Raw genomic sequence first — 228467 nt, forward strand, 5'->3', positions numbered from 1 at the left:
AGGGCGTCCTGAACACCCTCTGGCTCGGCCGCCTGATGCGCCACCCGGACGGGCTCGCCGCGAACGACGCCTTCCGCGGCGCGGGCGGCGCCCCGGCCGTCGACGTCCGGGCCCGGCTCGGCTACGTCGGCCACAGCCAGGGCGGGATCATGGGCGGCATGTACACCGCGGTGGCGCAGGACAGCACCCGCGCCGTGCTGGGCGTCCCGGCGATGAACTACAGCACGCTGCTCAACCGCAGCGTCGCCTTCGCGCCGTTCCAGCAGATCCTCGACCGGGCCTACCCCGACAAGCTCACGCAGCAACTCGGCTTCGCGCTCATGCAGATGCTCTGGGACCGCGGCGAGGCCAACGGCTACGCCCACCACATGACGTCCGACCCGCTGCCGGGCACACCGCGCCACCGGGTGCTCATGCACGTCGCGTACGGCGACCACCAGGTCTCCCCCACCGCCGCCGAGGTGCAGGCGCGCACGGTCGGCGCCCGGATCCACTCCCCGGCGGTGGCCGACGGCCGCAACCCCGACGTGGCGCCGTACTGGGGGATACCGGAGCTGCGCCACCCCTACGCCGGTTCCGGGATCGTCGTCTGGGACAGCGGCAGCCCGTACCAGCCGCTCTCCAACACCCCGCCCGCCGGGGGCCGCGACCCGCACGGTGACCCGCGCAGCTCTCCGGCCGCGCAGCGGCAGATGGTCGAGTTCCTGGACACCGGCCGGATCGTCGACGTCTGCGGCGGCGCGCCCTGCACGGCCGCGCCCGCGGGGTGAGCCGCGGGCGATGAGCGCCCGCGGCCCCCGTACGATCGGCCCATGACTTCGAGTGCGCAGAACACCCCGCCCGCCCGCAGGGACCCGTGGGAGCTGCCCGACGTCTCCGGCCTCGTCGTCGGCGTGCTCGGCGGCACCGGCGACCAGGGCCGGGGGCTGGCCTGGCGGCTGGCGCGGGCCGGGCAGCGGGTCGTCGTCGGCTCCCGCAAGGCGGAGCGGGCCGAGGCGACGGCGGCCGAGCTGGGGAGCGGCGTCGAGGGCGCCGGCAACGCGGAGTGCGCGCGGCGCAGCGACGTGGTGATCGTCGCGGTGCCGTGGGACGGGCACGAGGCGACGGTGCGCTCGCTGCGCGACGAGCTGGCGGGCAAGCTGGTCGTCGACTGCGTGAACCCGCTGGGCTTCGACAAGAAGGGCGCGTACCCGATCCGCCCCGCCGAGGGCAGCGCGGCCGAGCAGGCGGCGGCGCTGCTGCCCGAGTCGCGGGTCACGGCGGCGTTCCACCACCTGTCGGCGGTGCTGCTGCGGGACCCGGAGGTGGAGCGGATCGAGACGGACGTGATGGTGCTGGGCGAGTCCCGCGAGGACACGGACGTCGTGCAGGCGCTGGCCGGGCTGGTCCCGGGGATGCGCGGCGTGTACGCGGGCCGGCTGCGCAACGCGCACCAGGTGGAGTCGCTGGTGGCGAACCTGATCTCGGTCAACCGGCGCTACCGCGCGCACGCCGGGGTGCGGCTCACGGACGTCTGAGAACGCGCGGGGGCGGTGCGGGGCGGCCCCGGCGTGGAGGCACAATGGATCCGCCCGCCGTACCCCCCGAGGAGCCCGCCCCCATGCCGTCCGAGCCGTCCGCGCCGTCCCCGCGCACGCCCGCCCGCGCCGAGCCGAGCAGGCTCGCCGTCTTCACCGCCGTCGTGTGCGTGCTGTCGGTCGCCGCGGCGGTGGTGTCGTTCGCCCAGGGCTACTGGATCGGGGCGGTCTGGGTGCTGCTGGCCGGGCTCTCGTCGAACATGACCTGGTTCTACGTACGCCGCGCGCGCCTGGCCCGCGCCGCCGGGCAGGGCCCGGCGGAGGGCTAGCCCGCGGCCGGGCCCGGGCCGGGGCCGGGAGCCGGGGGCTCAGGCCGTACGGCGGCGGCCCCAGCCGAAGAAGTACACCGCCGCGCCCAGCGAGACCGCGAAGACGCCGCTCGCGGCGACCGCCGGCCAGGCGTCGTCGCCGCGCACGGCGGGGGATCCCGGGGAGCCCATCGCGGGGGCGCGGCCGGGGTTCTTGCCGTCGCCGGTCGCGTGCGGCGCGTCCTGCTGTACGGGGACGTGGGCGGCGGCCTGCGCCGCGGCGGGCGGCTGGAGCGCCGCGGCGGGGGCGGCGACGGCCGCCCAGAGCAGCGGCGCGGCGAGGCCGGTGAGCAGCAGGCTGCGGCCGGGGTGTGCGGGCTGTCCGGGCTGTCCGGGGGACATGGGCGGGGTTCCTCTCCACGGGGCCGGCGTCTTCCCGTCAGCGTCCGCGCGGCCCCCGCCCGCGCCGCGTCGGCACGACGGCGGGCACCCGCATGCAGTTAATAAGATCACCGCATCGGCGCATCATCCTCGCGCCCGGGGAGCCCGCCGTCCCGCCGCCGCGTCAGTGGAAGGTGTGCTCCTCCGCCGGGAACGCGGCCCCGCCGACGTCCTCCGCGAAGGCCCGGGCGGCGTCGCCGAGGGTCTCCCGCAGCCGCGCGTACTGCTTGACGAAGCGCGGCAGCTTCCCGCCGGTGAGCCCCGCCATGTCGGTCCAGACGAGCACCTGCGCGTCGGTGTCCGGCCCGGCGCCGATGCCGATCGTCGGGATCTGCAACGAGCGGGTCACCTCGGCCGCCAGCTCCGCCGGCACCAGCTCCAGCACCACCGCGAACGCGCCCGCCTCCTGCGCGGCCTTCGCGTCGCGCACCAGCCGGTGGGCGTCCTCGTCGGAGCGGCCCTGGACCCGGTAGCCCATGGCGTTGACGGACTGCGGGGTGAGGCCGAGGTGGGACATCACCGGGATGCCGGACTCCACCAGCAGCTCGGTCTGGGCCAGCGACCGCTCGCCGCCCTCCAGCTTCACCGCGCCCACGCCGGCGTCCTTGACCAGCCGCGTCGCCGAGCGGAGCGCCTGGACCGGGCCCTCCTGGTACGAGCCGAACGGCAGGTCGCCGACGACCAGCGCGCGCCGCGTGCCGCGGACCACGGCGGCGGAGAGCATGGTCATCTCGTCCAGCGTCACCGGCACGGTGGTGTCGTAGCCGAGGTGGACGTTGCCCATGGAGTCGCCGACCAGCAGCACGGGGATCCCGGCCTCGTCGAAGATGCCGGCGGTGGTCGAGTCATACGCGGTCAGCATGGGCCACTTCTCGCCGCGCTCCTTGGCGGCGGCGAGGTCCCGGACCGTCACCCGGCGAACCCGGTTGCTTCCGGCCCCGCCGTCCCCGCCGTACAGCGCGGGGGTGGCGCCGGCGCCGCCGGACGGCTTGCGGGCATGCGAAACGTGCGTCATCGCAAACGCTCCTTCGTCATCTCGAGGCGCCCTGACGGCGTCCCCGGACCACTTCCATGCTGGCACGTCCCCCGGGCGAACGACACCCCCGCCCCGGCACGTGTGCGGAAGGTCGCACGCCCGCCCGCGGCAGGCTCTTGACCTGCTGTTTGCCCCTTGACCGCGGCTTTGCCGGGCCTTGGGGAGACAAAACGGCGGGGTCCCGGAACCGGCGTTAGCGTGGACATCATGGACACCGCGAACCACGTGGCGCCGGCCGTCCACCGCCGTCGCTGGCTCATCCTCGGCGTACTCGTCTTCAGCCTGATCGTCGTCGTCCTCGACAACTCCATCCTCAACGTCGCGATGAAGACCATCGCCACCCCGCCGCCCACCGGGCTGGGCGCCAGCCAGAGCGAGCTGGAGTGGGCCATCGACGCGTACACCCTGGCCTTCGCGGGCCTGCTGTTCACCGCGGGCGTCGTCGGCGACCGGGTGGGGCGCAAGCGGGTGCTGCTGTCCGGCATGGTCGTCTTCGGCGTGGGCTCGGTGCTCGCCGCGTTCTCCGGCAGCCCGGCCGAGCTGATCGCCTTCCGCTCGCTGATGGGCGTGGGCGGCGCGTTCGTCATGCCCGCCACGCTGGCGATCATCGTGAACGTCTTCGAGCGCGACGAGCAGCCGAAGGCCATCGGCATCTGGGCCGGCTCGGTGGGCCTGGCCATCGCCATCGGGCCGATCACCGGCGGGCTGCTGCTGGAGCACTTCTGGTGGGGCTCGGTCTTCCTGGTCAACGTGCCGGTGATCGCCATCGCGCTGGTCGGCATGGTGCTGCTGGTGCCCGACTCCAAGGACCCGGCCCCCGGCCGGGTCGACCCCACCGGCGTGCTGCTGTCCATCGCCGGCCTGGTGCTGATCGTCTACGGCGTGGTCCGCGGCGGCCAGCTCGCCGACTTCACCGCGCCCGGGGTCTGGAGCACGATCCTCGGCGGCGTGGTCGTCCTCGGGCTCTTCGTCGTGTCCGAGGCCCGCAGCCGGCACCCGGCGCTCGACATGCGGTGGTTCCGTAACCCGGCGTTCTCGGCCGCGGTCGCCGTGATCGGGCTGGTGTTCTTCGCGCTCATGGGCGTGACGTTCTTCATGGTCTTCTACATCCAGAGCGTGCGCGGCTTCTCGCCGCTGGAGTCCGGGCTGCTCCTGCTGCCGCTGGCCGTCGCCCAGCTGATCTTCGCGCCGCGGTCCCGGCTGGTCGTCGACCGGTTCGGCGCCCGGGCGGTGTGCACGGTGGCGATGCTGGTCATCGCCGCCTCCTTCACCGGCTTCCTGCTGCTGGACGAGTCGTCGCCGATCTGGGTGCTGGAAGTGCTGTTCTTCCTCATGGGCACGGCCATGGCGCACGTCATGCCGCCCGCCACCGTCTCGATCATGCAGTCGCTGCCGCGCGAGAAGGCCGGGTCCGGCTCCGCGGTCAACAACACCTTCCGGCAGGTCGGCGGCGCGCTCGGGGTCGCCGTGCTCGGCTCGCTGATGTCGTCGGTCTACCGCGGCCGGCTGGAGCTGCCGGCCGGTGCGCCGCACGAGGCGGGCGAGTCGATCGAGGCCACCCGCACCTTCGCGGAGCGCGCCGGGCCCGCCGGGAAGGAGCTGATGACGCACGCGGACGGCGCGTTCGTCACGGCGATGCACGTGACCTCGCTGGCGGCGGCGGGAGCGGCGCTGCTGGGCGCGGCGGTGGCCGCGGCGTTCCTGCCGGCGAAGGACCGGGGCGGGACGGAACCGGCGCGGGGCGGGGAGGACGCGGCGGCGAGGCCGAAACAGGCGGCGGGCCCGCGCCGACGGCGTACGTTCACCTGACCGGGGAAATGTCCCCGTTTCGCTACGGTGACCTTCCGGCCCGGCCCATCCGCAACTCGCGGCACCGTCCCGCTCGTCGGATAAGGGGTGACGGGGGCGGACCGGCAAGGGCAGTGACGTGAGGAACAGCGCATGACGCACGTGGACATGGCGGAGAGCGGCCGGGACACCGCGGCCGCGGACACGGCCGGCCCCGCGGAGTCACGCGCGGTGTACTGGCGCCGCCGCCTCCGCGAGGGCCTGGGCCCGGGCACCTGGCGCCGCGGCCTGGTGATCGCCGTGCTGGCGCTGCTGACCGGCTTCGTGATGCTGGGCCACTCGGCGATCCCCAACCGGGTCGGCAACCTGGGCAGCCTGGTCGAGACGTTCCTGCCGTGGTTCGGGCTGGCCGTCCCGGTGCTGCTGGTGTGCGCGCTGTGGCGGCGGTCGCTGACCGCGATGTGCGCGCTGGTGCTGCCGGCGTTCGTCTGGTTCAACCTCTTCGGCGGGCTGATCACCGACAAGACGTCGGGCGGCGGCGACCTGACCGTCGTCAGCCACAACGTCGCCGAGGAGAACACCGACGCCACCGGCACCGCCCGCAAGCTGGTGGAGTCCGGCGCCGACGTGCTCGCCCTCCAGGAGGTCACCCGGGACAACAGGGCGGCGTACGAGGACGGCCTCGCGGCGGCGTACCCGTATCACGAGGTGGCGGGGACCGTCGGGGTGTGGAGCAAGTACCCGCTGTCCGACACCCGGCCCGTGGACCTCCGCATGGGCTGGACCCGGGCGCTGCGCACCACCGTCACCACCGACCGCGGCCCGCTCGTGCTCTACACCGCCCACCTGCCGTCCGTGCGGGTGAAGGCCGACGCCGGGTTCACCGCCAACCGCCGCGACGCCAGCGCCCACGCCCTCGGCGAGGCCATCAAGGCCGAGCCGGCCGAGCGCGTGCTCCTGCTCGGCGACCTCAACGGCACCATGAACGACCGGGCGCTGGCGAACGTCACCTCGCAGATGCGCTCCGCGCAGGGCGCGGCGGGCAACGGCTTCGGCTTCAGCTGGCCGGCCGGCTTCCCGATGGCGCGGATCGACCAGATCCTGCTGCGCGGCGTGGAGCCGGTCAGCTCCGAGGTGCTGGGCGAGACGGGCAGCGACCACCGCCCGGTACGGGCCTCGGTGGACCTGTGACCGCGCCTCCGGGCGGTCAGTACGGCGTGGCCGCGCGGGCCTCGTCGAGCGCGGCCACCGCGGTGTCGATGTCGGCGGCGCGGGTGCGGTGGCTGGTGACGCACAGCCGGATCGCGGGGCGGCCGTCGAGCCGTACGGTGCTGATCCAGGCCCGCCCGCCGCGTACGACGTGCGCGACGACCGCGGCGTGCCACGCGCCGCTGCGCTCGGCGCCCCGCGCCTCGGCGCCGGGGTCGGCGACGCACACCACCGGCAGCGCGGTGTCGTTGACGCGCCGCCAGCCGCCCGCGGCCAGCCGGCGGGCGAGCAGGCCGCCCAGCTCGGTGTCGCGTTCCAGCTGCCGGGCGAAGCCGTCCCGGCCGGCCGCGGCCAGCGCCAGGAACACCTTCAGCCCGGCGAACCTGCGGGACCACTGCACGCCGCTCCGGTACGGGTCCGGGGCCGCGGCGCTGTCCGGGGGCATGTAGGCGGTGGCCACCCGGAAGCTGTCGGCCAGCGCGGCGGGGTGCGGGGTGAGGAAGACGCCGGCGCCCATGGGGGCGGAGAGCCACTTGTGCGCGTCGACGGTGACGCTGTCGGCCCGTTCCACCCCGGCGAGCAGCGGGCGCAGCCGGTCGGAGAGCGCCAGCGCGCCGGCCCAGGCCGCGTCCACGTGGAAGTGCAGCCCCCACCCGGCGGCGAGCCGCGCCAGCTCCGGCAGCGGGTCCACGGCCCCGCCGCCGGTGGTGCCCGCGGTGCCGACGAGCAGGAACGGCAGCCGCCCGGCGGCGACGTCCGCGTCGTGCAGCGCGCGCAGCCGCGCGACGTCCAGCCGGCCCGCGGCGTCGACCGGCACGAGCCGCACGGCGCGCCGGCCGAGCCCGGTGGTGTGCGCGATCTTCAGCCAGGCGAGGTGGCTCTCGGCCGAGGCGTAGAGGACCGGCTGCCCCGGCAGGGCGGTCAGCCCGTCGTCCGGGTAGCCGGGGAAGCGGCGGGTCAGGGCGACGACGACGGCGGTGAGGTTGGCCTCGGCGCCGCCGGTGGTGAAGCTGCCGTCCGCGTCCGGCGGCAGGCCCAGGCGCGCGGCGAGGAAGCGCAGCACGTGCCGTTCGATCTCGACGGCGGCCGGGGCGTGTCCGTACGCCGCGAGCTGCGGGTTGACCCCGGCGGCGACCAGCTCGCCGGCGACTCCCGACCAGGTGGGCGTGGGCACGAACAGCCCCAGGTAGCGCGGGTGCGTGGCGTGCACCCCCCAGCGCCGCAGCGCGGCGGTCACCTCCGCCAGCAGCTCACCGGCCGGGCGCGGCGCCGCGAAGTCGTGGCCGGCCAGCCACTCCCGGATCCGGTCCGTGCCCGGCTCCGCGGGCGCCACCGGCCCCTCGGCCACCGCCTCCGCGTGCCGTACGACCAGCCCGACGGCCTCGGCGAGCAGCCCCGCCCCCGCCTCGGCGCCCACGTCCAGCGGCCCCGGCCCGTCGAGCCCGCCGAGCGCGTCGGACCCGCCGGGCGCGTCGGACCCGTCGGCCCTCTCCGCAACACCCTCCGCCATGGCACCCACCCTGGGTGCCCCGCCGCCCGCCCGCCAGGGCCAAAGGCGGCGCGGACCACCGGACCAAAGGCGGCGCCGGCCGCTACGCCCGCTCGCGCCAGCGGTTGGTGATCGGCAGCCGGCGGTCCTTGCCGAAGCCCTTCGGGGAGATCTTCGTGCCCGGCGGGTACTGGCGGCGCTTGTACTCCGCCGTGTCGACCATCCGCAGCACCCGCTCCACCAGCTCCGGCTCGTACCCCTGGGCGACGATCTCCGCGCTGCCGCGGTCGCGGTCGACGTACAGCTCCAGGATCGCGTCGAGCACGGCGTAGTCCGGCAGCGAGTCGGTGTCGAGCTGGTCGGGGCGCAGCTCGGCGCTGGGCGGCTTGGTGACGGAGTTCTCCGGGATCGGCGGGATCTCGCCGCGCTCGGCGGCTACCGCGTTGCGCCACTTCGCCAGCCGGAAGACGGCCGACTTGTAGACGTCCTTGATCGGGCCGTACGCGCCGACCGAGTCGCCGTAGAGCGTGGAGTAGCCCACGGCCAGCTCGCTCTTGTTGCCGGGGGCCAGCACGAGCGGGCCGTCCTGGTTGGAGACGGCCATGAGCAGGGTGCCGCGCAGCCGGGACTGGAGGTTCTCCTCGGCCAGGCCGGTCAGCCCCAGGGAGGCCATGTAGGCGTCGAACATCGGGCCGATGGGGACGCTGCGCAGGTGCAGCCCGGTGCGGCGGGCGAGCTCGGCGGCGTCGTCGCGGGAGTGCTGGGAGGAGTAGCGCGAGGGCATGGAGATGCCGTACACGTGCGCCGCGCCGAGCGCGTCGCAGGCGACGGCGGCGACGAGGGAGGAGTCGATGCCGCCGGAGAGGCCGACGAGGACGGAGTCGAAGCCGTTCTTCCCGACGTACGCGCGCAGCCCGGTGACCAGCGCGGTGTACATCTCCTCCTCGTCGCTCAGGCGCTCGGCGACGGTCCCCGCGTACCGCCGCGGGTACGGCGCGACGGGCTCCGCCGACAACGTCACGTGCTCGACGCGCAGACCCTCATCGGCGAGGCCGGCGGTGCCGGACGGCGGCTCGGCGGCCGCGGCGGGCAGGTCGAGGTCGACGAGCAGGCACTCCTCGGTGAACTGCGCGGCGCGGGCGACGACCTCGCCGCGCTCGTCGACGACGATCGAGTCGCCGTCGTAGACCAGCTCGTCCTGGCCGCCGGTCATCGCGACGTACGCCGTCGTGCAGCCGGCCTCCTGGGCGCGCTTGCGGACCAGCTCCAGGCGGGTGTCGTCCTTGTTCAGCTCGTACGGGGAGGCGTTGACGGTGACGAGGAGGCCGGCGCCGGCGCGGCGCGCGGCGGGCACCCGGCCGCCGTCCTGCCACAGGTCCTCGCAGATGGCCAGCGCGATGTCGACGCCGGCGACGCGGACGACGGGCATGGTGTCGCCGGGGACGAAGTAGCGGAACTCGTCGAAGACGCCGTAGTTGGGCAGGTGGTGCTTGGCGAAGGTGAGGACCACCTCGCCGCCGTGCAGCACGGCGGCCGCGTCCTCGGGGGAGCCGGCGGGCAGCCCGTAGCGGTGGCGCTCCTCGCTGCGGTCCAGGTAGCCGACGAGGACGGGGGTGCCGCCCAGGCCCTCGTCGGCCAGCCGCCCGGCGAGCGCGCGCAGCGCGGCGCGGGACGCCTCGACGAAGGACGAGCGCAGGGCGAGGTCCTCGACCGGGTAGCCGGTGAGCACCATCTCGGGGAAGGCCACGAAGTGCGCGCCGCGGTCGGCCGCGTGCCGGGTCCGGCGGACGACGGCATCCGCGTTGCCGGCGAGGTCGCCGACGGTGGCGTCGATCTGGTTCAGCGCGAGACGTAGTTGAGGCACGCGGCCAGTTTATCGTCCGTCTGACGCGATGCCGTGCGGGGGCCGGGCGGGCGGGAACCTGTACGTCGCTGAGGACGGCGGCAGCCATGGCATGGCGCAGCGCATGGAGATCAACATCGTGACTTCCCCCCTCCCCGAAGGGAGGGGCTTCATTCCCTCGCGGGATTGAGGTTCCTGGTTCATCGGGCCGCGCCTCCCCGGAAGGCTCCGAGGCCGGTCTTACCGTCCCTCCGCAGGCGTTTTACAAGTCCGCCAGCCCGACGGCCTTGATGTTCTTCGCCGCGTTCACGTCGCGGTCGTGGACGGTTCCGCAACTCGGGCACGCCCACGACCGCACGTTGAGCGGCAGCTTCTCGTTGACGTGACTGCACCCCTTCGTGGAACACAGCTTCGAACTCGGGTACCAGCGGTCCACGACCAGCAGGCTGCGCCCGTACCAGGCGGTCTTGTACTCCAGCATGCTTCGCAGCTCTCGCCATGCGGCATCGGAGATGGCGCGGGCGAGGCTGTGGTTGTTCATCATGTTGCGCACGGTCAGATCCTCGATCACGAGCGTTTGGTTTTCGCGCACGAGTCGAGTGGTGAGCTTGTGCAGGTGGTCGCGTCGCCGGTCGGCGATCCGCGCATGGACACGGGCCATGGCCGTGCGGGCTTTGGCCCGGTTGTTCGATCCCTTGGCCTTGCGGCCCAGGGCACGCTGGGCCTTGGCCAGCTTCCGCCGGTCAGCTCGTTCGTGACGCGGACTGGCGATCTTCTCCCCGGTGGAGAGCGTGACCAGGTGCGTCAGGCCCGCATCGATACCGACAGCCATGTCCGTCGCCGGGTGGGGTGCGACGGTCTCCTCCACAAGCAGGGAGACGAACCAGCGTCCCGCAGCATCGCAGGAGACCGTGACCGTGGACGGCTCCGTGCCCTCCGGGAGAGGTCGGTGCCACACGATGGCCAGAGGTTCGCTGGTCTTGGCCAACTTGAGTTGGCCGCCCTTGAAGGTGAAAGCGTTGTTCGCGAAGGCTGCCGACTTCCGGGACTTCTTCTTGCTCTTGAAGCGCGGGTACCGGGCCCGCCTGCCGAAGAAGTTGCTGAAGGCAGCCTGCTGAGCGCGTAGTGCCTGCTGGAGCGGGACGTTGGACACCTCGCGAAGAAATGCCGAGCCCTCTTCCTGCTTCCAGGCGGTGAGCCACTTCGCGGTGTCCACGTAGGTGGTGGACTTTCCTTCGTCCTTGTACCGGCGCGACCGCTCGGCCAGAGCCTTGTTCCAGACGTACCGGACACAGCCGAACGTGCGGTGCAACAGCGCCGCCTGCTCGCTGGTCGGGTAGAAGCGGTACTTGTACGCCCGTTTGATCGCCTGAGGCATGGCTGACACGATAGCTCATGATCGTGTCAGAATTCCAAGCACGGGCCGGTACCGGCCTATCCCCGCCCTGAAGGAGGGGGCGTAGCCACGATGTGGTGAGGGCGTCGGGTTTTCCTGCGCGGCGCCCGGGCGTTCGGCAGCATCCCGCCCATGGATGCCGTGCGTGTGGCGCTGCTGCGGGAAGTGCTGGCCGGGACCGAGTGGCCGGGTGCCGCGCGGCGGTTCGCCGGGGCGCTGCGGGGGGCCGTCGAGGCGCAGGGCGGGGGGCTGCTGCTCGTGGGCACCGAGGCGTACGAGCCGTGGCATCTCGCCGCCCACCTCGACGACGAGGCCGCCTGGTCCGGGCTGCGGGCCCTCTCCCCCACCCTCGTACGCCACCGGGTGCCGCCCGCGGGACCCGCCCACCTCGGCGTCGGGCTCGGGCGGCTGGAGGCCGCCGGGCGCGGCGAGACCCTCCTCGTCGTCGCCCCCGGCGACCCCGGCGACGCGCTGCTGGAGCGCGTCGGCGACGCCCGCCGCGCCGGGGCGGCGGTCCTCGCGCTGGACGGCGGCTCCGCCGAGCTGCCGGGGCTGGCCCACGAGCTGCTCACGGTGCCCGGCGGCAGCGACAGCGGCGGCGAGGGCGAGGGCGACGGCATCGACATGGAGACCGTTCAGCACCTGGTCAGCGCCGCCGCCGGCGAGAACGGCGCGCCGGCCCCCACCCCCGCCGCCTCCGCCCGCACCGGCCTCCGGGCCCGCCTCACCCGTCTCGCCGAGGTGCTCTCGTCCCCTCCCCCGGCACGCTGGTAACCCGCCCCGCGCGGCGCCCCGGGCCGTAATTCCGTTGCGGCGCTCCGGCCGCCCGCCGGACCATAGCCGCTCGTGACCGACGACTCCCCGGCCCCCACCCACGCACCCGCGGCGCGCCGCGCCTACCGCGACCTCCTCCCCGACCTCGCCCCCTGGCACGCCTCCCGCGACTTCCGCCTCATGTGGGTCGCCGGCCTCATCACCTCCTTCGGCAGCTTCCTGACCTTCGTCGCCCTGCCCGTCCAGGTGAAGGAGCTGACCGGCTCCGCGTTGGCGGTCGGCGCGATCGGCACGGTGGAGCTGGTCCCGCTCATCGTCTTCGGCCTCTACGGCGGCGCCCTCGCCGACGCCGTGGACAAGCGGAAGCTCATCCTCTACAGCGAGGCGGGCCTCGGCCTCGCCTGCGCCGTGCTGCTGGTCAACAGCCTCCTGCCGGACCCCATGCTCTGGCCGCTGTACGTCGTCGCCGCCCTCACCAGCGCCCTGACCGGCATCCAGCGCCCCGCCCTGGACTCGATCGTCCCGCGCATCGTGCCGCACGAGCACCTGCCCGCCGCCGCCGCGCTCAACGCCCTGCGCTGGCAGATCGGCGGCATCGCCGGCCCCGCGCTCGCCGGGTTCATCGTGGCGTACGCCGGCCTGCCCTGGGCGTACGCGCTGGACGCCGGGACCTTCGCCGTGTCCGTCGGGCTGGCGCTCCTGCTCAGCCCCTCCCCCGCCGCCCACGAGGCGGTCTCGCCCAGCCTGCGCGCCATCGCGGAGGGCGCGCGGTACGCCTGGAGCCGCAAGGAGCTGCTGGGCACGTACGCCATCGACCTGTCGGCGATGTTCTTCGCCTTCCCGCTGGCGCTGTTCCCGTTCCTCGCCGACGACCTGGACGCGCCGTGGGCGCTGGGGCTGATGTACGCGGCGCTGCCCGCCGGTTCGCTGCTGGTGAGCCTGACGAGCGGGTGGACCCGGCGGGTGCACCGGCACGGCCGGGCGGTGATGCTGGCGGCGACCGGGTGGGGGCTGGCGATCGCGGCGGCGGGGGTGATGCCGAGCGCGTGGGCGGTGCTGGCCCTGCTGACGGTGGCGGGCGCGTTCGACATGGTCAGCGGGGTGTTCCGGGCGGCGATGTGGAACCAGACGATCCCCGACGAGCTGCGCGGCCGGCTTGCGGGCATCGAGCTGCTGTCGTACTCGGTCGGCCCGGTGGCCGGCCAGTTCCGCTCCGGCGGGATGGCGGCGCTGACAAGCGTGCGGACGTCGTTCTGGTCGGGCGGGGTGCTGTGCGCGGGGGCGGTGGTGCTGCTGGCGGCGTGCCTGCCGAAGCTGATGACGTACGACGCGCGCACGAACGAGCACGCGATACGGGAACGGGAGCGCCGCGCCGCCGCGGCGGCGGGGAAGGCGGCGGCGCAGGACCCGGCGACCTGACCACCGCCTGACCACCGCCCGGAGCCGCACCCGCGGCCCTCCACCGCCCGGAGGGGCAAGGCACGCCCCGGCGCCCGGGGCCTGCCGCCCCGTACCGCCGCACCGCTTCAGCGGCCCTGCGCGTCCCCGCCCTCCCCGTCCTCGTGCCACCGGGCGTCGTCCTCGTCCCACTCCTCGTTCCGGGCCTGCGCGGTCTCGATCGCCCGCGCCGCCTCCTCCGGCGTCGTGTACGGCCCGAGGCGGTTCGCCGCCCGGCACTGCGGCCCCTCCTCGACCCGCCTGTGCTCCAGGCAGTAGTACCACTCGCCCGGCTTACCCGCCGTCTTCCGCTTGAACAGGGCCATCCCACTCCTCACCCGCGCTGTCCACGCACCTTCTGCCGCCGCCCATCGTGCCTGATCCGCCGTCGTCCGCCGCCGTTAGACTCGGACCATGTCCAGCCAGTCCTCGCTGCTCGCTCCCGGTACCCTCTCCCCGCGCCGCACCGTCCCCGCCGCCATCCCCCGCCCCGAGTACGTCGGGAAGAAGGCGCCCACCCCCTACACCGGTCCCGAAGTGCAGGACGAGGAGACCGTCGAGCGGATGCGCACCGCGGGCCGGATCGCCGCGCGGGCGCTGGCCGCCGCGGCGGAGCGCATCGCGCCCGGGGTGACGACGGACGAGCTGGACCGGGTGGCGCACGAGTACCTGTGCGACCACGGCGCGTACCCCTCGACCCTCGGCTACCGCGGCTTTCCCAAGTCGCTGTGCTCCTCGGTCAACGAGGTGATCTGCCACGGCATCCCGGACTCCACGGTGCTGCGCGACGGCGACATCGTGAACCTGGACGTCACCGCCTTCACCGGCGGCGTGCACGGCGACACCAACGCCACGTACCTCGTCGGCGACGTCGACGACGCCTCCCGGCTGCTGGTCGAGCGCACCCGCGAGGCGCTGGACCGGGCGATCCGGGCGGTCCGGCCGGGCCGGCAGGTCAACGTCATCGGGCGGGTCATCCAGTCGTACGCGAAGCGCTTCGGCTACGGCGTCGTGCGGGACTTCACCGGCCACGGCGTCCACACCGCCTTCCACTCCGGCCTGATCATCCCGCACTTCGACGACCCGCGCGCCACCACGGTGATGCGGACGGGGATGACGTTCACCATCGAGCCGATGCTGACGCTGGGGACGTACGAGTACGACAAGTGGGACGACGGCTGGACGGTGGTCACCAGGGACCGCAGCCGCACGGCGCAGTTCGAGCACACGCTGGTGGTGACGGACTCCGGTGCCGAGGTGCTGACGCTGCCGTAGGCGCACGCGGATGATACCGACGCGGCGTCGGGAACCTATTGACTTAGGTAAGCCTAACCAAAGAGAATCGTCACGCCCACCGCCCCTGCCGTGCCCGGAGGCCAGCCTTGGACGCGACGCCGTTCTCTGCCCAGCTGCGTACCGAATCCCACGACCAGCACACCGAGGCCGAGCAGTCCGCCTTCATGAGCGAGATGCTGGGCGGCACCCTGGGCATCGCGGCCTACCGGCGCTACACCGAACAGCTGTGGTTCGTCTACCGCGCACTGGAGGACGGCTGGGGCGCCCTCGCCGCCGACCCGGTCGCCGGCCCCTTCGTCCAGCCGGAGCTGGCCCGCGTGCCCGAGCTGGAGCGCGACCTCGACTTCCTCCACGGCGGCCCCGGCTGGCGCGCCGCCGCCGCGCCGCTGGCGGCCACGGAGGCGTACGCGGAGCGGATCGCGGACTGCGCCCGCGACTGGCCCGCCGGCTACGTCGCCCACCACTACACCCGCTACCTCGGCGACCTCTCCGGCGGCCAGATCATCCGCGGCACGGCCGAGAAGACCTGGGGCTTCGAGCGCAAGGGCGACGGCGTCCGCTTCTACGTCTTCGAGGGCGTGCCCAACCCGGCCGCGTACAAGCGCGCCTACCGCCGGCTGCTGGACGAACTGCCGGTCGACGACCTGGAGAAGCGGCGCGTGGTCGAGGAGTGCCGGCGGGCGTTCACGCTCAACACCGCGCTGTTCCACGCCCTGGAGACGCCGGACCCGCTGACCGCCTGACCCCTTGCGCTGGAGCCCGCTCCAGGGTGCATGTTGGTGACCATGGACAAGCGGACTCTGGGACGTACGGGCATCGAGGTCAGCGCCCTCGGCTTCGGCTGCTGGGCGATCGGCGGCGAGTGGTGGGACGCCGACGGCAACCCGCTGGGCTGGGGAAAGGTGGACGACGAGGAGTCGGTACGGGCCGTGCGCCGCGCCCTCGACGGCGGCGTCACGTTCTTCGACACCGCCGACGTCTACGGCACCGGCCACAGCGAGACCGTCCTCGGCCGCGCGCTCGCGGGCCGCCGGGACGACGTCGTCATCGCTACCAAGTGGGGCAACACCTTCGACGCCGGCCGCCGGACCCTGCTCCCCCGCGACCTGACCCCCGGCTACGCGCGCCGCGCGCTGACCGCCTCGCTGCGCCGCCTGGACACCGACCGCGTCGACCTCTACCAGCTGCACATCGCCGACGCCGAGCCCGAGGCCGCGGCGGCGCTGCGCGAGACGTGCGAGGACTTCGTGCGCGAGGGCCTGATCCGCGCGTACGCCTGGAGCACCGACGACCCGGAGCGCGCGGCGGTCTTCGCCGAGGGCCCGCACTGCGCGGCGGTGCAGCACCGGCTCAACGTGCTGGAGGACGCCCCGGAGATGCTGGCGCTGTGCGCGCGGTCCGGGCTGGCCAGCGTCAACCGCAGCCCGCTGGCGATGGGGCTGCTCTCCGGCGCGTACGACACGGGCTCGCGCCTCGGCGCGGGCGACATCCGCTCGGCGCCGCCGGCGTGGCTGGCGTACTTCGGCGCGGACGGGCGGGTGGCGCCGGGGTGGCTGCCGCGCATCGAGGCGATCCGCGAGGTCCTCACCTCCGGCGGCCGCACCCTGGCGCAGGGCGCGCTGGCGTGGATCTGGGCCCGCAGCCCGCACACGGTCCCGATCCCGGGCTTCCGCACAGTGGCGCAGGCGGCCCAGAACGCGGGCGCGCTGGAGGCGGGCCCGCTGACGGCCGAGCAGGTGACGGAGATCGAGCGGCTGCTGACGTAGCCCGGCGCGGCGGGCGGGCGATGCGCCGGGGAACGACGGGCCGCCAGTCACGGTGCGCCCCGGCGAGCGGCGCACCCCGACCCGCACGCCCCGGACAACCCGCCAACCTCACCACGACCCGCCCGGCGAACACCGCGCCCCAACCCGCCCCCTCCGAACAGCCCGCCGCCCGCCCAGGCCCGCTCGGCGAGAGCACCGCGCCCCGCTATGGCCCGCTCGGCGAGAGCTCCGTCGACTCGCGCTGCACCAGGTCGTACCCCGCCAGCAGCGTCGTCGGCGGCGCCTCCGCCGGGCCCTCTATCCGCGCCAGCAGCGCCTTCACCGCCAGCCGCGCCAGCTCCGGCTTGTCCGGCGAGACGCTGGTCAGCGACGGCACCATGTACCGCGCCTCCTGGATGTCGTCGAAGCCGACGACCGCCAGGTCCGCCGGGATCGCCAGCCCCTCGTCGTGCGCGACGCGCATCGCGCCCGACGCCAGCATGTCGGTGAAGCAGAACACCGCGTCCGGCGGCTCCGGCAGCGCGCGCAGCTCGCGCATCGCCGCCGCGCCGCCCGCGCGGGTGTACGCGCCCACGGCGGGCGCCAGCGCCGGGTCGTACGCGAGCCCGGCCTCGGCCAGCGCCTCGCGGTGGCCCTGCATGCGCTGCTGGGCGGTGGCGGTGGGGAGTTCGCCGTGCTGCCAGCCGACGACGCCGATGCGGCGGCGGCCGAGGCCGAGGAGGTGCCGGGTGGCGTCGCGGGCGGCGGCGACGTTGTCGATGAGCACGTGGTCGGCGGCGACCTCGTAGTCGCGCTCGCCGAGCAGCACCAGCGGGACGCGGCGTTCGCGGGCGGCCAGCGCCGCCTGGTCCAGGCCGAGGGGGCTGAGGAGCACGCCGTCGATGAGCGGGTCGCTCAGCCCGCAGGCGATGCGCAGCTCCTCGGCCGGGTCGCCGTCGGTGACCTCGACGAGGACGGTCTGCCCGCTCTCCTTGGCGGCGGCGATCACGCAGGTGGCCAGCTCCGCGAAGTAGGGCGCGACGAGTTCGGGGACGGCCAGCGCGATGACGCCGCTGCGGCCGGTGCGCAGGTGGCGGGCGGAGGCGTGGGGGCGGTAGCCGAGCTCGTCGATGGCGGCGAGGACGCGTGCGCGGGTGGGCCCGGCGACGCGCGGGGCGCCGCGGACGACGTTCGAGACGGTCTTGATCGAGACACCGGCGCGTTCTGCGACGTCCTTGAGGCGGGCCCCGGACACGGCTTCCTCCCGATTCCTCCGCGGTTCCGCCGCGGTTCTGGCTGCGGCCACACCTTACGCCTTCCTGCGCAGCCTGTTGACGTGGTGCGCACGGGGATATACAACGTTGCACCAAGAACGGATTACAACGTTGTACAAGTTCGCCGCGGAAAGGGACATCCGCCATGCTCCGACGCCTCACCTCCCCCGATCGGGCCGCGCCCGCCCCCACCCGCCGCGCCCTGCTGCGCGGCACCGCCGGCCTCGCCGCCGGCGCCGCCGCCACCGCGGCGCTCAGCGGCTGCGGCTCGACCATCGCCCAGGGCTTCACCGGCGGCGAACCCCCCGCGGACCGGCTCAACTTCTGGAACCCCTTCACCGGCGGCGACGGCGCCCGCATGGTCGCCATGCAGGAGGAGTACGAGAAGGCGCACCCCGGGAACTCCCTGAAGGCCACCACCTTCGTCTGGGGCAACCCGTACTACACCAAGCTCAGCCTCGCCACCGTCGGCGACCGCCCCCCGCACGTCGCCATCGCGCACCTGTCGAAGCTGCCGGTGCTCGCCCGGGCCGGGCTGCTCACCGAGCTGCCCGCCGCCGCCCTCGGCCGGCAGGGCATGACCCCGGACAAGTTCGACGCCAAGCCGTGGCGCAAGTCCCACGTCGACGACCGGCTCTACGGCGTCCCCCTCGACACCCACCCCTTCGCCCTGTACTTCCGCACCGACATCGCCGAGAAGGCCGGTCTCCTCGACGGCGGCGAACTCGCCGACATCGACGGCGCCGACAAGTTCGCCGACGCGCTGCGCGCCGCGAAGGAGGTCACCGGCGCCTTCGGCGGCTCGGTCGCCTCCATCAAGGACTCGGCCACCCAGTTCCGCCTCTTCCTCTCCTTCTACACCCAGCTCGGCGGCCGCCCGCTGGTCGCCGACGCCGGCGCCACCGTGACCGTCGACCTCGGCGCCGCCGAGGAGGCGCTCGCGTACATCCGGCGCCTCGGCGAGGAGAAGCTCATCCCCACCGGCGTCGACGGGCAGGCCGCCATCACGATGCTCACCACCGGCAAGGCCGGGTTCCTGATGGACGGCGTCTGGCAGATCATCGCCGTGCTGGACTCCGGGGTGAAGTTCGACATGCGGCCGCTGCCGCGGGTCTTCTCCGACGCCCCGTACGCCTGCTTCGCCGACAGCCACGCCCTGGTCGTGCCCCGGCAGCCGCGGCAGGACGACGACCGCCTCGACATGTCGCTGGAGTTCGCCGCCTCGCTGCTGGGCTCCAGCAAGCTGTGGGCCGAGGGCGGCCACATCCCCGCCTGGCTGCCGACCCAGCGCTCGGCCGCGTACCGCGAACTGACACCCCAGTCCCACTACACCGAGGCCGCCGAGGGCGCCGCCTACGACCCCGTCGCCTGGTACGGCGGCGCGGGCAGCAACCTGCAGATCAACGTGGGCGACGCGGTCACCGCCGCGCTCACCGGCCGGCAGCGGCCGCGGGCCGCCGCCGAACGCATCCGCGACGAGCTGCGCACGCTCGCGGACGTCGAGTCCCCGATCTGAGCCCCGCCGCCGACCCGCCCCCGCAACCGAAAGGCATCCCCGTGGCGAGTACAGCCGGTACCGGCGCCCTCACCCCCGACCGCACCCGCGCCGCCGGTACCGTGCGCGGCCGGCTCGCGGGCCCGGCCCTGATCGCGCCGTTCGCGTTCTTCTTCGTCGTCTTCCTGGTCGGCCCGCTGATCTACACCTTCGTGGCGGGCTTCTTCAACGGCAGCCTGCTGCGCGACGGCTTCGGCAGCTGGGTCGGCCTCACCAACTACGCGGACGTGCTGAACGACCCCGAGTTCTGGCGCACGCTGAAGCACACCCTGTGGTTCACCGTGCTCACCACGATCCCGCTGGTGCTGCTGGCGCTGGCCCTCGCGATCCTCGCCGACCGGTTCGTCCGCGGCCGGTGGTTCTTCCGCTTCGCCTTCTTCGCGCCGTACGTGATCCCGTCCGCGTCCGTCTCGCTGATCTTCATGTGGGGCGTGCTCGCCGACCAGACCGGCCTCGCGCAGGACTGGCTGAAGGCCCTCGGCGTCGACGCCCCGCCGTCCTGGCTGGGCGACCCGAGCTGGGCGATGTGGTCGATGGCCGGCGTCACCGTCTGGTGGACCGTCGGCTTCAACTTCGTGCTCTACCTCGCCGGCCTCCAGGAGATCCCCCGCGACGTGCACGAGGCCGCCGCGATCGACGGCGCCGGCCCCTGGCAGCGCATCCGGCACGTCGTCATCCCCATGCTCGGGCGGACCACGACCCTCGTCACCGTGCTCCAGATCGTCGCCTCGCTGAAGGTCTTCGACCAGATCTACATGATGACCGGCGGCGGCCCCGACGGCTCCACCCGGCCGACGCTCCAGTACATCGTCGACACCGGCTTCACCGACGGCCGCACCGGCTACGCCTCGGTCGTCTCCCTCTTCCTCTTCCTCGTCATCCTGCTGATCTCCCTGGTCTGGTTCTTCCTCGTCCGCCGGGCAGAGAAGGAGAGCTGAGCCATGGCCCACACCAAGGAAAGCCCCGCCGCCGCCACCGCCGGCGCGCCCGCCCGCGCGGCCGCCGCCCCCGCGCCCCGGCGCGGCTACGACGCCGAGAAGCTCTTCAACCGCGTCGCGCTCGGCGTCCTGATCGCCTTCGCCCTGCTGTGGCTGGTGCCGCTGCTGTTCGCGACGGCGATATCCCTCCGGCCGGCGGACGAGATAGCCGTCGACCCGACGTCCTGGTTCTCCTCCGACCCGACGTTCGCGGCGTACACGGACCTCTTCGACAAGGGCAAGCTGCCCTACTGGTACGCCAACAGCTTCATCGTCTCCCTGCTGACCACGGTGCTCACCGTCGTCACCGCCTCGCTCGCCGCCTTCGGGCTCTCCCAGGTGCGCTTCCGCTTCCGCCGCGGGGTGTTCCTGCTGCTGCTCGCCGGGATCATGATCCCGATGCAGGTGCTGATGATCCCGCAGTTCCTCGCGCTCCAGGAGGTCGGCCTGCTCAACACGTACTGGGGCGTGGTCCTGCCGCAGGTGCCGAACGTCGTCGCCGTCTTCGTCTTCAAGCAGTTCTTCGACGGCATCCCCAGGGAGCTGATCGAGGCCGCCCGCGCCGACGGAGCCGGCTGGCTGCGCACGTACTGGCAGATCGTGATGCCGGTGTCCCGGCCCGCCGTGTCGGCCGTGACGATCTTCGTCTTCGTGCAGGTGTGGAACAACTTCCTGTGGCCGCTGCTGGTGGTCACCGACCCGGAGATGATGACGCTGCCGGTCGGCCTCAACTCCGTCCAGGACGCCTTCGGCATCCCGTACGCCCAGCTGATGGCCTCCGCCGTGCTGGGCGCCATCCCGCTGCTCGTCGTCTTCGCGCTCTTCCAGCGCCGCATCGTCGAGGGCATCGCCGGTACGGGCCTGAAGTAGCCCCGGCACCGCCCGAGCACCACCGCACACCCCCCGAGAAAGGCACCGCATGCCGCACACCGCCAGGTTCACCGTCGACCCCGAGTTCGTCATCGGCGAGGTGGACCCGCGCCTGTACGGAACGTTCGTCGAGCACATGGGCCGCTGCGTCTACACCGGGATCCACGAGCCCGGCCACCCCACCGCCGACCCCGCCGGCTTCCGCGGCGACGTCGCCGACCTGGTCCGGGAGCTGGGCACCGGCCTGGTCCGCTACCCCGGCGGCAACTTCGTCTCCGGCTACCACTGGGAGGACGGCGTCGGGCCGGCCGCCGACCGGCCGCGCCGCCTCGACCTCGCCTGGCGGTCGGTGGAGACCAACCAGGTGGGCACGAACGAGTTCCTGACCTGGGCCCGCGGGCTGGATCTGGAGCCGATGATGGCCGTCAACCTCGGCACCCGCGGCATCGACGCCGCCCGCGCGCTCGTCGAGTACGTGAACCACCCGGGCGGCACCGCCTGGTCCGACCTGCGGATCAGCCACGGCGTCCGGGAGCCGCACGGCGTGCGGCTGTGGTGCCTGGGCAACGAGATGGACGGCCCCTGGCAGACCGGGCACAAGACGGCCCGTGAGTACGGGCGCCTCGCGGCCGAGGCGGGCAAGGCCATGCACCAGGTCGACCCGTCGATCGAACTCGTCGCCTGCGGCAGCTCCCACGCGCAGATGCCGACCTTCGGCACCTGGGAGCGCGAGGTGCTGGAGGAGACCTACGACGAGGTCGACTACCTGTCGCTGCACGCCTACTACGAGGAACTGGACGGCGACCGGGCGAGCTTCCTCGCCTCCGGCGCGCACATGGACCAGTACATCTCCGACGTGGTGTCCACCGCGGACCACGTACGTGCCGTACGGCGGTCCGGCAAGCGGATCCGGCTCTCCTTCGACGAGTGGAACGTCTGGTACGCCGCCCGCTTCCCCGGCGAGCGGAACCTGGCCACCGCCGAGACGCCGCGGCTGATCGAGGACACGTACTCCGTGACCGACGCCGCCGTCGTCGGCTCCCTGCTCATCACCCTGCTCCGGCACGCCGACCGGGTCGCGGTGGCGTGCCTGGCGCAGCTGGTCAACGTCATCGCCCCGATCCGCAGCGAGCCGGGCGGGCCCGCGTGGCGGCAGACCACCTTCCACCCCTTCGCGCAGGCCGCCCGGTTCGCGCGCGGCACGGTGCTGCGCACCGCGCCGGGCCCCGCGGCGGCGCGCGTCGAGACGCCGCGGCACGGCGACGTCCCGGCGCTCGACCACGTCGTGACGTACGACGAGGAGAGCGGCGACCTCACGATCCTGGCCGTCAACCGGGCCCAGGACGAGCCGCTGCGGCTGTCCGTCGCGCTGCGCGGGGCGGCCGCGGACGGGTACGCGGTCCTCGAACACCTGGTCCTCGCCGACGACGACCCCGACGCGGCCAACACCGAGGCCGACCCGGGGCGGGTGCTGCCGCGGGCCGAGTCGGCCACCCGCATCGGCGCGGACGGGGAGCTGGCGGCCGAACTGCCGCCGGTGTCCTGGAACGTGATCCGGCTACGGAAACGGGGTGCGTGACCACCCGCGGCACACAATCGAAACTGCCGGAAAACTCCGTACATCCCTAGCCCCCTCTCGGGAGTCTCACGTCGTGAGCCACACGGCGCCGACCTGGTGTGAAGCTCGCTACACCTAAGGCCCTTTTTGCACGAACCGTGGTCGTTCTACGCAAATCTGGCCTAAAGTTCCGGGAGCGAAAGGCGCGCGTCGACCAGGGGAGGATCGCGTGCGCCTCATCAGTCGCGATGTGCCAGGGGGGACCATGCGGCGTATCGGAGTTGCCGATACCGGGATCATGACGGCGGAGCCGAGACGCGGGACCCGCGTCCGCTCCGCCGCGGCGAAGCCGGCGTGGTATCTGCCGGCCGCCCTCGTCACCGACGCGGCGGGGATCGCCATCCCCGTCGTGCTCGTCTTCGTCACGACCGGGCAGCCCTACCCGGCGCTGTGCGCCGCGGTGGCCGCCGGCGGCTGGCTCGCCGTACGGGCCGCGCGGCGCCGCTACTCCGCGCGGCAGCTCGGCGAGTCGGGCGCGGTGGTGCCGCAGCTCCAGGACTGGCTGCTGCTCTTCGGCGTGCTCGCCGTCGTCCGCGCGTTCACCGCCGACGGCGCCGCCGAGCCGCAGCCGGCCCTGCTCGCGCTGCTGCCCGCCATGGTGCTGGCGATCGCCACCGCCAAGCTGCTCCACCACCACCTCGTCGCCTCCCGCCGGGAGGGCCGGGCGGTACGGCGCGTGCTGGTGGTCGCCGAGCCGGCGACCGCCGACCAGATCGTCGGCCAGCTCGCCGCGCGCACCGACCACGAGTACGTCGTCGTCGGCGTCGTCGCGGTCGGCGAGGCGCCGCTGTCCTGCGGCGCCCCGGAGGCCGCCCGGCTGGGCCCCGTCCCCGCGGACCGGGCGGGCTGGGAGACCCGGGCGGTACTGGCCGCCGCCGCCGAACACGGCGCCGAACTGGTCCTCGCCGCCCCCGGCCCGCTGCTGCCGGCCGCCCGGCTCCGCCAGCTCGCCTGGGCGCTGCACGACGCGGGGCTGCCGCTGGCGGTGCTGCCGGGCATCGCCGAGGTCGCCGAGCGGCGGCTGCGGCTGTCGGTGGTGGCGGGCCTGACGCTGCTCCACATCGCCCCGCCGCTGCGGCGCGGCGCGCAGTCGGCGCTGAAGGCGGCGAGCGACCGCGTCGCCGCGGGACTCGGCATCGCGCTGCTCGCCCCGGTGTTCGCGCTGATCGCGGCGGCGGTCAAGTTCACGTCTCCGGGACCGGTGTTCCACCGGCAGACCCGCCTCGGGCGCGGCGGCGCGCCGTTCACCATGTGGAAGTTCCGCAGCATGGTGCAGGACGCGGAGCAGCAGAAAGCTTCCCTCGCGGTGGTCAACGAACACGACGGCGGCCCGATCTTCAAGATCCGCCGCGACCCCCGCGTCACCCGCGTCGGCGAGGTGCTGCGCCGCAGCTCGCTCGACGAGCTGCCACAGCTGTTCAACGTGCTGCGCGGCGAGATGTCCCTGGTCGGCCCGCGCCCCCCGCTGCCGGAGGAGGTCGCCCGGTACAGCGACACCGAGCTGCGCCGGCTGGCGGTGAAGCCGGGGATGACGGGTCTGTGGCAGGTCAGCGGCCGCTCGGACCTGACCTGGGACGAGACGATCGCGCTGGACCTGCACTACGTGGAGAACTGGTCCTTCGCTCACGACATGGACGTGATGGCCCGCACCCTGCGCGCGGTCGTCGACGGCCGGGGGGCGTATTGACCCCCGACCCCGCGGAACGCCCGCGGCGCACCCCGGCCGAGGCCGCGAGGCCAACCGCCCCGACGGCGCGGCCGACGGCCAGGACGGAACGTCCACCCGCCCAGCGCGCACAGCCGACCGCCCGGCCGGTGCCGCCGACCACCCCGGCGGCGCAACCACCCGCCCAGCCCGCGCCGTCAGCTACTCCGGCCACACCGCCGACCACCCAGCCCGCGCCATCACCCGCTCCGGCCGCGCCGCCAGCCGCTCAGACCGCGCCGTCACCCGCTCCGGCCGCGCCGCTCACCGTCCAGGCTGCGCAACGCCCCGCTCTGGCGGCACCGCCAGCCACCCACACCCCGCCGTCACCCACTCCGGCGGCACCGCCAGCCGCCCAACCACCCGCCCCGGCGGCACCGTCAGCCGCCCAGCGTGCATGGCCAGCCGTTCACGGCGTGAACCAGGCCCCCAGGGCGGCGGCACGCCGTGGACGCCCGCCGTACGCCGCCTGCGGCGCCCGGCCGCCGCAGGCGGGCGGTCCCGCCCGGCGCCCGCCGCCGCGCGCGGCGAAGCCGCGGCGGCCGGGCGCGGGGTGCCCGAGGGGCGCAGCCCCTCGGGGCACACCCGCGGTGTGGGGCCGTGGGCGTCAGGCGCCCGCCGGCGCCGTACCGCGCCAGTGCTCATACACCGCCGCGATGCCGTCCCGCAGCCCGATCTCCGGCCGCCAGCCCAGCTCCGTGATCCGGGAGACGTCCAGCAGTTTGCGCGGCGTCCCGTCCGGGCGGCTCGTGTCGAAGGCGATACGCCCCGGGTAGCCGACGACGTCCCGTACGGTCTCGGCCAGCTCCCGGATCGACAGGTCCTCGCCGCATCCGACGTTGACCGGCGCGTCGTCGTCGTAGCCGCGCAGCAGCGCGAGGCACGCGCCCGCCAGGTCGTCCACGTGCAGGAACTCCCGCCGCGGCGTCCCCGTGCCCCAGAGCACGACCTCGTCCGCCCCTGTCTGGCGGGCTTCGTGGAAGCGGCGGATCAGCGCCGGCAGCACGTGGCTGGTCTCCAGGTCGAAGTTGTCGTCCGGCCCGTACAGGTTCGTCGGCATCGCCGAGATGTACGCCGCGCCGTACTGCCGCCGGTACGCCTGTACCTGCTCGATGCCGGCGATCTTCGCCAGCGCGTACGCCTGGTTGGTCGGTTCCAGCGGCCCGGTCAGCAGCGAGTCCTCGCGGATGGGCTGTTCGGCCAGCTTGGGGTAGATGCACGACGAGCCGAGGAACAGCAGCCGCCGTACGTCCGCGGCGTGGCTGCCGGCGATGACGCTCAGCTGGATGCGCAGGTTGTCCTCAAGGAACTGCACGGGGTAGCGGCTGTTGGCCATGATGCCGCCGACCTTCGCGGCCGCCAGCACCACCGCGTCGGGCCGTACGGACGCCAGCCAGGCCGCGGTCCGCTCGGCGTCCCGCAGGTCCAGTTCGGCGCGGGTGCGGCTCAGCACCTCGTACCCGTCGGCGGTCAGCCGCCGGGCGACGGCCGAGCCGACGAGTCCGCGGTGGCCCGCGACGAAGACGCGCGCCGGGCGGGAGAAGACCGGCGCCGGCGGGCCGGGACGGTTCGTTCGATGGCGTCATAAGTACGGATTCTGCCATCCGGCGGAATGATCAAGGAGAGGGAACCCATGGGCAAGACGGCCCTCATCACCGGCGTCACCGGCCAGGACGGCTCGTATCTCGCCGAACTGCTGCTCGCCAAGGGCTACACGGTCCACGGCCTCGTACGGCGCTCGTCGTCGTTCAACACCGAGCGCATCGACCACATCTACGAGGAGCCGCAGGATCCCGGCCGCCGCCTGGTGCTGCACCACGCGGACCTCTCCGACGGCGTCGCGCTCGTGAACCTGCTGCGCGACCTGGCGCCCGGCGAGGTCTACAACCTCGGCGCGCAGTCCCACGTCCGGGTCTCCTTCGACGCCCCGCTGTACACCGCGGACGTCACCGGCCTCGGCTCCATGCGGCTGCTGGAGGCCGTCCGGGCCGCCGGGATCGACACCCGGATCTACCAGGCGTCGTCCTCGGAGATGTTCGGCTCCGCCCCGCCGCCGCAGAACGAGCGCACGCCCTTCCACCCGCGCAGCCCGTACGGCTGCGCCAAGGTCTTCGGCTACTGGTCGACGGTCAACTACCGGGAGGCGTACGACCTCTTCGCGGTCAACGGCATCCTCTTCAACCACGAGTCGCCGCGCCGCGGCGAGACCTTCGTCACCCGGAAGATCACCCGCGCCGTCGCGCGGATCAAGGCGGGGCTCCAGGACCGCCTCTACATGGGCAACCTCGACGCGATACGCGACTGGGGCTACGCCCCGGAGTACGTCGAGGCGATGTGGCTGATGCTCCAGCGCGACGTGCCCGACGACTACGTCGTCGCCACCGGGGAGGCGGGCAGCGTCCGCCAGTTCCTCGACGCCGCGTTCACCACCGCCGGGCTCGACTGGACCGACTACGTCCGCTTCGACCCCAAGTACGAGCGGCCCAGCGAGGTCGACGCGCTCATCGGGGACGCCACCAAGGCGGGCGACCTGCTCGGCTGGAAGCCCCAGGTCAAGTGGCCCGAGCTGGCCCGGATCATGGTGGAGGCGGACATCGCGGCGCTCGACGCCGAGCTCGCCGGCACCACCGTCAGGATCGACAGGTAAAAGCGGATATTCTTCTCCTGGACTCGCGACGCGCGGCCGCAGGGGACGACGGCCCAGGGGGCACATGCACAAGCGCAAGCACCGGCAGAAGCACAGAAGGACGCGGCAGTGGGGCGCGCTCGGGGCCGCCGTCGCGGTGGCGACCGGCACGCTGGTGACGGCCGGCGTCACGTACTCCTCGCCGGAGGCCGGGGCGGTCACCCCGCCGGTGGCGATGACCGCCGACGACCTGCCGACCTGGCAGACCAACGGCGTGGTGTGGTCCATGGCCGAGTCCAACGGCGTGGTCTTCGCCGGCGGTACGTTCTCCGCCATCCGCCCGCCCGGCGCGGCGGCCGGCACCGACGAGACGAAGGTGGCGAACTTCGCCGCGTTCGACGCCGCGACGGGTGAGCCGACCGGCTGCGAGCTGGACTTCACGATCGGCTCCGGCACCGCCACCGTGCGCGCCCTGACCGTCTCCCCGACGGCAGGACGCTCTACGCGGGCGGCGAGTTCGCCTCCGTCAACGGCACCTCGCGCAGCCGCGTCGCGGCGATCGACATCGCCTCGTGCAGCGTGAAGACCGGCTTCGACGTCGGCGGCGTCTCCGCGCGCGTCTACGGGCTCGACGCCGCGGCGAGCGGCCGCCTGTACATGGCCGGCGACTTCAAGTCCGTCCGCGGGACCAGCCGGGTGAAGTTCGCCGCGGTGAACGCGAGCACCGGCGCGCTGACCTCCTGGAAGGCCAACGCGGGCCGGACCGGGCCGGCCGGGTCATCGAGGAGACCCCGGACGGGAACAACGTCGTCCTCGGCGGCGACTTCAACGGCCTCAACGGCGACGCCGGCGTGCACGGCCTCGCCGTCGTCCGCGCCGACACGGGAGCGACCGTACGGGCCTACAAGGGCGTCAGCAACAACAAGAACAACCCGTACGAGATGCACTGGAACTCCCTCGTCAAGGGCATCCACATCGACGGGACCGGCATCTACACCGCCCACGAGGGCCACGGCGGCGGCGTCTTCGACGGCCGGCTCGCGATGAACCTGGGCGGGTCCTTCACCGAGCGCTGGCGGGACACCTGCCTGGGCGCCACCCAGGACGTCACCGTCTACCAGGACGTGCTCTACAGCGTCTCGCACGCCCACAACTGCGGCAGCATGGGCCAGTTCCCGGAGCTGAACGAGCGGCAGCACATGCTCGCCGAGTCCGTGGACGACCCCACGCCGCTGCTGTCCTGGTTCCCCGACACCGACGACGGCCCGTCCGGCACCGAGCAGATCGGCCCGCGCGTCATGGCCACGTCGTCCAGCGGCGGCAAGGACTACATGTGGATCGGCGGCGAGTTCACCCGCATCCAGTCCAACGGCAACAAGAAGCAGCAGGGCCTCGTCCGCTTCGCCAACACCCCGGACAGCCGCAAGCCCGTCGCCGGCCCCACCGCCGTGACCGCGGCCAACGTCGACGGCGGCGTCCGGCTGCGCTGGAAGGCCGGCTGGGACCGGGACGACAGCAAGCTGACCTACACCCTCTACCGCAACGGCGAGGCGCTGGCCACCAAGCCGACGCTGGACCAACTTCTGGACCCTGCCGCAGGGCAGCTTCACCGACAGGGACGTCCAGCCCGGCACGACGTACAGCTACCGGATCGCCGCGAGCGACGCCGCCGGCAACACCACCGCCAAGTCCGAGGCCGTGCAGGTGACCACGCCGGGCACGCCGACGGAGACCACGCTGGAGAGCACCGCGACCGCGGACGCGTACGTCAACGGCGCGGCGGTCGACGCCAACTACGGCACGCACAACATCCTGCTCGTCAGGAAGACCTCCCCGTACCTCGGCTACCTGCGGTTCTCGCTGCCCGAGGCGCCCAGCGGAATGACGCTCAAGTCGGCGAAGCTGACGCTGCGCACGACGAACGACGCCAGCGCGGGCACCTCGGACACGATCGGCGTGCGGCCGGTGACCGGCAGCTGGTCGGAGTCGGAGGTGACGTACGCCAACCGGCCGTCGCTGTCGTCGACCGCCCTCGGCGAGTTCACCGGCGCGACGGACCTGGACACCGAGTACACCGCGCCGCTGTCCACCGCCGGCCTCACCGGCTCCCTCGGCGGCACCCTGGACGTGGCGCTGACCAGCGACGGCACCGACGCCTGGTGGGTGCGGGCGCGGGAGACCTCGTACGACCCGAAGCTGACGCTGACGTTCGGAGCGAACTGATGCGCGCCGCCCGTACGACACGCAGAACAGCCGGCACCCTGACGGCTGCGGCCGCCGCCCTGACCCTGGCCCTCGCGGGCTGCGGCGGCGGCGACGACGGCGGGGACGACGACGCGGCGGCCAAGCCGTCGGCGTCCCAGCCGGCGGACGACCGCACCCCGAAGGACCCGGGGCCCGAGTCCGGGAAGTCCGACGACACCGAGAAGGTGCCCGAGGAGGACCTGGAGCGAGCGGAGGGCGAGTTCTCCGAGAAGGAGAAGACGTACCTCAAGGACCGGGTGCCCGAGGGCGTGGACCCGGCGGCGATCCTGGAGGCGGGCGAGGAGGCCTGCGCCAAGATCGAGAGCGCGGCGGCGACGAACGACGAGCTGGCCCGGGAGGCCATCCGCTCCGGTGACATCGCCCACGCCGAGGACGCCGTCCGCACCCTGTGCCCCGAGTACGAAGACCTGCTGTAGGAGCCGAGTTGAAGCCACTGCCCATCGTCGTCGCGATACCGACCAAGAACGAGGCCGAGAACATCGCGACGACGGTGCGGTCCGTCATCGACCACTTCGAGGCCGTGGTGGTGGTCGACTCGGACAGCACGGACGACACCCGCGCCCTGGCGAAGGCCGAGGGCGCCGAGATCGTCCCGTACACCTGGGACGGCAAGTACCCCAAGAAGAAGCAGTGGTGCCTGGACCACGTCCGCCCCGAGCTGGACTGGATGCTCTTCGTCGACGGCGACGAGACCCCCAGCCCGGAGCTGATCGCCGAGCTGCACCGCATCTTCGACCCGACCGCGGACGGCTCCCGCCGGGTCGCCCCGGCGGCGTTCGACATCCCCCTGGGCTACTGGTTCGCGGGCAAGCGCCTGCGCCACGGCTACACCATCGTCAAACGCGCCCTGATGGACCGCACCCGCGTCCGCTTCCCGGAGCTGGGCGACCTCGACGCCCCCGGCATGGGCGAGCAGGAGGGCCACTACCAGCCCCTCGCCGACGGCGAGGTGGTGCGGCTGCGGGCGACGCTGGAGCACGAGGACCTCGACCCCGTACGCACCTGGTTCGACCGGCACAACCGCTACTCCGACTGGGAGGCGTGGCTCGAACACCACCCGGAGGTCCGCGAGGAGATCCGCGTCGCCAAAACCCGCCAGGGCCAGCTCTTCCACCGCGCCCCGCTGAAGCCGCTGGTGTCGTTCGCGTACGCCTACGTGTACAAGCGCGGCTTCCTCGACGGCCGCGCGGGGCTGGACTACGCGCTGGCGATGAGCTTCTACCGCTGGCAGATCGGCCTGAAGACCCGCGAGAAGAACGCGTAGCCCGCGGTTCACCCTCACGGGGGTGTGTCCAGGAGACGGCTGATCTGCGGTTGTGTGGGTGGTCAGCGCCTGGCTGCGGCCGCGTCCTTCGAAAGCGATCTCGAACGCGTTCAGGGGTGCTTTCCAGCGCATCATCCTGCGTCGGCGGCCGGTGCCGGTGGGGTCCAGGCTCATCACCGCGAGGTAGATGCACTTCATCGCGGCGGCCTCGGACGGGAAGTGGCCGCGGGCGCGGACTGCGCGGCGGATGCGGGCGTTGACGCTCTCAATGGCATTCGTCGTGCAGACGATCCGGCGGATCTCGGCGTCGAAGGCCAGGAACGGCACGAACTCTGCCCAGGAGTTCTCCCACAGCCGGATGATCGCCGGGTACTTCTCGCCCCAGGTCTCGGTGAACTCCAGGAACCGGGTGGTGGCCGCGTCCTCAGCAGGCGAAGCTCCGCACCGGCCGCATCCGCCGCAAGAGACAACGCCGCGGCATCCCCCTCAACAAGATCAAGAACATGACGCTCATCCACGAACGGCCCGTCGAGGTCAACGACCGCAGGCAGCCCGGGCATTGGGAAGGCGACCTGATCATCGCTCGCGGGCAGGGTTCCGCCATCGGCACCCTCGTCGAACGCACGACGCGCTACCACCTGATCCACTTGCCGCACGGCTGGAAGGCCCCGCAGGTCCGCAACGCGTTGATCGGCCAGACCGGGCACATCCCGCCTCAGCTGCGACGGACGCTCACCTGGGACCAGGCCCGTGAGCTGACCTTGGATGAGGACAGCGAGGCCCTGACCGGATTCCGGATCTACTTCTGCGATCCGCATTCGCCCTGGCAGCGCGGCACGAACGAGAACACCAATGGGCTGCTGCGGCAGTACTTTCCCAAGAGCACCGACCTGTCTCGCCACTCCGCCCGTGACCTCCGTGAAGTCGCCCGTCAGCTCAACCGCCGACCACGTCGCTTCCTTGGCGACAAGTCCCCGGCCGAGGCCATGAGAAGATGGCTGACAGGCCCATTGACCAGCTGATTCGCCAACCATTGATGGAAACCGCCCCGCATCCAGCGGCCGGTTCTGCCAGTCGGCCATGCCGTCCATCACCGCGTCGGTGATCGTGGAGATGGTGGTCTTGGACACCTCAGCGCCGTACACCTCGGCCAGGTGAGCGGAGATCTCGCCGTGCGTGAGGCCCTTCGCGGACAGCGACAGCACCATCTCATCCACGCCGGTCAGCCTGCGCTGGCGCTTCTTGACGATGGCAGGCTCGAAGGAGCCCTCCCGGTCCCGGGGGACGTCGACCTCGACCGGGCCGACGTCGGTCAGCACGGTCTTGGACCGCTTGCCGTTGCGGGAGTTGCCGCCGTTCTTGCCGGCCACGTCGTGCTTGTCATAGCCGAGGTGATCGGTCATCTCGCCGTCCAGGGCAGATTCCAGCACCCGCTTGGTCAGTTGCTGCAGCAGCCCGCCCTCCCCGGTCAGCTGCAGGCCCCCGGCCTGGGCCCGGTCGACCAGTATCCCGATCAGCTGGTCGTCCACCACCGGCTCCCGGCCAGCAGCCTCCACCTCCGCGGCTGCCTCGTTCTCAACCTCGGGTACAAATTCAGTCATTCGGTGTCACTCCATGATCCAGTTCCACCGTCTGTTGTACACGCCCGCTCCTGGAGCAAGGCGTCGATCTTGTCGTGATCAAGGAGCATTTGGGCCACACCCACATCGGCGTCTATGCCCACGTACGACTCCGACTCCAGCGGGACGCCATCGACGCCTTGGGCCACGCACTCGGCGGTCAGGACGACGACCCTGACGACCCGCCCACTGCGGTCGCCGTCCGCTGACGTTGCCGTCAAACGGCACGGAGCCCTTATCGACATCACTGTCGATGAGGGCTCCGTCGCACTGCTACCAGATTCCGATAACCCCGCCAGGAATCACGGGGAAATTGTCGGAGTATTCCACTCGGCACACTCCGCTACGATTCGCGCAATCTGCCGACGCTTCGGGTAACTGGAGCGAATCTTAGAGAGGCGTTCCGCGTACAGTTCCGCGACATCGACCCCCTCTTCGGACAACAAGCGGAAGTCACCCTCGCGCCATATGTCCTCAACTCCCCGCAGAGTCGTCTTGACTCCCTGAAACTCGGCCCTTGAGTATCCGCCGCCAGCCTGCAACCGATCATCGCAGGAATCCCAAAAGTTCCCTACGCTGGATCTGATCCTCCATTCGCGATCGCCTGAAGGCAGCTCATGCGACGCCACCAGTATCGCTACGCCAGCAGCTGTCGATTGAAAATATGACGGGTCAGACGAGTCCTCCAGGGCGCCGATCTCGCTTCGCCAGCTCCTCAGCGAGGCGATCTTCTCTGCACCTCCAGGAACTGCTGGACCGCTGCACCCAGCGACGATGTCATCGATCTCTGCCAGGTGCGAGGCCCCCGCAACCTCAAGGATGGGTCGCATCCTGGCGAGAGACAGCCCTCCGGTCAGGCTCCACAAGTCCATCAACCGCCACCCCCTAGAACCACTCGCCATGGCGTGTTTCCAGTACTCGACACTCCGGTGCCCTTGCCGATCGGGCTTGGTGTGAGGCCCACGCCTGGACCTGTCGCTTGCGCGAAGCATGCAGGGCACATCCTAGTCGACGAAGCCATTCCTGTGATCTCCCAGTCGCTCCCCAGGCGATTCATGATCGTAGCCTCGGCATGGCCTTGCCCGGGGATGTAGCGCTCGCCGCGCAGCGGCGCATTGCCGCCCCTCCATTCATCGGGCAGACCCGTGCGTTCAGTTGCAACCCACGTTTCAGATCGACCCATATTCACGTGACGAACTCGGGCAACCGCAACTGTCGATGCCTCGTCGGCCCAGGCGCTTCCAGCCCCTCACGGCGGCGGAGGCTCGCCAGTTCCTCGACGCGGGCACGGCCGCCATCCGCCGCACACTTCAGCGCACCAGCACCGGCGGGCTCACCACGCTGCCCACCAAAACGCGCGCCTCCGAGCGCCACATCGCCCTTCCCACCCGTTGCCTCCATTCGCTGAAGCTCCACCACGAACAGCAGAAGCGCGAGCGTGAGGCCGCGGGCGCCATGTGGCAGCGTGACGAGCCCGTGTTCACCACGGTGCAGGGCAGACCAATCGACCGACCAACCTCACCCGCACCTTCAACGCGCTCCTCCACAAGGCCAGCCTCCGCCGCATCCGCTTTCACGACCTCCGCCACTCCACTGCCACCCTACTCTTGGAACAGGGTGTCGAACTCGTCGTGATCAAAGAACTCCTCGGCCATGCCCACATCGGCGTCACCGCCACGGTCTACGCTCACGTCCGACTCCGCCTCCAGCGCGATGCCATCGACCTCCTCGGCCGCGCCCTCGACCACCCCTGAAATACGTATGGCAACGGCGGCGGACACCAGGTGTCCGCCGCCGTTGCCGTCAACTACTGCCGTCAATCTCCCCTGGAGCCCCACGTGCAAGGCCGCAGGTTTGCTGTCACAACCCTACGAAGCCGATGCAGCCTACGCGCGGGAGACCTTACGCCTCATCCGCCTGCTCTTCGGAAATGCGGCGAGCCGCGTCATCCGCAACTTCACTCCACACGATCAACCCCTCGGATTCGAATTCTTCCAGGAGGGCCTGCCGAATTTCGTCCACGGGACGCCCCTTGTGGGTCCCGCGGACCTTCCCAAAGGCGCTTTCAAATTTACGCAAATGCTCTTGAACGCGAGGAATATCCTTGTCGTACTCTGCGGGATCGACCATCCGAACGTCACCACCTATCACTTTCAGAGCCACACGGCCCTCATAGGTTCCTGCGATAGACCTGCTGCAGGTGCGACAGGGCTCCTGGGCCGAAGATGTGCTCGACTCTCCCGCTCACCTCGTCAGTGACCCGTGTAGTTATATGACCTTCTGCCGTCAGTCGATCGTACGTGCACTTACACATACGGAAGATGAGAATGGCTGGACGATCTCCGGTAGCGGTGCGACTCCCACCGAATGTCGCAGCAGCACTGAGGGTGTCCGAATCCCCGGGACTCACCCGATACGTAAACAGGTTCCCTGGCTGCCCAACAGATCCGCGACTCGAATTCGCGCGAGCCGCATCACCACTGAGCCCATTCGCCTCGATGTTGTCGGCATGGGTAGAGCTCGTTCCATGCACGAAGTCCATCGACTCATTGCAATTGTGAACGAGTACCGGCGTGGCTCCCGCCAGCACATAGTACGTGTGGTGGTTGGTGACTGTCAGGTTGTGGACGGTGGTGTGGGTTGTCCAGCGTTTGATGGCGGTGATCTGGATGTGGGTGCCGGCGCTGGTCTGCAGCCACTGGCCGGGCTGGAGGTTGGTGGCGTCGATCCACTCGTCCAGTTCTGGGACCCAGAAGGGGTGGCCGTCGGTGGCCGTCACGGTGGCTTGCTTGTCGCCGCGGTCGCCGTCGATGTCGATGGTGATCTTGACGAGGTTCTTGGAGCCCTTGCCGGTGATGGTGTCGGTGACGGTCTCGACGCTGGTTTCCCCGGTCTCGGGGTCAGTGGCGACGATCTCGTCACCGATCCTGACGTCTTCGATCGGTTTGGTGGTGCCGTCCGCGTACAGCACCTTGGTGTCGGCGGTGAAGCTGTTCCGTCGGCAGGTGGTGGCCGCGTCTCCAGCCGCGTCAGCGGCTCCGGCGGCGCGATTGACACTTCTGACGGCGGATCTGCCTACTCCGCCGATACCACCGACGATGTCGACAAAGAACTGCCCCGCGCTGTAGCGGCGGGAGGTCGAGTCGATGCCTGCCTTGTCCTCGACCCAGCCTTGGAAATCGTCGATCTTCCCAGAAGCCGTTCCGGTGGGGTCGACAATATCCACACCGGCCTTGACAGGTTCAACAAGGGCCGCGTCGACGACGCCGGCGAGGAAATCCCATCCGTCACCGGCAGGCATGGCCCCCTCGGAATTTGCCAGAACCCCTTCCAACTCCTGGGGAGAGTCGAATGCCTCGTACTGCATCCAGGTGTCGCCGTCTGACTGGTAGTCGAGGGAGGAGTAGCGGTGGCCGTCGAGTTCGATGCCTGTGGTGGGGTTGCCGCCGGTGAAGGCGTAGCGGTTGCCGGTGAAGGGGTCGGTGGTCAGGCTCATGTCGGCGAGGGCGCCGTTGTAGGTGTCGCGGGTGAGGAATCGGTTGAGGCCGGGGCTGTAGTTGCGGAAGCCCATGTCGTAGGTTCCCGAGGCCTGGTCCCAGCGTTTGGAGTTGAAGCGGTAGGGGTTGTACGGCTCCTGGTTGGGGGTGGTGGGGTCGGGTTTGTCGACTCCGGTGAATTCGGAGTCGTCGTTGGTGCCGTAGGCGGTGTAGCCGTAGGTGGCTTTGGTGTTGCCGCTGGTGTCGGTGAGGGTTTCGACGTCGGTGTGGCTGTTGTAGCCGTAGACGCCGAGTTCCTCGGTGCCGTCGGTGTTGTGGGTGATCTGGGAGAGGCGGTTGCCCCAGGGGTCGTATTGGTAGGACTTGGTGACCTCGCCGGCTACGCGTTCGTCCAGGACCTGGCCGGACAAGCCGAGGTAGCTGTAGTCCGTGGTCTTGCCACTGGCGGTCTTGGAGGTGGTGCGGTCCATGGGGTCGTAGGTGTAGGTGGTCTTCTTCGTGGTGCCGTCGTCCTGGAGGCGGCTGTGTTCGCTGATGCGGTCGAAGCCGTCGTAGATGGTGCGTTCGATGATCTGGCTGGCGGCGGTGATGGTGTCGAGGCGGCCGTAGGGGTCGTAGTTGTAGGAGGCGGTGTCTGTGGTGCCGTCGGTGGCTGCGGTGACCAGGCGGTTGCGGTTGTAGGTGTAGGTGGTTTCGGTGTTCTTGACCGTCTGGCTGATGACGTTGTCGTTGGCGTCGTGGACGTAGGTCTCGGTGCCCGCCCCGTTGCCGGTCTTGGTGACCTTCGCGATCCGGTCCGCCGGGTCGTAGGTGTAGGCCGTGGTCGATTCGAGGTACGCCGTGTGGTCGTCGGCGTTCATCTTCTTCGTCGCGTCGCGGGATTTGTTGCCGTTGGCGTCCCAGTCGTATGCGTGGGAGGCGACAAGGAGCTGGCTGTTGTACTCCTGGGTCGTCTTCAGTGCGCCGTTGGCGTAGTAGGTGTAGTCGACGAAGTTGCCGTTCGCCTTGTTCTCCCGCAGCTTCTGGCCCCGGGCGGTGTATTCGTAAGAGGTTGTCCGCTTGGTCGGGTCGGTGGCGCTGTCGCCGGCCTCGACGTGGTTGACCATGTTGCGGATGTCGTAGGCGTAGGACTGGAACACGTCCGGGTGGGTGACGGTCTGGAGTTGGCCGTTGGTGTTGTAGGTGAAGGCGGTGACTTTCTTCGGCTCGCCGGCGAGGTTCTCACTGACCTTGGCGACCTGGTTGAGGCCGGTGTAGGCCATCGTGTATGCGTCGATCCGGGCGCCTGAGCTGGTGTCGTCGATGTCGGTGAGGTTGCCGTTGCGGTCGTAGCGGTAGCCGAAGACCTTCTCCTCGGTGTCGGCCGCCGCGTCGTAGGAGCGGACCAGCTTGACGGCGTCCGCGCTGATGGTGCCCTGGTCGCTTCCGGTGACGGTGATCGACTTGATGCCCTGCTTGTAGCGGTACGTGCCGAGCTTCACCCACCGGTTGGGGTTCTTGGCCTGGTTGACCTTGCTGGTCGCCTTGCCGCCGGCGTGGTCGATGCGGTAGGTGGCGGTGCCCGCGTCGGTCTTTTCGGGGTACTTGGCGTAGGCGGTGTACTCGCCGTCGCGGGGGATGATGGTCTGCCAGGTGAACGAGCCCTGGTCTGAGGTTTGGGTGCGGTGGTTGAAGCCGGTGTCTTTCGGTTCGCCGGACAGGGCGATGGACTTCGACTTCTTCCAGCTGCCTGTGGTGGAGGTGTGCTGGGTATCGGAGTTGTCTACCAGGACCACGGCAGAGCCGTCGGGGACGCCGGAGTCCTTCCGGGTTTTCAGGGAGCCGTCGGGGTAGTAGCCCCAGTTCATCGGCCGTTCGGTGGTTTCCTCGCCTGCGGAGATCAGGCGTCGGCTGGTCTGCTGGCCGAGGTCGTTGTAGTCGTAGCGGGTGACGATGTCCCACGGGTCGGTGGCTGTGCGGATCCAGCCGGTGTCGAAGTACTCGTAGGTGGTGTCGTTGCGTACCGTCTGGCCTGCCGAGGGCGGTGCGGAGACCGTGGCGACGCGCCCGAGGGCGTCGTAGCGGGTTTCGGTGTAGATGTCGGGGTCGTTGTAGCGGGCGTCGTTGGGGTCGTAGGGCTGGTATTGGCGTACCGGGCGGTTGAGTTCGTCGTAGGTGGTGCGGAGGGTGAAGTCGTCTGCGGTGGTGGTGGCGGTGCCGCGGGGGGTTTCGACCTTGGTGCGGTTGCCGGCCTGGTCGTAGGTGAACTTCGTGGTGCGCGTGATGGTGTCCGTGTACGGCACGCGTTGTGTCTTGGGCAGGCCGCGTTCGTCGTAGTCGACTTCGGTGGTCTTGCCTGCCTTGTCGGTGGTGGAGATGACCAGGGAGTCCTTGTCGTAGGCGGTGGTGGTGGTTTCGCCTGCGGCGTCGGTGACCGTCTTGGGGCGGTGGTTGAGGTCGTAGGTGGTGTGGGTGGTGAAGTCGGTGGTGTCGGGGGTGGTGTTCTTCTTGGGGTCGATGACGTGGGTGGGGTTTCCGACGTCGTCGTAGCGGTAGGACAGCTTGTCACCGTCGGCGTTGACCACGTCGGTGAGCTGGTAGATCGCGTTGTAGTGGTTCGTGGTGGTGAAGTCGCCGGGTATCTCGGCCGTCGCCACGCCCTTGGGTTCGGTGGTGGTGATCAGGTTGCCGACGCGGTCGTAGGTGTAGCTGGTTTCGCGGCCGGTGGTGTTGTTGTCCGGGGCGGTGGCCGCGGTCATCAGGTCGGCTTGGTCGTAGACCGCGGTGGAGACGGCGCCGTTGGGGGCGGTGGAGGTGGTGACGTTGTCGTTGGCGTCGTAGACCGGGGCGGGGGTGGTGATGTAGCTGCCGGCCGAGTGGTCCTTGGAGACCTTGTTCTCAAGCGGACGGCCGTAGACGTCGTAGTTCTGCTCGGTGGTCCCGCCGAGTGCGTCGGTGACCTTGGTGACCTGGCCTCGTTCGTCGTAGACGAAGTCGGTGCCGTTGGCCTTCGGATCGGTGATCAGCCGCGGGTAGCCGGTGGGGGTGAAGTCGGCGTTGGTGGTGGTGTTGCCGCGCGGGTCGGTCGCTGTTTCCAGCTGGCCGTGGGCGTTGTAGGTGTAGCGGCTGGTGTAGTCGCCCTCGTCCGTGGTGGCGGTGCCCTTGGGGTCGGTGACGGTCTTGAGGTTGCCGTAGGCGTCGTAGGTGAAGGTCCAGGCGCGGCCCTCGGGCGAGGTCTTGCGCCACAGGTCCTTCACATAGCCGTCGGCAGTGCGTTCCGCGTACTGGAAGACCGTCGCGTTGGCGGGGGTGGTGCCGTCGGTGCAGGTGGTGGGGTCGGGGACGCCGCCGGCGGCTGCGTTCTGCTCGGCGTCGCGTTGCCACAGGGGGTAGCCGGTGGCCGGGTCGTAGCAGTAGGCGGTTTCGGCGCCGTTGTGTTCGCGGAGGTAGGTGACGTTGTTGTCGGCGTCCCAGGCCAGGGTGGTGGTTTCGTTCTTGGCGTTGATGGTTGTGACCGGGCGGCCGAAGTCGTCGGTGGTGGTGTCGGTGACGTTGCCCTCGGCGTCGGTCACCCGGGTGTCGGTGAACTCCGGCGTGCCCGCGTTGTCCATGTACACGAAACCGGTGCCGTTACCGCGCCGGTCGGTGATCTGCTTGGTCCACCAGTGATACTCCGGGTCATCCCCTTCACTGGGGGCGTAGTAGTCCAGGTTGGTGGTGTGCTGGCGCGGGTCTTCGACGGCGACGAGTTTGACGTTCTTGTTGCCCTGGGTGGCGTCGTAGGTGAAGTCGAACACCTTCGGCTGTCCACTGCCCGCGCCGTCGGTCATACGCCCCAGCAGGCCCTTGTCGGTGTAGTAGAACGCCAGGGTGCGGCCGGAGATGTCGGTGACCGACTTGACGTGATCGTAGATCTTCGAATTCGTCAGCTTCCCCGAGCCGGCGACCTGCTCACCCGCGTCGTTGATGTACTCATACGACGCGTCGCCCTTCTCGTAGTACTCGACCGTCAGGGACTTCCGGCCGGCCGGGTCGGTGATGTAGTCGAGGAACTTCACCGGCTTGTTGTTCGACTTGCGCTCGGTGTACGTGTACGTCTGCGTGTTGCCGTTCGAGTCGACGACCGAGGTGAGGTAGCCGTCGCAGCCGAACAGGAAGCGGGTGCCGTCCGGGCGCGTCGCCGTCCACGCATCCGGTATCGGGTCCTTCGACGGGGTGCAGTCCAGGCCCTGCTTCGGCGCAAGTTTGTAGTGCACACCGGCCGGGGCCTTGAAGCTGCCATCAGCCTGCTTTTCGAATACATGCGTGGTGCCGTCGCCGTCCGGCCACCGCACCTCCGTCGGATGCGGGTTGGGATGGAAGTCCAGCGGGGCGCCGAGGCGCAGCGGTCCGGCGGCCTGGGCGGAGACGCCGTGGCCGGTGACCGTGTCGCTCGTGTCGAGGGAGTTGTAGGCGATGCGGAAGAAGGTGTTCAGCCCGCGGCCGGGATTGGCGAACGCGTTGTATGACCACACCGCGTTCCCGGCGGCGGCGTTGTTCATCACCGAGGAGCCGGCGCCGGTCGGGGTGCCGGTGTAGGAGTAGAACGTCTCCAGGCCCAGCTCGTCGGAGGTGGGGTCCTCCACGGCCACCCGCTGGGTCAGGGCAGGGATGTGGTGGCGGTCCGACAGCCAGGCGTCCAGGGAGGGTGCGTAGACGTCCCAGGTCAGCTGGTAGTCGGTGCGTTTGTTGCCCGCGTCGGAGTTGATGGGTGTCTTGACCTGCGCGGTGACGGTGACTTCCCCGCCGGGCGGGATGCTTTCCGGCAGGTCGGTGAGCAGCGGCTGGCCCAGGCCGGGCGGGGTGCTGCCGTCGGGCAGGGTCCACCGGTACGACAGCCCCCAGCCGTCGGGGTTGTTGCCGTTCATGGTGAAGTCGGTGGTGTTGGTGAACGTCACCTCGACGTCGTAGGTGGTGTTCGGCGTCATCCGCTGCGGCGTGCCCGGCGCGTAGTACGTCGAGGCGGCGGTGGCGTCGACGTAGATCACCCGCAGCAGCGGGCCGAGCTGCTGGTCCTGGCCCTCGCTGGACAGCCACAGCGACCGCTCCCGCGTCCCGCTGGACGACTCATCCGCCAGCTTGACCATCGCGCCTTTGTTCGACGCAGGCGTGGCGACCCAGTCTTCGACCAGTGAGGTGGCGTCCCACCAGTGCCGGCCGACCTCCCCACTCCACTGCGGCACCGTGTCCGCGACCGTCGCACCAAAGTCGCCGCCCGGGTTTGCCCATGTGCCGGTGGAGGTGTTGTTGTTCCAGGTGGCGGAGCCTTCACCGAAGCCCTTCTCCAACGGCCGCAGCTCATATACCGCGCCCGTCGACCCCTCATCCCGGGTGGTCTGGGTGCCCCACATCTGCAACTGGGCTTCGAGCACCGTCGCTGTTTGCGGGATGGTGGTGGTGTCGAAGTCCAGCAGCGCGCGGGTGGTGCCGTAGGTGCCCGAGTTGTTCCCGACGCTCAGCCAGTTCTGCCCTACCTTCCAGGACTCGATGGTGTCCTGGTTGGTGTTCGGCTGCTGCGAGGACAGCGTGGTGTCCTTCACCGCCCCGCCGGAGGAGCCCTGGATGAGCTTCATCGTCCGCCCGGCTTTGGGGATCCCCACAATCCGCGTCGGCGAGCCGAGCAGGTCACCGTCGGCGGTTTTCACCGCGAGTTGGTAGTAGTACGCCTTCCCGATCTCCTCACTGGAGGACTGCGGCGTCGGCGTCGCCGTGGTGTCGGTGAAGCTGTCCGTCGCACGGTCCCCGATCGGGGCGATCAGCGTCGCCGCCGACGGCGTGAATGCCTGCTGGGTGGAGCGGTGGAGCTGGTACTCGACGAAATCCGCCCCCGCGTCCCCGGTGGTGTTGGTGTAGGGCTTCCAGTGCAGCTCCGGGCCCGTGCCGTGCACCACCGTCGGCGACTGAAGCGCCGTGCCGATACGGCCGTAGGAGACCGTCAGCCGGGGGATCGTCGAGGTCTCCCCGCCGTAGTAGGTGGCGTCGGAGGACTCATACCGGGGCCCGCCGAGCGCGTCCGGTCCGGTGGGGGTCTCATCCGACGCCTTCAGAATGAAACCGTTGTTGGGCAGGGAGCCGTTGACCCACTCCTGCACCGAGTTCTTCACCGGGAAGTTGTGCCACTCGTTGTACTCCCCCGCCTCCTTCCACACCTCCGCCCGGTTGACCAGCCGCACCGCATCCGCGACAGTCTTCGACCCCGCATCCCCCGTGTCGCCCAGCGTGATGCTGCCCGCGGTGCCCTCACCGAACGACATCTGCCCCGAACCCAGGTCCACCCACCTGCCGGACGAACCCCGCTGGTCCACCGTGAACGAACTCGTCCCGCCCCGGTGCGCCACCTCATACGACGCCGCCGGCGCCGCGTCCGAGACCCCGGCAGATGCACATCCGCCAGATACGTGCCGCTGTCGTGAATCCGCGGCCGCCAGGTGTACGACTCACCCGTCGCCGCGTTCTGGTTGTAGCGGTAGTCCGACTCGTAACCCGCACCCGCCACCCGGGTCCAGTCGCCCACCCCGGCCGTCCCGGCACGGCCGTCGTCCAACTGCAGCTTCGTCCCCGACAGATCCCCCACCAGCGACTTGGTGTTCTCCCACGTCGCCGACAACTCATCCCACGCACCCGTGGCCTCATATGCCTGGATCTTCATCTTCTTGCCGCCGGTGGTGTGCGTCTGGTCGTAGTACAGACTCAGCCGCGCCGCATCCACCGACACCCCCGCCGGGATCTCATCCAGCGGGAACTTGACCAGCGACCGCGCCACCCCCGTCTCGCTGGTGCCCACCGACATGTTCCACGCCGGCGCGAAGTTCACCCCCGGCTGATCGGAGAGCACCATCACGTCCTGCGACTCCGACTCCGACGGCGCAATCGTGATCGTCGGATCGATCCGCACCGGATACTCACGCTCGTCCGCAGCCAGCCAGCCCGCGTCCGGCGTGATCGTCAGCTCCCAGCCCTTGCCGTCCCGGGACAGCTCCTGGGTGACCTCCGGACTCCACACCTTGCCGTAGGGGGAGGAAGCGTCCTTGGCCGCATCCGTCATGAACGGCGCCGGGATCACCACCACCGGCGACCGGCGGGTCTCATGGAAGAACGCCACCGACCCGTCCTTACGGCTCTTCGGCGTCAGCCCGTCAGTAACATCCATCGAGAACGTGAACGACACCCGACCCTCCGGGCGCTCGGCCAGGACGATGTCCTCCTTCACCTCCCCCGCACCCACCCGATACGACAGATCCGCCCCGCCCACCGCGTCCGGGTAGGTGACCGCGTTCTTCTCCACCCGCGGCGTAAGCGGCCCGTCCGCGCCCTTCAAGCCGAACGTCACCGACTGGCCCAGCTCCCCCTCCACCTTCAGCAACCGCCCAGGCGTATCGCCGAAGAAACTCCTGGCCAGGTTGCTGGTGTTGGCGTACGCGAAACCCTTCGCGCCGGTCTTCGTCACCGCGGTGTCGATCGGCTTCCACGAACCGCCACGCGTCTCGTACGACGTCGGCGCCGCCGCCAGCTCCGCCTGCACCCCACCGTCCGACATCCGCCAGAACCGCGCCTCCGGCGTCCGCCGCCGGCCAGCTCCCTCACCCGCTCCGGCGCCGGCTCCGCCTTCCCCGCACCCAGCTTCTCCCGGCTCGCCGGCGCCCGGCTGTCGCTCGACGGCGGCCCGTCGCCCTCCCCTCACCGTCATCGGTGAACCAGCCGGTGACCGTATTCACCAACCCGCCCACACCCGGCGTGGAACCCGCCGCAAAAGCCGGCTGCGGCAACAGCACCACCATCAACGCCGCCACCACAACCGACGAAACGAACCGCCCCAGCCGAGCCCTCATCCCGCAACCCCTCCACGCCAATCCCACGCACGCACTCGCACACGGAAAACGGCACGCCGAATAACCGGCCGGGCGAATACCCGGCCAGCACAACGCACGTCTCGCATGGGGGGTGCCGCCGATCCTCAACGGACCACAATGCACCTGTCAACCACACACCGATAAGCAACCAAACTGGGGCACAAGACTCTACATCGACAACATGCCGTGACGGCTCACACACGCACAGATCCATGCAAGCAACCAGGTCAGCCCCACCACACCGACCTCACCAACAGCCACACCCCGCCCCAACCGAGGATTCCCCCACAGGAGGGCGAAAACACGCCAACCACGAGACACACACCCCGCCCAGCCCTCCAGACAAGCCCCGAACCCTCAGCTCACCCGGAATTAGCCGCCCAATTACATTCGGCGCGCACACCCACTACGCTCCACACCCGAATCCACCACTGCCAAAGGACGGGAATCCCACCCATGCACACCGCGACCAACGCGGAAACACAGCCGGAAAACCCACAGCCGCCCCCCGTCCCCCCACGGCACCGCCGCACCCTCACCGCCGCACTCGCGGCCACCGCCGCCGCCGGCCTCCTCGCCTACGGCCTCACCCGCGACGGCGGCGACCCCCCACCCGCCGAACGCCACGTCCCCACCGCCCCCATCACCTACACCGTCGAAGGCAGCGGCACCGCCCACCTCACCTACCTCGGCAGCAGCCCCAAAGGCACCGCCACCGTCCTCCCCGACGCCGAACTGCCCTGGACCACCACCGTCGACGTACCGCTGAAAAAGGACGCCACCCTCACCGTCGTCCTCCCCGCCGACGGCACCCACGCCACCTGCGCCCTCGCCGTCGACGGCCGCCACCGCCAACGCGCCACCGCCACCGGCCCCCACGGCCGCGCCACCTGCACCACCGCACTCGACCGCCCGGCGGAGCCGGGGAGCCAGGGGTGACGTGACCCCGGCGCACGGCACCGGCTTCGGGAACGGACGATCTTCACCGACCGCGCGGAGGACGTCTTCAACAATGCCGAGCGCACACGGTACGGACCATCATCGGCGGGATCATGACGGAAGAGTTCACGACACGGCTCGACGAGGGAATGCTGGCGTACTTCCGGGACATCGCCGACGTCATGGTGGAGCGCTTCGGCGTGTCCCGGGCGGAGGCGGTGGCCCGGATCAACAGGGCGTACGGGCGCTCGGACATCGGCCCGTACCCGGACATCATGTGTCACGAGCTGCCCGAGCACTGGGCCTACGGCCTCTACTACGCCGGGGACGTGCCGTACTGGGAGCCGGACGCGGACCCCTCCGGCTGGGAGATCCGCGCGGCGCCGCCGCGGGGCGGGCCGGAGTGGACGCTGCCGGGGTGAGCGCGGACGCGCCGGCCGGGGGCGCGGCTCAGCGGCGCACCTCGTCGTAGACGCCGAGCAGGGTGTCGACCACGCCGTCGATGGCGAACCGGTCGTTGATCAGCCGCCAGGCGGCCTGCGACGCCTCCTCGTTGGCGGCGGGGTCCAGCAGCTCCAGCACGGCCTGGCCCACCAGCGGGCCGTTGTCCGCGTCGGCGCGGCTGTCGAGGACGCGGCCCGCGCCGGCCTGGGCCACGTCGGGGCCGAGGCCGCAGGTGCGGGTGATCACGACGGGAACGCCGACCGACATGGCCTCCAGTAGGGAGACGGGGAACGGCTCGACGACGGACGGCAGCACGTAGACGTCGGACGCGCGGTGCTGGGCCAGGACCTCGTCGGGGGTGAGGGAGCCGGCGTACGACACCGAGTCGGCCACCCCCAGGTCGGCGGCCAGCCGCATCATCGGCTCGGCCAGCGCGCCGGTGTCCGGCCCGGCGAGCACGAAGCGGGCGTCCGGGTACTTCGCCAGCACCACCGGGATGGCCCGGATGAAGTCCTCCGGCCGCTTGCGCTCCTGCACGCGCGCGACATACGTGACCGTCGGCGGCCCCTCGGTCCGCGCGGGCCTGCGCTCCTGCGGCAGTACGCCGTTGACGAGGCGGCGCGGCCGGGTCAGCGGGGTGTCCGGGACGACGGCCTGGATCTCGCCGTGCTCGAACTCCGTCAGGTACAGCGTCGCGTCGGCTCCGCGCAGCGCGCGGCGCAGCCCCAGCACGTCGACGGCGCGCGCCACCGGCTTCTCGGTGGGGTCGATCATGCCGTGTGTCTGCAGCACCACCGGCACGCCCGCCTGCTGGGCGATGAGCGCGAACGGCAGCGTGATGAGGTCCCGCATGAGGTGGACGTGCACGACGTCCGCGGAGCGGACCAGGCGCCGGGCGCGGGCCAGCAGCGCGGGCGAGGTGATGCCGCTCACCTCGAATCGCGGCAGGACGTGCTTCGCCTGGTACATCCAGGCGGGCACCCCGTCGATGTCGCGGGGCAGCGGGCCGTCGAAGCCGTCGCCGAGGGTGGCGATGCGGGAGTCGACGCCGCGGGCCCGCAGGCCCTTGGAGAGGTTGAGCGCCACGCGCGTGGGGCCGCCGAAGTCGTTCGTGGGCGTGTGCAGCGTGACGACGTGCAGAATCCTCAAGACGGTCCCCTCCCGGCACCCCCCGGCACCGTACGTTTGTTCCCGGAGCCTACCCGGCACACAACCCCGCGCCTATTTAGACTGTCTTCGGTTGCGGGACGGCTATACGGGGCGATACGGGGCGGGGGCAGTTCGGGCGATGGCGGACCAACCGGGCGGGGGGCGCCCCGGCGGGGGCGGCGACGAGGGTGCGGGCGGCGACGCCCGCGCGCCGTTCGACGAGACCGTCCAGATCCGGATGGCGCCGCTGGCCGCGAAGGCCGCGCGCCGTCCCCGTACGCGTGCCGATACGGGGACGGGGACGGCCGCCGCCACCCGGACCCGCCGCCCCTTCACCCCCTTCGCCCCCTTCGTCATTCCGAAGAGCCCCACCCCCCGCGCGGTGCTCTCCCGCGCGTTGTCCGTCCCGCTCGTCGTCGCGCTCGTCCTCGTCCTGCCGCTGGCCGTCGCCGGCCGCTCCCAGCCCGACGTGCGGGACGCGGTCTTCTGGCTCCAGCTGGCCACCACCTGCTACGCGGGCGCCCGGCTGTCCGCGATGGTCCTCACCACCCGCCGCCGCCTCATCCAGGGCACCGTCTGGCTCTTCTGCTACGTCGCCATGGGCGTGGCGCCGCTGGCGCAGATCGTGCTGGAGCAGACGCCGACCCCGACGGTCGGCACCCGGGGCGACTTCACGCAGGCGGTGGCGCTCGTCCTCGTCGGCTTCGTCGCGTTCGACGTCGGCGCGCTGCTCTCCCGGCACGCGTCGGAGGCGCGGCTGAACCGCCGGCCGCGTCCGGTCGCGTCGATCAACAAGCGCCGGCTGTACGTGCTGGTGTTCGTCGCGTACGCGTGCAGCGGGCTGTTCATCGCCTCCCTCGGCGGCCCGGCGCCGTTCTTCGGCAGCCGCGAGGCGATCAGCGACGAGCTCGGCGGCGGGGCGTCCGACTCGCAGGTCGGCTCGGCGTTCGTGCGCGGCTTCGGTACGGTGCCCGCGCTGCTGGCGCTGCTGATGCTCACGCGCTGGATGGTCATGTCCCGGCGGGCCCGGCGGCAGCCGGGCGTGGTGCTGCCGTGGGCGGGGCTCGTCCTGGTCAACGTGATCGTGAACAACCCGATCTCCAACCCGCGCTACTGGTTCCTCACGGTCGCCTTCGCGCTGCTGTTCACCGCGTTCCCGCGCAGCTCCGTGGTGTACCGCTCGGCGCTCGCGGGGGGCGTGGCGCTGGCGGTGCTGCTGTTCCCGTTCGCGGACAAGTTCCGCTACGACGAGTCGGGGCGGAAGGAGACGCGGTCGCAGTCGGTGCTGGATCCGCTGGTGATGAAGGACTACGACCAGACGGTGATGTTCGCGAACACCATCTCGTACGTCGACTCGGGCGTCGGCCACACCTACGGCAAGCAGATGGCGTCCTCGGCGTTCTTCTTCGTGCCCCGCTCGGTGTGGGACGGCAAGCAGCTCGACTCGGGCGTGAAGGTGGGCACGTGGATGGGGATGACGAACGTCAACCTGTCCTCGCCGCTGTGGACGGAGCTGTGGCTGGACTTCGGGCCGCTGGGGGTGGCGGGCGGGCTGCTGCTCGTGGGGTACGCGGCGGCGCGCACGGACCGGAGGTTCGCCGAGTCGGGACACGTGTCGCGGGATCCGGGGAACGTGCTGGCGACGGTGGTGCCGCTGATCGCGGGCTACTCGTTCATCCTGCTGCGGGGGCCGCTGCTCCAGGCGACGGGGCGGATCGGGATCGCGGTGGTGTGTCTGGCGCTGGTGGCGACCTTCCGGCCGGACGAACGCCGCCGCTTGCGCTGAGCGGGCAGGGCGCGCCGGGCGGGGTGCGCCCGCGGGCGGCGGTCCTCGGTCCCGGAAGGGGCCGTAGGCTCGGGGCGTGGATGCCGAGGATGATCTCCGCGCAGCCCTCGGGCGGCTGCTCGACGGGGCGGGCGCGCGGCGCACCGCCGCGGCCGTGGACCGGCTCGTCGCCGGATACCGGGGCGGCGGCCCCGCCCCCGCGCTGCGCGACCGGGAGGACGTGGCGGCGTACGCCGCGTACCGGATGCCCGCCACCTTCCAGGCCGTACGGGCCGCGCTGGGCGCGCTGGCCGACGCCGCGCCCGGGTGGGAGCCGGACAGCCACCTCGACGTGGGCGGCGGCACCGGCGCCGCGGTGTGGGCGGCGGCGGCCGTCTGGCCGGACGAGCCGGATGGGTCTTACGGACCGGATGGATCGGACGGATCTGACGGGCTGGACGAGCCGGACGGGCCCGAGGCGCCGCGGGCGGCGGGGCCGCGGCCGACCGTCGTCCTGGACCACGCCGAACCGGCGCTGGCGCTCGGCCGCGAGCTGGCCGCCGGCGCCGCCGCTCCCGCGGTGCGCGCCGCCGAGTGGCGCCGCCACCCGCTCGGCCCGGCCGCGCCGGGCCCCGCGTGGGCGGCGGCCGGGCTCGTCACCGTCTCGTACGTCCTCGGGGAGCTGCCCGCCGACGTCCGGCGCGCCGTCGTCGCCGCGGCCGCGCGCAGCGCGCGCGGGGCCGTCGTGGTCGTGGAGCCGGGGACCCCCGAGGGGTACCGCCGGGTGCTCGACGCGCGGGAGCAGCTGGTCGGCGACGGGTTCGAGGTGCTGGCGCCGTGCCCGCACAGCGCGGCGTGCCCCATGGCCGGGACCGCCGACTGGTGCCACTTCGCCGCCCGCGTACAACGTTCCGCGCTGCACCGCCGGGTCAAGGGCGGCGAGCTGGGGCACGAGGACGAGAAGTTCGCGTACGTGGCCGCCGCCCGGCCGGTACGGACCGGCGGGGCGCCGGCGGCCGGACGGGTCGTACGGCACCCGCAGCTGCGCAAGGGGCAGGTGCTGCTACAGCTCTGCACGGCCGGCGAGGGGCTGGCCCGTACGGTCGTCTCCAAGCGGCAGGGCCCGCGCTACCGGGCCGCCCGGGACCTGCGCTGGGGCGATGCGTGGCCGCCGCCCGGGGACGGCGGCCACGGCGGGCCGTAGGCGGCCCGCCCACCGGCTCAGGCACCCGGCCGCTCAGGCACCCGGCCGCTCAGGCACTCAGCCGCTCATTCGCGCAGCTCCAGCGTGCAGCACTTCACGCTGCCGCCGCCCTTGAGCAGCTCCGTCAGATCCATCGGGATCGGTTCGAAGCCGCGCGCCCGCAGCGGCGCGGCCAGCCCGGCCGCCGCCTGCGGCAGCAGCACGTGCCGGCCGTCGCTGACGGCGTTGAGGCCGAGCGCCAGCGCGTCCTCCTCCGCGGCCAGGACGGCGTCCGGGAAGAGCCGGGCGAGCACGTCGCGGCTGCCCGGGGAGAAGGCGGCGGGGTAGTACATGACGTCGGTGTCGGTGGTGTCGTCCAGGACGCACAGCGCGGTGTCGAGGTGGTAGAAGCGCGGGTCGACGAGGTCGAGGCCGATGACGGGCCGGCCCAGGTACTCCTGCGCCTCGGCGTGCGACTCGGGGCTGCTGCGGAAGCCGCGCCCGGCGAGGATCCAGGAGCGGGTGACGGCGAAGTCGCCCTCGCCCTCGTTGACGTGTTCGGGCAGGTGGTAGTCGGCGAAGCCGTGGGCGCGGAACCAGCGGCGCTGGGCGGCGGCCTCGCCGCTGCGCTGCGGGTAGGCGAAGCGCGCGCCGAGCACGCGGCCGTCGACGACGAGCGCGCCGTTGGCGGCGAAGACCATGTCGGGCAGGGCGGGGTCGGGCTCTAGCAGCTCGACGGTGTGACCGAGCGAGCGCTGCCGGGCGACGAGGTCCTCCCACTGCGCGAGCGCGAGCTGGAGGTCGACGGGCTTGGCGGGGTCCATCCACGGGTTGATGGAGTACGTGACGGCGAAGTGTGCCGGTGGGCACATCAGGTACCGGCGCGCCGAGGCTGTGCGCAACAACGAGGGCTCCTCACTGCTGACGTCCAAGCGCCGGCCCGCGGATCGCGCGCGCCGACGCACGTAACCGAATGGTGCACGGTGAAGGGCCGCGCGCGCAGCAGTGCGGCACGGGTGGCCGGGTGCGGGTCGCGGGGCGCGGCGGCGCGGGCGGGGCGCCGGAGCCGCCAAAGGCGTATTTGTCGCGATACGCACTGGTGAACGGTGGTCACGTTTTCATCGCGCGCGGCGCCGGGCGCGGGCCGGGCCGTAGCCCCTGATCCCCGGCATCCGCGCAGGTCCGGGCGTACGGGCCGGGCCGCGGCCCGGCGGCCGGGGCCGGTGGCGGCCCCTCGGTACCGGAGGGCGGCCGCCGGAAAGGATGGAATACCGTGGCACAGTATCGGCCTACGGGGCACCCGGTCAGGTGGCAGCATGAGGATCGGGGCCCGTTTCCGGACGACGGGCCGAGGTGAGGGGACGCATGGCACGGGTACGCAGGCTTCCGGACTGGCTTTCCGGCACCCGCCGCGGCCGGACGCGCGGCAGCGCCGCCGCCGCGGAGCGCCTGCAGGCGGCCGCCGCCGAGCGCAGGGAGCTGCTGCTGGCCGCCGCCGACGCCGGGCTGCCGCTGGCGCCCGCCGCGTATCCCGAGGGCTACGGCTGCTCCTGCGACCGCATCGGCTGTCCCTCCCCCGGCCGCCACGCCGTCTCCTTCGCCTGGCAGACGCAGGCCAGCGCCGACGCGCAGCGCGTCGAGCGGTGGCTCGCCGCGCAGCCCGAGGCGAACTTCGTCACCGCCACGGGCCGCAGCCACGACGTGCTCGACGTCCCGCTGGAGGCGGGCACGCGCGCGCTGGCGCGGCTGGAGGCGGAGGGCGTCGCGGCCGGGCCGGTGGCGGTCAGCCCGGAGGCGCCGGGGCCGGGCCGGATGCTGTTCTTCACCTCCACCCGCGGCACGCCCGAGGACGAGGACGAGTGGTGGCCGTGCGAGCTGGACTGCCGCCCCGAGACGACGGACGAGCACCCGGGGCTGCGCTGGCACTGCCGCGGCAGCTACGTGCTGGTGCCGCCGGCGCGGCTGCCGGGGGACGAGGGCGTGACGTGGCTGCGCGGCCCGGAGCACCCGCTGCCCGACCCGCTGACGCTGCTGGAGGCGCTGACCGACGCCTGCGCGGCGTACGCGGGCGCGGAGCGGGAGCACGAGGCGGCCTGGCCGCTGAGCTGAGGCCCCTCTGAGCCGGGGCCCTGAGCTGTGAGGCCCCGAGCGTGAGGCCCCCGCGCGTGAAGCCGCTGCGCTGAAGCCCCCTGAGTCGAGCCCGGCCGCTGCGGGCTCGCACCGGCCCGTACGGGTCCGTACGCGCCCGAAGCGCCGCCGCCTCAGCTGCCCGCGGCGCCCACCAGCCCCTCCAGCCGGTTGTAGAAGACGATCCCCTCGCCCTCGTCGCCGCGCGGCGGCACCACCACCGCCTGCTGCGAGACCCGTTCCAGCGTCAGCGACTTCTCCGGCGCGCCGCCCTCCATCAGGGTGTCCGCCGCCGGCGGCACTTCGACCTCCTGGCCCTCGGCCATCGTCTGCTTCACGAAGTGGCGGCTGCTGAACAGCGCCAGCGCCCCGCCGTCGGCCAGCCGCAGCGCGACCGGCGGGTACTCGGGGGTGGCCTCGTCGACGTACTGCGTGACGTACTCGGGGGTGCGCCGGTACTGGTCGCGGGCGCCGACGCGCTCCGAGGTGTGCTGCCCGGGCGCGAAGTCGTCGCCCTCGCCGTCCTTCAGGTATGTCGCGTACGCCGCGCCCAGCTGCCCGGGCGGGACGGTCAGCCCGGCGGTCTTGCCGAGCGGCACGCGGCGGACGTGGCCGTCGTCGTCCTTGGCGAGCTTGCCGATGGCCGCCACTTCGGAGTCGTCGAGCAGCGACAGGTGGGTGGCGTGCCAGCGGGTCTCCGGGCCCTCTTTGACGAAGACCAGGAACCAGCGCAGCTCGTTGCGGTTGGTCAGGGAGTCGGCGACGAACCACCGGGGCCAGCCGCGCTGCTGCGGGATCAGGTAGCGGGAGTCGCGGAATTCGAGCGGCTCGTAGTCGGGGTTGCCCTCCGGGAAGTCCTTCTTGCGGACCTTCAGGCCCGCCTGGTCGATCTCGCGGAGCCCGCCGGCCTCAATGCGGGAGTTGACGGCGACGTCGTAGTCCTCGTTGGCCTTGTTGTTCATCTCCCCGAACCGGTCGAGGACGCGGGCGGCCTCGTCCTCGGTCACGGCCGGCTGGAGGACCTCCTCGCCGTGCACCGTGACGCACCCGCTGAGCGTCAGCAGCGTCGCCGCCAGCAACGGCACCGCGGCGACGGTCACCCGGAAGCGGCGTATCGGCATGATCTTTTTCTCCGACTCCTGCGCACGGCCTGGGAACGGCGTCACCTTACCCGGGTCGGCGGCCGGCCACCGGCGCGGGACCGGATCCGCCGCCGGACGCGGGGACTTCCGCAGTGATTCGGCTCTCATTCGCGTCCCGGCGGCGAAAACCCTTCCCCGGGGCGGGTACGAGCGATCATCATGCTGCGCATGACATTCGGGGCAGCACTGAGCGAGTTGCGCAAAGCTCAGAAAACGGCTAAGGGCGTCTCGCTCTACTCGCGCTACGTCAACCGGCCGCTGGGACGGGTGTTCGCGGCGGGGGCGTACGTCCTGGGGCTGCGGCCGAACCATGTGACGCTGCTCAGCGCGGCGTTCACCGGCGGCGGGATCGCGGCCATCGCGCTGGTACGCCCCGGGTGGCCGCTGGCCGTCGCGGTGTACGCGCTGCTCGTCACCGGCTTCGCCCTCGACTCGGCGGACGGCCAGCTGGCGCGGCTGCGCCGGGAGTCGAGCGCGGCCGGCGAGTGGCTGGACCACGTCGTCGACTGCGCGAAGGTCACCGCCGTGCACGCGGCCGTGCTCGTCTCGTTCTACCGCTTCTTCGACCTCTCCTCGGACGGCTGGCTGCTGCTGCCGCTGGGCTTCCAGCTGACCGCCGTGCTGATCTTCTGCGGCGGGCTGCTGGCCGACAAGCTCAAGCCGAAGTCCGCGGCGTCCGTACCACCCGCGCCGCCTTCGCCGCTGCGGGCGGTGGCGCTGCTGCCGGTGGACTACGGCGTCTTCTGCGTGGTGTTCCTGCTGCTGGGCAGCGAGAGCGCGTTCCTCGCCGGCTACGCGGCGCTGGCCGCGGCGGCGGCGCTCTTCCTCGTGGCCTTCATGGCGAAATGGTTCCGGGAGCTGTCTGCGGCGAGCTGAGCTGCGCCTCGCCGCGGTCGGCGCGGGGGCCGCGGCCGTCGAGGGCGTCCAGCGCGCGGCGCAGTTGCGTGCTGGACGTGTGCACCGTGTACGGGAAATACACCACTTCCACGCCCACCGACCGGAAGTCGGCCTCCAGCTTGTCCCCCTTGGGCGTGCCCCGCCAGTCGTCGCCCTTGAAGATGACGTCGAAGCGGACCTGCTCCCAGGTCTCCAGCTTGTCGGGCACGGTCTCGACGAACGCGGCGTCCACGTGCCGGATGCTGCGTACGATCTCCAGCCGCTCGACCAGCGGCACGACCGGGGCGCGGCCCTTCGCCAGCCGCGCCATCTCGTCCGAGACCACACCGGCGACGAGATAGTCGCAGCGGCTCCGGGCGTGCCGGAGAATGTTCAGGTGTCCGACGTGAAAGAGGTCGTAGACCCCCGGTGCATAGCCGACCGTGTGCGCCACGGCACCCCCCAAGTATTCCCCCTGATAGTGGCGCAACCCCCGGCGCGCCAGGAGTGTCAACCATAACGGGCAGGTGCGGATAAGGTGCAAGCCGGGCTTCGGGAAGGCAAACGAGGGGTGGAATGGTGACACGGGTGCTGCTGGTTTCGACCAACTATGCGCCGGAACAGGCAGGAATCGGGCCATACGCGACACAGATCGCGGAGCACTGGGTCGAGTCCGGCCGCGCCGAGGTGCATGTGCTGGCCGGAATGCCGCACTACCCGAACTGGCAGGTCGCCGAGGAGTACCGCGGCGTCTGGCGCCGCGAGGAGGACCTGGCCGGTGTCCGCGTCCACCGCCGCCGGCACTCCGTCCCCGCCCGGCAGACGGCCGTACGGCGCGCGCTGTACGAGGCGTCGATCCTCGCCCACGGCGTCGTCGCGCCGCCCCGCATGGACGCGCCGGACGCGGTCGTCGCGCAGTTGCCCAGCCTGGCCGGCGGCGCGCTCGGCGCCCGCCTCGCCCGCCGCCACGGGGTGCCGTACATACCCGTCGTCCAGGACCTGATGGGCGCCGCCGCGGCGCAGAGCGGCATCCGCGGCGGGGGCCGGGCGGCGGCCGCGGCCCGCGCGGTGGAGTCGCGGGTGCTGCGGCGGGCGTCGCTGGTCGGGGTGATCCACGAGACGTTCGTCCCGCGGGTGGCCGCGATGGGCGTCGACGAGAAGCGGATACGCGTCGTCCCCAACTGGTCGCACGTGTCCGGCCCGACCCGGCCGCGCGCGGAGATGCGCGCCCTGCTGGGGTGGCGCGAGGGCCAGACGGTGCTGCTGCACTCCGGCAACATGGGGCTGAAGCAGGGCCTGGAGGTGCTCGTCGAGGCGGCCCGCTCGGACCCGTCGGTGCGGGTGGTGCTGATGGGCGACGGCAACCAGCGCGAGCAGCTCGCCGCCCTGGGCGCGGGGCTGCCGAACCTCGACTTCCTGCGGCCGGCGGAGGCCGCGGAGTTCACCGACGTGCTGGCGGCGGCGGACGTGCTCGCGGTCACCCAGCGGTCGTCGGTGCTGGACATGAGCGTGCCGTCGAAGCTCACCTCGTACTTCGCCGCCGGCCGGCCGGTGGTCGCCTCGGTGGCCGACGGCGGCGGCACGGCGGAGGAGATGCGGCGGGCGGGCGCGGGGCTGGTGGTGCCGCCGGAGGACCCGGAGGCGCTGCTGGCGGCGGTACGCAAGCTGGCCGGGGACTGGGACCTTGGTGTCGCGCTGGGGGCGAAGGGGCCGGTGTACGTCCGGGAGCACCTGAGCAGCGAGGCGGGTCTGGGCCGGATCACCGCGCTGCTGGACGAGGCCCTGGACCGGGACGAGGACGGGGCCGGGGGCTCGGGCGCGGACGCGGACGCGAGTAGGGACGCGGGCGCGGGCAGCGAGTCGGGCGGGGCCGCGGACGGGGACGGGGACTCCCGGGAGCCGGTTGTCCACAACCCGCCGGTTGTCCACAGGCGGAAGGCGGCCGACGCGCCGGCCGGGGAGCCGGTCCCCCATACTGAGCAGACCGGTTGAGGGGGGCCGAGACCATGTCACAGCACGTTGCGGGCGACAGCCGCGTCCTGGAGCCGCAGGACGAACCGGACCTGCTGCGCGACCAGTTCCGGCAGCTCCTGCGCTACCGCGGAATGATCGTCCTGGGCGTGGTCCTCGGGCTGCTCGGCGGCGGGTGGATCGCCCTGGTCTCGGGCGACGAGTACATCGCCTCCAGCGAGGTCACGCTCCGCCAGGTCAGCCTGGACCCCTTCGCCTCCGGCAGCGACGCCACGGCCATCAAGGAGAGCATCGGCACGGAGAGGCAGACCGCCGCGAGCAACGCGGTGGCCAAGATCGCCGCCAAGGAGATCGGCCACCCCGAGGACGGCCGGAAGCTCCAGCACGGCCTCCAGGTCACCAACCCGCCGAACACGCTGGTGCTCCGCTTCGACTACAGCGCCGAGGACCCCGACACCGCCGCCGAGCGCTCCAACGCCTTCGCCGCCGCCTACCTCACGTACCGCGAGGACAAGAGCAAGCGCACCATCGACAACATGGTCGAGGCCTACGACGACCAGGTCAAACCCCTGATCGCGGAGCGGGACGCGCTCGACGACGAGATCGAGGGCCTCGCCGAGGGCCGCGCGCTGGAGTCCGCGCTGTCGGCGCGCTCCTCGCTCAGCCAGAGCATCGGCGAGATCACCGCCGACCGCGCCCGGCTGCAAGCCCTCGACACCACCCCCGGGCACGTCGTGCGGGACGCCACGCCGCCCGCCGAGCCCGCGGGGCCGGGGATCGTCATGCTGCTGGGCCTCGGCGCCGCGTTCGGCGTGGGCCTCGGGCTGCTCGTCGCCTGGGTGCGGCTGGTCTTCGACCCCACGGCGCGCTCGGAGAGCGACGTCGTGCGGGCGCTGCACGCCCCGGTGCTCGGCACGCTGCCGCGCACCCGCGGGCCCGGCGGGCTGCTGGCCACCGGCAGGGTCGCCGAGGAGTACCGCTCGATGGCCTTCCGGCTGGCGTACGACCAGCGCTTCGCCGACCGGCGGCGGCTGCTGGTGGTCGCGCCGCGCGGCAGCATAGACATCCCCGCCGCGGTCTCGGTCAACCTGGCGGCGTCGTTCGTGGAGATGGGGCACGAGGTGCTGCTCGTCGAGGCGGACCTGCGCACGCCGAGCCTGTCGGCGCGGCTCAGCGCCGCCGACGGGGTGCGGCCCGGCTGGGCCCGTACGCCCGCGCGCGGCGACGGCGGCTGGCCCACGGGCCTGCAGATACCGATCGACGCGGGCGAGTCCGGCGCCTTCGACCTCATCCCCGGCACCCGGGTGCGCAACGCCGCGCGGGCGCTGACGTCCGCGCCGGCCACGCAGGTGATCGCGGAGGCGGACGCGCCGGGGTCGGTCGTGGTGGTGCTGGCGCCGGCCGTGCTGTCGTACGCGGACGCGCTGGCGCTCGCCGACCGGGTCGACGGCGTGCTCGTCGTCTGCGACCCGCGGCAGGTGCACCGGGAGGACCTGGCGCGTATCCGCGAGCTGATATCGGGCGCGGGCGGCACGGTGCTCGGCGCCGTGCTCCACTCGCACGGCAGCGGCGAGCCCGACGCGGGCGGGCGCGGCCGGTCCGGCAAGGACGGCGGCAGACGCGGCGGCCGGGGTGACGGGCGCGGCGACGACCGCGGCGTCGAGGCGGGCGTGGCGGCGCCGGCGCCGCCGGCCGAGGCCGCGGGGGCGGACTACCCGGCCGACGGCCGGGCCGTGCGCTCCTCGCGGCGGTAGATGCGCGCCCGCTGGGCGATCGTCTCCTCCGTCGCCGACCAGGGCGTTGCGGCGCTGACGAACATCGCGGTGCTGGTGGTCGCGGCGCGGGAGTCGTCCGCCGAGGGCTTCGCGGTCTTCTCCCTCGTCTACATGACGTTCACCGTCGTGCTGGGCGTGCAGAGCAGCTACGTGGGCCAGGCGCTGGTGCTGGAGCGCGACGGCGCCGGGGGCCGTGCCGGAAAGGGCGGCGGAGCCGGCGCGGGCGTGGGGCCCGAGGGGGCCGACGACACCGCGCCGGAGGGGCCGGTCATCCCCTCCTGGGCGGAGCCCGACCCGGACGCGCCGCCGCCGCCGGCCACCGGCGTCGCCTCCGCCTGCCGGTCGGCGGTGACGTTCTCGGCGCTGGCCGCCACGGCGCTCGGCGGGACGGCGGCGCTGCTGTTCGCGCTCGTGCCCGGCGAGCTGGCGCACGGGCTGGCCATGCTCGGGCTGGTGCTGCCCGTCGTGCTGCTGCACGACGTCCTGCGGTACTGCTTCGCCGCGCTCCGGCTGCCGCACCACGCGCTCCTCGGCGACCTGCTGCGGCTGGCCGTCGCCGTCCCGGCGCTCGTGCTGCAACCGGACGGCTCGTCCCCGGCCCGGCTGATCGCCGTGTGGGGGGCGTCCGCGCTGCCCGCGCTGCTGCTCTGCCTCTCGCTGGCCGCGTACCGGCTCCGCGGGGCCCGCGGCGACTGGCGGCGCTACCTGCGCCGGGGGCACCTCGGCCGGCGCTTCGTGGTGGAGTTCGCCGTGGGCAACGGCGCCACCCAGCTGTCGGTCATCGGCCTCGGGCTCGTCGCGAGCCAGCTCGCGGTCGGCGCGCTGCGCGGCGCCACCACCCTCTACGGGCCGATGAACGTCCTCTACAACTCCGCGACGTCCTTCGGCCCACCGGTCATGCACCGCATCCCGAACCTGCGCAGCAAGCTCCGCTCCGCCGCCGCCCTCGCGCTCCTCCTCGCCGGCACCGCCGCCGCCTGGACGACGGTGCTCGTCGTCCTCCCCGACGCCGCCGGCCGCGAACTCCTCGGCGACACCTGGGCGGCGACGTCCTCGCTGCTGCCCGCCACCGGCAGCCAGTACGCGGGCATAGCGCTGGGCACCAGCGCGCTGCTCACGCTGCGGGTGCTGCGCCCGCAGAGCACGCTGCCGATCCAGGTCGTCTTCTCCCTGCTCTCCGTCGGCTGCATGCTCACCGGCTACGCGGCCGGCGGCGTGCTGGGCGCCGCCTGGGGCCTCGCCGCCGGCTCGGCGCCGCCGGCTCCGGGGGCTCCGGGGGTGCCGCGGGCGGCGTCAGACGCGGTGCAGCCCCGGCCTCCCGGCCTCGGTCGCATAGGAAGCCGCGGTGGTGATCCCGGCGCCCTCCGCGGTGACGTACGGCACGGCGCGGAAGTCCGCGCGGCACTGCTCGCGGGTCAGCTCGACGGTCACGTAGCCGCGGCGGCCGTCGTAGAAGCGCAGGTGCGGGTTGGCCTGCGTGAGCCGGTCGTAGTTCGCGGGCCGCTCGGCGCCGTCGCCGCCGCTGCTGATGGAGGTGGCGACGATCTCGCTGGCGACGGCGGGCGCGTCGGGGTCGGCGTAGTCGCGCTTGACGTCCATCGCGTAGTGCACGTGCACGTCGCCGGTGAGGACGACCAGGTTCTCGACCCCCGCCGCCTCGGCCGCGTCGAGGAAGCGGGTGCGGGCGGCGGTGTAGCCGTCCCAGGCGTCCATGCTGACGTTGTACGCCACGGTCGGCTCGCTGCGCCGCTCCGCCAGCACGACCTGCTGCGGCACGACGTTCCACCGCGCCCGCGACTCCCGCCAGCCGTCCGCGAGCCAGTGCTCCTGCCGCTCGCCGAGCATGGTGCGCCCCGGGTCGTCCGCGTCCGGTCCCGGCGGCGCCCAGACGCCGCCGTACGCCTGGTCGCTGCGGTACTGCCGGCCGTCGAGGACGTCGAACTGCGCCAGCGTCCCGTAGTGCAGCCGCCGGTACAGCCGCAGGTCGGCGCCGCGCGGGCGCTGGGGCCTGCGCAGCGGCTGGTTCTCCCAGTACGCCCGGTAGGCGGCGGCCCGGCGGACGAGGAACTCGTCCGGCGGCAGGTTGTCCTGGGAGATCGCGCCCGCGTAGTTGTTCTCGACCTCGTGGTCGTCCCAGGTGAGGATCCAGGGGTGGGCGGCCTGGGCGGCGCGCAGGTCGGGGTCGCTGCGGTAGAGGGCGTAGCGCAGCCGGTAGTCCGCGAGGGTGACGGTCTCGTGGTTGAACACGTCGGGGAGGGTGCCTTCGGGGTAGCCGCGGCCGCCGCCGGTGGAGGCGACGGCGCCCTCATAGATCCAGTCGCCGAGGTGGAAGACGGCGTCGAGGTCCTCGTTCGCGAGGTGCTGGAACGCGGTGTAGTAGCCGCCCGGGTAGTTCTGGCAGGCGACCGCGCCGAAGCGCAGGGAGGAGTTGCGCTCGCCGTGCCGCGGCGCGGTGCTCGTGCGGCCGACGGGGCTGGTCCAGCGGCCGACGCGGAAGCGGTAGTAGTACGGCCGGCCGGGGGCGAGCCCGTCGACCTCGGCGTGCACGGTGTGGTGGAACTCGGGGTGCGCCAGCTCCCGCCCGCGCCGGGCGATCCGGCGGAAGCCCTCGTCGTGGGCGACCTCCCAGCGGACCGGGAACGGGACCGGCGGCATGCCGCCGTCGGGCTCGAACGGCGCGGGGGCGAGCCGCGTCCAGAGCACCACGCCGTCGGGCGCCGGGTCGCCGGAGGCGACACCGAGGGTGAAGGGCTCCCGGCGGACCCTCCCGGGGTCCGCCGGTTCGTCCGCGTGTGCCTGCGGCAGGCCGACGGAGAAGGCGAGCGCGGCGGCGGCCCCGGTGACGGTGAGGAAGCGGCGGCGGCTCACGTGCGCGGCGGCGGCGCGCAGGGCGTCCTGCGGGTTCGGAGGCGTCATGCGCCGTATTGCAGTTGCTCGGGTCAACTTCTGTCCATACGCTGTGCGTCGGTCAGGTGACGGAGCGTTTACCTCTCGAACGTACACGTGGCGAACTGGCGTTCACCCGGCCGCCCCATAGACTCGCGTCATGGCCGAGGTGATCGCGAAAGACGGCAGCTGGGAGTTCGACGGCGACCTCATCCGGATCGTGCCCGGCCGCGACCGGGGGGTGCACAAGCTGCGGCAACTGCTCGGCGAGGTCGCCGTGCCGCTGCCGGCGGTGGCGGGGATCGCGTACGAGCCGGGGCGCAAGGGCGGGCTGCTGCGGCTGCGGCTGCGCGACGGCGCGTGTCCGCTGCTCCGGGCCGCGGGCGGCCGGCTCCCGGAGGCCGCCAGCCCGTACCTGCTGCGCCCGGAGCGCGACCGCGGCGGGGTCGCGGAGTACTTCGCCGAGGAGGTACGCAGGTCGCTGCTGCTGGACGAGGTGCCGGACGGCCCGGTCGACCGCTATCTGCTGCCGGGCCCCGCGGTGCCGCTGACCGCCGCCGGCCTGGACGGCACCGCGACGTTCGACGGCGAGCAGGTCCGGCTGGAGTGGAACTGGCTGGTCGAGGACGTCAAGAAGCGGGTCGGGAACCGGACGTTCCCGCTCGCCGAGCTGGCGGGCGTGGAGTGGGCGGGCGGCGCGGGCCTGGACTCGGGCGGCCTGCGGTTCCGGCCGCACGGGACGGCGGTGTTCCTCGACCCGGACAAGGACCCGCACACGCTGGCGCTGTGGGGTACGAAGAAGGAGACCGGGGCCGCGGTGCTGCTGGCCGCGGCGGTGACCGTACGGCTGCCGCACCCGAACGCGGCGGCGGCCGGGGGCGGGGATGGGGCCGGGGCGGAGCCCGGGGGCGGGGCGCCGGTGGCGCTGTCCAAGGCGGCGGAGGCGGCGGCCCTGGAAGCCGCCGCTCCGCCCGGCGCCGCCCCGGCGGACGCGACCCCGGGCGGTGCGGTCCCGGGCGGTGCGGTCCCGGGCGACGACCACGACGCCGTGCTGCGCCGGCTGCGGGAGCTGGGCGAGCTGCACACCGCCGGGATACTGACCGACGAGGAATTCGCGGCGGCAAAGCGGGCAATCCTGCAGCGCATGGGCGGAAACGACGGACAACGCCGGTCCCCCGGGCCGTAGTTGGCGAGAACTTGGGCGGAATTAAACGTTCTACGCTCTTCACTCCAGCCCCACCGGCCCCAATAATCGGGCCCCATGACTATTTACGACTCGATCGGCGGGGAGACGGCGGTCGCCACCGCCGTGGACAACTTCTACGACCGAGTGCTCGACGACCCGGAGCTGAAGCCGTTCTTCGACGGCATCGACGTCCAGCGCCTCAAGCGCCACCAGCGTGCCTTCATAGGCGCCGCCCTCGGCGGCCCCGGCGGCTACAACGGCCGTGGCATGCGCAAGGCGCACGAGGGCCTCGGCATCACGGCGGCCCACTTCGAGCGGGTCGTCGACCACCTGACGGCCACCCTCGTCGGCCTCGGTGTGCCGGACGACACCGTGAAGACCATCGGCGGCACCCTGGAGCCGCTGCGGGCGGACATCGCCCAGGAGGCGTAGCCCCGGCCCGGAACTTACTCTGCCCGCATGACCGACCTCGGCGGGCTGCCGCACGTCACGCCCATGCTGGCGGTCTCCGGCAGCCTGCCGTCGGCCGCCGCGGACCCCTCCTGGGGGTACGAGCTGAAGTGGGACGGCATCCGCGCCGTCGCCTACGCCCCGGGCGACGGCTCCCTGACGCTGCTGTCGCGCAACGACAACGACGTCACCGCCCGCTACCCCGAGCTGGCCCCGCTCGGCGAGGCCCTCGCCGCCGCCGGGCACGCCTGCGTGCTCGACGGCGAGATCGTGGCGCTCGCCCCGGACGGCCGCCCCTCCTTCGGCGACCTGCAACGCCGGATGAACCTCACCCGCCGCGCCGTCGTCGCCCGCCTCGCCGCCGAGGTGCCGGTCGACTACATGGCGTTCGACGTGCCGTACCTCGACGGCGAGTCCACCCTGCGCCTGCCGTACCGCGAGCGGCGCGCGCTGCTCGCCGGCCTCGGCGTCGATGGACCGCACTGGCGCACTCCCCCGCACTGGGAGGGCCACGGCGCCGAGGCCCGGGAGATGACCCTGCGGTACGGGCTGGAGGGGCTGCTCGCGAAGCGGCTGTCGTCGCCGTACCTGCCGGGGCGGCGCAGCGACCTGTGGCTGAAGATCAAGAACGTCCGTACCCAGGAGGTCGTCGTCGGCGGCTGGGCGGAGGGAGCGGGCAGCAGGTCCGACGCGATCGGCGCGCTGCTGATGGGCGTGTGGACGCCGGACGGCGGCCTGGCCTACGCGGGCAGCGTGGGCAGCGGCTTCTCGCGGCGCGCGCTGGAGACGCTGCGGGAGCGGCTGGCGGGGCTGGCGCGGGACACCAGCCCGTTCGCGGGGCCGGTCGCGGACCGGCACGTGCGGGCGGCGGGGGCGGTGCACTGGGTGGAGCCGGTGCTGGTGGGCGAGGTGTCGTACGGGGAGTGGACGGCGACGGGGGTGCTGCGGCACCCGGTGTGGCGGGGGCTGCGTCCGGACAAGGACCCGGAGGAGGCACGGGCGCCGGAAGGGGCGCGGGCGCCGGAGGAGGGGGCGTAGCGCGCGGGCGTACGGCGGTACCGGGAGGGGCCGCGCCGGGGGTGTCCGGAGGGGCAGTGTCCGGAGGGGCGCGCCCGGAAAGGCCGTGTCCCGAGGGCCGCGCCCCGCCCGGGTGCCCGGCGCCCCGAGCACGCCGGGCGCCCGGAACGGAGCACGCCCGCCCCGCACGCCGCCGCGCGCCCCGCACACGGCCGGGGCGCGCCCGTACCGCCGGGAGACGGCGATGCGGACACGCCCGCGGTCCGGCAGCGGGGATCGTTCGCTATCCGCGGCGCCGGCGCGCACCGCGCCGTTCGACCTGCGGAGTCATCCTGCTGCGCTGCGACCGGGCGTCCTGGTGCGCCGCGATCGAGGTCTGCTGCCGGTTGTCCTTGACGCGCTCGTTCCGGGCGTCCAGCGCTTCCTGGAACGCGGCGTTGCCGCCGTGCCGGTGCCTGCCCGGGTCGTGCTTGTGGTGCTTGGCCATGACCGACGCCTCCTCGTGACCGTCAGACCCTGTCGAACGTGTCGGTCGCTATCCACTCTCGCACGAATGGACTAATCAGGCATATCCGGCAGGTCACAGCGTTCGCTCAGCAGCGGCTCCAGCAGGTCGCCGTGCTGCTCGACCCGCTCCAGCACGTCGTCGGGGAGGAAGACCAGGTCGCCGGGGTCGGTACAGCCCTCCACCTCGTCCCAGGTCAGCGGGGTGGAGACGGTCGGCCGCGCCTTCGCGCGCAGCACGTACGGGGCGACGGTGGTCTTCGCCCGCGAGTTCTGGCTCCAGTCGACGAAGACCTTGCGCGGGCGCAGCTTCCTGGCCATCCGGTGCAGGATCAGCTTCGGGTTCTCCTCCTCCAGCCGCCGCGCCAGGGCCTTGGCGTACGCGCTGGTGGCGTCGGCGGAGGCCGGCGCGACGGGCACGTACAGATGCAGGCCCTTCGACCCCGAGGTCTTCGGCCAGGCGTCGAGCCCGTCCGCGCGCAGCGCCTCGCGCAGCAGCAGCGCGGCGCGGCAGCACTCCACGACGGTGGCCGGCGGCCCGGGGTCGAGGTCGAACACGATGCGGTCGGCGGGGCGTTCCTCCGCCCTGACCCGCACGGCCTGTTTCCCGCCCCTGCCGTTCAGCGCCTTCCACTGCGGTACGTGCAACTCCAGCCCGGCCAGGTTCGCGGCCCAGAGGAGGGTGGGGAGGTCCTGGACGAGGACGTGGTGCACGGTGCTCCGGGTCAGCTCGACGTCCGCGGTCCTCACCCATTCAGGCGTGCCCGCCGGGGCGTTCTTGGCGAAGAAGCGCTCCCCGTCCACGCCGTCCGGGAAGCGGAGGAAGGACGCGGCCCGGTCGCGCACGTGCGGGAGGAGGACGTCGGCGACTTGGGCGTAGTAGTGCAGCGCCTCACCCTTGGTGAAGCCGGGCTCGGGCCAGAGCACCTTGTCCAGGTTGCTGAGCTTCAGGCGGCGGCCTTCGACCTCGGTGACCGGCATATGCTGAACCTCCGGGAGAGAGGACATATGGATGAAATCTATATGGAAGGGTGCGATTTCCTTCGGGTTGGTCAGCATCCCCGTCCAGCTGTACTCCGCCACCGAGGAGCGCGGCGTGTCCTTCCGGCAGGTGCACGCCGAGGACGGCGGCCGGATCCGCTACCGGCGGTTCTGCGAGCTGGAGGACCGCGAGGTGCAGTACGCGGAGATCACCAGGGCGTACGAGACGGCCGACGGCGAACTGGTCGTGCTCACCCCCGACGACCTCGCCCAGCTGCCGCTGCCCAGCAAGAAGATCATCGACGTGGTGGGCTTCGAGGAGGTCGGCCACTTCGACCCCATCCAGTTCTCCCGCGCGTACTACGTGAAGCCCGTCGACGCCGCGGCGGCCAAGCCGTACGTCCTGCTGCGCGAGGCGCTGAAGCGCTCGGAGCGGGTGGCGGTGGTCAAGGTCGCCCTCCGCAACCGGGAGGCGCCGGCGCTGGTGCGGGTGCTGGAGGAGGACGACGTGCTGGTCCTGCACACGATGCTGTGGCCGGACGAGGTGCGCTCGGCGCAGAGCGTGGCGCCGGACGAGAAGGTGACGGTGCGGCGGCAGGAGCTGGACATGGTCGACTCCCTGATGGACGCGCTGGGCGGCTACGACCCGGACGAGTTCACGGACGAGTACCGCGAGGCGGTCGAAGCACTCGTCGCGAGCAAGGAGGGCGTCGAGCCGCTGCCCAAGGAGGAGCGCGGCGAGGAGCGCGGCCAGGTGATCGACCTGATGTCGGCGCTGGAGGCGAGCGTCAAGGCGGCGAAGGACAAGCGCGGGGGGACGCCGCGGAAGAAGGCGGCGGCGAAGAAGACGGCGAAGAAGGCGGGAGCGGCGAAGAAGAGCGCGGGGAAGAAGACGGCCGCGAAGAAGACGGCGAGCAAGAAGAGCGCGGGCAAGAAGACGGCGTAGGCAGTAGTGCGCGGACGTCGGGCGTGGCCGTAGCGGGGGCGTCGTGCGGGGGGCGTGTGCGGGGGCGGGCATCGGCGCGGGCGGCGTGTGCGCCGCGCCGGGGGCCGGGGGCGTACGCAGGTACGACGCCCGCGCCGACCGACAGGAGCGGGCCGCCCCGACGGACGGGGGCGGGGGCCCGCGCTTCGCGGACCCCCGCCCGTGCTCGGTGGTCTCAGCCGGTCGGCCGACTGCCGTCCGCCGGTCAGCTCAGAACCAGCGGCCGCGGCCCTTGCCCTCGCCGATGTCCTCGGCGGCACCCGGGGTGTCGGCGCTCTCGGGGGCGGCGGCGTGGCCGGGGGTACGGCCGGTCTCCGCGCGCTCCTCCTGCTGCCCGTACCGGATACCCCCGCGCAGGTCGTAGCCTTCCTGCACCTCGCGAACGCTCATCGCCGAGCCCGTGCCGGACGGCATGCTCTCGACGATCTCCTCGGTCTTGAGGATGGTCTCGAAGGTCTGCGTGTCCTCGACCCGCCTGGTGCCGATGTCGGCCACCGCGTAGGGCTCGGACACCTTGTGGACGACGACCTCGGCGTTCTCGCCGTAGAGCGGCACCTTCACGCTGCGCTCCACGAACTCGTGGTGGTCGCCGGCGACCAGGTTGCCCTCCTTACCGTCCACGTCGCTGCGCCGGACGACGCACTCGTCATGGCCACGGGTCACCTCGAACCGCTGCGGCGTCTCCCGCACCCGGATCGTGACCTCGGCCTCGCCCATCGGCTGCCGCTCGTCGACGGGCTCGACCTGCAACCGCTCGCGGTACGCGACGACACGCTGCTCCTGCGCCGCGCCGCCCCGCTGCTCGCGCCCGGGTTGCTGACCGCGCCGGCCCGTCGTCTCGCCCTGACCGCCGCCCGCCGCAGCGGCGGCGTCGGTCTCGCGCCCTACCCCCGCGGCTTTCGCGGCCTTGCCACTGCCGCCCCTGGCTGTGTTCCTGTCGGTCTGCACTGTTCCTCCCGCTGGATGGTGCGTGCAGGGATAGAAGCGGTTCGCCGACTTGTTCGACGAAACCGGCATATCACCATGTAACGCCTCCACCGTTCAGGTGTCGACCGGAGGGAGTAACCACCAGGTCGTACGCCGTCCGGCAGCCGCCCCGCGGCCGCTCGGCGACCGCTCGGCGACCGCTCAGCGGTGCGGCCCGCCGGCCTGGTCATCCCCGGCCCGCCGCCCCGCCCGCCTGCGCAACCGGGCCCGCCGCCCGACGTCGCGCAGCTGCGGATCGGCGTCGATGGCCTCGTCCCGCTCGTCCTCGTACGCGTCCCGCGAGCCCGTGTCCCCGCGGGCAGCCGCGTGCCCGCGGTCGCCGTCACGGCCGTGGCTGCGGTCGCGGTCGTGGCCGTGGCCGTCGTCCCGGCCGCTGCCGTCGCCGGACGGGCGTTCGTCGGTCTGCACGGTTCCTCCCGCCGGAGGTAGAGGGGGAAATCCGGCAATTCCATGAAAGCTCGCGCCGATGGGCGTGTCGACCGGAAGAGTGATCGGCCGCGATGTCAGTGGGCGCTGAGAGCATGTGCCCATGGAGCCGACAGAGATCGTTCGTGGGTTGTGGGACCGCATGCAGGCACGGGACTGGCGCGGGGTCGGGGAGCTGGTGGCCGACGACGTGGTGGTCGAGTGGCCGGTCAGCGGCGAACGGATAGTGGGCCGGGACAACTACGTGGGGGTCAACGCGGAGTATCCGGAGGGCTGGTCGATCCGGGTACTGCGGATCGTGGCGGCGGGCGAGGACGTGGTCTCGGAGGTGGAGGTGCCGCACGAGACGATGGGCGTGTACCGGGTGGCGTCGTTCTGGACGGTACGGTCCGGCCGGGTGGTGGCGGGCCGGGAGTACTGGAGCGAGCTGGGCTCGGACCCGTCACCGGAGTGGCGGGCGAAGTACGTGCAGCGCGTGTGACGATCAGGCCGGAGCCGACACGCGCGGCAAGTTGGGAGTCAAGCCATGAGCAGTGACGCACCGTGGACGATCGAACGGATTCGTGACGCACTGACCGGCCCCGGCCTCGTGGCCTGTTCCGCCGCCGATCGCCGGCGTCGGCGGGTCATCCGGTGACGAGCGGGCCAGGACCGGCGGGACCGCCGCACCACCGCCGCTGAGGGGGCGCGCCGTCACCCCGAGGCGGGGGAACCGCGGACGGGGCGAAGCGCCGAGGCTGGGCGGACGCCGGTCGGGGGTGGCCTACGGGGCGGGCAGGGCCCGGTCGCCGGGCCGCGGATGCGGGGAGGCGGCGTCGCGGGGAGGCGGCGCCGTCGCCGGGCGGGGGCGTGGGGGGGGCGGGACCGGTGGGGCGTCGGAGACGGGGCGTCCCGCCAAGGCTGAGCGGGCGCCGATCGGGGTCGGCCTGCGGTGCCGGGGTCGGGTCTGCTTGCCGGTGGACGCGGCGTCGTGGCGTGGCGGCGCCGCTGCCGGGCAGGAGCGTGGGGTGGGCCGGGTCCGGCGGGGCCGCCGCGGACGGGGTGACCCACCGAGGCCGAGCGGACGCCGGTCGGGGTCGGCCTACGCGACCGGGCAGAGCCCCTCGCCGGCGGGCGCAGCGTCGCGGGGAGACGGCGCCGCTGCCGGGTGAGGGCGCCGGGTGGGCCAGGTCCTGCGGGGTGGCATCGGGGTGGGCGTGTGGTCGTGGGTGTGGTGCGGCGACGTGGGTGTGGAGCATTGGGGCCCACCTCGACGGCTGGCCGGTTCCGCCTGGGTGACCGGCGTGGGGGGTGGTCGGCGATGGGTCGAAGTGATCGGCGGTTGGGCCCTCGTATCCCGCCGGGACCGTCCCGGGGGCCGACGCCGGAGCGCGCGACGGGCGGCCAACGGCCGTACGGGTGCACATCGGTGGGCGATATCGACCGCAACTCCCGCCAAGAACCGGCGCAAATCACCCACGCACCCCGACTTTCGCCCGTCGACGTGCGCGCGCCCCGCCCCCTGGACCTGGGCGCACGCGAAGGTGCCGAACCCGCAGTAACGCACCGCGTAAAGCGGTGCAAATCACCCAAGGACAGCGACTTTCGCACGCTGGCGTGCATCGGCTCCCGACCCTCGTGACGCCCGACGCTGGACCTTCCCGCGTTCGGAGGCGGGCCCGGCACCGGGGTGCGGCCCCCGCCTACGAGCAGGCCCGGTGACGGGCCGGGGCCGGGGCCGACCGGAAGCCCCAGGCGGATGCCGACACACACCGATGCGCGAAAGTCGGACCTCGTGGGCGATTTGCCCCACTTCACGTAAGGCGTTACCGGAGGTTCGGCACCTTCACGTGCACCTACACCCAGGCCCACGGGAAGGGCGTCCCGCACCCCCTCGCCCCGGGCGCGCGCACGTCGACGGGCGAAAGTCCGGGCACGTGGGCGATTTATCTCGGTTTCCGGTAAGGGTCACCGTCACTTCCGCCCACCGACGTACGCCCGTACGGGCGTTGGCCGCACGTCGCGCGCTCCGGCGTCGGCCCCCGGGGACGGTCCCGGCGGGATACGAGGGCCCAACCGCCGATCACTTCGACCCATCGCCGACCACCCCCCACGCCGGTCACCCAGGCGGAACCGGCCAGCCGTCGAGGTGGGCCCCAATGCTCCACACCCACGTCGCCGCACCACACCCACGACCACACGCCCATCCCGATACCGCCCCCGGCGGGCTGCCGGGACGCCGGTCCGCAGACGGCGCCGGCCCGCCGGGGCACCGGCCCGCCACGACGCCGACTCGCTGGCGGCACCGGCCCGCCGGGGAGCCGGTCCGCTGGCACCGGTCTGCTGGCGGCACCGGGCCGCCGGGGCGCCGATCCCCCCGGTGGCGGCGCCGGTCCGCCGGTGGCGGCTGCCTGCACAGTGCCGCTCCCGCCGCCCCGTCTCACCGTGCGCGCGCCGGTTGCCGGGCGCGGCCCCGCCGAAACCGGGCTGCTCCGCGCACGGCGGCGGACCCGCGACGTACCCCGTTGCGTACCTGCTGGCGAGCAGGGTGCGTTGTCAGAGGCGCGGCATACCCTGGGGCGGGAGTGCGGGGAACGTGGGTCACGAACCGCCGATCACAAATCGCCGGCCGCTTGGCGGACCGGCTCGGCGCCTCCCCGACGGCCCGGGTGGTTCGGGCTGACCACCCGGCACCTGCCCCGGCCCCGAACCAACACCTGCTCCGGCCCCGACACCGGCGCTGCCCGGCCCCGAACCGACACCGATACCTGCCCCGGTACCGACCCCGAACCGACACCTGCCCCGACCCCGAACCGACGTCGACACCTGCTCCGGCCCCGCCCCCGAACCGACATCGACACCTGCCCCGGCCCCGCCCCCGAACCGACATCGACACCTGCCCCGGCACCGGCACCTACTCCGGCCCGACACCTGCCCCGGCCCGACACCGACACCTACCCCACCCCCGACACCGGCCCCCGACCCCCGCTCCCCCGCCCCCCGGACGCCGTCCTCACCCCCGCATCTTGCGTACCGCGCGGCGGGCCACCTCCCGGACCAGGTCCTTCGCCGGTACGCTCCGCACCGGCCGGTCCTCCAGCGCCGCCCGCGCCTCCGGCACCGCCGGGGACGGCGCGCGCGGCGGCGTCTGCTTCGCCGCCAGCGCGGCGGACGCCAGTATTCCGCCGAGCACCGCCTCCGTCGCCGCCTCCGTGGGGATCTCCCGCGGCTCCGCCGGCGCCGCCGGCTCCGCCGCGCTGCTCGGCCGGCGGGTCAGCGCGTCGAGGTCGCCGACGACCCGTACGCCCGCCGCGCCGATCCCCGCGACCACGCGCTCCGCGACCTCCGCCACCGCCTTCTCCGCCCACGGCGGGGTGGTGATGCGGGGCTCGTCGGGCGCCGGTTCGTACGACTGGAGGCGCGGGACCACGCCTTCGCGTATCACCTTGCCCTGCCGCCACTTGCTCCAGTTGCGGTCCCGGAGCCTGCGGTTGAGCTGCAACAGCAGCTCCGCCTCGCTCTGCGTGAGCGAGGAGTTCCCGTGCCGCTCCTCCGGTTCCAGCACGCCCTCGGGCAGGTCGAGCAGCTGCTCGAAGACGCGGAACTGCCACAGCGGCTCCGCCTCGTCGACCACGACCACCGTCGTGTTCTCCGCGCCCGCCGCCGCGGCCCACCGCTCGATCAGCTCGTCGTGCCGCTGGATGTGCCAGAAGTCCGGGGTCGGGTCCTCGTACGGGGGGCGGCGCAGCATCGCGTCGAGCCAGGTGTCGTACGACTCGCAGAGGCCGTGCTTGACGTACTGCTGCCAGTGCGACGGCATGATCTTGCGCAGCGGGCGCAGCGTCACGACGACGTGCACGTCGGCGCCGTCGCCGCCCAGCTCCTTCACCGCGGCCCGGGCGGCCTCGGCCGACGCGGTCGCGAAGAACTCGCTGCTGGCGAAGAACCGCAGCTCGCCGGCTTCGGCGGCCTCCGTGCAGAATGCCTCCCACGGCTCCCGCTCCTCCGCCGTCGGGTCCTTCCTGGCGATCGCGATCGCCGGGTCCTTCGCCTGGCGGCCCGGCCCGGCGTATACGACGCCGTGCTCGCGCACCGTGCCGCGCGCCCGGTGGAAGGCGCCCTGGAGGGCGGTGGTGCCCGTCTTGTGCGGGCCGATGTGGAGCAGCCGCGTGCCGGGGGCCGTGGGGGGCGCGGTGATGCGCTCTTCCTGCATGGAAGGGCCTTTCTCGTCCGGAGGGGGCTCCGATTCTGCAACGGCATGACCACCGGTCGGTGAGGTGCAGTCGAACAACCGGCAAACAACGGCCGCGCAACTTTCGGCCCCCGTGATCGTTCCCCGGTCGTGAACCTTACGAAGCCACGCCTCCGCCTCGCCGCCGTCGCCCTCGCCGCGGCGCTCGCCGGCGCCGCGGCGGCCGCCGCCCCCGCGGCCCTCGCGGACGGCGACGCCGTCCCGCCGGTCGCCGCTCAGTCGCAGGCCGCGGACCTCGCCCCGTACGTGCAGACGCACCTGATGTTCGGCACCGTGCGCCCGGACGGCGGCCCGGACGTCACGGACCGGCAGTTCCGCGCGTTCGTGGACGAGGTGGTCACCCCGCGCTTCCCGCAGGGGCTGACGGTGGACGAGGTGCGGGGCCAGTACCGGGACCGGCACGGCACGATCGAGCGGGAGCGCTCCTACGAGGTCTACCTCCTCTACCCGCGGGCCGAGGCGCAGGAGCGGGACGGGCGCATCGAGGAGATCCGCGACGCGTACACCGCGCGGTTCGCGCAGGAGTCGGTGGCCCGGGTGGACGAACCGGCCCGCGCGGGCTTCTGACCCGGCACGAGAAGCCGCCGGCCCGCCTCAGCCGGACTCCCGCACGACCAGCCAGGGCGTCGTCACCACCGGCTCCCGCCGCTCCCGCGCCCCGGCCGGGGCGCTCAGGCTGGCCAGCAGCAGCTGGGCCATCACCCCGCCCATGCCCTCCACGTCCTGGTGCACCGTCGTCAGCGGCGGCTCCGTCCAGGTCGCCGGCTCCAGGTCGTCGTAGCCGACGACCGCGACGTCGCCGGGGACGCGGCGGCCGTGGGCGCGCAGGGTGCGCAGGGCGCCGGTGGCCATGAGGTCGGAGGCGGCGAACACGGCGTCGAGGTCGGGGGCGCGGGCGAGCAGCCCGGCCATGGCGCGCTCGCCGCCGGCCGGGGTGAAGTCGCCCTCGGCGACCAGCTCGAAGGGCTTTTCCGCCGCGTCGTACGCGTCCTCCGCGGCGAGCGCCGCGCGGTAGCCCGCCAGCCGGTCCACCGCCGACGTCTGGTCCAGCGGCCCGGCGATGTGCGCGATGCGCCGCCGTCCCCGCCTCAGCAGGTGCCGTACGGCCAGCTCCGCGCCCGCGCGGTTGTCGGTGTCCACGAACAGCGGCCCCGGCTCCCCCGCCGCCCCGGGCCAGCCGGGCCGGCCGCCGTAGACCACCGGCAGTCCCGCCGCCGCGGCCATGGCCGGCAGCGGGTCGTCGCGGTGCAGTGAGAACATCAGGGCGCCGTCCACGTGCCCGCCGGCCAGGAATCTGCCGATGCGCGGGTAGTCCTCCGGGCCGGCGACGTACAGCAGCACCAGCTGCGTGTCCGCGGCGGCCAGCGCCCCGCTGATGCCGCGGAGCTGCCGGGCGAAGAACGGGTCGGAGAAGACCCGGCTCTCGGGCTCCGCGATGACGACGGCGACCGCGCCGGTGCGCCGGGTGACGAGTGTGCGCGCGGCCTGGTTCGGTACGTAGCCGAGTTCGGCCACGGCGCGGTGGACGCGCTCGCGCAGCGTCTCGCGCACCCCCGCGCCGCCGTTGACCACGCGCGACACCGTGGCCCGTGACACTCCGGCGCGGGCGGCGACGGCCTCCAGCGTGGGGCGGTTCCCGGACACCTCAACTCCTCTTCGGTCGGTGGGCCTTGACAGTAGCCCGCACACTCGGCAGTGTGCCTCACCACAACCTGAGAGCGCTCTCAAACAGGCGCGTCCACAGGGGAGAACCTCCTCATCCCCCACACCTCCGAGGAGCAGCCAGACATGCACGCAACACGACGACGGTGGCGCAGAATCCTGCTCTGCGCGGTCGCGGCGCTGGCCGCGGTCAGCGCCCTGACCCTGCCCTCCGCGACCGCCGGCGAGGACGGCGGCGGCGACCCGGCGCCCCTGGCCGAGGTCTTCCGCGACGACTTCGACGGCGCCGCCGGCTCCCCGCCGGACGCCGGGAACTGGATCATCGACACCGGCACGTCCTACCCCGGCGGCCCGGCCAACTGGGGCACCGGCGAGATCCAGACGTACACCGACAGCCCCGAGAACCTCCAGCGGGACGGCGACGGCCACCTCACCATCACCCCGCGCCGCGACGCCTCCGGCGGCTGGACGTCGTCCCGGATCGAGACCCGGCGCACCGACTTCGCCGCCCCCGCCGGCGGCCTCATGCGCATCGAGGCCCGGATCCAGATGCCGGACGTCTCCGGCGAGGAGGCCCTCGGCTACTGGCCCGCCTTCTGGACCCTCGGCGACGCCTACCGCGGCAACTACTGGAACTGGCCGGGCATCGGCGAGTTCGACATCATGGAGAACGTCAACGGCGTGAACAGCGTCTGGGGCGTCCTGCACTGCGGCACCGCGCCCGGCGGCCCGTGCAACGAGAACAACGGCCTCGGCGCCTCCCGCGCCTGCCCGGGCAGCACCTGCCAGTCCGGCTTCCACGAGTACGCCCTGGAGCTGGACCGCTCCGGAACGGTCGAGGAGCTGCGCTGGTACGTGGACGGCCAGCAGTACCACTCCGTCAACGCCGACCAGGTCGGCGCCGGGACCTGGGCGAACCTCGCCCACCACGGCCACTTCATCCTCCTCAACGTGGCCATGGGCGGCGCCTTCCCCGACGGCGTGGCCGGCCACGCAACCCCCACCGACGCCACCCGGCCCGGCGTGCCGATGGTCGTCGACTACGTGTCCGTCGAACAGTCCGGAGGTGCCGCCCAGTGATATCGCGACGCAGGCTGCTGGGTGGTCTGGCCGTCGCGTCCGCCGCCGCGGGGACACCCCTGGTGCTCTCCGCGGCGCGGGCGGGCGGCGCCGCCGCGGCCCTCGACGTGACCGTCGTCAACAAGACGGGGGCGTACGAGAACTCCTCGATCAGCATCTACGTCGTCGGCAACGAGGGCGGCCGGCAGGTCCGCCTCACGCCGGACGGGACGCTGGCGCCCATCTCGCTCGACGACAACGGCCCCGACGGCTACACCGACTACGCCATCCCCTTCGCCGGCAGCGGCGGCACGGCGCTGACCCTCCCGAACATGTCCGGCCGCCTGTACGTCGCCCTCGGCGGCAAGCTCAAGATGAAGGCGGTCACGGACGGCGCCGGCAACGCGGCGCTCGCGTACCCCGCGGGCTGGGTGTCCACCGACCCCAACTACCCGGTCGTCCACGACTGCATGGAGTTCACGCTCAACGACGCCGGCATGTTCTGCAACACCACCATGGTCGACATGTTCAGCGTGCCGATGTCGATCCACCTGACGGGCGAGGCCGACCAGACGGTGGGGACGGTCAAGGAGGGCGGCCGCCGGCAGGCGTTCGACGCCCTGGCCGGCACCGAGGGCTTCGAGCGGCTGGTGGACGCGGACGGGCTGCGGGTCATCGCGCCCGGGCACGGCCTGGACGCCGGGCTGTTCGACAAGGGGTATCTCGACGGGTACGTGGACGAGGTCTGGTCGGCGTACGCGGGCAGGGACCTCAAGGTCACCACGAACGCGGGCACCTTCACCGGCCGCGTCGCCGGCGGCCGGCTGTCCTTCACCGGCCCCGCCGACGTGGCCTTCGACCGGCCGTCCACCCGCGACGTGCTGTTCTGCGACGGGACGCTCGCCGCCCCGAACGACGGCACCACCGGCCCGGTCGCCGCGATCCTGGGCGCGGCGCTGAACCGCACCACGCTGCGCGACCACGCCGACCAGCCGGTCGCGGACGCCGCGCACTTCTACGGCACCGGCATCTCAAACCACTACGCACGGGTGATGCACGAGGTGTCGGAGGACGGCCGGGCGTACGGGTTCGCCTTCGACGACGTGTCGGGCTTCGCCTCGTACATCGAGGACCGGGCGCCGCGGCAGCTCACGCTGACGCTGACGCCCTTCTGACACCCGGGGCCGGCGGGGGGCAGCGGGAGCCCGCCGGCCACCCGGGTGCCGCGGTTCCCGCGGCGTGCCGGGGGGCTGCCCGGTGGTCAGGGCCGGGCAGCCCTCGGGCGGCGGCACGCGCGTACGCGCGCGCGTTACGCGCTGCTCATCGACAGCTTGGCGGCGAAGCCGAGGAACGCCGTGCCCGCAGCGGCCGACATCCCGGCCGTCAGCCGCCGGCGGCGGCGGAAGAGCGCGGCGAGGCGGGTGCCGCTGAAGATCAGGGCGGTCAGGTACGTGATGCTGAACAGCTGCGCCCAGGCCGCCAGGACGACGAACGTCAGCTCCGGGTGAGCGTAGGCCGGATCGATGAACTGCACGAAGAACGAGACGAAGAACAGGATCGCCTTCGGGTTGAGCAGGCTGACGAGGAACGCCCGGCGGTACGGACGCTCCATCTCCGCCCGCGCCGCCGCGGAGCCGGCCGGCTCCGCGCCTCCGGGCGCCTGCGCGGCCTCGGCGCGGGCGGCGGCCCGCGCCCCGCGCTCGCGCCACATCCGCCACGCCCCGCGCAGCATCCCGACCGCCAGCCATGTCAGATAGCCCGCGCCCGCGAACTTGACCACGGCGAACGCCGCCGGGCTGGCCTGGAGCAGCGAGGCCACGCCGCCCGCGGAGAGCACCATGAGCACCATGTCGCCGCACATCACGCCGCCGGCCGCGCGGTAGCCGGCCCGGGCGCCGCGGCGGGCGGAGACGGAGACGACGTAGAGCGAGTTGGGCCCGGGGAGCAGGATGATCAGGGCCAGCCCGGCGAGGTACGTCGACAGATCGGTGACTCCCAGCATGCGGGCCAGGCTCCCACGCGCCCGCGGGCGCGGACGAATCATTAACCCGTGATCCCGCATGCCGGACCGCGGCGGCCCGCGGGGTCCGGCTGTCGGTGCGGCCGGTTAAGCTCGTGGGAGATCGACGGTCACGGCACAGGGGGGTCCGTACGGTATGGAGATCGGCACGGTCGCGGCGGTCTGCCGCAGCGGGGAGTACACCTTCCACAAGCCGCCCCGCGAGTCCGTCACCCTGCTCGCCGGCCTCGGCGTCGAAGGGGACGTGCACGCCGGCGTCACCGTCAAGCACCGCTCCCGGGTCGCCCGCGACCCCTCCCAGCCGAACCTGCGCCAGGTCCACCTCATCCACGAGGAGCTGTTCGCCGAGCTGGCCGCGGCGGGCTTTGCCGTACGCCCCGGAGAGCTGGGGGAGAACGTCACCACCCGCGGCCTGGACCTGCTCGGCCTGCCCACCGGCACCCGGCTGCGCCTCGGCGGGGAGGCCGTCGTCGAGGTCACCGGGCTGCGCAACCCCTGCGTCCAGATAGACGCCTTCCAGGACGGGCTGCTGAAGCAGGTCGTGGACCGGGACGCGGCGGGGAATGTGGTGCGCAGGGCGGGCGTGATGAGCGTGGTGCTGACCGGCGGTGTGGTACGTCCCGGGGACCCGGTCGCCGTGGAGCTGCCCGAGGCGCCGCACCGCCCGCTCCAGCAGGTCTGAACGCACCCTGAGGCGCCCGGACCGGCCGCGGTGACGCGCCCGACGCGCCTGTCCGAATTAGGGTGATATGCGTGCCACAACGCATTCTGCGCGCCGACGACGCCGAGGACGCCCCCCTCCGCACCGCCCTCCGCCGGCTCCGCGCCGACGAGGACGTACCCGCGGCGTTCCCGCCCGAGGTGCTCGCCGAGGCCGACCGCGCCGCGAAGGCGCCCCGGCTGCCCGAGCGGGACGCGACCGACATCCCGTTCTACACCGTCGACCCGCCCGGCTCCCGCGACCTCGACCAGGCCGTGCACCTCGCCCGCCGGGGCGGCGGCGGCTTCCGGGTCCGCTACGCCATCGCCGACGTCGCCGCGTTCGTCGTCCCCGGCGGGGCCCTCGACGCCGAGGCGCGCCGCCGCGTGACCACGCTGTACTTCCCCGACACCCGCGTGCCCCTGCACCCCGAGCAGCTCTCCGAGGGCGCCGCCAGCCTGCTGCCCGGCCAGACCGCCCCCGCGCTGCTCTGGGAGATCGACCTGGACTCCAGCGGGCAGATCGCCGAGGTCGGGGTCGCCCGCGCGCTGGTCCGCAGCCGGGCGCAGCTCGACTACGGCGGCGTCCAGCAGGCCATCGACGAGGGCACGGCCGAGGAGCCGGTCGCGCTGCTGCGCGACGTCGGGCTGCTGCGCGAGGAGCTGGAGCGCGAGCGCGGCGGGATCTCGCTGGGCATACCGGAGCAGGAGGTGGTGCGGCGGGGCGGCGGCTACACGCTGGAGTACCGCGCCCCGCTGCCCGCGGACGGCTGGAACGCCCAGCTGTCCCTGCTCACCGGCATGGCCGCCGCGGACCTGATGCTCGCCGCCGGCACCGGCGTGCTGCGCACCCTGCCGCCCGCGCGCCGCGACGCCCTGACGTACCTGCACCGGGTGGCCCGCGCCCTGGACGTCGACTGGCCCGAGGGCCTCGACTACCCCGAGCTGCTCCGCTCGCTCAACCCGCAGATGGCCAACCACGCCGCGTTCTTGCAGCAGTGCACCGCGCTGCTGCGCGGCGCCGGCTACACCGTCTTCGACGGCGCGCCGCCGGCGCGGCGGGCGGCGGTGCACGCGGCGGTGGCCGAGAAGTACGCGCACTGCACGGCGCCGCTGCGGCGGCTGGTCGACCGGTACGCCGGAGAGCTGTGCCTGGCGGCGGTGGCCGGCGAGCCGGCCCCGGGGTGGGTGCGGGAGGCGCTCGGCGGGATCCCGGAGCTGATGGCGGAGGGGGCGCGGCGGGCGGGGCGGCTGGAGCGGGGCTGCGTGGACCTGGTCGAGGCGGCGATCATGAGCGGGCGGATCGGGGAGGTCTTCGACGGGCACGTGGTGGAGGTGGACGAGCGGCGGCCGACGCGGGGCACGGTGCAGCTCTACGAGCCGGCGGTCATCGGCCGCGTGGACGCCGCGGGCGCCGAGGCGGCCAGGGGCGACGCGGTAGGCGCGGGCGGCGAGGCGGGCACGGCGGGCGCCTCAGGCGCGAGCGGCGAAGCCGGCGCGGACCGCAAGGCGGGCGTCTCGGGCGCAGGCGGCGAAGCCGATGCGGCGGGCACAGGCCGCGAGGCCGGGGCGGGCCGCCAGGCCGGCGGCTCCGGCGCGGGCGGCGCGGCGCGCGCCTCCGGCGCCGTGGTCCCGCCGCACGCCGCGGACTCCGCCGGCTCCCCGGCCGGGCCGGACACGGACGGGCCGGACTCCGCGGCCGCGGAGCCGCTGCCGCTCGGGCACCGGCTGCGGGTGCGGCTCACGGCGGCGGAGCCCGGGGTGTCGCCGGTGCGCTTCACGCCGGCGCCGTGAGCGGCGGCGGCGCCCCGCGCCCCTCCCCCGGCCCCGCACCCTGTTCCGGCGCCGCCCCCTGCCCCTCCCCCGGTACGGGTTCCTGCCCCTCCCCCGGTGCCGGCTCCCCCGCCGCCTCGCGCGCCGCGCGCGCCTCCCGCAGCGCCGCCACCACCGGCCGCGGGTCCTCCGCGTAGAACCGCAGCACCCGCGCCTCCCCCGGCCGGCCCAGCGGCCGTACGAACCGCACCGGCTCCGTCAGCTCCACGGTCACCGTCGTCTGCCCGCCGACCGCCAGGTCGGCCGTCCCGTCCCCGGCCAGCCGCAGCAGCCCGCCGCCGTCCGGGAAGCGCCGCTCCAGCCGGGCGTTCGCGATCAGCCCGGCCGGTACGGGGATGTCCAGCAGGACCCCGTACCGCACGCGCAGCGAGCCGTCCGCGCCGACGACGTGCGGCCGGACCACGCACGCCGCCTGGAGCGCGAGGATGAAGTAGATGCCCCAGACGTCCAGGACCAGCACCACGGCGTGCACCACCGGCCAGGGGATGACGAGGGCGAGCGCCACGGTCTCGACCACCGAGACGAAGAGGAAGCCGTAGAACGTGAACGCCTGCCCCGGGGCGTACGCGACGGCCAGGTCACCGGGGCCGACGCCGTGCTTCGGGCGGCGGGCGAGCCAGCGCAGGGTGGCGGCGAAGAGCTTCACCTCGTGCACGGCGAGCCTCCGCACGGCGGGAGGGACCCCGTCCCGTACGGCCGCCGCACCGGCGGCGCGGCGCGCCAGACCGGCGCCGCGGTGGCGGCGGTAGTCGGCGGCGAGCAGCGTGGCCAGCGCCGCGGTGACCAGCAGGACGGCGACCTCGACGGCGCGCAGGACGGTGGCCGGGATCCGTACGCCCGAGACGAGGCAGAGCACGAGCACCAGCTCGCCGGGTACGAGCGAGGCCAGGGCCCAGCGGACCGTGCGGCGCAGCGCGTTCACGACGCGCTCTCCCCGCGCCGCCGGTCCGTGCGCCCGGCCCCGCCCGCCTCGCCGGCCCCGCCCGTCCGCTCTCCGAGCAGGGCCATCGCCCGGCGCATGACCGCGGCCTGCGCCGGAGGGAAGTCCGCGAAGAACGCCTCCGCGAAGGCGCCCGCGTCTTCCCCGCCTTCCCCGTTCCCGTACGCCGCCGTGTCCCCGCCCGCGCCCGCGGTGGCGAGCCGCAGCGCCTCCTCGGGCATGGCCGCGAGCAGGTCGTGCGCCAGTTCCTCGACGCGCGGGTCGGTGGCTTCGGCGCCGGCCAGCTCGTCGAGCCGGGCGTAGATGTCGTACGCCCGCGTCATCGCCTCCGGGTCCGCGCTGAGCGCGTGCATCAGCCCGGCCAGCCAGCCCCGGTGGCCCTCGTCCGCGGTGGTCTCCAGCAGCGCGAGCAGCTCCCGCTCCCGGACCGCGCTCACCGGCTCCGGGGCGCCGCGCCGGGCGGACGCGCGGGACATGTCGGCGAACACCGCCGCCAGCTCCGGCGACACCGGCGCCTCGGCGGTCAGCCCGCCGCGCTCCGCCTGCCGCAGCAGCTCGGCGAGGCGGGCGCGGCGCCGGTGGAGCGCGTCCTCCTGGCGGGCGAGGTCGGCGTCCAGCTCGGCGAGGATCTCGTGCAGCTCCTTGCCGGCGTCGTCGGCGAGCACGTCGCGGACCTCGTCCAGGGCGAGGCCCAGCTCGGTGAGGCGGCGGACGCGGGCCAGCTCGACGACGTCGCGGAGGGTGTAGGCGCGGTAGCCGTTGGCCCGGCGGGCGGGCTCGGGCAGCAGCCCGATGCGGTGGTAATGCCGCACCGTGCGGGTGGTGACCCCGGCGAGCGCGGCGAGCTCTCCGATACGCATGGCCTCAGTAGAAACGTTGACGTCGCGACAAGGTCAAGCGACGCGCGCTCAGCCGGCGCCGGCGGGGGCCTCCGCACCGGCCACGGCGTCCGCCGCCGCGCACAGGTCGTCCCACAGCGCCCGCACGTGCCGCTCCTCCGTCTCCAGCCCGCCGACCGCCACCCGCAGCAGGTACCGGCCGTCGGCCACGGTGTGCGTGACGTACGAGCGCCCGCCGGCGTTGACCCGCTCCAGCACCGCCTTCGTGGCTGCGTTGTCCGCGGCGATTGCCGCGGCGGTGTCGGCGTCGGTGCCGCGGCCGGTGGCGACGTACAGGCAGACCAGCGCCAGGCTCCGCGGCGGCCCGAGCGCGAAGCGCGCGTCGGCCGCCGCCCACGCCTCCAGCCCGGCGGCCAGCTCCACGTGCCGGCGCACGTGCGCCCGGATGCCCGCGAGGCCGAAGCGGCGCAGCACCGTCCACAGCTTCAGCGCGCGGAAGCGACGGCCCAGCGGCAGGTGCCAGTCGCGGTAGTCGACGACGGCGCCGGACTCGCTGGCGGCGTTGCGCAGGTACTCCGGCAGCACGGTCAGGGCGCCGGTGAGGGTGGCGGGGTCGCGGGTCCAGAAGAGGTTGCAGTCGAAGGCGGTGAGCAGCCACTTGTGCCCGTCGGTGCTGTACGAGTCCGCCAGCCCGGCGCCGTCGAAGAGCCCGCGGTGCTCGGGGCAGAACGCGGCGGCGCCGGCCCACGCGGCGTCCACGTGCAGCCAGACGCCGTGCTCGGCGCAGACCGCCGCGATCTCGCGCACCGGGTCGACGGCGCCGGTGCCGGTGGTGCCGATCGTCGCGCACACCATCACCGGGCGGCGGCCGGCGGCCACGTCCTCGCGTACGGCCGCGGCCAGCGCCTCCGCCGACATCGCCTGCCCGTCGGTGCCGGCCGCCACGGTCCGTACGGCGTCCGCGCCCAGGCCCGCCGCGATCGCCGCCTTCTCCAGCGAGGAATGCGTCTGCGCGGACACGTACAGCACCTCGCGCCCGTCGCGCCCGGCCGTCCGCCACGCGCCGCCGGAGGTCCGGTGCAGCGCGGCGAGCAGCGCCACCAGCGAGGACGACGATGCCGAGTCCTGGATGACGCCGCCGCCACCGCCGGCGAAGGTGAACGCGGCGGGCAGGCCGGTGGCGTCGGCGATCCGGTCGAGGAGGTGCTGCTCCAACTCGGTCGCGGCGGGGGACGTCGACCAGAGCATGCCCTGGGAGCCGAGGCCGGTGGAGAGCATGTCGCCGAGGAGGGAGGCGAGGGAGGCGTTGGCGGGGAAGTACGCGAAGAAGCCGGGGTGCTGCCAGTGCGTGGTGGCGGGCACGACGACCCGGTCCATGTCCGCCAGCACCGCCGTCAGCGGCTCGCCCTCCTCCGGCAGCTCCGCGGGCAGCCGCTCGCGGACCCAGCCGGGCGCGACGCCCGGCAGCACGGGCAGCTCACCGACGCGGGCGCGGTAGTCGGCTATCCAGTCGACGTAGGCGTGGCCCAGCTCGCGGAACTCTTCGGGGGACAGGTCTCGCTCCGGCATCCGCGCATCGTAGGCAGATGCCGAATCCCGCTGGCAAGGGCGGTGCGGCGTCGCGCACAATGCGGGGCATGAGCGGCAGGGGGGAGGCGCGGGGCCCCGAGGAGTACGCGCGCTGGACGCGGCTGCCGCTGGGCCCGGACCACTCCCCCCTGTACCTGATGACGGCGTCCTTCACCGCCCACCGCTACGCGCCGCACGCCCACCCCGAGTTCGCCGTCGGCATCTGCACGCACGGCGCCGAGGTCATCGACTACCGCGGCGAACGCATCCGGGCGCGCCCCGGCAGCATCGTCGTCCTCGGCCCCGGCGAGGCCCACACCGGCGGCCCGGAGGGCGACGGCGGATACGGCTACCGGGCGTTCTACCCGTCCATGGCGCTGCTCACCGACGGCGCCTGCACCGACGCGCACTTCGCCGACCCCGTCATCGACGACCCGGGCCTGGCCGCCGCGCTGCGCGCCCTGCACACCGCGGTGGACCGCGGCGTGGAGCCGCTGGAGGCCGAGTCGCGGCTGCCGTGGCTGCTCACCGCCCTCGCCTGCCGCCACGGCCGCGCCCGCCCGGCCGCCACCGCCGCGCTGGGCGGCGGCGTCGCCCGCGCGGTACGGGACCGGCTGGCGGACGAGCTGACGGACCCGCCGTCGCTGGCGGCGATCGGCGTCGACCTCGGGCTCTCCCGGTACCAGGTGCTGCGGGCGTTCCGGGACGCGACGGGCATGCCGCCGTACGCCTGGCTGGCGCAGCACCGGGTGGAACGGGCGCGCGGGCTGCTGGAGGCCGGGCACCGGCCGGCGGAGGTGGCGGGGCTGGTGGGGTTCGCGGACCAGGCGCACCTGACGCGCTGGTTCCGGCGGGTGCTGGGGGCGACCCCGGCGGCGTACCGCCGCGGCGTGCGCCCGTGAGGGCGCGCAACCGCATTCAAGACAACCACCCGCCGGGGCGCGGACGCTGGCGGGCATGACTGCACGCGGCTGGGTTCTCTTCCTCCTCATGGGCGTCATCTGGGGAGTCCCGTATCTGATGATCAAGGTGGCGGTGGACGCGGTGCCGCCGTCGGGGGTGGTCTTCGTACGGTGCGCGCTGGGCGCGCTCGTCCTGCTGCCGCTCGCGCTGCGCGGCGGCGGGCTGGTCCGTACCGTACGAACCCACTGGGCGCCGATGCTGGCGTTCGCCTGCATCGAGATCATCGGCCCGTGGTGGACCCTGACCGACGCCGAGCGGAAGCTGTCCAGCGCCATGGCCGGCCTGCTGATCGCCGCGGTGCCGACGATCGGCGTGATCCTCGCCCGGCTCCTCGGCGACGAGGAGCGCCTGGGCCGCCGCCGCTGGCTGGGCCTGGCGCTGGGGCTCGCCGGCGTCGCGGTGCTGGCGGCGCCGGAGCTGAGCGGCGGGTCGGCGTGGGCGATCACCGAGGTCATGCTCACCGCCCTCGGCTACGCCACCGCCCCGCTGATCATCGCCCGCCGGCTCAAGGACGTACCGACGCTCCAGCTCATCGCCCCCTGCCTGCTGCTGGCCGCCCTCGTCTACGCCCCCGCCGGCATCGCCTCCTGGCCCGACACGACCCCCTCGGGCAAGGTCCTGGCCTCCCTCGCCGGCCTCGGGGTGCTGTGCACGGCGCTGGCGTTCGTGGTCTTCCTGGAGCTGATCCGCGAGGTGGGCCCGACGCGCGCGGTGGTCTTCACGTACGTGAACCCGGCGGTGGCGGTCGCCGCGGGCGTCGCCTTCCTCGACGAGCCCCTGACCGGCTCGTTCGCCGCGGCCTTCGTCCTCATCCTGGCCGGCTCCTTCCTGGCCACCGCCGCCACCTCGCCACCGCGCGGCGACGGGGAGCCGGTCGCGGCGGCTACCATGGGCCCCACGGCGGACGAGCCGGCCGGGCGGTCGCGTCGATCCCACCCAGGGGTCGCCGAGGAACGTCCGGGCTCCACAGGGCAGGGTGGTGGGTAACACCCACCCGGGGTGACCCGCGGGACAGTGCCACAGAAAACAGACCGCCGGGGGCGGCCAGCCCCCGGTAAGGGTGAAACGGCGGTGTAAGAGACCACCAGCGCCCGGGGTGACCCGGGCGGCTAGGTAAACCCCACCCGGAGCAAGGTCAAGAGGGGCCACGGAAGCGGCCCTGCGCGGACGACCGAGGGCGGCCCGCCCGAGTCCGCGGGTAGACCGCACGAGGCCGGTGGCAACACCGGTCCCAGATGGATGACCGCCTCCCCGCGGACCGCAAGGCCCCCGGGAGACAGAACCCGGCGTACAGGCCGACTCGTCCGCCCCCACGGCCCCGACCTGGGCGTTTACCGGGGTCGGGGCTGTTTTCTCAAGACCATCGGCGCGGCCGTCCCGAAGGACCTTGACCTGCGTCTGTTCCTGGACGACTACGCCACCCACAGGACCGAACCGGTCAAGAAGTGGCTGCGCGACACCCGCGCTTCCACCTGTACTTCACCCCCGCCTCCGCGTCCTGGCTGAACCTCGTCGAGCGCTGGTTCGCCGAGCCGGCCTGCCGCAAACTCCGCTGCTCGGCCCACCGCAGCGTCACCGCACGTGAACGCGACATCCGCCGCTGGATCAACGAGTGGAACAAGGACCCCAAGCCGTTCGTATGGACCAGGACCGCCGTACGGTCACCGTCCTCGCCCTCGAACTCCTCGCGTTGGCGTGCATCTGCCGTCTCCTGGCCCAACCGCCCCTGAACCCGCGGTGTATGACTAGGCTGCTCCTCGCTCTCTCGCAGCGGGGGGGGGATCCCATCGACCCGATAAGGAGGCGACCTTGGCCATCCGTAAGTCGACCATGCAGGAGCAGGTTGCTCAGGCCATCGCGCAGATCAACCCGGGTGACCAGCCTGTGGTCACCATCCACACCATGACTGGTCCAAGCCCTTGGCTGATGAACAGCCTGGGCGTCCTCGGCCAGCTGCTCGTCAAGTACTACTTCGTGACGGTGACGAAGCAGGCCGTGGTGTTCCACAAGGCGGGGCGGGTCAGCAGCCGGCCCAAGGAGCTGGCGTTCACGGTGCCGCTGGCAGAAGCCGGCGGGCTCATCAGCGAGGTCAATCGCGGCGCGATGTGGAGTTCGTTCCGGTTCCAGATACCGGGGGAGGCGCAGCCGACCCGGCTCAACGTCGCCCGTTACTGGCGTTCCGAGATGGACCAGTTCATCGGGGCCCTCACCGGCCAGCGGCCTGCCGTCTGATCACCGGCAGGGCTCCGCTGTCCTGGGGCACAGGGATGGTGCAGTGGAGCCCTCCGACCCCGTCGTGGGGACGGGGGCGACAGCTGACGAGGACCTGCTCCTCGCCCCCGGAGGCGTGCAGGATCGCGAACCCAGGTGCAGTTCGCCGACGACCGGGTTCCACAGCTCGTAGCGGCCCGGCCCCTTGTCGCGTACGTCCTGACAGGCCCACGGCCCGCGGAAATCCTCGCTTTTTCATCGCAAGCCGCCCGATCGGTGAGGCCGGCAGCCGGGATCCAGCTACACAACCGCAGATCAGCCGCCTACTGGACACACCCCACGGTGTCTGTACGACCTGAGCGCACCTCACAATAGTTGCAGTTATAATAGGCGCAATTATACTTCTGAAGGGTGGGTGCTTCCATGGACAGACCCGCCGAGATGTTCGACCGCGGCTTCGAGTGGTCGGAACTGGCTCGCTTCGCAGCCCTGCCAGGATCCCGGGCCACCCTCGGCGTGGTCTCCGGACGGCGTCGCCAGGGCAAGACCTTCCTGCTCGACGCCCTCATCCGCGCGAGCGGCGGGTTCATGTTCACTGCCACGGAGACCACGGAAGCCGACGCCTTGCGTCAGTTCGGCGCGGCTCTCGCCCGCTATCGTGATCAGCCGACGCCTTTCCGTTTCGCCGACTGGGATGAGGCTGTCACCGAGCTCATGCGTATCGCGGACGGGGGCGGTCCCGTCACGGCGGTCATCGATGAGTTTCCCTTCGTCGCGAAGGCGTCCCCGGCTCTCCCTTCGATCATCCAGCGTGCCCTCGATCCGACGACCCAGCGCACCAATACCCCCGTACGGCTCTTGCTGTGCGGTTCCGCGCTGTCCTTCATGGGAGGGCTCCTCGCCGGAAACGCCCCGTTGCGCGGCCGCGCCGGCCTGGAGCTTGTCGTCCCCACTCTGGACTTCCGTCTCGCCGCCGAGTTCTGGGAGATCACCGATCCACGCACCGCGCTGCTCACCCACGCCATCGTCGGCGGTACTCCCGCCTATCGCCGCGAGTTCACCCAAGGCGACGCCCCCGTCGGCCCCGACGACTTCGACGCCTGGGTCGTCCGCGCAGTCCTCAATCCTGCCCGCCCGCTCTTCCGGGAAGCCCGCTATCTGCTCGCCGAAGAGCCAGAACTCCACGACACCGCCCTCTACCACTCGGTCCTGGCCGCCATCGCCGCCGGAAACACCGCTCGCGGCGGCATCGCCGACTACCTCGGCCGTAAGTCCACCGATCTCGCCCACCCGCTCAGCGTCCTTCAGGACGTCGGCATGATCACGCACGAGGCTGACGCCTTCCGCCGTAACCGCTCCGCCTACCGCATCGCCGAACCCCTCATCGCCTTCTACCACGCGGTCATGCGCCCTGCCTGGGGTGACCTGGAGCGCCCCGGACGCGCCGGTGCGGTGTGGCGCCGCGCCCAGTCCACGTTCCGCAGCAAAGTCGTCGGCCCGCACTTCGAGCAGGTCTGCCGCGAGTGGGCCCGTTGGCACGCCTCGGCCGAAACCCACGGCGGGGTGGCCACCGGAGTGGCGAGCGGCACCGTCAACGACCCCGCCGCGAAGACCAGTCACGAGGTCGACGTCGCCGTCCACGGCGAGACCGAAAGCGGCGGCGAGGGGCTTTTGGCCATCGGTGAAGTCAAGTGGAACGACGTCATGGGGCAAAGACATCTGGACCGCCTCCAGCGCATCCGCTCCCTGCTCATGGCACGCGGCACAGCTACCGACGCCACGAGACTGCACTGCTACAGCGCCGCCGGCTTCACCGACGACCTGCGTCTCCGCGCCGAAAGCGACCCCACCATCCAACTGATCGAGCCGCATCGCCTCTACCACGGCGACTGATCAACGCTCGGACCTCGTCACACTTGTGCACGGGATGTGTAACGCCGTCGCCGAAACACCGCACCTCTGCAGGTCAGAGCGCTACGTCCGCAAAGGAAACAGAACCCGTCGGCTGCCCGACCCGATGTACCGGGGGTTCGTTGGGCAGATCACTTCCCGGCTGTCCTGTGGAGTCCAGCCGGCCGCCCCTACCCGGGGCAGGAACTTCATCGTCGCGGACAGTGCCGCCGCGACGCACCGGGGCGCGTCCCCGCAGGCGCCTACGCCCCGGGGAGGCGGGAGAGGGCCTTGGGGGCCAGTTCCCGGGCGAGGGAGCACAGCCGCTCCTCCGGCAACTCACCGGCGACCCCCACGGAGACCACCTCGGTACGGCCCTTCGCGGTCGGCCCGCCCTCTGCGTACTCGACGTTCACCGTGCACGCCGGCAAGCTGGTCCCGAGCAGCCCGCTGTGCGTGGCGGCGCTGTACCTCATCGCCGCCGGGCGTCCCCCGACCGTGAGCGGACTTCCCTCCAGCGCATCGTCCACGTGCTGAAAGTAGACGGTGACATGTCGTTCGTCGATGCTCTTGCCGCCCCAGGAGCAGCTCTGGCCGGCGAATGCGGCATGCCGTTCGCCGGGGTCGATGTCCGGCAGGCGCGCCGCCTCGCGCTCCTTGATCAGCTCGCACGCGTCCTGGTTCGCCAGCGAGTCCGGAGCGTGGCGGGCGGAGGGAAGGTCGCCAGCCTTGAGGAGGCGGCTGACGTCACCGGCGGCGTTGTCGGCGATCCGGCAGGCGCGGGTGACCGACTCGTCTCCGTAGACGCCGATCCCCACCGCCGCGATCTGTTCCCGTACCACCACGTCCCGCGTGCAGTTGCTGCCGCTGAGCGCGTCGACGTCCTCGCTCTCGTAGACGGTGACGCCGTCGCGCAGCACGGACGTTGGCGCGGGGGCGCCCGCGGACACGTCACTGGGGCCGTCCTGCAGATCCACGAAGACCGAGACGGATTCCGCGTCCGGTGCGTTCACCTGGATGTCGCACTGGCCGTAGCTGATGCCCCTGTCGTATTCGACCTTTCCGTACTCCGCCAGCACGTCCTCGTTGATCAGCTTGCAGGGGTCGGCGCCCCGCAGTTCCTCGGGGGTGACGGAGAGCGAGACCGGGGCGGGCGTAGCCGATCTGGAAGGAGAGGGGGAAGAGGGAGAGGGCGACGGCCCCTGCGAGGGCTCCTCGCTCCCACCACACCCGGCGACGAACAGGCCCACGGCAAGTAACAGCACCGATCCGGCCGTACGGCGAGGGTGCCCGCCCCGGACACGCGGGTCAGGAGTGAATCGCGGCATCACGCCACGCTAGCGGCACCTCGCCGGGACCGGTCCCCACTTCCCCGGCCCCCGGGGACCCCACCGTTTGCTGATTCTCCGGAGCCGCGGCATTGCGTGGCCTATACATGGAAGCGGGGCCTGCGGAAACACCGGAGGGCCGGGCTGGACCCAGCCATGATCCAGCGGTGCCGGGCCCGCGATGACGCCGCCGACCGCGGCTCAAGCGAGATCCACTACCGCAGCGACCTGCTCGACGGCTGCCCCGCCGGCACCGGCCTCACCATCCACGGATCACCCTGACGCCCTCACACTTTCAAACTCAGTAAAAGCGCGGTCCCCAGCGGCGCGCTAATCCTGGTCTCAGGTTGATCGGGGACAATGAGCGGAAAAAGCATCGACTGGAAAGGGGCGGGCCGGCGTGCGAATCATGATCGCGGATGATGAAGCGGCCATCCGTGAGTCGCTGGAGCGGGTGCTCCAGGTCGAGGGTTACGACACCAGTACCGTCGCCAACGGTCTCGCCGTGCTCGACGGGGTCGGTGGGGCCGGCGGTGACACGCTGGATCTGCTGATTCTCGACGTGATGATGCCGCGCCTCGGCGGGTTGGAGACCTGCCGGCGGTTGCGGGCCGCGGGTCGGGATCTGCCGGTGCTGATGCTGACCGCCCGTGACCAGATCTCCGACCGGGTCACGGGGCTGGACGCGGGCGCCGACGACTACCTGCCCAAGCCGTTCGCCACGGAGGAGTTGCTGGCCCGGGTACGGGCCCTCCTGCGCCGGCGCACGCCGGCCGACGGGGAGTCGCAGATCCTGTCGTTCGCCGACGTCCGGCTCGATCCCGACAGGTTCGAGGCGTGGCGGGGCGCGCGGCCGCTGCGCCTGACCCGGACCGAGTTCTCCCTCCTCCAGGTCCTCGTGCGCAACGCGACCCGGGTCTTGACCCGCGACGCGCTGTTCGAGGCGATCTGGGGCTTCGACATGAGCGCCACCGCCAACAACCTCCAGGTATACGTGAGCTACCTGCGCCGCAAGCTGGAGGCCGAGGGTGAGCCGCGATTGATCTACACGCTGCGCGGCCTGGGATACACGTTGCGGGAGACTCCTCCGTGAGCAGGCCCGCCGGCCGGGAACCGCGTCGGCTGACCCGATGGTGGCGCCGGCGGTCCCTGCGGACCAGGCTGACGGTGATCGCGGCGACGGCCATCGGGGTCAGCGTGTTCGTGGCCTTCCAGGTGGCCAGCGAGCTACTGGCCTGGGAGTTGCAGGACACCGCCGAGAATCAGCTACGCGCCGACTCCCGCGTCCTGGCGACGAACGCGCAGCGCGCCGGTCTGGCGCAGGTCCAGCTGCCGCCGTATCCCGGATCCGGTCGGCTGGTGCGGGTCGTCCTGCCCGACGGCTCGACCCGGACGCCGGCCGGCCAACCCTCGCTGCCCCCCGTCAGCGAGCGCGCCGTGCGGGTGGCGCAGGGCGCGTCGGCCGACCTGATGGAGTCGAACGACAGCGACGAGGACGGCTACCTCATCTACACGCTGCGGGCGGGCGACGGCGCGGTCCAGGTGGCCCGCGTCGCCGACGACAGCCCGATCAACCGGTTCGGGTTGGGCATGCTGCTGATCGGGCTGCTCTGCGTGGTCGGCGGCGCCCTTGTCGGGCGGGCCGTGGCGCGGACCGGGCTGGCACCGATCGACCAGCTGACCGCCGCCGCGGTACGTGTCGCGCGCACCCGGGATCTCGACGCCGACATCCCGGATGAGGGCGGTGGGGAGATCCGGCGGCTGATCCAGTCGATCAACGACATGCTCGCCGCGCTCCGGGACTCCCGGCTGGCCCAGCGGCTGCTCGCCGAGGACGCCGCCCACGAGCTCAAGACCCCGCTCACCAGCCTGCGCCTCAACGTCGAGCTGCTGATCCGGCTCGATCGGCGCGGCACCCTGGCCAGCGCACTGCCGGCGGAGAGCCGGACCCGGCTGCTCAACGATCTCGGCGCCCAGGTGGCCGAGTTGAGTACCCTTACCGCCGAGCTGACCGACCTGGCGCGCGGTGACGTCAGCGACGAGAACACCGAGCTGCTCGACCTCGCCGACGTGGTGGTGGCCGCCGCGACCCGGGCGCGTTCCCGCGTGCCCGACATCGAGGTCGCGCTCGACGTGACCTCCGTGTGGGTGAGCGGGCGTCCCGCTGCGCTTCAGCGGGCGGTGCTCAACCTCGTCGACAACGCCGGCAAGTGGTCCCCCGCGGACCAGCCGGTCCAGGTCCGGCTCCGTGCCGAGGGCGCGTCGGCGGTGCTTGAGGTCGACGACGCCGGGCCCGGCATCGACGCCGCCGACGTACCCCGGGTGTTCGACCGGTTCTACCGTGCCGACAGTGCCCGGGCGTTGCCGGGATCCGGTCTGGGGCTGTCGATCGTGCAGCGGGTCGTCGACGCCCACGGCGGCCGGGTCACCGTCGCCCGCTCCGCACGCGGTGGCGCGCTGCTTCGGGTCGACCTTCCGGCCGCGGCCCCGCCCGCCCCGCTCGCGCGGCACACCGCAGGCGAGGACACCCCGGTGCCCTGACCACACCGACGGCGCGGCGCAGGACCAGAGGGCGGCGACCGTCGGGCCCATGAAAAGATCCGGGACGGGCCTGGGGCCCCGTCCCGGATCTCGTCCGTGCCGCCGCGCTCACCGTTGCAGCGCGGGCTCCTCGTCGTCGGCGAGCTGCTGTCGACCGTTCGGCAGCTCCGCCGCCGGGCGGGACAGCCGGCTCGGCCACCAGATCCGCCGGCCGATCAGCAGGGTGAGGGCGGGCACCAGGACCGACCGCACCAGCAGGGCGTCGAGCAGCACGCCGAAGGCCACCAGGAACCCGACCTCGACCAGCATCACCAGCGGAAGCGTGACGAGGACCCCGAACGTGGCCGCCAGGACCAGGCCGGCCGAGGTGATGACGCCACCGGTGGCCGAGAGGGCTTTGAGCATGCCCTCCCTGGTGCCGAGACGCACGGTCTCCTCCCGGGCCCGGCTGGTCAGGAAGATGTTGTAGTCGACGCCGAGCGCCACCAGGAACAGGAATGCCAGCAGCGGCACCGAATAGTCGACGCCCTTGAACCCGAGGATCGTGTCGAAGACGAACACGCTGCCGCCGAAGGCCGCGGCGAAGGAGACGATCACGGTGGCCATCAGGAGCAGCGGGGCCAGGATCGCTCGGAGCAGCAGCCCGAGGACGATCAGGACGACGACGAGCACCAGCGGGATCACCAGCTTCTCGTCGCGCCTGGTGGTCACCTCGGTGTCGAGGTTCTCCGCACTCGGCCCGCCGACGATCGCCTCCGCCCCGCTCACCGCGTGCACGGCGGTGCGCACCCGCTTGATCGTGTCGTACTCCGCGGTGGTGTCCGGCGCGTCCTTCGGGACCACGGAGATGGTGGCCCAGCCACCGCTGGTCTGCTCCGGTATGGCCATGGCCACACCGCGCGTGTCCTTGACGACGTCGAGCACCCGCTCCTGGTGCGCCGGCCGCGTGAAGACCTCCATCGGCTGGCCGCCGAGCTCCGGGAAGTGCTGGCGGAGAACCGTGAAGCCGGTGACCGACTCCGGCGCGGACAGGAACTGGTCCTGCTCCCGCAGGGCGCCGGTGTTGCCCGCCAGCCCGAGGGCGAGCACGCCGAGAACTCCGAGCGAGCCGAGCGCCGCCACCCACCGGCGGCGGCTGATGGCGGCGCCGAGCCGTCCCCACAGCCCCGGCTTCTCCTCCACGGCCGTGCTGAACCGCGGGATGGCCGGCCAGAAGATCCGCCTGCCGAGCACCACGAGCACCGCCGGGAACAGCGTCAGCATGGCCACCAGCGCGCACAGGATGCCGGCCGCACCGATCGGGCCCAACCCGCTGGTGCTGTTCAGGTCCGCGACGAGCAGGCAGAGCAGGCCGGCGACCACGGTGGCCGCGGACGCGACGATGGCCGGCGCCGCGCTGCGCAGCGCGTGGACCATCGCGACCCGGACGTTCTCATGGTGGTGCAGTGCCTCCCGGTATCGAGCGATAAGCAACAGCGCGTAGTCCGTGCCGACGCCGAACACCAGGATCGTCAGCAGCGCCGAGTTCTGGTCGTTGACCACGATGCCGAAGCCCTTGACGAGCAGGTAGACGGTCCCCATCGAGGTCAGTGCGGCCGCGCCGACGGCCACCAGCGGGATGAGCCACAACACCGGGCTGCGGTAGGTGAGGATGAGCAGGAGTGTGACGACGACGATGGTGGTGAGGAGGACCTGCACGTCGATGCCGTCGAAGACGGCATCCATGTCGCCGTCGATCGCGCCCGGGCCGGTCACGTCCAGTTCCAGACCGGAGGGGCGGTCCTTCGCGGCGTCCCGCAACGGGCCGACGATCTCCTCCGGTGGGCCGTGGGCCGTGCTCACATCGAGGGTGAACGTCATCGCCTTGCGGTCGGTGGAGAGGCTCGTCGGTGAGCCCTCGTCGTCCTCGCCGGCCGCCTCCGTCGCCTTCGGCGGGTACCGCTTGGCAAGGGTGTCGTAGTGGCGCTCGACCGTCGCGCGGTCGGCGGCGGTCAAGCCGCCGGCACGGTGGTACACGAAGACGAACGTGCTGTCCTCACCGCCGGGGAGACTGTCGTCCAGCGCCGCCACCTTGGTGGACTCGGCACCGGCCGGCAGCGTGTCCACGGCGCTGTCGGTGGTGACCGAGCTCAACTTTCCACTCAGCGGCACCATGCCCGCCGCCAGCACCAACCACAAGCCGATCACCAACCACGGCACCCACCGGCCCGCCAACCGACCGGCCGGCGTTTCCCCGGACGGCGCTGCGTTGACTGCCATCACTAGCCTCCTACATACGGATTACATCGCTTATCTGATGGCTACTTCCTAACGAGCGAACCTGAGACAACCGTTAGAGCCTGTGAAGTAACCGGCGTCCGTTGCAGATGGCTTTCTGTCTGCCGATGAGACCACCGACTGGTTCCGCGCGCGGACGGGCAACAGCGAGCTGAACGGTGACGACTTCCGCGTATTCGGCCAGGACGGCACCGGCGGGAACGCAGCGTTCTGGCTGGTCCGTCCACGTCAAGAGCTGGTGGAGCAGCCCGTTGTCTTTCTGGGCTCCGAAGGAGAGACGGGCGTTGTCGCTCGCGACCTGGGCGCCTTCCTGTGGCTGCTGGCAATTCACTCCGGGCCGCCGCGCGCCGGCGGCGGCGATCATCGCGCAGGCCACACGAGAGTTTCCCGACTTCGACGACACCATCATGAAGCTTTGCCGTTAAACCCGGCCCAATGCCCTCGCCAGGACGGGTGGCGAGGGCATCTGACGGGTGTCAGCGGTGACGACTGCGCTCTTCGGGCTTCGTGGCCTGGTGTGGCCAGAGGGTGTGGCGTGGCGGACATGGACGCCGTTCCGCTGAGGGTGCTTCGGCTGCGCGCCAGTTGTGTCCGCCTGTTCGGTTGAGCGGTGATGCGCCGGTCGCGGACCTCCAGGTGGGGTCGGCGAGGATCCGGTCAGCGTGGTCGGGCACCACCTCCACGATGGACGGCCGTCGGACGAGGGCGTGACCGGTCCCGTCCGGTCGGCGGCCTGGGCCGTGTGGATCGGCAGGAAGCGCCCGCCGCGGAGCAGGGCGGCGAGGCTCAGCCGGCCCTGGGCGGTCTACGCGGGCGCGGTTGGCCGCCGGTTCTGCCGTACGTGTCGCGAGTGTTGACGCGCGGGCGGGGAGGCGCCATCCTCGGCTGACGAAATACCGTAGAGCGTTCGGTATTTCGTATGGCAAGTGTCGCGCGACTGGCCCGATCGGGACCCCACAACGGCGCGGCGGCGGCAACGGTGTCGAACCGGTTCGACACCGATCGGTGACGCCGTCGAACCGGTTCGAAGAAGAACACCCGACGACCCACAGGAGCAACGATGGTGCAAGTGAGAGCAGCACGGGCACGACCCGGCCTGCGCACGGCGCTGGTCGCCGCCGCCGGGACCCTTCTGCTGGCCGCGGGCCCCCTGGGGCCGGCCGTCGCCGCCGACACCCCCGAGGCCGCGGGCGAGATGGGCATCGACCTCGCCGCGGGCACCGGCGCGTTCCACGGCGGCGCCGCCGGCACCCTCTACGGCGTCTACGGCCAGGACGTCCCGACGAACAACCTCATCGAGGGCATGAACCTGCGGACCGTCTCCACGAAGGCCCAGGACGGACCGCAGCACCCGGGCGCGGACGCGCTCGACGTGGTCAAGCCGCTCGCGGACTCCACCGACGGCGACGTGTACATCTACATGACCGACATCCACCGGGGCTTTCCCTACCAGTGGGAGGGCGACACCCCGCAGGAGAAGGTGCGGATCTACCGGGAGAAGATCGCCAAGCAGGTCGACCAGGTCCTCCGGCTGCCCGAGGAGTACCGGGACAACATCGTCTTCGTGCCGTTCAACGAGCCCGAGGGCAACATGTTCGGCACCGGCGAGTGGAGTTACGACGGCGTCAGCTGGCGTGACGACCCGACCGCCTACTTCGCCACCTGGGACGACTTCTACCGGCTGATCAAGGGGAAGATTCCGGACGCCCGTATCGCGGGGCCCAACACCAGCGTCCTCTACGACGAGGTCCGGGGCTTCCTGCGGCACACCATCGAGGCGGACACCGTCCCGGACGTCGTCACCTGGCACGAGCTGAGCCACCCCGAGCAGGTGCGCACGAGCGTCGCGAAGTACCGCGCCTGGGAGCGGGAGATATTCGCCGGCACGCCGTACGAGGACAGGACGCCGCTGCCGGTCAACGTCAACGAGTACGCCTTCAACTACCACACCTCCGTCCCGGGCCAGATGATCCAGTGGATCTCCGCGATCGAGGAGTCGAAGGTCGACGCCGACATGGCGTACTGGAACATCGACGGCAACCTCTCCGACTCGGCCGTCCAGTCGAACCGCGGCAACGGCCAGTGGTGGCTGTTCAACGCCTACGGCGCCATGTCCGGGCACACCGTCGAGGTCACCCCGCCGTCGCCCGGCGAGAACTACACGATGCAGGGCGTCGCCACCCTCGACCGGGAGAAGCGGCAGGCCCGGGCGCTGTTCGGCGGCTCGGACGGTACGGGCCTCATCCGCTTCGACAACGTGCCCGCCGACGTCTTCGGCGACACCGTGCACGCCTGGGTCCGGGAGATCCCGTGGACCGGCCAGGTCGGCGACTCCGACCGGCCGGACGTCGTCGCCGAGGCCGATCTGGAGGTCGCGGACGGCTCGGTCGCGTTCGACTTCGGCGGGGACCTGCCGGAGCTGAAGGAGTCGTCCGCGTACGAGATCGTCCTCACCCCGGGCGGCGGCGACGGACCGGCCACGCCCTCGCGCACCCTCTGGCAGGGCAGCTACGAGGCCGAGGACGCCGCGCACACCGGCACCGGCTACAGCCTGAACGGGCCCGAGGGGTCGCCGGAGGACGTGTCCAAGTTCTACACCTCCGGCGGATACGACGTCGGGGGCCTGCGCACCGGATCGGACGTCCGGCTCGACTTCACCGTCGACGTGCCCGAGGACGGCACGTACGACCTGAGTGTCTTCGCCAACTCCCTCAACACCTACGGCCTCGTACGGGAACAGGGGCCGACGAACGTGTTCCTGCGCGTCGACGGGGCGGCGGAGCAGGAGTTGCACCTGCCGCTCGGGTACAAGTGGGTGGTCTGGGACCACGCCGACACCACCGTCGAGCTGACCGAGGGCGAGCACACCCTGTCCCTCGCCGCGCAGAGCCTCGACGGCACGAGGGCCACCAAGGGCGACGCGATCATCGACCGCATCACCCTCTCCCGGCCCGCCCCCGAGGCCGACCGGGCGGTCTACGAGGGCGAGCTGGCCGCCTTCGACGGCGGCGGCCCCGTCTACGACGTGCCGCAGGGCGGCGGCACCTCCGGCTCCGGCGCGGCGCGGCTCGCCGCGGGCGAGCGCGCGACCTTCTGGGTCTACTCGCAGGCCGACGCCGAGGCCACCCTCGACGTCACGGCCCTGGGCGGCGGGCGGTCCCGCCTCGCCGTCAACGGGCAGGACGTGCGGGACGTGACGTCGGCGTCGGGCGAGGCGGCCGTCTCCCTCTCCGGCGGGGTCAACAAGGTCACCGTCACCGGCACCGCCGGCGCCACACTCGTCGACCGCCTCACCGTCACCCCGGGCACCGGAGCGCTGCCGCCGCGGGAGTACCAGGCGGAGGACGCGGAGCTGGCCGGCACCGCCGCGGCGGCCGGGCTCTCCCTCGCCGACGGCGGCGAGGCGGTGCGGGGCGTCGGCGGCGAGCCGGGCAACGGCAACACCGCCACCTTCCACGTCACCGCCGACGAAGCCGGCCTGTACGCCATGCGCGTCCGGTACGCCAACCCGGAGCAGTCCGAGGCCACGCACTACAACCCCGACCCGCTCGTCCGGCACGCCGACGTGTCCGTCAACGGCGGCGAGGCGCGGCGCGTGACGTTCCCGCACTCGTTCCACGAGAACAACTTCTGGGAGCTGACCGTGCCGGTACGGCTGGAGCAGGGCGACAACGCGCTCTCCTTCCGCTCCGAGGAGCTGCCGAACTTCGACGGCGAGTCGTACGCCTCCGACACCTGGCCGGGCATCCTGCTGCGCTCGCCCTACGCACCCGTGCTCGACAAGATCACCCTCGCGCCGTTCGCGGCCGAGCGGCCGTAACCCGCGGAACCCGCGGAACCCGCACAACCACGCAGCAAGGGAGTCCGAGTGGTCACGATCGGCGACATCGCTCACGCCGCCGGCGTATCCCGCAGCACCGCCTCGTACGCGCTGTCCGGCAAGCGGTCCATCTCCGCGGCGGTCCGGCAGCGGGTGGCCGACGCGGCGCGGGAGCTGGGCTACACGCCCAACGCCGGCGCGCGGGCGCTCGCCACCGCGGAGACGATGGTCATCGGGCTGCTCGCCCAGTTCTACGAGGACGAGTTCGCCCCGGCCATGCTCCAGTACATGCTGGGCGTCTCCGACACGGCCCGCGAGCTGGGGTACGACACCCTGCTCGTCACCGAGGCGGACGGGGCCCGGGCGCTGCGCCGGATCACGGACTCCCGCATGGTCGACGGCGTCGTCCTGCTCAACGTCGCGCAGGACGACGCCCGGCTGCCGCTGCTGCGCGCCGCGCCCCAGCCCGGCGCGCTCGTCGGGCTGCCCGGCGACCCGTCCGGTGTCGACGTCTTCGACCTCGACTTCGAGGCCGCCGGGCGGGCGATGGTCGACCACATGCACCGGCTGCGCCACCGCGAGCTGATCCTCGTCTCGCAGCCGGAGCACGTCGTCGAGCGGGGCGGCGCGTACGTGTGGCGATTGCAGGACGCGGTGGTGCAGCAGGCGCGGGCCCGCGGGATCCGGCTGCACGCGGCCTTCGGGCCCTCCCGCCAGCCCGACGTCGGCCGGCACCTGCACGCGCTGCTCGACGCCCGTCCGGCCGCGACCGGGCTGCTGCTCAACAACGAGGCCGCCGCCGCGGCACTGCCGTCCGTCATGCATGCGCGCGGGCTGGAGGCGCCGCGGGACCTGTCGGTCGTCGGCCGTTACTCCGACGAGTTCGCCCGCACCTTCTCGCTGCCGTTCTCGTCCGTCGAGTCCGCCCCCGACCTGCTGGGCGGGATGGCCGTACGCCACCTCGTCCGCCGGATCACCGACCCCGTGGCCCGGCACGAGCCGCACGTGCTGCGGCTCGTGCCGCCCGAGTTCGTCGACCGGGGCAGCACCGGCGCGCCCCCCGCCGGCCCCCGCACACCACCAGATCCGCCTGGCCAAGGAGGAAGACCGTGATATCCCTGTCCACCCCGGTCCGTGCAGCCGGCGTCCTGGGCGCCGCGCTCCTCGTCATGACGGCGCCGGCCGCGTGCTCGTCGAACACCGGCGGCACCGGCGGCGACCGGTCCGCCGACACCTTCACGTGGTGGGACCCCTACCCGCAGCACGACAAGGGGTCCGACTGGGCGAAGCGGGTGGCCGCGTGCGGTGACGAGGCCGGCGTGACCATCAAGCGCACCGCGTACGACACCACCGCCCTGACGAACCAGGCACTGCTCGCGGCCCAGGAGGGCACGGCGCCGGACGTCATCCTGATCGACAACCCGGCCGTCTCCACCCTCGCCGACACCGGGATGCTCACCACGATGGACGAGTTCGGCCTCGACACCGCGGGCGTGGACGAGAACCTGCTCGCGGCGGGTGTCGTCGACGGCAAGGCGTACGGCATCCCGATCGGCGCCAACACGCTCGGCCTCTACTACAACGAGGACGTCCTCGACGACGCCGGCGTCGACCCCGCCTCGATCACGGACTGGGACGCGCTCACCGCCGCGCTGAAGAAGGTCACCGACGCCGGGCACAAGGGCATCACCTTCGCCGGCACCAACACCGAGGAGGGCTCCTTCCAGTTCCTGCCCTGGTTCTGGGGCGCGGGCGCGGACCTGCGCGCGCTCGACTCGCCCGAGGCCGTCTCGGCGCTGGAGCTGTGGACCGGGTGGCTGGAGAAGGGCTACGCGCCCGACTCGGTGATCAACAACTCCCAGAACACCACCTGGGAGGAGTTCCTCACGGGCGACTTCGGCTTCGGCGTGAACGGCACCTGGCAGGTCGACAGCGCCGCGGAGGCGGACTTCCCGACCGGCGTCGTGCAGATACCCGGCAGGGACGGCGGCGTGGCACCGACGCCGACCGGAGGCGAGTTCATCACCGCCCCCGTGCAGGACGACACGTCCCGGTACGACGTCACCCAGCAGATCGTCGAGTGCATGACCACCCCCGCGGGCATGGTGCAGACGGCGACGGCCTTCGCGTACTACATCCCGCCGACGAAGGCGGGGCAGGAGCAACTGCTCAAGGAGAACGCCGGTCTCCAGCCGTGGGTCGAGGCGGTACGCACCGCCCGCGGCCGTACCGGCGACAACCTCGGCACCGACTACCCGAAGATCTCCGAGCCGCTGTGGACCGCCGTGCAGAACGCCCTCAGCGGAGCCGCGAGCCCCGCGGACGCGCTGCGCGAGGCGCAGGCCACCGCCGAGGACGAGGCCGGCTGACGCCGCCCGGGGAGTCGCACCCATGAAGACCACCACCCCGGCCACGCCACGGGCCGCGGACCCGGGCGGCGCGGCGGCGGCCGGACCGGGGAAGCCGCCCGCCGGCCGCCGCCCGCGGGTCCGCGGGCGCTCGACCCAGTGGGCCGCGTTCGCGTTCCTCGTCCCGCTCCTCGCGTACCTGCTGGCCTTCTACGCCTATCCGCTCTACCGCAACGTCGACCTCAGCCTGCACGACTACACCGTCCGCTCCTTCGTGCAGGGCGGCGCCGAGTTCACCGGCCTCGCCAACTACCGCGACGTGGTCGGCGCCGACGCCTTCGGCACCGCGCTGCGCAACACGCTCGTCTTCACCTTCGTCTCGATCGCCGCGCAGTACGCCCTCGGCCTGGCGCTCGCCGTCTTCTTCCGCAACAACTTCCGGCTGTCCGGGCTGCTGCGCGGCATGTTCCTGATCCCGTGGCTGCTGCCGCTGATCGTCTCGGGCTCCACCTGGGCCTGGATGCTCAACAGCGACAACGGGATCGTCAACGCCGCCCTGGAGGCGTTCGGCATCGGGCAGGTCAACTGGCTGACCGACCCCGGCTGGGCGCTGACCTCCGTGATCGTCGCCAACATCTGGCTCGGCATCCCGTTCAACCTCGTCATCCTCTACTCCGGGTTGCAGAACATCCCGGACGAGCTGTACGAGGCCGCCGCGCTGGACGGCGCGAACGCCTGGCAGCAGTTCTGGCGGGTGACCCTGCCGATGCTGCGCCCGGTCTCCGCGATCACCCTGCTGCTCGGCCTCGTCTACACGCTCAAGGTCGTCGACGTCATCTGGATCATGACGACCGGCGGACCCGGCACCTCCTCGACCACGCTCGCCGTCTGGTCCTACCGCGAGGCGTTCGGCACCGGCCTGCCGGACTTCTCGCCCGCGGCCACCCTCGGCAACCTGCTCATCCTCATGGCCCTGGCCTTCGGCCTCCTCTACCTCCGCCTCCAGCGTCGACAGGAGCGCTCATGACGACGGCGTACCGGGTGCGGGCGCGCCGCCGGGCACGGTGGCGGACTGCCCTCGGGGTCCTCTTCACCGCGGTGATGCTCTTCCCCGTCTACTGGATGGTCAACGTCTCCCTGACCAGGACCGGCGACATGCGGGCCGACCCGCCGCACTGGTTCCCGTGGGACCCGACGTTCGAGGGCTACGCCGACGTGCTGCGCGACCAGCTGCCGGCGCTGGCGACCAGCCTCGGCATCGGTCTCGGCTGCGTGGCGCTCACCCTCGCCGTCGCCGCCCCGGCCGCGTACTCGCTCGCCAAGCTGCGCCCGCGCGGCGCGACCGGCCTGTCCTTCGTGCTGCTGGCCGCGCAGATGATCCCCAGCGTGGTCATGGCGATCGGCTTCTACGCCGTCTACGTGCGGCTCGGCTGGCTCAACTCCGTCTGGGGCCTGATCCTCGCCGACTCCACCATCGCCGTGCCCTTCGGCGTCATGGTGCTGACCGCCTTCATGTCCGGCATCCCGCGGGAGCTGATGCACGCCGCGAAGATCGACGGGGCCGGCGCCTGGCGCACCTTCGTCTCCGTGGTCCTGCCGCTGAGCCGCAACGCCGCGCTGACCGTGTCGCTGTTCGCGTTCCTGTGGGCGTGGTCGGACTTCATCTTCGCCTCCACCCTCAGCCGCAACGCCGACGCCATCCCCATCACCCTCGGCATCTACTCCTACATCGGCAACAACACGACCGAGTGGAACTCGATCATGGCGACCGCCGTCGTCGCGTCCGTGCCCGCGGCCGTGCTGCTCGTCGTCGCCCAGCGCTTCGTCGCCGGCGGGGTCACCGCGGGCGCCGTCAAGGACTGACTGAGAGGAACCAGGCTGTGAGCAACCCGGCTGTGAGGAGCCCCCGTCCATGGTGAGCTTCCGACCGACCGCGACCGGCATGGAGATCCGCCACCGGCACGAGGTGCTGACCGTCCAGGCGTGGGGCGCCGACAGCGTCCGCGTACGGGCGGCGCAGTTCCGGCTCCCGGCCCAGAGCCACGGCGCGCTGACCGAGCCGCCGCCGTCCGGCCGCCCCCGCGTCAGCGTCGACGGGGACGGCGACCGCGCCGTCCTCGTCCACGGCGAGCTGACCGTCACGGCCGGGTTCGACCGCCGCGCCGCGTACCCCGAGCCGCTGCTCACGTTCTCCCGCACGAGCACCGGCGCCGAGCTGCTGGCCGAGAGCCGCGAGCACTTCTGGCTGCCCGGCGCCCGCGTCTTCCGCGGCGACGGCGGCGGTGGTGGCGGGGGCGCGTACGAGATCCACCAGCAGTTCGCCGCGTACGACGGTGAACGGCTCTACGGCATGGGCCAGCGGACCCACGGCCGCCTCGACCTCAAGGGCCTGGCCCTCGATCTCGTGCACCGCAACGCCGAGGTGTCCATTCCGTTCGTGCTCTCCAGCCGCGGCTACGGGCTGCTGTGGAACCTGCCCGCCGTGGGCCGCGCCGAGTTCGCGGAGAACGCGACCCGCTGGCAGGCCGACCGGGCCCGGGAGATCGACTACTGGCTCACCGCGGCGCCGACGCCCGCCGGGATCCTCGAACGGTACGCCGACGCCACCGGCCGCCCGCCCGAGCTGCCGCGCTGGGCGTCCGGCTTCTGGCAGTCCAAGCTGCGCTACCGCAACCAGGACGAGCTGCTCGCCGTCGCCCGTGAGCACCGCCGCCGCGGCCTGCCGCTGTCCGTCGTCGTCGCCGATTACTTCCACTGGACCGCGATGGGCGACTACCGCTTCGACCCGGCCGAGTGGCCCGACCCCGCGGCGATGGTCGAGGAGCTGGCCGAACAGGGCGTGGAGCTGATGGTCTCGATCTGGCCCACCGTCTCGCCGCTCGCCGCCGCCTACCCCGACTACCGCGACCGCGGCCTGCTCGCGGGCACCGCGCGGGGCGTGGAGTGCCACCAGACCATCCAGGACAAGGGCATGGCCGCGCCGATGCCCGTGGCCTTCTACGACCCGACGAACCCCGAGACGCGGGCGTACGTGTGGGAACAGGTCCGGCGCGGCTACCGCGACCTCGGCGTCCGGGTCTTCTGGCTGGACGCCTGCGAGCCCGAGCTGAACCCGGCGCAGCCGGAGAACCTCGCTTTGTACGCCGGGCCGGGCGCGGAGACCGCCGGGATCTACCCGCGCGACAACGCCCGCCTGTTCGCCGAGGGCATGGCGGCCGACTCTGCCTGGCCGACCCTGCTGCTGTGCCGCTCCGCGTGGGCGGGCGCGCAGAAGTACGGTGCCGCGCTGTGGTCCGGCGACATCCCCGCCACCTGGGCCTCGCTGCGGCAGCAGATACGCGCCGGCCTCGCCGTCGCGCTCTCCGGCATCCCGTGGTGGACCACCGACATCGGCGGCTTCCACGGCGGCGACGCCCGCGACCCGGCGTACCGGGAGCTGGTGATCCGCTGGTTCCAGTTCGGCGTCTTCTGCCCGCTGTTCCGGCTGCACGGCGACCGCGAACCGCGCACGCCCACCTCGTACGCGCAGACCGGCGGCCCCAACGAGGTCTGGTCCTACGGCGAGGAGGCGTACGGGATCATCGCCGGGCTGCTGCACCTGCGCGAGCGGCTGCGCCCGTACCTGCACGAGCAGGCGGCCGTCGCCGCCCGCACCGGGCTGCCCCCCATGCGGCCGCTCTTCGTCGACTTCCCCGACGACCCGCGCGCGTGGTCGGTCGACGACGCCTTCCTCTTCGGCCCGGACGTCCTCGTCGCGCCGGTGGCCGAGGCGGGGCGGCGCGCCCGGGACGTGTACCTGCCGGCCGGTACCCGCTGGGTCTGCGCCGCCACCGGCGAGACGTACGAGGGCGGCGGCACGGTCACCGCCGACGCCCCCCTCGACCGGATCCCCGTCTTCACCCGCGAGGGCGCCGACGTGCCGCTGGGCGCGGGTACGGGCGCGGGCGGCTCGGCGGCGACCCCGTGAAGGAGCGCGCACAGGTGACCCGGACGGCCGGCGGCACCGATCCGACGGGCGGCCGGCCGGTCGTCCCCTCCCGCGGCGAACGGCGGCCGCTGGGGCTCGCGGAGGTGACGCTCGCGCCCGGCGGGTTCTGGCCGGGTCTGCAGGAGACCAACGCCGCGGCCACGCTGCCGCACTGCGAGGAGTGGCTGGAGCGGCTCGGCTGGCTGGCGAACTTCGACCGCGTCGCCGCCGGCGGGGCGGGCGCGGAGCGGACCGGCTGGTCCTTCGCCGACTCCGAGGTCTACAAGCTCGTCGAGGCGCTGGCGTGGGAGTACGGGCGTACCGGCGACCCCGGTTGCGACGCCGCCGTACGACGGCTCACCGCGCGCATCGCCGCCGCCCAGGACCCCGACGGCTACCTCAACACCTGCTACGGCCACCCCGGCCGCCCGCCGCGCTACAGCGACCTGGAGTTCGGCCACGAGCTGTACTGCACCGGGCACCTGCTCCAGGCCGCCGTCGCCCGGCTGCGCACCGCCGGCGAGGACGACCTCGTCGCCGTCGCCCGCCGCGCCGCCGACCACGTCTGCGCCGCCTTCGGGCCAGGAGGGCTGCACGGCCTCTGCGGCCACCCCGAGATCGAGACCGGCCTCGCCGAACTGGGCCGCGCCCTCGGCGAGCCCGCCTACGTCGACCAGGCGCGGCTCTTCCTCGACCGCCGCGGCCACCGCACCCTGAAGGTCCCCTTCGGCGTCGGCAGCGCCGGCTACTTCCAGGACGACGTGCCCGTCCGCAAGGCCGACACCTGGCGCGGCCACGCCGTGCGCCAGCTGTACCTGGCGGCCGGCGCCGTGGACGTGGCCGTCGAGCGCGACGACGGGGACCTGATCGCCGCCGTCGAGCGGCAGTGGGCCGGCGCCGTGGCCCGGCGCACCCACCTGACCGGCGGTATGGGCTCGCGGCACCAGGACGAGGGCTTCGGCGAGGACTGGGAGCTGCCGCCGGACCGCGCCTACTGCGAGACCTGCGCGGGCGTGGCGTCCGTGATGGTGTCCTGGCGGCTGCACCTGGCCACCGGCGAGATGCGCTACGCCGACCTGATGGAGCGCACGTTCTTCAACGTCGTCGCCACCTCCCCGCGCAGCGACGGCCGCGCGTTCTTCTACGCCAACCCCCTCCAGCAGCGCACGGCGGGCGGGACCCGCGAGTCCGCCGACGGCGGCGTCAGCCCGCGCGCCGCGGGCGGCACCCGGGCGGCCTGGTTCGACGTCTCGTGCTGCCCCACCAACGTCGCCCGCACCCTGGCCGCCTGGCACACGTACCTCGCCACGGCCGGACGGCGGGAGCTGGCGGTGCTGCAGTACGCGAGCGGCCGGATCGCCGCGGAGCTGGGCGACGGACGGACCGTCGCCGTGGACGTGGAGACGGCGTACCCGGCGGACGGACTGGTGACGATCCGGGTGGTGGACGCCCCCGCCGACGCGGTGGCGCTGCGGCTGCGCGTGCCCGCGTGGGCGCGGGGCGCGGTGCTCCACGAGCGCGGCAGGAGCCGCCCGGCGGGCCCGGGCGCGGCGGTGGTGGACCGCGCGCTGGTGCCGGGCGAGGAGATCCGCCTGGAGCTCCCCGTGGCCCCGCGCTTCACCTGGCCGGACCCCCGCGTCGACGCGCTGCGCGGCTGCGTCGCGGTCGAGCGCGGCCCGCTGGTGTACTGCGCCGAGTCCGTCGACCTGCCGGACGGGCTCTCCCTGGAGGACGTGACGGTGGACACCACCGTGCCGCCGGCGGACCGCGAAGGCGCGGTCGTGGTCGAGACCCTGCCCGCGGGGCCGGCGGCGCCGGAACGGGACTGGCCGTACGGCCCCCGGCCCGATCCGGCGCCGCCGGCGCCCGACCGGGTCCCCGGCGCGGCGCTCCCCCTGGTCCCGTACCACCGCTGGGCGGAGCGCGGACTCTCCACCATGCGTGTCTGGCTGCCCGCGGCGCCGCTGACCGGGCCGCCGTGACCCCGGGCGGGGACGGCCGGGCAACGGCTGCCGCGGCGGTCTCTCCCCCGATGGAGGCGGGTGGCCCGGGTCGGGGCTTCTCCCGGGCCACCCGGGTGCGGAAGGGTGGTGCGTCAGGGGCCTACGTCACCCGCGGCCGATCCTGCTCCGCTTGGCGGCGCGGAAGATGTGGTGGGCCTCCCTTCTGGTGATCACGCCGTCGTCGACGAGCTCGCCCGTCACCTCGCGGACGTGCTTGATGAAGTCGCGCTGGCTGCTCCACGACTGCTCGTCCAGGATGAGGTCGTTGATGGTGCAGCCGTCGCCGGTGCCGGCGTTCGGCACCCCGCTGTCGACGTCGCCGACGACGACGGTCTCCCGCTGGTCCGGGGAAGGACACTGCCCGGGTTCGGCGTCTCCCGCGGTCAGCTCCATCCAGTTGACCCGCACCCGGTTGTCGGGGAAGACGAGGTGCAGCGGGAACGTCCCTTCGGCCGGGGCCAGGTCGAAGGTCACGTTCTGCCAGGTCGCGGCGTCGTCCGCGAGCACGATCTGCGCGTCGTTGCCCTGTGCGGAGGAGTCCGCGGCGGTGGCGCCGCCGTCCTCGTCGAAGCGGTACCAGGCGACGTTGCCGCCGCCGACGTCACCGCCGCCGGGGCCGGCGGTCAGCGACCGGATCTCGTCGGGCGTCAGGGCCCGGTCGAAGAGGTTGAAGTCGTCGACGGAGCCGTTGAGCAGCGGGTCGGCCGACCACTGCGAGTCACCGATCCAGTTCTGCCCCGTCCGGCCGAGGTCCGCCGGGTTCAACGTGAGGTTGTCGTTGGTTCCGATCGGCTCCCCGTTCAGGTACAGCGTTCCCGTGGTGCCCGACAGGGTGACCGCGACATGCTGCCAGCCGTCGGCGGGCAGCGGCTGCGCGCCTTCGATCTGCTGCTCGCCGGAGCCGTCCGTGATCGCGAACCTCATGTTGCCCGACCCGCCGGCGCTCGGCGTGAGGAACATGTAATTGCCGGTGCCGGAGCCGAAGTCGAAGATCCGGGCCCACGTCTGGTCGCCGGACCAGTTCACCCACGCGGAGAGGGTGACGTCCTCGACTCCCTCGACGACGCCCTGCGGCAGCTCCACCTTCTCCACCTGGCCGGATCCGGCCAGCGGGACGGCGGTGCCGAAGCCCTCCGGGCCCGCGGTCCGCGGCACCTCGACGCTGCCCTCGATCTGCGCGGTGCCGAGCAGTTCGCCGTCGGGCGCGCCGCGGCGCACCTCGACCGTCGCGTCGTCGGCCGCCGCCGCCCGCAGCGTCATCCGGCCGACGCCGTCGAGGTGGTACGGCTCGTACGAGGCCCACGCGCCGTCCTGCGCGCTGATCGCCTCGCCGCCGCCGGTCTCCTCGTCGTTCGCGGCGCCGACGCTCACGTTCGCCGAGTCCGCGAAGTGCTCGACCTCCTTGCGCTTCTGCTGGAGGAAGTGCGTCACGCCGCCGGTCAGGGCCGGGGCACCCGCCTCGCCGCCGAGGTCGGTGTAGCTGGCCGTCACCGTCAGCGCGATGTCCGCGGCTTCGCCGTGGTCGGCGTCGGACTGGGTGGTGAGGACGCCTTCGCAGCCGTTCTGCAGCTCGCCCGGATGGACGTGCGCGTTGCCGCCCTCGTCGTGGTAGAGGCCCTGCTGGACGGTCACCCGCTCGCAGTCGATCGCGTCGCCCGTGCCGTCCTCGGCGTCCGACACCGACACCCTGTAGGGGATCTGGTCGCCCCAGTCGAAGACCTGGCCGTTGTGCGGCAGCTCGATGGTCACCTCGGGACGCGTGTTGCCCGCGGTGATCGTGAGGTTGGAGCTGCTGGAGCGTCCCGACGGGTCGGTGACCGTGAGCTGCGCGGTGTACTCGCCGGGCTCGGTGTAGGTGTGGGTGGGGTCGGGTTCGTCCGACGTCGTGCCGTCGCCGAGGTCCCACTCGTACGTCAGTTCGTCGCCGTCCGGGTCGTTGCTGCCCTCGCTGGAGAACGCGACGTCCAGCGGTGCGGGCCCGGAGTCCTTGTCGACCGAGGCTTTCGCGACGGGGGTGCGCGCGCCCTTCGTATAGTTGATCTTGTAGAGGCCGGAGTCCGGGTTGACGTTCTCCCCTCCGTAGTTGAAGTCCATGCCCCACTCGATCAGGTACATCGCCCCGTCGGGCCCGAACTCCATGTCGTGCGGGCTGCGGAACAGGGTGTTCGGCATGAACTGCTCGAAGCTCTCGTAGTTCCCGCTCTCGTCCAGCCGGAGCGCGCCGATCCAGTTGCGCGACCACTCCATGACGAAGACCGCGTCGTCGTAGTGCTCCGGGAACTGCCCGTCACCCAGCAGTTCGGGGTCGTAGTGGTACACGTCGCCGGCGTACGCGGAGCGCCCGCCGCCCTGGGGAATCTCCGGGAACTGCGGCGACTCGCCGTACGGGTACCAGATGAACGCGTCCTTGGCCGGCGGCACGGTGTCCAGGCCGGTGTTGAACGGGGACGTGTTGGCCGGGCCGTTCTCGCAGTCGAAGGACTCGCCCGGGGTGCCGGTGGCGAAGTCCCACTCCCGGTACGCCTGGTTGTCGCCGATGCAGTACGGCCAGCCGTAGTTGCCCGCCTCGCGGATCTGGTTCCACTCGTCGTAGCCGCGCGGCCCGCGGTCGGGGTTGTCGCTGCCCGCGTCGGGGCCGACCTCGCCGGCGTAGACCCAGCCGGTCTCGTCGTCGACGGCGATCCGGAAGGGGTTGCGGTGGCCCATCGTGTAGATCTCGGGCCGCGTCTTCTCGGTGCCCGGCGGGAAGAGGTTGCCCTCCGGGATCGAGTAGGTGCCGTCGTCCTCGGGGGTGATCCGCAGGATCTTGCCGCGCAGGTCGTTGGTGTTGCCGGAGGTGCGCCGCGCGTCGTAGGAGTGCTTGGCGTCCTCGCTGGTGTGCTCGTCGTGGACGCGCCCGTCGATCGGGGCGAAGCCGTCGGAGGCGAAGTGCGCGGTGTCGTCGCCGGTGGAGATGAACAGGTTGCCGTCGGGGCCGAACCTCATCGACCCGGCGGAGTGGCAGCACACCTCCCGCTGGTGGGTGAACTCCAGCAGGACCTTCTCGGACTGAAGGTCCAGGGTGTCGCCGTCGGCGGTGAACCTGGAGACGTGCTGCACCTCGGGCGAGGGTGCGCTGTAGAAGAGGTAGACCCACTGGTTGGTCTCGAAGTCGGGGTCGAGGGCGATGCCCAGCAGCCCGTTCTCGTTGCCGCGGTGGACCGGGATCTGCGCGGCGGTCTTCACCGCGCCGGTCTCCGGGTCGTAGACCTTCACCGTGCCGCCCAGCTCGACGTAGAAGACGCGCCCGTCGGGGGCGACGGCCAGCTCCATCGGGTTGGCGGTGTTGTCGTCCAGCGCGACCTTCTCGAACGAGGACTCCGTGGCGGGCCCCTCGCGCGGCTCGCCGCAGTCGCCCTCCGCGGCGCCGGCCGCCCACTGGATGCCGCCGAGGATGTGCTGGCGCAACTGCGGTTCGTCGTAGTGCTCCGGCTGGTGGCCGAGCGCGGTGTACCAGGTCCTGCCGCCGTCGTAGTTGGAGCACCACGCGATCGGGTGGTCCTCACCCATGGCGTCCGGCCCCGGGTTGTACGTCGACTCGTCCAGCGTGGCCAGGACGTGGACCTTCTCGCGCGGGTTGGCGGTGAAGTTGTACCACTCGTCGGTACGGACCCACTCGGCCGGCAGCCCGGCCGTCGACGGATGCGTGGAGTCCTCTATTCGTACGGTCGCCTCCTGGAACTGGTCCGCGCCGGAGGGATGGCTCTTGAAGAACGCGCCGCCCATGAGCTCGGACCACCAGGGCCAGTCCGTCTTGTCCATGTTCGACGACGAGTGCAGCCCGATGAATCCTCCGCCGCGCTGGATGTAGCGCTCGAAGGCGTGCCGCTGCCCGGTGTCGAGGGTGTTCTCGCCGTCGGTGAAGAAGGCGATGGCCTCGTACTGCGCCAGCCCTTCGTCGGTGAAGACCGCGGCGTCCTGGGTCTCGGTCACCGTGAAGCCGTTGTCCTGGCCGAGCTGTTCGACGGCCGTGATGGCGGACGGAATGGAGTCGTGCCGGAAGCCCGTCGTCTTGTGGAAGAACAGCACGTCGTACTCCGCGGCTTCCTGTGCCGCGCTGGTCGTGGCCATTCCTGGGAGGAACGAGACCAGGACGGCCAACACCGCGGTGAACAGGGTGTATCTATGGCGTTGTCGCATTGCCCTCTCCGTGCGTCGTTGCGGATGGGATTTCGGAAATCAGGGGGTACGGTGGGGCCCGGGGGACACCCCGGTGAGGAAGGACAGCCCGTCGGCGGCGATCGCGTCCTGGCTCGGTGCCAGGGGCCGCCAGATCGAGGCGGCCGTCGCGATCGTCTCGTTGTCCCCGGTGAACGACTCGATCACCAGCGGCCCGCCGTATCCGGTGTCGTCGAGGGCGGCGAGGATGCCCGGCCAGTCGAGGTGGTCCGCGCCCGGGGCGCCGCGGTCGTTCCCGCAGACCTGGACGTGCGCGATCCGGTCCCCGGCCTGCCGGACGGCCGCCGGGACGTCCTTCTCTTCGATGTTCATGTGGTAGACGTCCAGGGCGACCCCACAGCCTTCGGGCGGCAGGCCGTCAAGCGCGTCGAGCGTCTGGCCGACGGTGTTGACCACGCTCGTCTCGTAGCGGTTGAGGGGTTCGACCGCGACGGTGAGGCCGGCGCCCCGCGCGTGCTCCACCACGGGAGCGAGGTTTTCCCGCAGCTGCTCGTAGCAGCTGCGGCGCTCCTCGCCGGTCATCCGCCAGGTACGTCCCACGGACGCGTAGACCGGCCCCGCGACCACCGGCGAGGACACCGCGGCCGCCACGTCGGCCGCCTGCCGCAGGAAGTACTGGGTGCGGGTCACCGTCGCCCGGTCGGCCGCCACCAACTCGCGTCCCGGCCCCATGGCGACCACGACGGTGGCCGACAGGCCGAGCGAGTCGAGCAGCTTCGCCGTCCGGGCGGGGTCCCAGTCGCCGATGTTCTCCACCGGGAGTTCAACCACGTCGAAGCCCCACTCCCGGATACGGGGCGCCAGCTCGGCCAGCCGGCCGTCGGTCAGGGGCGAGGTCCACACCCAGGTGTTGACCCCGAACGTCCTCGTCGCCTCCATTGGTTCTCCCCTCGCGTTTCCTTCGTCCACCGCGCGGCGCGGGCCGGACGTCTTACGTCAGCGCCCGGCCGGTGCCGCCCACGCCGAGGTACCGGCTCTGCAAGTCCGGCCGGCCGATCAGTTCGTCGCCGGCGAACTCCGCCTCCAGCCGGCCGGACACCATGACGAGCTGGCGCTTCGCCATCCGGACCGCGGCGCGCAGGTTCTGCTCGACGACGAGCACGGCCACCCCCTCCGCGACCAGGCGGTGCACGACGTCGACGAGAACGTCGACGATGGTCGGGGCCAGCCCCTCGGACGGCTCGTCCATGACGATCAGGTGCGCGTTGAGCAGCAGGGCCCGCCCGACGGCGAGCATCTGCTGCTCGCCGCCGGAGAGCGCGGCCCCGCCGTGCTTCTTGCGCTCGGCCAGCCGCGGGAACAGCTCGTACACCGCCTCGGGCGTCCACCGCTTGGCGCGCGCCCTGCGGGCCAGCATGGCCAGGTGCTCGTCGACGGTGAGCGACGGGAACAGCCGCCGGCCCTGCGGGACGTAGGCGATGCCGGCGCCCGCGACCTTCTCCGGCGTCCGGCCGTCGAGCCGCTGCCCGCGCAGCCGGATCTCGCCGCCCGCCGGCGGGAGGAACCCGACGAGCGTGTCGCAGAGCGTGGTCTTGCCCATGCCGTTGCGGCCGACGATCCCGACCGCCTCGGCGCCCATGCTGAAGTCGAGGTCCTCCAGGACGACGGAGGCGCCGTAGCCGGCGCGCAGCCCGCGTACCTCCAGCAGCGGTGCGTCCTTCACGCCGCCACCTCCGTACCGAGGTAGATCCGGTGGACCCGGGGATCGCCGCGGACCTCGTCCGGGGTGCCGGCCGTGACCTGCTCGCCGTCGGCCATCACCACCACCCGCTGGGCGATGCGGAATGCCACGTCCATGTCATGCTCGATGAGCAGCAGCGTCAGCTCCCCGCGGAACGACTCCAGCAGCTCGACGAGCCGCTCGCGCTCACCGCGCGACAGGCCGGACGCCGGTTCGTCGAGCAGCATCACGTCCGGCTCCGTGGCGATCGCCATGCCGAGCTCCAGCTGGCGCTGCTGCCCGTGGGACAGCTCCCCCGCCGCGGCGTCGAGCTGCCCGGACAGCCACACCCGGTCCGCCACGGCGGCGGCCTCACCGCCCATCCGCCGGTCGGCGGCCGTGCGCCACAGCGCCCGGTGCCGGCCCCGCAGCCCGGCGAGCGCGAGGTAGATGTTCTCGCGCACGGTGAGTCCGGCCAGGGCCCGCGCCTTCTGGTACGTCCGGGCGACGCCGAGGCGCGGCCGGTAGCGCGACGGCCGGTGGACGCACTCGACGCCCTTGATGACGACGGACCCGCCGGTGGGGGTGACGTCGCCGGCGATCACGTTGAACAGCGTGGTCTTTCCGGCGCCGTTGGGCCCGAGGATCGCCAGCCGCTCGCCCCGCGCGATGGCGAGGTCGATTCCGCGCAGGGCGAGCAGGCCGCCGAACGCCACCGTGACCGAGCTGACCTGGACGACGGGCGCCCGGCCGGCCGGCTCGGACGGCGCCGTACTGGGGTGGGCCATGACCGGATCTCCTATCGCTGCGGGACGCCGTCGACGACCGGGATGGCCTTGCCCTCCCAGGGCAGGTCCCGCTTCTCGCACTTGGGGAAGTCCCGGCCGGGGGACGGGGTCTCCGGGCTGAACGTGCCGCCGAAGGTCTGGTCGACGCCGGGGACGATGGCCACGCTCTCCTGGACGACCTCGCCGGAGTCGTCGACGGCGAGGCGGGAGAGCCCGACATCGACGACGCCGCTGCGGTTCTCGTCCAGGCTGATGTCGCCGTGCGGCAGGTCGAGAGTGAGACCGGAGATGGCCTTGTGGAACGCCTTGACGTCGGAGATGTCGCCGTCCACCGTCTGGAGCGCCTCGATCAGCGCCACGCCGGCCGTGTAGTACCCGTAGAAGAACCCGAAGGCGGCGGCGGTCGACGGCGGGGCGGGCTCGTTGCCGCTCAGCGATCCGGGGATGGTCTCCCAGGTCTCGTCGGCGGCGGCCAGGTACTCCTTGATCTCCGGGGTCTGGATGTCGCCCGGCAGGGTGGCGAAGCCGCCGATGTGCGCGCCGGCGATGTCGGTGCCGAGCGCCTGGGCGAGGTCCGGGTTGAAGAAGAAGTTGCCCGCGTGCTGGTCGCCGGTCAGGTCGCCCTTGGCGTTGACGAACGCCTCCAGCGCGGCCTGCGTGCCGGTGCCGCCCACGGCCCAGAAGTAGCCGTCCACCTCGTCGGGGTCCGGCAGCTGCGCGATGTAGGAGGAGTAGTCGGTGGTGCCCAGGGGCGGGAACACCCGGTGGGTGACCTCGCCGCCGACGCCGCAGAAGTCGGCGACGAAGCCGGCCGCAGAGGTGTGGCCGAAGCTGTAGTCGTCGGCGATGACCGCGACCTTGTCCCAGCCCTTCTCGTTGTGCAGCAGGTCGCCGAGGCCGGCGTTCCAGATCGCGCCGTCGCCGTAAAACCGGAAGTAGTTGGGCGCCTGGACCTGCAAGGTCTGCTCCTGCGAGCCGGAGATGCCCGCGAACACGGTGAGGTCGGGCTTGCTCTTCGCGTACTCGGCGATGGCGATGCCCTCGTCGCCGGAGAGCGGGCCGATGATGACGTTGGCGCCCTGCTTCTCCACCAGGCGGCGCACCTCCTGGAGGATGCGGTCGGCGGTGTCGTCGCCGCAGCCGATGCCGACGAGTTCGATGGGGGTGCCCGCGACCTCCGCATCCTTGAAGCCGTCGAGGGCGGAGGTGGTCGAGTTCGACTGCGCACCGGCGTACCGGGCGAACGCGAGCGTCGCACCGGCGACCACGTCCTCGTGGAATCCGCCGAACGGGCCCTCGCACTGGCCCAGGATCCCCAGCCGGACGCCGTCGCCCTTCGCGGAGAAGTTCCCGGACCCCTCGTCGGCGGGCAGCCCGGAGGAGCCGCCGTCTCCGCTGCAACCCGCGGCCAGCAGTGCCAGGCTCGCCGCCGTGGATAGTGTCAGTGCCGCCTGGCGGCTGAGTCTGCTCATGGTCGTGTGACTCCCAGTTCCTTCTCGGTCGTGCGAACGGGCAGCGGTTGTCCGGTGGACGGAGCCGGCCCCCCGGTCCGGGCGGGCGGGCGGAGGCGGTCGCGCAGCCGCCGGGCGATCCCCGTCAGGCCCTCGGGCGAGAGCATCATGATCACCAGGACGATCACCCCGATCACGGTGTTGAACCGCGCCTCGGTGATGCCGATCCGGTCGATCAGCGGCAGGTCGCGCAGGTAGGTGAAGATCAGTACGTAGACGAAGGCACCCAGCCAGGCGCCCTCGAAGGACGAGATGCCGCCGATCACCGCGATGATCAGCAGGATCAGGGTGGGGCCGATCGCGATCGACGCGGGGTCGATCTGGCCGTTCCACCACACGTTCAGCAGGCCCGCCGCCCCGGCCGTGAAGCCGGCCAGGGTGAAGGCCAGCGCCCGGTGCAGCGGCACGTTGAACCCCAGCGACGCCATCCGGACCGGATCGTCGCGGACTCCTTGCAGTGCCAGACCGAACGCGGTACGCCCGACCGCCCGGAAGCCCAGGTACGCCAGCACCGAGAGCCCGAGGCCCGCGTAGTACAGTCGCACCGGCGGACCGAGGAGGTCCGGCCGCTGGATGCTGGTCAGGCCGCCGGGCCCGGAGATCTCGACGATCTGGGCGAACACGTAGTAGCCGATGACGGCGTAGACCATCGTGAGCATCAGGAAGTAGAGGCCGGTGGAGCGGCTGGCGAGTGCGCCGAGGACGAACGCGGCCGCGGTGGTGATCACCAGGGCGAAGACGACCGCCGCCCAGGGACTCCAGCCGAGGTTCAGCCCGCGGGCCCCGGTCTCCTGGGCCGCGTTGCCGAACATGAAGCCGGCGACGCCGAACAGCAGGAACTGGGCGAGGGAGGTCATCCCCCCGTACTTGGCGAGGAACACGATGGTCGCCGCCGCCAGGCCGAGGACGAACGTCTGCGTCATGACGAAGTTGACGAAGTACGAGGTCGCCAGACTCGGCAGCACCAGCAGGAGGACGACCACGGCGGTACCGGTCAGGTTGCTCCGGGTCAGCAGGTCCCGCGCCGTCATGCCGGCCTCCCGAACAGGCCGTAGGGGCGGACCGCCAGGACCAGCGCCAGCAGGACGAAGGTCATGATGATCGCGTAGTAGGAGTACTCGCTCGGCAGGTACGCGGGCGAGAACGCGACGACCGTGCCGTACAGCAGCGATCCCGCCGCGGCGCCCCGGAGCGAACCGAGGCCGCCGATGATGACGACGACGAGGGAGTTCAGCAGCCAGTTGCCGTCGGTGCCGGGCGCGGCCCCGGCGAACGAGGCGCCGAGCACGCCGCCCACGCCGGCCAGGAACGAGCCGACGAAGAAGGTGACCGCGAAGACCAGCTTGATGTTGATCCCGAGCCCGCGCACCATCTCGCGGTCGTCCACACCGGCCCGGATCACCATCCCGGTGCCCGTCCTGGTGAGCCAGAGCCACAGCAGCAGGCCGACCAGCGCGGCCACACCGAGGATGAACAGCCGGGTGGCGGGGTAGCGCTCGCCCTGGACGGAGAAGAAGTGCGTGACCGCGCCGGGCCAGACCATCGTCTGGGCCAGCCCGCCGAACTCACGCAGCATCTGGTCGGCCAGGACGACCGTGAGGGCCAGCGTCATCAGCGCCTGGCGCAGTTCCTGGCCCTCGTTCCACTGAAGAAAGAGCTGCTGGATCACCAGCCCGGCCACGGCCGCGACACCGGCGCCGGCCAGCATCGGCACCACCCAGTCCAGCACGCCGACCTGTCCCGGCTCGATGTTGCGGGACCGGCCGACCATCGACTCCTGCACCCGGATGGCGATGTACGCGGCCAGCAGGAACAGCGAGCCGTGCGCCATGTTCACCGTGCGCATCAGCCCGAAGATCAGGGTGAAGCCGGACGCCGCGACGAACAGAAGCCCGGCGAACGTGACCGCGTCGAGCACCGTGACGAGGAACTGCCCCGGGTCCTGGGTCGCGGGCCCGGCCGGCGTGTCGTCGGCGAGGAACGCCACCCACGCGACGAGGGCGGTGACGGCCAGGACCACGCCCCAGAGCGGAACTCTTCGGAGGGCCGCGCGCCAGCGTGCCGCGGTGTCCGCCGGCCCGCCCCCCAGGGTCGCGTTCACGACGGTCCCGCGTAGTCGGGAAGCAGCACCTGCGCTCCCCCGTTCATGGCGGACGCGTGCGCGCAGATGCCCACCGACGTCCAGTTCGCCGCGGTGACCTCGTCGATGGCGGACGCGCGGTCCTCGACGATGCACCGCACGAACTCGTGGGCCAGGTGCGGATGCGAGCCGCCGTGGCCGCCGCCCTGGACAAACGAGAGGTGCTCGTTGTCATCGCCGTAGACGCCGCTCGTCGTGAACGGGGCGATCTCCGGCGGCAGCCGGTGCGCGAAGTCCGGGATCTCGATCGTCTTCGGGACCTCACCGGTGTGCAGCACGTGCCCGGCGCCCTGGGTCTGCTCCCATTCGAAGCTCGCCCGGTCCCCGAACACCGTGAAGCTCTCGACGTATTCGTGTGCCGTCTCGAAAAGCGAGCGCGCTATCTCGGCACCCACGGGCGATTCCCGGAGGGTGATGAGGGCGCTTTCCACGGCAAACGGCGAGCCGTACTTTCCGGCGAGGTCCTCGGATATTCGGCCGGAGCCGATACACACGACACTCTCCGCCAGCGCACCGGCGAGACTCAGCACGGGACTCACCGCATGGGTGGCGTAGTGCATGGGCGGCAGACCCTCCCAGTACCCGGGCCAGCCCGCCATTTCCTGGTAATGGGCGCCGCGCAGGAACTGGACCCGGCCGATCGTGCCGTTCTCCACGAGATCGCGGACGTGCAGGAACTCGCGGGAGTACACAACCGTCTCCATCATCATGTACTTCCGGCCCGACTCCCGGACCGCCGCGACGATCTCCCGGCACTCGTCGAGCGTCGTGGCCATCGGCACCGTGCAGGCGACGTGCTTCCCGGCGCGCAGGGCCGCGACGGTCTGCCCGGCGTGGTCCGGAATCGGGGTGTTGATGTGGACCGCGTCGATCTCCGGGTCCTTGAGCATCGCGTCGAAGCTGGTGTAGCGGCCCGTCACACCGAAGTGATCGGCGACCTCGGAAAGCGCGTTCTCCGTGCGCTGGCAGACCGCCACCAACTCGGCATCGGGATGCGCCTGATAGATGGGGATGAACTCGGCACCGAATCCGAGGCCGGCTATCGCCACCCGTACCTTCTGCGTCATGGTTGACCTCCCATGGCCGTGTAGATTACGGACGTCCACGGAGACCAAGCCATGCGTTATCTCGCAGGTTGCCTTAGAATTTTTACATGCCCGTCCGCAGGACACGTCACGTCGCGCTGCTGGTCGAAACCTCGAACGCTTACGCCCGCGGCGTACTGGTCGGTGTGAAGAAGTACGTCGAAGCGCACCCGGGCTGGTCGATCTACCTCGCGGAACACAGCCGCCACGAGACCGACTTCTCGTGGCTCGAAGACTGGCACGGCCACGGCGTACTGGCCCGCATCGAGAGCGCCGAGACCGCCGCGTTCATCCGCCGGCTCGGCCTGCCCACGGTCGACCTCAGCGCGGCCCGGCTCGTACCCGAACTCCCCGGCGTCGAGACCGACGACGCCACCATCGCGCGCTGGGCCCTCCGGCACTTCGAGGAGCGCGGCCTGCGGCACTTCGCCTACTGCGGCGACGAGCGGTTCGGCTGGTCCGTCAAGCGCGGCGCCTGGTTCGCGGGGCACGTGCGCGAACGCGGCTCGGAACCCCGGGAGTTCCGGATGAAGCCCTCGGGGATGCGCGCCGCCGACCGCGAGCTGCTCGCCCGGTGGCTCACCGACCTCCCCAAGCCGGTGGGCGTCTTCGCCTGCTACGACATCGCCGGCCAGGAGGTGCTGGAGGCATGCAAGAACGCCGAGCTGGCCGTGCCCGACTCGGTCGCGGTCATCGGCGTCGACAACGACGAGCTCATCGGCAACCTCACCACGCCACCGCTGTCGAGCATCGAGCCGGACACGACGCGGACGGGATACCTCGCCGCCGAGCTCCTGGACCGCGTCATGCAGGGCCACACCCTCGCACCGGGCCTGCGCCTGATCGAACCGACCCGGCTCGTCGTCCGGCAGTCCTCGGACATCCTCGCCGTGGACGACCCCCTCGTCGCCGAGGCCCTGCGGTTCATCCGCGACCGCTCGGACCAGAATCTGGCGGTCACCGCCGTCCTCCGGCACGTCGGGCTCTCCCGGCGCGCGCTCGACCACCGGTTCCTCAAGGGCCTGGGCCGGACGGTCCACGGCGAGATCGTGCGCGTCCGGGTGGCGCACGTCGCCGAACTGCTGTCCGCGACCGACTGGACGCTCCCGCAGATCGCGCAACGACTCCACTTCAGCCATTCCGAATACATGAGCGTCGTGTTCAAGAAGCACACCGGGAAATCGCCGGGCGAGTACCGCCGGTCGGTGAACGGATCCGTCGCACGGCAGACCTTCTGGGGAGACCAGCAGGGACAACTGCCGCCAGACGGTCAAGAAGGATGACGAACCCGGACACGGGATCACTTCTCAAAGACCCCGCACACGCCCCGCGTCGCTGTGCTCGCCGACAGGGAGTCTTTGTCCTCACTGCGGAAGAACTCTAAAGATTCAACGCGAAAGGTCTTGCGCCCCCGGACCAACGCCGTTACGTTCCTCGTCACAACCGGTCACCGTGCGTGGTCGGCGTTCCCAGCACCACGGCGCGCGCCTCCTAGCTCCCCTTCGCTCCCCACCGGCGGGCAGCCCCTTCCGGCCTGCCGGCCCCCCAACCATGGGAGACATCTGTGCGCTTGAGACCGCTCAGACCGTTCCGCGTCCCGGCTGCCGCTCTCGCCGTGCTCCTCGCGGCCGGCATGACGGCCCCCTCGCTTCCCGCGGCCGCCGCGTCCGCACCCGCGGCGCCCGCCGGGGCCCCTGCCGAGCCCTTGGCAGAGGAATTCCAGCAGGTCACCCTCGCCAAGGGGGTGGCGGAGACCGGCGAGCCGATGACGATGGCGGTCCTGCCCGACCGCTCCGTGCTGCACACGTCCCGCGACGGCACCCTCCGGCTCACCGACGCCGACGGCACCACCAAGGTGGCGGGCAGGGTCGACGTCTACGGCCACGACGAGGAGGGCTTGCAGGGCGTCGGCGTGGACCCGGGGTTCGCCGGCAACCGCCACATCTACCTCTACTACGCCCCCACGCTCGACACCCCGGGCGACGACGCCCCCGGCGACGGATCGGACGCGGACTTCGCCCCGTACGAGGGCGTGAACCGGCTGTCGCGCTTCACCCTCACCAACGACGGCACCCTCGTCACCGGCAGCGAACAGACGATCCTCGACGTCCCCGCCACCCGGGGCATCTGCTGCCACGTGGGCGGCGACATCGACTTCGACGCCCAGGGCAACCTCTACCTGTCCACCGGCGACGACTCCAACCCCTTCGCCTCCGACGGCTACACCCCGATCGACGAACGCACCTCCCGCAACCCCGCCTACGACGCCCAGCGCTCCGCCGGAAACACCAACGACCTGCGCGGGAAGATCCTGCGGATCAAGGTCCAGGCCGACGGCTCGTACACCGTCCCCGACGGCAACCTCTTCGCGCCGGGGACGGCCGGAACCCGTCCCGAGATCTACGCCATGGGCTTCCGCAACCCCTTCCGGATGAACGTCGACAAGGCCACGGGCACCGTCTACGTCGGCGACTACGGACCCGACGCCGGCACCGCCGACCCGGCCCGCGGCCCGGGCGGCCAGGTCGAGTTCAACCGGATCACGCAGGCCGGCAACTTCGGCTGGCCCTACTGCACCGGCGACAACGACGCCTACGTCGACTACGACTTCGCCTCCGGCTCCTCCGGCGCCGCCTTCGACTGCGCGGCACCGAAGAACACCTCGCCGCGCAACACCGGCCTGACCGACCTGCCGCCGGCGCAGCCCGCGTGGCTGCCGTACGACGGCGGCTCGGTACCCGAGTTCGGCAACGGCTCGGAGTCGCCGATGGGCGGCCCCGTGTACCGCTACGACGCGTCGTCGTCCTCGGACGTGAAGTTCCCGCAGTCCTACGACGGCGACTTCTTCGCCGGCGAGTTCGGCCGCCGCTGGATCAAGCGGATCGAGCAGGGCGGGGACGGGACGGTCCAGGGCATCCACGCCTTCCCCTGGAGCGGCACTCAGGTGATGGACATGGCCTTCGGCCCGGACGGCGCGCTCTACGTCCTCGACTACGGCACCGGATGGGCCAACGGCGACGAGAACTCCGCGCTGTACCGCATCGAGCACGTCACCGGCGACAGGTCCCCCCTCCCCGAGGCGGGCGCGGACCACACCTCCGGACAGGCACCTCTGACCGTGGCGTTCTCCTCGGCGGGCAGCTCCGACCCCGACGGCGACCCGCTGAGCTTCGCGTGGGACTTCGGTGACGGCACCTCCTCGACGGAGGCGAACCCCACGCACACCTACACCGCCAACGGCCAGTACACCGCCACGCTCACCCTCTCGGACGGCACCGGCAACAGCGCCACCGCCTCGGTGCAGGTGACCGTCGGCAACACCGCGCCCACCGTGCGACTGGACCTGCCCGTCGAGGGCCGCATCGTCGATCCGGGCGCGGCGGTCCCGTTCGAGGTGACGGTGACCGATCCGGAGGACGGCACCATCGACTGCTCCCGGGTGACGGTCACCTTCATCATCGGGCACGACGACCACGGCCACCCGCAGACGTCCGCCACCGGCTGCTCCGGCACGGTGCAGACCATCGCGGACGGCGAGCACGACCCCAACGCCAACCTCTACGGCGTCTGGGACGCCGAGTACACCGACGAGGGCGCGAACGGCCAGCCCGCCCTGAGCTCCCACGACCAGAACGTCAGCCAGCCCAGTCACCGCCAGGGCGAACACTACGGCGACTCGTCGGGAGTGCAGATCGTCGACCACGCACCCGCGCACGGCGGCAGGACGGTCGGCCACATCGACGACGGCGACTGGATCTCCTTCACCCCGTACGCCCTGGACGACGCCTCGGCGTTCACCGCACGGGTCTCCTCGGCGGGCTCCGGCGGCACCCTTGAGGTGCGGGCGGGATCGCCCACCGGCACCCTGCTCGGCGCCACGACGGTGCCCGTCACGGGCGGCTGGGAGACCTTCCAGGACGTCACCACCCCGCTCACCGACCGGCCCGGCGGTACGACCACGCTCTACCTGGTCTTCAAGGGCGGCTCCGGATCACTCTTCGACGTCGACGACTTCCACTTCACCACCGGCGGGACCTCCGGTCCGCGGTCCGGCGCGGTGCAGGGCGTGAACGGCAAGTGCCTGGACGTGGCCGACTCCCAGTCCGCCGACGGCACCCAGGTCCAGCTGTGGACCTGCAACGGCACCGCCGCCCAGGACTGGACCCTGCCCGGCGACGGCACCGTCCGCGCGCTCGGCAAGTGCCTCGACGTCAACGGCGCCGGCACAGCCGACGGAACAAAGATCCAGCTCTGGACGTGCAACGGCACCACAGCCCAGCAATGGCAGCCGCACACCGACAGCACCGTACGCAACCCGGCCTCCGGCAAATGCCTCGACGCCGAAGGCGCCACCTGGAACGACGGCACCAAGGTCCACCTGTGGACCTGCCACACCGGCCCCAACCAGAAATGGACCCTGCCCTGAGCAGGAATGGAGGCGCAACGACCATGCGTACCACCTCCCACCGAGCCGTCTGCTGGCTCGCCGGCGCACTGCTGTGCCTGGCCGCAGCCCCGACGGCGGCATCGGCCGGGCAACCCCCGGCCCCCGCGCCCGGGGAACGGAGCGCCGGGCAGAGACACGCGGCCCCGGCCGCCGACCCGACCTACGAGGTCCTGGTCTTCTCGAAGACCGCGGGCTTCCGCCACTCGTCCATCGACGACGGCATCGCCGCGCTGCGCGACCTGGGCGGCGCGAACAACTTCACCGTGGACGCGACGGAGGACGCCCAGGCGTTCACCACGGACAACCTCGCGCAGTACGAGGCCGTCGTCTTCCTGTCCACCACCGGAGACATCCTCGACGACGCACAGCAGTCGGCGTTCGAGCAGTACATCCAGGGCGGCGGAGGCTACGTCGGCATCCACTCCGCCGCCGACACCGAATACGACTGGCCGTTCTACGAAGGTCTGGCCGGCGCCCTGTTCCACTCGCATCCGCACAACCAGACGGCGACCGTCCAGGTGGAGGACCGCGCCCACGACGCCACCGCCCACCTCGGCGCCACCTGGCAGCGCTTCGACGAGTGGTACAACTACCGCAGCAACCCGCGCGCCACCGCCCACGTCCTGGCCTCCCTGGACGAGTCCAGCTACTCCGGCGGAAACATGGGCGGCGACCACCCGATCGCCTGGTGCAAGGACTACGAGGGCGGCCGCGCCTTCTACACCGGCGGCGGCCACACCGACGAGTCGTACACCGAACCGGCCTTCCGCCGTCACGTGCTCGGCGGCATCCGCTGGGCCGCGGGCATGACCGAGGCCGACTGCCGCACCGAGACCGGATACACGCCGCTGTTCGACGGCGGCGGCACCGACGGCTGGTCGCAGGCGGGGCCGGGCTCCTTCACCCTCGACAACGGCACCCTCACCTCGCAGGGCGGGCTGGGGATGCTCTGGTACTCCGGGCAGGAGTTCACCGGCGACTACTCCCTCAAGCTCGACTGGACGATGCCGGGCGACGACAACTCCGGAGTCTTCGTCGGCTTCCCCGCCTCCGACGACCCGTGGTCGGCGACCACGGCGGGCTACGAGGTCCAGATCGACGCCACGGACAGCCCCGACAGGACCACCGGCTCCGTCTACGGCGTCCAGTCGGCCGACATCGCCGCCCGCGACGACGCGCTCAACCCGCCCGGCGAGTGGAACACGTTCGAGATCCGCGTCACGGGAGAACGGCTTGAGGTGTTCCTCAACGGCACCAAGATCAACGACTTCACCAACACCGACCCCGAACGCAGCCTCCAGCAGGGCCACATCGGGATCCAGAACCACGGCGACGGCGACGAGGTGTCCTTCCGCAACATCCGCGTCAAGACCACCGGCGGGACCCCCGGTCCGCGGTCCGGCGCGGTGCAGGGCGTGAACGGCAAGTGCCTGGACGTGGCCGACTCCCAGTCCGCCGACGGCACCCAGGTCCAGCTGTGGACCTGCAACGGCACCACCTCCCAGGACTGGACCCTGCCCGGCGACGGCACCATCCGCGCACTCGGCAAGTGCCTCGACGTCAACGGCGCCGGCACAGCAGACGGAACAAAAATCCAGCTCTGGACGTGCAACGGCACCACAGCCCAGCAATGGCAGCCGCACACCGACAGCACCGTACGCAACCCGGCCTCCGGCAAATGCCTCGACGCCGAAGGCGCCACCTGGAACGACGGCACCAAGGTCCACCTGTGGACCTGCCACACCGGCCCCAACCAGAAATGGACCCTGCCCTGAGCACCGGTCGTCTTCTGGTGGTGGCATGAGGACAGGGCCTCGCGACAGCCCGGGTCGTGCATCCGGCCGAGCGTCGGGAGGCCCTGTTGCCGTGGTTGCCCGCGGCGCCGCCGGAGGCACGGCACGGCGGGCGAGACCGGCGCCGGTCGGCGAACACCGACCCGGCAACATGCGACCGTGCCCCGGAGCGTTCCGTTCGACATGCTTCCGGGGCACGGTCTTCGCCAGAACGGCGATCAATCGTTTAGCCCCGAATGCCCGCGAATGCGTACGGAAGGAACGGTGCGGGGGCGTCGCTGGTGACGCCTGCCGCCCAGACGCGACCCCGGCTGTCTGTCGCCGCACTGTAGAGGTTGCCCGCGCCGGGTATGGATTCGGTGCGGGTGAAGGCGCCTGTTTCGTCGAGGGTCAGGACGTAGTGGCCCTCCGGGCTGATCTCCGGGTCCAGGCTCTCCCCGACGGCGACCGGGGTGCCCTGGGCGTCGAAGGCGACGTCGAAGATCTGACCGGTCTCCGCGGGAGTGGAGACCCGGGACCACGAGGTGCCGTCGTAGTGCATCGCCAGCGGACTCCGCCCGAGTTTGCCGTCCCGGAAGAAGCCCACCGCCCAGATGTCGTCCGTTGCCCGGACCTCCACGGACTCGAACCCCACCGTGGCCGCCGGCGTGAACATCGGCTCGACGGTCCAGCCCGTGCCGTCCGAGCGGTAGACGTCCGTGAAAGCGGCGGCGTACACGGAACCGTCGGGGGCCGTCTCCAGTGCGTTGACGTAGCCGACGTCGATGCCGCCGGGGATCTTTGTCCAGTTGCCGCCGGTGTCACGACGCTGGGTGAAGTGCACCGGGTCGTCGTAGTTGTTGATCTCGTATCGGCCGGCCACCCACACCGAGCCGTCCCCGGCGACGGTGACGGCGGACAGGGAGGCGGCGGTGTGCTTCGGCAGGGGTACGCCGACCTCGGCCCAGGCGTGGCCGTCCCAGTGCTGCAGCAGCGCACGCCCGGCGAAGTCGTCGGTGAACACCTCGCCGACGGCCCACGCGTCGCCGGGACCGGCCATCGCCAGGTCGTTGATCCGGCCCGGGCCGGAGAACGGCATCGCCGGGGCGTCCCAGGCGGTGCCGTTCCAGCGCATCGCCAGGGGCAGCATCCCGGTGTCGTACGTGAGGCCGACGGCCCAGGTCTCGCCGCCGGCGGTCTCCATGTCGTGGAAGACGCTGTCGGCGACCTCCGGGCTGACGTCCCGCCACGTGACGGGGGCGGCTCCGGCGGGCGCCGCCGCGGTCACGGTGACGGCGGCGGCGAGGAAGGCGGCTGCCGCGGTGCGTCGGACGGTGCGAAGCATGTTGGGTCCTTTCGGTCGCGCTGGACGACCACGATCAAGTGCTGGGTGTTCGGAGCTGTTTCGTTGCCCCCAGCGCCGCTGGCTCCGGGGAGGGGTTCCGCACGCTGCTACCGCGGACGCTTGCCTGCCGCGTCGACGACGCCGCGCTCCATGACGGCGTCGGCCCACAGCACCGAGCCGGCCTTGATCGTGCCCGTGCAATCCCTGCCCTGGGCGTCCGCGGAGTCCTTGATCATTACCTCGCGGGTGCCGAGCAGCAGCCAGGTCTCGGGATCGAAGACCATCTCCACCCGGCTGGCCCCCCGCTCGTCGACGAACCCGACGGCGGTGCCGTGCCGCCCGACGGCGTCCTCGGCGTCCTTCACCAGTTCGACGCCGGGGATGTCGGCGACCGCCCGGTAGAGCGCGGCGCTGACCTCCGGGGGCAGTACGTCTGCGACGATGAAGGCGTTCTTGAAGGCGTAGTAGTGGGGCCTTTCACCCTTGCCGCCCTTGTTCCCGTACAGCCAGGCGAGCATCTCCTCGGGATCGGTGGGAAGGGCCTCCAGATCACGGTAGGTCTGGCCGGTGTCCGCGTCCGGCGCGATGGGGCCGCCGTCGACGTCGCCGGCGAGCGAGGGATCGCGCACCAGCCCCGGACGACTCCCGTCGACGGACTTCCAGAGTTCCCGGGTCACCAGGGACCCGTCCTGCCAGGGCTCGCAGACGGCGTCGAAGCCGGAGAACGACTTCCGCGACCTGACATAGGTGAACTCGTCGTCCCGCGCCTCCGGCGCATCCTGGCCCGCGGCGGCAAGGGCCACCTGCTCCAGGACCTGGGGGGCGCTGTCGGGGGCCTGGGCGGCGGGCGGGGACGCGGGCGGGCCGGCGGTGGAGTCCCCGCCGGAGGGCGGCGTGAAGGTGAGTGTGACGGCGACGATCGCCGCGGCGGCGCCCGCCACCAGCACGGGGCGCAACCAGGGTCTGCGGGCGCGGGCGGGTTCGTCCGAGTGCCGGATCTCGGCCATCAGATGCTCCTTGAGGAGTCGGTGACGGCCCGGCGGAAGGTCTCGTTCGGGAAGCTGGTTCATCGGTGTCCCTCACTTATGGGCCTGACCGCGGTGGTGCGGTCACCTCTCATCTGTCCGCCCCTCTGTAGGGGTTCCGCATATTTCGCGAGTTTCTTCCGTGCCCGGGATAGTCTCGACCGTACGGTCCCGACCGGCACCCCCAGCGCCTGCGCGGCAGCCGCGTAGTCAAGACCCGACCACACACACAGCGCCAGCACCTCCCGCTCGGCCCGCCGCAGCCGCGGCAGCGCCGCCCGGACGCCGGCCAGTTGCGCCGAGTCGTCCAGTCGTGCGGAGACCTCGTCGGCGAAGTCCCGGACCGGCTCCTCCCGCGGCAGCCGGGCGACGGCGGCGGCGTGTCTTCGGGCGGCGCGGCGGGTGTTGCGCGTGACGTTCGTGGCGATGCCCAGCAGCCAGGGCCGCAGTGAGCCGCCCTCCTCGTCGAGGCGCTTGCGCAGCCGCCAGGCTTCCAGGAAGGTCAGCGATACGACGTCCTCAGCCGTGGACCAGTCGCCGGTGAGCCGGTAGGCGTGGTTGTAGACGGAGCGTGCGCAGGCGTCGAAGAGTTCACCAAAGGCGTCGTGATCCCCCGCGCGGACGCGTTTCCGCAGATTCGTATCCACGCCCCTACTACTGTCCGAACGACCAAGGCCGGTTCCTGTGACCTGGGTCACGGGCAGTCGGCTGTGCCGGCCGGATCTTCTGCGCGGTGCGCACCACCCCACCGGCGGCGGTACGGACGACGGCACCGGCTCCCTGGACCCGGTGACCCTCCTGGAGCGCCCGGCACCTGACGGGGGCGGCAGACCTCATGGTCCGTCACACACCTCCCGGCCGAACCGACCCGGCGACAAGTCGACCTGACCAGAAGCCATTGGTCTACACCTTGTCTGGTGCAGACCAAGATGATTGACTGCGCCCCGTCAAGCTCCGAACGCCGGCGCGCACGCCGGCCACCCCCCACCAGGAGAGTGATGAGGTGCTGAGGAAACTCGGAACCCAGGTCAAGGCCCTGCTCGCGATCGGGACGCTGGCGGCGGCGCTGGCCGTCGTCCTGCCCGTGACCGCGTCGGCCGGCGAGGACGGCGCGCGCACGGCGGACAGGACCGGCAAGGCGCCGGCGGCCGCGTTCATCGTCAGCGAGGCGCAGTTCGAGCAGATGTTCCCCGGGCGGAACGCCTTCTATACGTACCGGGGCCTGACCGACGCGCTCGGCGCGTACCCCGCGTTCGCCACCACCGGCGACGAGACGACCCGGAAGCGGGAGGCCGCCGCCTTCCTGGCGAACGTCAGCCACGAGACCGGCGGGCTCGTGCACATCGTCGAGCAGAACGAGGACAACTACCCGCACTACTGCGACCCGGGCCAGTCCTACGGCTGTCCCGCCGGGCAGGCCGCGTACTACGGCCGCGGGCCCATCCAGCTCAGCTGGAACTTCAACTACAAGGCCGCCGGCGACGCCCTCGGCCTCGACCTGCTGAACGACCCCTGGCAGGTGGAGCAGAACGCCGCCGTCGCGTGGAAGACCGGCATCTGGTACTGGATGACGCAGTCCGGTCCCGGGTCGATGCCCGCGCACGACGCCATCGTCGGCGGGCACGGGTTCGGGGAGACCATCCGGGCGATCAACGGCTCGATCGAGTGCGACGGCGGCAACCCCGCCCAGGTGCAGAGCCGGATCGACGAGTACACGCGGTTCACGCAGATCCTCGGCACCACCCCCGGCGACCGCCTGAGCTGCTGACCGGCCGCGGCGCCGGTACCCCCCACACGCACCCCACCCCCCACCGGAGGCAGTTGTGGCACGCGCACACACACGCAGGACCCGGAAGATACGCAAACGGCTGGCCGCCGTCACGGCCGCCGCGTCGCTGGCGGCCGGCGGGCTGGCCGTCGCCGTCACGGAGGCGTCGGCCGATCCCGAGCCGCCCGCCGCCGCGGGTACGGCGGCGGTGCCCGCGCACGCCGTCACCGGCTACTGGCAGAACTTCGACAACGGCGCCACCGTGCAGACCATCGCCGAGGTTCCGGAGGCGTACGACATCGTCGCCGTCGCCTTCGCCGACGCGACCGGCACCCCCGGGCAGGTCGACTTCACCCTCGACCCGGCGCTGAACTACACCGAGGAGGACTTCAAGGCCGACATCGCCGCCAAGCAGGAGAGCGGCAAGTCCGTCGTCATCTCGGTGGGCGGCGAGCGCGGCACGGTCGCCGTCGACGACGCGGCGTCCGCGGACGCCTTCGCCACCAGCATCCTGTCGCTCATGGACGAGTACGGGTTCGACGGCGTCGACATCGACCTGGAGAACGGGCTCGACTCCACGTACATGACGCGGGCCCTGAAGGCGATCCACGCGGGCGCCGGCGACGGCCTGGTGGTGACGATGGCGCCGCAGACCATCGACATGCAGTCGCCGGACAACGAGTACTTCAAGACGGCGCTGAACATCAAGGACTTCCTCACCGTCGTCAACATGCAGTACTACAACAGCGGCTCCATGCTCGGCTGCGACGGCCAGGTCTACTCCCAGGGCACGGTCGACTTCCTCACCGCGCTCGCCTGCATCCAGCTGGAGAACGGGCTCGACCCCTCGCAGGTCGGCCTCGGCACGCCCGCGTCGCCGCAGGCGGCGGGCGGCGGGTACGTGGAGCCGGGCGTGGTGACCGACGCGCTCGACTGCCTGACGCGGGGCACCAACTGCGGTTCGTTCACGCCGGAGACCACCTACCCGGGGCTGCGCGGCGCGATGACCTGGTCGACCAACTGGGACGCCGGCAACGGCAACAGCTGGTCGAACACCGTCGGCCCGCACGTCGACAACCTGCCGTGACCTCCCGCCCGTAGGAGATGTCCGCGGGAGTACGGCGGCGGGGCCGGCCGGGGACGTGACGTCCCGGGCCGGCCCCGCCTCGGGGAGGGCCTGCGGTGTGCCCGGGTCAGCCCTCCCGGCCGCGGGCCGGGGTGCCGTTCTCCGCGCCCGGCCAGCCGTTGATCACGAACTGCGAACCCGGTTCGACGACCACGTCGCCCTCGGCCGAGCCGGTGATGGTGACGTTTGTGAGGTTCGCGCTGCCGCGGGCGCCGCCCATGGCGAGGATGCCGGCGCCGTTGTTGGACTTCTCGATCGTGACGTTCGTGATGTTCACGCCGGGCATCTCCCCGCCGCCCGTCTTGAACTGGATCCCGTCGTACGTCGAGTCGTGGATGCCGGTGTCCTTGATCGTCACGCCCGGGATCGGCTGACCCGCGGGGAAGAGCGTGATCGCGCCGAACTCCTGGGCCTCGCCCCAGAACGCGCCGCCGCAGCGGTACAGCTGGTTGCCCGAGATCACCGTCTCGCCGGAGAAGGGCAGCGGGTCGTGGTCGGTGGCGAGCATGATGCCGGGGTAGTTCGCGGTGTCGGAGATCAGGTTGTTCTCGACGGTGTTGCCGTAGCCGCCGTAGATCGCGACCCCGTTGGCGCGCCAGGGGAGCTGGATGGTGTTGTCGCGGAAGACGTTGTCGTGGCCGATGTCGGTGGCCGGGTCCTTCACGTACTTGCTCGCCCAGACGGCGAGGGAGTCGTCTCCGGTGGTGCGGAAGGACGAGTCGACGACGGAGGAGTTGCGGGTGCCGTTGGTGAAGTTGATGCCGTCGGCGTACGTGTTGCGGATCCGCATCCCGCTGAACTTCAGCCCGTCCGCCGGGCCCCACAGCTCCGGCCGGTTGGAGTAGTCGCGGCCGACCCAGACGCCGACGTTGGCGTGCTCGATCCACACGTTCGAGATCTCCGTGCCGACGCCGAACCGGCCGTTCAGGCCGACGCCGCCCTCGTGGCCGCCGTCGCCGCCGCGGATGGTGCCGGAGCCGAAGATGGCGAGGTCGGAGATCTTTGTCTGCTTGTCGATGTCGAAGCCGAAGTTGCCCTCGTGCGGGTGGTTGATGCCGTCGGCCTCGTGCGGCGGGGTCAGGGTGAAGAACTGCGAGTGCCACATGCCGGCGCCCCGGATGTCGACGTTGCTGATGCCGACCTGGTTGTACTGGCCGCCGGCCAGGTCCGGCGTCAGGACCTTCTGCTCCTGCCGCCACTGGCCCGGCGGCACCCAGACGCAGTCGATGGCGCCGTTCTGGTCGGCCATCACGGCCTCCTGCAGGGCGGCGGTGTCGTCGCTGTCGTCGTCGGGCGTCGCGCCGTACTCGGTGATCGACGTGCACGCGGCCGGCTTGTCCTTCGGCGGTGCGACCTGCTCCAGGTCGATCAGGTCGATGACGTAGAACGCGGCGGTGTCGTCGGCGTCGCGCTGGAGGCGGAAGGTGGTGCCCTCCGGGTAGCTCTGCTCCAGCAGCGCGTGGGACTCGTCGAAGAGCCGGCGGGCGTCGGTCTGCGGGGTGTTGGTCAGGCCCTCGGGGGCGTCGGTGTTGCCGTAGAGCCAGCTGTGCTTGGACGACAGGTCCAGCTTCCGCACGAACTCGCCGTTCGCGTAGAGGCTGAGGGTGGCCTCGGTGCCGCCGCCGCCCGGGGCGTCGGGGATGGAGTTGCGGACGACGATGGAGTTGGTCGGGGCGGTCGAGGTGAACTCGACGTACTGCCCGGTGTTCTCCAGCCGCACCGACGCGCGGCCCGAGGACTCCGAGCCGAAGTTGGTGTGCCCGAAGGTCCGCTTCGCGTCGGCCTCCACCAGGGTGCCGTCGTAGTCGCCGGCCTCGGCCTCGTACTCCACGTACGGCAGGTCCGCGCCGGCCGCGGCCGCGGCTTCGGCCCCCGTACCGCCGAGGGCGGTGCCGGAGAGGGGCAGGACCCCGACCGCGACCAGGCCGAGTGCCGGTATCCCGACGGCCACACGCCGTCTGAACTGCTTCCACTTCATGATGTCCTCTGTTCTGTGGGGGCTGACAGAGCGCGTATGCCGTGTACTTGCAAGAAATCAACGTAAGTTTGCGTAGATGAGTCGACCTCTTGCTGTGCGGCAGTCAGAGTTTTGAGGCAGGGCGGTGGTTTGTCAATGGTCCGCGCACGGCGCCTTCGCCCGGCCCGGCGCGGGTAGGCTGGATCCGTGCTCGTACTGCTGCCGCCGTCCGAGGGCAAGGCCGAGGCCAGGCGCGGGGCCGCGCTGAAGCTCGACTCCCTCTCCCTGCCCGGACTCACCGCCGCCCGCGAAGCCGTCCTCGACGAGCTGGTCGCGCTCTGCGCCGCCGACGAGGAGAAGGCCGCCGACGTGCTCGGGCTCACCGACGGCCTGCGCGGCGAGGTCGCGCGCAACGCCCGGCTGCGCACCGCCCCCACCCGGCCCGCCGGGCAGGTGTACACCGGCGTCCTCTACGACGCCCTCGGCCTCGCCACGCTCGACGCCGCGGCGAAGCGGCGCGCGTCGGCGTCGCTGCTGGTCTTCTCCGGCCTGTGGGGCGCCGTCCGCATCGGCGACCGCATCCCGGCGTACCGCTGCTCGATGGGCGTACGCCTCCCGGCCGCCGGCCCGCTCGGGGCGTACTGGCGCGGCCCGCTGGACGCCGCCCTCCCGGCGGCGGCGGGCCGCGGGCTCGTCCTCGACCTGCGCTCGTCGGCGTACGCGACGGCCTGGCGCCCGCGCGGCGAGCTGGCGGCGCGCACGGCGGCGGTGCGGGTGCTGCACGCGACGGTGGTGGACGGGGTGGAGAAGCGGTCGGTCGTCAGCCACTTCAACAAGGCGACGAAGGGCCGGCTGCTGCGCGACCTGCTGACCTCCGGCGCCAAGCCCCGCACGCCGGCGCAGCTGGTGACGGCGCTGCGCGACCTGGGCTACCGGGTGGAGGGCGGGGCGCCGGAGCGGGCGGGGCGGCCGTGGGAGCTCGACGTGGTGGTCACGGAGCTGTAGGCCCCGCGACCGGCTACCACTGCTACGCCGCCTTGCGGCCCACGCCGCCGAAGGCGTCCTGCTCCTGCGGGTCCCCGACCTGGTTGGAGTCCGGCCGCCACAGCGGGCACGACACCACACCTGGCTCCACCAGCTCCAGGCCGTCGAAGAAGGCCGCGATCTCCCCGGGGCTGCGCAGCGTGTACGGGATCGCGCCGGTCTCGTTGTACCCGTCCTGCGCGTCCGCCACCTCGGCGTGCACGACGCTGGTGCCGTCGTTGAGCGACAGGTAGCTGCCCGGCGGCAGGGCGTCGACCAGCCCCCGCACGATGCCGCGCGCCTCCTCGGCGTCGGCGACGTGTCCCATGATCCCGCTGAGGATGAGCGCGGTCGGCCGGGACAGGTCGAGGACCTTTCCGGCCTGCGCCAGAATCGTCTCCAGGTCCCGCATGTCGGCGTCGATGTAGTCGGTGACGCCCTCCGGGGTGCTGGTGAGCAGCGCGCGGGCGTGCGCCAGCACCAGCGGGTCGTGGTCCACGTACACGATGCGGGACTCGGGCGCGACCGACTGCGCGACCTCGTGGGTGTTCTGCGCGGTCGGCAGGCCGGTGCCGACGTCGAGGAACTGGCGGATGCCCGACTCCCCCGCCAGGTGGCGGATCGACCGGACGAGGAAGGCCCGGGAGGCGCGGGCGACGTCGACGACGGCGGGTGAGATCCGGATGTACTCGTCACCGGCGCGCCGGTCGACCTCGTAGTTGTCCTTGCCGCCCAGCCAGTAGTTCCAGATCCGCGCCGAGTGCGGAACCGTCGTGTCGATCACGTCGCGGAGCGCTCTGTCGGTGACGGGTACGTCGTCTGCCACGGCTGCCTCGCCCCTGGTCGATCGTATGTGTGTGTCAACACGCAACCTAGCGGAGCGAGTTGGCGGGGTGTGGCCGACTGCCGGGAGAGGCAACCGGTCGCCGGCCGGGTTGCACGGTACGCAACGCGCGTTGCACCGCCGTGGCGGCGGGGGCACGATGACGGCGTGACCACTGACTCCTCCCCCGCCCCCTTCTCCGTTCTCGGCCTCGCCCCCGTCATCCCCGTCGTCGTCCTCGACGACGCCGCCGACGCCGCGCCGCTCGCCCGCGCGCTGGTCGCCGGCGGGCTGCCCGCGGTCGAGGTGACCCTGCGTACGCCGGCCGCGCTCGACGCGATCCGGGCGATCGCCGCCGAGGTGCCGGACGCGGTGGTCGGCGCCGGCACCGTGCTGAACGCCGAGGCCGTCGACGCGGCCGCCGCCGCGGGCGCCCGGTTCCTCGTCAGCCCCGGCACCACGGACCGGCTGCGGGCCGCGATGGACGCCTCCGGACTGCCGTACCTGCCCGGGGTGTCCACGGTGTCGGAGGCGATGGGCCTGCTGGAGCGCGGGGTGACGGAGATGAAGTTCTTCCCGGCGGAGGCGGCCGGCGGCGTCGCGTACCTGAAGTCCCTCGGCTCGCCGCTGCCGCGCGCCCGGTTCTGCCCGACGGGCGGCGTCACGGCGGAGTCGGCCCCGCGCTATCTCGCGCTGCCCAACGTCGGCTGCGTCGGCGGCACGTGGATGCTGCCGAAGGCGGCGCTGGCGGCGAAGGACTGGGCGACGGTGACGAAGCTCGCCGGTGAGGCGGCGGCCCTGGGCGGGACGCGCTGAGACGGCCCGCGCGCGGCGCGGCACCGGGGGCGGCTTCGGGGCGGCGGGCCCCGGGGCGCGTCAGCGCAGGTGGGAGGTGTCGTTCAGGAGGCGTACGCTCGCGTGGCCGTCCGCGTAGTACGCGACCTCCGACAGCGACGCCGCCGACAGCTCCATCCGGAACAGCGACTCCGGCGGGGCGCCCAGCGCCAGCCGGACCAGGGTCTTGACCGGCGTCACGTGGGTGACGAGCAGCACCGTGCGGCCCGCGTAGCGGGCGAGGAGCTTGTCGCGGGAGAGCGCGACCCGGCGGCTGACCTCCGCGAAGGACTCCCCCGCGCCGGTGGGCGCGGCCTTCGTGGAGCGGAGCCAGGCGGCGAGGTCGGCGGGGTGGCGCTCCTGCACCTCCGCGAACGTCAGCCCCTCCCAGGCGCCGAAGTCCGCCTCGCGCAGGCCGTCGTCGACCCGGACGCCGAGCCCGAGCCGGCCGGCGACCGCCTCCGCCGTCTCGCGGCAGCGGCGCAGCGGGGAGCTGACCACGGCCTGCACCGGGCCGCGGGCGGGGACGGCCAGGTGGGCGGCGGCGGCCGCGGCCTGGCCGCGGCCCGCGGCGGACAGCGCCGGGTCGGTGCCGCCCCTGCCGGAGAACCGCTTCTGCGGGGTGAGTTCCGTCTCGCCGTGCCGCAGCAGCAGGAACGTGGTCGGCGCCCCGAGGTCGCCGCCCCAGCCCGCGGCGGGGGCCGCGGCGCTCTCGGAGCCTTCCCGCGCCCCGGAGTCGTCCGCCGCGTCCGTCTCCAGCTCCGCCCGCGACTCCGCAGCGCGCCACCGCTCGCCGCGCTTGCCCGCGTCCATCGCCTCGTTCGCGAGCCGGTCCGCGTGCTTGTTCTTCTCCCGCGGAATCCACTCGTACGAGACCCGCTCCGGCGGGAAGACCTCCCGCGCCTCGGCGGCCAGCTCCCGCATTCCGGGGTGCTTGATCTTCCAGCGCCCCGACATCTGCTCGACGACCAGCTTGGAGTCCATCCGCACCCGGACCGCTGCCTCCGGGTCGAGCGCCCGCGCCGCCCGCAGCCCGGCGATCAGCCCCCGGTACTCCGCGACGTTGTTGCTCGCCACCCCCACGTACGCCGCGTCCTCCGCGAGCACCGCGCCGTCCGCGCCGCGCACCACGGCGCCGTACCCCGCGGGGCCCGGGTTCCCCCGCGAGCCGCCGTCCGCCTCGACGACGAACTCGCGCCGGGACGCGCCCGGCCCCACCGCCATCAGAGCCCGGATTCGGGCGTACGGACCAGGATCCGGCGGCAGTTCTCGCACCGTACGACGGTGTCGGGGGCCGCGGCCCGCACCTCGTTGATCTCGGTGATGTTCAGCTCCAGGCGGCAGCCCTCGCAGCGCCGCTGGTACAGCCGGGCCGCGCCGACGCCGCCCTGCTGCTCGCGCAGCTTGTCGTACAGCTTCAGCAGGTCCGCCGGGATCTCCCCGGCGGCCTCCTGCCGCTCCTTGGCGACCGTGCCGGCCTCCGAGTCGATCTCACCGACCGCCGCGTCCCGCCGGGCCGTGGCGTCCGCGATCCTGGCCTGAACGGACTCGACCCGCCCGGTCAGCTCCGCCACCCGCTCCTGCGCGGTCTCGCGGCGCTCCATGACCTCCAGGACCACGTCCTCCAGGTCGCTCTGCCGCCGCGCCAGCGAGGCGATCTCGCTCTGCAGATTCTCCAGGTCCTTGGGCGAGGTCACCGCGCCGGAGTCCAGCCGCTGCTGGTCGCGCGCGGCGCGCTGGCGCACCTGGTCGACGTCCTTCTCGGCCTTCGCCTGCTCGCGCCCGGTGTCGCCCTCCTCGGTCTGCGCGGCGACGAGCAGGTCGCGGTGCTGCGCGAGGTCGGCCTCCAGGCCCGCGACCTCCTCGTGCTCGGGGAGGGTGCGGCGGCGGTGCTGGAGCTGGGTGAGGCGGACGTCGAGGGCCTGCACGTCCAGCAGGCGGATCTGATCGGCGGGCGCGGCGTTCAAGCTGGCAGCTCCGGGCTCGTAGGGGCAAGGCTGGTGTGGGAGGTCGGGGCGGGGGCGTGCGTGGTCCAGGGGTCGGTCACGATACGCGACACATGGGTACGCAGACCCCACGCGTTCCGGTCCGAGATGGCGTCCAGCTGCGCGGCGGCCTGCTCGCACCACGGCCACTCCGTGGCCCAGTGCCCCGCGTCGACCAGGTACGGGCGGCCGCCGGCGGCGAGCGCGGCGTGCTCCTGCGCCTCGGAGACCGGGTGGTGACGCAGGTCGGCGGTGACGTAGACGTCGACGCCGGCGGCGCGCACCGCGTCGAAGAGGCCGTCGCCGGAGCCGCCGCAGACGGCGGCCGTACGGACCTCCCCGGCCGGGTCGCCCGCGATCCGCAGCCCGGTGGCGGTACGGGGCAGCCGGGCGGCGGCGCGGTCGGCGAACTCCCGCAGCGGCACCGGGGCGTCCAGCTCGCCGAGGCGGCCGAGGCCCCGGCGGCCGGCCGGGTCGTCGGCGTCGGGCACGAGCGGGCCGGTGACGCGGAGGCCGAGGGCACCGGCGAGGGCGTCGGAGACACCGGGGTCGGCGCGGTCGGCGTTGGTGTGGGCGACGTGCAGGGCGACGTCGTTCTTGATGAGCGTGTGCACGACGCGGCCCTTGAACGTGCCGGCCGAGACCGTCGACGTACCGCGCAGGTACAGCGGGTGGTGGGTGACGAGCAGGTCGGCGCCCAGCCCGACGGCCTCGTCGACGACCTCGCGGACCGGGTCGACGGCGAACAGCACCCGGGCGACGGGGGCGTCGGGATCGCCGCACACCGTGCCGACCGCGTCCCACGGCTCGGCGCGGCCGGCGGGCCAGAGGGCTTCGAGCGCGGCGACGACGTCGGAGAGAGCGGGCACGGGGCAAGGCTACCTCCGCCACCGCGGCCCCGGCGCGGCCCCCGCTCGTAAGCACAACGGGACGGCGCGGCGCGGTGGAACGCCGGATCCGCCACCCGTTCGGATGAAGTCACCGGCGCCGCGCCGAAGGCTGTGACGTGCGAAAACTACCTTCGCGTGCGGAGGTGAGAGGACCGGATGAGGCCCACTGCAGAATCGATTCGGTCAGCGACGACGGGGGCGGCGGACCCGGGGGCGGGGGCGGCGGACCCGGGGGCGGGGGCAGGGGCGGCGGACGACGGGCCGCCGACGAACGAGGGAGCAGCGACCGCACCGGGGGCGCCGGAGGGAGCGGGCGGGGCGCGCGGGCAAGCCGCGCCGCGCTGGCAGCGGGTCACGCCGGACGAGCGGGGCACGCCGGGCGGGCAGGCCGGACTGAACGGGCAGGCCGGGCAGGGCACGCCGGGCAGGCAGGGCGAGCGGGACGCGCCGGGCGGACCGCGCGAGCAGGCCGCGTGGGTCACGCCGGTTGCCCCAGGAGGGCAGGACGACCGGGGCACGCCGGTCGCGCCGCGCGAGCAGGACGGGCAGGCCGCACCGCGCTGGCAGCGGACCACGCCGGACGGGCAGGGCACGCCGGGCGGGCAGGCCGGACTGAACGGGCAGGCCGGGCAGGGCACGCCGGGCAGGCAGGGCGAGCGGGACGCGCCGGGCGGACCGCGCGAGCAGGCCGCGTGGGTCACGCCGGTTGCCCCAGGAGGGCAGGACGACCGGGGCACGCCGGTCGCGCCGCGCGAGCAGGACGGGCAGGCCGCACCGCGCTGGCAGCGGACCACGCCGGACGGGCAGGGCACGCCGGGCGGGCAGGCCGGACTGAACGGGCAGGCCGGGCAGGGCACGCCGGGCAGGCAGGGCGAGCGGGACGCGCCGGGCGGACCGCGCGAGCAGGCCGCGTGGGTCACGCCGGTTGCCCCAGGAGGGCAGGACGACCGGGGCACGCCGGTCGCGCCGCGCGAGCAGGACGGGCAGGCCGCACCGCGCTGGCAGCGGACCACGCCGGACGAACAAGCCGGACTGGGCGAGCAGGCCGGGCCGCGCGCTCAGAACACACCGGTCGGGCCGCGCGGGCAGGCCGCGTCGGCCGGGCAAGGCGGGCAGGCCGCGTCGGGCGGGCCGGGCGCGCTGGGCCCGCGGGCCGGGCAAGGCGGGCACGTCACGCCGCGCGCGCGGGGCGGGCAGGGCGGGCACGTCACGCCGGGCGGGCGGGGCGCGCCGGGCGGGACGGGCGCGGTGGGCTCCGGGGGGGCGGCGCGGGCGGTGGTGGCGGTGGCCGCGTTGCCCCGGCCTTCCTCGGCGGGCACCGCCCCAGCCGCGGCGCGGGCCGACGGTCCCGGGCGGGCCGTTGGGCGGGCTGGGTTCGCCCTCACCGCCGACGGCTCGTACGGCGCCTGCCTCGCCACCGACGCCGACGGCAACTGGTACCCCGAACGCTGGACCCTCCACGGCCCCGAGCCCTACACCGTCCCGCTCCCCTGCGCCCAGCCGGAGGAGCCCGGGACCACGGTGCTGCCGCTCGCCGACGGCCGCGTGCTGGTCCGGCGGCTCGTCGGCGGCACCGACCACACGCTCTCCCTCCTCCACCCCTCCGGCCCCGACACCACCGAGCAGTCCCTCGGCGCCGTCACCGCGCCGCGGCTCGACCTCGTGCCGCCCGCGCCCGGCAGCGTGGAGGTGTACGCGCTGGCGCCGCCGGAGCCCGGCGGCGAGAAAACCGCCGTGTGGCGGGTGTACGGCGGCGGGTTCGCGGGCGGCGGCGCGGCGCGGCCGGAGCGGGTGGGCGAGTTGCCGGGCCGGTGCGCGGGGCGCGGCTGGCTGGACCGTACGGGCGGAACGCTCGCCGTGGACCAGGAGCTGGCCGGGCGCACGAAGGCCGTCGCGGTCGCGCTGCACGGCGGGGTGGAGGTCAGCCCGCTGCTGGAGCTCACCGCGGAGAGCAACGACCGGCTGCTGTTCGCCGACCCCGACAGCGGGCTGCTGCTGCTCCGCTCGGACGCCCCCGGGCGCGACCGGCTCGGCTGGGGGGTGCTGGGCAGCGGGCGCCCGGTGCGGTTCCCGGAGGCGCTGTGCCCGCGGGACACGGCGGTGACGCCGTTCGCGGTGCAGCCGGGGCAGGTGCTGACGCCGGAGCAGTCCGGGGTGGCGCTGCGGCTGGACGGGCCGGGCGGCTGCCGGCTCGGGGTGTGGCGGCCCGCGGGGCGGCGGCTCGTCCAACTGCCGCCGCTGCCGGGGTGGATCACCGGCACCGGGCTGTGGACGCAGTCCGGTGAGCTGCGGCTGCCGTACGCGACGCCGGCGCAGCCCTGCGGGCTCGCCCGGCTCGCGGTCCCCGACCCGGCGGCGGACCCCGCGGCGGCGGCGGAGGCGGGGATACGGGACGGGGCGGACCCGGCGCCGGACGCCGAGGGCGCCGGCCCGGACGGGGCCGCCGGGGGTGCGGGGGAGCCGGGCGCCGCCGCGCGCCCCGTACCGCTGCAACACGCCCCGCTCTGAGCCGCCGCCCCGCCGCCCCGCGGCGGACGACGTGGCGGCGCTCGGCGGACCTCAGCCGTACTCGATCACCGTGTCCGCCAGCACCGGCGCCTCGTCCCGCTCCACCGCCCCCGCGGTCAGCACGATCCGCCCGCCCCCGGCCGACCCCGACCCCGGCTCCGGCTCCGGCTCCGGCCACATCCGGATCCGCAGCGTCTCCCCCGGATACACCACCCCCGCGAACCGCGCCGCGTACGACCGCACCCGCCCGACGTCCCCGCCGAGCACCGTGTCCACCGCCGCCTTCAGCGCGATCCCGTACGAGCACAGCCCGTGCAGGATCGGCCGCTCGAACCCGGCCAGCGCGGCGAACTCCGGGTCGGCGTGCAGCGGGTTCGCGTCGCCGGACAGCCGGTACAGCAGGGCCTGGTCCGCGCGGATGCCGCGGTCGGCGACGTGCGCCGGCTCCCGCCCGGGCGCGGGCACGGGCGGCGACGGGCCGCGCTCGCCGCCGAAGCCGCCCTCGCCGCGTACGTAGAGCTGGGTGTCGGACGTCCACAGCGGGCCGTCCTCGTCGGCGGCCTCCGAGCGCAGCACCAGCACGGCGGCCTTGCCCTTGTCGTACACGGCGGCGACGCGCGACGTGCGGGTCGCCGCGCCGGCGGGCGGCAGCGGGCGGTGCAGCGCGATGCGCTGGGCGCCGTGGAGCACGGCGGTGAGGTCGACGTCCACGCCGGGGGCGCCGAGCGCGGCGCCCACACCGGCCACGCCGACGTCGCCGGCGACGGTGGCGAAGCTCGGCAGCACGTGCAGCCGGTCCTCCAGGACGTAGCGCAGCTCGTCGGGGTCGGTGGCGGCGCGGCCGGCGCCGATGCCCAGGTGGTAGAGGAGGACGTCCTTCGGGGTCCAGGCGAGCAGGGTCTCCCGGGGCCGGGCCGCGAGGGCCCTGGCGGCGTCGATGGGCATGGTGCTGCTGGCTCCTTCGCCGGGCGGGGGCGGGTACGCGGACCGCGGGCCCCGGCGCCCCGGGCGGCCGAGAGCAGGAAAAGGCCCCGGCGTGCCGTCCGCACCAGTCGGCACGCCGGGGCCGCTCTCGGGGATGACGGCCACGACGTGCGACAAGAACACGTTCTAACCGTCGGATACATGTATAACGCAGTCCTCCGCGGTTGGGAAGACGGTAAAAGCGCCCTTACTGACACTCCGTCAACATCCGGCCACCAAGGGTGCATCCGCGCGATCCCGGGCCGCCGTTCAGGGGACGGCGCGGCCAGGCTTCTTGTATGCCCCGTCCCGCTCCTGTGCATTCGGGACATGCGTGGATATAAAACGACTAGTAAGACCAGCGGGGTCCTGGCGCTCGCCGCCGCCCTGCTCGCCGCCGCCACCGCCTGCGCCCACGGTCCGGCCGCCACCGCCCCCGACGAGGGCAAGGCCCCCGGCAAGGAAGTGCGGTCGCCCTTCACCCTGGTCGCCACCGGGGACATCCTCCCGCACGACTCGGTCATCGACGCGGCCCGCCGGGACGCGGGCGGCGACGGCTACGACTTCCGCCCCATGCTCGCCGGCGTCAAGCCCGTCATCTCCGCCGCCGACCTGGCGATCTGCCACATGGAGACCGTCTACGGCCCGGCCGGCGGCCCGTTCACCGGCTACCCCTCCTTCGCCTCCCCGCCGCAGATCGCCGACGCCGTCAGGGCCACCGGCTACGACTCCTGCTCCACCGCCTCCAACCACACCCTCGACGCCGGCTTCCCCGGCGTCCGCCGCACCCTCGACGCCCTCGACGCCGCCGGCGTCGCGCACGCCGGCTCCGCCCGCTCCCCCGCCGAGGCCCTGCGGCCGGCGCTGCTGGAGGCGGGCGGCGCGACGGTGGCGCAGCTGGCGTACACGTACGGCACGAACGGGAAGGAGCCGCCGGCGGACAAGCCGTGGGCGGTGAACATCACCGACCCCGAGCGCGTCGTCGCCGACGCCCGGCGCGCCCGCCGGGCCGGCGCCGACGTGGTCGTCGTCAGCCTGCACTGGGGCACCGAGTGGCAGGACGCGCCGGACGCCACGCAGCGCCGGCTGGCCCGCGAGCTGACCGCCTCGCGCTCGGCGGGGGCGCCCGACGTGGACCTGATCATCGGCACGCACGCCCACGTGCCGCAGGCGTACGAGAAGGTGAACGGGACCTGGGTCGTCTACGGCATGGGCGACCAGATCGCCGGCCGGATGATCAACAACGCCGGCGACCGGGACCCGCGCGGCAACCAGGGCACCATCGGCCGCTTCACCTTCTCCCCGCCGGAGCCGGGCAGCGCGCGCTGGCGGGTGACGCGGGCGGAGTTCCTGCCGCAGCTGATGGACCACGGGCGCGCGGGGCCGCCGCGGGTGGTCGACCTGAACGCCGAACTGGCCGACGGCGAGGCCCCGGAGCGCTACGCGCGCGTACGGGACCGGATCAGCGACGTCGTCCTCAGCCGCGGCGCGGGCGCGGACGGGCTGACGACACCCCGCTGACGTCCCACGGCCGCGGGGCCCGTACGCCCCGTACGCCCCGCCCGCCCCGGCTCACGCCTTCGCCGGCTCCGGCGCGGCGGCGGCCGGGCGGGGCAGGGCTATGAGCATCAGGGCGGCGCAGCCCAGCAGGATCCCGACGCCGGTCTGGAACGCCACCGAGTACCCCGAGGCCAGCGCCTCCGGCCCGGAGCCGGCGCCGATCCGGGTCGCGGCCACCGTGGACAGCACCGCGAGCCCCAGCGAGCCGCCCATCGTCCGCGACGTGTTCATCACCCCGGACACCACGCCCGCGTCGCCCGCGGGCGCGCCCGAGGTCGCCAGGTGCGCCAGCGGCGTGGCCATGAAGCCCACCCCGGCCATCATCAGGATCCCGGGCCCGGCAACGTCCGTGACGTACTCCCCGCCGACGCCCGACGTGCTCTGCCACAGGTAGCCGCCCGCCGCCATCAGCACCCCGGTGATCGCCAGTGCCTTCGCGCCCGTACGCGCGACCACCCGCGGCGCCAGCTTCGAGGCCGCCACGATCGTCAGCGAGTGCGGCACGAAGCCGAGGCCGGCCTCGACGGGCGTGTAGCCGAGGACGTTCTGCATGTAGAGCGAGAGGAAGTACCAGGAGGAGAACATCGCCGCGCCGGTGACGAACATCGCCGTGTTGGCCGCCGACACCGAGCGCAGCCGGAAGAGCCCCAGCGGCACCAGCGGCTCCCGCGTCCGGGCCTCCACCGCCAGGAACGCGGCGACCAGCGCCAGCCCGCCGAGCAGCGGCACCAGCGCCGCGCCCGACGTCCACCCGTGGCTCTCCGTCTGCACGATCCCGTACGACACGGCGCCGATCCCGGCGGTGACGAGGACGGCGCCGGGGACGTCGAGCCGCCGCCGCGGCCCGCCCCGGCTCTCGGTCAGCCACAGCGCCGCGCCGGCCAGGACGACGGCGCCGACCGGCACGTTGATCAGCAGCACCCAGCGCCACGACAGCGCGTCCGTGAGCACCCCGCCGATGAGCGCGCCGGCCGCCCCGCCGCCCGCGCCGACCGCCGTCCACGTCCCGATCGCGCGCACCCGCGCGGGGCCCTCGGGCACGGCGGAGGTGAGCAGCGTCAGCGTCGAGGGCGCGAGCACCGCCGCGCCGACGCCCTGCGCCGCCCGGGCGGCGAGCAGCTGCCAGGACTCCTGCGCCAGCCCGCCGGCGAGGCTGGCGGCGGTGAACAGGGCGAGGCCCACGAGGAAGACCCGCTTGCGGCCGAAGAGGTCCCCGGCCCGGCCGCCGAGCAACATGAGCCCGGCGAAGGCCAGCGTGTACAGGTTCACCACCCACTGCAGGCCCGACGCGCTCATCCCCAGGTCGGCGCGCATGGACGGCAGTGCGACATTGACGACGGAGACATCGAGGACGACGAGGAACTGGCCCGCGCACGCCGTGAGCACGACGACCCACAGCGGCGCGGCCGCGCGGCGCCCGGCCGCGGCCGACGGCCGCGTTCCGGGTGGTGACTGGGGCATGGCGTCCATGGTCGCACCAGCCTCCGACAACCCGCACGGGGATATCGGTGTAGGGGCCATCCGACTGCGGTCCTAGGTCCATGGGGCAGGATCGGGCGCGTACGCGGCACCGGCCGCCCGGGCCGCGCCGACCGCCCCGGCGCCGCGCACACCGACCGACGAAAGGCAGCCCCGATGGAGCTGGAACGCGAACGGCAGCACGAGCCCGGCCCCGCCGTCCTCGCCGCCTTCGAAGCCGCGCAGGGCTTCATGCCCCGCGACGAGGGCCTCGCCCTCTACGCCGCCGCCGCCGAGGCCGCCGCCCTCGGGCTCCCGCTGCTGGAGGTCGGCACGTACTGCGGCCGCTCCACGATCCTGCTCGCCGCCGCCGCCCGCGCCGCCGGCCCCGCGCCGGCCGGGCGCCCGGCCGTCGTCGCGGTCACCGTCGACCACCACCGCGGCAGCGAGGAGCAGCAGCCCGGCTGGGAGTACCACGACCCCGCGCTCGTCGACCCCGTCACCGGCCTGATGGACACCCTCCCGGCGTTCCGCCGCACCCTGCACGCGGCCGGTCTGGAGGACCACGTCGTGGCCGTCGTCGGCCGCTCGCCGCAGGTGGCCGCGGTGTGGAACCGGCCGCTGGGGCTGGTCTTCGTCGACGGCGGCCACACCGACGAGCACGCCGCCGCCGACTACGAGGGCTGGGCCCCGCACCTGGCGCCGGGCGGCCTGCTGGCCGTGCACGACGTCTTCGCGGACCCGGCGGACGGCGGGCAGGCCCCGTACCGCGTCTACCGGCGCGCGCTGGCCTCCGGGGCGTTCACGGAGACCGCCGCGACCCGGAGCCTGAGGGTCCTGCGCCGTACCGGCGCGGGAATCTGAGCGTCCGATCCTTCTGCTACGGTCGCACGGGTGTCCAGCCAGAACCGGCGGCCCCTCCGCACCTTCCTCCTCCTCGCCCCCGTGGCCCCGCTGGCCTTCGCGGGTGTCCTGGTGTGGCAGGCGGCGGACGGCGACGACTCCGGGGCGGGCGGGCGGGAACCCGGTCGGGCCCCGTCGGCGTCCTCCTCCCCGAGCCGCCCCGCCGACGCCGATCCCACGCAGCGGAAGGATCCGGAGGTGGGCGAGAAGCCCCTGGCCGGAAAGGTGATCGTGCTGGATCCCGGGCACAACCCCCACAACCGCGACCACGTCGCCGAGATCAGCCGCAAGGTCGACATCGGCACCTTCCGCAAGCAGTGCGACACCACCGGCACGGCCACCAACGGCGGCTACGCCGAGGCCGACTTCACGCTCGACGTCGCCCGGCGGACCCGTGCGCTGCTGCGCGCCCAGGGCGCGGAGGTGCGGCTCACGCACGACGGCTCGCGCGCCTACGGGCCGTGCATCGACGAGCGCGCCGAGGCCGGCAACCGGGCCGGGGCCGACGCGGTCGTCTCCATCCACGCGGACGGCGGCGGGCCGGGGGCCCGCGGGTTCCACGTGATCCTGCCGGGCCGGGTGAGCGAGGGAAAGGCGGACACCGCCGCCATCGTGAAGCCGTCGCGGAAGCTGGGCGAGGAGTTGAAGGCGCACTTCGCGAAGAGAACCGGAAGCAAGCCTTCCAACTATGTGGGCAACGGCACGGGATTCACGGTACGCACCGATCTGGGCGGGCTGAACCTCTCGACTGTGCCCAAAGTCTTCATCGAATGCGGCAACATGCGGGACGCTAAGGACGCCGACCGGCTCACGGACGCCGCATGGCGGCAGCGGGCGGCGCACGGAATCACGAACGGCATCGGGGCTTTCCTGGCAGGGTAGGCGCAGGCCACCGACGGACCGGGAAAAGCACACCGGGGGAACAAGGGGGACTCGGGGCCAGGGGGCCCGATGTGGCCGATCCACCGACCCGTACGATGGGGCGGCATTTCACGCTCAGCGGCGTTGGGAACGGCATTGGCACCAGCGACAACGACCAAGACGTAAAGGACATTTCGTGAACATCCGCTCACTCACTCGGGGCGACGGCGTAGTGATCGGAGCAGCGCTGCTGCTGATTATCGCCTCGTTCCTCAGCACTGCCTCGGTGGACTGCCCCAGCGGGGTCGACTGCGATGTGCCCAACGGCTGGGACTCCGACCACTTCCCCGTGCTGCCCGCGGTCTTCCTGAACGGCATCTTCGCCGCCGTGCTCATCGTTCTGGGCCGGGCGAAGACCGGCGAGCGCGAGTTCGGCGGGCTCCGGCTCGACCAGTGGGGGACCGCGCTGACGGCGGCCGCGCTCCTGAGCTCGCTGTTCATGCTCTTCGGCGGCGCGCACAAGGCGGCCGGCGACGATGTCGGCATCGGCATCGGCCTGATCCTCGGGCTCATCGCGAACCTCGCGATGGCCGCCGGTGCGATCCTCGGCCACACCGTCCCGGCGCTCAAGGCGAGCCTGCTGTCCAGCAGCCCCGCCCCGCAGGCCGGCGCGCCGTACGGCGGCGGCCAGCCGCAGCCCGGTTACGGCTACCCCGGCGGCGGCCAGCCCGGCCCCGGCGCCCCGCAGCCCGGCGGTCCGCAGGGCGGCGCCCCGTACGGCGGCGGCCAGCCCCAGCCGTACGGCGGCCCCGGCGCGGGTGCGCCGCAGCCCGGTGGCCCGGGCGCCCCGCAGGCGGACCAGCGGCCGCAGCAGGCGCAGGCCGCGCCGCAGCCCGCGGGCGGGTCCTTCGCGCCGTTCTGGTTCGCGGTGCCGGCGGCCCGGCCGCTGTTCGCGGAGGACGGCTCGTCGGCCCAGATCGCCGAACTCGCCCCGGGCATCTGGTACCTGGCCGTCGACCAGCGCGGGGCCGCGCTCGTCGCCCAGACCCAGGACGGCCGCCGCGGCGTGCTGCAGGACACCACGGGTATCCAGCGCGGCGCCTGACACGCCGCCGCCGGGCCTCACGTCCCCTCGACGGCCCCCGCCCGGAGCTCCGGGCGGGGGGGGCCGCCGTACGGCGCCGGCCCGTCACCCAAGTCCGTCACCCCCGGGCCGTCACCCCCGGGCCGTCACCCCCAGGCCGTCGCGGCCAGCCAGCCGTCCAGCAGTCCGGTCGCCCCCAGCACCGCCACCCGGTCGCTGTCCTGCGGCAGCCGCCGGTAGAACACCCGCAGCACGTCCGCCACCGGCCCGCGCAGCGCCACCGCCGCCTTCGCGTGCGCCCGGCGCCAGGTGAACCCCTCCGGCCCCAGCTCGATCAGCCACTCCGCGCCGGCCTCCGGCGGCGTGTCCGTGGCGTGCAGGTGGATGCCCGAGCCCGCGAACTCCGGGGCGCGCAGCGCCGCCAGGTCCGCGTCGCCGCCGCGCTGCGCGAACTCCAGGATCTCCAGCCACTCGTCGATCGCGTCCACCGCCACGTCGGCGTCGACGGCGAACTCCACGCCGGCCGCCCCCTCGGCGTCCGCCCGGTGCACCACCGTCTCGTGCGTCATCCGCCGCGCCCAGAACGCCGCCCGCTGCTCGTCCGCCCACGTCCACACCCCGGCGTCCGGCCCGGCGGCGCGCAGCTGCGCGGCGAGCAGCTCCGCGCCCTCCGCCAGCCAGCGGTCGAGCCCGGCGGCCGTGCGCCGGTCGGGGCCGGTGAAGCCGGGCACCGCCTCGTCCGCCAGCTCCTCGGTGGCGCGGGTACGGACGAGTTCGGCCGCCCACCGGTGCGCGCCGCCCACGTGCACGGCCAGTTCGCCCAGGTCCCAGTCGGGGCAGGTGGGGACCCGGGTGCCGGGGTCGGCGGCGCGCACGGTGCGGCGCAGCAGCCCGGTCTGGGCGACGACTTCGGCGGGGTAGCGGTCGTACGGCAGTCTCATGCCAGCGCACTCTACGGGCCGCGCCCCCGGCTCCCGCGGACCGCCGCCCGCGGCTACGGCCCGGGGGTGCGCGCCCGGTCCGGCGGCGCGTCGCCGACCAGGTCGACCAGCCGGCAGACCGTCTCGATGTCGACCCGCACCTGCGCGGTCGACGCGCGCCCCGACAGCCAGGTGATCAGCACCGAGTGCCACGTGTGCGCGATCACCCGCACCGCCGACAGCTGCTCCGGCGTCGGCCGGGCGCCGGCGCCCATCGCGTCCAGGATGATCGTCGTGGTCAGCCGGGAGGTGACGTCGACCTCGGAGCTCACCGAGCGGTCGGCGAAGCTCAGCGCGCGCACCATCGCGTCCGCGAGCTGCGGTTCGCGCTGGAGCGCGCGGAAGGCGCGCAGCAGGGTCTGCGCCACCCGGGCGCCGGGGTCGGCGGCCGTCGGCGGGCGCTTGCGCAGCGTCTCGTGCAGCTGCCGCAGCTGGTCCTGGAGGGTGGCGACGAGCAGGTGGATCTTGGAGGGGAAGTACCGGTAGAGCGTGCCGAGCGCGACCCCGGCCTGCTCCGCGACCTCCCGCATCTGCACGGCGTCGAAGCCGCCCCGGCAGGCCAGCTCCGCGGTCGCGCGCAGGATGCCGCGGCGGCGCGCCTCCTGGCGCGCGGTGAGCGGCGGCCGGGCGGGGCCGCGGCCGGACCCGCCCGGGACGCCCGGGACGCCGGCCCTCGATGTTGTCGTCATGTGTCCCGATCTGTGCCGTGCTTCCCCCGACGGCAGTGCCGGTGGGCGGGTTTCGCTACCAACCGGTAGATTCGAAGCCGCCGCACGTCTGCCTGAAACTTGTTCTAGATTAGCGCGAGCGGTTACGCTCCGGCGAAACTGCAGTGAGAAGGGGGCCGTACGTGACCGCCGAGGTGCCACTGCGCATCGCCCTGCTCAGTTACAAGGGCAACCCCTACTGCGGTGGACAGGGCGTCTACATCCGCCACCTCTCGCGCGAGCTGGCCCGCCTCGGCCACCGGGTCGAGGTGCTCGGCGCCCAGCCCTACCCCGTACTCGACGCCGGCGTCACCCTGACGGAGCTGCCCAGCCTCGACCTCTACCGGCAGCCCGACCCCTTCCGCACCCCCGCGCGCGGCGAGTACCGCGACTGGATCGACCTGGTCGAGGTCGGCACCATGCGGACCGGCGGCTTCCCCGAGCCGCTCACCTTCAGCCTCCGCGCCCGCCGCCACCTCGCCGCCCGGCGCGGCGACTTCGACGTCGTCCACGACAACCAGACCCTCGGCTACGGCCTCCTCGGCGGCCCCCGCGCCCTCGGCGCCCCGCTGGTGACCACCGTGCACCACCCGATCACCGTGGACCGGGACCTGGAGCTGGCCGCCGCCCCCGACCGGCGCAAGCGCTACTCGGTGCGCCGCTGGTACGGGTTCACGCGCATGCAGCGCCGCGTCGCGCGCCGGCTGCCGAGCGTGCTGACCGTCTCCGGCTCGTCCCGGGCGCAGATCACCGAGCAGCTCGGCGTCCCGCCGGAGCGGGTCCACGTGGTGCCGATCGGCGCGGACACCGGCCTGTTCACCCCCGACGCGGCGGTGGCGCGGGTGCCCGGCCGGATCGTCACGACGGCGAGCGCGGACGTGCCGCTGAAGGGGCTGGTCCACCTCGTCGAGGCGCTGGCGAAGGTCCGTACGGAACAGCCCGACGCGCACGTGGTGGTGGTCGGCAAGCGGGCCGAGGACGGGCCGGTCGCGCAGGCCGTGGAGCGCTTCGGGCTGGGCGGGGCGATCAGGTTCGTGACCGGCATCAGCGACGACGAGCTGGTCGGCCTGCTGCGCAGCGCGCAGGTCGCGTGCGTGCCTTCGCTGTACGAGGGCTTCTCGCTGCCCGCCGCCGAGGCGATGGCGACGGGCGTCCCCCTGGTCGCCACCACCGGCGGCGCGATCCCGGAGGTCGCCGGGCCGGACGGCGAGACGTGCCTGGCGGTGCCCCCGGGCGACGCCGGCGCCCTGGCCGCCGCCCTCGCCCGGCTGCTGTCCGACGCCCCGCTGCGCGACCGCCTGGGCGCGGCGGGCCGGTCGCGCGTGCTGGACCGTTTCACCTGGGCGGCGGCGGCGAAGCTGACCGTGGCGCGCTACCGGGAGGCGATAGCGGCGCAGGCCGCCGCCCCCGGCCCCCGTACCCGGCCGCGAAGCCGCCCGGCGGCGCCCCGCATGCGCGCGGCGGGCGGTGACCGCGGATGACCGGTCGCCGGTCACGGCCCGGCCACCGCCGCGGCGCCACCGCGCGCCGCCTCCCGTCCACCCCTCCGGAGGAGCCTTGCTGACCGTCGACTTCACCCGCTTCCCGCTCGCCGCCGGCGACCGCGTGCTCGACCTGGGCTGCGGCGCCGGGCGGCACGCCTTCGAGTGCTACCGCCGCGGCGCCCGCGTCGTCGCGCTCGACCGCGACGGCGACGAGATCCGCGAGGTCGCCCGCTGGTTCGCGGCGATGCACCAGGCGGGTGAGGCGCCCGCCGGCGCCGCCGCCACCGCCGTCGAGGGCGACGCGCTGGCGCTGCCGTTCCCCGACGACGCCTTCGACGTCGTGATCGTCTCCGAGGTGATGGAGCACGTCCACGACGACAAGGGCCTGCTCGCCGAGGCGGTGCGCGTGCTGCGCCCCGGCGGCCGGATCGCGGTCACGGTCCCGCGCCACGGCCCGGAGCGGGTCTGCTGGGCGCTCTCCGACGCGTACCACGAGGTCGAGGGCGGCCACATCCGCATCTACAAGGCGGACGAACTGGTCGGCAGGATCCGCGAGTCGGGCCTCCGGCCGTACGGCCTCCACCACGCGCACGCGCTGCACGCGCCGTACTGGTGGATCAAGTGCGCGGTCGGCGTGGACAACGACACCTCGCCGGCGGTGCGCGCGTACCACAAGCTGCTGGTCTGGGACATCATGAAGAAGCCGCTGGCGACGAGGCTCGCCGAGCGGCTGCTCGACCCGGTGATGGGCAAGAGCGTCGTGGTCTACGCGACCAAGCCGCACGAGGGCGGCCGGTGACCGGCTCCGCGCGGGCGGAACACCTGGTACGGCCCGGCGTGCTCTCCGCCGCCGAGGTGGGGCAGACCGTCGCCGGGATCGCCGCGGTGCAGCGGCCGGACGGGGCGATCCCGTGGTTCCGCGGGCACCACCTCGACCCGTGGGACCACACCGAGGCCGCCATGGCGCTGGACGCCGCGGGCGAGCACGGGCGGGCGGAGGCGGCGTACGAGTGGCTGCGCCGGCACCAGCTCGCGGACGGCTCCTGGTACGCGGCGTACGCCGACGGCGACGCGGCGCGGCCGACCGACCGGGGCCGGGAGACGAACTTCTGCGCCTACCCGGCGGTCGGTGTCTGGCACCACTATCTGGCCACGGGCGACGAGGCGTTCCTGCGCCGGATGTGGCCGGTGGTACGGGCGGCGGTGGAGTTCGTCCTGGAGACGCAGCAGCCGGGCGGGGAGATCGGCTGGAAGCGGGAGGAGTCCGCGGCCGGGGCGGCCGGACCCGTACTCACCGACGCGCTGCTCACCGGCTCCTGCTCCGTCCACCACGCGCTGCGCTGCGCCCTCGCCGCCGCCGAGCGGCTCGGCGAGCCGCGGCCCGGCTGGGCGCCGGCCCTCGGCCGGCTCGCGCACGCGATCCGCCGGCACCCGGGGCGGTTCCTCGACAAGGACCGCTTCTCGATGGACTGGTACTACCCCGTGCTCGGCGGCGCGGTCACCGGCGCGGCCGCCGTGGAGCGCATCGAGCGCGGGTGGGAGCGCTTCGTCGTGCCCGGGCTCGGCGTGCGCTGCGTCGGCGACCGGCCCTGGGTGACCGGCGGCGAGAGCGCGGAGCTGGCGCTGGCGCTGTGGGCGGCGGGCGACGGGGAGCGCGCGCTGGAGCTCCTGCGCTGGCTCAAGCACCTGCGCGCGGCGGACGGGATGTACTGGACGGGGTACGTCTTCGAGGACGACGCGATCTGGCCCGCCGAGCTGACCTCGTGGACGGCGGGGTCGCTGCTGCTCGCCGTCGCGGCGGTCGGCGGCGACGAGGCGACGACGGCGGTCTTCGGCGGCGCGGGGCTGCCGGCGGGGCCGGACCCGGACTGCTGCTGAGGGGCGGCGGCGCACGTCCCGTACCCGCCCCGGACGGAAACCGCCCTCGTCAGCCGCGCCCCCTGGCCGGGACCGGCGCTGACCTCCGCGGCTACGGGACGGTAGGGTGAGCGGCGACAACTTCAACCGCGCCCCGCAGGAGAAGCCGGTGCGAATCCGGCGCTGACCCGCAACCGTGAGTGCGGCCGCCATGGCCCGTACGAGCCGGAGCACCCGCGGAGCGCGGCAGGCTCATGGGCCACACGCCGGCACCGACGCCGGCCCCGGGCCCCGTCCGTCGCGGTTTGCGGAGCTGAGCCCGGCACCCCGGCGCGCCGCAGGCGCGGGCGGGTGGCCGTGGCCGGCTGTGCCGGCCGCCGTCACGAAAGGCCCCCGCTCCGCCATGCCTCCGATACGCCGGACCGCCGCCGCCCGCGGCACGCGCGCGGCACTCGCCGCCGCCGTGCTGCTGCCCCTGACCCTCGCCGGCCCGGTGACGGCGGCCGCGGCCGCCGCGCAGACGGCGCCGCAGACGGCGCCCGCGCAGAAGAAGCTGCCCGAGGGCCTGTACGGCACCGCGGACCCCGAGTTCGACGGTGTCTGGCGGCAGTCGCTGACCCTCCTCGCCCAGCGCACCCAGCACCTCCGCCCGGCGCCCGCGGCGGTCGACTTCCTCACCGGCCAGCAGTGCGCGGACGGCGGCTTCGCCGCGTACCGCCCGGACGTCGCCAAGCCCTGCGACGCGGCCACCGAGGACACCAACGCCACGGCCGCCGCGGTGCAGGCGCTGACCGCGACGGGCGGGGAGCGCAAGGCCGTCGACAAGGCGCTGGCCTGGCTGAAGAAGATCCAGAACGACGACGGCGGCTGGGGCTTCAACCCCGGCGGCCCCACGGACGCCAACTCCACCGCGGTCGTCGTCGGCGCCCTCGCCGCGGCCGGCGAGCGGCCGGAGCGGACGACGGCGGGCGGCGCCGGCCCGTACGACGCCCTGGCCGCGCTGCAACTCGGCTGCGACGCGGAGAAGGCCGAGCGGGGGGCGTACGCGTACCAGCCCGAGAAGGACGGCGCGCTGTTCGCCAACGACTACGCCAGCGCCGCCGCCGTCCTCGCCGGCACGGGCAACGGCCTCGGGTACGCGCTGGAGGGGCTGGACGTGGCGGACAGCGGGAAGGACGAGCCGGTCAAGACGGGCGCCTGCGTGGCGGACCCGTCCCCGGCACAGGCGGCGCAGGCCGGCGCGGCCTACCTGGCACGGAAGCTCGCGGCCGGCGGCGAACACCTCCCGTCGATGACGGGCGAGGGCCCCGACCACAACGCCACGGCCGTCGCGGCCATCGCGCTGGCCGCGAACGGCCACCGCAGCGCGGCACGCGAGCCGTACGGCTGGCTGGAGCGCGACAAGAGCACCCTGCCCTGGACGAAGGACAACCCGGCGGCGCTGGCCACCCTGATCCTCGCCGCCGCCGCGGTCGACGCCGACCCGGGCGCCTTCGGCGGCGACACGGACCTGGTCGCCCGCCTCAACGCCACCGGTCCGCGGCCGACCGCGGAGAAGCCGGCGACCGGCGCCGCGGAGATGGACGAGGAGTCGTCGGACGACGACGGCCCGGGCGTCGCGGTGTGGACGCTGCTGGGCGTGGGCCTGGCGGCGGGCGCGGGGATCGGGCTGCTGGCGAGCGCCCGGAGAAAGAGGAACGCGTGAGGCGCGCGGAGCGCGGGACGGGCGGCCGGACGCACGAGACACCCGCGAGCCCGGCACCGGCGGGATCGACGGCAGGCGCCGGTGGCGCGAGGGCAGCGAACCCCGCCGGGCCCCGGGTCCGGCGCAGCGCGAGTCGGCTCGCCGGCGCCCCGGCGCATGCCGGTTCCCCGCCGGCCGCCCCCCGCCGCGGGTGGCGGCGGGTCCTGCGCGCCCTCGTGGCCGGGGCCGCGGGCGCCGCGGTGGTGCTCGGGGCGGCCGGGCCCGCGCAGGCCGGGCCGGCGGCGGACGGGTACCGGTACTGGTCCTTCTGGGACCGGGACGGCGACTCGTGGGTCTACGCCACCAAGGGCCCCGGCATCGCGCGCCCCGCCGACGGGGACGTGCACGGCGTGCGGTTCGCCGTCAGCCGGGAGTCCGGCGGCGGGCCCCGCCCCCGCGGGGCCGCCGGCTTCGACGCCGTCTGCGGCGACACCGCGCCCGCCGACGGCGCCAAGCGCGTCGCCCTCGTCATCGACTTCGGCACCGCCGCGGACGCCCCGGACGGCCGGACCCCGCCCCCGGCCCGTACGGAGTGCGCCGTCGTCCCCGGGGACGCCACCCTCGGCGACGCCCTCGCCGCCGTCGCGGAACCCCTGCGCTACGACGGAAGCGGGCTCCTCTGCGCCATCGACGGCTACCCGCGCAGCGGCTGCGCCGAGCCGGCGTCCGGCGGCGGCGACGACACCACCGACGCGGGCGGCGACGCGGGCTCCGCGGCCGGCGACGGCACCGCCTCCGCCGACGGCGCAGAGGCGGCCGGCGAGGACGACGGATCCGGCCCGGCCACCGGCCTCATCGGCGGCGTCTTCATGGTCGCCGTCCTCGGCGGGCTCACCGTCTGGCAGCTGCGCCGACGCCGGACATGACGCCTCCCGCCGCCGACCGCCCCGACGCACCGCGCGCCACCCGCCCGCGGGCCGCTCCGGCCATCGCGCGGGACCGGCGCGACGCCGACCCGGGAGGCGCGGCCCCGCGGCCGGGCCCGGCGGGCAGCCCGGAGTCCGACGCGGTGGTCGGCACAGAGCCGGACGCGGCACGCCGCCAGACGGAGGGCGCGGCGCACGGCCCGTCGGGCGGTCCGTCGGACGGCCCGGTACCCGGCCCGGCGGACGGCACGCCGCACCCCGCCGGACCGCCCCGCGCCGCGGGCGGGGCCGCCGGCGCGGGCCGGCCGCACAGCACCGACAAGCCCGCCGCCCCGGCCACGCCGGTCACCCCGGCGACCCCCGCACGCGCCGCCGGGAACCCCCGGCCCCGTCACCACCCGGCGGACACCTCCGCCGCCCCCGCACCCACCGGTACCGCCGACCCCGCCCGCCGCGCCCTCGACGCACTCCGGCCGCCCCTCGCCGACCGCACCAACGCCCTCCACGCCGGCGCCTGGTGGCTCTGGGCCCTCGGCCTCGCCACCGCCGCCTCCCGCACCACCAACCCCCTCCTCCTCGCCCTCCTCGTCGCCGTCGCCGGCCACGTCGTCGCCGCCCGCCGGACCGACGCGCCCTGGGCCCGCTCGTACTCCCTCTTCCTCAAGCTCGGCCTCCTCGTCATCGCCGTCCGCCTCCTCTTCGCCACCGTCCTCGGCTCCCCCATCCCCGGCACCCACACCTTCTTCACCCTCCCCGAGGTCCCCCTCCCCGAGTGGGCGCAGGGCGTCCGCCTCGGCGGCCGGGTCACCGCCGAACAGCTCACGTTCGCGCTCTACGACGGCATGAAGCTCGCCGCCCTCCTCATCTGCGTCGGCGCCGCCAACGCCCTCGCCAACCCCGCCCGCCTGCTGAAGTCCCTCCCCGCCGCGCTGTACGAACTCGGCGTCGCCGTCGTCGTCGCGATGACCTTCGCCCCGCACTTCGTCGCCGACGTGGCCCGCCTGCGCCGCGCCCGCCGCCTCCGCGGCCGCGACGACCGCGGGCCGCGGGCCCTGCTCCAGGTCGGGCTGCCCGTGCTGGAGGGCGCGCTGGAGCGTTCGGTGGCGCTCGCCGCCGCGATGGACGCCCGCGGCTACGGCCGGACGGCCCGGCTCCCCCGCGCCGTCCGGCTCACCACCGCCGCGCTCACCCTCGGCGGGCTCCTCGGCGTCTGCGCCGGCACGTACGGGCTGCTCGCCTCCTCCGGCGCCGGCTACGGCCTGCCCGTGCTGGCGCTCGGCACCGCCGCCGCGGCCGGCGGGCTGTGGCTCGGCGGGCGCCGCACGGTCCGCAGCCGCTACCGGCCGGACCGCTTCGGGCCGCGCGCGTGGCTGGTCGCCTCCTCCGGCGCCGCCGTCGGGGGCCTGATGATCTACGCCAACTCCTACGCCCCCGGCGTCCTGCACCCCACCGTCGTCCCGCTGACCGCGCCCGAGCTGCCGCTGTGGCCCGCCGCGTCCTGCCTGCTCGGCCTGCTGCCCGCGCTCGTGGCGCCGGTGCCGCGGCGCGCCGCCGGACCACCCACCGAGGAGAGCGCCAAGTGATCCGTTTCGAGGACGTGTCCGTCGTCTACGACGGCGCGGCGGAGCCCGCGATCCGGGGCGTGGACCTGACCGTGCCCGAGGGCGAGCTCGCCCTGCTCGTCGGCCCCTCGGGAGTCGGCAAGTCGACACTGCTGAACGCGGTCTGCGGGCTCGTGCCGCACTTCACCGGCGGCACCCTGCGCGGCCGCGTCACCGTCGCCGGCCGCGACACCCGCACGCACCCGCCGCGCGAACTGGCCGACGTCGTCGGCACGGTGGGACAGGACCCGCTGGCCCACTTCGTCACCGACACCGTCGAGGACGAGCTCGCCTACGGCATGGAGTCGCTCGGCCTGCCGCGCGACACGATGCGGCGGCGGGTGGAGGAGACCCTCGACCTGCTCGGCCTGGCCGGGCTGCGCGACCGGCCGATCGCCGCGCTCTCCGGCGGCCAGCAGCAGCGGGTCGCGATCGGCTCGGTGCTGACGCCGCACCCGCGGGTGCTGGTCCTGGACGAGCCGACGTCGGCGCTGGATCCGGCGGCGGCCGAGGAGGTGCTGGCGGTGCTGCAACGGCTGGTGCACGACCTGGGGACGACCGTGCTGCTGGCGGAGCACCGGCTGGAGCGGGTGGTGCAGTACGCGGACCAGGTCGTCGTCCTGCCGTCCCCGGGCGCCGCGCCGGAGACGGGCGCACCGGCGGAGATGATGGCGGTCTCCCCCGTCCGGCCGCCGGTGGTCGCGCTCGGGCGGCTGGCGGGCTGGTCCCCGCTGCCGCTGACGGTACGGGACGCGCGGCGCCGGGCGGCGCCGCTCCGGGAGCGGCTGGCAGAGGCGCCGCCGCCGGCCCGCGCACCCGCCCCGCCGTCGGCTCCCGCACCGGCCGCGGCCCTCGCCCCCCTCACCGGCCCCGCCGCCGACGCCGACCGGCTGACCGTGCGGCGCGGGCGCGCCGAGGTGCTGCGCGGGGTGTCGCTGTCCGTCGCCGCCGGCGAGACCGTCGCCCTCATGGGCCGCAACGGCGCCGGCAAGTCCACGCTGCTGGCCACCCTCGTCGGCATGCACCGGCCGGCCGGCGGCTCCGTACGGCTCGGGGACCTCGCCCCGCACCGCACCCGGCCCGCCGAGCTGCTGCGGCACGCCGGGCTCGTACCGCAGGATCCGCGGGACCTGCTGTACGCGGACACCGTCGCCGCGGAGTGCGCCGCCGCGGACGCCGACGCCCGGGCCGCGGCCGGCACCTGCCGGGCCCTGGTCGCCGAGCTGCTGCCCGGCGTACCGGACGACGCGCACCCCCGCGACCTGTCCGAGGGCCAGCGGCTCACCCTCGCCCTCGCCGTGATCCTCACCGCCCGCCCCCGGCTGCTGCTGCTCGACGAGCCGACCCGCGGCCTCGACTACGCGGCGAAGGCCCGGCTCGTCGGCGTGCTGCGCGAACTGGCCGCGGCGGGGCACGCCATCGTGCTGGCGACGCACGACGTGGAGCTGGCCGCGGAGCTGGCGCGCCGGGTGGTGATCCTGGCGGACGGCGAGGTGGTGGCGGACGGGCCGACCGCGGAGGTGGTCGTCGCGTCGCCGTCGTTCGCGCCGCAGGTGGCGAAGATCCTGACGGCGGCGGGCGGCGCCGCCGCGGCCGGTGCGCCGTGGCTGACGGTGGCCCAGGTCCGGCGCGCCCTGGAGGCGGCGGCGTGACCCCCGAAGATCACGGAAGCCCGCCCGCGGACGCCCCCGCCGCGCCGCGCCGGCCGCAGGCCCTCCGCGTGGTCCGCATCGGCCCCGTCTCCGCCGCCGCGCTGCTCCTCGTCTCCGCCGTCGGCGCCGCCGCCTTCGGCTGGCCGCTCCTGGCCGGACCCGACTCCGGCCTCGCGCACTCCGGCGACGCCCCCTGGCTCTTCGCCGCCCTCCTCCCCCTCCTCGTCGCCGTCGTCGGCGCGACCATCGCCGACTCCGGCCTCGACGCCAAGGCCGTCGCCATGCTCGGCGTACTCGCCGCCGTGGGCGCCGCCCTGCGCCCCCTCGGCGCCGGGACGGCCGGGATCGAACCGATGTTCTTCCTCATGGTGCTCTCCGGCCGCGTCCTGGGGCCGGGCTTCGGGTTCGTGCTCGGGGCGGTGACGATGTTCGCCTCCGCCCTGCTCACGGGCGGGGTCGGGCCCTGGATGCCGTTCCAGATGCTCGCGATGGGCTGGGTCGCTATGGGTGCCGGGCTGCTGCCGGGCGCGGAGCGGCTGCGGGGGCGGCGGGAGTTGTGGCTGCTTGCCTCGTATGGAGCAATCGCGTCGGTTCTCTACGGCACGATCATGAATCTCCAGGGGTGGCCGTATCTGAGCGGTATGTCTACGGGCGTGTCGTTCGTCGCGGGCGATCCGCTGCCGGAGAACCTCGCCCGTTTCGTCGCGTACTGCCTTGCCACCTCCCTGGGTTGGGACCTGCCGCGCGCGGTGGTGACGGCGGTGTGCACGCTCACCCTCGGGCGGGCCGTGCTGGCGGCGCTGCGCCGGGCCACCCGAAAGGCCGCATTCGGCACACCGGTGACGTTCGAGGACGCGAACCGCCTGAATGCGCGGGCATCTCATATGTGAGATAGCGTCCAAGTCATGGCAGACGACTACCTCGTGCGCATCGGCAGGCTCATCCGTGACGCCCGGCAGCACCGGGGCTGGTCGCAGAGTCAGCTGGCCGGCGCGCTGGGCAGCAGTCAGAGCGCCGTCAACCGCATCGAGCGCGGCCACCAGAACATCAGCCTGGAGATGATCGCGCGCATCGGCGAGGCGCTCGACAGCGAGATCGTCGCCCTCGGCACCGCCGGCCCGATGCACCTGCGGGTCAGCGGGGGCCGCCGCCTCTCCGGCGCGATCGACGTGAAGACCAGCAAGAACGCCTGCGTCGCGCTGCTCTGCGGCACGCTGCTGAACTCCGGGCGCACGGTGCTGCGCCGGGTGGCGCGGATCGAGGAGGTCTTCCGGATCCTGGAGGTGCTCAACAGCGTCGGGGTGCGGACGCGCTGGATCGGCGACGGCTGCGACCTGGAGGTCGTGCCGCCGGCCGAGCTGGACCTCGACTCCATGGACCACGAGGCCGCGCGCCGCACCCGCAGCGTGATCATGTTCCTCGGCCCGCTGCTGCACCGCGCGGAGCGCTTCAAGCTCCCGTACGCGGGCGGCTGCGACCTCGGCACCCGGACCGTACAGCCGCACATGACCGCGCTGCGCCGCTTCGGCCTGGACGTGACGGCGACCGAGGGCGTCTACCACTGCGAGGTCGTCCCGGACATCGCCCCCGACCGCGCGATCGTGCTGACCGAGCGCGGCGACACCGTGACGGAGAACGCCCTGCTGGCCGCGGCCCGGCACGACGGCGTGACCCTGATCCGCAACGCCAGCTCCAACTACATGGTCCAGGATCTCTGCTTCTTCCTGGAGCACCTGGGCGTGCGGGTGGACGGCGTCGGCACCACCACGCTGCGCGTGCACGGCGTGCCGCACATCGACCGGGACGTCGACTTCTCCCCCTCCGAGGACCCGGTGGAGGCCATGAGCCTGCTGGCGGCGGCCGTCGTCACGTCGTCGGAGCTGACGGTGCGGCGGGCGCCGGTGGAGTTCCTGGAGATCGAGCTGTCGGTGCTGGAGGAGATGGGCCTCGACCTCGACCGCACCCCGGAGTACACCGCGGACAACGGCCGTACCCGGCTGGTGGACCTGACCGTACGGCCGTCGAAGCTGCAGGCGCCGATCGACAAGATCCACCCGATGCCGTTCCCGGGCGTCAACATCGACAACGTCCCGTTCTTCGCGGCCATCGCCGCCTCCGCGCAGGGCTCGACGCTCATCCACGACTGGGTCTACGACAACCGCGCCATCTACCTCACCGAGCTGACCCGGCTGGGCGCCGGGGTCAAGCTGCTGGACCCGCACCGGGTGCTGGTCGAGGGCCCGACGCGGTGGCGCGAGACGGAGATGATGTGTCCGCCGGCGCTGCGGCCGGCGGTGGTGGTGCTGCTGGGCATGATGGCGGCGGAGGGCACGTCGGTGCTGCGCAACGTCTACGTCATCAACCGCGGGTACGAGTCGCTGGCGGACCGCCTCAACTCGGTGGGCGCCCGCATCGAGACGTTCCGCGACATCTGACGCGTCGCGGCGGGGGCCGCCTCCGCGGACGCGGCCCCCGCCGCCGGCTCACGCCGTTACTGGACCGCCCAGCCGAACGCCTCCCCGGCCGCGGGCAGGCCGTTCGCGCCGGGCCGGTGGGTGGTGACCGGTTCGGCCGCCCCGTCGGTGACGTTCGCCCAGGGCAGGGCGTACACGGCACCGTGGGCGGCGGGGCCGTAGGGCAGGCCGAGGTAGAGCCCGTCGCCGGTCGCGGCGAGGCTCATCCCCACGCGCTCACCGGCGCCCGGCGCGCCGGGAATGCCGAGCGTGCCCGGCCCGACCGGCACGTCCGCGTCGCCGGGCGCCCCCAGGAGGGAGAACGCCTGGACGGTGCCGGCGTCCTGGGCGCCGCCGACGTCCTCGCGGGGTGCGCCGACGGCCAGCAGCATGGCCCGGGCCGAGGCCACCGCGCCGGGCCGGGTGTTGACGGCCGCCAGCTCGGCGCCGAACCGGTCGCCCCCCTCGGCTTCGCCGGCGATGCCGCTCTGGCCCTGATGGATGTTGGCGAGGCGGCTGACGTTGCCGGCCGCGTCGATCCGGAGCGTCACCACCCGGCCGGCCTCCTGCTGGTCGACGCCGCCCGCGGTGACCCCCTCGCCCGGGGTGCCGACGGCGATGACCGAGTCGGTGGCGGACGAGGCGGTGGCGGGCCGGTGGGGGACCATCGCCAGGGCCGCGCCGAACTGGTCGCCGGCCCCGTTCCCGCCGCTGAGGGGTGCGGTCGCCTGATCCATCATGATCCGGAAGGTGGGGCGCCCGTTGTCCAGCCGGTGATCGAAGATCCATATCGCGCCCGCATCGGCGTTGCTGCCGGCGGCCTCCCCGGGCGCGCCGATGGCGAGGTGGTTCGCCGAGGCCGTGACGGACCTGCCGAACCGGTCGCCCTTCTCCTCGGGCCCGGTGACGCCCGGACTCCTCTGGTTGAGCGCGACGCTCGTGGTGCCGTGCACGTAGAAGGCGCTGCCGGCGTCCTCGACCGTACCGAGGTCCTCCCCGGGCACGCCGATCACCAGGAACGGCTCACCGGCGGCGGTGGTGCCCGCGGCCAGGGACCGGCCCATCAGGTCCCCGGCCTCGGCCGCCGAACCGCGGATGGCCCCCGACCCGGATCCCGCCAGCAGGCTGAGCGCCGCCCGCCCCTTCCCGAGCCCGTCGCGGGAGCCGTAGAGGATGGTGACCATGCCGGTGTCCACCGCGCCCGCGACGTCCTCGGACGGAATGCCCACGGCCAGGTCGCTGCAGCCGTCCTGGTCGTGGTCGAAGACGGCCAGCTCCTCGCCGAACCAGTCGTTGGCCTGGGCCCCGCCCGGCACCGCCTCCTGGCCCTGGTGGATCTCCGCCGTCCCCTTGCCGTCGCCGTGGACGACGCGGACGAGACCGGCGTTGGCGTGGCCGCCCACGGTCGCCTTCGGGTCGCCGGCAGCCAGGTCCGGCGCACCGTCGCAGTTGAAGTCGGTGACGGAGGCGGCCTGTACGGTGCCGTGGATCCAGGGCAGGACGTCGTCCGTGCGGGCGCTGAGCGCACCGGTGTCGGTCACGGACGCGTCGGTGCCGAAGCAGCCGCCCTGGAAGGAACGGCTGCTGACGGCGGCCAGCTCGACCGCGCCGCCGTCGCTCCGGAGGGCCGGCCCGCCGGTGTCGCCGGCGCAGACCGCGGCACCGCCCTCGCCGGTGATCGAGACGTCGGCGCCGGCGACCCCGTCCACGGTGAACGAGCCGCTGTGCAGCTCGACCGGCGCCCACTCGTCGGCTGTCCGGCCGTAGCCGGTGACCGTCAGCGGCTCTCCGGCCGCCGGGGCCGTGGTGGCGAGGGGGACGGGGCTGACGGTGGTGACCGGCCGGGCGAGCCGGGCCAGCAGGAGGTCGCGGTCGCCGTGCGGGACCAGCTCGACCACCTCGCGGACCTGTCCGCCGGTGGTGGTCAGGTCGGTGCGGCCGACGGTGGCGACCGTCTTGAGCCCGGGCTTGCCCGCGGGCACCTGGAGGCCGGCGGCCGGGTCCTCGGCGAAGCAGCTCGCGGCGGTGAGCAGCCACCGGCTGTCGACCAGGGCACCGGAGCAGGCCCGCTGGCCGTCGCCGATGTCCAGCCGGGCGGTGAAGGCGTAGGTGTCGCCGGACTCGGCGGTGCCGACCACCGCCTGGGCGGGCGCGGCGACCGTGGCGGCGGTGATCACCGCCGCGGCGGCCGTGACGGCTGCGGTGAGCCGGGCACGGCGGGGCTTGTGTCTTTCTTGCATGGGCGTTCCTCGGGTGGAAGGAGCAGAGGTGACGTGGACGGGCCGGCCCGCCCGGCTACTTGGTGCTGCGGATCTCCACGAGCAGGTGGTCACGTGCGTCGGGGTCGGTGCTCTCCCCCACGGGCGTCCAGGCGTTGGTGTCGATGTCGTAGGTCTTCTTCTCGGTGTCCACGGTCATGTCGACCTCGGTGGTGTAGTCGTTGCCGCGGATGCCGTACACCGACTTCATCTCCAGGGTGAGGAAGCCGCCGTCACCCGTGACCCGGAAACACGACGGGCCCGCGTTGCCGCGGGCGTAGACCTCCAGCACGTTGGCCGTGGTGGTGGCGCAGTCGACCAGCGTGATGTGTCCGTCCCCGCGCTTGAGGAGGATGCCGGTCTCCTGATGGATCTTGTCCGCCTGCGGGTAGTTGAAGTCCTCCACCGCGTAGGCGGGCGTGCCGGCGGCGGCCGGCGCCACCTGCCCCGGCTCCCCGGGCGCGGCGGTCGCCCATGCGGCCACGGCTGCCAGCACCGCGATGCCGACCGCTGCCAGGGTGCGTCTGACCAAGCTCATCGATTCCCCTCTCGAAATTGGGCAGGGCGCCACCGGGCATGGCGAATTCCATGCCGCAGCCGGAACTGCGGAGCCGAAAGATCGTGGGGGGCTGACCAGGAGAAGGGAAGGCTCACGCCGATCGTGTGGGCAGGGGTTCCCGAGGGCAGGTCAGTCGGAAAAGGGATTCCACTCCAGGCTCGGCCAGTCGGGTGACACGGCAATCAGTGGGGGCCCGGTGACTACGCCATTTGTAGCCCTCGATCACCTGCCTGTCCACCAGGCAAATGCCTATGATTCCCGCATTTCACCCCTGTTCTGTGTGGCGTATATCACAGCAGAAAACTGTCACATTACGAGTCGATAACAGCCCTCGAATGAGTAATTCGGACACCTCGGACAGCGCCATCACTTTCACCAGCGAGTATGCCGCCACCCCCTGTCGAAAGAGGTAACAGTGGCGCACTCCAGGGCCCCTCTGGATTAATTCCCGCACCCCGTGTAAGCCTCCAGTACGCCTCCGCAGCGAAACCAGAAAGGTGGCAACGATGACAGTCGCGCACACGAGGTTATGGAACCGAAGAGCCTTTCTCCGTACCGTCGCCTCCGGAACCGCCGCGGTAGCCATCGGCTCCCTCGCGGGTCTCCGCCCGTCCTTCGCCGCCGGCGGCGGCGCCCCGCTGACCGACCGGGGCAGAGTGCTCGAAGCCTGGCGGACGGGCGGACGGGGCACCCGGGAGGGGGCGAGCCGCGCACTGCTGGGCAGTGACGCGGACGTCGCGGGATTCCTCGCGAACGACCTCGGCAGGCTGCGGACCGAGGACGAGCGGGTCGCGGTGTTCACGATGCTGCCCATCGCCGGCCGAGGCGTCTACGCCGCCGCCCAGACCGCCCTGTCCGGCACCCCCGAGGAGCTGCACACCTTCGTCACCACCGGCTTCGAGGCCCCGCTCGCGGAGGACCGCCGGGTGGCGGTGCTGACGATGATGGACCGCGGCGGCACCGCCGTGAAGCGGGAGGGCCAGAAGGCCCTCGACGACGGCACCGCGACCGTACTGGAGGACTTCCTCACCTCCGGGCGGTACATCGCCCAGCTGGAGGACGACCGCGTCGAACTGCTGACGATCATGAACGCGGGCGGCCCCGAGCTGCAGAAGGCCGCCGACCGCGCCATGGCCGGGACCGCCGGCGACGTCGCCTGGTTCCTGGAGACCGGACAGCACATCGCCCGGGCCCGGGACGAAGAGATGATGTCCATCACCGAGCTGGCCAAGCTCGCGGAGACCGAGGGCAAGCGCGCACACGCCGAGACCAAGGCCGCGAAGAAGGCGTCGACACAGGCGAAGGAAGCGGCACGGCTGGCGAAGGAGGCCGCGCAGAACGCACAGCGGGAAACCGAGGCGGCCCAGGGCGATGCCGCCAAGGCCTCCGCCGCCGCCGGCCGCGCCGCCTCGGCCGCCTCCGGGGCCGCCCGCGCCGCCCGGGTGGCCATCGGCGCCGCGGCGACGGCGGTGGCCGCCTCCCGCCGCGCCGCCTCGGCGGCGGCGCGGCGGCATCCGCGGCCGCCGCCGCCGGGCGGGCGGCCTCGGTCGCCAACCGGGCCGCCACCTCCGCCTCCAAGCACGCCGACCGCGCCTCCGCGGCCCGCAGGGCGGCCGAGGCCGCCCGGGACGCCGCGCGGAACGCCCGCACCGCCGCGAGCGCCGCCGACAGCGCCGCGCAGGCGACGGACGAAGCCGCCGGGGCCGCCTCGTCCGCCGCCGCCGCCGGACGCGACGCCGCGGTCGCCGCCCAGGCCGCCTCGGCCGCCGCCGCCTACTCCGGGGTCTCCGCCGCGAAGGCCCGGGAGGCGCGCGCGGCCGCCGCCGTGGCCAGCCGCGCCGCCGCGACCGCGACCAGCGCGGCCGACCGCGCCATCGCCCTGGCCCACAAGGCGGCGGCCGCCGCCAGGGACTCGCGCGACGCGGCCGTCCGCGCCGCCGTGCACGCCGACAGGGCCGCCGCGTTCGCCGAGGACGCCGCCGAGCACGCCGGCCAGGCCATCGAGTACGCGAAGAAGTCGACCGAGCACGCCAACGCCGCCACCGAGGCCGCCGACAACGCCACGGACGCCGTCAACAGGGCCGTCGAGATCGAGAAGGTCGCCCGCGCCAGCGAAGCGGAACAGCTCCAGGCGGAAGCGGAACAGTCCCTGCACGACGCCGCGGAGCTCAAGGCCCAGGACGACATCGCCCGCGCGGAGGCGTCCCGGGCGCAGACCCAGGCCGCGGCGCTGGCACAGGAGACCACCGAACTGCTCGCCGGCGCCGCCGCGGAGACCGACCCCGGCAAGCGGGCGGCGCTGGGCCGCCGCGCGGCCCTGAGCCTGATCCAGCAGGACACCGGGGTGTGGACCGGGGACGCCGCGGACGCCGCGCTCTCCGGAACCGACGCCGACGTGACCGCGTGGCTCGACACCGCGCGCGTCGCCGCGCAGCAACTCGACGACCGGGACAAGGTCGTCGCACTGGCCTCCGGCGGCCCCAGCAAACTGGCCCAGGCCGCCCAGGCAGCGCTCGACACCGGCGACCCTGCGCAGATCACCGCGTTCCTGACCACGGGCGCCTACGAAGTGCAGGCCGAGGACAACCGCGTCCAGATCCTGAGGCTGCTCGACGGCGCCGGCAAGGCGGTCACCGCCGCGGGCAACAAGGTGCTCGACGACGGCAGCGCCAGGGCCCTGCACGACTTCCTCATCACCGGGTATCCGGCGGCCCTGCTCGAAGACGACCGCGTGACGATCCTGGCCTCGCTCCCCCAGGGCGGCCCCTGGTACCGGGCGGCCGCGCAGGCGGCCCTGGACGGACCCGCGTGGATGTGCCGCTCCTTCCTCGAACGTGTCGGCCCCAAGGCCGCCACACTCGACGCGGACTCCGAGGCGCACACCCTGGCGGTCAGAACCCTGATCAACCAGGCCGCCGAGGTCGCCGCCCGGGCGCAGCGGGAAGCCTGCCAGGCGCAGAAGGCCGCCGCCGAGGCCCGCCAGGCCGCCGCCGAGGCCCAGCAGTGGGCGGAGAAGGCGGACAACGCGGCGGACAAGGCGGCGGACTACGCCCGGGCGGCACTGCAATCGGCCAACCAGGCGGAGGTGTCGGCCGACGCGGCGTACAAGTCCGCGGCACAGGCCCGGAGCGCGGCGGCCACCGCGCGGCAGGCCAGCCGCAAGGCGAACTACTACGCGAACCAGGCGATGGCGTCCGCGAGGTACGCCAGCAATGCCGCGTGGAGCGCGAAGCAGGCGGCGTCACGGGCGTACGCGGACGCGATCGCCGCCGGCAAGGACGCGGCGGCCGCGCAGGCCGCGGCCCGTGACGCACAGCGCGCCGCGGTGGCGAAGTACCTGGAGGAGCAGACGCAACGGGTGGCCGACGCGGTGGAGAAGGCCCTCGGGGACGAGGCCGCCGGCCGGGACCCGTCCGACAACCCGGACAACGACAAGATCAACGACGATCCGGACGAGATCGGCGGCGGGCCCGGCGGTATCGACTGGCTCAAGGTGGTCTCGATAGTGAGCGGGGGCGCCGCGCTCCTTGCCGGCCTGTTCGCGTTCTATCCGAGAGCCCACTTCGCCATTCCTTGGCTGTCCATCGGGTCCTGGGGGATCACACTCGGCGGAACCGCGCTGGTGGCTATCGGTACGGAGCTCGGCAAATTCGGCGAGGCGATTCCAGGAATGGCGTTCGCTGCCATTCTCACGGGACAGGGACTGTTCTGGAAATCCTACCTGAACCGCATACCGGACCTGGAGATAGACGGCCTGACGAGGGAACTCGTCGACGCCGTGGGGAACCTGGGCGCCGGAGCCTATTCGGTCTGGAGCAGCGTGAGTGTCGTGGACGACATGTACGAAGGAGGAAAGTCCCTCATCACTGACCTGTTCTCGTAAGACCGCTGGCGGCGGGGCCTCCGCCCGAGTAGGCTGAGGCCCCTGCCGTCCGCCGAGCGGAGACCATTCATGTCCTGGTTACCCACATCGTCCGACATCCCCCTTGAGGGCTGGTGGATTCTGACGGTATTGGCAATCCTTACACACCTGGTTTGCTTTCCCAGATGGGGCACGACGTCGAGAACGATCGAGAAAGTCATTGCGTACGCCTACCCGGTGCTTGCATTTATCGGATCGGTGTTCATCGGCGTGAGCGCCGACGCTTCCGAAGAGCTTTTCTGGGCGGGATACGTCTGGGTGATGCTGTCGCCGACACTCGTCGTGGCAGGCAGCAGCAAGGAAATGGACAAGGCGGAACAGGCCCAGAAGAAGCATGGCGGAAATCTCCAGGATTACGTACCGAAGAACGTCAAGAAGCGCATGCAGGCCCAGACCGTCGGGGTGCTGCTCCTGGGCATATGGCTGATCGTCACGTCCCGGGAAGGTGTGGGGTAGGGGGCGGAATGAAGCAGGCGAAAATGGTGGTGGTACAGATGTGGATCACCACCTTCGCATTCCTCGTCGTGGTCATCGGCAAGAGCACGGAGACGACACTGATCGGAGTCGGAGTCGGAGTGTGCTCCGGAATCGCCACACTGCTGACGATGCACAGCACGAAGCGCGCACTTGCCCGGCAGGGAAAAAAGGTGAGCAGGAACCCGTTCCGGCTGCCCTGAGCACGCGGTGCGGCCGGGCTCGGCACCGACGGCCCGCGGCGGGGTACGGGTCCCCGGCGGACTCGCGCTTCGGGGCTCCGAGCGCGACGATGTGCCTCTGCACACGCGCAAGCAGCGGACCCGGGGCTGGAGTTGTGCCGCGGCACCGGACGAGTCGGAAGGCGCCGATGGACCTGTTGGGGGAGGCGGACCGGCCGGCGGCCGGGCCGTACCGGCTGGTGGCCGAGCTGGGGCAGGGCGGCATGGGGCGGGTGCTGCTCGGCGTCGCGCCGGACGGGCGGCTGGCCGCGGTGAAAGTGGTGCGCCCCGAGTTCGTGGCGGACGACGGGTTCCGTACCCGGTTCCGGCGCGAGGTGGCGGCGTCCCGCAGGGTGTCCGGGGCGTACACGGCCGCCGTGGTGGACGCCGACGCGGACGCGCCGCTGCCGTGGCTGGCGTCCGTGTTCGTGCCGGGGCCGTCGCTGGACGACGTGGTGGCGCGGACGGGTCCGTTGCCGGCCGGTGCGGCGGTGCGGCTGGCCGCGGGGCTGGCCGCCGCCCTGGCGGGGATACACCGGGCCGGGCTCGTCCACCGCGACCTCAAGCCGTCCAACGTGCTGCTCGCCGCCGACGGGCCGCGGGTCATCGACTTCGGCATCGCCCGGGCCGCGGACGGCGAGGGCGGCACCGAGATCACCCGCACGGGCTGGCTGGTCGGCTCCCCCGCCTTCATGTCCCCGGAGCAGGCGGAGGGCCGTGACGTCACGGCGGCCGGCGACGTGTTCGCGCTCGGCACGGTGCTGGTCCAGGCGTGCACCGGGCGGAACCCGTTCGCCGGCCCGGCCGCGCCGCAGACCCTCTACAACATCGTGCACACCGAACCCGACCTCGCGCCGCTGCCGGACCGGCTGCGGGATCCGGTCGCACGCTGCCTGGCCAAGGACCCGTCCGGGCGGCCCACCCCGGAGGAGCTGCTGGCGGCCCTCGGCCGGCTCGGCCCGTCCGTACGGCCCTGGCCCGCCGGCGTACACGCGCTGATCGACGCGCAGCATGCCGAGGTCGCGCGGGTCCTCGGACTCCCCGGGGGCGGGGACGTGGTGGTGGAGACCGGGACGGCGACGGTCGTACGCACCGGGCCCGCGGCGGGGGGCCTCGTGCCCGGCGCGGCCGGGGACCGGGGCGGGGACCCGCGCCCGGCCGCGCCGGGCAACGGCCGGGCGCCGGCCCCCGGGCCGCCGTCAGCGGGCCGCGGTGCCGCGGACCCGCGTACCGAGACGGCGCCGGCCGCGGGCGGGCCGGCCGCGGCCCCGTACGCGACGCCGCCGGCGCGGCCGGTTCCGCCGCCCGTCGTACTGGCGGCCGGTGCCCCGGCCCGGCGGCGCCCCCGCCGCCGTACGCTCCTGCTCGGCGGCCTGGGCGCGGCCGCGGCCGCCGTCGCCGTCCCGCTCGCCGCGGACCGGCTCTCCGGCTCCTCCGCCGGGGCTTCCACCGGATCTGCGGTGTCCGGCGAGTGGGAACCCGCCTTGCTGGCGTCGGCGGAGTTCAGCCCGAAAGGGGGACTGATCGCGGGCAGTGACAGGCTGGGGGGCGTGGCCCTGTGGGACAGTCCCACCCTGGAGGTCGCGGCCGTCCTCAGAGAGCCCGTCGGGGACGAGGCGGACGTCTCCAGCGAGGTGGCGTTCAGCCCCGACGGCGCACTCCTCGCCGCCGTCGTCCACAACTCGTCGGTCCGGCTGTGGGACGTCCCGGCCCGCACGAGGACGGCCGAACTCGACGTGCCCGAGAGCCAGCGGAACTCCCCGCTGGGCCACTCGCTGGCGTTCACCCCTGACGGCAGGACCCTGGCCTTCGGTACGGAGGCCACGATCACGCTGTGGGACGCCGCGTCCCACGAGAGGGTCGCCACCCTCGTCGACCCCGTCGGCCGGGTTGACGTCTCGGGCACCGGGGCGCTGACGGGCCTGGTGTTCACCCGGGACGGCCGTACCCTCATCGCGTCCACGAACACCGGGAAGCTGCGCTTCTGGGACGTACGGCGACGAAAGGTCACCGCCACCGTCCGGGGAGCACAGGCCGGGGAGGGCCCGGATTCCCTCCGTCTCAGCCCGGACGGCAGGATGCTCGCCGCCTTCACCGGGGACGGGCTCAAGGTGTGGCGCCCCGCGGACCGCAAGGAGATCACGACCCTCGCGGCCACCGGGAGCAGCCTGGCGTTCAGCCCGGACAGCACGCTGCTGGCGGTCGCCGAGACGGGCGGCGACATCGGGCTCTGGTCCACCGCGACCTGGAAACCCGGCGGCAGCCTCGACGGCCGGCACACGCGGACGGACGGGGACGCGTCCGCGAAGCCGTCCTCCCTCTCCTTCAGCCCCGACGGCAAGCTGGTCGCCGGCGCCCTGCCGACCCGGGTGGCCCTCTGGAAGGTCACCTGAGCACGCGGCGCGGCCGACCGGGCTCAGCGGCCCCGGCCGGCGAGGGCGAACTCGCCCGGGGTGATGCCGTAGCTCCGCACGAACCACCGGTGCAGGTGGCTCTGGTCCGCGAACCCCGCCGCCGCCGCGGCCTCCGCCCCGCTCGCCCCCGCCGTCAGCCGGCGCCGGGCGTCGCGGAGGCGGAGGAGGCGTTGCAGGTCGCTGGGCGACATGCCGTACTCCGCGCGGAACGCCCGGTACAGCGCGTACCGGCTGCACCCGGCCGCCGCCGCCAGCTCCGCCGCCGGGACCTCCTCGGCGTACCGCTCCGCCAGCAGCGCCCGCGCCCGCCGCGCGGCGGCGGACCGCGCGCCGCCGGGGCGCAGCGTACGGGCGGGGGGCGGGGCGGTCGCGGCGCGGCGGACCATCGCCGCGACGGCGGCGGTCAGCCGCTCGTCGCGCACCAGCGGGCCGGCCCCCTCCGTGAGCGCGGCGTGCAGCCCCAGCAGGGCCCGCCACAGCGGCGGGTCGCGGTGCACGGGGTCGGCGAACAGCGGCAGGGCGGCGGCGCGGCCCGGCCCGCCGACGTCCGCGAGGACCTCCCGTACGACGTCGGGGCCGATGTGCACCATCCGGTAGGTGAAGCCCAGCTCGGTCGCGGACTCGCCGTCGTGCGGGTCGTCGGGGTTGAAGGCCATGACGAGGCCGGCGGCGGAGGTGTGCGAGCCGCCGCGGCAGACGAAGCGCTGGGCGCCGGTCTCGGTGAGGCCGAAGGAGTACGCCTCGTGGCTGTGGGGATGGAAGACGTGCTCCTCGAAGTGGGCGCGCATCGCCTCCACCGGCCGCTGCGCGTCCCGCCAGTACGAGACCCAGTCGCTCACGCCCTCCATGGTGCCGCACGAGCGTTCAAGACCGCGGCGGGCCGGTCGGGGGGAGGGTGGCGGCATGCGCTTCGACACCAAGATCGCCGTGATCGTACGGCACGACCTGGCCACCTGGCAGCGGCTGAACGTCACGGCCTTCCTGTGCAGCGGCGTCGCCCACGCCGCCGACGACATCATGGGCAAGCCGTACGAGGACGCCTCCGGCAACACATACCTGCCGATGTTCCGCGAGCCCGTCCTCGCCTTCGCCGCCGACGCCGCCGGCCTGACCCGTACCCACGGCCGGGCCCTGTCCCGCGGCCTGGCCACCGCCGTCTACACCGACGAGCTCTTCGCCACCGGCAACGACGACGACAACCGCGCGGCGGTGCGCGACGTCGGCGCCGGGGACCTGTCGCTGGCGGGGCTCGCGGTGTACGGCCCGCGGAACGCGGTGGACCGTACGGTCAAGGGCCTGAGCCTGCACACCTGAACCGGGCCCGGCGGCCGCCGGGCCCGGCAGCCCCTCAGAGGTACCGCTCCCACCCCGCCTTGGGCGCCTGGCCCACCTGGAGCCGGCGCAGCTTCGCGAGCGTCCGCGGATCCTGCGCGTCGAGCCAGTCGGCGAGCTGCCGGAAGGACACGCACCGCACGTCCTCGCGCGGGCAGACCTCCTTGATCGTCTCCTCGACCGCGCGCATGTACGCGCCGTCGTGCCAGGTCTCGAAGTGGTTGCCGATGATCAGCGGCGCGCGGTTGCCGGTGTAGGCGCGCTCGAAGCCGGCGAGCAGCGAGTCGCGCATGTTGGCCTCGGCGTTGGCGGGGGTGGTGAGCGGGTTGACCTTGAAGTTGTAGTCCATGGCCAGCTCCTCGCGGTCGCTGCCCGGGTACGGCACGAGCTGCATCGACAGATCCCACAGCCCGTCCGTCCTCGACGGCCACACCTGCTCGCTGACGCCGCTGGAGTCGTACCGCCAGCCCAGCTCGCGGGCGGCGGCGCGAAGGTTCTCGCGCCCTTCGAGGCAGGGGGTGCGGGCGCCGGTCAGCTCACGTTCGTAGTCGAAGGGCAGCGGTTCGGCGTCGTGCAGGCCGGTGTGGGTCTTCCACCGCTGCACGAACCGCTTCGCCTGCGCGATCTCGCTCTTCCACTCCTCCTTCGACCAGCTCGCGACGCCGGTCGGGCCGCAGAAGTGGCCGTTGAAGTGGGTGCCGATCTCGCTGCCGTCGAGCCAGGCCCCGCGGACCTGCTCGACGGTCTCCTTGATGTGCGCGTCACTGAGCAGGCCGATGTCGGAGGCGCCGGGGGCGTGGCCGGGAGGCTCGTACAGGGAGCGCTTGGACTCGGGGAGGACGTAGATGCCGGAGAGGAAGTACGTCATGGCGGCGTCGTACTTCCGCCCGACCTCGCGGAAGTGCGCGAAGAGCCCGTCGCCGACCTCGCCGGCACCGTCCCACGAGAACACGACGAACTGCGGCGGCTTCTCCCCGTCGGCCAGTCGCCGCACCCGCGGCTGCCGGGGCTGCGCCCCGGTCCAGGCGGTCGACCCGTCCCCGATGAGCCGCACCCCCCGACCTTGCCCCTCCGGCGCGTCCCCCCGCGAGTCCGCCTTCCCGGCCCCGGGGCCGGTCCCGGGGCCGGTCTCCCCGCCGCCGGTCTGCCCGCCGCCCCCGGGGCCCGCACACCCGGCCACCGCCACCGCCACGGCACACGCCCCGACCACCGCACGCCTCGCCCAGCCCATGAGTCACCTCTCTCCACACCGATTTCGCTGGAGTGATAACCCGAAAAACATATAAATATCCTTATCTCACCCGATTACCAGACTCTCTGTGCCTGCGGACGCCCCGGATGCGCGGCTGCAACTCCGGCTGGGGGCGTGCGGGCGTGCGTGCGTACCGACGTGCGGGCGTGCGTCGGCGGGGTGTCGCCCAAGGCGGCCGTCTGCTGCCCCAGGCGTCCGCTCATCCCGGAGGGCCACACCGGGTGAGTGAGATTCGTGCGGTATCGACCGAGGTCCGGCAAGTACGGTGCGGTGCGCGATGAGTTGGGAGCAGGCGCTGCGCGACTCCTGCCTGGAGTGCGACCCCGGCTACGCCGCCTGTCGGGTTGGCAGTCGCAGCTGCCCGAGGACGACGACACCGGAGCACATGCCCGTCCGCCGACAACGCGCCTTGCCTGCCAGCGGGTCCGCCGCGGGGTCGGCGCGGGGTCCGCCGGGAGCGCCCGCCGGGGGGGCGGCGGGGGGCGGGGGATGCGCTGCGGGGTGCCCGCGGGGGGCCGCCGCGGGCACGCCGCCGTACGCGGCGCCGACGCGGGCCGACGAGGCCGTGCCCCCGGCGGCCGGCGCTCACGCGGTGGGCGGGGACCGGGGTGAGCGGGGGTGAGCCGGGGAGGGAGCCGGGCCGCGGGGAACCGGGCCAGTGGGACCGGCGCGCCGCGAGGAGCCGGGGCCGCAAGAAGCCGGGGTGTGCGGCCGTGTGAGGGGCTGCGGTGACGGGGGGCCTGCGTCGGGGGCGGCCAGGTCGGCGGGTGGCACCGCGTCTGGGGAACGAGCGGTGCCGGGGTGAGCGGCGGTACGCGGCGGACACGGCGACGGACGGCCCGCGTCGGGGATGGCCGGGGGCGGCGGGTGACCCGGCGTCGGGGGACAGGGCGGTGTCGGGGTGAGCGACCGTGGGCGGGCGGGCCGGGTCGGGAGCCTGCGCCAGGGGCGGCCGGAGCGGCCGGCGACCCGACGTCGGGGTGGGCGGCCCGGTGTCGGGGTGGGCGGCCGTGCGTACGGCGGCGCGGCGTCGGGGGGTTGGAGCATTTGTCCCCCGGGGCCTCGCTGCCCGGCGTGTCAGGAGCGCCGGGCAGCGGCCTTGGTCGGCGATGGGCACGGAGCTGGCGGCGATCGGCCCTCGCATCCCGCCCACACCGCCGCCCGGGACCCGCTCCTGCCCCGCGGCGCCCGCCCACACCGCCCTCCGGGGACCACACGGGCTCCGGCGCGGCCAGGTGCCCGCCGGGGTGCACGTCGGCGGGCGAAACCCGACCCCCGTGGGCGATTTGGTCCGGTTTTGGGGGTGAGTTACCGCGGGTTCGTCACCACCACGTGCGCCCGGAGCGCCGACACGCACGTAACTGGTCAAAACTCGGCCCCGGTGGGTGTTTTGGGCTGGTTTGATGGGCGGGATATCGCGAGTTCGTCACCGTCACACGCAAACTGGGCACCCCACGGGGGCCAGATGCGGCCGACCGGCCCGCGCGCACGTAACTGGTCAAAACTCGGCCCCGGTGGGCGATTTGCCCGAGTTCGGGCAAGGGGTTACCGCGGGTTGTGACACGCGGCGGGTCCCCTCCCGGGGGCGGCGAGCAGCCGCAGGCGCATCGCCGCAGGGCGGCAGCGCCAGTGGGGCGCCCTGCGGTGCGGACGCGATACGAGGGCCGATCGCCGCCCAACTCCGCACAGATCGCCGCCCAAGCCCGACGCCCCGCACTCCTGACACGCCGGGCAGCAGGGCCCCGGGGGACAAATGCTCCAACACCCCGACGCCGCACCCCCGTACGTACGCCCACCCACCCCGACACGGCCCCAACCCCCGACACCGGCCCACCGACCGCCCCGGCCACCCCCGACGCAGGCCCCGCCCGACCCGGCTCCCGTACGCACGCCCACCCCGACACCGCCCCACCCCCGACGCCGGCCCACCGATCGCCCTGGCCACCCCCGACACCGGCCCTCACCCGAACCGGCCCACATGCGCACGCCCGCCGCCCCGACACCGCGCCGCCCACCCCGACGCCGGGCCGCCGACCGCTCCGGCCGCCCCTGGCGCAGGCCCCACCCGACCCGGCCACCACACGCACGCCCGCCCACCCCTGCATCGAGCCACCCGCCGGCCCGGCTGCACCCGGCGCGCCGCCCCACGGCACCCGTCGAGCGGTGTAGCGCCATCGGCGGAACTGACTCGGCCGATACCCGCTCCACCACGCGGCGGGACACGATCGCGCCCCGACCGCGGACGTGCTCGGCCAACGGGAGACGACTCCCTGACGCCGGGCCACCCCGACAGCCGTCGCACCCCGTGAACGCGGGACGGACCCCGGCGGCAAGACCGGCCCGCTCGCGGACGCGACTGATGGACGGGGGACAGAGCCCCGCCACAAGCCCAGCCTCCTCACGGACACGCCCGATCACCGAGGGGCCGTGCCCCGGCGCCAGGCCGCCCCGATCGCGGACGCGCTAACCGCCGGAGGCCACACTCCGGCGCCGAACCCCGGCCCCCGCGGACACGCCACGCGACGGGGGCCGGGAACCGGGGCGCCGGTGTGCCCCGCTCGCGGATGCGCCGTGGACGGGGTAGGGGGCTCGGCGATTGGCTCGGTCCCGTCGCGGATGCACCCCGCGGGGGCCGAGCACCGGGGACACCGGTAACCCCCCGGGCCGGGCCGGTGGACGGGGTAGGCGTAGGAGCCGGGCCCCGCCCCGAACACGGAGACGGCCCGGCGCCGCGGAGGCAACCTGGCACCCGGGCGCGGGGGGCCACCGGCGGCCGTCACCCAGCCGGATACCGCTGCACGCCGACGCCAGCACGGCCTCGTCGTCGGCCAGGTGCTCCAGCACGAACTCGCGCAGGTCGTCAGGGACCAGATCGGCGTCCCACTTCGCCCGCCCCAGTAGGTGCTGCGGCCCGTCCGGAGTGGCGTTCCCGACGTGCTCGGCGATCGTCCAGCAGTTCTTGCGCGGCAGGTCCGCAAGCAGCCCCAGTACCAACTGCCGTGCCCGAAAACGGGGTTCGACCCGGGCGAACCGGCCCGCGATCCGCCCCATCAGTCCCTCGAACACATCCCGCCAGCCCGCAGGGCCTACGCTGTGACCTGCGGCCACCGCAGGATCCTCTGTCTTCACACACCGATGATCGGCGGTGGACGCAGCCATCTTCTCACCGGCTCTGACCAGCCAACCTCACGATCTGTGGCTGGAGCAGGCGGCGACCGAAGGGGCGTTGCAGGCGCGCCGTCCGTGTCAGGAGGACATATGCGACGTGGCGAAGTCTGGTGGGCAGATTTCGACGAGCGGAGGGCAGTCGTACTGCTCTCCGGAGAAGAGGGGTCCGGTTTCCGGGCGATGCAGGTTGTCGCTCCCGCGGGCACCGATCTCAGCGGCTTGGCCGTTGAGGTGACAGTAGGCGCCCCTGAAGGACTGCCTCTCGAAGGCGTTCTCAGAGTCGCACTTCCACGTCCCGGCCTCATCCCTTGCACTTGGCTGGTCACCCTGACCAGGGAAGACCTGATCGGGCGGGCGGGCGTCCTGCCGTCCGCGAAGCTCGGCGAGATCGAGGATGCCCTTCGCCTCGGTGGACTTGAGTAGGCGAAGCACGACGGATGTCACCGATGGCGCGGCCGATCTCGTCCAGACGGTCAACGGTGGCCGCGCCCATCTCAGCGGCGTCCCCCACCCACAAGATCACGATCTACGGCTGGAGTACTAGTACTCCAGCAGTGGTTTGTGTCTTGACCTGCGGTGATGCGGGATGGTGGGGAGGGTAGCGGGGTGCGGACGGTCAGGGGCCGGGTTCACGGGTTTTCCCCTCGCACGAGCGACTGCGACGCTGGTAGTGGCAGTGGCGTGCGACGGCCTGACGTTGTCGGCGCCACTGGGACCATGCCAGCGCGTGGTCGCAGTGGCGGCGGCGCCGGGGTAGGCGAGGTGCCAGGAGCCTTCGTACTTCTGCCACTGTGAGCGCAATGATCCCGGGCGTCCCGCAAGTGGCGCCCCTTTTTCGGCTTCGAGTGCGGTGACAGCGGCGAGGAACGCGTGGGCGAGCATGGCCAGGGTGATGTGCCGGTACCAGCCCACATAGCGGCGGACTTCGTACTGGTCCAGGCCGCACTCGTTCTTCGCCGCCTGGAAGCACTCTTCAATCGCCCATCGGCTGCCGGCGACCCGGATCAGGTCTGCGGGTCCGGCATCGGGTGGCGCGCAGGCGAGGTAGTAGGCGATCTCGTCGGGCTTGTGGATGCTGCGGCGGGCGAGTGCCCAGCGGTGGAGGACGATCTGGTCGCCGATGCGGTCGAAGTCGTCCACCGGGCGCAGGCGGACGGCCGCCCAGTCGTAGACGCGCGGGCCCTTGGCGCCGTTGCCGCACGAGCGGCGCAGCCAGGCTTCGGGTGGGGCGTCGGCGAAGGCGGTGTCGATACGGGGTCCGGCCAGGGAGAACTGGGATTTGGGGACGGCGACGACGTAGCCGACCCCGGCCAGTTCCAGGGTGCGGCGGAAGCGGCTGTCCTGCCCGTAGGCGGCGTCCGCGGTCACCCAGGACACCGGCAGCGGAGAGGCGAGTGCGCGCAGGACCAGGTGCCGGGCCAGGGCAGGCTTGGTGGCAAAGTCCCGCTGTTCGGGCACTTTCGCCGCGCGGCAGCGTGCCGGGTCGTCGGTCCAGGACTTCGGCAGGTACAGCTCCCGGTCGACCAATGCGCGGCCCCTGTCGGTGACGTAGGCGGCGAAGATCCCGATCTGGCAGTTCTCGGTGCGTCCGGCAGTGCCGGAGTACTGGCGCTGGACGCCGGCCGAGGTGGTGCCCTTCTTGAGGAATCCGGTGTCATCGATGATCAGGACGCCGCCAGGGTGGCCGAGGTGCTCAGCCACGTAGTGCTGCAGGTCGTCACGGACGTCGTCGGGTTCCCAGCAGCTGCGGCCCAGCAGGTTCTGCAGACCGTCAGGAGTACGGTGACCTGCGTATTCGGCCAGCTGCCAGCTGTTCTTCCGGGCAACGGGGGCGAGGAGTGCGCGGACGTAGTCCCGGGCCCGGCGGCGCAGGTCCACCCGCCCGAAACGATGGCCGATGCTGGTGAAGAGTTCCGTCAGCTGCTGGTTCCATGAACAGGTATCAGGAGCAATGTGCGTCGTCACACCACAGATCTGCCCAGGTCAGCACCCTCGCCGGCGTCGCAGTCGCTCGTGCGAGGGGAAAACCCGTGAACCCGGCCCCTGACCGTCCACACCCCGCTACCCTCCCCACCATCCCGCATCACCGCAGGTCAAGACACAAACCACTGCTGGAGTACTAGGGCATTGAGCCCTCCACCCGACTGGGCCGCCACCGCTGGGTCGTCGAAAGAGTCGTCGAAAGAACAGTCTCCTGGCTGGCCGGCCGCCGGCGCCTGCACCGCCGCTACGAACGCAAGGCCGCGCACTTCCTCGCCTTCGTCGGCATAGCCGCCACCCTCATCGGCTACCGCCGACTGACCAGGCGGCGAAGGCACGCGCAGCAGGGAAACGGCCCGCGCTGATGCCGAAGCTGCCGTGTCAGGCGAGCCAGTAGTAGGGAAGGCGAAGGAGATCGGCGGCACGGGCGGCAACCGCTTCGGCATGCGGCGGGACGCCTTCGTCCACGAGGCCGCGAGTCAGGTGCAGGTGGAGGGACTGGAGGGTGGCAAACGTGTTGAACGCCCAGACCGGGACGGGCCCGGGGCCTCCTCCGGCCAGGGCCTCCGCCACCGCGGTCAGCCAGCCGGTGGCCTGCTCGCGGTTCAGGCCGGGGGCCTGGAGGATGCGCAGGAGCGCTCGCGCAAGCCTCGCGTCCTCCAACTGCGCGTATCGGTAGTCGCTCTGCGCGGCCGTCATCCTGCGGGCACAGAGTTCAAGAAGTTCCGTGCGGCGGTCGGGCAGGGCGTTTGCGAACGCGGCAGCAGCGTCAGCCCCGTGTGCGACGGCATGCAGCCAGCCCAGGGAGTCGTCCCAGCCGCGGGTGTCCTGCTCTACCGGATACCAGGCCGAGAATTCCGCATACCAACGCTCCGCAGCTTGCTTCGGCACGAGGCCGGGGACAGCGTGTCCGCGCGTCAGAACGGAGCAGAGGATCAGCGGTGCGAAGGTCCGAGCCTGTACCTCGGGGTGGATGAATCGGCTGGCACCGCGAGTTCGTCGCGCCCACGTGCACCCAGGCCCGGCCAGGGCAGCGACCCACGCCCCTGGGTCGCCCACGCACACGTCGACGCACAAAAGCCGGAACGCGCGGGCGATTCGCCCCACTTCGCGGAGGGAGTTACCGGGAGTTCTGCGCCTTCATGTGCACCTGTCCAGGAGATCTCCCGGCCCCCACCCCTGGACCCAACCACGCGCACGCCGACGCGCAAAAGTCGAGACTCGTGGGCGATGTGCGCCGGCCAGCCAGGACGCCGGCGCGCGCAAGCCGAGGCACGTGACGATTCGCTCAACTACACGGAGGGCTGCCGCGTGCTCGTGGCTCCTTACGTGCGCCCGGGCCGGTCAGTGCCGCGGCCCGCACCCTGGGCTCGGACGCACGCACGTCGACGGGCGAAAGTCGGGACGTACGGTCGATTCGCCCCACTTCGCGAAGGGCGTTGCGGCGAATTCATTGCCCGCGCGTGCACCCGGGCCACTCCAGGCGGTGCCCCACGCCCTTCGGCGCGGGCAACGACCAGAAGGTCAGGAACTCCTGCCGCAGGGTGTGCCAGCCGCTCGACGTGCAGCGCGCACCCGCCCCGACCTCGCAGATTGCGAGCGGCTTCTCGGACACCGACCAGGTGTTCCGGCCGGATGACGTGACGGGTGAGTGGCTCAGGGCGCGGCTGCCCCGGGAGCCTTGCGGCTCCGTGCGCGAGGCCGCACTGACGTCGGTGGAGTACACGGCGTAGCCAGGGGTTCAAGGAGGGTTCGGCACCCGTGCCTATGTCTGGAAGCCGCTCGGGTATTCGTACGCGGCGGGCGTGGGCCGCGTACGGCGCCGGGCCGGCGTGGCGTTCGGGGTGGTCCCGCCGGGGTGCCGGGGCTGGGGCGCTTACGCTGGCGGCGGAAGCGGCGCGTACAGCTCCGGAGCGGGCGCGTCCTGTCGGCTGAGAGGTGACCTGTGGCCAGCGTGGTGAAGATCAACGCCCTGACCGTTCCCGCCGAGCAGCGGGAGGTGCTGGAGAAGCGCTTCGCGGCGCGCGCCGGCCTGGTGGAGAGCGCGGACGGCTTCGAGTGGTTCGAGCTGCTGCGCCCCCTGGAGGGGTCGGACCGGTATCTCGTCTACACCCGCTGGCGCAGCGAGGAGGACTTCCAGGCCTGGATGGAGGGCTCGATGAAGGCCGCGCACCGCGGGGACGCGGGCGGGGACGGCGAGCAGCGGCGGCCGGCCGCCTCGGACTCGGAAGTGTGGACGTTCGAGGTGATCCAGCAGGCGAGCCCGGAGGGCCAGGCGGACCAGGGCTGAGGATCCGGCCGACCCTGGGCTGAGGTTCATCGTCTGCGGAGCGGCGGTGGCTGCGAGGCCGGTCGTGCTATCTGCCGTTGGTGCTCGGGATGTGTCTGCCGCGGGCGCCGATCGGGGATGGACGGGGTGGCGCGGGGCGCCCGCGACAGAGTCCTACAACTTCAGCAGCCGCTCGGCGAGATCCCGGCATTCGCGGAACGTGAGTCGCAGGCGCTCGGTCTCCGTGTTCCCGGCGCCTTCGGCGGCCTCGGTGGTACGGGCTTCGCGGGTCGTGGCGCGGTAGGCGTCGCGGCGCTCGGCGAGGAGCGCGGCGACGCGTTCGCCGAGGTCGTCGAGGACGGCGCAGGCGTCGTCGACGGCGCCCGGCGGGTCGTCGACGAAGCGGCCGGTCGCCCGGCGGAGCCGGTCTCCCCACTCGTCCCGGTCGGGCGGGGGCATGAGCAGGTGGTGGTCCGCGGTGTCGTCGTAGTCGGCGGGCTCGCCGGCGGGCACGGGTGCGTGCGCGGACGGAGGCGGGGGCGCCGGGTCCTGCTCCGGGGCCGGCCCTAGCGGTGCCGCTGGCTCGGGGTCAGTAGCCGGGGCTACGGGCGCGGGGGCCACGGGGTCCGCGACCGCCACCGGGTCGGCTGCCACACCCTCGGCGCTCGCCACGGGCTCGGTTGTGGCGGGACCGCTCCTCGTCGACGGGTCGGCTTCCGTCGGGCCGTCCTTCACCGGATCAGCCGTCACCGGATCGGTCTCATTCGCACCGGTCTCCGCCGGATCGGCCTTCACCACCGGATCGGTCTCCGCCGAACGCGCCTCCGCCGGGTGGGCCTTCGCCACCGGATCACCTCTCACCGCATCCGCCCCCACCGGACCGGCTCCCGCCGGACCGCCCGCCGCCGGATCGGCCTTCACGGGACCGCCCTCCGCCGGACCGCCCGCCGCCGGATCCGCCTCCACGCGACCGCCCTCCGCCCCGCCGCCCGACTCCCCCGCCCCCGGCGCATCCGGCTCCGCCTCCGTGTGCACGCCGCTCTCCCGCCCCGCGGCCTCCGCGTCCCTCACCGCGCGCTCCCGCCCCCGCCGTCGCCTCGGCGCAACGCCCGCGGCGCGTGTACGAGGCCGGCCAGCCGGCGTCCCGCGCCGCGTCCGCGGTCGGGCGGCGGCTCCTGCGGCTCCGGGGAGCCGGGGGCGGCCGGTTCCTTCGGGGGCGGGGTGGAGGCGGCCGCCGGGCGGTCGGCCAGTTCGGTGTAGAGCTCGCGCGTGCGCAGCAGCGCCGTGCGGGCCTCCTCGGTGGGCGGCTCTCCGCCCGCCCGGCCGGGGTCGCGCTGGGCGATCCGGTGCAGCCGGCGGTAGTCGGCGACGTGCCGGGGGTGGTGGACGGAGAGGGCCGAGACCCGCTCGTCGTACTCCTGCGCCGGATAGCCGCGGTCGGCGGCGAGGCGGGCGATGAGCTGGTCGGCCTCGGCGGCGGCGCGGGTGGGCGAGTCGACGAAGTGCTCCTGGATGCGGCTCCACTCGGCGTCGTAGCGTTCGCGGGCCGCGGGGTCGAGGCGTACGGGCCGCAGCTTGCCGTACTTCCGTACGCGCCCGGCCAGTTCCTTCTCGGCGGCTCTGCGGTCGCCGTCGTGGGCCTCGACCGTGCGGTCGTACTCCGGGCCGAAGCGCCGCCGCAGCCCTCGTTGCCCGCCGGGCAGGCCGGGGGTGGGGATTCCTCCTCCGGTGCGCACGAGTACCAGGGCCGCGAGTGCGACGGCGGCCACGACCAGGATGACGATCAGCCACGCAGTCATACGGGGCGGCTAGCCGGTATCGCCGGCCGCAAACGCGGCGGGCGGGGCCGCGGTCCCGGACCGCGGTGCGCGGCGCGGGGTTCCGCGCCGCGCCCGCGTGCCGTCAGCAGCCGGACAGTGTGGTCTCCAGCGCCGACTTCTCCGCCTCGTCGGCGGTCAGGTCGTAGGTGTGCTTGACCCACACCCACATGCTCGCGTAGGTGCAGTGGTAGTCGGTGGCCGGCGGCATCCACTCCGCCGGGTCGCGGTCGCTCTTGGACTGGTTGACGTTGTCGGTCACGGCGAGCAGCTGCGCGACGTCGAGGTCGTTGGCGAACTGCTCGCGCTCGTCGGTGCTCCACTCGTCGGCGCCGGAGCGCCAGGCCTCGGCGAGGGGCACCATGTGGTCGATGTCGACGTCGGAGGCGGCGGTCCAGGTCTCGCCGTCGTACGGGGAGTACCAGGAGCCGCTGACCGCGGCGCAGCTGCTGTCCTGCTCGACGTTGTCGCCGTCGCGTTCGAGGACGACCTCGCGGGTGTTGCAGGCCCCGGACTGGGTGCTCCAGTGCGGGAAGAGGTCGCGGTCGTAGCCGTCGGAGGAGCCTTCGGGCGCGGTGGTGATCCCGGCGAGGTAGCCGAGGGCGGTGTCGGCGCCGGGCGGGGTGGGCGGTTCGGCCTGGGCGGTGGGTGCCGCGGTCAGCAGCAGCGCGGCGGCGGCGAGCGGCACCGCGAGGTTACGCGCGTAGACCTTCAGGCGCGAGGCTGGCGGCAAGGGAAAGCCGGACATGCGAACTCCCGGATCTATGGGGGGTGTTGTGCGCTTGCACGTGGATGCTGGCGCCGTGAAGTGTCGTTTCTGCAGGCGCCAGGTAACACCTTGAGGACATGGCCATGTCACCCGCAAGACCGCGGGGCGGGTCCGTCCTCCCCGCACCCCCGGCGCCGCCGCCCCCCGGCCCGGCTACTCTCGGCTGATGCTGCCCGTCAACGGCACCCTCGCGGCGGTGCTCGGAGCCCTGCTGGCGGCCGCCGTCGCGGTCGCGGCGGCGGCCCGGCTCGGCGAGGGACACGAGCACCGGCGGCCCGGCCAGGGCACCGGCAACGGCGGGCCGGGCGAGGGGGGCGGGAAGGATCGTTTCTCCCGCTGGGGCTCACCACACGCGCGCGCCGTCACCACCGCCGGCCTGCGCGCCGCCCTCCAACTCGCCGTCGTCTCCGTCGTCATCGGCTACGTCGTACGCGCCGTGCCCCTGCTCCTCGCCTTCGTGGGCCTGATGTTCGCCGTCGCCGCCTGGACCGCCGGCCACCGCATCACGCACAACCGCACCTGGCGCTGGGCCGCCGCCCCCATCGCCGCCGGCGTGGCCCCCGTCGTCGCCACCCTGCTGCTCACCGGCCTAGTCGGGGTCGACGACATCGCCCTCATCCCGGTCAGCGGCATCCTCATCGGCGGCGCGCTCACCGGCACCGTGCTCGCCGGCCGCCGCGCGCTCGACGAACTCGCCGCCCGGCACGGGGAGGTGGAGGCGGCGCTGGCGCTGGGCTTCCCGGACCACGAGGCCCGGCTGGAGATCGCCCGGCCCGCCGCCTCGGACGCGCTGATCCCCGGCCTCGACCAGACCCGCACCGTGGGACTCGTCACACTGCCCGGCGCGTACGTCGGCATGCTGCTCGGCGGCTCCTCGCCGGTCGAGGCGGGGGCGGTGCAGCTCTTCGTGCTGGTCGCGCTGATGGCGGTGCAGGCGGTGGCGGTCGCGGTGGTGCTGGAGCTGGTCGCCCGCGGACGGGTGCATCGCCTACACTCGGGGACGTCTGAAGGGGAGTAGCCCTCAGCCGGTGCCGTCGACATACTGCCCAGCCCGCTGGGCCGGCGCCCGGAGCGCGGAACCGTACGGCCGTCCCACGGCCGTCCCGGGACTCCGCGCCGGCGAGACCTTCGGCCGCAGTGTCGTTTCGTTCCGTAGACGCTGCCGTGCCGAGGTCTGCCCACGTGCTTACGCTCTCGGTACGGCGCCCGACCGAGAGTAGGGATCTTGCTCAGCCTCAGCACCGTCGCGATCGTCTTCGGCGTCGTCTTCCTCGCCGAGCTGCCCGACAAGACCGCGCTCGCCGGCCTCATGCTCGGCACCCGCTACCGCGCCTCCTACGTCTTCGCCGGCGTCGCCGCCGCCTTCCTCGTCCACGTCAGCCTGGCCATCGCGGCCGGCAGCCTGCTGGCGCAGCTTCCCCAGCGGCCGGTGCAGGCGATCGTCGGCGCGCTGTTCCTGGCGGGCGCGCTGGTGCTGCTGCTGAAGAAGGACGACGACGAGGAAGAGGTCAGAACCCCCGCCGACCAGACCTTCCTGAAGGTGGCGGGGGCGGGCTTCATGCTGATCCTGGTCGCGGAGTTCGGCGACCTGACGCAGATCATGACCGCGAACCTGGCGGCGCGGTACGACGACTGGCTGTCGGTGGGCATCGGGGCGGTGCTGGCGCTGTGGGCGGTGGCGGCGATCGGGATCGTGGGCGGGCGGACGCTGATGCGGTACGTGCCGCTGAAGCTGATCACGAAGGTGGCGGCGGGGGTGATGCTGGTGCTGGCGGGGTTCAGCATCTACGAGGCGATCACCGGATAGCCCGCTCCCCACCGTCCGGGCCTGTCGGGCAAGCCCCGGCAGGCCCCATCCCCATCCCCGTCGCCGTCCCCGTCTCTTCGTTCGCGACAGCTCCACAGCTTCCCCGCACCCCCGCCCCAGGGTAGGCCGCCCCACTGACGATCAGGTCGGCACGGCCGCCTGACCTGGGGATTCGACCGCCCACCGCCGCCTCGTCGCCCGGCCCCGCGCCTCGCTGCCCGGTCCCTCCCCCTCGTCGCCCGGACCCGCTGCCCCGCCGTCCCTCCTTACGCGACCGCCAGCCGCAGCGCGCCGCCGCCCAGCGGCCGGACCCGTACCCCCGCCAGCGTCTCCACGTGCGCGTCCGTCCCCTCCCCCGCCGCCCGCGGGCCGACGCCCACGACCCGCATCCCGGCCGCCCGGGCCGCCGCGATGCCCGCCGCCGCATCCTCGAAGACGACGCAGTCCGCCGGTGCGAAGCCGAGGTCGGCGGCGCCCTTGAGGAACCCCTCCGGGTCGGGCTTGCTGGCGCTCACGCACTCGGCGGTGATGGAGATCGCCGGCACCGGCAGCCCGGCGGCGGCCATCCGGGCCTGGGAAAGCCCCCGGTCGGCGGACGTGACGAGCGCGTGCGGCAGCCCGGCCAGGCCCGCCAGGAACTCCGGCGCACCGGGTACGGGCACGATGCCCTCGGTGTCGGCGGTCTCCCAGGCGAGCATGCGGGCGTTGTCGGCGAGGTTCTGCTCGACGGGGCGGTCGGGGAAGAGGTGCGCCATGGTGGCGTGCGCCTGCCGCCCGTGGGCGTGGCGCAGGATCTCGTCGGCGTCCTTGCCGTTCTCGGTGGCCCAGCGGCGCCAGATGCGCTCCACGACGGCGTCGGAGTTGAGGAGGGTACCGTCCATGTCGAGGAGCAGTGCCTTGAAGACACCTATGTCCGTGGGCCTGCCCATACGTAACCCCCAGGGTTCGAGAATCGCGCCAACCGCGTTTGTTTCTACACGATACAAAACCGCTTCCGCCACGCCAAGCGGCCGCCGCTCTAGCCGCGCACGTGCAGCCCGAAACCCGAGCGGCCCGCCGGCTCCCGCCCCTCCTTCAGGTGCAGCGAGGGGATCTCGTAGTCGCCGAAGTTCTGCCGCCGGAACGCGATCGGCTCGGTCGACTCCAGGGTGAGCAGGCGCTGCTCCCACGCCTTGGCGACGTCCGGGTAGTCCTCGGCGGTCGTCCGGTCGGTGCCGTACAGCACGAACGGGGGCAGCACCTCGATGCCCGGGTAGTAGAGGATGCCGTGCTGGATGGGGAACAGCACGTCGTCGATGGGGCCGTTGATGCCGCGGGCGGAGTAGTGCGACTCCGGGCCCCCGACGGTCACGGACAGCAGGGCCTTCCTGCCCGCGAGGGTGCCTTCGCCGAAGCGCTCGCCGTACTTGGTGTCGCTGTGCTCGCCGACGCCGTACGCGAAGTGGTACGTGAACACCCGGTCCACCCAGCCTTTGAGGATCGCGGGCATGGTGTACCACCACAGCGGGAACTGGAAGACGATCATGTCCGCCCACAGCAGCTTCTCCTGCTCGGCGCGGACGTCCGGGGTGAGGGCGCCGGTGTCGAAGGCCCGGCCGGAGTCCCGGGCGACCCGCAGCCGGTCTGCGGCGCCGGTGCCGAAGTCCGCGGCGTCCACGGCCGCCTTCCAGTTCATCGCGTACAGATCGCTCACCCGTACCTCGTGCCCGGCGCGCTCCAGCGTGGACACCGCGAGATCCTTCAGCGAGCCGTTGAGAGACTTCGGCTCCGGGTGGGCGTAGACGATCAGCGCCTTCATGAGAACTCCTACGGTCGTATGCGGATCGGACGCCTTCGATCCTGGTCGTTGCGGCGCCCGGCGTTCAGGGACGCTTCGTCCGTCGAACCGGACTTCCTGGTAACGGCAGGGCCACCCTCACCGTCCACCACCGGGGCGATACTGGGGGCATGGACGATCTCGCCGGCTTTCTCCGGACGCGGCGTGCCCGGGTCGACCCGGCCGCCGCCGGCATCCCCACCGGCCGCCGCCGCCGGGTCCCGGGGCTGCGCCGCGAGGAGGTCGCGCACCTGTCCGGGGTCAGCGTCGACTACTACGTACGGCTGGAGCAGGGCCGCGCGACCCAGCCCTCCGAGCAGGTCCTCGACGCGCTCGCCCGCGTCCTCGGCCTGGACGAGACCGAACGCGGGCACCTCGACCGGCTCGCCCGGCAGCGCCGCCGCCGCACGAAGGCGCCGGTGGGGCGGGTCCGGCCGGAGCTGATGCGCGTCCTCGACCTGGTCGCGGACGCGCCCGCGATGATCGTGGACCACCGCCTGGACGTGCTCGCCGGGAACCGCCTCGCCAGGGTTCTCCTGGGCCGGCCGATGCCGGGGCTGAACACCGCCCGGCACATCTTCCTCGAAGAGTCCGAGCGCGGCCTGTACGCGGACTGGGAGGGCTGCACCCTCGACGTGGTCGGGCACCTCCGCCTGGCCGCCGGCAAGTACCCCGAGGACCCCCGGCTGGCCTCGCTCGTCGGCGAACTGGCCATGGGCAGCGAGCGCTTCCGCCGCCTCTGGGCGCGCGCCGACGTACGCGCCCGCACCCACGGGCGCAAGGTCTACCGGCACCCGCTGGTCGGGCTTCTCGAACTGCACCAGGAGAACTTCGCGCTGCCGGACCAGTCCGGCATGGAGCTGCTGGTGCTGTCGGCGGCCCCCGGCAGCCCGGCGGAGGACGGGCTGCGCCTGCTCGCCGGCCTGGCCGCGGACAGCGGTGACGCGCAGCCCGCGGTGGACGCCGACCTGCGCGAGTAACCCGACGTGCCTGACGGGCGGCGCGGCGATACCGGCGCCGGGCGGGTCCGGCCCGCGGGCGAGCCGCGCCCGGGGCGCCCGCCTTACGCCGGAGGTAATCGCCCCGGCCCGGCCCCCCGGGTGACCATGCGTATCCCGCCGCGCCGACGAGTGGCGCGGGTGCCAGGACGGAGAGACCCCATGGACACGCGCGCCGTTGTCGAGGAACTGCTGCGGAGGATCGGCGGCGGGGACCCCGAGCACATCGCCGAGCTGTACGCCGAGCACGGCGACTGGAAGCTGAATTGGCCGGACGCCGAACACGGCCGCCCCGCGACGCCGTGGATCCGGCACCGGTCCACCCGGGCCGACGCCGCCGCCCACTTCCGCGAGATCGCCGAGCACCACGTGCCGGAAGCCGCGGCGACCACCGTGGAGCACCTCCTCGTCGACGGCGACGACGCGGTCGTGCTCGGCGAGATCCGCCAGACCGCCCGGTCCACGGGGCGCGCGTACCGTGCCCGGTTCGCTCTTCGGCTCACCGTCGAAGACGGCCTGGTCACCCGGCACCACGTCTACGAGGACAGCCTCGCCGTCGCCCAGGCGTTCGAGACGGGGCACGCCTGAGGAGGCCCCCGGCGGCTACCGGCCGGCCGGCGGCCCGTCCAGCGGCGTGAGCAGGACGACGGGGATCTCGCGGGCCGTCTGCTCCGCGTACTCGGCGTAGAGCGGGAAGATGTCCACCATCTGCTCCCACAGGGGCGCGCGCTCGGCCGCCGACGCGACCCGCGCACGCGCGGTGAACCGCCGGGTGCCGGCCTGCACCCCGACGCGCGGCTCGGCGACGAGGTTCGTGCACCACGCCGGATCCGCGTCGGCGCCGCCCTTCGAGGCGACGACGACGTACGAGCCGCCCGACGTCCCGTAGATCAGGCAGGTGCGGCGCGGCGTGCCGGTCCGGCGTCCGGTGGTGGCGAGCACCAGGGTCCGTACGCCGTCGCGCTCGTGGCCTTCGGTGCCGCCCGAGGCGAGGTAGGTGCGGGCGTGCTCGGCGACCCAGTCCCACTGCGAGTCGGTGGCGCGGTCGAGGTCTGCGGCGGTGGCCATGGCGGCGGTCCTTCCGGTACGTGACGCGGCCCCGCTGGCCGCGTCCGCCCCGGGGACGGAGCCGCGTTGCCGTTCTCGACATCCGGACGCCGGCTTTCTCCGCGCCGCCGGGCCGGGCGGCGCTTCGGCGTCCGCCGGAGGCGGTACGGGCCGTCCGCGGGCCCGGGTCGGCGCCGGCGCCGCGCGGCCTGACTGCCGGGTTCGGCGCCGCGGACCGCGAGCCCTTCGACGTGCCGAGCCTCGTCGGCGCGTGCGGCGAGCGCGCCCGCCCGCGCGCCCCCGGCCGGGCACGGCGCAGCCGGCCGGCGCCTCACGGCTCCTTCGTCATCGACTCCAGGGCGCGGCGGGTCGCCGGACCGTAGACACCGGGTTCGTCGCCCTCGATGTCTTCGCTCTGCTGGAAGTCCTCGACCTCCTCCCGGGTGATGAAGCCGTACTCGCCTTCGGGATCACGAAAGAAGCGGTCGTAGCCGGCCTCGTTGAGGCGCTTCTGCAGCTCGACGACCTCGTCGCCGCTGTCGCCCTCGCGCAGGGTCGGGGGCGGGGCGGGCTCGTCGCGGCCGCCGGGGGTGGTGCCGGAGGTGGGGTCGTCCGCGTCGGTGGGGTCCGCGGCGGGCGGGGCGGCGGTGACCTGACCGGCCTCGCTGCGCCGGGTGGTCTCCGCGCCCGGGTCGTCCGCCCCGGTGCCGGGGCTGCCGGAGGCGGTCGCGCTGGGCCCGGCGCCGTCGCCGTCGCCCTCGCCGTCGCCGTCCTCGGGGGAGGCGGACGTGCCGTCGCCGTGCGACTCCTCGGGGGCCGGCTTCGTGCCGCCGCCGGTGGGTACGGCGGTGATCGTGTCCGGCCGCGGTACGGCGCGGTCCCCGCCCCCGTCGTCCGTGAACAGCCCGGAGCCGAGGAGCCCGACGCTGAGCGCCGCCACGACGCCGCCGACCGTGAGGACGAGGGCCATCCGGCGGCGCCGGCGCACGGCACGGGGGTGGCGGGGGTGGTCCGGCGGCCGGTGCCGGTGGCGGAGGCCGCCCGTGTCGTACGGGTCCCGCGCGGCGCGGTCGTCGGCGAAGAGGCCCAGGTCGGCGTCCGCGGGCCCGCCGGGTGCCGCACCGACGGGATGCGTGCCCGGGGCCGCTGCGTCCAGGGCTTGCGCGTCCAGAGCCTGCGTGTCCAGAGCCTGCGTGTCCACGGCCCGCGCGTCCACGGCGTCGCCGCTCCACGCGCCGACGTACTCCCCGTCCACCGCCCACGTGTCCGCGCCGTCCGCGCCGTCCGGGCGCACCGGCGCCTCCCCGTACGGCACCGGCAGCCCGTCCCCCGCCTCCGCCGCCGCCTCCTCCCGCTCCCGCGGGTGCACCGGACCCGGCGCCTGCATGACGTACGGCCGCACCAACCGCCTCTCCCGCCCCGGCGCCCCCGCCGCGCCGCAGGCACAACCCTGCCCGCCCTGTTCCTGGGGCGGCTCACCGCACGTATCGCATGCGCGAGGTATCACCGTGCTTCCCCTCCTCTGGGATGCAGGCGATTATGCAGACCCCGCGGCACCCCGCGCACCGCACCCCGGCCCCATCCGGCCCGGGCGGACCGCCCCGGCGGGCCGTATCGGCGTATCCGGGCGACTATGAGGCAAACGAGCGTCGCCCACGCCCGCCCGCCGAGGGGAGCCGCGCATGTCCCAGGGCGCCAGCGCCCCGCCCGCGGCCGGGGTGCCCGGCCAGGGCCTCCCCCGCCGCACCGTGCTCCTCTCCATGGGCGCGCTGCTGTCCGGCATGCTCCTGGCCGCCCTCGACCAGACCATCGTCGCCACCGCCCTGCCCACCATCGTCAGCGACCTCGGCGGCATGGAGCACCTGTCGTGGGTGGTCACGGCGTACCTCCTCGCCGCCACCGCGGGCACCCCGCTCTGGGGCAAGCTGGGCGACCAGTACGGCCGGAAAAAGCTCTTCCAGACGGCGATCGTCATCTTCCTCGCCGGCTCCGCGCTCTGCGGTGTCGCGCAGGACATGGGCCAGCTCATCGGCTTCCGCGCGCTTCAGGGCGTGGGCGGCGGCGGCCTGATGTCGCTGGCGATGGCCATCGTCGGCGACATCGTCCCGCCCCGCGAACGCGGCCGCTACCAGGGCCTGTTCGGCGCGGTCTTCGGCGCCACCAGCGTCCTCGGCCCGCTCCTCGGCGGCGTCTTCACCCAGCACCTCAGCTGGCGCTGGGTGTTCTACATCAACCTGCCCATCGGCCTCGGCGCGCTCGCGGTCATCGCCGTCGTCCTGCACCTCCCCCGCCGCGCCACCCGCCACCGCATCGACTACCTCGGCACCGCCCTCATCGCCTCCGTCGCGATCTGCCTCGTCGGCGTCACCTCCCTCGGCGGTACGACCTGGGCGTGGGGCTCCTGGCCGGTCGCCGCCACCGGGCTGCTGGCGGTCGCGCTGCTCACCGCGTTCGTGCGGGTGGAGCGGCGGGCGGCGGAGCCCGTCATCCCGCTGAAGCTCTTCGGCATCCGCACGTTCACGCTCTGCTCGGTGATCGGGTTCGTCGTCGGCTTCGCGATGTTCGGCGCGATGACGTACCTGCCGACCTTCCTCCAGGTCGTCCGCGACGTGTCCCCGACCACCTCCGGCCTGCACATGCTGCCGATGGTCGCCGGGGTGCTCCTCGCCTCCACCGGCTCCGGCCAGCTCATCAGCCGCACCGGCCGCTGGAAGGTCTTCCCGGTGCTGGGCACCGCCGTCACCACCGTCGGCCTGCTCCTCCTGCACCGCATGCGCGCGGACACGGACACCTGGGAGCTGAGCACGTACTTCTTCGTCTTCGGCTTCGGCCTCGGCCTGGTCATCCAGGTGCTCGTGCTGGCCGTGCAGAACGCCGTGCCGTACCGCGACCTGGGCGTCGCCACCTCCGGCGCCACCTTCTTCCGCTCCATCGGCGCCTCCTTCGGCGTCGCCGTCTTCGGCACGGTCTTCACCGGCCGGCTGCGCCACAAGCTGGAGGACGGGCTGAGCGGCGTGCCGCTGCCGCCGGGCCTGAGCCTCGACACGCTGGAGTCCGACCCCCGCTCCCTCGCCCGGCTGCCGGCCTCGCTGCGGCCGCGGGTGGTGGACGCGTACGCGACGTCGATCACCGACGTCTTCCTCTACGCCGCGCCCGTCGCGCTGGTCGCGTTCGTCGTCGCGCTGTTCCTGCGCGAGGACCCGCTGCGCGGGACCGTCACCGTGCCGGACGGCAGCGAGACGGTGGCGACCAACCCCGTGGAGCGCTCGCCCCGCGACGAGGTGTGCCGCGCGCTGAGCGCGCTCAGCACCCGGGAGGGGCGGCGGGAGCTGTACGCGGACATCACCCGGCGGGCCGGGCTCGACCTGCGGCCGGCGTCGAGCTGGCTGCTGCTGCGCGTCCGGCGGTACGCGGACACCGAGCCGGTGGCGCTGGCGGAGTCCACCGGCCTGCCGCTGCGGGTGGTCTCCGCCGCGGCGCGGGAGCTGGAGGAGCGGGGGCTCGTGCGGCGCGAGGGGCTGCCGCTGGTGTGTACGGCGGAGGGGACGCGGCTCGCGGAGCGGCTGGCGGCGGCGCGGCGGGCGGAGCTCGCGGAGCTGCTGGGCGACTGGTGGACGCCGGACCGGCCGACGGACCTGACGGACCTGGTCGAGCAGCTGTCGGCGGAGCTGTGCGGGTCGGACGCCGAGGCGCCGGACGCGGCGGCGGTGGAAAAGGGCCCGCCCGGCGGCCAATTCCCCGGACCCGGGCGCGGCCGGGGCGCGTAGCGCGCGTGACGGCGGGTGACCGACCGCTCAGGAGTGACGCAGATTACATCTGATCCCCCCGAGCGATTTCCCCCGATGCGCCAGGCGTACGCTGTGACCCGCCCGGCGCAGTCGTCCGTGGCAGACGGCCCGGGTGTGACTGCCGGGGAAAGACGGGGAACGGGGAACCGTGGAGTTTGTGGGGTCACTGAGCGGTACCCCGTGGATGTACGCGATCGTTGCCACCTCGGTCCTCCTCGACGTCTTCCTCCCGCTGCTGCCCAGCGGCGCGCTGGTCATAATGGCCGCCACCGCCGCGGCCGGCACCACCACCGCCGCCGACGCCGTACGCAACGGCGCCACCCTGCCCGCCGCCGGCCACCTCGCCGAGCTGCTCGCCCTGATGCTCTGCGCCGCGACCGCCTCCGTGCTCGGCGACATGCTCGCGTTCCGGCTGGCCAGCAGGGGCCGCGACAGGTTCGCCAACTCCCGCTACCTGGCCCGCGCGCAGGAGCGCCTCGGCCACCACCTCCACGGCCGGCGCGGCGGCGGGATCGTCGTGCTGGCCCGGTTCGCGCCCGCGGGGCGCAGCCTGGTGAGCCTGGGCGCGGGCGCGATGCACCGGCGGGTACGGGAGTTCCTGCCGTGGTCCGCGCTCGCGGGGCTGCTGTGGGCCGCGTACGGCGTGACGCTGGGGTACTTCGGCAGCCGCTGGCTGGGCGCGGGGTGGCTGGCGACGGGTGTGTCGGTGCTGGCGCTGTTCGCCGCCGGGCTGGGCGCCGCGTACCTGGTGCGCAGGCCGCGCCCGCACCCGACGGCACCGGCCGCGGCCCCGCCGGCGAACCCGGCCCCGGCCCCGAACTCGGCCCCGGCCTCCGACTGAGGCGGCCGCCCGGGGGTCAGCCGCGCAGGTAGTCGTCCACCTCCGCCGCGACCGCGCGGCTGTAGCGCTCCAGCCCCGGCGACTTCGCCGGGCACGGCCGCCCGCCCTCCGGGGTGGGGGCGAGGCAGAAGTGCAGCGGGTCGTCGTCGCGGTGCAGCTGCGCGGTGCCGCCGGGGCCGGTGCAGAGGCCGTCGGTGTTCCGCTCGTGCTCGTTGCACGGGAGGTACTGCGTCCACCGCCCGTCGTCGTCGCGCAGTTCGCGGCCGCCGTCGGCCAGCAGGTCGCCGGAGGCGTCGGCCTGCTGCTCGTAGAGCGCGTTGACCCGGTCGATCCGGTCCGGGTGCAGCGCGTCCGGCGGCTGCTGCACCCACACGAGCCGGGGCCGCGGCACGTCCGCCTCGCGCGCGGCGGCGGCGACCTGGCTGGTGAGAGCGCGCAGGTCGGCGGCGTAGCGCTCGTAGTACTCGGGCGTCCCCCACTCGACGCCCTCCATGCAGGGCGTGTAGCCCCAGGTGTTGCCCCAGAACTGCAGCACGATCACGCCCGGTTCGCGCTCCTTCACCAGCGCCGCGGCCTTGTTCCCGGCCTTCACGAGCGAGCGCCCGGGGCGGCCCTGGAGGTAGTCGCAGACGGTCACGCCGGCGACCGGTTCGCTGGTGTACGAGTCGACGCGGGCGGAGCGCTCCAGCCGGGCGCCGAGGATGTCCTGCGCCTCCATGGCGAGGGAGTCGCCGAGGTAGAGCACGTCCTGCGGCTCCCGCGGCGCGGCGCCGCCGTCGCCGCCGCTCTGCCCCGCCTGCTCGGAGCCGGACGGGAGCGGGTCGGGCGAGGCGAGCCGGGAGCGGCCGGGGGCCTGGTCCCGTACGGCGTCGTCGACGGTGTCGCCGTCGTCGGACCGCGACACCGCGCCCCAGCCGACGGCCACGGCCACCAGCAGCACGGCGAGCACGGGTGCCGCCCAGCGCTTCGCGTCCATCGGGACCTCCGCCATCCGGTTGACAACTGGCCAGTAGGTTAGGGAGTGGACCGCCCCCGGGTCGAGGCCCTTCGGCCCCTTCCCCGGCCCCGGGGCGCCGGGGGCGGGCCGGGGCCGGGCGGTCCAGTGGGGTGCGAGTGGCCCCGGACCTGCGCGGGGCGGGACCGTAGCGTACGCGTCGCGTGACCGTCTTCCCTTCGTACGTTACGGAGCCACCCGTGCACCCAGCGCTCGCCGCCGACCTCGACCGCTTCGACCAGCTCCTCGACGCCGCCCGCGACCGCGCCGTGGCCGCCCTCCGCGGGCTCGCCGACCGCCCGGTCGCCGCCCCCGCGCCGCACGCCACCACCCCGGCCGAGCCGCTGCCCGAGGACGGCGCCGGCGGCGCCGCCGCGCTCGCGCGCTTCGGCGAGCGCTGGGAACGGGGCCTCTCGGGCAGCGCGGGGCCGCGCTACCTCGGGTTCGTCACCGGCGGCGCGACGCCGGCGGCGGTGGCGGGCGACTGGCTGGTCGGCACGTACGACCAGAACGTGGTCTCCGACGGCGACTCCGCGGCCGCCGACCTGGAGCGGGAGACGATCGGCTGGCTGCGCGAGCTGTTCGGGCTGGGGCCGGAGCACACCGGCGCGCTCGTGTCCGGGGCCACCATGTCGAACGCCACCGGGCTCGCCGTGGCCCGGGAGTGGCTGGGCGAACGGCTCGGCGTCTCCGTCGCCGACGCCGGGGCGGCGGCGCTGGGCGAGGTCACCGTGCTGTCGGGCGCGGCGCACTCCAGCGTCACCAAGGCGCTGTCGCTCCTCGGCCTCGGCCGCGGCGCGCTGCGCGAACTGCCGCTGCTCCCCGGCCGCGAGGCCGTGGACGTCGACGGGCTGGCCGCCGCGCTCGCGGAGCTGGACGGGCGGCCCGCGGTCGTCGTGGCGAACAGCGGGACGGTCAACACCGTCGACTTCGACGACCTGCGCGCCATCGCCGCGCTGCGCGCGCGGTACCCGTTCTGGCTGCACGTGGACGCCGCGTTCGGCGCGTTCGCGGCGCTCTCGCCGGCGCACGCGCACCTGGTGGCCGGGCTGGACGAGGCCGACTCGGTCTGCGTGGACCTGCACAAGTGGCTGAACGTCCCGTACGACGCGGCGGTGCAGTTCACCCGCCGCCGCGACCTCCAGGTGCGGGTCTTCCGCAACGCCGCCGCCTACCTGGCGCCACCGGACGGCACCGACCCGGACTTCGTCCACCTGACGCCGGAGAACTCCCGCCGGCTGCGCGCCCTGCCCGCGTGGCTGACGCTGGCGGCGTACGGGCGGGCGGGGCACCGGGAGGTGGTGGAGCGGAACATCGCGCTGGCGCGGCGGTTCGGCGAGCGGGTCGCGAGCGGGGACGCGCTGCGGCTGCTGGCGCCGGTGCGGCTGAACGTCGTGTGCTTCACCCTGGCGGACGCGCCGACGCGGGAGCGGGTCGCGGCGGTGGCGGAGGCGGCCGCGGCGGGCGGGGAGGTGGTCGTGACGCCGACGGTGTACGGGGGGACGCCCGGGCTGCGGGCGGCGTTCAGCAACTGGCGGACGGGGCCGGAGGACGTGGACCGGGCGGCGGCGGCGCTGGCGGCGGCGGCCCGGGAGGCGGGGACGTAGGGGGAACGGGACGGGGGGAACGGGACGCAGGGGACGGGACGCAGCGGACGGGACGCAGGGGACGGGCGTTCCTCAGCCCGTTCCCACCTCCACCACCGTCCCCGGCCGCGCGACCTCCGTCGCCCCGTCGTACCCGCGCCGGGCGGCGGCGAGGGCCGCGGCCGGGTCGGCCTCCGGCCACACGTGCGTGAGCAGCAGCCGCTCCGCGCCCGCGCGGGCCGCGTGCTCGCCGGCCTGGCGGGCGCTGGACAGGTACGGCGCGTCCTCGGCCGGCACCTCCTCCGGGTACGTCGCCTCGGCGAGGAACAGGTCGGCGGCGCCGGCGAGTTCGGCGAGGGCGGGGGTCGGGCCGGTGTCGCCGGTGTAGGCGAGGACGCGGCCGCCCGCCGTCAGCCGCAGCCCGGCGTTGGTCACGTGGTGCGGCAGCGCCCGGGTGCCGACGCGGAACGGGCCGGTGGCGAACTCCGGCTCCGTCTCCGGATCGAACGCGCGCAGCTCGTACGCGCCCCGCAGCATCCCCGGCCGGTCCAGCGCCAGCACCGCGTCGAGCGCGCCCGCCGGGGCGTACAGCGGAAGCGGTGGCGACGGCGGGTCGGCGAGCGCGCGGGCGCGCAGGAGGGGGTTGAGGTCGGCGCAGTGGTCGGGGTGCCCGTGGGTGACGAGGACGGCGTCGACGTCGCCGGGGCGCAGGTGCCGCAGCAGCTGGGGGAACACCGCGTAGCCGGGGTCGACCAGCAGCCGGTGGCCGCCGTGCTCCACGAGGTAGCCGCTGCACGCGGCGTCCGCGGTGGGCCAGGCACCGCGGCCGCCGAGCACGGTGAGCTTCATGTGATCCCTCCCGCACGTCACCGTAGCGCACGGGCGGGCGGGGCCCTCACCAGGCGATGTGGACGAGGAACCACCCGGCGAAGCCGACCCAGGCCGCGACGAACACCGCCTTGCCCAGGGGCGTACGCACCCGGAACCAGTCCCGGGTGCGCTCCGACAGGGTGTCACCCTCCCGCGGCGTCCGCAGCGCGACGATCTCCACCACGGCGCCGACGGCGAGCAGCCCGCCCCAGACCCAGTCCGCCCCGCTCACGCGGGCCGCCCCGGCGCGGCATCGGGCGGCGGGACGGCGGCCGGGGCGGACGCGCCCGCCGCCGCCCGCGCGGGGTACTCCGGCGGCCGGGCCCAGCCCAGCAGCACCCCGGCGACCAGCCGCAGCGGCTTCCACTCCTGCTTCGCCGCCCACTCCTCCAGCGCCCGGAACACCGCGTAGTACACGGCGGTGACGAGCGCGCCGACGCCGGCCGTCACGGCCGTCGAGTCGGCGTCCACGCCGAAGGCGCCGACCGCGGTCACGACCCAGCCGACGAGCAGCGGAACCACGGTACGTAAAACGGAGATGTAGAGATTCACCATCAGATCCCCCGATCCGCGGCCACCCGGTAAAGCGGCCTTCCTGCCGGTGAGATGCCCGCCCGGCGGCCCCCCGAACCACCCCCGGCTCCCCGGCGCACTCCGGCAATGCAACATTCCACGGCGGCGCTTGCGCGGCACCCGTACCGGGGATGAAAGGGAAAGTACAAGGGAACCGGCCACCATCCCGTCCCGCCCCCCACTCGAAGGGACGAACGTTGACCATCAAGGGCATCGACGTCAGCTCGCACCAGTCGAGCAACTACCCCACGCGAGGCATGAACTTCGTCTTCGTCAAGGCGTCGGAAGGCCGCAGCTACGTCAACCCCAAGCAGGGCGCCCAGGCCGCACACGGCCGCGAGGCGGGCCTGGTGCTGGGGTTCTACCACTTCCTCTGGCCGGGCAACATCAAGGCGCAGGCGAAGTACTTCGTCGACAAGGCGAAGGAGAAACCGGGCGACATGCTCGCCTGCGACTGGGAACACACGAGCGACGGCACGGCCGCGAGCAACGGAGAGAAGGACGCGTTCATCCGCGAGGTCAAGCGGCTCCGGCCGCGCCACAAGGTGCTGCTCTACTGCAACCGCGACTTCTGGCTCAACCGCGACACCACCAGCTACGCCGGCGACGGCCTGTGGATCGCCCAGTACAACGGCGACCCGGGCAACCCGGACATCCAGGCGAAGTGGCGCTTCCACCAGTACACGTCGTCGCCGATCGACACGAACATAGGAAAGTTCAGCTCCGGTGCGGCGCTGCGGTCGTGGGCACGGGAGCGCTTCGACGGAAAGCCCACGGCGGCGGACCCGGAACCGGAGCCCGAGCACGAGACCGAGCCGGGAGCGTAGCGCCCGCGTCGCCCCGGCCGGGCGGCGGAAAAATCACATGCCCGTGCGAGAAAAACGCCGTTGCGGTGGATAGCGCCGCGAAGCGAAGCCCGGGTTACGCCCTTTCCCGGAGAAAGCCCCCGGGCGCCGGGCACGCGCGGCGCCCTTCGGGTCCCGGCAACCGGATACGGGCGGGAACCGGCGAAGCGCACGGCGGACGTTTCGAGAACGAGTAGTCGCAGGTATGAACTCCGTCGCCGCCACGCGGCCGACGGACTTCATCGCGTACGGAAAGGACCGGAAAGGCGCGCCCCTTCCCGACGTCGTGCGGCGCGGCCGGCGGATCCGGACCGCCGGCCGATGGGACCGCCGCACGATGGAGGCCCTCTCACCTCAATGAGCGCGTCGCACAGTCAGCCCCGGTCCTCCTGGAGCGTCACCATCTCGAAGAAGCCCCCTGCCTGGGTGATCAGCTCGTCGTAGGTGCCGGCTTCGGACACGCGGCCCTGGTCCAGGACGATGATGCGGTCGGCTGGGAGAAACCTGGGACCCTTCTGGGACGTCACCCGCCGAGGAGGCTGAGGACTGCCTGCTTGTAGACGGCGTACACGGTGGGGAGGTCGGCGAGGTGCGCGCGCTCGTCGACGCCGTGGAGCCCCTCGTACGGCAGCCCGAAACCGGCGATCGCGGGGATGCCCTTGCCGGCGAGCAGGTTGCCGATGTTCGACGGCCCCGCGGTCTTCGTCCGCACCGTCAGCCCGGCTGCCGCGGCGGCGTTCAGCAGGGCGGCAGCGGGCTGTTCATCGTCGGCCAGGCGGAACGGCGGCCACGCAGCAACAGGAGTGACGTCGGTGGGCGCCGGCACGGGCAGCTCCGCGTCGAGTTCGGCGACAGCCTTGCGGACGACAGTCTCTGCATCGTGTGAGTCGAAGCTCGGGGTGGTGCGCACGTCGACGTTGAGGTCGACGCGGTCGGGGGTGACGCTGAAGCCCTGGCCGCCGTGAAATGCGGTGATCGTGAGCTTCGGCGGCAGCGGGAACCCCGAGCCGGAGGGGGTGCCCGGGAGGTCGGCAGCGTCCAGGAGCTGCACCAGACGCGCGGCCCGCGAGATCGCGCTGATCACCGTCTTCCTGGACCCTGAGTGACCGGAGAGGGCGTGGACGGTCACGGCGGCACGCCATAGGCCGCGGCCGCCGACGACGACCTCGTCCAGGCCCGGATAGCCGATCATCACCCCGGCCGGACGGACCGCGGCCTCGTCGGCGAGGTAGGCACGGGCGCCGCCGAAGACGCCGGTGTGCTCGTCGACGTCCAGGAGCACGGCGAGGCCGCCGGCCAACTCGGCGGCGCGGGGCGCGAGGTCGGCGGCGATGTGACAGAACAGCGCGGCGGCGAGCTTGGAGTCCGCGGAGCCCCGGCCGCGAAGCCAGCCGTCCACTACATCACCGGCCGCGGGCGGGAACGACCACGCAGCCTCATCGCCGTACGGCGCCGTATCGACACAGGCGTCCAGCGTCCACCACGCTCCCGGCCGCCCCCCGGTGATCTCCACCAGCAGCCCCACCAGGCCACCCGCGTCGTCGTGCAGCCGCCGGCAGGGCAGATCGCGGGCGGCGAGCCAGTCCTCCATCACCGTCAGGGCCGGCCCGTAGCCGTCGATCCCCGCCCGGCTCGGCCGCCGGATCAGCTCCTGCGCCAGCTCTACTACGGACGCCGTACGAACCTCATCGACCACGTTTCCCCCTGCCCTAGTTGTGCCGGACCGGCAGCGCGCGGACGGCATCGGCCGTCTCCACCGGCCTCGCCGAGGCACACACCTCGCGCCCATGATGAACCAGACCCACCGCCGCTTCGCGGCCGAGTAACACGCCGCAGTCGAACGCCTCTGCACCGTGGAAAGATGGCAGGGGTACCACCGCCGAGGTCTCCGAGGCCACGAAGAAGCGCTCCAGCGCCGCCGCCTGTTCGACCATCCCGATGTGGAGCGTCTTGACGCCGCGGCGCCGCGCGGAGGGGTCTCGCAGGTCCAGCAGCCGCAGCAGGTGATCAGCCAGCGCCTGGTGCCGGGGCGGCCCGTACAGCACGCGGTAGTGGACGAGGTCCGGCTGCTGCGCGACGGCCGTCTCGATCGACGCGAGATACGCCTTCTCCCGCGAGCGGGAGCCGGTGACGACGAGTTGCTCGCGCGCGCCGGCGACGACGTCGACCATCGCCTCGACCAGATCGGTCCACCGGGTGAGAACCCTGACCACCACGGCGGTGCCGGTCGTCTCCAAGACGCTGGTGGCCGCGCCGTCCTGGTGGGCGAACAGCACCTCGGGACGCTCGCGGTACAAGGTACACAGCCCGGCCCGGTTCCGTTTGCCCGTACGACGCCGGCCGGACTCCCACGCACTCATCAAGCTCGCGTCAGTCGCCCCGCCCGTGATCGCGTTCAGCGCGTCGGCGGCCTCCTCCAAGGTCATGTTCCGCGCCGCGCGGGCCCGTTTCAGTGCAGAGTCCTGACCATCAACCCCGGTCACGAACACCACCGCCTACCCATCCCGCTGACGTGTGTGCCCCCGGTCTCCCCCGCCGGGGTGAAGTCCGTCCGGCAGAGAACCGTGCCGCAGCCACCCGCGCAGGGTGCGCTGGGCTGTCCGGCACCGTCGGCCATGATGATCTACTTCCTTTCTCCCTAGCCGTGGGGTGTGCCCCGCCCGTAAGTACCAGCCGGGCGGGGCACCACCGCCCGGGCCATGGCTCCCGGGCGGGATGGCGGCCGGTGCTCACTCGGCCGCTCTCTTCCCGCCGGCACCACCCGGCGGGGGCGCCCGCTGTCCCGGAGGGCGCGCCTCTGGCGTCCATCGAGCGAAGACCAGCTCATGGGTCAGGTTGACGGGGTGTGTTGCGGGTTGTCGCGCCAGGGGGTGTGGATGCCATGGATGTCAACGGTCAGGCCATAGCGGTCGATGGAGGGCCGGCCGTCACTGATCCACCGGTCGACTGCCTCTTCCACCTCATGCCACAGCGACCGGCTGCCGTCTTGGCAGACCAATCCCGGCCCGCCGTCCTCGATCCAGGCAGCCTGTGCCCATGAGCGATCGGTCAGGCTGTAGAACCTGATGACGAGGCGCCCGTCCTTCGGATGGCGGCGCACGGTGTGCGCGACGTCTGGACGAAGCAGCCCAAGGATGAACGAGAGGGGACCGATCAGGTCCCCGGGTCCGCGGTCCGTAGCCGACTGGCGGATCGTGGTGGGCCATCCCCGCGCTGTGTAGTCGGCGTGCCGGGGCCAGCTCCACAGGTCCCGGGTATCCATGACCTCTGTGCACCGCAGGAATAGGCCGCTCGCGCTCTTGCCGTCCTCGGCGACTACGAGCTTCACCAGTCCGTGGTGGGGGCCGTACACGCCGCGCCACGGGGCCAGGATGATCCCGCCGGGCCTGGCCTGTTCGATCCACGCGGCGGGAATTGTGTGGAGCCCGCGGCTCGCGATGATGCGGTCGTACGGGGCGCCGATGGGGTCGCCCTCCAGTAGGTCGCGCTCCAGCACGGTGGGAAACAGCCGGGCCTCGGCCAGCTTGCGCTGAGCACGGGTGACCACCTGCCGGTCCACATCGACGGTGACTAGGGACTCGGAGCCGAGTCGGTGGGCGAGCAGCCCGGCAGTCCACCCCACCCCGGTACCGACTTCCAGCACCCGCGCGCCAGGATCCACGTCGAGGTCCCTGAGCATCGACATCACCAGCGACGGCGGCGGAGCCACGCTGACGGGTATCGCACTCCGGGCGTTGTCGTCCCACTTCGTCACGATCGGAACGTCCGCGTCGGCGTAGCGCTGCCAGCGCGGACGTCCGGCGTAGCGGTCGGCGCGGACCGGTCGTCGCTTGGCGGGGTCGACCGGCCACATCAGCGGTGGCAGGAAGCGGGAGCGGTCGACTGCTGCGAAGGCCGGGCTCCAACTGCTGTCCATCGTCCGGGCCTCGAACAGGTCGCGGCCCAACTCGTGCCAGCCGCGCCGTAAAACAACGCGGGGTGCTGCTTTCCTGGTGGGCTCGGTCAACTTCATGATCCCTTCGTCAGGTCAGACTTGCCGGGGCGCCGGGGATCGCTGGCCCGGCGCCCCGGCGCCCCGCTGCGCGGGGCCGCGTCCACCGACCCAGTGGACGCGCTCGGGGCGCCCCGGCCGCGTGACGCAGCTGGGCCGGGGCGGTGTGGAGTTCAGAGGGTGGGTGGGTCCGCCGGGTTCACCACAGCGTCTCTTCCGGTTGCTGCTCGGGGTGCCCGGGCATCCCCGGAGGCACGGCGGCGGCTTGCAGCTCGGCGAAGGAGCTGTATCGCTCGGCGAGGTGGAGGAGCAGCCGGGCGGTGGCGTGAGCGTCGTAGTCGGCGCGATGCCGGGTGCCGGGGATGTCGGACAGGTCGATGCCGGTCCGTACAAGGAGCGTGTCGAGGCTGTAGGCCGATCGGCGGGGGGCTGTGTGCTTGGCCAGTCGGAGGGTGTCGATGACGCCGGCGGGCTGCCAGCCAGGGAGGTGGCTGCCGAGAACGCGGTATTCCACGGACGCGCTGTGCGCCGCGATCCAGGCGCCGTCCAGGGTGCGGTGCACCTCGTCGGCGATCTCGGGCCAGGCGGGGGCGTCGGCGGTCATCTGGTTGGTGATGCCGTGGATGCGGCTGATGCGGGCCGGGATCGGGGTCGGCGGGCGGATGAGCCACTGGCGGATCTGGTCCGGCCGGGGCCGGCCATCGGTAAGGGGGACGGCCGCGATCTCGACCAGGTCCGGGGGGTTGGCGCCGTTGCCCTCCACGTCGACCACGTACAGCGGGGAGGGCCAGTCGGAGAACGTCACGGAGCCCTGCCCTCCTCGGGCCATCCCGTGTCGGCGCGGCCGTGCTGGAGGAAGGAGCGCGGCTGCTCGCTCAGACCCTGCACGAGCACGGCCCGGTCGGTGACCTGGGCGGGCCCGGTCACGCAGAGGGCGCAGGCGTCTGCCTCGGCGGTGGCCGGGTCGGGCGCGAGGTGCCCGGCGAGCCGGCGGGCGGCAGCGATGTCGTTGAGGCCCGGGACGACGGGGCGCCAGTACAGCGCTGTGCGCCGGCTGCCGAGGGGTAAGGAACAGCTCATTCTGTGGCCTCCAGAGGTCCGTTGGTCGGGTCGGTCGTGGCTCCTCAGGGCCGCCCCGGTCCACTCGGGGCGCCTGAGGGGGTGGCCCCGGCCGCGTCGGGGGAGAGCACGGCCGGGGCTGATGGGGATCGCCCGCCACGGTGGCGGCGAGCGTCTTGCGGTGCCCCGCCCGCCGGAGCCGGCGCGACGGCGGGCGGGGCCGTATGCAAATGACGGCCAGGGGACGGGAGTCAGTCCTAGGTGCGCCCGGCGGCCAGCATGCGGGCGAGTGACGCGGCGATGGTCAGCCGTGGCAGTTCGCATTGCAGCCAGTCGTGCTGGCCAGCCGGATTCAGGTCCACCAGCCACCAGCAGCCGTCCCCGTCGACCAAGAGATCCAAAGCGGCGTAGACGAGGTGGTAATGGTCCATCAGCCCACGTACGCCTGCCCGTACTGCCTCGGGCACCGAGGTGTAGCTGTAGGTCAGGGCCGCGTAGTCGGCACGGAAGTCCGCGCGCGCGGCCGGGCTGTGTGCGTCAATTCGCGCCGCGTGCATCTGGTGACCGACGACGACGAGACGAACCTCGTGGTCCTTGATGATGGTGTGCTGTAGCTGATGTGCGGCCAGGGTGAGGGAGTCATCGAGCTGGGATGCTTCGACCGGGGTGGTGAGCAGTTCCCGGTGCATGCCGTCTGGGTGGGTGATCCTCGGGCTTTCCAGGGACTTGAGTGAGACCCCTGTTGAGTTCTTGGCGAAGAAGCGTGCACCGCTGAGATGGTTGCCGATCCAGGTGGGCGGAACCGCCAGGCCGCAGTGTTGGGCGACGGTCAGCACGTGGGGTTTTCGCTGCGCAGACCGGGAATCACGAGGGTGGTTGACGTGCAGGCAGTCCAGCGAGCCGAGCACCCCGGTCAGCGCAACGGTCGATTCGCGGCCTACCCAGTCGGCGTCCGCGCGCTGAAGACCTTCGGGTGCACCGGCGGGCTTCGGGTGCCACCAGTAGATCGCCCCGATCTCCTCCAGCCGGACCTCGCGCCCGTGTGCGTGCAGCGTGCCGTGCCAGCCGGTGTGGTCGAGCGTGGCGTCGAGCTGGACGTGCTGGGGGAAGTCGGCGAGGTCGAAGCGGATCACCGGCACGTTCATCTTGGCTAGGTGCAGGATGACCCGGTCAGCTGTCACGTCGCCTTGGGTGGTGATCACGCAGACCGGGCGGGCCCGCCCGGTCTGCGTGAGGTCGCTCTGTTTCACCACAGGTCTTGGGACTCCGACTCGTTGGGCACGCCGATATCTTCGTTGGGCCTGCTGGTCATGGTGATGGCGCTGGTGGTCTCGGTCTGCGGGGTGCCGTCGGGCATCACGCTGACCTGACGGTCCCGGTCGTACACGACTGCCACGGCACCGCGCGCGGGCGGGGTGGCGGGCGGGTTCCTTGTGACCGAGAGCTGGAGCGCCAGGGGCGCCGGTGTCGGCGATGCGGTCAGGTACACGATGAATCCTCCAATTGCCTGCGACTGCCTGAGGCGGAGCTGCGTCTGTTGATCAAGCGGGCGCGCCCGGGGTGCCCCGGCCGCGTTCGGGGGAGACCACGGCCGGGGCTGATGGGGACCGCCCGCCGTGCCGGCGGCGGACGTCTACGCCCGCCCGCGGGGTCTGGGCGGGCGGCCGCGCCCGGGGGCTCCATGTCGCCGCCCCGCCCCGGACGCGCGAGTTCAGTGGGCGGGGTGTCTGCGGATGAGGACGTGGATGGGGAGGAACACGGGCGGCGAGGGGGAGGTGCGGCGGGTCATGATCATCCCCGTTTCCTGGCGCACGGCGGGCAGATCATCCCGTACCGGCCGAACGGCCGCAGATCGGTTTTCCTGCCGCAGGCGCAGCGTGTGCCGCGCCGCCGCTCCGGTACGGGCTCGGGGAGCCGGTCGCTGTCCGGTACGGGCTTCTCGGGCCCCGCGCCGGCGCTCACGGCCGCCCCCGCAACGCCACCACCGCGGCGGCAATGTCCCGATCGGGGTCGCGGTCCATCTCCCCCGCGGTGGTGGCGCAGTACCCGCGGGCCTGCCGTACGGCGCGGCACAGGACCGCGCGGCGCTCGGGGTCCCGGCTGATGCGCTCCCACGAGTCGACCAGGCAGACCGCGGGTGCGGCGGCCTGCCGCATCGCGAGGGCGAGAGCAGCCCACTGGGGCCGCGGTGCGTCCGTCAGCGCATGGTCCCCGCGGTCCACCCACGTGCCCGCGACCGTCCACCCCTTCGCCGCGGCGTACCGGCGGCACCGGTCTGTCCGCTCGTCGAGGGCGGCGGTCGCCGTCGTGGCGTGCCGGTCGTAGATGAACGCCAGCGTGCGCGTGTCCGGGACCTCATCACGCTCGCTCAAGGCTGCCTCCCTCGTGAGCGCGGGTCTCGGTCGGCTCGCTTGGGACGACGGCGCGCGGTGGGATCACGCGTAGCAGCTCGCGGCGCAGGTCCGCTGTTCTCGTGCACCGCCGACCGCGGCTGGGGGCGATGAGCCAGTACGGGCCCGGTGGTGCCTCGCGATGCGAGGCCGGAAGCACGACGTGTGTCGCCAGGCTGAGCGCCGTCGTCAGCGGTACGTCCCATCCTGCGGTGGACTGAGGCGGAACGAGGAAGTAAAGCACCGGCGGAGCCGAGGCCGGATCAACGGCAACCGCACCCGGGCGGGTCAGCTTGTCGAGGGCGAAGAGCCCCGCATACCGGGGAACCTTGATCGCGTCCCACTCGACGCCTGCCGCGACGATGCTCGTGCATCCCGGCCCCGGTGTCACCGCTGCTCTGTGAAGACTGCGCATGGGGCAGACCGTATGAGCAGGCCGCGGTACGGACCCGAACTCCTGGTTCGGGTGAACTGCCGGTTCGGGTCAGGGCAGGAAGCCGAGCCGCTCGGCGAGCGCAGTCACCTGGCGCTGGTAGGTCGGCCGAACGCGCCGCTGCAGACCGATGATCATGTCGCGGGCGAGCAGGCTGCGCTGCAAGTCCTCTGGCGCCAGTTGCTCCAGGTCAAGGAGATGCACCAGTACGGAGGCGTCCTCCCGGCGGAGGTCGTAGCAGCGGGCGACGTCAAGGCCGAAGGTGAACCTCCTCTCGCGGGACGGCATGAGAGAGGTGTCGACCTGATCGGCGAGCCGCAAGCCATCGGCCGCTTCACCGGCCAGCATCTCGATGCTCAGGGCATGCAGGCCCACATTGGTGGGGCCGAAGACGGTCCACATCGGATTGCCTTCACCAGTTCGGTCTGCGAGCGGCGCGGCCTTGTCCTCCAGGCGCTGGCGGGCGTTCCACCATCGTTGCTGCATGGCATCGGCGACAACGGCGACGAGTTCCAGCGCGCCGCGCATCGCCGCGGCCTCGTCTGTTGCCGGTCCCTGCCGGAGTTCCTCGGCCGCATGCAGCGCGACTTCTTGGGCCTCATCAGCCGCGCCTGGCTGTGAGAGCAGCACGTGCCCCAGGTTCCACTGAGCGGCCGCGATGCGAATGGGGTCGTCGGCGTCCTCGGCAGCGCGGATGGCCCGGTCGGCGACCATCAGCGCGAGATCGAGCCGACCGTTGCGGCGGCAGTATGAGCGCAGCAGTCCGTACAAGTCCGCTGCGGTCCGCAGGACGTCGCGACGAGCGGCAGCGTCGTTGCCGGCGCGGTGGACGCGCGCGGCGTGCTCGACGTCGGCGACCAGCTCGGGTAAGACCTTGTCCGCCTCGGTGAAGCGTTCACGGCTGTCCTGCCACAACCGCCATGCGTCCTCAACTCGCTCGCGGAGCACGGCAGGTGACAGAGGCGGGCTGCTACGTGGCGGCCCGTAGCCCATCAGGGCCGCGGCCACGGATGGGCCCGCCGTCCCCGGGTTCGTGTTCTCCGACGCTGGCACACTCTCGTCGAGGAGGGCAGAGACCGGGACGCCGAGTTCAGTGGCTAGCCGGCCCAGGAGTTCAGTCGACGGAGTCTTCTTACCAGTCTCGATCAGCGACAGGTAGCGCTCGGTGATACCACACAGGCCAGCGATCACCGTCTGCTTGCGGTTGCCGTTCTTGCGCCGGTAGTAGCGGACAAGCTCACCGATCGCAGGGCCCGGCTTGTCCACGGCCCTCACCTCCCACCGCCAGCTTCGCGTCGGCACCAGCGGATGACGGCGGTTTGATTCCCCGTCCGTGGCGCCTCAACCCGTGAGATGTTGAGCCAGGCAGGCTACCGCAGTTTGAGGAGGCGCCCATGGCGCGGCTGGTCCTGTGGGACATCGACCACACCCTGATCGACACAGGCGGTGTCGGTCGTGAGCTGTCCGCTGCCGCGTTCCACGAGGTCACCGGCCAGGCGATGGAGAGACAGGCTAAGGTCGACGGCATCACCGAGTCGGTCATCTTCCGCGAGACCGCACGCCTGCACGGCCTTACCACCGATCGACGCACCTTTGAGCGCTTCGCACACGCACTCACCGAGCAGCACCTGAAGCGGGCCGGCGATCTACGCGAGCGGGGCCACGCGCTCGTCGGCGCTGCCACGGCCCTTGACGCCCTCGCCGCGGATCCCGCGCTGACGCAGTCGGTCGTGACGGGCAACGTGCGCGCGGTCGCCAAGATCAAGTTGCAGGTCTTCGGCCTGGACCGGCACATCCGTTGGGACTGCGGCGCGTACGGGGAGGAGCACGACGAGCGCGCCGACCTCGTCGGCCTGGCCCTGGAACGCGCCGACACAGCGGCCGCGGATGCGGTGCTGATCGGAGACACGCCGGCCGATGTCGGTGCCGGGAACCAGCAGGGTGTCCGGGTGCTCGCGGTGGCATCCGGCCGCAGCAACGAGGAGGAGCTGCGCCGGGCTGGGGCCGACATCGTGCTGTCGAGCCTGGAGGACTCGCGCCTCCTGGTGAAGCTGGTTCATGGGCGTGACGACGCAACCTGACACACTCGAACAGGTGAGCGAAGCCGCCGAGACGCGCCCCTGCCGCCCGGAGATGGGTCGACCACCGCGGGTCCGGATCTGCACCGCCCAGCCGGTCGACAGCAGCGGCGCACACGGAGCTGGCGGACACACCAGGACGGGTGAGGCTCCTCGTGCAGCGGACGTAAGCTCGAACTCATGCGCGACGCTGTGGAGGTTCCGCCGTGGCGCCCGGAGATGGGGCGCCCACCTACCCGCCTCGCGGCGCGCCGCAACTCCGGGTCCGTGTCGACGGCGCATGGCGGCACGCGCAGGGCTCCCGGCAGCCGATCTTGGCGGCGGTATCCAGACCTTCGGACGCACCTATCTGTGGGACCGCCGTACGATGATCGTCCTCCCCTCGGCGTGAGGTCAGATGCGGCCATCAGGGTTCAGTCCCGGGGGCGGCGACTCATGCAGGGTGGCCCGCTCGGCGAGGAGGAGCGCGAGCGGGCCGCCCTGGAGCAGAAACCGCCCGTCGCGGACGGCTTGCAGGGCAGCGTGCATAGGCCACCACATCAGCTTGAAGTCCGCTTCGCTCGGGGTGAGCTGCTGCGGGCCGCGGGTGAGGTCTTCGGCCAGGAAGAGGTCGACACGTGCCGTGTCGGCGAGGGTGATGGCGTACGAGCCGAGGTGTCGCCAGGTGGCGGCGGTGACGCCGGCCTCCTCACGCAGCTCGCGCCGCGCGCACTCCTCTGCCATCTCCGCATCCTCCCGGCGCCCGCCGGGCAGGAACAGGTACTCGCCTCCGTGCCGGGGGAACCGTGAGGTCAGCACGGCGATCTCGCCGGTGGTGTCTCGGGCCACGATGACGGAGGCGTCGCGCCGCGCTCCCGGGGCGGGTGGTGTGGTCATGGCCCGGGAGCGTAGCGGTCTATGGGGACAGAAATGCGGCGAACGGCACGTTGAGCACGGTGGGGTGGGCGATGCCACGGCCGTAGTAGCCGTCCTCGCCGAAGGCGTCGCCGTGGTCGGCGCACATGATGATCAGCCATCTCTCCTTGCTGGTGAGTCCATCGATGAGGCAGCCGAGGTGGCCGTCGGTGTAGGCGAGTGCGGCGGCCTGGGATGGCCAGGAGTCGTCACTGTCGCCGGTGTAGTGGCCGTGCGGCACGTGGGTGGCGCTGATGTTGACGAAGAGGAACAGCGGTCGGCGGGCGTGCTGCTCGGCGACGGTGAGGGCGTAGTCGACCTGGTGGCGTGTGGAGTCCGGCTCCGGTGAGCAGAACTCGCGTCGCCAGTGGTCCTCGTGGAACAGGTCGGGCAGGACCGACCCGAGGGGGGTCTCGCGCGAGAAGTAGGTGGTGCCGCCGATGCACACGGTGCGGTAGCCGTGCTGCGCGAGACCGGTCAGGAGATTCGGGGCGTCGAAGACGAACGTGCTCGGGTCGGGGGTCTTGAAGGCGGGCGGGCGGCATTCCCACAGGCGCGGCGGTTGCGTGGGCTGCGGGAGCTTGGGCAGGAAGCCGGAGAAGAAAGCCATGTGCGCGGGCAGCGTGAAGGTGCCCGGCGTGCGTCGTCCCTCCCATGTCCCGCCCGGGAGGATCTTGGCCAGGCGGGGGGTCTGGCCAGCGTGCAGGGCGGCGCGGGCGACGTCGTAGCGCAGGGAGTCAAGTGTGATGAACAGGATGTTGGTGCCGCTGCGGATGACGGCGGTGGCGTCGATCATGGTGTCTCCAGCAGGTCGCGGCGGTCGGTGATGCGGCCCTTGGCCTGGTCGTTGACGGGGATCGGCACCTGGTCCCTGGCGATCTTGTTGCGCACCGCGGCCCAGCCGGTTTCCTCCGTTACCGGCTGGCCGCCGGCGTCGTACAGGCGGATGGTGACGGTCCACCAGCCGTCGGCGTCGGCGGCGGCGGTGGTGGTCAGCAGCGCGCCGGGGATGCCACCGAGGGCCGCCATGGCGTGCAGGAGTTGCGCCTCGTCGGCGGCGCCGAGGTCGGCGACGTGGCAGCGGTAGTGCTGGGCGTTGATTGCCCCGCGGCAGAACCGGTCATGGAACACCGCCGTCGTGGGGTGTCCGTCGTGGGCCACGGCCATCTGCCGGGCGCTGCTGACCACGACGTAGCAGGCGGCGATCCACCAGGCCACGCCCTCGTGGATCTCACCAGGAAACGTGCCGGCGGCGCGGTCGTCCCGGATGACGGCGCCGGTGTCGATCGGGCTAAGCACGATCCCCCTCCAGGCGCTTGACGATGATGTCGACCAGCTCGTCCGGGCTGAGGTCGTCGGTGGGGAGCGCGACTGCGCTGGGGTCCTCGGCGGCTGCGGCCTGGAAGTTGTCCCGGAGGCGGGCCAGGCGGCCGGGAACGTCGAACAGGTCGGTGTCGTGCTGCTTCACGTCCGTCTTGGCGCCCATCCGGACCTTCAGCGAGCTGTCGGAGCCGGTCAGGTAGAACGTGGCGTCCGGCGTGGCGAGGTAGCCCCGGAAGGGGTCGATCAGCTCCTGCACTTGGTCCAGCTCTACGCGGTTGATGGCGGCGTGGCAGGCCACGACCGAGGAGGCGTACCGGTCGGCAACCACCGGGCCTTCGGCCAGGGCCCGGCGGACGACGTCGGAGACGTGTAGGAGACCGGAGAGGTAGAAGGCAAACTGCGGCAGCGGCCGAAGCCGGCGGTTGATCGCCTCGAAGCAGTCGGTGTGCGGGTCGGTGAGGGTGTGCACGGACGTGCCGCTAAGCCGTACGGCCAGCAGCCGGGCCAGCGTCGACTTCCCGACCCCGGAGACACCCTCCAGGACGACGAACGGGCCCCGGCGTTCGGCTTCCTCGGGCGCGTAGGGGGCACACCGCGGGGTCACAGGGTGCCCTCGGTGAAGGCGGAGACGTGTTCGGCCACGGCCGCGGGGATCGTTTCGGGGGCGGCCAGGAGCGTGCGGACGTCCATCCGTAAGTCCTCGCGCAGCAGGCAGGGCTGGATGCCGCCGGCGTGGTCCAGACGCAGAGCCCAGAAGCCCTCGATGCACTTGGCCCGCAGAGGGCAGGTGCCGCACTGACCGACGTGGTGGCGCCCAAGTTCGCGGTGGATGACGTCGATCTCGATGCCGTCGACGCGGAAGATCCTCCGCCCCTGGCCGACCCCGGAAACCTCGGTGTCCTCGTCCCGGGTCAGGGTGCGCAAGTGGTCGATGATGCCCTGGGCGCCGATGGCGGAGGACTTGCGGTCGGCGTTGAAGTCGGTGTCGACCAGCTCGATGAACTGCACCGGCAGCCGGCGCTCCAGCGCGAAGGCGAGGATGTCGTGCAGCTCGTGGGCGTTCTCGCGCTGAACCAACGTGTTCAGCTCCACCTGCTCGCACACCTCGCGGGCAGCCTCGATGCCGTCCAGGACGGTCGCGAGGGGGGACCGGGTCTGGGCGATGGCCCGGAAGGATTCGTCGGAGAAGTAGTGCAGCGACACCTTCACCTTGTCCAGGCCAGTGGTCGCCAGCCAGTCCTGGTGGCGGCGGACCAGCATCCCGTTGGTGATGAGCGTGTAGGACACGTCCGGCGCGCGCACCGGGAGCCGCGTGAGCACGGGCTGCGCCAGCGGCGACGCGAGCGGCTCTCCCCCGGTGAAGTACACCCGCTTGAGCCCTGCGCCGATCAGCTCGCGCAGGACGTTGACGTAGTCGTCGGCGGCCAGTTCCCGGGATCGCGGCTCGGCGTCGCGGTTCAGGTGGGTGAAGGGCGGCGGCACATCGCCCTCGTTGTGACAGAACCAGCACTTCAGGTTACACACGGGGGTCAGCGAGACTCGCAACTGTCCGCGCAGAGTGGCGAAGTTGCGCAGCGCGGTCCAGTCCACCGCAGTCGCTGAGGTCGTTGGGACCGGAAGGGTCATGACCTGCTCCTTCGTTCGCCTCGTACGGCTCGCCAGCGTGGGTGATGCGCTCCGAGCGGGGGCCGGGCCGGGGAGGCAGGAACGTCCCCGCCCGGAGCACGCTATGGGGGATGCGAGGGGCATCTCGGCGGCGTGAAATCCACTCAACGGCATGACACGGAAGGCCACGAGGACCCACGATGTAACCCCGTGTAGTCCTCTGTAACCCAGGGGGGCAGTGGTCATGGCGACGGAGCCGCTGGCGTACCTGATCCGCCAGGCGTGCGAGGAACGCGGCTGGGGCCCCACGAAGCTCGCCAGGGAACTCGGCATAGCGGCTGGCCGCGGGCCGCAGGGCATGGCGCGCCAGTACGCCCGCAAGCTGCTCGCCGGGGAGCGGGCGCCGGGCGAATTGTGGATGCCAGCCGTCACCCGCGTCCTGGGGATCACCCCTCCGGACGACCTTTCCCGCGGACCAGAAACCCCGCCCGTGGATACCGTGGCCTCCGTACTGGCCCTGGGGAGGAGCGACGTGGACCGTCGGAAGTTCCTGACCAACTCAACGGGTGCCGCCCTGCCCTTCCTCGGCGTTCCCGACCCCGACGCAATCACCCGACGCGTCCGCGACGCCCCTGTCTCCGCCGTCCGCGTCGGCCAGGGCGAGGTGCAGGCGATCAAGACCATGGTCAAGACCTTCGGCGACGCCGCCGCAGAATACGGCGGCGGCCACATCCGCGGCATCGCCCGCAGCTACCTCATAGAGAACGTCGGGCCATGGCTGAACGGCCGCACCGCGGAAGGCACCAGGCGCGCCCTGCATGCCGCCACCAGCCAGCTCACGCACCTCCTCGGCTGGATGTCCCAGGACGAGGGCGACGACCCGGGCCACCAGCAACTCGCCCGCGACTACTACGCGCACTCCTGGAGGCTCGCCGACGAGGCCGGCGAGCCCGAACTTGCTGCAACCGCCCTGCGGGGACTCACCGTCCAGGCCATCGGCCTGGGCCCGCGGCACCGGGCCGAAGCCGTCGCCCTTGCCGAGCGCACCATGACCTACGCCAAGAACCTCAGCGACCCGCGCGCCCGCGCCTACTACGAATCCACCCTCGCCGAGGCCGCCGCCCTCGACGGCGACCACGCAATCGCCACCAGGGCCCTGTCCGCCTCCCAGACCTACATCGAGCGCACAGCCGGCGCCCCGCCCGGCGAGTCGTGGGCGAGCCACTTCTCCATCGGCCGGTGGGCCTACGCATCCGGCATGATCCTCGCCAGGATGGGTGACCTCACCGCCGCCCAGGACAACCTGCACCAGGCGCTCGACGCCTACGGCCTGGACCGCCGCCGCACCCGCGCGAGCGTCCTCGGCAACCTCGGCGAGATCCACATGCGGCGCGGCGACTTCGACGGCGCCCTGGAAATCTGGACCCAGTTCCTGGACTGCGCCGACGGAGTCCAGAGCATCAAAATCCGCGACGCAGCCGAGGACATGCGCGTACGACTCGCCCGACATCAGCACGACCCCACTGCACGCGAGCTATCGGAGCGCGCCGCCGTGCTGCTCACCGCTTGATCAGCACTGCCGCCACCACAAGGACCTGCTGTGATCGCACCAGCCACACCCGTTGACGCCGCCCTGCATCAGGCGCTCACCGCCGACGCCGACGCCGACGGCATCACCAAGCACGTCGTCGGCGCCGTCCTGGCGGACTCAGCCGGCCGTGTCCTGCTCCTGCACAGGGCCGCCGACGACTTCCTCGGAGGGCTGTGGGAGCTGCCCTCCGGCGGAGTCGAACCCGGTGAAACCCTCCTCGACGCCCTGGACCGGGAAGTGACAGAGGAGACCGGCATGACCCTCACCAGCGTCAGCAGCTACCTGGGGCACTTCGACTACACCTCCGGCTCGGGCCGACCCACCCGGCAGTTCAACTTCGCCGCCGTCGCTGCGGGCTCGGAAGTACGACTCACCGAGCACGAGACCTACCAGTGGGCCGACGCGGCGGGCTGGCGCAGGACCTCCGAAGCTGTGCAGGCGGTCTTGGCCGCCTGGCACCAGCACATCATCTGACCAGGATGGGAGACGCGCGTACGCCCCCGCCCGGTGTGTCGACCAGGAGGCGGGGGCGTACAGACGGGCGTACAGACCAGAGTTACTCCGCCGGTTCGTATTCAACGATCAGGTCCGGGCACTCCCCCAGCGCGCTCCAGGAGCGCATTCCGCTCTCCGGCCCGCTGACAACTCCCCCTGGAAACCGGCCAAGAGCCTCGCACCTCCCGACGCCCGGCATAGTGTGTGTCGGGCTATGACGACGTTGATCATCATCGGCGCCAGCGGCTTCCTGGGCGGAGCCCTCGCACGGCAGGCGGCGGCCGCCGGGCACACCGTCACCGGCACCTTCACGACGGCCCCCGGGCCTATCCCGGAGGCCCGGATGCGGTGAGCCGACACGAACTCGGCCTCTTGATCGCCGACCGCGACGGCCTCGACCCCACAACGCTCCCTTCGGCCCGCCGCGCCGACAGCGGCGCTTCCGGAGCACAGGACATCCGCCTGGACAGCACCACCCAGCGCGCCTCCGCAGCAGGCTCCGTGGAGCACGCGAGTTCCTGTCCCGGGCAGCGGCGTAGGCGAAGGCTTGCGTCAGCACGGCCACCCTGCCGGTGTGGCACCGTCCCGAGGACTCCGCCCTTGCCGATGCCGAGAAAGTGTCAAGAGTTGTGGACTGAGTCGTTGACGGCTACACCTGCTCCCATTCGGTCCGGGTGAGTTCGTACTCGACTTCACCGTGCTCGGAGCCCTCGATCGCCTCCGGCCAGTCCCCGGTGAAGTTCCGGACGAACAACAGGCCCGACTTCTCCATGACGCGGCGGGAACGGGTGTTGACGGCCATCGCGTTCGCTGTGACCCGCTCGACCTCCAGGTCCGTGAACCCCTTGCGGATCAGGGCCTGGGATCCCTCGGTGGCATAGCCGTGCCCCCATGCCGCCTGGTTCAAGCGGTAGCCGAGTTCGACCACGGCGGGGCTGTGCTCGTCCAGCGGCCGGAACTCGAACCAGCCCAGAAAGGTGCCGGTGGTCTTCTCCTGCGCGGCCCAGTAGCCGCGGGTCTCCCAGCAGGGGTAGTCATGCAGGAGTCGCGGCAGGACCCTCGTCTTGATGGTCTCGCGGCTGGTGGGGCGGCCTCCGTTGATGAAGCGCATGACCTCGGGGTCGTTGTCCAGGGCGAGTAGGTGGTCGGTGTCGGCCGTCGTGAACGCGCGCAGGACGAGCCGGTCGGTCTCCAGGAAGTTGGACATGTCGCGATCTTCACCGCGGGCTGGCGAGTCTGCCACCGGTCTCCGGCCGACGGATGTCGGAGGTGATCACGCCGCGCGGTCGGCGGATCGCTCGATGAGGATGCCCCACCCATACGTCTTCGTCGGACGCAACGGCGGGTGGCACAGGCGTGGGAGCTTCGGCACCCGGCATCTGCGGCCCGCAGCGGACGGCCGTCCGGCGGTCACCAGGACGCGCGGCCGGGCTGCGGCGCAGGAGTGGCCGGCGATCCTTCCCGGCTTCGCGATGAGGGCGGCACGGGGCACAGCAGACACGTGGATGAAGGAGGGCGGCGTCGACCGGGCGCTGCGGTATGAGGTGGAGGTGATGGGGTGGGCGACGGACGACATCGAAGGCGTCTACGAGAGGGTGACGCCGGCGATGCGCAAGCACCGCCCGGGGCAGCTGCGGGAGCGTTGGGTGCGGGCCCGCCGTGGCACCCGGTGGGCTCCTCTGCGGAAGCGGAGTTGAGCCCGTTCAGGATCGGCTCCCGTTTCGCTCCCGGGTGATGTGGAAAGAGCCCCGCACCTGACTCGGTGCGGGGCTCCGTCGCTGGTCGGACGGGTGGGCGCGGACGGGGTCGAACCGCCGACATCTGCCTTGTAAGGGCAGCGCTCTACCGCTGAGCTACGCGCCCGGGCGCGTGGACAGCGTACCGTGCCCCGGGGACGGCGATCGACAGCCGGGGGGCGCGGGGATCGTCGCGGGCCGTGTGTTCGTTCAGCCCTGGTGGGACAATGACCCTCCAGGGGAGCGCAGGGCACGGAAAGGGGTCTCGTGGCATTCGGCGGAGGCGTAGGCGGCACCCGGCGGTGGGGCTGGGGAGACCGGGGTGACGGGGCGCGGGCCGAGGCGCAGGCGGCCAAGGACGCCGCGGCGACCGCGTTCTACGAGCTGGACACCGCGCAGCGTGATCTGCGCATCTCCGTGGAGACGATCGCCGCCGTCGACGATTCCCCTGCCGCCCGCAAGGCGACGTCCGACTTCGCCGCCCTGGGGCAGCGGATCGACGAGGTCAGTCACACGTACATCACCGCGGTCGACTCCTACGACCTGGACCGCGACGACCTCGACCAGGGCACCGCCTCCCGGGCGCGGCACGAGCTCCAGCAGGCCACCAACGGCCTGGAGAAGGTCCGCTCCGACCTCAACCACTTCGCCCACGGCCTCGGCCCTCTCCTCGACCAGGCCGAGAGTCAGCTCGCCCGCCTCGCGCCGGCCGTGGAGCGGGCCCGGCAGGCGCTGCTGGCGGCGACGACGGCGCTGGACGAGGTGCGGGGGAAGGGGTATCAGGCCGACGATCTGGCCGCGCGGCTCGCCCGGCTCGGGCCGGAGCTGACGAAGCTCAACGAGGGTGCCGGCCGGCACGGCGTGCAGGAGACCATCCACCGCGCCGTCGGCGTGCAGCGCGACGCGGAGGCGCTGCGCAGCGAGGCGGAGCAGCTGCCGCGGCGGGCCGAGGAGATCGACCGGCGGCTCGTCAGCCTGCGGACCCGCGCGGAGGCTCTCGCCACCCGCGCCGACGGGGTCAAGCCCGTGCTCAGCGAGCTGCGCCGGCGGTTCGCGCTGGCCTGCTGGCGGGATCTGCAGGAGGTGCCGGACCGGGCCGCGCAGGCGGTCGTGGAGGCGGAGCGGAAGATCGCCGACGCGGGGGTCGCCCGCCGCGAGCAGCGCTGGCCGGACGCGACGGCGCTGCTGACGAGCGTACGGGCGCTGCTGAACCAGACCGACGAGGCCGTGGACGCCGCCCGCGACCGGCTCCACCGCCTCGACGAGGTGGAGAAGGACCGCACCTCGGAGGTGAACCGCACCCGCTTCGCCATCCGTGACGCGCAGCGGCTCGCGATGGCCGGCCGGGACCGCCCCGACCCCCGGCACGCGGGGCCGCTGGACGCGGCGGTCGAGCGCGTGGACCGGGCGGAGGCGGCCCTCACGGGGCGGCACCCGGACTACTGGCACTTCCTCGGGGAGCTGGAGGCGGTCCGCGAGAGCGTCGCCGAGGTGGTCCAGGCGATCCGGGCCGACCGCGGGAGCGGCGCCGGGCGCTGACCGGCGGTCGGGACGGGTGCCGGGGCCGCGGCGATATGCTGTGCGCCATGCCGCGATACGAGTACCGCTGCCGGTCCTGCGGGACGACCTTCGAGGTCAGCCGCCCCATGGCCGAGTCCTCCGCCCCCGCGGACTGCCCGCGGGGCCACGACGACACCGTCAAGCTGCTCTCCACCGTGGCCGTCGGCGGCTCCGCCGCCGGCGCGCCCGCCCCGCAGGCCGGCGGGGGCGGGGGCGGGTGCTGCGGCGGCGGGTGCTGTGCGTAGCCGGGTGGCGCCGTAGCGTACGGTACGCGACGGGCGACTTGCCCCGGTATGCGGCCCGGGCGGATCCTGGGTTACGGCACCGCCGTTAGGAGGTCGCGCCATGACTCACCCGCATGTCATGGAGTCCCTACCGCATCCCCTGGCCGAACCGCCCAAGGGCGAGGTACCCGGCAGCCGCGACGCCCTCAAGGAGCGCGTCAACGTCGGGCACCCCGCCCGGCAGCACACGAAGCTCGACGAGCACCTGCCCGTCGACCACCACCTCAGCAACGTCTACCGCGCGGGCGCGGGCCTCGTCGGGCTCTTCCTGCTGGTCTTCGGCGTCCTCGGCCTCTTCAACCGGGTCTGGTTCTTCGACACCGGAGGCGACGAGACCCTCGGCCTGAACACCAACGGCGCGCTGAGCACCCTGTCGATCGCCGTCGGGGCGCTGCTGCTCTACGGCATGGTCCGCGGCGGCAACTTCGCCTCCACGCTCAACATGGTCCTCGGCGTGCTCTTCGTCCTCAGCGGCTTCGTCAACCTGGCTCTGCTGGAGACGAGCTGGAACTTCCTCGCCTTCCAGATGGAGAACGTGCTGTTCAGCTTTGTGGTGGGGCTGGTCCTGGCGACGTTCGGCATGTACGGGCGCGTCAGCAGCCGGCTGCCGTACGACAACCCGTACTACCGCACCCGCAACCCCGAGGAGGTTAGCGGCGCCGCGCCACGGTGAGGCCGTCGGCGACCGTCAGCAGCACCGAGTCCATCCGGGCGTCCGCGGCCACGTGGTCGTTGAACGCCCGGATCGCCGTGGCCCCGCCCGTCGCGGCCGGGTCGACGACCCGGCCGTGGAACAGGACGTTGTCCACGACGATCAGCCCGCCCTGCCGCATCCGCGGCACCAGCTCCTCCCAGTACCCGATGTAGCCCTGCTTGTCCGCGTCCAGGTACGCCAGGTCGATGTGCGGCTCCGCCGGCATGGCGCGCAGCGACTCCAGCGCCGGGCCGAGGCGCAGCTCCACCCGGTCCGCGACGCCGCCCTTCTCCCACGCCTCGCGCGCGTACGCCGTCCACTCCTCCGACACGTCCAGCGCCACCAGCGTCCCGTCCGCCGGCAGCGCCCGCGCCATCGACAGCGACGAGAAGCCGGTGAAGGTGCCCACCTCCACCACGTGCCGGGCGCCGGCCAGCCGCACCAGGAACGCCAGCAGCGGGCCCTGCTCCTGCGCGGACTGCATGCTCGCCGCGTCGGGGAAGCGGGTGTGCGTCAGCTCGACGAGGTCGCGCTGCACGGCGTCCAGCGGCGGGTTGTGGTCCAGCACGTACCGGTACAGGTCCGCTGTCTGCTCGGGGCGCTTGTCCCGGCCCGCGGGAGAGGGAGTGGTCATGGAAGGCATCCTGCCATCTGCCGCAGTATCCGCTCTCCCGCGGCCACACCGCTCTCGGCGAGCGCGGTGACGTGCGGCGCCGTCCAGCCGCGCGCGGCGAGTTCGCCGTGGCCGGGGCGCCAGGCGCGGTCGGCGGCGAGGAGGAGGTCGGTGTCGAGGAGGGAGTCGCCGGCGGCCAGGACGGGTCCCGTGCCGCCGGACCGCCGTACGACCTCCGCGACCGCCGCGCTCTTCGTCAGCGGGCGCGGCACCGCGTACACCTTGCGGCCCTGCGCGGACACGGACCACCCGCGGCCCGCCGCCCACTCCCCCAGCTCCTTCAGCCACTCCTCCGGCACCGCCGCCCGGTCCACCACCAGGTACGCGAAGAGGTCCTCGGCGGTACGGAGCTTGCGCAGCCAGGCCGGGTCCGCCGCGCGCTCCAGGTGCGCGCGGACCTCCGTCAGCGGCGCGCTCCCGGCCGCCAGCTCGCGCCCCACCCGGGCCCGCCAGCCGGGGTCGGCCTCGCCGTCGACGAGGAGGTGGCCGCCGTTGGCGCAGATCGCGTAGCGGGGCGGGGGGCCGGGGAGGCGGACGCGGGCGTACTGCTCGCGGGTGCGGGTCGTCACCGGTACGAAGCGGGCCCGGGCGGCGAGGTCGGCGAGCAGCGCGGCGGCGGTCTCGGTCATGAAGGACAGCGGCCTGCCCTCGTAGACCTCCACGCACAGCAGGCGGGGGGCGGCGGCGTCGGGCATGTCGAGGTCGAGGGCGGCCGGGGAGTAGATGAGGGTGCGGTCGAGGTCGCTGGCGACGATGGTCATCGGGCGGGCTTTCCGGAGGTGTCGGCGGCGGTCGCGTCGGCGCGGGTCACGTCGGGGGCGGTCGCCGCGCGGGTCGCGTCGGGGGCGGTCGCCTCGGGGGCCGCCGCGTCGGCGGAGGCCGTCGCCGCCGTGCCGTCGGCGCCCGTCGCGCCGCGCGTGTACCGGGGGTGGATCAGCCCCACGCAGGTGTACGGCAGGTCGTCCGTCTCCTCCACCGGCACCCCCCGCTGCTCCGCGAGCAGCCGCACGTGGTCCAGGTCCGCACCCGCCCCGCGCCGGGCCAGCACGCGCCACGGCACCCGGCGCAGCAGCACCCGCGTCGTCTCGCCGACGCCGGGCTTGACGAGGTTCACGTCCCCGATCCCGTACGCCTCGCTGATCCGCTCCACCGCGGCCCACCCCGCCCACGTCGGCTCGCGCTCCGGCGCCCCGGCGGGCATCGGGCGGACGCCGGCGGGGTCGGGGAAGCGGGCGGCGACGGCGTCGAGGAAGTGGCCGGAGAGGTCGTCGTCGGCGAGGTCGCGGTAGAACTTCGCGCCGTGGAAGTCGGCGGGGCCGACGAGGTCGGCGCGGAGCACGGTACGGGATATGAGGCCCGAGACCGTGGAGTTGAGGCAGGCTGAGGGGACGAGGAAGTCGTCGCGGGTGCCGTACGTGTCCACGCAGCGGCCCGGGTCGGCGAGGACGGCGAGCCGGGGGTCGAAGGCGGGGAAGTCGCGGAGCGCGGCGGCCAGTTCGCGGGCGATGGCGCCCTTGCCGGTCCAGCCGTCGACGAAGACGACGTCGGCGGGGTCGTGGTGGGCGGCGAGCCAGCGCAGGGCGGCCGTGTCGATGCCGCGGCCGCGGACGATGGAGACGGCGTAGTGGGGGACGTCGAGGCCGCGGGCGCGGCGGGCCCAGCGGCGCATCAGGATGCCGACGGGGGTGCCGGCGCGGGCGAGCGAGACGAGGACGGGGGCGGGCGACCGCTCGGCGAGCACGGTCTCGGTGACCGTGGCGACGGCGTGGGCGATGCGCTCGGCGGTGGCGTCGAGGGCGGAGTGGAAGAGGCGTACGTAGCCGGGGCTGGGCTGGTACTCGACGGGCAGCGACTCGGCGTAGTGCGCGCCGCCGCGCTGGATGGCCTCCTCGCGCTCCTCGGTGGGGGCTTCGAGGGCGACGGCCGAGAGGTCCTGGAGGAGCCAGCCGACGTCGTCGGGGGCGTAGGAGGAGAAGCCGGGCCCGCGGAGGGGCCCGGCGGTGTGCGGCACGTACGAGGGGATCACGGCGAGGAGCACCTGGGGGGTGTGCGGGGCGAGCGCGTCGAGCAGCCCGCCGGGGGCGTGCAGTGCGGGGGTGTCGCCGACGGAGTCGGTGACGGCGACGACGGCGTCGTAGGGGTGGTCTCCGGTGATGTTGTAGGCGTACCGGGTGCCGTCGGGGGAGTCGGGCGGGGTGTCGTGGGCGGGGAAGGTGAGGCGGCTGCGGATGGCGTAGCCGGGGTGGTCGACGGGGAGGACGGGTGAGCGGGTGGTGGAGGAGAAGCGGATGTCGGCGCCGGGGAGGAGGTCTTCGAGGGCGGTGGCGAGGCGGAGGGGGGCGTACATGAGCTCTTCGGTGCCGAGTACGAGCACGCGGGGCCGCCGCGCGGAGCCGGCGGTGCGGGCGGTCCCGGTCGTGTCGGCGGCGCCGGTCGTGACGGCGGCGCCGGTCGTGACGGCGGCGCCGGTCGTGACGGCGGTCCCGGTCGTGACGGCGGTCCCGGTGTCGGCGGGGAGGTCGAGGGAGTCGGCGATACGGACGGCCATGCCCGGCAGGGCGGCGTCGAGCCGCCGCCGGTGGCCGGCGGTGAACCCGTGCCGCCCGCCGTCGGGCAGCCCGGCGGGCCACCGCAGCGCGACGCGGCGTACGGGGACGGGGGGTGTTCCCCGGCCCCGCCCCTTCCCGGAACCCAGGGGCTCCGCCCCCGAGCCCCCCGAGCCGCCGCGCGCGGCCCCGGCCTCCGCCGGGGCCCCGGCGCCCGGCACCCCCCGACGCCCGCCCACCCGACCGCCGAAGGCGTCGGCGGCCGAGGCGCCGCGGCCCGCCGTACGCTCCGCGGCACCGCCGTGGCGCGCACCCGGCAACACACCCCCCACCGAACCCGCCACACCTGCACCAGCCGACCCACCCGGCGAAGTCGCCCCCGCCGCGCCCGCCGCAGGCGGCTCGTGCCGCGCCACCAGCTCCGCGCCCCGGCTCAGCACATCCGCCGGCAGCCGCACCCGTCCCGACGTCAGCGACACCACGTCCACCCGCGTGCCCAGCTCCGCCGCCGCCTTCTCCAGCGCCCGGCGGTCGTCCTCCGACCGCATGTCCGTCAGCGCCGCCACCACGTACCGCCCCCGCGGACGCGCCCCGTGCAGCGCCGCGATCGTGTTCCGCAGCGTCCGCCCCGTCGACAGCTCGTCGTCCACCAGCACCAGCGGCCCGTCGCCCGTCAGCAGCCCCGGGTCGGACGGCAGCAGCAGGTGCTCCGTCGCGTGGCTGTGCTCCTCCTCGAAGCCCCCCGCCCGCGACACTCCCGCCACCGGCCGGCGCGTGGAGTGCAGGTACGCCGCCGCCCCCACGCCGTCCGCGACGCAGTGGCCCAGGCCGGTCGCCGTCTCGGCGTAGCCGAGGACCACCGCGCGGGCGGCGGCCTCCGGGCCCAGCAGGTCCCGGGCCAGCCGGCCCAGCCGCAGGCCCGCGCCGTGGATGCGGGACGGGCGCTGCGGGACGTGCTTGCCGAGCACCGTGGAGACGAGGAGGTGCGCCCGGCGCGGGTTGCGGCGCAGCGCCAGGCCCACCAGGTCGCGCAGCTCCGCCGGGCCCGACAGCTCGACCCCGAGCCGGCTCTCCACCCACTCCCCGGACCAGGGCGCGTCCCCGCCCCCGGGCCGGGTCGCGCGGTCCGCGCCCGCCGGGCTCGTCCCACCGGCCCCCATCAGTCCTCCCCCCGGCCCGCGGCCGCCGTGAGCAGCTCCACGAACGTCGTCTCCTCGCGCGCCACCCCGAACGCCCGCGCCCGCCGCAGTGTCCGCTCCGCCCACGCCCGGTGCGGCTTCGCCTCGTTCATCTTGTTCGTGTACGCCGACCGCATCACACCGCCTCCGGCGCCGTCCTTGCGCAGGATGTCCGTCGCGTCCACGTACTCCTCGTGGCTCACCACCGACAGCGCGTGCACCGGCGCCACATGGCTCGGGTGGATGCACGTCTTGCCCTGGAGCCCGTTCGCGCGGTCGAGCGAGGTCTCCCGCAGCAGCCCGTCCAGGTCGTGTTCGATCAGCGCGGCCCGCAGCTCCTCCGCCCGTCCCGCGGCGAACGGGCTGCTGCGCAGCTGCGGCTTGAACAATCGTTCCTGCTGGCGGAAGTACTCCCACACCGGCCCCGTGACCGTGAAGCCGCTCCCGTCCGCCCGCCCGAAGACGTTCACCACGTCCCCGATCGCCGCCGCCACCAGCTGCACGTCGTACGCCGTCATGTCCGGCGAGCGCCGCAGCCCGTACGCCGCGCAGAAGTCCGTGACCCCGAGCCGCACCGCCAGCACCCGCTCGCGGTACTGGTCCAGCACCTGCGCGATGCCCCGCAGCGCCGTCTGCCGCGACTCCAGGTGCAGCACCTCCGGCGACTCCACCACCGGCATCGCGTACAGCCGCCGCCCGGCGGGCACCACCAGCTGCTCCGCCTTGATCACCGCTTCCAGGAACGCCGTCCCGTGCACGGCCGTGAACTTCGGCAGCACGAACCCCGACAGCAGCCGTGCCGCCGGGCCGAGGCGGGCGACGAGGTCGGGGATCTGCCCGGCCTCGCGGGTGCGCACGAACAGCAGCGGCAGGGCCCCGCCGGGGGCCTGCCGCTCCAGCTCGCGGAGCTGCCGGACGACGTTGACCTCCGCCTCGGGCACCTCGTCGTCCGCTATGGAGTCCTCCAGGCACACCACCATCGACACCACCCCGCGCGCCGCCTGCGCGCGGATGTCGCGGGCCAGGTGCGGGCGGGTGGCGGGGCTGTAGAGGGTCGCGCCGAGGGCCGTGGCCAGCTCGGCGGCCGGGGCGTCGGCGGTGAACTCGGCCGGCTCGCGGTGGAACAGCCCGGCTCGCACGTCCGGGGAGACGTGCCCGAAGTGGCGCATGCGGTGCTCCCTGGGGTTGTCGCGGCCAGGCCGGTGCCGGCCGGTACGGGTGGGCGGGAGGGTGGGGAATCGTCGTGACCCGGTAGGTAGGGACGTCCGGGGGCCCTCCACCGTTCCCCGATCGCCCCGCGTTGTGGCCGCCGCGGGCGAGAGGGCAGGATAGCCTGCATGACGCACGCCATGGCGCAGGGATCCGACATGTCCGTATCCGTCGCCGCAATACGGGCGGTGCTGCGCTGGACCCCGGGAGCCGGCGTGCCGGACGTCGACGCGTGCGTCATCCTCCTCGACGACAAGGGGCGCGTACGCTCCGACGCCGACTTCGTCTTCTACAACCAGCCCCGGCACCCCTCCGGGCTCGCCCGCAAGCTGCCGAAGAAGCGGCAGGGCGAGGGGCTGACGGACTCCGTCGAGGCGCAGCTGGCCCGGCAGGACCCGTCGGTGGACCGGATGGTGCTGGTGGCCGCCGCGGACGGCGGGAGCCTCGCGGGGGTACGGAACCTGCGCGTCGAGCTGCACGACGCGGCGCGCGCCGGCGGGGGCGACGCGGCGGTCGGGGAGCCGTTCGCGTACGTGGACGTGCAGCCGGACGGCGGCGCGTCGTCGGCGCTGGTCTGCGGGGAGCTGCGGCGGGCCGGCGGCGGCTGGCAGTTCCGGGCGGTCTCGAAGGGGTACCCCACGGGGCTGGTCGGCGTGGCCGGCGAGTTCGGCATCTCGGTGGACGAGACGGACACCGGGCACCACCCGACGCCCGAGCCCGGGCCCGACCCGGCCTCCGGCGGGCAGCCGGCCCCGGCCTCCGGCGGGCAGGGCGCACCGGCGGGCCAGAGCGCCCCGAGCGGCCGCGGCGCGCCGGCCGGGCAGCCCGCGCCCCCGGTCGCGTACGGCTACCCCCCGGCCTTCACGCTCCCGCCCCAGGGCCCCCAGTTCATCGGCCGCTGACCGGCCCCGGCCCGGACCGGTCCGGCCGGTCCGGCTGGTCCGGCGTCATGTCTTCGTCTTGAACCCGCGGCCCCACACCAGCCCCCACCCGTACAGCCGGTCCAGCTCCGACTGGAACCCGTACACGTACCGCACCTCGCGGTGCACCGTCAGCTCGCCCTTCCGGTTCTCGATCAGCAGCACCGCGCACGACCGCGCCTCCGGCGCGCGCTCGTCGAGTTCGATCTCGACCCGCGGCCCGCTGGACGGGTAGAGCGTGACGACGGCCTGGGTGCGGTCGAACGCGGGCGTGCCGTCGTAGATGTAGACGAAGACGAGCAGCCGCCGGAAGGAGTCCTTGTGGTCGAGGTTGACGTAGACCGTCTCGCCCGACCCGGAGCCGAACCGGTCGTCGCCGCTGAGCTTGATGTACGGCGCGTCGTTGATGTCGCCGAGGAAGTTGCCGAGCGGCTGGACCACGCCCTTGGTGCCGTCGGCCAGCTCGTACATGCACGCCAGGTCGAGGTCGACGTTGACGACGGCCGGTCCCTGGGCCTGCACCACCTCCGGCCGGAAGAGCCGGGCCGGGTGCAGCAGCGACCAGCCGCCCTTGCGGGTGCGGCCGCCGATGTCCGAGGTGCGCATCCGCCAGGAGAGGTTGATGCGCAGGTTGCCGGTGTCGGACCCCTGTTTGGTCAGTGACAGCACCGGCCTGCGCTTGGTCAGCTGCACCGAGTACGACGCGCCCGCGCTGTCGAACTGCGGCACTCCCTCCCGCCGCCAGTTGCCCCAGAACGACACCTCGCACCCCCACCTCGACGCAGGAAACCCCTCGCGGCCCGGCCGGTACGACCGGGCCCCGAGGGGAATCCTTCCGCATCGGGCCCCGCGCGGAACCTACACGCGCGAGGGAAGCTCCTTTTCGGCCGGTTCGTCGTCCCCGTCGTCGCCGCCCCCGCCTTCGGCGGCGATGCGGCGGTTGCGGCGGAGCGACGAGTAGAACGAGGCGGCGATGAGCGCGACGCCGATGAGTCCGGTGATGACCTCGTGGATGTGCCACTTGATGGTGATCAGCAGGATCGTGGCCAGGGCGCCGATCGCGTAGTGCGCGCCGTGCTCCAGGTACACGTAGTCGTCGAGGGTGCCCTGGCGGACCAGGTACACGGTGAGCGACCGGACGTACATCGCGCCGATGCCGAGGCCGAGCGCCATCCAGAAGATGTGGTTGGTGATGGCGAAGGCGCCGATGACGCCGTCGAACGAGAACGACGCGTCCAGCACCTCCAGGTAGAGGAACATGAAGAACGCGGCCTTGCCGGCGAGCCCCACGGCGCTCGGCTGCTGGCCGGAGCGCTTCGCCGCCTCCTCCGCCTCGTGTTCCCGTTCCTCCTCCTCTTCGAGCTTGTCCTCGAAGTGCCCGGAGAGTCCGCCGACGATGAGGTACGTGATGAGGCCGGCGATGCCGGCGGACATGACCGTCCCCGATTTGTCCACATGGGCCCCGCCGTGCTGGATCGCGCTGGTCGCGATGGTCATCGCGGTGGTCAGCAGCACGATGAGGGCGATGCACACGGAGATCGCGTCGATCCGGCCGACGCGCGAGAGCGGCTTCTCGATGAACGGGATCCACTTGTGCTCCCGCTCGTCGAAGAGGAACTCCAGGAAGATCATCAGCAGGAACATCCCGCCGAACGCGGCGATCGACGGGTGCGCGTCGGTGACGAGCTGCTCGTACTGGTCGGGGTCGTCCATCGCCAGCTCGACGGCTTCGATGGGCCCGACCTTGGCGGTGATCGCGACGATCACCACCGGGAAGACGAGGCGCATGCCGAAGACGGCGATGAGGATGCCGATCGTGAGGAAGATCTTCTGCCAGAAGGCATTCATCTTCTTCAGTACGCCGGCGTTGACGACCGCGTTGTCGAAGGAGAGCGAGATCTCCAGGATGGAGAGGATCGCCACCAGGACGAACGCCTCCCACCCCCAGAAGATCGCGGCACAGGCAAGGCCTGCGGCGGTCACGCCGAAGGACCAGCCGAAGGTTCTCAGCACCACTGGCAGTCGTCCATTCTCATCGTTGGTCGGTCCGTCCCGGCGGCACGGCACGGGCTTCCGTCACCGTACCCGCACGGTTCCCCCGGACCCGGCACGTGCGCCGTTCCCCCATCCTCCCCGGCGGTGTCAAGCCCCCGCACTTCCAGGGTGCGGAAGCGTCGGGCGCCGCGCCGCTGCCGGATAGTGCAGCATTCCGGCCACCGCCGTCCACCCCTACGGGCCCCGCCGGAGCCCCGCCCGGGTCCGTCAGGCGGGCGCGAGGCCCTTCAGCGCCGCCACGTACTCGTTGAGGTCACGGGCGTCCGGCAGGTCGTTGACGACCGTCCAGCGCACGGTGCCGCCGCTGTCGATGACGAAGGTGCCGCGCACCGCGCAGCCCTTCTCCTCGTCGAAGACGCCGTACGCCCGGGCGGTGGCGCCGTGCGGCCAGAAGTCGCTGAGCAGCGGGTAGCCGAAGCCCTCCCGGTCGGCGAAGACGCGCAGGGCGAACGGCGTGTCGCAGGAGACGGCGAGCAGCTGCACGTCGTCGTTGACGAACTCCGGCAGCCGGTCGCGCAGCGCGCACAACTCGCCCGTGCACACGCCGGTGAAGGCGTACGGGAAGAAGAGCAGGACCACCGCCTTCCCGCCGCGGTGATCCGAGAGCCGCACGGTCTGCCCGTGCTCGTCGCGCAGCGCGAAGTCCGGGGCCGCGGCGCCGGCCGCCAGCCCCTCGATCCCGTCCAGTGCCATGTACGTGACCTCCGGTCGTCGGGGGTACGAACCCGTCCCGGGTCACGAGACTACGGCCGGGGCGCCCGCGCCCCGCCCCCGGGCACCGGAGCGACGGGGTCCCGGCGCGAACGGCCGGGGCCCCCGGCGCCCCGGCGGCGGGTCAGCGCTTGGTCGTGCGGGCCCCCTTCGGGGTCACCAGCCGGCTGCCGCTCCAGTCCTTGCCGGCGTTGATGCTCTTGGTCTGGGCCAGACCCGCGGTCTGGGCCGCCTCGCCGATGTCGCTGGGCTCGACGTAGCCGTCACGGCCGGTCTTGGGCGTCATGAGCCAGACCGGGGCGCCTTCGTCGATCATGGTGGTGGCGTCCACCAGCGCATCCGTCAGATCGCCGTCGTCCTCGCGGAACCAGAGCACGACGGCGTCCGCGACGTCGTCGTAGTCCTCGTCGACGAGGTTCTGCCCGGTGATCGATTCGATGGCCTCGCGAAGCTCCTGATCGGTGTCGTCGTCGTAACCGATCTCCTGGACCACCTCTCCGGCCTGGAAACCCAGCCGGGTGGCGGGGTTGGTCCGCTCCTCCGCGTGGTCCGCGGTCGCGCTCACGGATTGCCTCCTGCTCGTGTGCCTGTGTCTTCCGATGTCATCTGAAATCAGCATCACACCCGCGCGCACGCGAGGCGATGGGCGTAGTCCACACGTGCCGGGCGAATCGCGCAAGTACCCGGCGGCCGATCCCGCCCTATGGGGGGCACCCCGGGGACCAGGGGGCGCAGTCGCCCGGTTCGCCTGCGGGTACGCTGGCGATCAGTCCGTACGGCCCCTCCACGGCCGCGTCGGCGGAAGGAATACAGGGTTACCAAACAGTAGAGATGACGTGGCCGCAACCGCGGTGGACGATGGGAATCAGCGCGACGTCTCATCTGCGAGCAGTCCGATACCGATACGTACAGCGAAGGAACAGCGTGGCTTCCGGATCCGATCGCAACCCGATCATCATTGGCGGCCTTCCCAGCCAGGTCCCGGATTTCGATCCCGAGGAGACCCAGGAGTGGCTCGACTCGCTCGACGCGGCGGTCGACGAGCGCGGCCGGGAACGGGCCCGCTATCTCATGCTCCGCCTCATCGAGCGGGCCCGCGAGAAGCGGGTGGCCGTGCCCGAGATGCGCAGCACGGACTACGTCAACACCATCGCGACCAAGGACGAACCGTTCTTCCCCGGCAACGAGGAGATCGAGCGGAAGATTCTGAACGCGACCCGCTGGAACGCGGCGGTGATGGTCTCCCGGGCCCAGCGGCCCGGGATCGGCGTCGGCGGTCACATCGCCACCTTCGCCTCGTCCGCGTCGCTCTACGACGTGGGCTTCAACCACTTCTTCCGCGGCAAGGACGACGGCGGTGGCGGTGACCAGGTCTTCTTCCAGGGCCACGCCTCGCCCGGCATCTACGCCCGCGCCTTCCTGCTCGACCGCCTCAGCGAGGCGCAGCTCGACGGCTTCCGGCAGGAGCACTCCAAGGCGCCGCACGGCCTGTCGAGCTACCCGCACCCGCGCAACATGCCGGACTTCTGGGAGTTCCCGACGGTGTCCATGGGCCTCGGCCCGCTGGGCGCCATCCACCAGGCCCGGATCAACCGGTACATGCACGCCCGCGGCATCGCCGACACGTCGAACTCGCACGTGTGGGCCTTCCTCGGCGACGGCGAGATGGACGAGCCGGAGTCGCTGGGCCAGCTGTCCCTGCCCGCCCGCGAGGGGCTGGACAACCTCACCTTCGTCGTGAACTGCAACCTCCAGCGGCTCGACGGCCCGGTCCGCGGCAACGGCAAGGTCATCCAGGAGCTGGAGTCGTACTTCCGCGGCGCCGGCTGGAACGTGATCAAGCTGGTCTGGGACCGCTCCTGGGACCCGCTGCTGGCCCAGGACCGCGACGGCGCGCTGGTCAACAAGCTGAACACGACGCCCGACGGCCAGTTCCAGACGTACGCCACCGAGTCCGGCGCGTACATCCGCGACCACTTCTTCGGCGACGATCTGCGGCTGCGCAAGATGGTCGAGGACATGACCGACGACCAGCTGCTCCACCTCGGCCGCGGCGGCCACGACCACCGCAAGGTCTACGCCGCGTTCAAGGCCGCCGTCGAGCACACCGGCCAGCCGACCGTCATCCTCGCCCAGACGATCAAGGGCTGGACCCTCGGCCCGAACTTCGAGGGCCGCAACGCCACGCACCAGATGAAGAAACTCACGGTCGAGGACCTGAAGCGGTTCCGCGACCGGCTGCACCTCCCCATCCCGGACAAGGACCTGGAGGACGGCCTCCCGCCGTACTACCACCCCGGCCGGGAGTCGGAGGAGATCCAGTACATGCACGACAAGCGCCGGGGGCTCGGCGGGTACGTGCCCACGCGCGTCGTGCGCGCCGAGCCGCTGAAGCTGCCGGAGGACAAGACCTACGCCGCCGTCAAGAAGGGCTCCGGCACCCAGGAGATCGCCACCACCATGGCGTTCGTCCGGCTGCTGAAGGACCTCATGCGGGACAAGGAGATCGGCAAGCGCTTCGTGCCGATCGCGCCCGACGAGTACCGCACCTTCGGCATGGACTCCTTCTTCCCGAGCGCCAAGATCTACAACCCGCTCGGGCAGACGTACGAGTCCGTCGACCGCGAGCTGCTCCTCGCCTACAAGGAGTCGCCCACCGGCCAGCTCCTCCACGACGGCATCTCCGAGGCCGGCTGCACAGCCGCGCTGACCGCCGCCGGGACGGCCTACGCGACCCACGGCGAGCCGCTGATCCCGGTCTACGTCTTCTACTCGATGTTCGGCTTCCAGCGCACCGGCGACCAGTTCTGGGCCATGGCCGACCAGCTCGGCCGCGGCTTCGTCATCGGCGCCACCGCCGGCCGCACCACGCTGACCGGCGAGGGCCTCCAGCACGCCGACGGCCACTCGCAGCTGCTCGCGTCGACGAACCCGGCGGCCGTGGCGTACGACCCGGCGTTCGGCTTCGAGATCGCCCACATCGTGCAGGACGGCCTGCGGCGGATGTACGGCTCCTCGCCGGAGCACCCGCACGGCGAGGACGTCTTCTACTACCTGACGGTCTACAACGAGCCGACCGTCCACCCGGCCGAGCCGGAGGACGTCGACGTCGAGGGCATCGTCAAGGGCATCCACAGGCTGTCGCCCGCGACCGCCGGGCAGATCCCCGCGCAGGTCATGGCCTCCGGCGTGGCCGTGCCGTGGGCCCTTGAGGCCCAGCGGATCCTGGCCGAGGAGTGGGACGTGCGCGCCGACGTCTGGTCCGCCACCTCCTGGAACGAGCTGCGCCGCGAGGCCGTCGAGGTCGAGCGGCACAACCTGCTGCACCCGGAGGAGGAGCAGCGGGTGCCGTGGGTCACGCGGAAGCTCGCGGGCGCCGAGGGGCCGTTCGTGGCGGTGTCGGACTGGATGCGCTCCGTACCCGACCAGATCGCGCGGTGGGTGCCGGGCACCTACCAGTCGCTCGGCGCGGACGGCTTCGGCTTCGCGGACACGCGGGGCGGGGCGCGGCGCTACTTCCACATCGACGCCCAGTCGATCGTGGTCGGGGTGCTGACGGAGCTGGCGAAGGAGGGCAAGGTGGACCGCTCGGTGCTGAAGCAGGCGATCGACCGGTACCAACTGCTCGACGTCGCGGCGGCCGACCCGGGCGCGGCGGGCGGCGACGCCTGACACCTGACACCTGACGCCTGACGCCTCCGGCGGGGGCGGCGGACGCGGCGGAACGAAGCCGCACCGCCGCCCCCGCCGTACGTCCGGCGCCCGCCGCAGCACCGCACCCAGCCCCGCGCCCAGCGCCGCGCCCACCGCGTCCGCCGCACCGCCGTGGCCGGGGCCTGCGCGGTCTCCGTAACATCTGGCCATGCCCAGTACGACGGACAGCACCACCGCGCACGCCCCCGCCGGCCCCGCCGCCGCGGCCGCCGCCGTGTCGAAGGCACCCCCGCCGCCGCC

Annotated in this window: 188 protein-coding genes, 1 tRNA gene, 1 other RNA gene, 16 pseudogenes and 1 riboswitch (2 of these 207 cut by a window edge); of the genes and pseudogenes, 109 read left to right on the forward strand and 97 right to left on the reverse strand. The window is 73.1% G+C overall.

What is annotated here, in order from left to right; translation table 11 throughout:
• From ACHZ99_RS02940 to ACHZ99_RS02950, 3 genes are all read left to right on the forward strand, one after another.
• A protein-coding gene (locus tag ACHZ99_RS02940) for a hypothetical protein (protein WP_420302708.1) crosses the window boundary here: on the forward strand, window positions 1–770 show its end. The gene continues 1258 nt to the left of window position 1, outside the view; the window shows 770 of its 2028 coding nt (coding positions 1259–2028); the start codon falls outside the window, past its left edge; the stop codon is at window positions 768–770.
• 42 nt (window positions 771–812) lie between these two features.
• Window positions 813–1517 (forward strand): NADPH-dependent F420 reductase, encoded by a 705-nt coding sequence (npdG, locus tag ACHZ99_RS02945; protein ID WP_420302709.1) that lies wholly within the window; start codon window positions 813–815, stop codon window positions 1515–1517.
• 83 nt (window positions 1518–1600) lie between these two features.
• Complete coding sequence (locus ACHZ99_RS02950) at window positions 1601–1846, forward strand: hypothetical protein (protein WP_420302710.1); 246 nt, start codon at window positions 1601–1603, stop codon at window positions 1844–1846.
• A gap of 39 nt (window positions 1847–1885) precedes the next feature.
• On the opposite strand, the gene ACHZ99_RS02955 is transcribed toward ACHZ99_RS02950, so the two are convergent.
• Entirely contained in the window at window positions 1886–2227 is a 342-nt protein-coding gene (locus tag ACHZ99_RS02955; RefSeq protein WP_420302711.1) for a hypothetical protein, read from the reverse strand.
• Window positions 2228–2390: 163 nt separating this feature from the next.
• Window positions 2391–3281, reverse strand: a complete 891-nt coding sequence (panB, locus tag ACHZ99_RS02960) for a 3-methyl-2-oxobutanoate hydroxymethyltransferase (RefSeq protein WP_420302712.1) — start codon at window positions 3279–3281, stop codon at window positions 2391–2393.
• A 228-nt stretch (window positions 3282–3509) separates the two neighbouring features.
• Between panB and ACHZ99_RS02965 the strand changes: the two genes are divergently transcribed.
• Window positions 3510–5111 carry an MFS transporter gene (locus tag ACHZ99_RS02965; protein ID WP_420302713.1) on the forward strand — a complete coding sequence of 534 codons (1602 nt, stop codon included), beginning with the start codon at window positions 3510–3512 and terminating at the stop codon, window positions 5109–5111.
• 132 nt (window positions 5112–5243) lie between these two features.
• Window positions 5244–6281, forward strand: a complete 1038-nt coding sequence (locus ACHZ99_RS02970) for an endonuclease/exonuclease/phosphatase family protein (protein WP_420302714.1) — start codon at window positions 5244–5246, stop codon at window positions 6279–6281.
• 16 nt (window positions 6282–6297) lie between these two features.
• Here ACHZ99_RS02970 and ACHZ99_RS02975 read toward each other — a convergent pair whose 3' ends face one another.
• The 3 genes from ACHZ99_RS02975 to ACHZ99_RS02985 all read right to left on the reverse strand — a co-directional run bounded on the left by ACHZ99_RS02975 (window position 6298) and on the right by ACHZ99_RS02985 (window position 11009).
• Window positions 6298–7809, reverse strand: a complete 1512-nt coding sequence (locus tag ACHZ99_RS02975; protein ID WP_420302715.1) for a pyridoxal phosphate-dependent decarboxylase family protein — start codon at window positions 7807–7809, stop codon at window positions 6298–6300.
• Window positions 7810–7891: 82 nt separating this feature from the next.
• Complete coding sequence (locus ACHZ99_RS02980) at window positions 7892–9652, reverse strand: NAD+ synthase (protein WP_420302716.1); 1761 nt, start codon at window positions 9650–9652, stop codon at window positions 7892–7894.
• Window positions 9653–9893: 241 nt separating this feature from the next.
• Window positions 9894–11009 carry an RNA-guided endonuclease InsQ/TnpB family protein gene (locus tag ACHZ99_RS02985; protein WP_420302717.1) on the reverse strand — a complete coding sequence of 372 codons (1116 nt, stop codon included), beginning with the start codon at window positions 11007–11009 and terminating at the stop codon, window positions 9894–9896.
• Between the two features lie 150 nt (window positions 11010–11159).
• On the opposite strand from ACHZ99_RS02985, the gene ACHZ99_RS02990 reads away from it, so the two are divergent.
• Together ACHZ99_RS02990 and ACHZ99_RS02995 are read left to right on the forward strand one after the other, a co-directional pair.
• Window positions 11160–11801: a hypothetical protein gene (locus tag ACHZ99_RS02990; RefSeq protein ID WP_420302718.1), complete on the forward strand. Its 642-nt coding sequence runs from the start codon at window positions 11160–11162 to the stop codon at window positions 11799–11801.
• Between the two features lie 72 nt (window positions 11802–11873).
• Window positions 11874–13220, forward strand: coding sequence for an MFS transporter (locus ACHZ99_RS02995; protein WP_420302719.1), 1347 nt, complete (start codon window positions 11874–11876; stop codon window positions 13218–13220).
• 107 nt (window positions 13221–13327) lie between these two features.
• Here the strand turns inward: ACHZ99_RS02995 and ACHZ99_RS03000 are convergent, their stop codons facing one another.
• Window positions 13328–13564 carry a hypothetical protein gene (locus ACHZ99_RS03000; RefSeq protein ID WP_420302720.1) on the reverse strand — a complete coding sequence of 79 codons (237 nt, stop codon included), beginning with the start codon at window positions 13562–13564 and terminating at the stop codon, window positions 13328–13330.
• A gap of 88 nt (window positions 13565–13652) precedes the next feature.
• Here ACHZ99_RS03000 and map point away from each other — a divergent pair, with 88 nt between their 5' ends.
• From map to ACHZ99_RS03015, 3 genes are all read left to right on the forward strand, one after another.
• Window positions 13653–14513 (forward strand): type I methionyl aminopeptidase, encoded by an 861-nt coding sequence (map, locus tag ACHZ99_RS03005; RefSeq protein ID WP_420302721.1) that lies wholly within the window; start codon window positions 13653–13655, stop codon window positions 14511–14513.
• A gap of 107 nt (window positions 14514–14620) precedes the next feature.
• Window positions 14621–15277, forward strand: coding sequence for a heme oxygenase (biliverdin-producing) (locus ACHZ99_RS03010; protein ID WP_420302722.1), 657 nt, complete (start codon window positions 14621–14623; stop codon window positions 15275–15277).
• Between the two features lie 30 nt (window positions 15278–15307).
• A complete protein-coding gene (locus ACHZ99_RS03015; protein ID WP_420302723.1) occupies window positions 15308–16300 on the forward strand; it encodes an aldo/keto reductase in 993 nt (330 codons plus the stop codon).
• Window positions 16301–16505: 205 nt separating this feature from the next.
• Here the strand turns inward: ACHZ99_RS03015 and ACHZ99_RS03020 are convergent, their stop codons facing one another.
• A complete protein-coding gene (locus ACHZ99_RS03020; RefSeq protein ID WP_420302724.1) occupies window positions 16506–17534 on the reverse strand; it encodes a LacI family DNA-binding transcriptional regulator in 1029 nt (342 codons plus the stop codon).
• Window positions 17535–17698: 164 nt separating this feature from the next.
• Here ACHZ99_RS03020 and ACHZ99_RS03025 point away from each other — a divergent pair, with 164 nt between their 5' ends.
• The 5 genes from ACHZ99_RS03025 to ACHZ99_RS03045 all read left to right on the forward strand — a co-directional run bounded on the left by ACHZ99_RS03025 (window position 17699) and on the right by ACHZ99_RS03045 (window position 24260).
• Window positions 17699–19069 (forward strand): extracellular solute-binding protein, encoded by a 1371-nt coding sequence (locus ACHZ99_RS03025; RefSeq protein WP_420302725.1) that lies wholly within the window; start codon window positions 17699–17701, stop codon window positions 19067–19069.
• 41 nt (window positions 19070–19110) lie between these two features.
• Complete coding sequence (locus ACHZ99_RS03030) at window positions 19111–20046, forward strand: carbohydrate ABC transporter permease (protein ID WP_420302726.1); 936 nt, start codon at window positions 19111–19113, stop codon at window positions 20044–20046.
• Window positions 20047–20049: 3 nt separating this feature from the next.
• Window positions 20050–20955, forward strand: a complete 906-nt coding sequence (locus ACHZ99_RS03035; protein ID WP_420302727.1) for a carbohydrate ABC transporter permease — start codon at window positions 20050–20052, stop codon at window positions 20953–20955.
• A gap of 49 nt (window positions 20956–21004) precedes the next feature.
• Window positions 21005–22534: an alpha-N-arabinofuranosidase gene (locus ACHZ99_RS03040; protein WP_420302728.1), complete on the forward strand. Its 1530-nt coding sequence runs from the start codon at window positions 21005–21007 to the stop codon at window positions 22532–22534.
• A 277-nt stretch (window positions 22535–22811) separates the two neighbouring features.
• Window positions 22812–24260, forward strand: a complete 1449-nt coding sequence (locus ACHZ99_RS03045; RefSeq protein ID WP_420302729.1) for a sugar transferase — start codon at window positions 22812–22814, stop codon at window positions 24258–24260.
• A 625-nt stretch (window positions 24261–24885) separates the two neighbouring features.
• Here the strand turns inward: ACHZ99_RS03045 and ACHZ99_RS03050 are convergent.
• Window positions 24886–25809, reverse strand: a pseudogene (locus ACHZ99_RS03050) (GDP-L-fucose synthase family protein); the annotation flags it as partial.
• Between the two features lie 102 nt (window positions 25810–25911).
• On the opposite strand from ACHZ99_RS03050, the gene gmd reads away from it, so the two are divergent.
• Complete coding sequence (gene gmd, locus ACHZ99_RS03055) at window positions 25912–26925, forward strand: GDP-mannose 4,6-dehydratase (RefSeq protein WP_420302730.1); 1014 nt, start codon at window positions 25912–25914, stop codon at window positions 26923–26925.
• Window positions 26926–26989: 64 nt separating this feature from the next.
• Window positions 26990–27487 carry a hypothetical protein gene (locus ACHZ99_RS03060; RefSeq protein ID WP_420302731.1) on the forward strand — a complete coding sequence of 166 codons (498 nt, stop codon included), beginning with the start codon at window positions 26990–26992 and terminating at the stop codon, window positions 27485–27487.
• Window positions 27488–27524: 37 nt separating this feature from the next.
• Here the strand turns inward: ACHZ99_RS03060 and ACHZ99_RS03065 are convergent, their stop codons facing one another.
• The gene (locus ACHZ99_RS03065) at window positions 27525–28514 is read right to left on the reverse strand and encodes a hypothetical protein (RefSeq protein WP_420302732.1); all 990 of its coding nucleotides are present in this window, start codon (window positions 28512–28514) and stop codon (window positions 27525–27527) included.
• A gap of 88 nt (window positions 28515–28602) precedes the next feature.
• Here ACHZ99_RS03065 and ACHZ99_RS03070 point away from each other — a divergent pair, with 88 nt between their 5' ends.
• Genes ACHZ99_RS03070 through ACHZ99_RS03080 form a run of 3 tightly spaced genes read left to right on the forward strand, consistent with a single transcriptional unit; the run spans window position 28603 to window position 30433 of the window.
• Window positions 28603–29127, forward strand: a complete 525-nt coding sequence (locus ACHZ99_RS03070; RefSeq protein WP_420302733.1) for a DUF7594 domain-containing protein — start codon at window positions 28603–28605, stop codon at window positions 29125–29127.
• A complete protein-coding gene (locus ACHZ99_RS03075; RefSeq protein ID WP_420302734.1) occupies window positions 29127–29585 on the forward strand; it encodes a hypothetical protein in 459 nt (152 codons plus the stop codon). Before ACHZ99_RS03070 ends, ACHZ99_RS03075 begins: the two co-directional genes overlap by 1 nt.
• An 8-nt stretch (window positions 29586–29593) precedes the next feature.
• Window positions 29594–30433, forward strand: a complete 840-nt coding sequence (locus ACHZ99_RS03080) for a glycosyltransferase family 2 protein (RefSeq protein ID WP_420302735.1) — start codon at window positions 29594–29596, stop codon at window positions 30431–30433.
• 81 nt (window positions 30434–30514) lie between these two features.
• Here ACHZ99_RS03080 and ACHZ99_RS03085 read toward each other — a convergent pair.
• Window positions 30515–30868: pseudogene (locus tag ACHZ99_RS03085) on the reverse strand (transposase); the annotation flags it as partial.
• Between ACHZ99_RS03085 and ACHZ99_RS03090 the strand changes: the two are divergent.
• Window positions 30868–31455, forward strand: a pseudogene (locus ACHZ99_RS03090) (IS30 family transposase); the annotation flags it as partial. The pseudogenes ACHZ99_RS03085 and ACHZ99_RS03090 sit on opposite strands and share 1 nt — an antisense overlap.
• 21 nt (window positions 31456–31476) lie before the next feature.
• Here the strand turns inward: ACHZ99_RS03090 and ACHZ99_RS03095 are convergent.
• Window positions 31477–32034, reverse strand: a pseudogene (locus ACHZ99_RS03095) (transposase); the annotation flags it as partial.
• A 47-nt stretch (window positions 32035–32081) separates the two neighbouring features.
• Between ACHZ99_RS03095 and ACHZ99_RS03100 the strand changes: the two are divergent.
• Both ACHZ99_RS03100 and ACHZ99_RS03105 read left to right on the forward strand, forming a co-directional pair.
• Window positions 32082–32261, forward strand: a pseudogene (locus ACHZ99_RS03100) (integrase); the annotation flags it as partial.
• A gap of 1018 nt (window positions 32262–33279) precedes the next feature.
• Window positions 33280–33806 (forward strand): annotated as a pseudogene (locus ACHZ99_RS03105) (site-specific integrase); the annotation flags it as partial.
• 148 nt (window positions 33807–33954) lie between these two features.
• On the opposite strand, the gene ACHZ99_RS03110 reads toward ACHZ99_RS03105, so the two are convergent.
• The 3 genes from ACHZ99_RS03110 to ACHZ99_RS03120 are packed head-to-tail and all read right to left on the reverse strand — an operon-like array spanning window position 33955 to window position 43089.
• Window positions 33955–34215, reverse strand: coding sequence for a hypothetical protein (locus tag ACHZ99_RS03110; RefSeq protein ID WP_420302736.1), 261 nt, complete (start codon window positions 34213–34215; stop codon window positions 33955–33957).
• A gap of 7 nt (window positions 34216–34222) precedes the next feature.
• Window positions 34223–41785 carry a DNRLRE domain-containing protein gene (locus tag ACHZ99_RS03115; RefSeq protein WP_420303191.1) on the reverse strand — a complete coding sequence of 2521 codons (7563 nt, stop codon included), beginning with the start codon at window positions 41783–41785 and terminating at the stop codon, window positions 34223–34225.
• Entirely contained in the window at window positions 41668–43089 is a 1422-nt protein-coding gene (locus ACHZ99_RS03120; RefSeq protein WP_420302737.1) for a DNRLRE domain-containing protein, read from the reverse strand. Before ACHZ99_RS03120 ends, ACHZ99_RS03115 begins: the two co-directional genes overlap by 118 nt.
• A 784-nt stretch (window positions 43090–43873) precedes the next feature.
• Between ACHZ99_RS03120 and ACHZ99_RS03125 the strand changes: the two genes are divergently transcribed.
• A complete protein-coding gene (locus ACHZ99_RS03125) occupies window positions 43874–44356 on the forward strand; it encodes an MmpS family transport accessory protein (RefSeq protein WP_420302738.1) in 483 nt (160 codons plus the stop codon).
• A 113-nt stretch (window positions 44357–44469) separates the two neighbouring features.
• Window positions 44470–44778, forward strand: a complete 309-nt coding sequence (locus ACHZ99_RS03130) for a hypothetical protein (protein WP_420302739.1) — start codon at window positions 44470–44472, stop codon at window positions 44776–44778.
• A 28-nt stretch (window positions 44779–44806) separates the two neighbouring features.
• Here ACHZ99_RS03130 and ACHZ99_RS03135 read toward each other — a convergent pair whose 3' ends face one another.
• On the reverse strand, window positions 44807–45949 hold the full coding sequence (locus ACHZ99_RS03135; protein ID WP_420302740.1) for a glycosyltransferase: 1143 nt from the start codon (window positions 45947–45949) through the stop codon (window positions 44807–44809).
• A gap of 139 nt (window positions 45950–46088) precedes the next feature.
• Here ACHZ99_RS03135 and ACHZ99_RS03140 point away from each other — a divergent pair, with 139 nt between their 5' ends.
• On the forward strand, window positions 46089–47735 hold the full coding sequence (locus tag ACHZ99_RS03140) for an O-antigen polymerase (RefSeq protein ID WP_420302741.1): 1647 nt from the start codon (window positions 46089–46091) through the stop codon (window positions 47733–47735).
• A gap of 154 nt (window positions 47736–47889) precedes the next feature.
• Window positions 47890–48918: a small ribosomal subunit Rsm22 family protein gene (locus ACHZ99_RS03145; RefSeq protein WP_420303192.1), complete on the forward strand. Its 1029-nt coding sequence runs from the start codon at window positions 47890–47892 to the stop codon at window positions 48916–48918.
• A 65-nt stretch (window positions 48919–48983) separates the two neighbouring features.
• Here ACHZ99_RS03145 and ddaH read toward each other — a convergent pair whose 3' ends face one another.
• Window positions 48984–49799 (reverse strand): dimethylargininase, encoded by an 816-nt coding sequence (ddaH, locus tag ACHZ99_RS03150; protein WP_420302742.1) that lies wholly within the window; start codon window positions 49797–49799, stop codon window positions 48984–48986.
• A gap of 463 nt (window positions 49800–50262) precedes the next feature.
• Here ddaH and ACHZ99_RS03155 point away from each other — a divergent pair, with 463 nt between their 5' ends.
• Complete coding sequence (locus ACHZ99_RS03155; protein ID WP_420302743.1) at window positions 50263–51006, forward strand: bifunctional DNA primase/polymerase; 744 nt, start codon at window positions 50263–50265, stop codon at window positions 51004–51006.
• Window positions 51007–51158: 152 nt separating this feature from the next.
• Here ACHZ99_RS03155 and ACHZ99_RS03160 read toward each other — a convergent pair whose 3' ends face one another.
• Window positions 51159–52145 (reverse strand): hypothetical protein, encoded by a 987-nt coding sequence (locus tag ACHZ99_RS03160; RefSeq protein ID WP_420302744.1) that lies wholly within the window; start codon window positions 52143–52145, stop codon window positions 51159–51161.
• Window positions 52146–52334: 189 nt separating this feature from the next.
• Between ACHZ99_RS03160 and ACHZ99_RS03165 the strand changes: the two genes are divergently transcribed.
• A complete protein-coding gene (locus ACHZ99_RS03165) occupies window positions 52335–53042 on the forward strand; it encodes a CDP-alcohol phosphatidyltransferase family protein (protein ID WP_420302745.1) in 708 nt (235 codons plus the stop codon).
• Here ACHZ99_RS03165 and ACHZ99_RS03170 read toward each other — a convergent pair.
• Window positions 53002–53496 (reverse strand): adenylyltransferase/cytidyltransferase family protein, encoded by a 495-nt coding sequence (locus tag ACHZ99_RS03170; protein ID WP_420302746.1) that lies wholly within the window; start codon window positions 53494–53496, stop codon window positions 53002–53004. The genes ACHZ99_RS03165 and ACHZ99_RS03170 overlap by 41 nt on opposite strands.
• Before the next feature lie 122 nt (window positions 53497–53618).
• Here ACHZ99_RS03170 and ACHZ99_RS03175 point away from each other — a divergent pair, with 122 nt between their 5' ends.
• From ACHZ99_RS03175 to ACHZ99_RS03185, 3 genes and pseudogenes are all read left to right on the forward strand, one after another.
• On the forward strand, window positions 53619–55034 hold the full coding sequence (locus tag ACHZ99_RS03175) for a glycosyltransferase family 4 protein (protein WP_420302747.1): 1416 nt from the start codon (window positions 53619–53621) through the stop codon (window positions 55032–55034).
• Between the two features lie 14 nt (window positions 55035–55048).
• Entirely contained in the window at window positions 55049–56767 is a 1719-nt protein-coding gene (locus tag ACHZ99_RS03180) for a lipopolysaccharide biosynthesis protein (RefSeq protein ID WP_420302748.1), read from the forward strand.
• Window positions 56768–57004: pseudogene (locus tag ACHZ99_RS03185) on the forward strand (hypothetical protein); the annotation flags it as partial.
• On the opposite strand, the gene ACHZ99_RS03190 reads toward ACHZ99_RS03185, so the two are convergent.
• The 3 genes from ACHZ99_RS03190 to ACHZ99_RS03200 form a co-directional block, all read right to left on the reverse strand.
• Window positions 56935–57231, reverse strand: a complete 297-nt coding sequence (locus tag ACHZ99_RS03190; protein WP_420302749.1) for a hypothetical protein — start codon at window positions 57229–57231, stop codon at window positions 56935–56937. The pseudogene ACHZ99_RS03185 and the gene ACHZ99_RS03190 overlap by 70 nt on opposite strands.
• A 420-nt stretch (window positions 57232–57651) precedes the next feature.
• The gene (locus ACHZ99_RS03195) at window positions 57652–57978 is read right to left on the reverse strand and encodes a hypothetical protein (RefSeq protein ID WP_420302750.1); all 327 of its coding nucleotides are present in this window, start codon (window positions 57976–57978) and stop codon (window positions 57652–57654) included.
• 103 nt (window positions 57979–58081) lie between these two features.
• Entirely contained in the window at window positions 58082–59704 is a 1623-nt protein-coding gene (locus ACHZ99_RS03200; protein WP_420302751.1) for an alkaline phosphatase D family protein, read from the reverse strand.
• A 130-nt stretch (window positions 59705–59834) separates the two neighbouring features.
• Between ACHZ99_RS03200 and ACHZ99_RS03205 the strand changes: the two genes are divergently transcribed.
• The 3 genes from ACHZ99_RS03205 to ligD (ACHZ99_RS03215) all read left to right on the forward strand — a co-directional run bounded on the left by ACHZ99_RS03205 (window position 59835) and on the right by ligD (ACHZ99_RS03215) (window position 62348).
• Window positions 59835–60860, forward strand: coding sequence for a DUF4429 domain-containing protein (locus tag ACHZ99_RS03205; protein ID WP_420302752.1), 1026 nt, complete (start codon window positions 59835–59837; stop codon window positions 60858–60860).
• Window positions 60861–60935: 75 nt separating this feature from the next.
• Window positions 60936–61292 carry a group I truncated hemoglobin gene (locus ACHZ99_RS03210; protein WP_420302753.1) on the forward strand — a complete coding sequence of 119 codons (357 nt, stop codon included), beginning with the start codon at window positions 60936–60938 and terminating at the stop codon, window positions 61290–61292.
• A gap of 27 nt (window positions 61293–61319) precedes the next feature.
• Complete coding sequence (gene ligD / locus ACHZ99_RS03215) at window positions 61320–62348, forward strand: non-homologous end-joining DNA ligase (RefSeq protein ID WP_420302754.1); 1029 nt, start codon at window positions 61320–61322, stop codon at window positions 62346–62348.
• A gap of 262 nt (window positions 62349–62610) precedes the next feature.
• Here the strand turns inward: ligD (ACHZ99_RS03215) and ACHZ99_RS03220 are convergent, their stop codons facing one another.
• Window positions 62611–62814: a hypothetical protein gene (locus tag ACHZ99_RS03220; protein ID WP_420302755.1), complete on the reverse strand. Its 204-nt coding sequence runs from the start codon at window positions 62812–62814 to the stop codon at window positions 62611–62613.
• Between the two features lie 71 nt (window positions 62815–62885).
• Window positions 62886–63812: a non-homologous end-joining DNA ligase gene (gene ligD, locus ACHZ99_RS03225; protein WP_420302756.1), complete on the reverse strand. Its 927-nt coding sequence runs from the start codon at window positions 63810–63812 to the stop codon at window positions 62886–62888.
• A 31-nt stretch (window positions 63813–63843) separates the two neighbouring features.
• Between ligD (ACHZ99_RS03225) and ACHZ99_RS03230 the strand changes: the two genes are divergently transcribed.
• The gene (locus ACHZ99_RS03230; RefSeq protein ID WP_420302757.1) at window positions 63844–64758 is read left to right on the forward strand and encodes a Ku protein; all 915 of its coding nucleotides are present in this window, start codon (window positions 63844–63846) and stop codon (window positions 64756–64758) included.
• A gap of 249 nt (window positions 64759–65007) precedes the next feature.
• On the opposite strand, the gene ACHZ99_RS03235 is transcribed toward ACHZ99_RS03230, so the two are convergent.
• Both ACHZ99_RS03235 and ACHZ99_RS03240 read right to left on the reverse strand, forming a co-directional pair.
• Window positions 65008–65745: a DUF2382 domain-containing protein gene (locus ACHZ99_RS03235; protein WP_420302758.1), complete on the reverse strand. Its 738-nt coding sequence runs from the start codon at window positions 65743–65745 to the stop codon at window positions 65008–65010.
• A 180-nt stretch (window positions 65746–65925) separates the two neighbouring features.
• Window positions 65926–66192, reverse strand: a complete 267-nt coding sequence (locus tag ACHZ99_RS03240; protein ID WP_420302759.1) for a hypothetical protein — start codon at window positions 66190–66192, stop codon at window positions 65926–65928.
• A gap of 121 nt (window positions 66193–66313) precedes the next feature.
• Here ACHZ99_RS03240 and ACHZ99_RS03245 point away from each other — a divergent pair, with 121 nt between their 5' ends.
• Window positions 66314–66691: a nuclear transport factor 2 family protein gene (locus ACHZ99_RS03245; protein ID WP_420302760.1), complete on the forward strand. Its 378-nt coding sequence runs from the start codon at window positions 66314–66316 to the stop codon at window positions 66689–66691.
• Between the two features lie 2511 nt (window positions 66692–69202).
• Here ACHZ99_RS03245 and ACHZ99_RS03250 read toward each other — a convergent pair.
• Complete coding sequence (locus ACHZ99_RS03250; protein ID WP_420302761.1) at window positions 69203–70402, reverse strand: hypothetical protein; 1200 nt, start codon at window positions 70400–70402, stop codon at window positions 69203–69205.
• Between the two features lie 129 nt (window positions 70403–70531).
• Between ACHZ99_RS03250 and ACHZ99_RS03255 the strand changes: the two genes are divergently transcribed.
• Entirely contained in the window at window positions 70532–71008 is a 477-nt protein-coding gene (locus ACHZ99_RS03255; RefSeq protein ID WP_420302762.1) for a DUF3574 domain-containing protein, read from the forward strand.
• Window positions 71009–71035: 27 nt separating this feature from the next.
• Here ACHZ99_RS03255 and ACHZ99_RS03260 read toward each other — a convergent pair whose 3' ends face one another.
• A complete protein-coding gene (locus ACHZ99_RS03260) occupies window positions 71036–72085 on the reverse strand; it encodes a LacI family DNA-binding transcriptional regulator (protein WP_420302763.1) in 1050 nt (349 codons plus the stop codon).
• A gap of 144 nt (window positions 72086–72229) precedes the next feature.
• Here ACHZ99_RS03260 and ACHZ99_RS03265 point away from each other — a divergent pair, with 144 nt between their 5' ends.
• Window positions 72230–73183, forward strand: a complete 954-nt coding sequence (locus ACHZ99_RS03265) for a glycoside hydrolase family 16 protein (RefSeq protein WP_420302764.1) — start codon at window positions 72230–72232, stop codon at window positions 73181–73183.
• Complete coding sequence (locus ACHZ99_RS03270) at window positions 73180–74337, forward strand: beta-1,3-glucanase family protein (RefSeq protein ID WP_420302765.1); 1158 nt, start codon at window positions 73180–73182, stop codon at window positions 74335–74337. Before ACHZ99_RS03265 ends, ACHZ99_RS03270 begins: the two co-directional genes overlap by 4 nt.
• Window positions 74338–74471: 134 nt before the next feature.
• On the opposite strand, the gene leuE is transcribed toward ACHZ99_RS03270, so the two are convergent.
• Entirely contained in the window at window positions 74472–75164 is a 693-nt protein-coding gene (gene leuE / locus ACHZ99_RS03275) for a leucine efflux protein LeuE (protein WP_420302766.1), read from the reverse strand.
• Between the two features lie 154 nt (window positions 75165–75318).
• Between leuE and ACHZ99_RS03280 the strand changes: the two genes are divergently transcribed.
• Window positions 75319–75864 carry an MOSC domain-containing protein gene (locus tag ACHZ99_RS03280; RefSeq protein WP_420302767.1) on the forward strand — a complete coding sequence of 182 codons (546 nt, stop codon included), beginning with the start codon at window positions 75319–75321 and terminating at the stop codon, window positions 75862–75864.
• A 71-nt stretch (window positions 75865–75935) separates the two neighbouring features.
• Window positions 75936–77675, forward strand: a complete 1740-nt coding sequence (locus tag ACHZ99_RS03285; protein ID WP_420302768.1) for a ribonuclease catalytic domain-containing protein — start codon at window positions 75936–75938, stop codon at window positions 77673–77675.
• On the opposite strand, the gene ACHZ99_RS03290 is transcribed toward ACHZ99_RS03285, so the two are convergent.
• The 3 genes from ACHZ99_RS03290 to ACHZ99_RS03300 are packed head-to-tail and all read right to left on the reverse strand — an operon-like array spanning window position 77659 to window position 81062.
• Window positions 77659–78636 carry a hypothetical protein gene (locus ACHZ99_RS03290; protein ID WP_420302769.1) on the reverse strand — a complete coding sequence of 326 codons (978 nt, stop codon included), beginning with the start codon at window positions 78634–78636 and terminating at the stop codon, window positions 77659–77661. The two genes, ACHZ99_RS03285 and ACHZ99_RS03290, sit on opposite strands and share 17 nt — an antisense overlap.
• On the reverse strand, window positions 78633–79514 hold the full coding sequence (locus tag ACHZ99_RS03295) for a MerR family transcriptional regulator (RefSeq protein WP_420302770.1): 882 nt from the start codon (window positions 79512–79514) through the stop codon (window positions 78633–78635). Before ACHZ99_RS03295 ends, ACHZ99_RS03290 begins: the two co-directional genes overlap by 4 nt.
• A 48-nt stretch (window positions 79515–79562) precedes the next feature.
• Window positions 79563–81062 carry a pyridoxal-dependent decarboxylase gene (locus ACHZ99_RS03300; RefSeq protein ID WP_420302771.1) on the reverse strand — a complete coding sequence of 500 codons (1500 nt, stop codon included), beginning with the start codon at window positions 81060–81062 and terminating at the stop codon, window positions 79563–79565.
• 68 nt (window positions 81063–81130) lie between these two features.
• Between ACHZ99_RS03300 and ACHZ99_RS03305 the strand changes: the two genes are divergently transcribed.
• From ACHZ99_RS03305 to ACHZ99_RS03325, 5 genes and pseudogenes are all read left to right on the forward strand, one after another.
• Entirely contained in the window at window positions 81131–81964 is an 834-nt protein-coding gene (locus tag ACHZ99_RS03305) for an AraC family ligand binding domain-containing protein (protein ID WP_420302772.1), read from the forward strand.
• 118 nt (window positions 81965–82082) lie between these two features.
• Window positions 82083–82799: pseudogene (locus ACHZ99_RS03310) on the forward strand (DMT family transporter); the annotation flags it as partial.
• A 131-nt stretch (window positions 82800–82930) separates the two neighbouring features.
• Window positions 82931–83332: RNase P RNA component class A (gene rnpB / locus ACHZ99_RS03315), an RNA gene on the forward strand.
• 43 nt (window positions 83333–83375) lie between these two features.
• Window positions 83376–83755 (forward strand): annotated as a pseudogene (locus ACHZ99_RS03320) (transposase); the annotation flags it as partial.
• A 79-nt stretch (window positions 83756–83834) separates the two neighbouring features.
• The gene (locus ACHZ99_RS03325) at window positions 83835–84257 is read left to right on the forward strand and encodes a hypothetical protein (RefSeq protein WP_420302773.1); all 423 of its coding nucleotides are present in this window, start codon (window positions 83835–83837) and stop codon (window positions 84255–84257) included.
• Here the strand turns inward: ACHZ99_RS03325 and ACHZ99_RS03330 are convergent.
• A pseudogene (locus ACHZ99_RS03330) lies at window positions 84258–84476 on the reverse strand (hypothetical protein); the annotation flags it as partial. It lies immediately after the preceding gene.
• A 183-nt stretch (window positions 84477–84659) separates the two neighbouring features.
• Between ACHZ99_RS03330 and ACHZ99_RS03335 the strand changes: the two are divergent.
• Window positions 84660–86129, forward strand: coding sequence for an AAA family ATPase (locus ACHZ99_RS03335; RefSeq protein ID WP_420302774.1), 1470 nt, complete (start codon window positions 84660–84662; stop codon window positions 86127–86129).
• Window positions 86130–86389: 260 nt separating this feature from the next.
• Here the strand turns inward: ACHZ99_RS03335 and ACHZ99_RS03340 are convergent, their stop codons facing one another.
• Window positions 86390–87391, reverse strand: a complete 1002-nt coding sequence (locus ACHZ99_RS03340) for a DUF3558 family protein (RefSeq protein ID WP_420302775.1) — start codon at window positions 87389–87391, stop codon at window positions 86390–86392.
• A gap of 219 nt (window positions 87392–87610) precedes the next feature.
• Here ACHZ99_RS03340 and ACHZ99_RS03345 point away from each other — a divergent pair, with 219 nt between their 5' ends.
• From ACHZ99_RS03345 to ACHZ99_RS03355, 3 genes are all read left to right on the forward strand, one after another.
• Window positions 87611–87736 carry a hypothetical protein gene (locus ACHZ99_RS03345; RefSeq protein ID WP_420302776.1) on the forward strand — a complete coding sequence of 42 codons (126 nt, stop codon included), beginning with the start codon at window positions 87611–87613 and terminating at the stop codon, window positions 87734–87736.
• A gap of 118 nt (window positions 87737–87854) precedes the next feature.
• Window positions 87855–88547: a response regulator transcription factor gene (locus ACHZ99_RS03350; protein WP_420302777.1), complete on the forward strand. Its 693-nt coding sequence runs from the start codon at window positions 87855–87857 to the stop codon at window positions 88545–88547.
• Window positions 88544–89995 carry an ATP-binding protein gene (locus ACHZ99_RS03355; RefSeq protein WP_420302778.1) on the forward strand — a complete coding sequence of 484 codons (1452 nt, stop codon included), beginning with the start codon at window positions 88544–88546 and terminating at the stop codon, window positions 89993–89995. The genes ACHZ99_RS03350 and ACHZ99_RS03355 overlap by 4 nt, the downstream gene beginning before the upstream one ends.
• A 108-nt stretch (window positions 89996–90103) precedes the next feature.
• Here the strand turns inward: ACHZ99_RS03355 and ACHZ99_RS03360 are convergent, their stop codons facing one another.
• Window positions 90104–92254, reverse strand: a complete 2151-nt coding sequence (locus tag ACHZ99_RS03360; protein ID WP_420302779.1) for an MMPL family transporter — start codon at window positions 92252–92254, stop codon at window positions 90104–90106.
• 112 nt (window positions 92255–92366) lie between these two features.
• Between ACHZ99_RS03360 and ACHZ99_RS03365 the strand changes: the two are divergent.
• From ACHZ99_RS03365 to ACHZ99_RS03400, 8 genes and pseudogenes are all read left to right on the forward strand, one after another.
• Window positions 92367–92697: pseudogene (locus tag ACHZ99_RS03365) on the forward strand (SMI1/KNR4 family protein); the annotation flags it as partial.
• Between the two features lie 635 nt (window positions 92698–93332).
• The gene (locus ACHZ99_RS03370; RefSeq protein WP_420302780.1) at window positions 93333–96092 is read left to right on the forward strand and encodes a cellulosome protein; all 2760 of its coding nucleotides are present in this window, start codon (window positions 93333–93335) and stop codon (window positions 96090–96092) included.
• Window positions 96093–96140: 48 nt separating this feature from the next.
• Window positions 96141–97205: a LacI family DNA-binding transcriptional regulator gene (locus ACHZ99_RS03375; protein WP_420302781.1), complete on the forward strand. Its 1065-nt coding sequence runs from the start codon at window positions 96141–96143 to the stop codon at window positions 97203–97205.
• Window positions 97202–98461 (forward strand): sugar ABC transporter substrate-binding protein, encoded by a 1260-nt coding sequence (locus tag ACHZ99_RS03380; RefSeq protein WP_420302782.1) that lies wholly within the window; start codon window positions 97202–97204, stop codon window positions 98459–98461. Before ACHZ99_RS03375 ends, ACHZ99_RS03380 begins: the two co-directional genes overlap by 4 nt.
• 22 nt (window positions 98462–98483) lie before the next feature.
• Window positions 98484–99467 (forward strand): carbohydrate ABC transporter permease, encoded by a 984-nt coding sequence (locus ACHZ99_RS03385; RefSeq protein ID WP_420302783.1) that lies wholly within the window; start codon window positions 98484–98486, stop codon window positions 99465–99467.
• On the forward strand, window positions 99464–100303 hold the full coding sequence (locus tag ACHZ99_RS03390) for a carbohydrate ABC transporter permease (RefSeq protein ID WP_420302784.1): 840 nt from the start codon (window positions 99464–99466) through the stop codon (window positions 100301–100303). Before ACHZ99_RS03385 ends, ACHZ99_RS03390 begins: the two co-directional genes overlap by 4 nt.
• Before the next feature lie 49 nt (window positions 100304–100352).
• Entirely contained in the window at window positions 100353–102407 is a 2055-nt protein-coding gene (locus tag ACHZ99_RS03395) for a TIM-barrel domain-containing protein (protein WP_420302785.1), read from the forward strand.
• Between the two features lie 14 nt (window positions 102408–102421).
• Complete coding sequence (locus ACHZ99_RS03400; protein WP_420302786.1) at window positions 102422–104389, forward strand: glycoside hydrolase family 127 protein; 1968 nt, start codon at window positions 102422–102424, stop codon at window positions 104387–104389.
• Window positions 104390–104515: 126 nt separating this feature from the next.
• On the opposite strand, the gene ACHZ99_RS03405 is transcribed toward ACHZ99_RS03400, so the two are convergent.
• The 8 genes from ACHZ99_RS03405 to ACHZ99_RS03440 form a co-directional block, all read right to left on the reverse strand.
• The gene (locus tag ACHZ99_RS03405; RefSeq protein WP_420302787.1) at window positions 104516–108520 is read right to left on the reverse strand and encodes a ThuA domain-containing protein; all 4005 of its coding nucleotides are present in this window, start codon (window positions 108518–108520) and stop codon (window positions 104516–104518) included.
• A gap of 108 nt (window positions 108521–108628) precedes the next feature.
• The gene (locus ACHZ99_RS03410; protein ID WP_420302788.1) at window positions 108629–109507 is read right to left on the reverse strand and encodes a sugar phosphate isomerase/epimerase family protein; all 879 of its coding nucleotides are present in this window, start codon (window positions 109505–109507) and stop codon (window positions 108629–108631) included.
• Between the two features lie 52 nt (window positions 109508–109559).
• Window positions 109560–110291, reverse strand: a complete 732-nt coding sequence (locus ACHZ99_RS03415) for an ABC transporter ATP-binding protein (RefSeq protein WP_420302789.1) — start codon at window positions 110289–110291, stop codon at window positions 109560–109562.
• Window positions 110288–111076, reverse strand: coding sequence for an ABC transporter ATP-binding protein (locus ACHZ99_RS03420; protein WP_420302790.1), 789 nt, complete (start codon window positions 111074–111076; stop codon window positions 110288–110290). Before ACHZ99_RS03420 ends, ACHZ99_RS03415 begins: the two co-directional genes overlap by 4 nt.
• A gap of 11 nt (window positions 111077–111087) precedes the next feature.
• Entirely contained in the window at window positions 111088–112548 is a 1461-nt protein-coding gene (locus tag ACHZ99_RS03425) for an ABC transporter substrate-binding protein (RefSeq protein WP_420302791.1), read from the reverse strand.
• Window positions 112545–113618 carry a branched-chain amino acid ABC transporter permease gene (locus ACHZ99_RS03430; RefSeq protein ID WP_420302792.1) on the reverse strand — a complete coding sequence of 358 codons (1074 nt, stop codon included), beginning with the start codon at window positions 113616–113618 and terminating at the stop codon, window positions 112545–112547. The genes ACHZ99_RS03425 and ACHZ99_RS03430 overlap by 4 nt, the downstream gene beginning before the upstream one ends.
• The gene (locus ACHZ99_RS03435; protein WP_420302793.1) at window positions 113615–114688 is read right to left on the reverse strand and encodes a branched-chain amino acid ABC transporter permease; all 1074 of its coding nucleotides are present in this window, start codon (window positions 114686–114688) and stop codon (window positions 113615–113617) included. The genes ACHZ99_RS03430 and ACHZ99_RS03435 overlap by 4 nt, the downstream gene beginning before the upstream one ends.
• Window positions 114685–115794 carry a Gfo/Idh/MocA family protein gene (locus ACHZ99_RS03440; protein WP_420302794.1) on the reverse strand — a complete coding sequence of 370 codons (1110 nt, stop codon included), beginning with the start codon at window positions 115792–115794 and terminating at the stop codon, window positions 114685–114687. Before ACHZ99_RS03440 ends, ACHZ99_RS03435 begins: the two co-directional genes overlap by 4 nt.
• 86 nt (window positions 115795–115880) lie before the next feature.
• Between ACHZ99_RS03440 and ACHZ99_RS03445 the strand changes: the two genes are divergently transcribed.
• From ACHZ99_RS03445 to ACHZ99_RS03455, 3 genes are all read left to right on the forward strand, one after another.
• The gene (locus tag ACHZ99_RS03445) at window positions 115881–117095 is read left to right on the forward strand and encodes a XylR family transcriptional regulator (protein WP_420302795.1); all 1215 of its coding nucleotides are present in this window, start codon (window positions 115881–115883) and stop codon (window positions 117093–117095) included.
• A 281-nt stretch (window positions 117096–117376) separates the two neighbouring features.
• The gene (locus ACHZ99_RS03450; RefSeq protein WP_420302796.1) at window positions 117377–120238 is read left to right on the forward strand and encodes a PQQ-dependent sugar dehydrogenase; all 2862 of its coding nucleotides are present in this window, start codon (window positions 117377–117379) and stop codon (window positions 120236–120238) included.
• A gap of 23 nt (window positions 120239–120261) precedes the next feature.
• Entirely contained in the window at window positions 120262–122034 is a 1773-nt protein-coding gene (locus ACHZ99_RS03455) for a ThuA domain-containing protein (protein WP_420302797.1), read from the forward strand.
• Between the two features lie 244 nt (window positions 122035–122278).
• Here the strand turns inward: ACHZ99_RS03455 and ACHZ99_RS03460 are convergent, their stop codons facing one another.
• The 3 genes from ACHZ99_RS03460 to ACHZ99_RS03470 all read right to left on the reverse strand — a co-directional run bounded on the left by ACHZ99_RS03460 (window position 122279) and on the right by ACHZ99_RS03470 (window position 125048).
• The gene (locus tag ACHZ99_RS03460; RefSeq protein ID WP_420302798.1) at window positions 122279–123376 is read right to left on the reverse strand and encodes a hypothetical protein; all 1098 of its coding nucleotides are present in this window, start codon (window positions 123374–123376) and stop codon (window positions 122279–122281) included.
• A 107-nt stretch (window positions 123377–123483) separates the two neighbouring features.
• On the reverse strand, window positions 123484–124446 hold the full coding sequence (locus ACHZ99_RS03465; protein WP_420302799.1) for a CU044_5270 family protein: 963 nt from the start codon (window positions 124444–124446) through the stop codon (window positions 123484–123486).
• A complete protein-coding gene (locus ACHZ99_RS03470) occupies window positions 124443–125048 on the reverse strand; it encodes an RNA polymerase sigma factor (protein ID WP_420302800.1) in 606 nt (201 codons plus the stop codon). Before ACHZ99_RS03470 ends, ACHZ99_RS03465 begins: the two co-directional genes overlap by 4 nt.
• Before the next feature lie 356 nt (window positions 125049–125404).
• On the opposite strand from ACHZ99_RS03470, the gene ACHZ99_RS03475 reads away from it, so the two are divergent.
• Together ACHZ99_RS03475 and ACHZ99_RS03480 are read left to right on the forward strand one after the other, a co-directional pair.
• Window positions 125405–126169: a chitinase gene (locus tag ACHZ99_RS03475; RefSeq protein ID WP_420302801.1), complete on the forward strand. Its 765-nt coding sequence runs from the start codon at window positions 125405–125407 to the stop codon at window positions 126167–126169.
• 55 nt (window positions 126170–126224) lie between these two features.
• Window positions 126225–127256 carry a chitinase gene (locus ACHZ99_RS03480; protein WP_420302802.1) on the forward strand — a complete coding sequence of 344 codons (1032 nt, stop codon included), beginning with the start codon at window positions 126225–126227 and terminating at the stop codon, window positions 127254–127256.
• Window positions 127257–127362: 106 nt separating this feature from the next.
• Here the strand turns inward: ACHZ99_RS03480 and ACHZ99_RS03485 are convergent, their stop codons facing one another.
• Window positions 127363–129273: a right-handed parallel beta-helix repeat-containing protein gene (locus tag ACHZ99_RS03485; protein ID WP_420302803.1), complete on the reverse strand. Its 1911-nt coding sequence runs from the start codon at window positions 129271–129273 to the stop codon at window positions 127363–127365.
• 186 nt (window positions 129274–129459) lie between these two features.
• Here ACHZ99_RS03485 and yaaA point away from each other — a divergent pair, with 186 nt between their 5' ends.
• Complete coding sequence (gene yaaA / locus ACHZ99_RS03490; protein ID WP_420302804.1) at window positions 129460–130257, forward strand: peroxide stress protein YaaA; 798 nt, start codon at window positions 129460–129462, stop codon at window positions 130255–130257.
• A gap of 22 nt (window positions 130258–130279) precedes the next feature.
• On the opposite strand, the gene ACHZ99_RS03495 is transcribed toward yaaA, so the two are convergent.
• Window positions 130280–131101, reverse strand: a complete 822-nt coding sequence (locus tag ACHZ99_RS03495; RefSeq protein ID WP_420302805.1) for an SAM-dependent methyltransferase — start codon at window positions 131099–131101, stop codon at window positions 130280–130282.
• Between the two features lie 165 nt (window positions 131102–131266).
• On the opposite strand from ACHZ99_RS03495, the gene eda reads away from it, so the two are divergent.
• Window positions 131267–131914 (forward strand): bifunctional 4-hydroxy-2-oxoglutarate aldolase/2-dehydro-3-deoxy-phosphogluconate aldolase, encoded by a 648-nt coding sequence (eda, locus tag ACHZ99_RS03500; RefSeq protein WP_420302806.1) that lies wholly within the window; start codon window positions 131267–131269, stop codon window positions 131912–131914.
• Window positions 131915–131974: 60 nt separating this feature from the next.
• On the opposite strand, the gene ACHZ99_RS03505 is transcribed toward eda, so the two are convergent.
• Genes ACHZ99_RS03505 through ACHZ99_RS03515 form a run of 3 tightly spaced genes read right to left on the reverse strand, consistent with a single transcriptional unit; the run spans window position 131975 to window position 134786 of the window.
• Complete coding sequence (locus tag ACHZ99_RS03505; protein WP_420302807.1) at window positions 131975–133156, reverse strand: bifunctional RNase H/acid phosphatase; 1182 nt, start codon at window positions 133154–133156, stop codon at window positions 131975–131977.
• Window positions 133156–133899, reverse strand: coding sequence for a zinc ribbon domain-containing protein (locus ACHZ99_RS03510; RefSeq protein WP_420302808.1), 744 nt, complete (start codon window positions 133897–133899; stop codon window positions 133156–133158). Before ACHZ99_RS03510 ends, ACHZ99_RS03505 begins: the two co-directional genes overlap by 1 nt.
• Window positions 133896–134786 (reverse strand): Nif3-like dinuclear metal center hexameric protein, encoded by an 891-nt coding sequence (locus ACHZ99_RS03515; protein WP_420302809.1) that lies wholly within the window; start codon window positions 134784–134786, stop codon window positions 133896–133898. Before ACHZ99_RS03515 ends, ACHZ99_RS03510 begins: the two co-directional genes overlap by 4 nt.
• A 1296-nt stretch (window positions 134787–136082) precedes the next feature.
• On the opposite strand from ACHZ99_RS03515, the gene ACHZ99_RS03520 reads away from it, so the two are divergent.
• Window positions 136083–137315 carry a hypothetical protein gene (locus ACHZ99_RS03520; protein WP_420303193.1) on the forward strand — a complete coding sequence of 411 codons (1233 nt, stop codon included), beginning with the start codon at window positions 136083–136085 and terminating at the stop codon, window positions 137313–137315.
• A gap of 51 nt (window positions 137316–137366) precedes the next feature.
• On the opposite strand, the gene ACHZ99_RS03525 is transcribed toward ACHZ99_RS03520, so the two are convergent.
• Window positions 137367–138260: a MaoC/PaaZ C-terminal domain-containing protein gene (locus ACHZ99_RS03525; RefSeq protein ID WP_420302810.1), complete on the reverse strand. Its 894-nt coding sequence runs from the start codon at window positions 138258–138260 to the stop codon at window positions 137367–137369.
• A 348-nt stretch (window positions 138261–138608) separates the two neighbouring features.
• Between ACHZ99_RS03525 and ACHZ99_RS03530 the strand changes: the two genes are divergently transcribed.
• Window positions 138609–139799 (forward strand): CapA family protein, encoded by a 1191-nt coding sequence (locus tag ACHZ99_RS03530; RefSeq protein ID WP_420302811.1) that lies wholly within the window; start codon window positions 138609–138611, stop codon window positions 139797–139799.
• A gap of 51 nt (window positions 139800–139850) precedes the next feature.
• On the opposite strand, the gene ACHZ99_RS03535 is transcribed toward ACHZ99_RS03530, so the two are convergent.
• Entirely contained in the window at window positions 139851–141308 is a 1458-nt protein-coding gene (locus ACHZ99_RS03535; protein ID WP_420302812.1) for an MFS transporter, read from the reverse strand.
• Window positions 141309–141473: 165 nt separating this feature from the next.
• Here ACHZ99_RS03535 and ACHZ99_RS03540 point away from each other — a divergent pair, with 165 nt between their 5' ends.
• The 3 genes from ACHZ99_RS03540 (at window position 141474) to ACHZ99_RS03550 (ending at window position 144165) form a co-directional block, all read left to right on the forward strand.
• Window positions 141474–142160, forward strand: a complete 687-nt coding sequence (locus ACHZ99_RS03540) for a class I SAM-dependent methyltransferase (protein WP_420302813.1) — start codon at window positions 141474–141476, stop codon at window positions 142158–142160.
• A gap of 30 nt (window positions 142161–142190) precedes the next feature.
• Window positions 142191–143081, forward strand: coding sequence for an N-acetylmuramoyl-L-alanine amidase (locus ACHZ99_RS03545; protein ID WP_420302814.1), 891 nt, complete (start codon window positions 142191–142193; stop codon window positions 143079–143081).
• 175 nt (window positions 143082–143256) lie between these two features.
• A complete protein-coding gene (locus tag ACHZ99_RS03550; RefSeq protein ID WP_420302815.1) occupies window positions 143257–144165 on the forward strand; it encodes a hypothetical protein in 909 nt (302 codons plus the stop codon).
• A 125-nt stretch (window positions 144166–144290) separates the two neighbouring features.
• On the opposite strand, the gene ACHZ99_RS03555 is transcribed toward ACHZ99_RS03550, so the two are convergent.
• Window positions 144291–145085 (reverse strand): maleylpyruvate isomerase family mycothiol-dependent enzyme, encoded by a 795-nt coding sequence (locus tag ACHZ99_RS03555; RefSeq protein ID WP_420302816.1) that lies wholly within the window; start codon window positions 145083–145085, stop codon window positions 144291–144293.
• A gap of 53 nt (window positions 145086–145138) precedes the next feature.
• Entirely contained in the window at window positions 145139–145813 is a 675-nt protein-coding gene (locus ACHZ99_RS03560; protein ID WP_420302817.1) for a TetR family transcriptional regulator, read from the reverse strand.
• Between the two features lie 161 nt (window positions 145814–145974).
• Here ACHZ99_RS03560 and ACHZ99_RS03565 point away from each other — a divergent pair, with 161 nt between their 5' ends.
• The 9 genes from ACHZ99_RS03565 to ACHZ99_RS03605 all read left to right on the forward strand — a co-directional run bounded on the left by ACHZ99_RS03565 (window position 145975) and on the right by ACHZ99_RS03605 (window position 157470).
• On the forward strand, window positions 145975–147312 hold the full coding sequence (locus ACHZ99_RS03565; RefSeq protein ID WP_420302818.1) for a glycosyltransferase family 4 protein: 1338 nt from the start codon (window positions 145975–145977) through the stop codon (window positions 147310–147312).
• 76 nt (window positions 147313–147388) lie between these two features.
• On the forward strand, window positions 147389–148114 hold the full coding sequence (locus ACHZ99_RS03570) for a class I SAM-dependent methyltransferase (RefSeq protein WP_420302819.1): 726 nt from the start codon (window positions 147389–147391) through the stop codon (window positions 148112–148114).
• Window positions 148111–149193 carry a prenyltransferase gene (locus ACHZ99_RS03575; protein WP_420302820.1) on the forward strand — a complete coding sequence of 361 codons (1083 nt, stop codon included), beginning with the start codon at window positions 148111–148113 and terminating at the stop codon, window positions 149191–149193. The genes ACHZ99_RS03570 and ACHZ99_RS03575 overlap by 4 nt, the downstream gene beginning before the upstream one ends.
• Window positions 149194–149330: 137 nt before the next feature.
• A riboswitch (cobalamin riboswitch) is annotated at window positions 149331–149408 on the forward strand.
• A 167-nt stretch (window positions 149409–149575) separates the two neighbouring features.
• Window positions 149576–150877 carry a hypothetical protein gene (locus ACHZ99_RS03580; RefSeq protein WP_420302821.1) on the forward strand — a complete coding sequence of 434 codons (1302 nt, stop codon included), beginning with the start codon at window positions 149576–149578 and terminating at the stop codon, window positions 150875–150877.
• A 215-nt stretch (window positions 150878–151092) separates the two neighbouring features.
• On the forward strand, window positions 151093–151782 hold the full coding sequence (locus ACHZ99_RS03585; protein ID WP_420302822.1) for an SCO2322 family protein: 690 nt from the start codon (window positions 151093–151095) through the stop codon (window positions 151780–151782).
• Window positions 151779–153365 (forward strand): CbiQ family ECF transporter T component, encoded by a 1587-nt coding sequence (locus tag ACHZ99_RS03590; protein WP_420302823.1) that lies wholly within the window; start codon window positions 151779–151781, stop codon window positions 153363–153365. Before ACHZ99_RS03585 ends, ACHZ99_RS03590 begins: the two co-directional genes overlap by 4 nt.
• Window positions 153362–155035, forward strand: coding sequence for an ABC transporter ATP-binding protein (locus ACHZ99_RS03595; protein WP_420302824.1), 1674 nt, complete (start codon window positions 153362–153364; stop codon window positions 155033–155035). Before ACHZ99_RS03590 ends, ACHZ99_RS03595 begins: the two co-directional genes overlap by 4 nt.
• Window positions 155036–155103: 68 nt before the next feature.
• Window positions 155104–155925, forward strand: a complete 822-nt coding sequence (locus ACHZ99_RS03600; protein WP_420303194.1) for an ECF transporter S component — start codon at window positions 155104–155106, stop codon at window positions 155923–155925.
• A 15-nt stretch (window positions 155926–155940) separates the two neighbouring features.
• A complete protein-coding gene (locus ACHZ99_RS03605) occupies window positions 155941–157470 on the forward strand; it encodes a helix-turn-helix domain-containing protein (RefSeq protein WP_420302825.1) in 1530 nt (509 codons plus the stop codon).
• A gap of 56 nt (window positions 157471–157526) precedes the next feature.
• On the opposite strand, the gene ACHZ99_RS03610 is transcribed toward ACHZ99_RS03605, so the two are convergent.
• Both ACHZ99_RS03610 and ACHZ99_RS03615 read right to left on the reverse strand, forming a co-directional pair.
• Window positions 157527–159728 (reverse strand): S1 family peptidase, encoded by a 2202-nt coding sequence (locus tag ACHZ99_RS03610; RefSeq protein ID WP_420302826.1) that lies wholly within the window; start codon window positions 159726–159728, stop codon window positions 157527–157529.
• Window positions 159729–159783: 55 nt separating this feature from the next.
• On the reverse strand, window positions 159784–160284 hold the full coding sequence (locus tag ACHZ99_RS03615; RefSeq protein WP_420302827.1) for a hypothetical protein: 501 nt from the start codon (window positions 160282–160284) through the stop codon (window positions 159784–159786).
• Between the two features lie 527 nt (window positions 160285–160811).
• Between ACHZ99_RS03615 and ACHZ99_RS03620 the strand changes: the two are divergent.
• The 5 genes and pseudogenes from ACHZ99_RS03620 to ACHZ99_RS03640 all read left to right on the forward strand — a co-directional run.
• Window positions 160812–161435: pseudogene (locus ACHZ99_RS03620) on the forward strand (ALF repeat-containing protein); the annotation flags it as partial.
• 695 nt (window positions 161436–162130) lie between these two features.
• Window positions 162131–164188 carry a hypothetical protein gene (locus ACHZ99_RS03625; RefSeq protein WP_420302828.1) on the forward strand — a complete coding sequence of 686 codons (2058 nt, stop codon included), beginning with the start codon at window positions 162131–162133 and terminating at the stop codon, window positions 164186–164188.
• 69 nt (window positions 164189–164257) lie between these two features.
• A complete protein-coding gene (locus tag ACHZ99_RS03630; protein WP_420302829.1) occupies window positions 164258–164683 on the forward strand; it encodes a hypothetical protein in 426 nt (141 codons plus the stop codon).
• An 8-nt stretch (window positions 164684–164691) separates the two neighbouring features.
• On the forward strand, window positions 164692–164904 hold the full coding sequence (locus ACHZ99_RS03635; RefSeq protein WP_420302830.1) for a hypothetical protein: 213 nt from the start codon (window positions 164692–164694) through the stop codon (window positions 164902–164904).
• A gap of 167 nt (window positions 164905–165071) precedes the next feature.
• Entirely contained in the window at window positions 165072–167315 is a 2244-nt protein-coding gene (locus ACHZ99_RS03640) for a WD40 repeat domain-containing serine/threonine protein kinase (protein WP_420302831.1), read from the forward strand.
• A 23-nt stretch (window positions 167316–167338) separates the two neighbouring features.
• Here the strand turns inward: ACHZ99_RS03640 and ACHZ99_RS03645 are convergent, their stop codons facing one another.
• Window positions 167339–168184: an AraC family ligand binding domain-containing protein gene (locus tag ACHZ99_RS03645; protein ID WP_420302832.1), complete on the reverse strand. Its 846-nt coding sequence runs from the start codon at window positions 168182–168184 to the stop codon at window positions 167339–167341.
• A gap of 55 nt (window positions 168185–168239) precedes the next feature.
• Between ACHZ99_RS03645 and ACHZ99_RS03650 the strand changes: the two genes are divergently transcribed.
• Window positions 168240–168650, forward strand: a complete 411-nt coding sequence (locus ACHZ99_RS03650; RefSeq protein WP_420302833.1) for a DUF2000 family protein — start codon at window positions 168240–168242, stop codon at window positions 168648–168650.
• A 34-nt stretch (window positions 168651–168684) separates the two neighbouring features.
• Here ACHZ99_RS03650 and ACHZ99_RS03655 read toward each other — a convergent pair whose 3' ends face one another.
• Together ACHZ99_RS03655 and ACHZ99_RS03660 are read right to left on the reverse strand one after the other, a co-directional pair.
• Window positions 168685–169878 carry a hypothetical protein gene (locus ACHZ99_RS03655; protein WP_420303195.1) on the reverse strand — a complete coding sequence of 398 codons (1194 nt, stop codon included), beginning with the start codon at window positions 169876–169878 and terminating at the stop codon, window positions 168685–168687.
• 2850 nt (window positions 169879–172728) lie between these two features.
• A pseudogene (locus ACHZ99_RS03660) lies at window positions 172729–172971 on the reverse strand (IS701 family transposase); the annotation flags it as partial.
• A 207-nt stretch (window positions 172972–173178) separates the two neighbouring features.
• Here ACHZ99_RS03660 and ACHZ99_RS03665 point away from each other — a divergent pair.
• Window positions 173179–173511, forward strand: coding sequence for a type II toxin-antitoxin system PemK/MazF family toxin (locus ACHZ99_RS03665; protein ID WP_420302834.1), 333 nt, complete (start codon window positions 173179–173181; stop codon window positions 173509–173511).
• A gap of 405 nt (window positions 173512–173916) precedes the next feature.
• Here the strand turns inward: ACHZ99_RS03665 and ACHZ99_RS03670 are convergent.
• Window positions 173917–175041, reverse strand: a pseudogene (locus tag ACHZ99_RS03670) (IS701 family transposase); the annotation flags it as partial.
• 182 nt (window positions 175042–175223) lie between these two features.
• Between ACHZ99_RS03670 and ACHZ99_RS03675 the strand changes: the two are divergent.
• Window positions 175224–175433, forward strand: a pseudogene (locus tag ACHZ99_RS03675) (hypothetical protein); the annotation flags it as partial.
• Between the two features lie 16 nt (window positions 175434–175449).
• Here ACHZ99_RS03675 and ACHZ99_RS03680 read toward each other — a convergent pair.
• Window positions 175450–176175 carry a DUF2785 domain-containing protein gene (locus ACHZ99_RS03680; protein WP_420302835.1) on the reverse strand — a complete coding sequence of 242 codons (726 nt, stop codon included), beginning with the start codon at window positions 176173–176175 and terminating at the stop codon, window positions 175450–175452.
• Window positions 176176–177013: 838 nt separating this feature from the next.
• Between ACHZ99_RS03680 and ACHZ99_RS03685 the strand changes: the two genes are divergently transcribed.
• On the forward strand, window positions 177014–177358 hold the full coding sequence (locus ACHZ99_RS03685; RefSeq protein ID WP_420302836.1) for an antibiotic biosynthesis monooxygenase family protein: 345 nt from the start codon (window positions 177014–177016) through the stop codon (window positions 177356–177358).
• A 153-nt stretch (window positions 177359–177511) separates the two neighbouring features.
• On the opposite strand, the gene ACHZ99_RS03690 is transcribed toward ACHZ99_RS03685, so the two are convergent.
• The 3 genes from ACHZ99_RS03690 to ACHZ99_RS03700 form a co-directional block, all read right to left on the reverse strand.
• Window positions 177512–177850: a hypothetical protein gene (locus ACHZ99_RS03690; RefSeq protein WP_420302837.1), complete on the reverse strand. Its 339-nt coding sequence runs from the start codon at window positions 177848–177850 to the stop codon at window positions 177512–177514.
• Between the two features lie 554 nt (window positions 177851–178404).
• Window positions 178405–179136 (reverse strand): hypothetical protein, encoded by a 732-nt coding sequence (locus ACHZ99_RS03695; RefSeq protein WP_420302838.1) that lies wholly within the window; start codon window positions 179134–179136, stop codon window positions 178405–178407.
• A gap of 103 nt (window positions 179137–179239) precedes the next feature.
• Entirely contained in the window at window positions 179240–179902 is a 663-nt protein-coding gene (locus tag ACHZ99_RS03700; RefSeq protein ID WP_420302839.1) for an HNH endonuclease family protein, read from the reverse strand.
• Between the two features lie 184 nt (window positions 179903–180086).
• On the opposite strand from ACHZ99_RS03700, the gene ACHZ99_RS03705 reads away from it, so the two are divergent.
• Together ACHZ99_RS03705 and ACHZ99_RS03710 are read left to right on the forward strand one after the other, a co-directional pair.
• Window positions 180087–180941: an ABC transporter permease gene (locus ACHZ99_RS03705; RefSeq protein WP_420303196.1), complete on the forward strand. Its 855-nt coding sequence runs from the start codon at window positions 180087–180089 to the stop codon at window positions 180939–180941.
• A gap of 207 nt (window positions 180942–181148) precedes the next feature.
• Entirely contained in the window at window positions 181149–181730 is a 582-nt protein-coding gene (locus ACHZ99_RS03710; RefSeq protein WP_420302840.1) for a TMEM165/GDT1 family protein, read from the forward strand.
• A gap of 266 nt (window positions 181731–181996) precedes the next feature.
• On the opposite strand, the gene ACHZ99_RS03715 is transcribed toward ACHZ99_RS03710, so the two are convergent.
• The gene (locus tag ACHZ99_RS03715) at window positions 181997–182659 is read right to left on the reverse strand and encodes an HAD-IA family hydrolase (RefSeq protein WP_420302841.1); all 663 of its coding nucleotides are present in this window, start codon (window positions 182657–182659) and stop codon (window positions 181997–181999) included.
• Between the two features lie 89 nt (window positions 182660–182748).
• A complete protein-coding gene (locus ACHZ99_RS03720) occupies window positions 182749–183528 on the reverse strand; it encodes an NAD(P)H-dependent oxidoreductase (protein ID WP_420302842.1) in 780 nt (259 codons plus the stop codon).
• Window positions 183529–183677: 149 nt separating this feature from the next.
• Between ACHZ99_RS03720 and ACHZ99_RS03725 the strand changes: the two genes are divergently transcribed.
• Both ACHZ99_RS03725 and ACHZ99_RS03730 read left to right on the forward strand, forming a co-directional pair.
• Window positions 183678–184526, forward strand: coding sequence for a helix-turn-helix transcriptional regulator (locus ACHZ99_RS03725; protein ID WP_420302843.1), 849 nt, complete (start codon window positions 183678–183680; stop codon window positions 184524–184526).
• 180 nt (window positions 184527–184706) lie between these two features.
• Window positions 184707–185132: a nuclear transport factor 2 family protein gene (locus ACHZ99_RS03730; RefSeq protein ID WP_420302844.1), complete on the forward strand. Its 426-nt coding sequence runs from the start codon at window positions 184707–184709 to the stop codon at window positions 185130–185132.
• Between the two features lie 15 nt (window positions 185133–185147).
• Here ACHZ99_RS03730 and ACHZ99_RS03735 read toward each other — a convergent pair whose 3' ends face one another.
• Both ACHZ99_RS03735 and ACHZ99_RS03740 read right to left on the reverse strand, forming a co-directional pair.
• Window positions 185148–185612, reverse strand: a complete 465-nt coding sequence (locus ACHZ99_RS03735) for a nitroreductase family deazaflavin-dependent oxidoreductase (protein WP_420302845.1) — start codon at window positions 185610–185612, stop codon at window positions 185148–185150.
• A gap of 310 nt (window positions 185613–185922) precedes the next feature.
• Window positions 185923–186993: a peptidoglycan-binding protein gene (locus tag ACHZ99_RS03740; RefSeq protein ID WP_420302846.1), complete on the reverse strand. Its 1071-nt coding sequence runs from the start codon at window positions 186991–186993 to the stop codon at window positions 185923–185925.
• 280 nt (window positions 186994–187273) lie between these two features.
• Between ACHZ99_RS03740 and ACHZ99_RS03745 the strand changes: the two genes are divergently transcribed.
• Together ACHZ99_RS03745 and ACHZ99_RS03750 are read left to right on the forward strand one after the other, a co-directional pair.
• Window positions 187274–189358 carry a DHA2 family efflux MFS transporter permease subunit gene (locus ACHZ99_RS03745; protein ID WP_420302847.1) on the forward strand — a complete coding sequence of 695 codons (2085 nt, stop codon included), beginning with the start codon at window positions 187274–187276 and terminating at the stop codon, window positions 189356–189358.
• A gap of 205 nt (window positions 189359–189563) precedes the next feature.
• On the forward strand, window positions 189564–190220 hold the full coding sequence (locus ACHZ99_RS03750) for a DedA family protein (RefSeq protein WP_420302848.1): 657 nt from the start codon (window positions 189564–189566) through the stop codon (window positions 190218–190220).
• A 16-nt stretch (window positions 190221–190236) separates the two neighbouring features.
• Here the strand turns inward: ACHZ99_RS03750 and ACHZ99_RS03755 are convergent, their stop codons facing one another.
• Complete coding sequence (locus ACHZ99_RS03755) at window positions 190237–191196, reverse strand: hypothetical protein (protein WP_420302849.1); 960 nt, start codon at window positions 191194–191196, stop codon at window positions 190237–190239.
• A gap of 218 nt (window positions 191197–191414) precedes the next feature.
• Between ACHZ99_RS03755 and ACHZ99_RS03760 the strand changes: the two genes are divergently transcribed.
• Window positions 191415–192821: a pyridoxal phosphate-dependent decarboxylase family protein gene (locus ACHZ99_RS03760; RefSeq protein ID WP_420302850.1), complete on the forward strand. Its 1407-nt coding sequence runs from the start codon at window positions 191415–191417 to the stop codon at window positions 192819–192821.
• 72 nt (window positions 192822–192893) lie between these two features.
• Here ACHZ99_RS03760 and ACHZ99_RS03765 read toward each other — a convergent pair whose 3' ends face one another.
• From ACHZ99_RS03765 to ACHZ99_RS03775, 3 genes are read right to left on the reverse strand one after another with little or no spacing between them, the layout of a single operon-like run.
• Window positions 192894–193649: an MBL fold metallo-hydrolase gene (locus ACHZ99_RS03765; RefSeq protein ID WP_420302851.1), complete on the reverse strand. Its 756-nt coding sequence runs from the start codon at window positions 193647–193649 to the stop codon at window positions 192894–192896.
• Between the two features lie 46 nt (window positions 193650–193695).
• Complete coding sequence (locus ACHZ99_RS03770; protein WP_420302852.1) at window positions 193696–193902, reverse strand: hypothetical protein; 207 nt, start codon at window positions 193900–193902, stop codon at window positions 193696–193698.
• Window positions 193899–194225 (reverse strand): hypothetical protein, encoded by a 327-nt coding sequence (locus tag ACHZ99_RS03775; protein ID WP_420302853.1) that lies wholly within the window; start codon window positions 194223–194225, stop codon window positions 193899–193901. The genes ACHZ99_RS03770 and ACHZ99_RS03775 overlap by 4 nt, the downstream gene beginning before the upstream one ends.
• Window positions 194226–194440: 215 nt before the next feature.
• Between ACHZ99_RS03775 and ACHZ99_RS03780 the strand changes: the two genes are divergently transcribed.
• On the forward strand, window positions 194441–195070 hold the full coding sequence (locus ACHZ99_RS03780) for a GH25 family lysozyme (RefSeq protein WP_420302854.1): 630 nt from the start codon (window positions 194441–194443) through the stop codon (window positions 195068–195070).
• Between the two features lie 392 nt (window positions 195071–195462).
• Here the strand turns inward: ACHZ99_RS03780 and ACHZ99_RS03785 are convergent, their stop codons facing one another.
• From ACHZ99_RS03785 to ACHZ99_RS03830, 10 genes are all read right to left on the reverse strand, one after another.
• A complete protein-coding gene (locus tag ACHZ99_RS03785) occupies window positions 195463–195615 on the reverse strand; it encodes a hypothetical protein (RefSeq protein WP_420302855.1) in 153 nt (50 codons plus the stop codon).
• Entirely contained in the window at window positions 195612–196784 is a 1173-nt protein-coding gene (locus tag ACHZ99_RS03790; protein ID WP_420302856.1) for a M20 family metallopeptidase, read from the reverse strand. Before ACHZ99_RS03790 ends, ACHZ99_RS03785 begins: the two co-directional genes overlap by 4 nt.
• 13 nt (window positions 196785–196797) lie before the next feature.
• Window positions 196798–197580 (reverse strand): helix-turn-helix domain-containing protein, encoded by a 783-nt coding sequence (locus ACHZ99_RS03795; RefSeq protein WP_420302857.1) that lies wholly within the window; start codon window positions 197578–197580, stop codon window positions 196798–196800.
• 338 nt (window positions 197581–197918) lie between these two features.
• Complete coding sequence (locus ACHZ99_RS03800; protein ID WP_420302858.1) at window positions 197919–199100, reverse strand: methyltransferase domain-containing protein; 1182 nt, start codon at window positions 199098–199100, stop codon at window positions 197919–197921.
• A 178-nt stretch (window positions 199101–199278) separates the two neighbouring features.
• On the reverse strand, window positions 199279–199884 hold the full coding sequence (locus ACHZ99_RS03805; protein WP_420302859.1) for an exonuclease domain-containing protein: 606 nt from the start codon (window positions 199882–199884) through the stop codon (window positions 199279–199281).
• Window positions 199881–200159: a hypothetical protein gene (locus tag ACHZ99_RS03810; protein WP_420302860.1), complete on the reverse strand. Its 279-nt coding sequence runs from the start codon at window positions 200157–200159 to the stop codon at window positions 199881–199883. Before ACHZ99_RS03810 ends, ACHZ99_RS03805 begins: the two co-directional genes overlap by 4 nt.
• Window positions 200160–200395: 236 nt before the next feature.
• Complete coding sequence (locus tag ACHZ99_RS03815; RefSeq protein WP_420302861.1) at window positions 200396–201388, reverse strand: MvdC/MvdD family ATP grasp protein; 993 nt, start codon at window positions 201386–201388, stop codon at window positions 200396–200398.
• Window positions 201385–201627 carry a putative ATP-grasp-modified RiPP gene (gene tgmA, locus ACHZ99_RS03820; protein ID WP_420302862.1) on the reverse strand — a complete coding sequence of 81 codons (243 nt, stop codon included), beginning with the start codon at window positions 201625–201627 and terminating at the stop codon, window positions 201385–201387. Before tgmA ends, ACHZ99_RS03815 begins: the two co-directional genes overlap by 4 nt.
• A gap of 469 nt (window positions 201628–202096) precedes the next feature.
• The gene (locus ACHZ99_RS03825; protein WP_420302863.1) at window positions 202097–202510 is read right to left on the reverse strand and encodes a recombinase family protein; all 414 of its coding nucleotides are present in this window, start codon (window positions 202508–202510) and stop codon (window positions 202097–202099) included.
• Window positions 202511–203012: 502 nt separating this feature from the next.
• Window positions 203013–204227: a helix-turn-helix domain-containing protein gene (locus ACHZ99_RS03830; RefSeq protein WP_420302864.1), complete on the reverse strand. Its 1215-nt coding sequence runs from the start codon at window positions 204225–204227 to the stop codon at window positions 203013–203015.
• Between the two features lie 128 nt (window positions 204228–204355).
• On the opposite strand from ACHZ99_RS03830, the gene ACHZ99_RS03835 reads away from it, so the two are divergent.
• Window positions 204356–205042, forward strand: coding sequence for an HAD family hydrolase (locus ACHZ99_RS03835; RefSeq protein WP_420302865.1), 687 nt, complete (start codon window positions 204356–204358; stop codon window positions 205040–205042).
• Window positions 205043–205432: 390 nt separating this feature from the next.
• Here ACHZ99_RS03835 and ACHZ99_RS03840 read toward each other — a convergent pair whose 3' ends face one another.
• Genes ACHZ99_RS03840 through ACHZ99_RS03860 form a run of 5 tightly spaced genes read right to left on the reverse strand, consistent with a single transcriptional unit; the run spans window position 205433 to window position 208882 of the window.
• On the reverse strand, window positions 205433–205915 hold the full coding sequence (locus ACHZ99_RS03840; protein ID WP_420302866.1) for an NUDIX hydrolase: 483 nt from the start codon (window positions 205913–205915) through the stop codon (window positions 205433–205435).
• A 19-nt stretch (window positions 205916–205934) separates the two neighbouring features.
• Entirely contained in the window at window positions 205935–206729 is a 795-nt protein-coding gene (locus ACHZ99_RS03845; protein ID WP_420302867.1) for an STM4013/SEN3800 family hydrolase, read from the reverse strand.
• On the reverse strand, window positions 206726–207232 hold the full coding sequence (locus ACHZ99_RS03850; protein WP_420302868.1) for a hypothetical protein: 507 nt from the start codon (window positions 207230–207232) through the stop codon (window positions 206726–206728). Before ACHZ99_RS03850 ends, ACHZ99_RS03845 begins: the two co-directional genes overlap by 4 nt.
• Window positions 207225–207860, reverse strand: a complete 636-nt coding sequence (locus tag ACHZ99_RS03855; RefSeq protein ID WP_420302869.1) for a dTMP kinase — start codon at window positions 207858–207860, stop codon at window positions 207225–207227. Before ACHZ99_RS03855 ends, ACHZ99_RS03850 begins: the two co-directional genes overlap by 8 nt.
• Complete coding sequence (locus ACHZ99_RS03860) at window positions 207857–208882, reverse strand: radical SAM protein (RefSeq protein WP_420302870.1); 1026 nt, start codon at window positions 208880–208882, stop codon at window positions 207857–207859. Before ACHZ99_RS03860 ends, ACHZ99_RS03855 begins: the two co-directional genes overlap by 4 nt.
• 223 nt (window positions 208883–209105) lie before the next feature.
• On the opposite strand from ACHZ99_RS03860, the gene ACHZ99_RS03865 reads away from it, so the two are divergent.
• From ACHZ99_RS03865 to ACHZ99_RS03880, 4 genes and pseudogenes are all read left to right on the forward strand, one after another.
• Window positions 209106–210431, forward strand: coding sequence for a tetratricopeptide repeat protein (locus ACHZ99_RS03865; RefSeq protein WP_420302871.1), 1326 nt, complete (start codon window positions 209106–209108; stop codon window positions 210429–210431).
• 30 nt (window positions 210432–210461) lie between these two features.
• A complete protein-coding gene (locus tag ACHZ99_RS03870) occupies window positions 210462–210926 on the forward strand; it encodes an NUDIX hydrolase (protein WP_420302872.1) in 465 nt (154 codons plus the stop codon).
• Window positions 210927–211161: 235 nt separating this feature from the next.
• Window positions 211162–211299: a hypothetical protein gene (locus tag ACHZ99_RS03875; protein WP_420303209.1), complete on the forward strand. Its 138-nt coding sequence runs from the start codon at window positions 211162–211164 to the stop codon at window positions 211297–211299.
• Window positions 211284–211486 (forward strand): annotated as a pseudogene (locus ACHZ99_RS03880) (dTDP-4-dehydrorhamnose reductase); the annotation flags it as partial. The gene ACHZ99_RS03875 and the pseudogene ACHZ99_RS03880, both read left to right, overlap by 16 nt.
• Window positions 211487–211596: 110 nt before the next feature.
• Here the strand turns inward: ACHZ99_RS03880 and ACHZ99_RS03885 are convergent.
• Window positions 211597–212154 carry a GNAT family N-acetyltransferase gene (locus ACHZ99_RS03885; protein ID WP_420302873.1) on the reverse strand — a complete coding sequence of 186 codons (558 nt, stop codon included), beginning with the start codon at window positions 212152–212154 and terminating at the stop codon, window positions 211597–211599.
• A gap of 265 nt (window positions 212155–212419) precedes the next feature.
• On the opposite strand from ACHZ99_RS03885, the gene ACHZ99_RS03890 reads away from it, so the two are divergent.
• Window positions 212420–212644, forward strand: coding sequence for a hypothetical protein (locus ACHZ99_RS03890; protein WP_420302874.1), 225 nt, complete (start codon window positions 212420–212422; stop codon window positions 212642–212644).
• Window positions 212645–212738: 94 nt separating this feature from the next.
• On the opposite strand, the gene ACHZ99_RS03895 is transcribed toward ACHZ99_RS03890, so the two are convergent.
• Window positions 212739–212810, reverse strand: a tRNA-Val gene (locus tag ACHZ99_RS03895).
• A 140-nt stretch (window positions 212811–212950) separates the two neighbouring features.
• On the opposite strand from ACHZ99_RS03895, the gene ACHZ99_RS03900 reads away from it, so the two are divergent.
• From ACHZ99_RS03900 to ACHZ99_RS03910, 3 genes are all read left to right on the forward strand, one after another.
• Window positions 212951–214222 carry a hypothetical protein gene (locus ACHZ99_RS03900; protein WP_420302875.1) on the forward strand — a complete coding sequence of 424 codons (1272 nt, stop codon included), beginning with the start codon at window positions 212951–212953 and terminating at the stop codon, window positions 214220–214222.
• A gap of 47 nt (window positions 214223–214269) precedes the next feature.
• Window positions 214270–214488: an FmdB family zinc ribbon protein gene (locus ACHZ99_RS03905; protein ID WP_420302876.1), complete on the forward strand. Its 219-nt coding sequence runs from the start codon at window positions 214270–214272 to the stop codon at window positions 214486–214488.
• A gap of 100 nt (window positions 214489–214588) precedes the next feature.
• Window positions 214589–215200 (forward strand): DUF4383 domain-containing protein, encoded by a 612-nt coding sequence (locus tag ACHZ99_RS03910; RefSeq protein WP_420302877.1) that lies wholly within the window; start codon window positions 214589–214591, stop codon window positions 215198–215200.
• Here ACHZ99_RS03910 and ACHZ99_RS03915 read toward each other — a convergent pair.
• From ACHZ99_RS03915 to ACHZ99_RS03930, 4 genes are read right to left on the reverse strand one after another with little or no spacing between them, the layout of a single operon-like run.
• Entirely contained in the window at window positions 215178–215855 is a 678-nt protein-coding gene (locus ACHZ99_RS03915) for an O-methyltransferase (RefSeq protein WP_420302878.1), read from the reverse strand. The genes ACHZ99_RS03910 and ACHZ99_RS03915 overlap by 23 nt on opposite strands.
• Window positions 215852–216655 carry an HAD family hydrolase gene (locus ACHZ99_RS03920; protein ID WP_420302879.1) on the reverse strand — a complete coding sequence of 268 codons (804 nt, stop codon included), beginning with the start codon at window positions 216653–216655 and terminating at the stop codon, window positions 215852–215854. Before ACHZ99_RS03920 ends, ACHZ99_RS03915 begins: the two co-directional genes overlap by 4 nt.
• Window positions 216652–219600 (reverse strand): phosphoribosyltransferase, encoded by a 2949-nt coding sequence (locus tag ACHZ99_RS03925; protein WP_420302880.1) that lies wholly within the window; start codon window positions 219598–219600, stop codon window positions 216652–216654. Before ACHZ99_RS03925 ends, ACHZ99_RS03920 begins: the two co-directional genes overlap by 4 nt.
• Window positions 219600–220787, reverse strand: coding sequence for an HpcH/HpaI aldolase/citrate lyase family protein (locus ACHZ99_RS03930; protein WP_420302881.1), 1188 nt, complete (start codon window positions 220785–220787; stop codon window positions 219600–219602). The genes ACHZ99_RS03925 and ACHZ99_RS03930 overlap by 1 nt, the downstream gene beginning before the upstream one ends.
• Before the next feature lie 168 nt (window positions 220788–220955).
• Here ACHZ99_RS03930 and ACHZ99_RS03935 point away from each other — a divergent pair, with 168 nt between their 5' ends.
• The gene (locus ACHZ99_RS03935) at window positions 220956–221729 is read left to right on the forward strand and encodes a TerD family protein (RefSeq protein ID WP_420302882.1); all 774 of its coding nucleotides are present in this window, start codon (window positions 220956–220958) and stop codon (window positions 221727–221729) included.
• Window positions 221730–221774: 45 nt separating this feature from the next.
• Here the strand turns inward: ACHZ99_RS03935 and ACHZ99_RS03940 are convergent, their stop codons facing one another.
• The 4 genes from ACHZ99_RS03940 to ACHZ99_RS03955 all read right to left on the reverse strand — a co-directional run bounded on the left by ACHZ99_RS03940 (window position 221775) and on the right by ACHZ99_RS03955 (window position 225078).
• Window positions 221775–222509 carry a TerD family protein gene (locus ACHZ99_RS03940; protein WP_420302883.1) on the reverse strand — a complete coding sequence of 245 codons (735 nt, stop codon included), beginning with the start codon at window positions 222507–222509 and terminating at the stop codon, window positions 221775–221777.
• A gap of 96 nt (window positions 222510–222605) precedes the next feature.
• Complete coding sequence (locus ACHZ99_RS03945; RefSeq protein ID WP_420302884.1) at window positions 222606–223763, reverse strand: DUF475 domain-containing protein; 1158 nt, start codon at window positions 223761–223763, stop codon at window positions 222606–222608.
• 246 nt (window positions 223764–224009) lie between these two features.
• Entirely contained in the window at window positions 224010–224495 is a 486-nt protein-coding gene (locus ACHZ99_RS03950) for a peroxiredoxin (protein WP_420302885.1), read from the reverse strand.
• 142 nt (window positions 224496–224637) lie between these two features.
• Window positions 224638–225078 carry a DUF3052 domain-containing protein gene (locus ACHZ99_RS03955; protein ID WP_420302886.1) on the reverse strand — a complete coding sequence of 147 codons (441 nt, stop codon included), beginning with the start codon at window positions 225076–225078 and terminating at the stop codon, window positions 224638–224640.
• A gap of 359 nt (window positions 225079–225437) precedes the next feature.
• Between ACHZ99_RS03955 and aceE the strand changes: the two genes are divergently transcribed.
• Window positions 225438–228185, forward strand: a complete 2748-nt coding sequence (aceE, locus tag ACHZ99_RS03960; RefSeq protein ID WP_420302887.1) for a pyruvate dehydrogenase (acetyl-transferring), homodimeric type — start codon at window positions 225438–225440, stop codon at window positions 228183–228185.
• 256 nt (window positions 228186–228441) lie between these two features.
• Window positions 228442–228467 carry the start of a potassium channel family protein gene (locus ACHZ99_RS03965; RefSeq protein ID WP_420303197.1) on the forward strand. 859 nt of this gene lie beyond the right edge of the window, so the window shows 26 of its 885 coding nt (coding positions 1–26); it begins with the start codon at window positions 228442–228444; the stop codon falls past the right edge of the window.

It is taken from the genome of Streptomyces sp. MAR4 CNX-425, assembly GCF_048656465.1.
In the GTDB taxonomy this organism is placed as follows: domain Bacteria; phylum Actinomycetota; class Actinomycetes; order Streptomycetales; family Streptomycetaceae; genus Streptomyces.

Bases quoted from the DNA above. Each gene is read 5' to 3' on its own strand.
- npdG (WP_420302709.1), top strand. From the start codon at position 813: ATGACTTCGAGTGCGCAGAACACCCCGCCCGCCCGCAGGGACCCGTGG.
- ACHZ99_RS02950 (WP_420302710.1), top strand. From the start codon at position 1,601: ATGCCGTCCGAGCCGTCCGCGCCGTCCCCGCGCACGCCCGCCCGCGCC.
- ACHZ99_RS02955 (WP_420302711.1), bottom strand. From the start codon at position 2,227: ATGTCCCCCGGACAGCCCGGACAGCCCGCACACCCCGGCCGCAGCCTG.
- panB (WP_420302712.1), bottom strand. From the start codon at position 3,281: ATGACGCACGTTTCGCATGCCCGCAAGCCGTCCGGCGGCGCCGGCGCC.
- ACHZ99_RS02965 (WP_420302713.1), top strand. From the start codon at position 3,510: ATGGACACCGCGAACCACGTGGCGCCGGCCGTCCACCGCCGTCGCTGG.
- ACHZ99_RS02970 (WP_420302714.1), top strand. From the start codon at position 5,244: ATGACGCACGTGGACATGGCGGAGAGCGGCCGGGACACCGCGGCCGCG.
- ACHZ99_RS02975 (WP_420302715.1), bottom strand. From the start codon at position 7,809: ATGGCGGAGGGTGTTGCGGAGAGGGCCGACGGGTCCGACGCGCCCGGC.
- ACHZ99_RS02985 (WP_420302717.1), bottom strand. From the start codon at position 11,009: ATGCCTCAGGCGATCAAACGGGCGTACAAGTACCGCTTCTACCCGACC.
- ACHZ99_RS02990 (WP_420302718.1), top strand. From the start codon at position 11,160: ATGGATGCCGTGCGTGTGGCGCTGCTGCGGGAAGTGCTGGCCGGGACC.
- ACHZ99_RS03000 (WP_420302720.1), bottom strand. From the start codon at position 13,564: ATGGCCCTGTTCAAGCGGAAGACGGCGGGTAAGCCGGGCGAGTGGTAC.
- map (WP_420302721.1), top strand. From the start codon at position 13,653: ATGTCCAGCCAGTCCTCGCTGCTCGCTCCCGGTACCCTCTCCCCGCGC.
- ACHZ99_RS03015 (WP_420302723.1), top strand. From the start codon at position 15,308: ATGTTGGTGACCATGGACAAGCGGACTCTGGGACGTACGGGCATCGAG.
- ACHZ99_RS03025 (WP_420302725.1), top strand. From the start codon at position 17,699: ATGCTCCGACGCCTCACCTCCCCCGATCGGGCCGCGCCCGCCCCCACC.
- ACHZ99_RS03035 (WP_420302727.1), top strand. From the start codon at position 20,050: ATGGCCCACACCAAGGAAAGCCCCGCCGCCGCCACCGCCGGCGCGCCC.
- ACHZ99_RS03040 (WP_420302728.1), top strand. From the start codon at position 21,005: ATGCCGCACACCGCCAGGTTCACCGTCGACCCCGAGTTCGTCATCGGC.
- ACHZ99_RS03045 (WP_420302729.1), top strand. From the start codon at position 22,812: ATGACGGCGGAGCCGAGACGCGGGACCCGCGTCCGCTCCGCCGCGGCG.
- gmd (WP_420302730.1), top strand. From the start codon at position 25,912: ATGGGCAAGACGGCCCTCATCACCGGCGTCACCGGCCAGGACGGCTCG.
- ACHZ99_RS03060 (WP_420302731.1), top strand. From the start codon at position 26,990: ATGCACAAGCGCAAGCACCGGCAGAAGCACAGAAGGACGCGGCAGTGG.
- ACHZ99_RS03075 (WP_420302734.1), top strand. From the start codon at position 29,127: ATGCGCGCCGCCCGTACGACACGCAGAACAGCCGGCACCCTGACGGCT.
- ACHZ99_RS03125 (WP_420302738.1), top strand. From the start codon at position 43,874: ATGCACACCGCGACCAACGCGGAAACACAGCCGGAAAACCCACAGCCG.
- ACHZ99_RS03130 (WP_420302739.1), top strand. From the start codon at position 44,470: ATGACGGAAGAGTTCACGACACGGCTCGACGAGGGAATGCTGGCGTAC.
- ACHZ99_RS03140 (WP_420302741.1), top strand. From the start codon at position 46,089: ATGGCGGACCAACCGGGCGGGGGGCGCCCCGGCGGGGGCGGCGACGAG.
- ACHZ99_RS03155 (WP_420302743.1), top strand. From the start codon at position 50,263: ATGGCACGGGTACGCAGGCTTCCGGACTGGCTTTCCGGCACCCGCCGC.
- ACHZ99_RS03160 (WP_420302744.1), bottom strand. From the start codon at position 52,145: ATGCCGATACGCCGCTTCCGGGTGACCGTCGCCGCGGTGCCGTTGCTG.
- ACHZ99_RS03165 (WP_420302745.1), top strand. From the start codon at position 52,335: ATGACATTCGGGGCAGCACTGAGCGAGTTGCGCAAAGCTCAGAAAACG.
- ACHZ99_RS03175 (WP_420302747.1), top strand. From the start codon at position 53,619: ATGGTGACACGGGTGCTGCTGGTTTCGACCAACTATGCGCCGGAACAG.
- ACHZ99_RS03180 (WP_420302748.1), top strand. From the start codon at position 55,049: ATGTCACAGCACGTTGCGGGCGACAGCCGCGTCCTGGAGCCGCAGGAC.
- ACHZ99_RS03190 (WP_420302749.1), bottom strand. From the start codon at position 57,231: ATGGCCAGCCCGTGCGCCAGCTCGCCGGGCACGAGCGCGAACAGCAGC.
- ACHZ99_RS03195 (WP_420302750.1), bottom strand. From the start codon at position 57,978: ATGCAGCCGACGGAGAGCAGGGAGAAGACGACCTGGATCGGCAGCGTG.
- ACHZ99_RS03200 (WP_420302751.1), bottom strand. From the start codon at position 59,704: ATGACGCCTCCGAACCCGCAGGACGCCCTGCGCGCCGCCGCCGCGCAC.
- ACHZ99_RS03205 (WP_420302752.1), top strand. From the start codon at position 59,835: ATGGCCGAGGTGATCGCGAAAGACGGCAGCTGGGAGTTCGACGGCGAC.
- ACHZ99_RS03210 (WP_420302753.1), top strand. From the start codon at position 60,936: ATGACTATTTACGACTCGATCGGCGGGGAGACGGCGGTCGCCACCGCC.
- ligD (WP_420302754.1), top strand. From the start codon at position 61,320: ATGACCGACCTCGGCGGGCTGCCGCACGTCACGCCCATGCTGGCGGTC.
- ACHZ99_RS03220 (WP_420302755.1), bottom strand. From the start codon at position 62,814: ATGGCCAAGCACCACAAGCACGACCCGGGCAGGCACCGGCACGGCGGC.
- ligD (WP_420302756.1), bottom strand. From the start codon at position 63,812: ATGCCGGTCACCGAGGTCGAAGGCCGCCGCCTGAAGCTCAGCAACCTG.
- ACHZ99_RS03230 (WP_420302757.1), top strand. From the start codon at position 63,844: ATGAAATCTATATGGAAGGGTGCGATTTCCTTCGGGTTGGTCAGCATC.
- ACHZ99_RS03245 (WP_420302760.1), top strand. From the start codon at position 66,314: ATGGAGCCGACAGAGATCGTTCGTGGGTTGTGGGACCGCATGCAGGCA.
- ACHZ99_RS03250 (WP_420302761.1), bottom strand. From the start codon at position 70,402: ATGCAGGAAGAGCGCATCACCGCGCCCCCCACGGCCCCCGGCACGCGG.
- ACHZ99_RS03265 (WP_420302764.1), top strand. From the start codon at position 72,230: ATGCACGCAACACGACGACGGTGGCGCAGAATCCTGCTCTGCGCGGTC.
- leuE (WP_420302766.1), bottom strand. From the start codon at position 75,164: ATGCTGGGAGTCACCGATCTGTCGACGTACCTCGCCGGGCTGGCCCTG.
- ACHZ99_RS03280 (WP_420302767.1), top strand. From the start codon at position 75,319: ATGGAGATCGGCACGGTCGCGGCGGTCTGCCGCAGCGGGGAGTACACC.
- ACHZ99_RS03295 (WP_420302770.1), bottom strand. From the start codon at position 79,514: ATGCGTATCGGAGAGCTCGCCGCGCTCGCCGGGGTCACCACCCGCACG.
- ACHZ99_RS03300 (WP_420302771.1), bottom strand. From the start codon at position 81,062: ATGCCGGAGCGAGACCTGTCCCCCGAAGAGTTCCGCGAGCTGGGCCAC.
- ACHZ99_RS03305 (WP_420302772.1), top strand. From the start codon at position 81,131: ATGAGCGGCAGGGGGGAGGCGCGGGGCCCCGAGGAGTACGCGCGCTGG.
- ACHZ99_RS03335 (WP_420302774.1), top strand. From the start codon at position 84,660: ATGGACAGACCCGCCGAGATGTTCGACCGCGGCTTCGAGTGGTCGGAA.
- ACHZ99_RS03345 (WP_420302776.1), top strand. From the start codon at position 87,611: ATGATCCAGCGGTGCCGGGCCCGCGATGACGCCGCCGACCGCGGCTCA.
- ACHZ99_RS03360 (WP_420302779.1), bottom strand. From the start codon at position 92,254: ATGGCAGTCAACGCAGCGCCGTCCGGGGAAACGCCGGCCGGTCGGTTG.
- ACHZ99_RS03370 (WP_420302780.1), top strand. From the start codon at position 93,333: ATGGTGCAAGTGAGAGCAGCACGGGCACGACCCGGCCTGCGCACGGCG.
- ACHZ99_RS03385 (WP_420302783.1), top strand. From the start codon at position 98,484: ATGAAGACCACCACCCCGGCCACGCCACGGGCCGCGGACCCGGGCGGC.
- ACHZ99_RS03390 (WP_420302784.1), top strand. From the start codon at position 99,464: ATGACGACGGCGTACCGGGTGCGGGCGCGCCGCCGGGCACGGTGGCGG.
- ACHZ99_RS03395 (WP_420302785.1), top strand. From the start codon at position 100,353: ATGGTGAGCTTCCGACCGACCGCGACCGGCATGGAGATCCGCCACCGG.
- ACHZ99_RS03405 (WP_420302787.1), bottom strand. From the start codon at position 108,520: ATGGCCACGACCAGCGCGGCACAGGAAGCCGCGGAGTACGACGTGCTG.
- ACHZ99_RS03410 (WP_420302788.1), bottom strand. From the start codon at position 109,507: ATGGAGGCGACGAGGACGTTCGGGGTCAACACCTGGGTGTGGACCTCG.
- ACHZ99_RS03420 (WP_420302790.1), bottom strand. From the start codon at position 111,076: ATGGCCCACCCCAGTACGGCGCCGTCCGAGCCGGCCGGCCGGGCGCCC.
- ACHZ99_RS03425 (WP_420302791.1), bottom strand. From the start codon at position 112,548: ATGAGCAGACTCAGCCGCCAGGCGGCACTGACACTATCCACGGCGGCG.
- ACHZ99_RS03430 (WP_420302792.1), bottom strand. From the start codon at position 113,618: ATGACGGCGCGGGACCTGCTGACCCGGAGCAACCTGACCGGTACCGCC.
- ACHZ99_RS03440 (WP_420302794.1), bottom strand. From the start codon at position 115,794: ATGACGCAGAAGGTACGGGTGGCGATAGCCGGCCTCGGATTCGGTGCC.
- ACHZ99_RS03445 (WP_420302795.1), top strand. From the start codon at position 115,881: ATGCCCGTCCGCAGGACACGTCACGTCGCGCTGCTGGTCGAAACCTCG.
- ACHZ99_RS03455 (WP_420302797.1), top strand. From the start codon at position 120,262: ATGCGTACCACCTCCCACCGAGCCGTCTGCTGGCTCGCCGGCGCACTG.
- ACHZ99_RS03460 (WP_420302798.1), bottom strand. From the start codon at position 123,376: ATGCTTCGCACCGTCCGACGCACCGCGGCAGCCGCCTTCCTCGCCGCC.
- ACHZ99_RS03465 (WP_420302799.1), bottom strand. From the start codon at position 124,446: ATGAACCAGCTTCCCGAACGAGACCTTCCGCCGGGCCGTCACCGACTC.
- ACHZ99_RS03485 (WP_420302803.1), bottom strand. From the start codon at position 129,273: ATGAAGTGGAAGCAGTTCAGACGGCGTGTGGCCGTCGGGATACCGGCA.
- ACHZ99_RS03505 (WP_420302807.1), bottom strand. From the start codon at position 133,156: ATGGCGGTGGGGCCGGGCGCGTCCCGGCGCGAGTTCGTCGTCGAGGCG.
- ACHZ99_RS03525 (WP_420302810.1), bottom strand. From the start codon at position 138,260: ATGCCCATCGACGCCGCCAGGGCCCTCGCGGCCCGGCCCCGGGAGACC.
- ACHZ99_RS03530 (WP_420302811.1), top strand. From the start codon at position 138,609: ATGCGTGGATATAAAACGACTAGTAAGACCAGCGGGGTCCTGGCGCTC.
- ACHZ99_RS03535 (WP_420302812.1), bottom strand. From the start codon at position 141,308: ATGGACGCCATGCCCCAGTCACCACCCGGAACGCGGCCGTCGGCCGCG.
- ACHZ99_RS03540 (WP_420302813.1), top strand. From the start codon at position 141,474: ATGGAGCTGGAACGCGAACGGCAGCACGAGCCCGGCCCCGCCGTCCTC.
- ACHZ99_RS03555 (WP_420302816.1), bottom strand. From the start codon at position 145,085: ATGAGACTGCCGTACGACCGCTACCCCGCCGAAGTCGTCGCCCAGACC.
- ACHZ99_RS03560 (WP_420302817.1), bottom strand. From the start codon at position 145,813: ATGACGACAACATCGAGGGCCGGCGTCCCGGGCGTCCCGGGCGGGTCC.
- ACHZ99_RS03580 (WP_420302821.1), top strand. From the start codon at position 149,576: ATGCCTCCGATACGCCGGACCGCCGCCGCCCGCGGCACGCGCGCGGCA.
- ACHZ99_RS03590 (WP_420302823.1), top strand. From the start codon at position 151,779: ATGACGCCTCCCGCCGCCGACCGCCCCGACGCACCGCGCGCCACCCGC.
- ACHZ99_RS03605 (WP_420302825.1), top strand. From the start codon at position 155,941: ATGGCAGACGACTACCTCGTGCGCATCGGCAGGCTCATCCGTGACGCC.
- ACHZ99_RS03610 (WP_420302826.1), bottom strand. From the start codon at position 159,728: ATGCAAGAAAGACACAAGCCCCGCCGTGCCCGGCTCACCGCAGCCGTC.
- ACHZ99_RS03615 (WP_420302827.1), bottom strand. From the start codon at position 160,284: ATGAGCTTGGTCAGACGCACCCTGGCAGCGGTCGGCATCGCGGTGCTG.
- ACHZ99_RS03630 (WP_420302829.1), top strand. From the start codon at position 164,258: ATGTCCTGGTTACCCACATCGTCCGACATCCCCCTTGAGGGCTGGTGG.
- ACHZ99_RS03635 (WP_420302830.1), top strand. From the start codon at position 164,692: ATGAAGCAGGCGAAAATGGTGGTGGTACAGATGTGGATCACCACCTTC.
- ACHZ99_RS03640 (WP_420302831.1), top strand. From the start codon at position 165,072: ATGGACCTGTTGGGGGAGGCGGACCGGCCGGCGGCCGGGCCGTACCGG.
- ACHZ99_RS03645 (WP_420302832.1), bottom strand. From the start codon at position 168,184: ATGGAGGGCGTGAGCGACTGGGTCTCGTACTGGCGGGACGCGCAGCGG.
- ACHZ99_RS03650 (WP_420302833.1), top strand. From the start codon at position 168,240: ATGCGCTTCGACACCAAGATCGCCGTGATCGTACGGCACGACCTGGCC.
- ACHZ99_RS03665 (WP_420302834.1), top strand. From the start codon at position 173,179: ATGCGACGTGGCGAAGTCTGGTGGGCAGATTTCGACGAGCGGAGGGCA.
- ACHZ99_RS03695 (WP_420302838.1), bottom strand. From the start codon at position 179,136: ATGACTGCGTGGCTGATCGTCATCCTGGTCGTGGCCGCCGTCGCACTC.
- ACHZ99_RS03700 (WP_420302839.1), bottom strand. From the start codon at position 179,902: ATGTCCGGCTTTCCCTTGCCGCCAGCCTCGCGCCTGAAGGTCTACGCG.
- ACHZ99_RS03715 (WP_420302841.1), bottom strand. From the start codon at position 182,659: ATGGGCAGGCCCACGGACATAGGTGTCTTCAAGGCACTGCTCCTCGAC.
- ACHZ99_RS03720 (WP_420302842.1), bottom strand. From the start codon at position 183,528: ATGAAGGCGCTGATCGTCTACGCCCACCCGGAGCCGAAGTCTCTCAAC.
- ACHZ99_RS03725 (WP_420302843.1), top strand. From the start codon at position 183,678: ATGGACGATCTCGCCGGCTTTCTCCGGACGCGGCGTGCCCGGGTCGAC.
- ACHZ99_RS03730 (WP_420302844.1), top strand. From the start codon at position 184,707: ATGGACACGCGCGCCGTTGTCGAGGAACTGCTGCGGAGGATCGGCGGC.
- ACHZ99_RS03735 (WP_420302845.1), bottom strand. From the start codon at position 185,612: ATGGCCACCGCCGCAGACCTCGACCGCGCCACCGACTCGCAGTGGGAC.
- ACHZ99_RS03745 (WP_420302847.1), top strand. From the start codon at position 187,274: ATGTCCCAGGGCGCCAGCGCCCCGCCCGCGGCCGGGGTGCCCGGCCAG.
- ACHZ99_RS03750 (WP_420302848.1), top strand. From the start codon at position 189,564: ATGTACGCGATCGTTGCCACCTCGGTCCTCCTCGACGTCTTCCTCCCG.
- ACHZ99_RS03755 (WP_420302849.1), bottom strand. From the start codon at position 191,196: ATGGACGCGAAGCGCTGGGCGGCACCCGTGCTCGCCGTGCTGCTGGTG.
- ACHZ99_RS03765 (WP_420302851.1), bottom strand. From the start codon at position 193,649: ATGAAGCTCACCGTGCTCGGCGGCCGCGGTGCCTGGCCCACCGCGGAC.
- ACHZ99_RS03775 (WP_420302853.1), bottom strand. From the start codon at position 194,225: ATGGTGAATCTCTACATCTCCGTTTTACGTACCGTGGTTCCGCTGCTC.
- ACHZ99_RS03800 (WP_420302858.1), bottom strand. From the start codon at position 199,100: ATGAAGTTGACCGAGCCCACCAGGAAAGCAGCACCCCGCGTTGTTTTA.
- ACHZ99_RS03810 (WP_420302860.1), bottom strand. From the start codon at position 200,159: ATGAGCTGTTCCTTACCCCTCGGCAGCCGGCGCACAGCGCTGTACTGG.
- ACHZ99_RS03835 (WP_420302865.1), top strand. From the start codon at position 204,356: ATGGCGCGGCTGGTCCTGTGGGACATCGACCACACCCTGATCGACACA.
- ACHZ99_RS03840 (WP_420302866.1), bottom strand. From the start codon at position 205,915: ATGACCACACCACCCGCCCCGGGAGCGCGGCGCGACGCCTCCGTCATC.
- ACHZ99_RS03845 (WP_420302867.1), bottom strand. From the start codon at position 206,729: ATGATCGACGCCACCGCCGTCATCCGCAGCGGCACCAACATCCTGTTC.
- ACHZ99_RS03860 (WP_420302870.1), bottom strand. From the start codon at position 208,882: ATGACCCTTCCGGTCCCAACGACCTCAGCGACTGCGGTGGACTGGACC.
- ACHZ99_RS03865 (WP_420302871.1), top strand. From the start codon at position 209,106: ATGGCGACGGAGCCGCTGGCGTACCTGATCCGCCAGGCGTGCGAGGAA.
- ACHZ99_RS03875 (WP_420303209.1), top strand. From the start codon at position 211,162: ATGACGACGTTGATCATCATCGGCGCCAGCGGCTTCCTGGGCGGAGCC.
- ACHZ99_RS03885 (WP_420302873.1), bottom strand. From the start codon at position 212,154: ATGTCCAACTTCCTGGAGACCGACCGGCTCGTCCTGCGCGCGTTCACG.
- ACHZ99_RS03890 (WP_420302874.1), top strand. From the start codon at position 212,420: ATGAGGGCGGCACGGGGCACAGCAGACACGTGGATGAAGGAGGGCGGC.
- ACHZ99_RS03905 (WP_420302876.1), top strand. From the start codon at position 214,270: ATGCCGCGATACGAGTACCGCTGCCGGTCCTGCGGGACGACCTTCGAG.
- ACHZ99_RS03910 (WP_420302877.1), top strand. From the start codon at position 214,589: ATGACTCACCCGCATGTCATGGAGTCCCTACCGCATCCCCTGGCCGAA.
- ACHZ99_RS03915 (WP_420302878.1), bottom strand. From the start codon at position 215,855: ATGACCACTCCCTCTCCCGCGGGCCGGGACAAGCGCCCCGAGCAGACA.
- ACHZ99_RS03920 (WP_420302879.1), bottom strand. From the start codon at position 216,655: ATGACCATCGTCGCCAGCGACCTCGACCGCACCCTCATCTACTCCCCG.
- ACHZ99_RS03925 (WP_420302880.1), bottom strand. From the start codon at position 219,600: ATGGGGGCCGGTGGGACGAGCCCGGCGGGCGCGGACCGCGCGACCCGG.
- ACHZ99_RS03930 (WP_420302881.1), bottom strand. From the start codon at position 220,787: ATGCGCCACTTCGGGCACGTCTCCCCGGACGTGCGAGCCGGGCTGTTC.
- ACHZ99_RS03935 (WP_420302882.1), top strand. From the start codon at position 220,956: ATGACGCACGCCATGGCGCAGGGATCCGACATGTCCGTATCCGTCGCC.
- ACHZ99_RS03950 (WP_420302885.1), bottom strand. From the start codon at position 224,495: ATGGCACTGGACGGGATCGAGGGGCTGGCGGCCGGCGCCGCGGCCCCG.